The 230,686-nt window shown below is 72.4% G+C and carries 160 protein-coding genes and 2 pseudogenes (2 of these 162 running past the window's edge); 101 read left to right on the forward strand and 61 right to left on the reverse strand.

Going from position 1 to position 230,686, the window contains the following annotated elements:
* Nucleotides 1-200 carry the 5' end (the start) of an oxygenase MpaB family protein gene (locus B7R87_RS30420; protein WP_130584779.1) on the reverse strand. It extends 724 nt beyond the left edge of the window, so only the first 200 of its 924 coding nucleotides appear in the window; it begins with the start codon at nt 198-200; the stop codon falls past the left edge of the window.
* A 217-nt stretch (nt 201-417) separates the two neighbouring features.
* Between B7R87_RS30420 and B7R87_RS30425 the strand changes: the two genes are divergently transcribed.
* Both B7R87_RS30425 and B7R87_RS30430 read left to right on the forward strand, forming a co-directional pair.
* On the forward strand, nt 418-3,720 hold the full coding sequence (locus B7R87_RS30425; protein WP_006345172.1) for a right-handed parallel beta-helix repeat-containing protein: 3,303 nt from the start codon (nt 418-420) through the stop codon (nt 3,718-3,720).
* 75 nt (nt 3,721-3,795) lie between these two features.
* Complete coding sequence (locus B7R87_RS30430) at nt 3,796-5,010, forward strand: S8 family serine peptidase (protein WP_130584780.1); 1,215 nt, start codon at nt 3,796-3,798, stop codon at nt 5,008-5,010.
* Nucleotides 5,011-5,372: 362 nt separating this feature from the next.
* Here B7R87_RS30430 and B7R87_RS30435 read toward each other — a convergent pair whose 3' ends face one another.
* Nucleotides 5,373-9,353, reverse strand: a complete 3,981-nt coding sequence (locus tag B7R87_RS30435) for a type VII secretion protein EccC (protein WP_006345170.1) — start codon at nt 9,351-9,353, stop codon at nt 5,373-5,375.
* A 187-nt stretch (nt 9,354-9,540) separates the two neighbouring features.
* On the opposite strand from B7R87_RS30435, the gene eccD reads away from it, so the two are divergent.
* The 13 genes from eccD (at nt 9,541) to B7R87_RS30500 (ending at nt 35,988) form a co-directional block, all read left to right on the forward strand.
* The gene (eccD, locus tag B7R87_RS30440) at nt 9,541-10,947 is read left to right on the forward strand and encodes a type VII secretion integral membrane protein EccD (protein ID WP_130584781.1); all 1,407 of its coding nucleotides are present in this window, start codon (nt 9,541-9,543) and stop codon (nt 10,945-10,947) included.
* A gap of 72 nt (nt 10,948-11,019) precedes the next feature.
* Complete coding sequence (eccB, locus tag B7R87_RS30445; protein ID WP_040913031.1) at nt 11,020-12,486, forward strand: type VII secretion protein EccB; 1,467 nt, start codon at nt 11,020-11,022, stop codon at nt 12,484-12,486.
* Nucleotides 12,487-12,686: 200 nt separating this feature from the next.
* Nucleotides 12,687-13,064, forward strand: coding sequence for a hypothetical protein (locus B7R87_RS30450; protein WP_006345166.1), 378 nt, complete (start codon nt 12,687-12,689; stop codon nt 13,062-13,064).
* Nucleotides 13,065-13,141: 77 nt separating this feature from the next.
* Nucleotides 13,142-13,465: a WXG100 family type VII secretion target gene (locus B7R87_RS30455; protein ID WP_006345165.1), complete on the forward strand. Its 324-nt coding sequence runs from the start codon at nt 13,142-13,144 to the stop codon at nt 13,463-13,465.
* A 67-nt stretch (nt 13,466-13,532) separates the two neighbouring features.
* Nucleotides 13,533-14,009 (forward strand): type VII secretion system-associated protein, encoded by a 477-nt coding sequence (locus tag B7R87_RS30460; RefSeq protein ID WP_006345164.1) that lies wholly within the window; start codon nt 13,533-13,535, stop codon nt 14,007-14,009.
* 52 nt (nt 14,010-14,061) lie between these two features.
* A complete protein-coding gene (locus B7R87_RS30465; protein WP_006345163.1) occupies nt 14,062-17,043 on the forward strand; it encodes an AAWKG family protein in 2,982 nt (993 codons plus the stop codon).
* Between the two features lie 61 nt (nt 17,044-17,104).
* Nucleotides 17,105-17,638 carry a YbaB/EbfC family nucleoid-associated protein gene (locus tag B7R87_RS30470; protein ID WP_233168965.1) on the forward strand — a complete coding sequence of 178 codons (534 nt, stop codon included), beginning with the start codon at nt 17,105-17,107 and terminating at the stop codon, nt 17,636-17,638.
* The gene (locus B7R87_RS30475; RefSeq protein ID WP_006345161.1) at nt 17,635-17,955 is read left to right on the forward strand and encodes a hypothetical protein; all 321 of its coding nucleotides are present in this window, start codon (nt 17,635-17,637) and stop codon (nt 17,953-17,955) included. Before B7R87_RS30470 ends, B7R87_RS30475 begins: the two co-directional genes overlap by 4 nt.
* Before the next feature lie 2 nt (nt 17,956-17,957).
* Entirely contained in the window at nt 17,958-29,807 is an 11,850-nt protein-coding gene (locus tag B7R87_RS30480) for a WXG100-like domain-containing protein (protein WP_130584782.1), read from the forward strand.
* Complete coding sequence (locus B7R87_RS30485) at nt 29,804-32,413, forward strand: hypothetical protein (protein ID WP_157997821.1); 2,610 nt, start codon at nt 29,804-29,806, stop codon at nt 32,411-32,413. Before B7R87_RS30480 ends, B7R87_RS30485 begins: the two co-directional genes overlap by 4 nt.
* Before the next feature lie 75 nt (nt 32,414-32,488).
* The gene (locus B7R87_RS30490; RefSeq protein WP_130584783.1) at nt 32,489-34,009 is read left to right on the forward strand and encodes a hypothetical protein; all 1,521 of its coding nucleotides are present in this window, start codon (nt 32,489-32,491) and stop codon (nt 34,007-34,009) included.
* A gap of 98 nt (nt 34,010-34,107) precedes the next feature.
* On the forward strand, nt 34,108-34,677 hold the full coding sequence (locus B7R87_RS30495; protein WP_100249023.1) for a hypothetical protein: 570 nt from the start codon (nt 34,108-34,110) through the stop codon (nt 34,675-34,677).
* Between the two features lie 474 nt (nt 34,678-35,151).
* Nucleotides 35,152-35,988, forward strand: a complete 837-nt coding sequence (locus B7R87_RS30500) for a hypothetical protein (RefSeq protein WP_040913027.1) — start codon at nt 35,152-35,154, stop codon at nt 35,986-35,988.
* A 708-nt stretch (nt 35,989-36,696) separates the two neighbouring features.
* On the opposite strand, the gene B7R87_RS30505 is transcribed toward B7R87_RS30500, so the two are convergent.
* The gene (locus B7R87_RS30505) at nt 36,697-37,251 is read right to left on the reverse strand and encodes a MarR family winged helix-turn-helix transcriptional regulator (protein WP_006345151.1); all 555 of its coding nucleotides are present in this window, start codon (nt 37,249-37,251) and stop codon (nt 36,697-36,699) included.
* Between the two features lie 57 nt (nt 37,252-37,308).
* Here B7R87_RS30505 and B7R87_RS30510 point away from each other — a divergent pair, with 57 nt between their 5' ends.
* Nucleotides 37,309-38,142 carry an alpha/beta fold hydrolase gene (locus B7R87_RS30510; protein ID WP_006345150.1) on the forward strand — a complete coding sequence of 278 codons (834 nt, stop codon included), beginning with the start codon at nt 37,309-37,311 and terminating at the stop codon, nt 38,140-38,142.
* A 55-nt stretch (nt 38,143-38,197) separates the two neighbouring features.
* Here the strand turns inward: B7R87_RS30510 and B7R87_RS33920 are convergent, their stop codons facing one another.
* Entirely contained in the window at nt 38,198-38,416 is a 219-nt protein-coding gene (locus B7R87_RS33920) for a DUF5133 domain-containing protein (RefSeq protein ID WP_006345149.1), read from the reverse strand.
* Nucleotides 38,417-38,892: 476 nt separating this feature from the next.
* On the opposite strand from B7R87_RS33920, the gene B7R87_RS30520 reads away from it, so the two are divergent.
* A complete protein-coding gene (locus tag B7R87_RS30520; RefSeq protein WP_006345148.1) occupies nt 38,893-39,543 on the forward strand; it encodes an HAD family hydrolase in 651 nt (216 codons plus the stop codon).
* Between the two features lie 366 nt (nt 39,544-39,909).
* Complete coding sequence (locus B7R87_RS30525; protein ID WP_233168966.1) at nt 39,910-41,685, forward strand: dihydroxyacetone kinase subunit DhaK; 1,776 nt, start codon at nt 39,910-39,912, stop codon at nt 41,683-41,685.
* A gap of 23 nt (nt 41,686-41,708) precedes the next feature.
* Here B7R87_RS30525 and B7R87_RS30530 read toward each other — a convergent pair whose 3' ends face one another.
* Nucleotides 41,709-42,314, reverse strand: coding sequence for a sigma-70 family RNA polymerase sigma factor (locus B7R87_RS30530; RefSeq protein ID WP_006345145.1), 606 nt, complete (start codon nt 42,312-42,314; stop codon nt 41,709-41,711).
* A gap of 173 nt (nt 42,315-42,487) precedes the next feature.
* Between B7R87_RS30530 and B7R87_RS30535 the strand changes: the two genes are divergently transcribed.
* From B7R87_RS30535 to B7R87_RS30550, 4 genes are all read left to right on the forward strand, one after another.
* Nucleotides 42,488-43,483 carry a MerR family transcriptional regulator gene (locus B7R87_RS30535; RefSeq protein ID WP_130584784.1) on the forward strand — a complete coding sequence of 332 codons (996 nt, stop codon included), beginning with the start codon at nt 42,488-42,490 and terminating at the stop codon, nt 43,481-43,483.
* Nucleotides 43,484-43,881: 398 nt separating this feature from the next.
* The gene (locus B7R87_RS30540; protein ID WP_006345143.1) at nt 43,882-45,114 is read left to right on the forward strand and encodes an FAD-dependent oxidoreductase; all 1,233 of its coding nucleotides are present in this window, start codon (nt 43,882-43,884) and stop codon (nt 45,112-45,114) included.
* A complete protein-coding gene (locus B7R87_RS30545; protein ID WP_006345142.1) occupies nt 45,111-45,842 on the forward strand; it encodes a class I SAM-dependent methyltransferase in 732 nt (243 codons plus the stop codon). The genes B7R87_RS30540 and B7R87_RS30545 overlap by 4 nt, the downstream gene beginning before the upstream one ends.
* A gap of 26 nt (nt 45,843-45,868) precedes the next feature.
* Nucleotides 45,869-47,437, forward strand: coding sequence for an FAD-dependent oxidoreductase (locus B7R87_RS30550; protein ID WP_040913021.1), 1,569 nt, complete (start codon nt 45,869-45,871; stop codon nt 47,435-47,437).
* 61 nt (nt 47,438-47,498) lie between these two features.
* Here B7R87_RS30550 and B7R87_RS30555 read toward each other — a convergent pair whose 3' ends face one another.
* From B7R87_RS30555 to B7R87_RS30580, 6 genes are all read right to left on the reverse strand, one after another.
* Complete coding sequence (locus B7R87_RS30555) at nt 47,499-48,506, reverse strand: DUF5914 domain-containing protein (protein WP_006345140.1); 1,008 nt, start codon at nt 48,504-48,506, stop codon at nt 47,499-47,501.
* Nucleotides 48,503-49,525 (reverse strand): phytoene/squalene synthase family protein, encoded by a 1,023-nt coding sequence (locus B7R87_RS30560; protein WP_006345139.1) that lies wholly within the window; start codon nt 49,523-49,525, stop codon nt 48,503-48,505. The genes B7R87_RS30555 and B7R87_RS30560 overlap by 4 nt, the downstream gene beginning before the upstream one ends.
* Nucleotides 49,512-51,083: a phytoene desaturase gene (locus tag B7R87_RS30565; RefSeq protein WP_040913014.1), complete on the reverse strand. Its 1,572-nt coding sequence runs from the start codon at nt 51,081-51,083 to the stop codon at nt 49,512-49,514. The genes B7R87_RS30560 and B7R87_RS30565 overlap by 14 nt, the downstream gene beginning before the upstream one ends.
* Entirely contained in the window at nt 51,080-52,222 is a 1,143-nt protein-coding gene (locus B7R87_RS30570; RefSeq protein WP_006345137.1) for a polyprenyl synthetase family protein, read from the reverse strand. The genes B7R87_RS30565 and B7R87_RS30570 overlap by 4 nt, the downstream gene beginning before the upstream one ends.
* Before the next feature lie 393 nt (nt 52,223-52,615).
* Nucleotides 52,616-53,809 carry a M20 family metallopeptidase gene (locus tag B7R87_RS30575; protein ID WP_006345136.1) on the reverse strand — a complete coding sequence of 398 codons (1,194 nt, stop codon included), beginning with the start codon at nt 53,807-53,809 and terminating at the stop codon, nt 52,616-52,618.
* 79 nt (nt 53,810-53,888) lie between these two features.
* Nucleotides 53,889-55,442, reverse strand: coding sequence for an AbgT family transporter (locus tag B7R87_RS30580; protein WP_006345135.1), 1,554 nt, complete (start codon nt 55,440-55,442; stop codon nt 53,889-53,891).
* 114 nt (nt 55,443-55,556) lie between these two features.
* Between B7R87_RS30580 and B7R87_RS30585 the strand changes: the two genes are divergently transcribed.
* Entirely contained in the window at nt 55,557-56,588 is a 1,032-nt protein-coding gene (locus B7R87_RS30585; protein WP_006345134.1) for an Lrp/AsnC family transcriptional regulator, read from the forward strand.
* A 42-nt stretch (nt 56,589-56,630) separates the two neighbouring features.
* Here the strand turns inward: B7R87_RS30585 and B7R87_RS30590 are convergent, their stop codons facing one another.
* Entirely contained in the window at nt 56,631-57,251 is a 621-nt protein-coding gene (locus B7R87_RS30590; RefSeq protein ID WP_006345133.1) for an L-threonylcarbamoyladenylate synthase, read from the reverse strand.
* Between the two features lie 367 nt (nt 57,252-57,618).
* Here B7R87_RS30590 and B7R87_RS30595 point away from each other — a divergent pair, with 367 nt between their 5' ends.
* Nucleotides 57,619-59,058 (forward strand): aldehyde dehydrogenase family protein, encoded by a 1,440-nt coding sequence (locus B7R87_RS30595; RefSeq protein WP_006345132.1) that lies wholly within the window; start codon nt 57,619-57,621, stop codon nt 59,056-59,058.
* A gap of 161 nt (nt 59,059-59,219) precedes the next feature.
* Complete coding sequence (locus B7R87_RS30600; RefSeq protein ID WP_006345131.1) at nt 59,220-60,479, forward strand: acyl-CoA dehydrogenase family protein; 1,260 nt, start codon at nt 59,220-59,222, stop codon at nt 60,477-60,479.
* A 16-nt stretch (nt 60,480-60,495) separates the two neighbouring features.
* Here the strand turns inward: B7R87_RS30600 and B7R87_RS30605 are convergent, their stop codons facing one another.
* Nucleotides 60,496-61,476, reverse strand: a complete 981-nt coding sequence (locus tag B7R87_RS30605; protein ID WP_006345130.1) for an AraC-like ligand-binding domain-containing protein — start codon at nt 61,474-61,476, stop codon at nt 60,496-60,498.
* Nucleotides 61,477-61,629: 153 nt separating this feature from the next.
* Entirely contained in the window at nt 61,630-62,997 is a 1,368-nt protein-coding gene (paaK, locus tag B7R87_RS30610; protein ID WP_006345129.1) for a phenylacetate--CoA ligase PaaK, read from the reverse strand.
* A 301-nt stretch (nt 62,998-63,298) separates the two neighbouring features.
* Between paaK and paaN the strand changes: the two genes are divergently transcribed.
* The 9 genes from paaN (at nt 63,299) to paaE (ending at nt 71,730) form a co-directional block, all read left to right on the forward strand.
* Nucleotides 63,299-65,005 carry a phenylacetic acid degradation protein PaaN gene (gene paaN / locus B7R87_RS30615; protein WP_006345128.1) on the forward strand — a complete coding sequence of 569 codons (1,707 nt, stop codon included), beginning with the start codon at nt 63,299-63,301 and terminating at the stop codon, nt 65,003-65,005.
* A complete protein-coding gene (locus B7R87_RS30620) occupies nt 64,998-66,221 on the forward strand; it encodes a thiolase family protein (protein WP_006345127.1) in 1,224 nt (407 codons plus the stop codon). Before paaN ends, B7R87_RS30620 begins: the two co-directional genes overlap by 8 nt.
* Nucleotides 66,218-67,006, forward strand: coding sequence for an enoyl-CoA hydratase/isomerase family protein (locus B7R87_RS30625; RefSeq protein ID WP_233168968.1), 789 nt, complete (start codon nt 66,218-66,220; stop codon nt 67,004-67,006). Before B7R87_RS30620 ends, B7R87_RS30625 begins: the two co-directional genes overlap by 4 nt.
* The gene (locus tag B7R87_RS30630; RefSeq protein ID WP_130584785.1) at nt 67,003-67,911 is read left to right on the forward strand and encodes a 3-hydroxyacyl-CoA dehydrogenase family protein; all 909 of its coding nucleotides are present in this window, start codon (nt 67,003-67,005) and stop codon (nt 67,909-67,911) included. The genes B7R87_RS30625 and B7R87_RS30630 overlap by 4 nt, the downstream gene beginning before the upstream one ends.
* 92 nt (nt 67,912-68,003) lie before the next feature.
* Entirely contained in the window at nt 68,004-68,969 is a 966-nt protein-coding gene (gene paaA, locus B7R87_RS30635) for a 1,2-phenylacetyl-CoA epoxidase subunit PaaA (protein ID WP_006345123.1), read from the forward strand.
* Nucleotides 68,966-69,262 carry a 1,2-phenylacetyl-CoA epoxidase subunit PaaB gene (gene paaB / locus B7R87_RS30640; protein WP_006345122.1) on the forward strand — a complete coding sequence of 99 codons (297 nt, stop codon included), beginning with the start codon at nt 68,966-68,968 and terminating at the stop codon, nt 69,260-69,262. Before paaA ends, paaB begins: the two co-directional genes overlap by 4 nt.
* A gap of 13 nt (nt 69,263-69,275) precedes the next feature.
* Entirely contained in the window at nt 69,276-70,103 is an 828-nt protein-coding gene (gene paaC, locus B7R87_RS30645; protein WP_006345121.1) for a 1,2-phenylacetyl-CoA epoxidase subunit PaaC, read from the forward strand.
* Nucleotides 70,097-70,612 carry a 1,2-phenylacetyl-CoA epoxidase subunit PaaD gene (gene paaD / locus B7R87_RS30650; protein ID WP_006345120.1) on the forward strand — a complete coding sequence of 172 codons (516 nt, stop codon included), beginning with the start codon at nt 70,097-70,099 and terminating at the stop codon, nt 70,610-70,612. Before paaC ends, paaD begins: the two co-directional genes overlap by 7 nt.
* Nucleotides 70,612-71,730, forward strand: coding sequence for a 1,2-phenylacetyl-CoA epoxidase subunit PaaE (gene paaE / locus B7R87_RS30655; RefSeq protein WP_006345119.1), 1,119 nt, complete (start codon nt 70,612-70,614; stop codon nt 71,728-71,730). Before paaD ends, paaE begins: the two co-directional genes overlap by 1 nt.
* A gap of 79 nt (nt 71,731-71,809) precedes the next feature.
* Here the strand turns inward: paaE and B7R87_RS30660 are convergent, their stop codons facing one another.
* Nucleotides 71,810-72,742 (reverse strand): dihydrodipicolinate synthase family protein, encoded by a 933-nt coding sequence (locus tag B7R87_RS30660; RefSeq protein ID WP_006345118.1) that lies wholly within the window; start codon nt 72,740-72,742, stop codon nt 71,810-71,812.
* Nucleotides 72,739-73,539 carry an aldolase gene (locus B7R87_RS30665; protein ID WP_006345117.1) on the reverse strand — a complete coding sequence of 267 codons (801 nt, stop codon included), beginning with the start codon at nt 73,537-73,539 and terminating at the stop codon, nt 72,739-72,741. Before B7R87_RS30665 ends, B7R87_RS30660 begins: the two co-directional genes overlap by 4 nt.
* A gap of 205 nt (nt 73,540-73,744) precedes the next feature.
* Between B7R87_RS30665 and B7R87_RS30670 the strand changes: the two genes are divergently transcribed.
* Entirely contained in the window at nt 73,745-74,317 is a 573-nt protein-coding gene (locus B7R87_RS30670; protein ID WP_006345116.1) for a helix-turn-helix domain-containing protein, read from the forward strand.
* A 33-nt stretch (nt 74,318-74,350) separates the two neighbouring features.
* On the opposite strand, the gene B7R87_RS30675 is transcribed toward B7R87_RS30670, so the two are convergent.
* The 3 genes from B7R87_RS30675 to B7R87_RS30685 all read right to left on the reverse strand — a co-directional run bounded on the left by B7R87_RS30675 (nt 74,351) and on the right by B7R87_RS30685 (nt 78,191).
* The gene (locus tag B7R87_RS30675; protein ID WP_006345115.1) at nt 74,351-75,832 is read right to left on the reverse strand and encodes an FAD-dependent monooxygenase; all 1,482 of its coding nucleotides are present in this window, start codon (nt 75,830-75,832) and stop codon (nt 74,351-74,353) included.
* Between the two features lie 161 nt (nt 75,833-75,993).
* Nucleotides 75,994-77,505: a sensor histidine kinase gene (locus B7R87_RS30680; protein WP_006345114.1), complete on the reverse strand. Its 1,512-nt coding sequence runs from the start codon at nt 77,503-77,505 to the stop codon at nt 75,994-75,996.
* Nucleotides 77,502-78,191 carry a response regulator transcription factor gene (locus B7R87_RS30685; protein ID WP_078902019.1) on the reverse strand — a complete coding sequence of 230 codons (690 nt, stop codon included), beginning with the start codon at nt 78,189-78,191 and terminating at the stop codon, nt 77,502-77,504. The genes B7R87_RS30680 and B7R87_RS30685 overlap by 4 nt, the downstream gene beginning before the upstream one ends.
* A 152-nt stretch (nt 78,192-78,343) precedes the next feature.
* On the opposite strand from B7R87_RS30685, the gene B7R87_RS30690 reads away from it, so the two are divergent.
* The 7 genes and pseudogenes from B7R87_RS30690 to B7R87_RS30715 all read left to right on the forward strand — a co-directional run bounded on the left by B7R87_RS30690 (nt 78,344) and on the right by B7R87_RS30715 (nt 86,441).
* On the forward strand, nt 78,344-79,681 hold the full coding sequence (locus B7R87_RS30690; RefSeq protein WP_040913002.1) for a ferredoxin reductase family protein: 1,338 nt from the start codon (nt 78,344-78,346) through the stop codon (nt 79,679-79,681).
* Between the two features lie 86 nt (nt 79,682-79,767).
* Complete coding sequence (locus B7R87_RS30695) at nt 79,768-80,175, forward strand: FMN-binding protein (protein ID WP_006345111.1); 408 nt, start codon at nt 79,768-79,770, stop codon at nt 80,173-80,175.
* Between the two features lies 1 nt (nt 80,176).
* Nucleotides 80,177-80,893 (forward strand): annotated as a pseudogene (locus B7R87_RS33925) (FAD:protein FMN transferase); the annotation flags it as partial.
* A 276-nt stretch (nt 80,894-81,169) separates the two neighbouring features.
* Nucleotides 81,170-81,880 (forward strand): intradiol ring-cleavage dioxygenase, encoded by a 711-nt coding sequence (locus tag B7R87_RS33930; RefSeq protein ID WP_233169112.1) that lies wholly within the window; start codon nt 81,170-81,172, stop codon nt 81,878-81,880.
* 54 nt (nt 81,881-81,934) lie between these two features.
* Nucleotides 81,935-82,567: a TetR/AcrR family transcriptional regulator C-terminal domain-containing protein gene (locus B7R87_RS30705; RefSeq protein ID WP_006345109.1), complete on the forward strand. Its 633-nt coding sequence runs from the start codon at nt 81,935-81,937 to the stop codon at nt 82,565-82,567.
* Nucleotides 82,568-82,712: 145 nt separating this feature from the next.
* Entirely contained in the window at nt 82,713-84,896 is a 2,184-nt protein-coding gene (locus B7R87_RS30710) for an NACHT domain-containing protein (protein ID WP_233168970.1), read from the forward strand.
* Nucleotides 84,897-84,992: 96 nt separating this feature from the next.
* Entirely contained in the window at nt 84,993-86,441 is a 1,449-nt protein-coding gene (locus tag B7R87_RS30715; protein WP_006345107.1) for a WGR domain-containing protein, read from the forward strand.
* Between the two features lie 143 nt (nt 86,442-86,584).
* On the opposite strand, the gene B7R87_RS30720 is transcribed toward B7R87_RS30715, so the two are convergent.
* Complete coding sequence (locus B7R87_RS30720) at nt 86,585-87,115, reverse strand: RICIN domain-containing protein (RefSeq protein ID WP_006345106.1); 531 nt, start codon at nt 87,113-87,115, stop codon at nt 86,585-86,587.
* Between the two features lie 269 nt (nt 87,116-87,384).
* Here B7R87_RS30720 and B7R87_RS30725 point away from each other — a divergent pair, with 269 nt between their 5' ends.
* The 4 genes from B7R87_RS30725 (at nt 87,385) to B7R87_RS30740 (ending at nt 90,083) form a co-directional block, all read left to right on the forward strand.
* Complete coding sequence (locus tag B7R87_RS30725; RefSeq protein WP_040913004.1) at nt 87,385-87,753, forward strand: metalloregulator ArsR/SmtB family transcription factor; 369 nt, start codon at nt 87,385-87,387, stop codon at nt 87,751-87,753.
* Nucleotides 87,750-88,247, forward strand: a complete 498-nt coding sequence (locus tag B7R87_RS30730; protein ID WP_006345104.1) for an SRPBCC family protein — start codon at nt 87,750-87,752, stop codon at nt 88,245-88,247. The genes B7R87_RS30725 and B7R87_RS30730 overlap by 4 nt, the downstream gene beginning before the upstream one ends.
* A 1,012-nt stretch (nt 88,248-89,259) precedes the next feature.
* Nucleotides 89,260-89,640 (forward strand): peptidase inhibitor family I36 protein, encoded by a 381-nt coding sequence (locus tag B7R87_RS30735; protein WP_006345103.1) that lies wholly within the window; start codon nt 89,260-89,262, stop codon nt 89,638-89,640.
* Between the two features lie 17 nt (nt 89,641-89,657).
* Nucleotides 89,658-90,083, forward strand: coding sequence for a peptidase inhibitor family I36 protein (locus B7R87_RS30740; protein WP_040912997.1), 426 nt, complete (start codon nt 89,658-89,660; stop codon nt 90,081-90,083).
* Between the two features lie 70 nt (nt 90,084-90,153).
* Here the strand turns inward: B7R87_RS30740 and B7R87_RS30745 are convergent, their stop codons facing one another.
* Together B7R87_RS30745 and B7R87_RS30750 are read right to left on the reverse strand one after the other, a co-directional pair.
* Entirely contained in the window at nt 90,154-92,298 is a 2,145-nt protein-coding gene (locus B7R87_RS30745; protein ID WP_006345101.1) for an AAA family ATPase, read from the reverse strand.
* Nucleotides 92,299-92,908: 610 nt separating this feature from the next.
* Nucleotides 92,909-95,686 carry a helix-turn-helix transcriptional regulator gene (locus tag B7R87_RS30750; protein ID WP_130584786.1) on the reverse strand — a complete coding sequence of 926 codons (2,778 nt, stop codon included), beginning with the start codon at nt 95,684-95,686 and terminating at the stop codon, nt 92,909-92,911.
* 272 nt (nt 95,687-95,958) lie between these two features.
* Here B7R87_RS30750 and B7R87_RS30755 point away from each other — a divergent pair, with 272 nt between their 5' ends.
* Nucleotides 95,959-96,618 carry an isochorismatase family protein gene (locus B7R87_RS30755; protein ID WP_006345098.1) on the forward strand — a complete coding sequence of 220 codons (660 nt, stop codon included), beginning with the start codon at nt 95,959-95,961 and terminating at the stop codon, nt 96,616-96,618.
* Between the two features lie 24 nt (nt 96,619-96,642).
* Here B7R87_RS30755 and B7R87_RS30760 read toward each other — a convergent pair whose 3' ends face one another.
* Entirely contained in the window at nt 96,643-99,408 is a 2,766-nt protein-coding gene (locus B7R87_RS30760; RefSeq protein WP_130584787.1) for an AAA family ATPase, read from the reverse strand.
* 280 nt (nt 99,409-99,688) lie between these two features.
* Here B7R87_RS30760 and B7R87_RS30765 point away from each other — a divergent pair, with 280 nt between their 5' ends.
* Together B7R87_RS30765 and B7R87_RS30770 are read left to right on the forward strand one after the other, a co-directional pair.
* A complete protein-coding gene (locus B7R87_RS30765) occupies nt 99,689-100,522 on the forward strand; it encodes an alpha/beta fold hydrolase (RefSeq protein WP_040912990.1) in 834 nt (277 codons plus the stop codon).
* Between the two features lie 608 nt (nt 100,523-101,130).
* A complete protein-coding gene (locus B7R87_RS30770) occupies nt 101,131-102,078 on the forward strand; it encodes a phosphotransferase (protein ID WP_040912985.1) in 948 nt (315 codons plus the stop codon).
* 337 nt (nt 102,079-102,415) lie between these two features.
* Here the strand turns inward: B7R87_RS30770 and B7R87_RS30775 are convergent, their stop codons facing one another.
* Nucleotides 102,416-103,048 (reverse strand): hypothetical protein, encoded by a 633-nt coding sequence (locus B7R87_RS30775; protein ID WP_006345092.1) that lies wholly within the window; start codon nt 103,046-103,048, stop codon nt 102,416-102,418.
* A gap of 830 nt (nt 103,049-103,878) precedes the next feature.
* Here B7R87_RS30775 and B7R87_RS30785 point away from each other — a divergent pair.
* Together B7R87_RS30785 and B7R87_RS30790 are read left to right on the forward strand one after the other, a co-directional pair.
* Nucleotides 103,879-105,123 carry a DUF2716 domain-containing protein gene (locus B7R87_RS30785; RefSeq protein WP_157997823.1) on the forward strand — a complete coding sequence of 415 codons (1,245 nt, stop codon included), beginning with the start codon at nt 103,879-103,881 and terminating at the stop codon, nt 105,121-105,123.
* A gap of 48 nt (nt 105,124-105,171) precedes the next feature.
* Nucleotides 105,172-105,270: pseudogene (locus B7R87_RS30790) on the forward strand (IS5/IS1182 family transposase); the annotation flags it as partial.
* A gap of 19 nt (nt 105,271-105,289) precedes the next feature.
* On the opposite strand, the gene B7R87_RS30795 reads toward B7R87_RS30790, so the two are convergent.
* On the reverse strand, nt 105,290-105,658 hold the full coding sequence (locus B7R87_RS30795) for a hypothetical protein (RefSeq protein ID WP_006345089.1): 369 nt from the start codon (nt 105,656-105,658) through the stop codon (nt 105,290-105,292).
* A 241-nt stretch (nt 105,659-105,899) separates the two neighbouring features.
* Nucleotides 105,900-106,070: a helix-turn-helix domain-containing protein gene (locus B7R87_RS33935; protein ID WP_006345088.1), complete on the reverse strand. Its 171-nt coding sequence runs from the start codon at nt 106,068-106,070 to the stop codon at nt 105,900-105,902.
* Nucleotides 106,071-106,723: 653 nt separating this feature from the next.
* Here B7R87_RS33935 and panD point away from each other — a divergent pair.
* From panD to B7R87_RS30815, 3 genes are read left to right on the forward strand one after another with little or no spacing between them, the layout of a single operon-like run.
* Entirely contained in the window at nt 106,724-107,140 is a 417-nt protein-coding gene (gene panD / locus B7R87_RS30805; RefSeq protein ID WP_006345087.1) for an aspartate 1-decarboxylase, read from the forward strand.
* A 36-nt stretch (nt 107,141-107,176) separates the two neighbouring features.
* Nucleotides 107,177-107,557 carry a GNAT family N-acetyltransferase gene (locus tag B7R87_RS30810; RefSeq protein ID WP_006345086.1) on the forward strand — a complete coding sequence of 127 codons (381 nt, stop codon included), beginning with the start codon at nt 107,177-107,179 and terminating at the stop codon, nt 107,555-107,557.
* Nucleotides 107,558-107,614: 57 nt separating this feature from the next.
* Complete coding sequence (locus B7R87_RS30815; protein ID WP_130584788.1) at nt 107,615-108,244, forward strand: aspartate/glutamate racemase family protein; 630 nt, start codon at nt 107,615-107,617, stop codon at nt 108,242-108,244.
* Nucleotides 108,245-108,784: 540 nt separating this feature from the next.
* Here B7R87_RS30815 and gndA read toward each other — a convergent pair.
* Nucleotides 108,785-110,227 carry an NADP-dependent phosphogluconate dehydrogenase gene (gene gndA, locus B7R87_RS30820; protein WP_006345084.1) on the reverse strand — a complete coding sequence of 481 codons (1,443 nt, stop codon included), beginning with the start codon at nt 110,225-110,227 and terminating at the stop codon, nt 108,785-108,787.
* Between the two features lie 390 nt (nt 110,228-110,617).
* Here gndA and B7R87_RS30825 point away from each other — a divergent pair, with 390 nt between their 5' ends.
* Entirely contained in the window at nt 110,618-111,955 is a 1,338-nt protein-coding gene (locus B7R87_RS30825; RefSeq protein ID WP_040912982.1) for a transglycosylase family protein, read from the forward strand.
* On the opposite strand, the gene B7R87_RS30830 is transcribed toward B7R87_RS30825, so the two are convergent.
* Entirely contained in the window at nt 111,857-113,155 is a 1,299-nt protein-coding gene (locus tag B7R87_RS30830; protein WP_187144516.1) for a DMT family transporter, read from the reverse strand. The two genes, B7R87_RS30825 and B7R87_RS30830, sit on opposite strands and share 99 nt — an antisense overlap.
* A 252-nt stretch (nt 113,156-113,407) precedes the next feature.
* Between B7R87_RS30830 and B7R87_RS30835 the strand changes: the two genes are divergently transcribed.
* From B7R87_RS30835 to B7R87_RS33265, 3 genes are all read left to right on the forward strand, one after another.
* On the forward strand, nt 113,408-114,136 hold the full coding sequence (locus B7R87_RS30835; RefSeq protein ID WP_130584789.1) for a (2Fe-2S)-binding protein: 729 nt from the start codon (nt 113,408-113,410) through the stop codon (nt 114,134-114,136).
* A gap of 234 nt (nt 114,137-114,370) precedes the next feature.
* A complete protein-coding gene (locus B7R87_RS30840) occupies nt 114,371-115,837 on the forward strand; it encodes an SDR family NAD(P)-dependent oxidoreductase (protein ID WP_006345080.1) in 1,467 nt (488 codons plus the stop codon).
* A gap of 458 nt (nt 115,838-116,295) precedes the next feature.
* Entirely contained in the window at nt 116,296-116,469 is a 174-nt protein-coding gene (locus B7R87_RS33265) for a hypothetical protein (protein ID WP_006345079.1), read from the forward strand.
* A 75-nt stretch (nt 116,470-116,544) separates the two neighbouring features.
* On the opposite strand, the gene B7R87_RS30845 is transcribed toward B7R87_RS33265, so the two are convergent.
* Nucleotides 116,545-117,957 (reverse strand): lipase maturation factor family protein, encoded by a 1,413-nt coding sequence (locus B7R87_RS30845; protein WP_006345078.1) that lies wholly within the window; start codon nt 117,955-117,957, stop codon nt 116,545-116,547.
* Between the two features lie 406 nt (nt 117,958-118,363).
* Between B7R87_RS30845 and B7R87_RS30850 the strand changes: the two genes are divergently transcribed.
* From B7R87_RS30850 to B7R87_RS30890, 9 genes are all read left to right on the forward strand, one after another.
* Nucleotides 118,364-119,488, forward strand: coding sequence for a DUF6777 domain-containing protein (locus B7R87_RS30850; protein ID WP_130584790.1), 1,125 nt, complete (start codon nt 118,364-118,366; stop codon nt 119,486-119,488).
* A gap of 100 nt (nt 119,489-119,588) precedes the next feature.
* Entirely contained in the window at nt 119,589-121,709 is a 2,121-nt protein-coding gene (locus B7R87_RS30855; RefSeq protein ID WP_045852738.1) for a SpoIIE family protein phosphatase, read from the forward strand.
* 288 nt (nt 121,710-121,997) lie between these two features.
* Nucleotides 121,998-123,377 carry a wax ester/triacylglycerol synthase family O-acyltransferase gene (locus B7R87_RS30860; protein ID WP_130584791.1) on the forward strand — a complete coding sequence of 460 codons (1,380 nt, stop codon included), beginning with the start codon at nt 121,998-122,000 and terminating at the stop codon, nt 123,375-123,377.
* Nucleotides 123,378-123,512: 135 nt separating this feature from the next.
* Complete coding sequence (locus B7R87_RS30865; RefSeq protein WP_006345074.1) at nt 123,513-124,373, forward strand: Fpg/Nei family DNA glycosylase; 861 nt, start codon at nt 123,513-123,515, stop codon at nt 124,371-124,373.
* Between the two features lie 432 nt (nt 124,374-124,805).
* Nucleotides 124,806-125,609: a LytR/AlgR family response regulator transcription factor gene (locus tag B7R87_RS30870; RefSeq protein WP_006345073.1), complete on the forward strand. Its 804-nt coding sequence runs from the start codon at nt 124,806-124,808 to the stop codon at nt 125,607-125,609.
* A 226-nt stretch (nt 125,610-125,835) separates the two neighbouring features.
* Nucleotides 125,836-126,099, forward strand: coding sequence for a hypothetical protein (locus tag B7R87_RS30875; RefSeq protein WP_006345072.1), 264 nt, complete (start codon nt 125,836-125,838; stop codon nt 126,097-126,099).
* 190 nt (nt 126,100-126,289) lie between these two features.
* Complete coding sequence (locus tag B7R87_RS30880) at nt 126,290-126,670, forward strand: hypothetical protein (protein ID WP_006345071.1); 381 nt, start codon at nt 126,290-126,292, stop codon at nt 126,668-126,670.
* 89 nt (nt 126,671-126,759) lie between these two features.
* A complete protein-coding gene (locus tag B7R87_RS30885) occupies nt 126,760-128,511 on the forward strand; it encodes a sodium/solute symporter (protein ID WP_040912963.1) in 1,752 nt (583 codons plus the stop codon).
* Nucleotides 128,508-129,725, forward strand: a complete 1,218-nt coding sequence (locus B7R87_RS30890) for a histidine kinase (RefSeq protein ID WP_006345069.1) — start codon at nt 128,508-128,510, stop codon at nt 129,723-129,725. The genes B7R87_RS30885 and B7R87_RS30890 overlap by 4 nt, the downstream gene beginning before the upstream one ends.
* 91 nt (nt 129,726-129,816) lie before the next feature.
* Here B7R87_RS30890 and B7R87_RS30895 read toward each other — a convergent pair whose 3' ends face one another.
* Together B7R87_RS30895 and B7R87_RS30900 are read right to left on the reverse strand one after the other, a co-directional pair.
* Nucleotides 129,817-130,287, reverse strand: a complete 471-nt coding sequence (locus B7R87_RS30895; protein WP_006345068.1) for a hypothetical protein — start codon at nt 130,285-130,287, stop codon at nt 129,817-129,819.
* 281 nt (nt 130,288-130,568) lie between these two features.
* Complete coding sequence (locus B7R87_RS30900; RefSeq protein WP_006345067.1) at nt 130,569-131,138, reverse strand: sigma-70 family RNA polymerase sigma factor; 570 nt, start codon at nt 131,136-131,138, stop codon at nt 130,569-130,571.
* 469 nt (nt 131,139-131,607) lie between these two features.
* Between B7R87_RS30900 and B7R87_RS30905 the strand changes: the two genes are divergently transcribed.
* Nucleotides 131,608-132,891 (forward strand): CapA family protein, encoded by a 1,284-nt coding sequence (locus B7R87_RS30905; RefSeq protein WP_006345066.1) that lies wholly within the window; start codon nt 131,608-131,610, stop codon nt 132,889-132,891.
* Nucleotides 132,892-132,956: 65 nt separating this feature from the next.
* Here the strand turns inward: B7R87_RS30905 and B7R87_RS30910 are convergent, their stop codons facing one another.
* Entirely contained in the window at nt 132,957-133,427 is a 471-nt protein-coding gene (locus B7R87_RS30910) for a universal stress protein (protein ID WP_040912962.1), read from the reverse strand.
* Nucleotides 133,428-133,650: 223 nt separating this feature from the next.
* On the opposite strand from B7R87_RS30910, the gene B7R87_RS30915 reads away from it, so the two are divergent.
* The gene (locus tag B7R87_RS30915; RefSeq protein WP_130584793.1) at nt 133,651-134,517 is read left to right on the forward strand and encodes a polysaccharide deacetylase family protein; all 867 of its coding nucleotides are present in this window, start codon (nt 133,651-133,653) and stop codon (nt 134,515-134,517) included.
* A gap of 76 nt (nt 134,518-134,593) precedes the next feature.
* Here B7R87_RS30915 and B7R87_RS30920 read toward each other — a convergent pair whose 3' ends face one another.
* A complete protein-coding gene (locus B7R87_RS30920) occupies nt 134,594-135,247 on the reverse strand; it encodes a class F sortase (protein ID WP_006345063.1) in 654 nt (217 codons plus the stop codon).
* Nucleotides 135,248-135,616: 369 nt separating this feature from the next.
* On the opposite strand from B7R87_RS30920, the gene B7R87_RS30925 reads away from it, so the two are divergent.
* Entirely contained in the window at nt 135,617-136,285 is a 669-nt protein-coding gene (locus B7R87_RS30925; RefSeq protein ID WP_130584794.1) for a hypothetical protein, read from the forward strand.
* A gap of 123 nt (nt 136,286-136,408) precedes the next feature.
* Here B7R87_RS30925 and B7R87_RS30930 read toward each other — a convergent pair whose 3' ends face one another.
* Entirely contained in the window at nt 136,409-137,014 is a 606-nt protein-coding gene (locus B7R87_RS30930; RefSeq protein ID WP_130584795.1) for a hypothetical protein, read from the reverse strand.
* Nucleotides 137,015-137,415: 401 nt separating this feature from the next.
* Here B7R87_RS30930 and B7R87_RS30935 point away from each other — a divergent pair, with 401 nt between their 5' ends.
* The 3 genes from B7R87_RS30935 to B7R87_RS30945 all read left to right on the forward strand — a co-directional run bounded on the left by B7R87_RS30935 (nt 137,416) and on the right by B7R87_RS30945 (nt 141,752).
* On the forward strand, nt 137,416-138,483 hold the full coding sequence (locus B7R87_RS30935; RefSeq protein WP_006345060.1) for an SCO0930 family lipoprotein: 1,068 nt from the start codon (nt 137,416-137,418) through the stop codon (nt 138,481-138,483).
* A gap of 249 nt (nt 138,484-138,732) precedes the next feature.
* Complete coding sequence (locus B7R87_RS30940) at nt 138,733-139,545, forward strand: SAM-dependent methyltransferase (RefSeq protein ID WP_006345059.1); 813 nt, start codon at nt 138,733-138,735, stop codon at nt 139,543-139,545.
* The gene (locus B7R87_RS30945) at nt 139,545-141,752 is read left to right on the forward strand and encodes a putative bifunctional diguanylate cyclase/phosphodiesterase (protein WP_006345058.1); all 2,208 of its coding nucleotides are present in this window, start codon (nt 139,545-139,547) and stop codon (nt 141,750-141,752) included. The genes B7R87_RS30940 and B7R87_RS30945 overlap by 1 nt, the downstream gene beginning before the upstream one ends.
* A 49-nt stretch (nt 141,753-141,801) precedes the next feature.
* Here B7R87_RS30945 and B7R87_RS30950 read toward each other — a convergent pair whose 3' ends face one another.
* Nucleotides 141,802-142,716, reverse strand: coding sequence for a LysR family transcriptional regulator (locus B7R87_RS30950; protein WP_187144515.1), 915 nt, complete (start codon nt 142,714-142,716; stop codon nt 141,802-141,804).
* Between the two features lie 95 nt (nt 142,717-142,811).
* On the opposite strand from B7R87_RS30950, the gene B7R87_RS30955 reads away from it, so the two are divergent.
* From B7R87_RS30955 to B7R87_RS30965, 3 genes are read left to right on the forward strand one after another with little or no spacing between them, the layout of a single operon-like run.
* Nucleotides 142,812-143,534, forward strand: a complete 723-nt coding sequence (locus tag B7R87_RS30955; protein WP_006345056.1) for a succinate dehydrogenase cytochrome b subunit — start codon at nt 142,812-142,814, stop codon at nt 143,532-143,534.
* Nucleotides 143,535-145,481 (forward strand): fumarate reductase/succinate dehydrogenase flavoprotein subunit, encoded by a 1,947-nt coding sequence (locus tag B7R87_RS30960; protein ID WP_006345055.1) that lies wholly within the window; start codon nt 143,535-143,537, stop codon nt 145,479-145,481.
* On the forward strand, nt 145,478-146,224 hold the full coding sequence (locus tag B7R87_RS30965) for a succinate dehydrogenase/fumarate reductase iron-sulfur subunit (protein ID WP_006345054.1): 747 nt from the start codon (nt 145,478-145,480) through the stop codon (nt 146,222-146,224). The genes B7R87_RS30960 and B7R87_RS30965 overlap by 4 nt, the downstream gene beginning before the upstream one ends.
* 40 nt (nt 146,225-146,264) lie before the next feature.
* Here the strand turns inward: B7R87_RS30965 and B7R87_RS30970 are convergent, their stop codons facing one another.
* Nucleotides 146,265-148,610, reverse strand: coding sequence for an ATP-binding cassette domain-containing protein (locus B7R87_RS30970; RefSeq protein ID WP_130584797.1), 2,346 nt, complete (start codon nt 148,608-148,610; stop codon nt 146,265-146,267).
* 310 nt (nt 148,611-148,920) lie between these two features.
* Nucleotides 148,921-149,136: a dodecin gene (locus B7R87_RS30975; protein ID WP_006345052.1), complete on the reverse strand. Its 216-nt coding sequence runs from the start codon at nt 149,134-149,136 to the stop codon at nt 148,921-148,923.
* Nucleotides 149,137-149,329: 193 nt separating this feature from the next.
* On the opposite strand from B7R87_RS30975, the gene B7R87_RS30980 reads away from it, so the two are divergent.
* Entirely contained in the window at nt 149,330-150,592 is a 1,263-nt protein-coding gene (locus tag B7R87_RS30980) for an extracellular solute-binding protein (RefSeq protein ID WP_040912943.1), read from the forward strand.
* Between the two features lie 99 nt (nt 150,593-150,691).
* Here the strand turns inward: B7R87_RS30980 and egtD are convergent, their stop codons facing one another.
* Genes egtD through egtA form a run of 4 tightly spaced genes read right to left on the reverse strand, consistent with a single transcriptional unit; the run spans nt 150,692 to nt 155,056 of the window.
* Entirely contained in the window at nt 150,692-151,684 is a 993-nt protein-coding gene (gene egtD / locus B7R87_RS30985) for an L-histidine N(alpha)-methyltransferase (protein WP_006345050.1), read from the reverse strand.
* Nucleotides 151,681-152,445 (reverse strand): ergothioneine biosynthesis protein EgtC, encoded by a 765-nt coding sequence (egtC, locus tag B7R87_RS30990; RefSeq protein WP_006345049.1) that lies wholly within the window; start codon nt 152,443-152,445, stop codon nt 151,681-151,683. Before egtC ends, egtD begins: the two co-directional genes overlap by 4 nt.
* Nucleotides 152,445-153,773: an ergothioneine biosynthesis protein EgtB gene (gene egtB, locus B7R87_RS30995; RefSeq protein WP_006345048.1), complete on the reverse strand. Its 1,329-nt coding sequence runs from the start codon at nt 153,771-153,773 to the stop codon at nt 152,445-152,447. Before egtB ends, egtC begins: the two co-directional genes overlap by 1 nt.
* The gene (egtA, locus tag B7R87_RS31000; protein ID WP_040912941.1) at nt 153,770-155,056 is read right to left on the reverse strand and encodes an ergothioneine biosynthesis glutamate--cysteine ligase EgtA; all 1,287 of its coding nucleotides are present in this window, start codon (nt 155,054-155,056) and stop codon (nt 153,770-153,772) included. Before egtA ends, egtB begins: the two co-directional genes overlap by 4 nt.
* 171 nt (nt 155,057-155,227) lie before the next feature.
* On the opposite strand from egtA, the gene B7R87_RS31005 reads away from it, so the two are divergent.
* From B7R87_RS31005 to B7R87_RS31015, 3 genes are all read left to right on the forward strand, one after another.
* Nucleotides 155,228-156,061, forward strand: a complete 834-nt coding sequence (locus tag B7R87_RS31005) for a TIGR02452 family protein (protein WP_006345046.1) — start codon at nt 155,228-155,230, stop codon at nt 156,059-156,061.
* 108 nt (nt 156,062-156,169) lie between these two features.
* A complete protein-coding gene (locus B7R87_RS31010; RefSeq protein ID WP_006345045.1) occupies nt 156,170-157,192 on the forward strand; it encodes a LacI family DNA-binding transcriptional regulator in 1,023 nt (340 codons plus the stop codon).
* Nucleotides 157,193-157,248: 56 nt separating this feature from the next.
* On the forward strand, nt 157,249-157,518 hold the full coding sequence (locus B7R87_RS31015) for a hypothetical protein (protein ID WP_006345044.1): 270 nt from the start codon (nt 157,249-157,251) through the stop codon (nt 157,516-157,518).
* 20 nt (nt 157,519-157,538) lie between these two features.
* Here the strand turns inward: B7R87_RS31015 and trxA are convergent, their stop codons facing one another.
* Nucleotides 157,539-157,907, reverse strand: coding sequence for a thioredoxin (gene trxA, locus B7R87_RS31020; RefSeq protein ID WP_006345043.1), 369 nt, complete (start codon nt 157,905-157,907; stop codon nt 157,539-157,541).
* A 254-nt stretch (nt 157,908-158,161) separates the two neighbouring features.
* Between trxA and B7R87_RS31025 the strand changes: the two genes are divergently transcribed.
* From B7R87_RS31025 to B7R87_RS31045, 6 genes are all read left to right on the forward strand, one after another.
* Nucleotides 158,162-159,604, forward strand: a complete 1,443-nt coding sequence (locus B7R87_RS31025) for a dihydrolipoyl dehydrogenase family protein (protein WP_006345042.1) — start codon at nt 158,162-158,164, stop codon at nt 159,602-159,604.
* 880 nt (nt 159,605-160,484) lie between these two features.
* Nucleotides 160,485-161,081, forward strand: coding sequence for an ATP-binding protein (locus B7R87_RS34210; protein WP_269847479.1), 597 nt, complete (start codon nt 160,485-160,487; stop codon nt 161,079-161,081).
* 651 nt (nt 161,082-161,732) lie between these two features.
* Entirely contained in the window at nt 161,733-161,906 is a 174-nt protein-coding gene (locus tag B7R87_RS33270; protein ID WP_006345040.1) for a hypothetical protein, read from the forward strand.
* A gap of 238 nt (nt 161,907-162,144) precedes the next feature.
* Nucleotides 162,145-164,937, forward strand: a complete 2,793-nt coding sequence (locus B7R87_RS31035) for a helix-turn-helix transcriptional regulator (RefSeq protein WP_006345039.1) — start codon at nt 162,145-162,147, stop codon at nt 164,935-164,937.
* Nucleotides 164,938-165,150: 213 nt separating this feature from the next.
* Nucleotides 165,151-167,859 (forward strand): helix-turn-helix transcriptional regulator, encoded by a 2,709-nt coding sequence (locus B7R87_RS31040; protein ID WP_006345038.1) that lies wholly within the window; start codon nt 165,151-165,153, stop codon nt 167,857-167,859.
* A 182-nt stretch (nt 167,860-168,041) separates the two neighbouring features.
* Nucleotides 168,042-168,506, forward strand: coding sequence for a MarR family winged helix-turn-helix transcriptional regulator (locus tag B7R87_RS31045; RefSeq protein ID WP_006345037.1), 465 nt, complete (start codon nt 168,042-168,044; stop codon nt 168,504-168,506).
* An 18-nt stretch (nt 168,507-168,524) separates the two neighbouring features.
* Here the strand turns inward: B7R87_RS31045 and B7R87_RS31050 are convergent, their stop codons facing one another.
* The 3 genes from B7R87_RS31050 to B7R87_RS31060 all read right to left on the reverse strand — a co-directional run bounded on the left by B7R87_RS31050 (nt 168,525) and on the right by B7R87_RS31060 (nt 170,898).
* Entirely contained in the window at nt 168,525-169,073 is a 549-nt protein-coding gene (locus tag B7R87_RS31050; RefSeq protein ID WP_006345036.1) for a dinucleotide-binding protein, read from the reverse strand.
* 210 nt (nt 169,074-169,283) lie between these two features.
* A complete protein-coding gene (locus tag B7R87_RS31055) occupies nt 169,284-169,937 on the reverse strand; it encodes a hydrolase (protein ID WP_006345035.1) in 654 nt (217 codons plus the stop codon).
* A 121-nt stretch (nt 169,938-170,058) separates the two neighbouring features.
* Complete coding sequence (locus B7R87_RS31060; RefSeq protein WP_040912938.1) at nt 170,059-170,898, reverse strand: helix-turn-helix transcriptional regulator; 840 nt, start codon at nt 170,896-170,898, stop codon at nt 170,059-170,061.
* A 111-nt stretch (nt 170,899-171,009) separates the two neighbouring features.
* On the opposite strand from B7R87_RS31060, the gene B7R87_RS31065 reads away from it, so the two are divergent.
* From B7R87_RS31065 to B7R87_RS31075, 3 genes are all read left to right on the forward strand, one after another.
* Entirely contained in the window at nt 171,010-171,885 is an 876-nt protein-coding gene (locus B7R87_RS31065) for a helix-turn-helix transcriptional regulator (protein WP_045852736.1), read from the forward strand.
* A gap of 170 nt (nt 171,886-172,055) precedes the next feature.
* Entirely contained in the window at nt 172,056-172,895 is an 840-nt protein-coding gene (locus B7R87_RS31070) for an SDR family oxidoreductase (RefSeq protein WP_006345032.1), read from the forward strand.
* Nucleotides 172,896-172,983: 88 nt separating this feature from the next.
* Entirely contained in the window at nt 172,984-173,766 is a 783-nt protein-coding gene (locus B7R87_RS31075) for an SDR family oxidoreductase (protein ID WP_006345031.1), read from the forward strand.
* Nucleotides 173,767-173,892: 126 nt separating this feature from the next.
* Here the strand turns inward: B7R87_RS31075 and B7R87_RS31080 are convergent, their stop codons facing one another.
* Together B7R87_RS31080 and B7R87_RS31085 are read right to left on the reverse strand one after the other, a co-directional pair.
* Nucleotides 173,893-175,287 carry an amidohydrolase family protein gene (locus tag B7R87_RS31080; protein WP_006345030.1) on the reverse strand — a complete coding sequence of 465 codons (1,395 nt, stop codon included), beginning with the start codon at nt 175,285-175,287 and terminating at the stop codon, nt 173,893-173,895.
* Nucleotides 175,288-175,369: 82 nt separating this feature from the next.
* On the reverse strand, nt 175,370-176,134 hold the full coding sequence (locus B7R87_RS31085; protein WP_006345029.1) for an Atu4866 domain-containing protein: 765 nt from the start codon (nt 176,132-176,134) through the stop codon (nt 175,370-175,372).
* A gap of 391 nt (nt 176,135-176,525) precedes the next feature.
* Here B7R87_RS31085 and B7R87_RS31090 point away from each other — a divergent pair, with 391 nt between their 5' ends.
* Nucleotides 176,526-178,094, forward strand: coding sequence for an alpha/beta hydrolase (locus B7R87_RS31090; protein ID WP_006345028.1), 1,569 nt, complete (start codon nt 176,526-176,528; stop codon nt 178,092-178,094).
* 55 nt (nt 178,095-178,149) lie between these two features.
* On the opposite strand, the gene B7R87_RS31095 is transcribed toward B7R87_RS31090, so the two are convergent.
* On the reverse strand, nt 178,150-179,403 hold the full coding sequence (locus tag B7R87_RS31095) for a WD40 repeat domain-containing protein (RefSeq protein ID WP_006345027.1): 1,254 nt from the start codon (nt 179,401-179,403) through the stop codon (nt 178,150-178,152).
* 112 nt (nt 179,404-179,515) lie between these two features.
* Nucleotides 179,516-180,880, reverse strand: coding sequence for a beta-propeller fold lactonase family protein (locus B7R87_RS31100; RefSeq protein ID WP_233168974.1), 1,365 nt, complete (start codon nt 180,878-180,880; stop codon nt 179,516-179,518).
* A 493-nt stretch (nt 180,881-181,373) separates the two neighbouring features.
* On the opposite strand from B7R87_RS31100, the gene rutA reads away from it, so the two are divergent.
* Entirely contained in the window at nt 181,374-182,468 is a 1,095-nt protein-coding gene (gene rutA, locus B7R87_RS31105; RefSeq protein WP_006345025.1) for a pyrimidine utilization protein A, read from the forward strand.
* A gap of 40 nt (nt 182,469-182,508) precedes the next feature.
* Here the strand turns inward: rutA and B7R87_RS31110 are convergent, their stop codons facing one another.
* Both B7R87_RS31110 and B7R87_RS31115 read right to left on the reverse strand, forming a co-directional pair.
* Nucleotides 182,509-183,090 carry a snapalysin family zinc-dependent metalloprotease gene (locus tag B7R87_RS31110; RefSeq protein WP_006345024.1) on the reverse strand — a complete coding sequence of 194 codons (582 nt, stop codon included), beginning with the start codon at nt 183,088-183,090 and terminating at the stop codon, nt 182,509-182,511.
* 163 nt (nt 183,091-183,253) lie between these two features.
* Complete coding sequence (locus tag B7R87_RS31115; RefSeq protein ID WP_130584798.1) at nt 183,254-184,261, reverse strand: GlxA family transcriptional regulator; 1,008 nt, start codon at nt 184,259-184,261, stop codon at nt 183,254-183,256.
* A gap of 182 nt (nt 184,262-184,443) precedes the next feature.
* On the opposite strand from B7R87_RS31115, the gene B7R87_RS31120 reads away from it, so the two are divergent.
* On the forward strand, nt 184,444-185,082 hold the full coding sequence (locus B7R87_RS31120; protein WP_006345021.1) for an HD domain-containing protein: 639 nt from the start codon (nt 184,444-184,446) through the stop codon (nt 185,080-185,082).
* Between the two features lie 73 nt (nt 185,083-185,155).
* Here B7R87_RS31120 and B7R87_RS31125 read toward each other — a convergent pair whose 3' ends face one another.
* The 3 genes from B7R87_RS31125 to B7R87_RS34215 form a co-directional block, all read right to left on the reverse strand.
* Nucleotides 185,156-186,172, reverse strand: coding sequence for a GNAT family N-acetyltransferase (locus tag B7R87_RS31125; protein WP_006345020.1), 1,017 nt, complete (start codon nt 186,170-186,172; stop codon nt 185,156-185,158).
* A complete protein-coding gene (locus B7R87_RS31130) occupies nt 186,165-187,430 on the reverse strand; it encodes a YcaO-like family protein (RefSeq protein WP_006345019.1) in 1,266 nt (421 codons plus the stop codon). Before B7R87_RS31130 ends, B7R87_RS31125 begins: the two co-directional genes overlap by 8 nt.
* Before the next feature lie 91 nt (nt 187,431-187,521).
* Nucleotides 187,522-187,647 carry a hypothetical protein gene (locus B7R87_RS34215; RefSeq protein WP_269847470.1) on the reverse strand — a complete coding sequence of 42 codons (126 nt, stop codon included), beginning with the start codon at nt 187,645-187,647 and terminating at the stop codon, nt 187,522-187,524.
* 159 nt (nt 187,648-187,806) lie between these two features.
* Here B7R87_RS34215 and B7R87_RS31135 point away from each other — a divergent pair, with 159 nt between their 5' ends.
* Nucleotides 187,807-188,763, forward strand: coding sequence for an AraC family transcriptional regulator (locus B7R87_RS31135; protein ID WP_006345018.1), 957 nt, complete (start codon nt 187,807-187,809; stop codon nt 188,761-188,763).
* A gap of 83 nt (nt 188,764-188,846) precedes the next feature.
* The gene (locus B7R87_RS31140) at nt 188,847-189,500 is read left to right on the forward strand and encodes a response regulator (protein WP_006345017.1); all 654 of its coding nucleotides are present in this window, start codon (nt 188,847-188,849) and stop codon (nt 189,498-189,500) included.
* Here B7R87_RS31140 and B7R87_RS31145 read toward each other — a convergent pair.
* On the reverse strand, nt 189,478-189,849 hold the full coding sequence (locus B7R87_RS31145) for a response regulator transcription factor (RefSeq protein ID WP_006345016.1): 372 nt from the start codon (nt 189,847-189,849) through the stop codon (nt 189,478-189,480). The genes B7R87_RS31140 and B7R87_RS31145 overlap by 23 nt on opposite strands.
* Before the next feature lie 79 nt (nt 189,850-189,928).
* The gene (locus B7R87_RS31150; RefSeq protein ID WP_006345015.1) at nt 189,929-191,635 is read right to left on the reverse strand and encodes a GAF domain-containing sensor histidine kinase; all 1,707 of its coding nucleotides are present in this window, start codon (nt 191,633-191,635) and stop codon (nt 189,929-189,931) included.
* Nucleotides 191,636-192,117: 482 nt separating this feature from the next.
* On the opposite strand from B7R87_RS31150, the gene B7R87_RS31155 reads away from it, so the two are divergent.
* The 3 genes from B7R87_RS31155 to B7R87_RS31165 are packed head-to-tail and all read left to right on the forward strand — an operon-like array spanning nt 192,118 to nt 196,546.
* Complete coding sequence (locus B7R87_RS31155) at nt 192,118-192,684, forward strand: NADPH-dependent FMN reductase (RefSeq protein ID WP_006345014.1); 567 nt, start codon at nt 192,118-192,120, stop codon at nt 192,682-192,684.
* Entirely contained in the window at nt 192,681-193,646 is a 966-nt protein-coding gene (locus tag B7R87_RS31160; RefSeq protein ID WP_006345013.1) for an AfsR/SARP family transcriptional regulator, read from the forward strand. Before B7R87_RS31155 ends, B7R87_RS31160 begins: the two co-directional genes overlap by 4 nt.
* Nucleotides 193,643-196,546, forward strand: a complete 2,904-nt coding sequence (locus tag B7R87_RS31165; RefSeq protein WP_130584800.1) for a BTAD domain-containing putative transcriptional regulator — start codon at nt 193,643-193,645, stop codon at nt 196,544-196,546. Before B7R87_RS31160 ends, B7R87_RS31165 begins: the two co-directional genes overlap by 4 nt.
* Before the next feature lie 80 nt (nt 196,547-196,626).
* On the opposite strand, the gene B7R87_RS31170 is transcribed toward B7R87_RS31165, so the two are convergent.
* Nucleotides 196,627-203,097, reverse strand: coding sequence for a type I polyketide synthase (locus tag B7R87_RS31170; protein WP_130584801.1), 6,471 nt, complete (start codon nt 203,095-203,097; stop codon nt 196,627-196,629).
* 83 nt (nt 203,098-203,180) lie between these two features.
* A complete protein-coding gene (locus B7R87_RS31175; protein ID WP_157997824.1) occupies nt 203,181-214,832 on the reverse strand; it encodes a type I polyketide synthase in 11,652 nt (3,883 codons plus the stop codon).
* A 615-nt stretch (nt 214,833-215,447) separates the two neighbouring features.
* Here B7R87_RS31175 and B7R87_RS31180 point away from each other — a divergent pair.
* Both B7R87_RS31180 and B7R87_RS31185 read left to right on the forward strand, forming a co-directional pair.
* The gene (locus B7R87_RS31180) at nt 215,448-217,742 is read left to right on the forward strand and encodes an aspartate aminotransferase family protein (RefSeq protein ID WP_130585157.1); all 2,295 of its coding nucleotides are present in this window, start codon (nt 215,448-215,450) and stop codon (nt 217,740-217,742) included.
* Between the two features lie 11 nt (nt 217,743-217,753).
* Nucleotides 217,754-219,100, forward strand: coding sequence for a PucR family transcriptional regulator (locus tag B7R87_RS31185; protein ID WP_006345001.1), 1,347 nt, complete (start codon nt 217,754-217,756; stop codon nt 219,098-219,100).
* 63 nt (nt 219,101-219,163) lie between these two features.
* On the opposite strand, the gene B7R87_RS31190 is transcribed toward B7R87_RS31185, so the two are convergent.
* Nucleotides 219,164-220,345 carry an acyl-CoA dehydrogenase family protein gene (locus B7R87_RS31190; RefSeq protein ID WP_078902006.1) on the reverse strand — a complete coding sequence of 394 codons (1,182 nt, stop codon included), beginning with the start codon at nt 220,343-220,345 and terminating at the stop codon, nt 219,164-219,166.
* Nucleotides 220,346-220,513: 168 nt separating this feature from the next.
* On the reverse strand, nt 220,514-221,173 hold the full coding sequence (locus tag B7R87_RS31195) for an MSMEG_1061 family FMN-dependent PPOX-type flavoprotein (RefSeq protein ID WP_006344999.1): 660 nt from the start codon (nt 221,171-221,173) through the stop codon (nt 220,514-220,516).
* A gap of 174 nt (nt 221,174-221,347) precedes the next feature.
* On the opposite strand from B7R87_RS31195, the gene B7R87_RS31200 reads away from it, so the two are divergent.
* Nucleotides 221,348-222,583 carry an epoxide hydrolase family protein gene (locus B7R87_RS31200; RefSeq protein WP_006344998.1) on the forward strand — a complete coding sequence of 412 codons (1,236 nt, stop codon included), beginning with the start codon at nt 221,348-221,350 and terminating at the stop codon, nt 222,581-222,583.
* 53 nt (nt 222,584-222,636) lie between these two features.
* On the opposite strand, the gene B7R87_RS31205 is transcribed toward B7R87_RS31200, so the two are convergent.
* Entirely contained in the window at nt 222,637-224,187 is a 1,551-nt protein-coding gene (locus B7R87_RS31205; protein WP_006344997.1) for a class I adenylate-forming enzyme family protein, read from the reverse strand.
* A gap of 476 nt (nt 224,188-224,663) precedes the next feature.
* Between B7R87_RS31205 and B7R87_RS31210 the strand changes: the two genes are divergently transcribed.
* Nucleotides 224,664-230,686 carry the 5' end (the start) of a type I polyketide synthase gene (locus tag B7R87_RS31210; RefSeq protein ID WP_130585156.1) on the forward strand. Its footprint extends 8,227 nt past the window's final position, so only the first 6,023 of its 14,250 coding nucleotides appear in the window; its start codon is at nt 224,664-224,666; its stop codon lies beyond the right edge, outside the window.

The following is a 230,686-nucleotide window of genomic DNA, read 5'->3' on the forward strand; positions in this document are numbered from 1 at the left end:
TGGGGCCGCTCGGTGAACTGGGCCGTACGGAGCAGCAGGGCGCCGATGGAGGGGACGGCGTAGGTACGGAAGAGGGCCAGCTCCAGCGCCCGGACGAAGTCCCAGGGGAACTCGTACACGGCGATCAGCCGGTACATCTCCCAGTAGTCCCGTTCCGGGTCCATCCGCCGGAGTTCCCTGAGCCGGTCGTAGCGCCGCACCGCACGTCCCCTTGTTCGCCGTTCCGTGGAAGGGCATCCTCCCATCCGGTCGCCCGGACGTACGAAGGTCCACGGCCGCCTCCCGCCGCCCGCGGTGGCATTCCGGGCGTTTCAACAGGCATGATGGGCACAACAGTTCCACCCGCCCCGGGAGTGAGCGGACTCGTACGGAGCATCGACGTCGGGGCGCCCGGGAGGTCAGAAAGTGTCACGCCAGATGCTCACCGTCGCGCAGGACGGAACGGGCGACTGCTCCACCATCTCCGCAGCGCTCCGCATCGCCCGGACCGGCGCCGTGATCAGCATCTTCCCCGGACGGTACGAGGAGAGCCTCACCCTCACCACCTCCCTCACCCTCACCGCGCTCGAAGGACGCGGCACCGTCGAGCTGGCACCCCGCCGCGGCACCGCGCTGACCCTCTCCTGCGATTCCGCGATGGTCAACGACCTCGTCCTCCGCGGCCACGACAGCGAACTGCCGGTCGTCGACGTCCCCCGCGGGCAGCTGCTCCTCGACCGCTGCGATGTGTACGGGGCCTCCTGGGCCGCCCTGTTCGCCCGGGGCGACGGCGCGCTCGCAGTGCGGCAGTGCCGTATCGAGAACCCCCAGGGCGCCGGGGTCGTGACCACCGCCGTCCCCGAGAGCCTGCTGGAGGAGTGCGTCGTCGAACACCTCGGCACCTCCGCCGTCGTCGCGGGTGAGGAAGGCCGGCTCTCCCTGCGCGGCGGCAAGCTGCGCGATGCCCGCGGCAACGGCGTACTCGCCAACGGCCGCGCCCGGGTCCGTGTCGAGGAGTGCGAGATCTCGGCCACCGACAAGCCCGGCGCCGCCGCCGAGGAACAGAGCGCCGTCACCCTCCTCCGCACCACCGTCACCGACTGCGCCGTCGGCGTCTTCGTCAACTCGTCGGGCAGCACGCTCCTGGAGGACGTGACCGTACGGAACAGCGGCGGCCACGGCTTCGTCGTCGGCGGCGGCGCCGCGCCCACCCTGCGCCGCTGCCGTACCGAACGCACCGCCGGAAACGCCCTGCTCGTCACCGAACGCAGCCGGGGCACCGTCGAGGACTGCGTCTTCACCACCGCCCGGGACGCGGCCGTCCGCGTCGCCGGATTCTCCTCCCCGCAGCTCACCGCCACCGTCGTCCGCGATGCCGAATCGACGGGAGTGCTGCTGGAGGAGGACTCCGCAGCGGAGACCGACCGGCTGGAGGTCACCGGCAGCGGCGGCAGCGGCATCGTGATCCGCGCCGGGGCCAACCCCCTGCTGCGCCGCTCGACGGTGACCCGCGCCGGGGGACACGGCATCGAGGTCCTCAAGGACGGCCGCGGCAGACTGGAGGATTGCCTGGTCGAGGGGAGCGGCGGCGCCGGGATCCATGTCTCCGGCCACGGCAGCCTCTACCTCGGCCAGGGCCGGATCCGCGGCGGCACCGGCCCCGCGGTGCACATCGGTGCGCTCGGCGCCCTCGCCGTCCGCGATCTCGACGTCCACGACTGCCCCGGCGACGGCATCCGCGTCGACGACCAGGGCGAACTGACCGCCACCCGGGCCACGGTCCGGGACCCCGGCGAACACGGCGTACGGATCGCGGAGGGAGCCCGGGCCTCCCTCAACTCCTGCGAGGTGACCGGCGCCGGCGCCGACGGCATCCGGATCGAAGGCCCCGGACCCGTATCCCTCGTCGACTGCGCCGTCCGCGACAACAAGGGCAGCGGACTGCGCCAGACCGTCGCCGGTGACCGGGTCGCGGTGGAACGGCTGACCAGCACCGGGAACGGCGCTCCCGACGCCTTCGGCAGCGCCGCGGAAGCGGAGGCCGCAGGGGACGGCCGGCTGCCCGGCGGCGCCCCCGTCACCGGCGACCCCGCCGACGCCCCGGACGGACCCGTCGCCGAACTCGAATCCCTGATCGGCCTCGACGACGTCAAACACCAGGTCCTGACCCTGATCAACCTCAACCGGATGGCGCAGCGCCGCGCCGGGCTGGGCATGCCCGCGCCGCCGATGAGCCGGCATCTGATCTTCGCGGGCCCGCCCGGCACCGGCAAGACCACCGTCGCCCGCCTCTACGGCTCCATCCTCGCCTCCCTCGGCGTGCTGCCGTCCGGCCATCTGGTGGAGGTCTCCCGGGCCGACCTCGTCGCCCAGATCATCGGCGGTACGGCCATCAAGACCACGGAGACCTTCAACCGGGCCCTCGGCGGAGTCCTCTTCATCGACGAGGCGTACACCCTGCTCTCGGACTCCGGCGGTTCGGGCGCCGACTTCGGCCGCGAGGCCATCGACACCCTGGTCAAACTGATGGAGGACCACCGCGACGACATCGTGGTCGTGGCCGCCGGATACCCCAAGGAGATGACGGACTTCCTCGCCTCCAACCCCGGTCTCGCCTCCCGGTTCACCCGCAGCGTCGAATTCACCGACTACACCTCCGAGGAACTCGTCACCATCGTGGACCGGATGTGCTCCGCGCACCGCTACGAACTCGACGGCGACACCCGCACCGCGCTCCGCGGCCACTTCGAGCGCATGCCCAGGGACGCCTCCTTCGGCAACGGCCGCACCGCCCGCAAGGTCTTCGAGGAGATGGTCGACCGCCAGGCCTCCCGCCTCGCCGCCCGCGGCGACGTCGACGAACGCGATCTCGCCCTGCTGACGGCGGAGGACGTCGGACCGCCCTCCGCCTCCGGCGCGGGGGCCGACGACGGTCAGGACCCCCTGCTGCGGCTGGAGGCCCTGACCGGACTCGCGGCCGTCAAACGCGAGGTCGGCGATCTGGTGAACCTGCTCGCCACCGCCCGCCGCCGGGCCGCGGCAGGCCTCCCGGCACCCAGGATCAGCAACCACCTCGTCTTCGCGGGCCCGCCCGGCACCGGCAAGACCACCGTCGCCCGGCTCTACGGCGAACTGCTCGCCTCCCTCGAAGTACTGCCGCGCGGCCAGCTGGTGGAGGTGTCCCGGGCCGATCTGGTGGGCCGGTACGTCGGCCACACCGCCCAGCTGACCAAGGAGGTCTTCCAGCGGGCGATCGGCGGCGTCCTCTTCGTCGACGAGGCCTACACCCTCACCCCCGCGTCCGCCGGGGGCGGTTCCTCGGACTTCGGCCAGGAAGCCGTGGACACCCTGCTGAAGCTGATGGAGGACCACCGCGACGAGGTCGTGGTGATCGCCGCCGGCTATACGGAGGAGATGGACCGCTTCCTGAACTCCAACCCGGGTCTCGCCTCCCGCTTCACCCGGACCGTGGAGTTCCCCGACTACTCCTCCGACGAACTGGTCACCATCGTCCGGCAGCACGCCGTGGACAACGGCTACGAATGCGCCCCCGGTACGGCCGCCGATCTGCGCGCCCACTTCGAGGCGATCCCGCGCGGCCGCACCTTCGGCAACGCGCGGCTCGCCCGGCAGACCCTGGAGACCATGATGACCCGTCAGGCGCGGCGGCTCAGTGCGGTGCCCGCACCCACGCTCGACGATCTGCGTCTGCTGCTTCCCCAGGATCTGCGGGGGGAGTGACCGCGCCCCCGTACCTTCACCGGTGCGGGGCCCGTTCCCCCGATTCCCCGAACGCCCGAAGTGAGGACCGTCCCTGTGCGCCGCCGTACCACTGTGCTGCTCGGCCTGGTCACGCTCGCCGTGCTGCTGCCCCCGCCCGCCGCGCTCGCGGACCCCACCGCTCCGGCCGACGGGGCCGGGAGCGGGACGACGACCCTGCCGGGTATGCCGGAGCGGCTGCCCGAGGGCCAGGACGGCTGCACCACCCACCGCGGCCGGCCGACGTCGGCCGCGCCGTGGACCCGCCGCTCCCTCGGTCTCGACCAGGTGTGGAAGCTCTCGCGGGGGCGGGGGACGACGGTGGCGGTGGTCGGCACCGGGGTCAGCGCCGTACCGGCCGTGCTCGCGGGCCGGGTCACCGCCGTCGGCGCGGCTGACCGCGACTGCGTGGGCCGCGGTACGTTCCAGGCCGGGCTTGTCGCCGGGGCGAGCCTGCCTGGGCAGGGGTTTTCCGGGGTGGCGCCCGCCGCGCGGATCCTGGCGGTTCGGGGCACGGGGGAGCGGGGTGAGCCCGATCCCGCGCTGCTCGCGGCCGGGGTCCGGAAGGCCGCCGAGGCGGGCGCCGATGTGATCACCGTGACCGCCCCGCTGGACGGTTCCCTCCCGGCGGTACGGGCGGCGATGGCCGCCGCCGTACGCCACGACAGTCTCGTCGTCGTCCCGGCAGCGGCGGACGCCGCTCCGCGGGGAGGCTCCGGCGGCGACCAGGGGCCGCCCGCCCCGGCGCCGCCGCCCGAGGCACTCGCGGTGCTGGACAGCGGACCGCAGGGGACCCGGAATCCGCTGGCGCCCGGATACACCCGGGCCGATCTCACGGCCCCCGGCGCGGCCCTCGTCGGCCCGGGCCCGGTCGGCGACGGGAAGTGGACGGCCTCGGGCTCCTCCCTGGCGGCCGCGCTGACGGCGGGGGCGGCGGCGCTGGTCCGCTCCTACCACCCCTCGCTCCGGGCGGACCAGGTACGGGAGCGGCTGCTGGCCGGTGCCTATCCGGGCGCCGGACTGCCCGCCCTCGACCCGTACGGCGCGGTGTCCGGACCGGCCCGCCCGGCGGCCGCCGCCCCGGCCGCGGAGAAGCCCGTCGCGCTGCCGGAGCAGACCGACACCGGGGCGGCGCGGTCCACGGCCCTGCTGGTGACGGCCGCTTCGGTGGGCACGATCCTGGCGGTCGCCTTCGCCGCGGCGGTCCTGCCGCGCGGCCGGGCCCGCAACTGGCGCCCCGGCCGCTACGAGGCGGACCGCCGGGCCGGGTGACAGAGCGCCGGCCACTGGGGCGTCTCCGGAAGGCCCGGCACGCACACGCTCCCCTGTGCCCTTCGGGCCCGGTTCGGGCACCACCGGGCGGTGGCCCCGGGGGCGTGCCTCGGGCCTTGCCGGGATCCCCCGATTCCCCGCAGTCTCCGAGTGCGGCGGGGATCCCCCGGGTCGTACCTCATGTGTCCGAGCAGAACCGACCCCCGGCCTCGCCGGGCTCCCACCGCCTTGCGGTGGCACGCCCCCTGGCGGCGCACACCCCCAGCAGCAGGCCCCGCCCTACGGGGCGGACGGCGCCGCTCTCCGGATACGGCCCGGGTCGGGTCCGGCGGACCGGGTTCGTCCGATCCGCCGGACCGGCGCTACTCCCCGTCCGCTCCCGGCTCCTCCGGGACCTCGTCGGGGAGCGCGAGCTGCATCATCCCCGGCTTGCGCCGGACCACGCTCTGCGCCCGGCCGGGCGGCATGATCCGGGACCGTACCCCGTCGACGACCTGACCCTCCGACGGCGGGCAGGACAGCAGCAGCACCGAGGTGTTGACCTCCTGCAACTTCCGTACGAGGGGATCCTGGCGGCCCGCGCCGGAGGAGGCGCGGGCGACGACCACGTGCAGCCCCACCTCGTACCCGAGGGGGAGATGCGTCAGGAGCGGTTCGAAGGGGCTGTCGAAACCGGAGCCGACGAGTTCGTAGTCGTCGACGAGGACGAACAGCCGGGGGCCCTCCCACCAGTCCGCCCGCCGCATGCGCGCGGGGGAGATATCGGCGCCGGGCGTCCGCTCGGCCATCGCGCGGGCCACCCCGCCGACGTACTCGCGCAGCGGATCCGAGGAGACCGCGTGCCCGAGTCGGTACTCCTCGGGGATCGCGGCGATCAGTTCCCGCCGGAAGTCCGCGACCAGGAACCGTGCCTCGTCCGGGGTGTGCCGCGCCATGATCCGCTGGGCTATCAGCCGCAGCGCGCTGGTCTTGCCGCTCTCGGTGTCACCCACCAGATAGAGGTGCGGGCTCTGGGTGAAGTCGTGCCGGACCGGCTCCAGTTCGGCCTGGTCGAGACCGATGGTGATGCGCAGCGGATCGGGTCCTTCGGGCAGGTCCGCCGCCGCCAGCCTGGTGGGCAGCATCCGCACCGGGGGCGCGGCGGGCGCGTCCCAGTGGTCGGCGACCGCTTCGACGAGGTCCGCGATGGCGTCCGCCAGATCCTCGGCCTGCTCCTGGCCGTCGATCCGGGGCAGCGCGGCCAGGAAGTGCATCTTGTCGCTGTTCAGGCCCCGTCCGGGGCTGACCGGCACGGTGGCCGCCTTGCGGACGTCGACGGAGGAGTCCATCGGATCGCCCATCCGCAGCTCCAGCTTGTTCCCGATCTGGTCCCGCAGCCACGACGGCACCTCCACCCAGCGGGAGGTGCTGATGACCAGATGGACGCCGTAGTTCAGGCCGCGGGAGGCGATCGCCTGGAAATGCTCCAGATCGTCCGCCATATCGGACCGGACGGTGGACCAGCCGTCGACGACGAGGAAGACGTCACCGAACGGCGAATCGGGGAACTCGCCCCGGGCCCGCCGCCTGCGGAACGTCGACATCGAGTCGATGCCCTGCTCCTGGAAGAACAGCTCGCGCCGGTTCAGCAGGGAGGTGACCTCCGCCAGGGTACGGGCGATGCGCTCCCGGTCGAGCCGGCCGGAGACCCCGCCGACATGGGGCAGTCCCGCCAGCGACGAGAGGGCGCCGCCGCCGAAGTCGAGGCAGTAGAACTGCGTTTCGCGGGGCGAGTGGGTGAGCGCCAGGGCGCAGATCAGGGTCCGCAGCACGGTGCTCTTGCCGCTCTGGGGGCCGCCCGCCACGGCGAGGTGGCCGCCCGCACCGGACAGATCGACCGTGAGGAGGTCCCGTACCTGCTCGAACGGCCGGTCCACCAGACCGACCGGCACCCGCAGCCGGCCGCGGTCCGGCCAGTCGGCCGCGGTGAGACCGAGATCGGGGTGCGGGGTCAGCGGCGGCAGCAGCGTGTCGAGGGCGGGCGGCGCGTCCAGCGGCGGCAGCCACACCTGATGGGCGGGCGGCCCGCTGCCCCGGAGCTTCTCCAGGGCGAGACCCAGCAGACTCTCCTCCTCCGAGGACTCCGCCTCGGGCTCCGGCTCCGGATCGGGCGCCGCGGGCAGCACCCGGGGCACCACCCATTCGGTGCCCCAGGGCACGACCTGACGGGCGATCTGCGCCTGCCGGGCACTGCCGCGCCGCGGAGCCTTGTAGGCGCCGGACACATAGGCGGCCCGGAAGCGGGTCAGCGCCTCCACCCCGCTCTTGAGGTAGCCGCTGCCCGGCTGGGACGGCAGATGGTAGGCGTCGGGTACGCCGAGGACGCCCCGGGACTCGATGGCGGAGAAGGTCCGCAGACCGATCCGGTACGAGAGATGGCCCTCCAGCTGGCTCATCCGGCCCTCCTCCAGCCGCTGGGAGGCGAGCAGCAGATGGACCCCCAGGGACCGGCCGAGGCGGCCGATCATCACGAAGAGCTCCATGAAGTCGCGGTGCGCGGCCAGCAGTTCGCTGAACTCGTCGACGACGACGAAGAGGCTCGGCAGCGGGGCGAGCGGGGTGCCGGAGGCCCGGGCCCGCTCGTACTCCAGGACCGAGGCGTAGTTGCCCGCCTTCCGCAACAGCTCCTGGCGCCGCACGAGTTCGCCGTGGAGGGCGTCCTGCATCCGGCCGACGAGCGCGACCTCGTCGGCCAGGTTGGTGATGACGGCGGAGGTGTGCGGCAGCTCGTCCATGCCGAGGAAGGTCGCGCCGCCCTTGAAGTCGACGAGGACGAAGTTGAGCGTCTCGGAGGAGTGGGTGAGCGCCAGCCCCAGCACGAGCGTGCGCAGCAGTTCGCTCTTGCCGGAACCGGTGGCGCCGATCAGCATGCCGTGCGGACCCATACCGCCCTGGGCGGACTCCTTGATGTCCAGCTCGACGGGCGTACCGTCCTCGCCGACGGCGATCGGAACCCGCAGCCGGCCCCGGCCCTCGACCGGGAAGCGCCACAGCCGGGCGGGTTCGTGCCGCCGCAGATCCCCGATGCCGAGCAGCGCCGTGAGCTCCGTTTCGGTCACGAACGGCTCGGACGCGGTGACACCGCCACCGAGGCGGTACGGGGAGAGCCGCCGGGCCAGCGTCTGTGCCGCGACCGGGCCCAGCGCATCGGGCTCACCCAGCAACGTCGACTGCTCTTTGCGATCGCGATCGGTACGGACCAGGTGCAGGCCCTCCTCGTCGAGACGCAGCCGCAGCGTGCCCCGGCCCGATTTCCACTCCAGCGCGCCCGTCAGGTCGACCAGGACGGTATTGCGGTATCCGACGCCCGTCACCCGGTGCCCGCCGGGCACCGAACCGCCGTCGACCACGACGACGGTGAAGGGCTCCTCCCGGCCCGGCGGAGTGTCCGGGTCGAACGGCGAACGCTGGGTGAAGTCGGCGCCCAGCAGCTCCTCCAGCGACTGGAAGTCGGCCGCCGCGAGCCGCGCCTGCCCGGCCCCGTCCCGCTGGTAGCCGTGCTGGGCGTGCGGCAGCCACTTGAGCCACTCCCACGCGGCGCGCCGCTCGTCCGACACGCACAGCGCGACGTTCAGCTCCTCCGGGGCGTGGAAGGCGGCGAGCTGCGCCAGCATCGCGCGGACCAGCGCCCGGGCCCGCTCCTCGTCACCCGTGACCAGCACCCGTGACCAGGCCCGCAGATACAGGGCGATGGGCTGCTCCGGGACGGTGCCGTAGGCCCGGATGAAGCTGCGCAGCGCATGGGCGGACAGCGGCTCCAGATCCTCCACCGGCCGGGTCGCCAGCGGCGCCAGCCGGAGCGCGAGCTTCTGCTCGCCGACCGCCACCCGCACCTCGCTGAAGTCCTCGTCGGACGCCCGCCGCTCCCACTGCCGGCTCGTGCCGCCCAGGGCCCAGAGCGCGGCCGGCTCCGGATGCCGCCAGGCGAGTGCCTTCTGCTGTTCCGCCACGGTGGCCCGGATCTTGCGGCGCATCTGCGTCAGATAGCGCAGATAGTCCCGCCGGTCACCCTTGAGTTTGCGTTTGCGTTCACTCGCGCTGCGGATCACCTGGGCCAGGATCATCACCACGGACGAGAGCAGCATCAGCCCGATGGCGATATAGCTGAAGGCCGTGGCCTGATTGGGTCTCAGGAACATCATCAGCATCGCCAGCGAAGTGAGACCCATGGGCAGATAGGTCCACATCGCCGAGGTGTTGGGCTCCGCCTCCGGCAGGGTCGGCGGCTCCTGGAGACTCAGCTCTCCCTCGGGCATGTCGGGGCCGCGGCGGCGCGCGGGCCGACGGAACAGCACGGTGCTCACGCTGGATTTCTCCTCGGGTTTCTCACGTCCCGGTCGCGGCCGCGCACCCGGTACTCCGGGCGGGGCCGGTGCGGCGAGATCGGCCGCCGGTCGGGCCAAGGGGCCCTGTGACCTGACGTGTTGCCCACGGTAGTGTGCGCTACCTCCCCTTCGGTACCCCGGCCCCTCGGATAGGTGCTGCATTCGCATGACGGAAACTTCGGGCATATCTAGCCCTGGTCTGTGCCGGTTGACGGTCAAGACCCCCCGGAGACTGCTCGACCTCGCGGTCCCCGGAGACGTCCCGCTCGCGGACCTCCTGCCGACCCTCCTCGACCACGCGGGCGAGGAACTGGCCGAGCAGGGCATCGAACACGGCGGCTGGGTGCTCCAGCGACTCGGTGATGACCCCCTCGACGAGGAGAGCACCCTGGAGGCGCTCGGTCTGCACGACGGCGACATCCTGCATCTGCGGCCCCGCACCGACGCGCTGCCCGCGATCCACTTCGACGATCTGGTCGACGGAGTCGCCGGCAGCATGCGCGAGCGGCCCCACGGCTGGAACGCCCGCAGCGGCCGCCGGATGCTGCTGGGCACCGCCGGTCTGCTGCTCGCCGCGGGCTGGGTGGTCTGCGCCCTGCCCGGCGGCCCGTACACCACCCGTGCCGCCGTCGCCGCCGTCACCGGACTGCTGGTGCTCTTCGGCGCCGCCGCAGCCTCCCGCGCGGTCGGCGACGCGGCCGCCGGAGCCGCCATGGGCGTCTTCGTACCGCCCTATCTCGCCCTGGCCGGAGCACTGCTGACGGCCGGTGACACGACCGGCGGCGGCCTGGTGACCGGCGCCGGAATGCTCGCCGCGGCCGCCGCCGCGGCGGGCGGGGCCGTCCTCACGGTCGCCGCGGTCGCCGCCTACGTCCCCCTGCTGCTCTCCCTCGCCGTCCCCGCCGTCGGCGGAGCGGTCTGGGGCATCCTGATGCTCACGCTCGACACCGACGCCGGGTCCGCCGCCGCACCCGTCGCGGTCGTCGCCGTCCTCATCGGCGGACTCGTCCCCGGGATCTCCTTCCGGCTCTCCGGACTGCGCCTCCCCGTGCTGCCGTCCAACGCCGAGGAACTCCAGGAAGGCATCGACCCGCACCCCCACGGGCACGTCGTGACCCGGACCGGCCTGGCCGAGGAGTGGATGACCGCCCTGTACGCGGCCATCGGCCTGCTGCTCGCCGCGGTCCTCACCGCCCTCCTCACCGACGACCCCGGCACCCCCGCCCGGGTCACCGCCGCGGTCCTCTGCCTGCTCCTGCTGCTCCACTCCCGCGGTATCGGCCACGCCTGGCAGCGCCCCGCCGTCGTACTCCCCGGGCTCTACGGGCTGGTGCTCATGGCCCTGACGAGCGCCCCCGACCTCGCCCCCGAGCGGCGGCCCGTGCTGCTCGCCTCCCTGCTCGCCCTCGCGGGCGCCGCGGCCATCGCCTCCTGGACGGTGCCCGGCCGCCGGATGCTGCCCCACTGGGGCCGCGCCGGGGACATCCTCCACACCTGCGCGGCGGTCGCCCTGATCCCGCTGTCGCTCTGGGTGCTCGGCGTGTACGGCCGTCTGCGCGGCGTCTCCGGCTGACCCCGGACCACGACCGCCGCGGCCCCGGCCGCACCAGCCACCAACCCACGGATCAGGGCGGAGGAACACCCAGTGCAGTCCAGAAAAGACCAGGTCCAGGCGCATATGTTCGTCATGGGCCGACTCACCGGCGGCATGCTCCGCCAGGACCCCGACGCCCCCGAGACCCCGGGCGGGCGCACCAACCGCGGGCTGGCCTGGGGCATCGGACTCGCCGTCGTCCTCGTCCTCGGCTTTCTGCTCTACGGACTCATCGCACCGGCCGGCACCAAGACCTGGCGCACCTCGAACGCGCTCATCGTCCAGAAGGACACCGGCACCCGCTATCTGTACCTCGACGGAGTGCTCCGCCCGGTGCACAACTACGCCTCCGCCCGGCTGATCGCGGAGAAGGCACCCGCCACCGTCAGCGTCTCCGCGGCCTCCCTGCGCGGCGAACGGCGCGGCACCCCCGTCGGGATCCCCGGGGCCCCGGACGCCCTGCCCGCCCCCCGCGACCTGGAACGCGGCGCGTGGCAGGTCTGCGCCGAAGAACCCCTGAGCACCGGACCCGACGGCACCGGCCGGCAGACCCGCACCTCCCTGCGCCTCGGCCCCGCCGCCGACGGCGAGGTCCCCGGCCGCAGACAGGCCGTGCTCGTCCGCGCCGACGACGGCACCCGCCATCTCCTCTGGGGCGACCAGCGACTGCGGATCGGCGGACACGGAGCCCTGCAGGCCCTCGGCTACTCCGGCACCCCGCCCGTCCCGGTCTCCGCCGCCTTCCTCAGCAGCCTGCCCGCCGGAGCCGATCTGGTGGCACCCGAGGTCGAAGGCCGCGGTACGCAGTCCGGCCGGACGGGAACCGCGACCGCCAGGGTGGGCCAGGTGTTCCGGCTCGAATCGCCCGGTGCGACCGGCCAGTACTTCCTGCTGGAGAAGGCCGGACTGCGGCCCCTCAGCCCGCTCGCCGCCGCCCTCGTCCTGGGCGACGCCCGCACCGCTGCCCAGGCCTACCCCGGTGCCCGGCCCGCCGCACTGCCCCTGACCGCCGACGAACTGACCCGGCGCCAGGCACCGGCGGCGACAGCCGCCCCGTCCCCGGCGGACTGGCCGAACACCACCCCTCCGGTCGTCCGGGCCTCCCCGGGCGCCGCGCTCTGCGCCCAGATCCAACCCGAGGGCACCACCCCCCGGATCCGGCTCGCCCTGCTCCCCGCCGCCCCCGCTTCGGTACCCCCGGCGAGGGGCCCCGAGATCGCCCCCGCCTGTCTCCCGGTGGACGGGATCACCGTCGCTCCCGGCCGCGGGGCCCTGGTCGCCGCCCTCGGCGCGGGCGGCGGAGTCCGCGGTACGACGACCTATCTGGTCACCGACGTCGGTGTGAAGTACCGGATCGGAGAGGGCGCCGCGGCCCAGCGGCTCGGCCTGAAGGGGGCAGCGGTTCAGGCCGTGCCTTCACGGCTGCTCGACATGCTGCCCACCGGCCCCGACCTGGACGTCGCTGCCGCCACAGGCGCCACCGACCGTCGAATTCCAGCCAATCGGCCCTGCCGGTAAACCACATGACGCCCCAGTACATCCTCCCGGGCGCCACACCGTTCCGATCCCGTCGGCACCACATGACGGAAGATCAGGAGAACCTCAAGAAAGCCCCCCGATCATTGCCCGCGTCATCTATCGCTCCATAGCATCAGCCGCGTTCGGCGCGGGTTGATCGCGCCGCCTCCACGGCCTCTCCTCCGACCCAAGGACACGCCTTGACCACTCCCTCTCCCGGCCCCGGCAACCTCCAGACCTCCAGCCAGCACTCCAACCAGCTCGGCCACAATGCGCTCCAGCAGGCGGAGACCGGAATCAAGCGCTCGCAGCAGGACGTCCGCACCACCATGGACGGCCTGATCAGGGCGTACGGCGGCAAGGACGGCGGCGCCTTCCAGAACCTGCTCAACGAGTGGAGCGGCCAGGTCGACCAGATCACCGCCCGGATGCGGGAAATGATGGACGCCCTCCAGCGCACCGGCCTCGCCCAGAACCGCACCCAGAGCGAGATCGAAGAGCTGATTGCCGGGGCCAAGGCCCAGCACGCGCAGCTCGGTGACAGCGCCTACGGCGCCCTGATGGGCAAGAAGGGCTGACCCGGCCCCGCCCCTGCGCGTTCTTTCCGTCGTTCCCGTCGTTCCCGCTCATCCCATCCGGACCACCTGGAGCCCCTGTGTCCTTCAACAGCCACCTCAATGACGGCGTCATCCACGTCGAGTACAACTCCGTCCATATGGCGGCGGAGGACATGCGCATGCAGACCAAGGCCATTCAGAACACCGTCGCCGCGCTCAACTCGGAGCTGGACGTGCTGCGCGCCGCCTGGCAGGGCATCGACGCCGCCACCTACGACGAGAAGCAGGCCGCCTGGAACGCCGCGTCCGGCGGCCTCGCGGAGATCCTCACCAAGCACGGTGCCCTGCTGGAGCAGATCGTCGAGATCTACCGGAGGCACGAGAACAAGGCGGCCAGCGACTGGGGTTCGATCCGCGTCTGACGCCCGCCCCGCCCCGCGCGCCCGGCGCCTTCCCTTCCGCCCCTCCTCGTCCCCGGAGAGTCCGAGCATGGCCCAGGTCGATCTGTCCCACCTCGACATCAAGACCCTGGAGGCGTTCAGGGACAACGATCCCGGAGGGGTGAAGGAGTTCGTCACCAAGCTGGCCGGTCTGCTGTCGACCGACTCGGCGCGGAAGCCCACCTCCATGGTCCTCATGGACCGGCAGTTGGAGAACCAGGAGGCGTCCTACGCCGCGGACATGCTCTGGCTGGGCAAGCTCGGAGCGCCTCCCAAGGGCGCGAGCACGGTGCTGACCGCCGCGCCTTTCCTGGGCTATGTCAAGTCGTCGGCCAAGGCTCTCCACACGGTGGAGAAGGAACAGAAGACGACCTTCGACAACATCACCCGGAATCTGACGAGGACGATAGAGGCGATGAAGAAGGCCCAGCAGACCGTTCTGGAAGACGTCGAAGCGCAGCGGTTCCTGAACGACTGGCGGAGCATCGGCAAGGCCCCCGACCCGCGTCCGGGCCCCACCCCCTAGAGACGTCCGGCGCCCCGCACCTCCTGACCCACCGACCGAAGGACTTCCCCGTATGCCCATGGACAACCCCCTCTGGGAGGAGGTCGTCGGCCAGATCACCGGCTTCAACGGCGGAACGCGCGAGGCCGTGGGCAAGGTCGGCGGAACCTCCGATGCGAACGGGAACCTGGGCGGCGGCTGGATCAAGGCGGACATCCAGAAAATCGACATGCGCCTTCTCGCCGAGGAGAAGCAGACCGCCGCGCCGGATTACAACCCCGAGCGAGTCGTCCGCTTCTACGACTACGCCGGTCCCGACAGCGCCATTGTGAAGTACTGCGAAGTACGGCTCAGCGTGCCGTGGTCGTCGAGCACCGGCAACGACTTCAGCGACGGCGGGGTGGCGGGGAAATTCGACTGGTTGTACGGGAAGGCACTGGAGCATCTGAAGGGAACGGGCTCGATCGGGGGCTTCGAGTCGCTCACCGCCAAGGACAGTGCCGACCTCCGGACGTTCGTCACCACGGCGAAGTCCTTCGACGAAGTGCAGGAGTTCTTCGGGACGTACGCCCCCCATCTGGAGAAGTGGGTCACGGATCTCGGTGGCGACGACGCGGCTTGGAAAGGCAATGGCGCCGACGCCTTCCGGGAACTGATCGCCGGACTCCATCTCGGATACAAGGAGTTCGCCGATCTGCTCGCCCCCACGGGCAATCCCACGGCTGCCACCTTCCCCTCCAGCGACGGCTACACACCGAAGTCGGTGGTCGGTGACAACATCATGAGGGGCGGGGAGGCCATCCACGCCGCCACGGTGTCGCTGCACAACGCCTGGTCGACCTGGACGGGCAAGCCGGGCTGGCTCCCCACGCATCACCTGGACGACTGGATCGACAAGGTGATCGCCTACCTCAACGTACGGAACATCGCGAACACCAGGGTGGAGAAGCTTTCGAGGCTGCCCAACGCAAACTTCTCCATCTACTACGACGAAGGCTCGGGGATCGGCGACCTGCGGACACAGGAGGCCTGGACGCGGCTCGGGAACAGGGCGTACGAGAGCTGGCGGGCCGGCCTGGAAACCGATCTGGACCCGACGGCTGCGAATGCGGCGCGCACCCTGAACAACGCCCTGGCCGATATCGGCGAGTCCCCCTCGACCTTCACCTTCAACCTCGGCTTCACCGATCTGCGGTCCCTCTTCAACGAGCGCGAGACCGAGCGCAAGGCGGGAGAGGCGGAGCGGGAGGCCGAGCGCCAGAAGGAGGAGATGGAGAAGAAGAAGGAGGAGCTGGAGAAGGGGCTCGGCGGTGGGGGAGGTGGTGGCGGTCAGATCCCGCCCCCGCCCGGTCTCGGACCCAACGATCTGGGCGGCAAGGACGGCAAGGGCAACCCCGGTGGCGGCCCCGGAGGTCTGAAGCCCCCGCCCGGACTCGATCTGAACCCCGGCAACAACGGGTCCAAGGGGCCCGGCACCGGCGGTCCGGGAAGTCTGAAGCCCCCGCCCGGTCTCGACCTCATCGGCGGCGGCGACAAGGGTGTCGTCCGTAACCCCGACGGCTCGGTGTCCATCCGCAACCCCGACGGTTCGTACACCACGACCTATCCCGACGGCCGTAAGGAGACCACCCCGCCCGGTGTCCTCCCGCCCGGACTGGGGCTCAACCCGGGCGGACTCCCCGGGACCGGCACCCCGGCGCCGCCGCTGAAGACGGTCAAGGGCCCCGACGGCTCCACCACCTCGTACAACCAGGACGGTTCGCGGACCGTCACCCACAAGGACGGCGCCAGCACCACCATCGGCCGGGACGGCACGGTGACCACGCTGAATCCCGGCGGCTCCACCACGGTGCTGCACCGGGACGGCAGCCAGTCCGTCACCTACCCCGACGGCACGAAGACCACCTTCAAGCCCGACGGCAGCTCGGTCACGCAGTACAAGAACGGCACCGTCGTCCAGCGGGCCGCCGACGGCACGCTGACCACCACGGACGCCGAGGGCAACAAGACGGTCGACCGTCCGAAGCCGGGCGAGACCGTGAAGAACCCGGACGGCTCCACCACCACGTACAACAAGGACGGCTCGGCCACCACCGTCCACGCCAACGGCATCCGGACCACCGTCGGTGCCGACGGCACCATCACGACTCTCGACCCGGACGGTACGAAGACGGTCTCCCGGCTGGGGCAGTCCACCTCGACCATCGAGTACGCGGACGGCTCGGTCGCCAAGGTGGAGAAGGACGGCACGGTCGTCACCACCTACAAGGACGGCAGCACCACCCGGCTCGGCCCTGACGGCACGTACACCACGACCGACGCGGACGGCAAGAAGAGCACCGAGCACCTCAATCCGCTGGGCGGCAAGGCGGGCGCGGTCACCCAGCACCATGCGGATGGATCCACCACCACCCGCTATCCGGACGGCACGGTCGACCAGGAGTACAAGGACGGCCGCCGTAAGGTCACCTATCCCGACGGGCGTACGGTCACCACCGACGCCGACGGCCGCACGGTCAGCGTCACCGGGGGCAAGGGCTCGTCCGGGATCGGCTCGGGCGGCTCCGGCCGGTTCAGCGATCTCTTCGACCAGCTGGACCGGGAGCGGAAGAAGTCCCCGTGGGTGCCGAACCTCTACAGCGGGGGTGCGGGTGGCAGCGGTGGCAACCATGGCTCGGGCGGCCCTCCGCCGCCCTCGCTGAACCCCAACACGATCGGCAGTAACTTCGCGCCGCCGGGCGCCGGCCCCGGGATCGGGTCCGGGTCCGGGTCCGGTTCCGGTGGGACGGGCGGTGGACGGTCGATCGCGGGGAACGAGACCAGCGCCCACCGGGCCCGCCCGAATCCGACGGTGGTGGAGGAGACCGCGGCCCGGCGCCCCGCCACCAGCTCCGGGATGATGCCGATGATGCCGCCCCCCATGGGAGGCATGGGCGGTATGGGCGGCGGCCAGGGCAACCAGGGCGAGGAGCGGGAGCGCGCGACCTGGGTCAGCGAGGACGAAGAGGTCTGGGGCACCGACGAGGGCGGTGTGGCCGGGGTGATCGGCCGCTGACCCCGCCCCGGGGCGACACCACCGGGCCTTGAGTAGGACTTTCGCCGACGAGCGCCGAGCGATGAGCACGACGGATGGACACGATATGACCAACCCCTTGGAAGAACAGCTGGCGGAGGCCCTCGCCGAATTCGAGGAGACCCGGCAGCAGCTGAACCGGGCCGCGGCCGAAGCCGCGCAGATCTCCGTCACCGTGACGTCGAAGGACCGTTCGGTGGAGGCGACCGTGGGCCCCCAGGGCGAACTGAAGAACCTGCGGTTCCCCACCTCGCGCTACCGCAACATGGCCCCCGCGGAGCTGGCCAACGCTCTGATGGCCACCATCGCCCAGGCCCGTACCGACGCGGCGTCCCAACTGCTCGACCTCTACCGGCCCTTCGGCCCCGTCCCGGGGCTATCGGCCGAGGCGGAGGGCGGCTTCGCCCCCATGTCCTGGGACGAACTCCTCGCCCCGCTGCGGGAGGAGGGCATCGACGTGCCCGCGACGAGCCCCCGCTCTACGGGCGCCCTGTTCGACGAGCTGATCGACGACGAGACCGACGACGGCGGCGCCCCGGGCACCGCCGACGGCCCCCGGGAAGGAGCGGGACGATGAGTGAGCTGGACGTCGACACCGACGCAGTGGAGAAGGGCGGTGCGGCCCTTGAGGACGTGGGCGAGAAGCTCAAGATCATGCGTGAGGAGTACATAGACAAGATCAGCAGCTATCGGGGCTGCTGGGGCACGGGTGAATTCGGCGAGGCCTTTGAGAAGAAGTACTACCAGGGGCTCGACCCCACCGTGGCAGGTCTCGACGCTCTGGCCGAGTCCGCCGAGGCCAGCGGCAGAAGCCTCGGCGGCACCGGCAAGAAGTTCAAGAAGGTCCAGCAGGACGTCATCGACCAGTTGCCCACGCCGAAGAGGAATGTCTGACCTTGTCGATTCAGTTTCCCCCTGAGTGTGCCTGGCTGTTCGCCATCCTGACGGGCGAGGTTCCGCCCGACGGCGACGAGGACAAGATGTTCGCCCTCGCCGAGGTACACAAAGACCTGCACGGGAAACTGAACAAGGACTTCCAGGCGATGGTGGCCGACGTGCTCGGCTACACCAAGCAGAACTTCGACGGTGACGCCGCGAAGATGTACCAGGAGGCGATGAAGTCCTTCCTCGGCGGCCAGGAGGGGTTGGATTACTTCAACGCGGTCGGTGACCAGGCGCAGCTCGTCGCCGACTTCACGCGGAAGAGCGCCACCCAGCTTCAGTACACCAAGTACATGATCATCGCGCAGTTGGTGGCGCTGCTGATCGAGGCCGCCTTCGCGGCGGCCACGGCCTTCTTCTTCGGTGCTTCGATCGCGGTGTACCTGAAGAAGCAGGCGATCGTCCGGGTCATTCTGAAGACCAAGCTCGGCCGGCTGGTCGTCACACTGCTGACGCATCAGATCATCAACGTCGGCATGGGCGTCACGATGGACGCCATGATCCAGTGGATTCAGCTGAACCAGGGCACGCGCGACGAGTGGGACACCGAGCTCACGAAGAACGCCGCGCTGTCGGGCATGGTGCAGGGTCTGCTGGCCGGCCCCTTCAATGCGCTGGGCGACCGGTTCGGGAAGCTGCTGGCGAAGATGTTCGGTCTGGACGCGGGGCGGAACCTCGGCAACAAGATCGACGGGGTGCTGCCGCCGCCCAAGCCGAAGGACCTGGACGTCAAGCCCCTGCCGAAGAAGCCGGACGCGAAAACGGAAGCGCCGGTGCCGCCTCCGAAGGACGCGCCTGTACCGCCTCCGAAGGACGCGCCCGCGCCCAAGCCGAAGACCGAGTCGGGAACTCCGGAGCCCGCTCCGAAGCCGAAGCCGGAGACGGGGGAGCCCGCACCGAAGCCCGGGTCGAACAAGCCGGACACCGACAAGCCCGGCCCGCAGCCCCCGGTCTCCTTCGGCCGGGATATGAGCGAGGCCTTCCGGAAGAATCTGCCGAACACCTACGGACCCGGTTCCGCCAAAGCGGGTCGGCAGTTCGTGGACGACGTCGGGGAGGCTTTCCGCCGTCGCTTCGGCGACGGGGCCGTCGACGCGGGCCGGGACTGGGCCCGCACCCTGCTGGAGAAGACCGGGACCCGGGAGCTGCCGGACGCCCTGGAGAAGTCCCTCGGGCCGATCGCGAAGGATCTGGGTCCGGATCTCACCAAGGTCCTGAGCCAGGGCGCCGCCGACTCGCTCGGCCGCAGCATCCTGCGGGAGATCGTCGAAGGCACGGGCCGAGGCGTCTTCGAAGGTGCCCATGCCGCCGTGTCCGAGGGCATGTACAACCTGATCTTCTCCGACGAGCACACCTTCAAGACGTCCGGACTGACCTTCGGTTCGGGCATGGTCGAAGGCCGTCTCGGCGCCATGATGGAGGCCGGTGGCGAGAACCTCGCCATGGGGCTGCGCGGAAACCTGGGCATGGCGCCGCCGAGCTGGCTGACCGACGGCAACGTCGCGGGTGCCGGCAGCGGGGGTACCGCGTCGCCTGCCGCGAGCGGGGGGACCGAGGGGAAGACCGGCGGCCTCACCGGCGATATGCCGGACCTCCAACTCGACGAGTTCTACGACGAAGCCGGCAGCCTCACCGCCGATATGCGGAACTTCGGCATCGACGATCTCTTCGACGATGCGAGTAGCCTCACCAGCGATATGCGGAACCTCGGCCTCGACGATCTCTTCGACGGAGGCAACGAGGACGGCCCGGTCATGGCGCCGCCCGTCACGGCACCCGTACCCACCGCGACCGGCGGCGGAGCCGGTGCTGGGGGCAGCGCCTCCACCGCGGCACCGCAGTCCCCGGCCGCGCAGCCGACCAACCAGTCGAACCAGAGCAATCAGGGCAACCAGCCGAACCAGACTTCCCCGCGTAACGGCGCGAACGACAACGGCGGCTCCGGCGCGGAAAAGCCGGCGATGGTCCCCATGGAGAGCAACGCACCCACGCCGGATCAGGGCCAGGACACGGACCAGGCCACTCTGGTGGGCAGCATCGACCAGCAGCCCGGCGAGCAGGCGAAGGAGCCCGACCGGCTGGTCGCCGAAAGTACGATGCCGACGCCGGACTCCACCGACGAGCGGGGCGGGAACAAGGACGAGCCCGCTCCCGCGCCCTCCTCCGTCACGGCACCGGCGACCATGTCGGGCGAGACGCTGCTCGGTGACGACATGCTGTCGGACGACGATGACGGAGAACTGGACCACCTGGACGTCAGCTCGGCACCGCCGCTGCTGGACGACACGCCTCAGAACGTTCCGGAGAGCTCGGAGAACAACACCGCCCCGATCACACCTCCGTTCGCCATGACAACGGACATCGACTCGGATGACGGGGACTCCTTCTACACCGCCTCCGAGTTCTCCGTATACACGGATCCCGCCTCGGAACCGGAGCAGCTCGGCTCGGACGGAGAGGAGACCGCCGACACTCCGGCACAGCAGGGCGACGACGAGTCGGTCTTCGGCAACGGTGACCTCGGGCTGGGCCGGCTGTTCCGGGAAGAGCACGACGGCGCGGCAGCGTTCGGCCGTGGTGACTTCGGGCTGGGCCGGCTGTTCCGGGAAGACGACGACGGCCCGCCGCCCTTCGAACGCGGCGATCTCGGACTGCGCGGGCTGTTCCGGGAGGAGAACGACGGCACGGCGGCCTTCGACGGTGGCGGCTACGCGTTCGGCCGCCTGTTCCGGGAGGACGCCCGAGCCGAGGGCCTCGCCCCTGCGGTCCGTGACCTCGGAACCAACAACCGCGGTGTCCCGGGCGGGGTACAGCTCTCCACCGTCGGCCCCGGAGTCGTGAACGCGCTGCGCCGGGACCTGCTGACCACCCTGGGCATTCGCCCGGACGACCCCCACCGCGCCGATGTCGAACGGCAGCTGGACACCCTCATCAGCCCCCAGGCCCTGCACGACAACCGGGTGATGCTGCTGAGCCCCGACGGTCACCGCATCACCGTCTTCCACAACGGCACCGGGCATCCGCTCGATGTCCGGCTGAACCTCTCGGAGCCCAAGGCATCGGAGATGTACGGCTCATCGGGCCGGTTCCCGCCGCGCAACAACGAGGACCGCCTGTCCTCCGGCTACGACAGAACTTCGCAGGGCGGTACGAGCGCGGTGCGCACCGTTTCGCTGCCCGGCTGGGCCGGATCGCTGGTCAACAAGCTCAATACCCTGGCCGTCCCGGTCCTCGGCGACGTCTGGAACCGCATCACCGCCTTCAGCCTCTCCGTGACACCCACGATCGGTCTGGGCCGCCACACCCTGTCCACGACCGTCGCCCAGGCGGTCGTCGCGACCACCATGATGCGCAGCGGCGAGCGGGCCATTCCCTTCGACTACCGGGCCGCCTGGAGCATTCGGACACCGAACGACGGCACCCCAGCCCCCGCCGACACGACCGGCGACGGTACCGGCGGCATCCCCCTTCAGCCGCGCCATGTGAACCTCTGGTCGGACTCGGACGGCTCGGGAATCGTCACGGCCTGGTTCCCCAAGCACCTCACCGTCTCCGGAGACCCCTCCGGGCAGACGCAGTTCGTCAGCCGCGACGAGCGCGAGTTCCGGGCCCATCTGGAGAAGCTGCCGCTCTGGACCATGGACTCCATGACCGACCCCGGCAGCCTGCTGCGGCACGCCGAAACACAGTTCGGACGGGAGTTCGACCAGCTCTCACCCGGCTCCCGGGATGCGTTCCGCCGCTTCTTCGGCGGCCCGCAGCAGCTCGGCGCACTGCCGCTCCAGTACACCGGATCCGACGGGGACCGCTCGTCCCAGGGCACCGTCTCGCCCCTCCTGGTCGACCGGGACGGCAACGCCGTCGGCATGTTCAAGGTCACGGCGAGCATCACGCCCACCGGCGATCCCGCCCTGCGGGACATCCATGTCACCGACACCTACAACTTCGAACGTGCCCTCGACCGGCAGACCAAGGTCGACGCCCAGGCCAAGGTGTCCCGGACACTGGGCGCCGACGGTGCCTTCGGGGCCACCCTGAACACCCAGCAGCCCGGTGAACCGTCCGCGCTCAGGGACTTCAACCTCGGCATCACCAGCGCGGTCAAGGGCAGCGGCTCCCTCCAGAAGGACCAGTCCTTCGGCGCCGGATCCACCCACAACATGCTGCGCAACCTGCGGGCCAACGGCGGACATGTGCTCACCCCGGCCCGGGTCACGTACCAGGTCACCTTTGTCGGCGCCGACGGCACCCCCCGCCGGGCCGCCGACGAGATGACGGCGACCAACGTGTGGATCCGCACCCTGCACCCCGACACCGTCACCGAGACCGCGCCCACGGCCGAGCAGACCGTGGCGCCGCCCACCGAGGTGGCCGACCTCCAGTCCCTCGGCGTCTCGGCGACCCCGATCGCGGTCGACGGAGCGGGTGCCCGCGCCGTCCTCGCGGAGACCCGGCGCTGGCTCACCGAGAACGGATATCTGCCCCGCACCGAGACCGTGACCTGGCCCGGTGGCGAGGCGCTGGTCAAGGCGCGTCTGGAGAACCTGCGCGATCTGGACCTCTTCACCTCCTCCCACGGCCTCCAGGCCGGCGCCGACGAGTTGGTCGACGGCGGCTACACCCTCCACTTCAACAAGCCGGGATTCGGCGGCACCAACGAGCGCATCGCCGTCACTCTGGACCTGCGCAGACCCGCGCCCCCGGCGGACGGTACCGACGCACCCCCGATCCGGCACCTCAAGAGGGCCTCCGGCGTCGTCATCCCCAACATCAGCGGTATCACCATCCCCGGAAACAGCTCCCGCACCCGGACCACGTCCTGGTCGCTGGGCGGCAGCGTGGACGCCGGGCGCGCCGTCGGCGATTCCGCGGTCCGGCTCTCGGGCAACGCCGAGATCAAGAAGACCTGGCAGAACGCCCATACCCTCACCACCGGCTCCGGGCTCGCCTACTCCCAGCTGCTGGGGACGAGCAAACAGTCCACCGAGGTGTTCCGGGTGCCCGCGGAGCTGCATCTGACGATCTCCGCGGGGCGCGAGACGCTGCACGACTACCACTCCGGCATGTTCACCCCCGCCGACCGGGACGGCTCCGGAACCCCCAACGACCCCGGTGCCTATCTCGACGTCGCCCTCCCCGAGAAGCGCGTCGTGTCGGCCACCACTCCCACCCCCACGACGGGCGATGTCACCGTCACCGACCAGGGCGGGCTCCTGCCCGACAACGCCATGGTCGACATCATGCGCGGCAGCTCCGTGCTGAACGACCTGGTGAACAGCCTCATCCGGCAGTCGGCCCCGGAAGACGGCCCGGGTGACCGGGACACGGAGCCCGGCGACCTCGCCGAAGGCGCCGTACTGCCGACCCACACCCGGCCCGCCGCTGCCGACGGCTCCGGTTCGCTGGTGTCCTCACTCGTCGATGCCGCGACGACGGTTCGCCGGGTGGTGACCGGTGACGACCGAGCCGCCCAGGAGATCCTGCTCTCCGAGGCCCTCCACGCCCAGCTCACCCCCGGCGCCCTGACCGCCCGCGCCCACCAGATGGTCAAGGGCGTGTACGTCATCGACGATCTGTTCGTCCCTGGTGCCACCGTCGGGACCGATCTCGTCGTCGAGATCAGGGCCCGGATGACGAATGTGCGCCACCTCGACACCGTCTCCCAGTACGGAGAGGTCGACCTCGGGTTCATCGACAGCGCCTCCCACCAGACCAGCACCACGACGTCCCTGGAAGGCGGCGGCGGACTCGGTCTGAAGTCCGGCCCCGACCGCCGGGCGGCGGAGGCCGCAGCCGCCGGGACCCCGGCCGCCGACCGCCCCGTCACCGGCGGCGGCGGCGCCAAGGCGATCCACGGCCGCGGTACGACCCACGCCGTGACGGCCGCCGTGTCGACGAGCAACACCCATGTCCCCTCGGAGAGCGGCACCTACCACCGGATGGCCGCCGATATCGAGTACGAGGTCACCGTGGTCCGCGGACACCGCGGCGGACCCGTTCACGCCGCTCCCGTCACGCTCAGGGGCAGCGATACGGTACGGGGCGGGATGCAGTTCCTCGCCACCCCCGAACAGCTCCGCCACAGCGGCCAGCTCACCGGACTCGCCGGAATCGACCGCCAGGACGACCGGCCCCAGGACATCCCCCTGCCGGACCGCTTCCGTACACACGGCATCGCCGGACTGGCCACGGTCCTCGAAGTCACCCCCCTGACCGCCCCGCTCCCCGCCCCGCAGCCCCCCGGGACCGAAGCGCCCGCGACCCAGCCCGCGACGGCGCCGGCGAACGAGCCCGCCCAGCAGCAGCCCGGACCGGACCCCCGGGACTTCCTCCGTACCCGGCTCACGGAGCTGATCAGCACCGAAACACCGGGCGCACTCACCCCCGGCAGCTCCCACTACGTCCCCGGACTGCGCCAGCGCATCGCCGACTTCACCTCACCCGCGGCCATGGCCGCACTCGTCGGCCGGGGCGGCGACCAGCCGCTCGCCTTCACCTTCCCCTACCCCGACGGTCTGACCACCAAGAACGTCACCGTACGTCTCTCCGGCCGCACCGGCTGGGACGCGACGGCCCTGGAGAACGCGCGGGGCCGTGCGGCCGCGGCGGGCGCCGGGCTGGAGACCTTCAGCCAGCACGCGCCCAACAACATCACCGACGCCCGTTCCACCACCACGAAGTGGGGCGCTTCCGGATCGGGCAGCGCGTCCGTTCCCACGGCCGCCACCGGCAGCCGGAAACTGGGCGTCAGCCCGGGGGCCGCGCACTCCACCACCCGTACCGACACCGTCACGACCACGACCACCGCCGAGGACCGGATCTGGCAGCGCACCGACGGCGGGGCCGAGTTCAAGCTGGCGTGGACCTTCAACGCGGAGATCTCCGTCGACGGTGTGAACCGCGGCGCCATCCCCGAGGTGAACGCGAGCGTCACCCTCCGGTTCGCCCACGACAACGCCCCGGCCGCCGCCGGGCCGGTCATCGAACGGCTGCCCGCCGGGGTGCAGGAGCAGGACCCGCGGACCGGTCTGACCAGGGCCGAGGCCACCCCCGTACGCCCCAGTGGCACGGAGGTCGTCTACGGAGCACCGCAGTCCCTGCCGCTGCTGAACGCGATCCACGCCGTCGCGCCCTCCCTGGTCGACGCGGAAGGCCTGATCAGCGGTACGAGTCAGGAAGCCGCGGCGGTACGGATCACGGAGCTGCTGCACGGCGGAGAGATCACCGTCGACCCGCTGCGGCAGGCCTCCGGTCTCGGCGGGCCGCCCGTCCACACCGCCGACGGCAACCCCCGGACCACGCTCAGCACCGAGATCCTCCGGCCGAAGCTCCTCGGGGACTCGCACGGCGTCACCATCGACCGGGTACGCCAGACCGGCTTCGGCATCACGGCCGGCTCGTCCACGTCACGTACCACCAACGCCACCCTCGGCGTCAACCACACCGTCGACACCGAGGGAAACCACACCCTCGGCGCGAGCACCAGCCCCTTCCACTACCAGTCGGTACCGCAGGGGCAGGGCGGCGGGGACTCCGCGGCCGGCCGCCGCTGGACCAAGGTGGGCTCCGCCGGACAGCGTACGGCCACCTCCGGACTGCACACCCATGAGATCGAAGCCGACAGCGTCACCACCGTGACCGGCCCCGACGGCACCCGCCATGTCACCGGTACCGTCGTCCTCCGCGTCTCCGAGCTGGACCTGCTGGGCCTGGGCGTACTGCCGGACGCCGACCGCGGCGACGGGGTCTGGGACCTGTCCGCCCCGCCGCGCCGTCCGGACAACGTCTCCGACCCCGGCCCCGGCAATCCCGGCACCCGGCCCGACGCGGTGATCGTCGAGCACCTCGTCCGGGCCCGGGAGGAGCAGGAGAACGTCCTCGACACCGATCGGCGCATGCCCCAGCTCTGGACGACCCTGCCCCACGGCGACCGCAACGACCCGGAGTGGCGGGCGGCGGAACAGCAGGCCATGGACCGGGCCGCCCGCATCGCCCGGGAATCGCAGCTGACCGTCGAACTCGCCGTACGCGACGACGACGGCATCCGCTACCGGGTCTTCGACCCCGAAACGGCCGACGCCGAAGGGTCCCGGGGCACCGAGATCGACGGCCCCGGCGGACCGCGCTCCGACTCCCTGGCCGCACAGCCCCTGGACCGGCCCACGCCGTCGGTCGCCACCGTCTCCAGCAGCTCGGCACCGCCGCCGCCCCCGCCTCCGCCGGTCCGCAACCGGCCCGAAGGGAACACCGAAACTGCTGCCGCATCGCCTCCGCCGAGGGACCCGGATGCCTCGCGTCCCGTGAAGCCGCCGCGGGCCGAAGGCGACTTCGTGCAGCACCGGGTCGGCCGACAGGAGCTGCCCGTCCGGGGCCGCGACGACACGGTCGCCGTCAGCACGGAACGCTTCGACCCGAAGCTGCGCCAGGACGACCGGCCAGCGGGCCGCCTCAGCGGATCCGAGACCCGGATCCGCTACCGCGTCAGCCGGGAGCAGCTCCCCGACGGACGGACCGCACGGCACTTCTTCGTCACCCTGCCGTTCAAGCGCGGCCAGGACGTCAGCACCACCGACCTCACCGACCTGCAGAAGCGGGTCCAGAGCCTGCTCGACACCCATATCAACCGCGGCTACCGGCTCCCCGGCTCCGGGGACCAGCTCATGGTGACGACCGGATTCCTCGACAAGCCCGACCGCAGCGACGCGATCACCCTCACCAGGACACCCGTACCGGGCCGCGCCGACCAGCTCCACTGGGACGTCAACGACCACGACGCGGTGCTGACCCATGAACTCCTCCACTATCTGGGCCTCCCCGACGAGTACCTGGACACACCGGGCAGGCAGGAAGGCGACCCCCATATCTTCCGGGCCCGGCAGGACCGGACCGGGGTCCACGACGACGGGCTGATGGCCGTCGCGGACACCGCGTCCCTGTCAAGGGTGCTCGCGGACCACCTCGCCGTCATCGAACGGGTCAGCGACACGGCGAACATCCCGCTGCACACCACGTCGGCGGCGCAGCCCACCGCCCCTTCCCGGATGCTCGCACCCGACAGCACACCCGAATACCCGGCCAGCCAGTCCAACCGGGGCCGTGGCGGTCGGGGTGGCGGGAACGCCAATCGGGGCGGGCCGCCGGACAGCCGGGGTGGTGGGAACGCCAATCGGGGTGGTCCTCCGCAGAGCCGGGGTGGTGGAAATGCCAATCGGGGTGGTCCTCCGCAGAGCCGGGGTGGTGGGAACGCCAACCGGGGCGGGCCGCCGGACAGCCGGGGTGGTGGGAACGCCAATCGGGGTGGTCCTCCGCAGAGCCGGGGTGGTGGAAATGCCAATCGGGGCGGGCCTCCGCAGGGCCGCGGTGGTGGGAACGCCAACCGGGGTGGACACACCGCTCACGGGCCGGCGGCTGCCAACAGCACCGCCGCGCCCACGACGACCGTCCCGTACGTGAACAACCACTTCCAGTCGCGCTTCGGCAGCGCGACCGCCGACACCCTCAACCCGAACCAGTACCGGACGGCCGTCCGCGACAGCGTCAGGCAGATGCGCCCCATATCGTTCGTCGTCAACGCGATGGTCGACTGGAACACCCTCACCAGGGAGCCCGAGACGATCGACCGGTTCGTCCAGGCAGTCCTCCAGGGCAGGCGGTCCGAGAACCCGCCGGAGGTCGCCATCGTCATCGGCGTCAACGGGCGGGTCAATTCCGCGAACCCCGGGGTCGAGCAGAACATCCTCAACGCGATCCGGAACGCAACCACCGACCGCAACTGGAGCGTGCCCGTCGCCCTGGTGGCCGTGCCCATGAGACTGCGCCAGTCCGACGACTTTCCCTACGGCACCGCACGCAACCACGTGCTCACGAGCGACGCCACCTCCCGGGCGCTCAACGGTATGCGGACCACCACCCATCCCTATATGTCCTTCATGGACCTCGACCCCTATCCGCATCTGACACCGTCCGGCCGCCATGTCTTCGAACACTTCGAGAACCGGCTGAGTTTCGACGACATGACCGACCTCGGATATGCGCCGCTGCGCCCGCTGCTGATCTCCGGCGGATACACCATCCCGGCCGCCACCGACACACAGGGCCGTGACCGCCTCGTCCGGGAGACCCTGGCCCGCTGGAACACCCGCTTCGGAGACCGGCCCTCCGACGTGGAGAACACGATCCCGATGTTCGACGATCTCATCCGCCACGACATGCGGGTACGGAGCCGGATGGCCGAGACGGCCCCCCTGGTGCCGTACTCACCCGAACCGAACCTCTTCGCGGACGGGCTGGCGATCCTGCTGGACATCCCCGCCGACCACCAGGCCCTCGGCCCCGTCCGGTTCAGCAGAGGGGCGGGGGAGTACCACGGTCTGGCCGACAGCCTCATGAGGCTGGCCGCCTGGGAGATCGCCAACGACGCCGCGGACGGGATCCGCGAGGTGGGTGACCGCAACAGGACCGGACGGACCGACAGAAGCGAACTGACCGCGCAGGTACACGTCGCGGCGGACCATCTGCGGCCCGCTGCCCGGGGCACGGCCTTCCTGGTGGACTTCGAGAACGGTGCCACCCAGACCGACCTCTCCCGCCTCTTCGTCGGCATGCTCGAATCCCGGCGCAAGACCGCCGAGGCGACCGAGGGCGGGCAGCATCCGGATCCGGGCGCGCTCCACGTCCCGCAGAGCCATACCAACCCCCCGCCCTTCGGGCGGCTGTTCACGCTGGACAGAACGGACCGGGAAGCCCTCAAGAACGCGCCCCCGTTCAACAACGCCGCACTGCGCAGCTCCGACCTGATGAACGGGCGCCCCCTCGCCCCGGACCCGGCGGCCGATCCGCTGAACCTCTTCGCCGACAAGCCGCTGAAGCAGGCCGCCTCCGTGCCCGTACCCGGTCACCCCGGGCTGTTCGCCGGCCTCGGCCCCGACCAGCAGCGGCTCCACGCACTGAATCTCCTCAACGTCACCGACGAGGCCGTACTGCAGCGCGGCTTCCACACCTTCGCCACGATGTACCTCTCCGACGGCGGGGAGGGACTGAACACCCGGCCGCGGTCGTTCTTCGACGCCCTCGGGCAGGCACTGAGCCCCGGCACCTCACCCCTCCGAACCCACGGAGACGGATCGCCGGTCACGCCGTCCGTGGCTCCGTGGAGCGCGGCCCACGACGGCGTCGCGACCATGCTGCAGAGCGTGATCACGACCCACACGGACGAGGTCCCCCAGCCGTTGGCCGTCGCGCCGGAGAGAACCCCCGCCGAGCAGGAACGCGACAGGGCGGCGTGGATCAGAAGCGGAGCGCAGGAGGCCCGGACCCTCGTAGCCAGGGCACAGGAGGCGGGCATGACGGTGGAGGACCTCCTCGTCCGGCTCTTCACCGGCCGCATCCACCCCATGAGCCACAACTTCGACGAGTACACCGTTCCCGTGCCGCCCCAGCAGGAGAGTTCCGCGGCCGCGGCGGCACGGCGGACGACCCCGCTCGAAGGGCCCTTCACCCTCGACGGCTCAGCACTCCTGCTGCTCGGGCTCTACGCCGACGGCCTCGGCCGCACTCTCGTGGTCACCGGTCCCGACGGCACCACCGAGACCGTCAGGCCCCAGGGCCCTTCGGCCGGGGAACTCCGCGTGGTGTGGACCGCGCACGGATGGAGCGTCCCGGAGCCGGTGGCCACCTCGTCCGGATCCACGGCTCCGGCCCCCCGCCCGGGTGCCGGAGGCGGTGGTCGCGGACTCGACCAGCAGGCGTTCGACATCCTCACCGGCTCGAAGGGCTCGGGCTCGGGCAAGGGAGGCAAGCGATGACCCGGCCGAGGCAAGGGGAGCAGACCGCAGCAGGGGGAAGGGGCGGAATGCCGCGGCTGCTGCGGCGGTTCGGGCGACGGGCCGGTGCCCCGGTCGGGGCCGCCCCCGCCGAAGGTCCCCGTACCGTCCTGGAAGACCTCTCCCACCGCTATCTGCTGCGCTCCTCCGCCGTCGACGAATCCACCGTCCGTGACCTCCTGCGCGATCTGCCCGCCGACGCCCGTCGGCCCGTCGTCGTCGTGGATGTGCCGCCGGACGCCGCCCGCAATCTCGGCGAGGAACTCGGCACCCTGCTCGGGCGGCTCAGCGACGGAGAACCGCTCGCCGTACGGCTCGTCCTGTCCGGGGCCGCGGCCCCGGCCGGGGAGGCCGGACCGCTCGCGCAGCGGCTCGCCGACGCCTGGCGCATCACCCTGGAGGCCCCCGACGCCGCCGCCGTCCTCACCCCCGGCGGGCTGCTGTACGTCTCCGAACCCGCCACCCCCGGCGGCGGCTGGTGGCGCTTCGTACCGGACGCCGCGCCCGAAGCCCTCGGCATCCGGCTGCCCGCGCCCCGCTGGCAGCGCGCCCTGGCCCGGGTCCCCGCGGGACGGGTCGGTGCGTGCGTGGCGCGGCCCGTGCCCGCCGGAATGCTGCTGAGCCCCGCGGACGCCGCCGCGCCCCGGCCCGGCGACCCCGCCTACGCGGCCGCCGCCCACCCCGAGAAGGTGAGCGTCCTGCTCGGCGTCCCGCGCGCCGCGCCGGTTCCTGCCGACGATCTCGCGACCCTGCTCGCCGGGCTGCCCGCCGACGCCCGGTCCTCCGTGCGGCTCGTCCCCGCCGACGGACGCGAGGCGGTCACCCTGGCCGAGGACGTCTGCGATCTGCTCGGCACGGAGCTGGAGGTCACCCTCGGCCTGCCGCTGAGCGGCGACGGTACGGCGGAGGCGGCGGCGGAGTCCGTACGGTTGCTCTCCACCGAGGGCGAGTTCACCTGGTCCCCGCCGCTGACCGCACTGAAGTGCTTCCCCGCGCGGGACGACGGATCGCGCCCCGAGCCCGAGCCGACCGGCTGGTCACTGCCGGGAGCCCCCGCCGGAGCCGGCGACGAACCGGCGCTCCTGCTGGCGTCCGGGGCCCGGGCCTTCGCCGTACGCTCCGGGCTCTGGCTGGGCAAGGATTCCGCACCGCCCCGGGAGATCGGCCGACGCCCCACCGACGCCCGGGCCCTGCGGGTCACCGTCGACTCCGCCTGTCTGACGGGACGGGAGCGCGACGCCCATCTGAAGGGACTCGCCGCACTCCTCGCGGAACTCGACGCACCGGCCCGCGCGCACGCCGAGATCGCGGGACCCGCCGATGCCGCACCCGAACTCGTCGCCGAGCTGCGGAAGTTCGCCGTCCGGACGGGGCTGGCGTTCGCAGCCCCGGCCGAGACGCAGACCGCCGAGACGGAAGTGGCCGGACTGCGGGAGCCGGGCACTCCGGCCGCCCCGCTGCCCGCCGTCACGGCAGCGCCGGTGACCACGACCGGCCGGGCCCCGGCCGCGCGCCCCGCCACGGCCTCCTCGCCCGAACCGCTGCCGGTGGTGGCCACCACGGTGCGGGCCGAGACCACCGCAGCCGTCCCCCTTGCGGGTCCGCTGCCGGACAGCGCATCGACCGTGAGCACGGCAGAGTCCACACCGGCGGTATCGCGGGCCGCCTGTACTCCGCAGGCCGCCCCTGCGGTCGCTGTCGTGCCCACCGTCGCCCTCACGGCGACCGGCCCGCTGCAGTCCTCCGCTGCCCGCCCGCCCGCGACCTCCCCCGAACCGGCGCCCGCGGAGGCACCCCGTACGACCGTCCGGGCCCCCGCCCCGGCAGTCGCCCCCGCCCCCGCTCCGCTCCGCCCCGCGCCCACCGGACTCAGCGGCGAACGCGACCGGCACGCCTTCCGGGAACTCGCCGCCGATATCTGGGAGGAGCACAGCGGCCCCGTCGGCCAGGCACTGATCAGACTGCCCGCACTGCGCAGTTCGGGGGAGGAGGGCGCCAACGCCGATCTCATCGCCGTACGGCTCTACCTCTCCTCAGGGCCCGACGACCCGTTCGGCGCCCGCGCACTCGCCGCCGACCCGGACCGGCTCCGTCCCTACGCGGTCTGTCTGGCCTCCGGACTGCGCAGGCTGCCCGCGCTGCGCGGCACCCTGATCCGTGCCGTACCGCAGCCCGGAATCCCGGACGATGTGGTCCCGGGGGCCGTACTGACCTGTGACGCCCCGCTGGACGTCGTCCACGCGGAGGCGCGTGGTGCCGCGGTGCCGCCCGATGCACTGGTCCGCTACGCCATCCGGCCCGTGACCGCCCGGCGTACCTCCGTACTCACCCGCGACGGAGACGGCGCCGGGGCCCTGTTCGCCGCCGGGACGTCCTTCACGGTCCTGGCCCGCCGGGAGCGCGGCGACGGATCACCGGCGCGGGTCCTGCTGGCGGAGACACCCGGCGGGGGCGGGCCGTTCCGGGAGCCGTCCGCCGGAGCCCTGGAGAAGCTGGACGCCGCCGCCCGCCGGTCCGCCGCCGGGGAGACGCCCTGGCCCGGACGGTGCACCGGTCCGCTCCGGCTGTACGTCCCACCGGCGTCCTGAAGGAGCCGGGGCCGCACACCCCGGTTCCTCCGCCGCACCCGTCCCCGTACCCGTACCCAGAAAGGCAGCCCAGGCATGGCAAGCAGAGAGACCACCCCGGACGGCGGAAACGCACCGGACACCTCGGTACGGCGCGCGGCGGCCGTGGCGCCCCTGGCACAGGAGCCGGCCACGGGACTGTTCCCCACGGCCGCGGCCGCCGCTGCTGTCGCCGCGACCCCGGACGCCCCTGCCCCGGCCGCCGCACCACCGGCCGCCGGAGAGACGGGTTCGTCCGCGGCGCGACCGGCTGCCGCCCCGGCGACCGGTGTCTCCACGGTGAGCGGTGCCGCCGCGGCCTCCGGCACCCCCGCCGCGACCGCCGCCTCCACCACGAACCCGCCCGCCCCGGCCGCCGCGGCGAGTGCGGATCCGGACACCCGGGCCTCGACCGCGACCCGTACCGGAGCCGTTTCGGCGGTACGGGCCCGGCTCGCGACGGCGACCCGGGCCGCCGGACCCGGTTCGGGTTCCGGTACGGGTACGGGCGCCGACGGCACTCCGCCGGGACGGCCCAAGAAGCCGCTGATAGCCGCCGCCGCGCTCGGCGGACTGGTACTGATAGCCGTTCCGTTCCTGATCTCCGAAACCTCCGAACCCGACGAGAAGCGGAAGACCGCGGTCGCCGAAGGACCGCCCGGCAGCCTGATGGACCCCGACGGCGCCGACCCGGGACTGGTCCCCGGCGAGGAGCGGCTCGCGGCACCCGGCTCCCCCAAGGGCAGTCCGGCGCGACGAGGCACAACTCCGGCCGCCGGTGGAGCGTCCGGGGCCGCGGGCGGCGGGTCGTCTGCCCTGGCCCCGGTGCCGGGACCCCAGGAGGCGGGCGCCCCCCTCCCCGGGGTCGCCGGAGGCACCGGCGCGGGCGGAGCCGCGGGGCCCGCCACCGGAACCAACGGGAAGAAGCCCCCGGCCACTCCGGCGGGAGCCGGGAACGCCAAGCCCCCGGCCACCACCCCGGCGAAGAAGCCCCCGGCCGTCCCGGGCAAGAAGGCCCCGGCGACGAACACGCCCTCGAAGTCCGGCCCGGCCGCCAAACCGCCCGCCCCGGTGGCCGCCACCTATGCGCACCTCATCGGCCCTGGCTGCGACACACCGGGCTTCGCGGCAGGCGGCAGGTACGACAGCAAGGGCAAGGACCGCTGGCGCGGCAGCCGCGGCAGCACCACCGGCTACGGCTGCAGCGGCTTCTACTTCAGCGTCCCGATGTCGGACAGGAGCTCCGACGACAGCTGGGCGCAGTGGAAGTTCACGACCGGCAAGGTGACGAAGGGCGTCTGCGCGGTCCAGGTGTACATCCCCAACGTCAAGAACATCACCTATGTCGGCGGCAACCCCGCCTACTACACCGTGTACCGGGCCTTCACCCAGAAGTCCTCCAATGTGCTGGGCACCTTCTCCCTCAACCAGACCGCCCACCTGGGGGGCTGGGTGAACGCCGGCAGCTACCGGATCTCCGGCGGCAAGATCTCCGTCGTGCTCGGCAACCGGGGCAGCGACTCCGGCAACCGCCATGCGGCGGCGGCTCCGGTACGGGTCAACTGCACCGCGTCCTGAGGTGACGGGCCCGGGGGGTGCGGCCGTCGGCCGTACCCCGCCCGGCACCGGTCCCGGCGGCCCGGTCCGCCCCTCGGGCTATTGGTAGTGTGATCATCGTGACGGAGCTGGAAGAGCTGGTGCTGACCCCCGGCGAGCGCGCCCGCGGGGTCGACGCCGACAGCGTCGTGTTCAGCATGGACTGGACCGGTGAGGAATCCCCGGGTGAGCTGGCGTCGTTCGCGGCCGACCGGGTACGGAGCTTCGGAGCGGACCCGAAGGACGTCGACACTTCTGCCGTCCACCGTGCGGCCGAAACCGGTCCTGCCCCGGGTCGCGGCGATTTCCCCGTCCGGCAGCTCGACCATCTCTCCGGTGTGCTCGCCCGGCTCGGCTGCACGCTCCTGGTATGGGACACCGGCACCGACACCTATGAACTGCTGGTCGCGCTGACCGGCGGCCGCGAACCGGCCGGGCTGACGCACCACGGCCTCCCGGTGCGGGCCTGGGGTTCGCCCTCCGAGACGGCCCTGATCAGCCTCGACTGCCCGAACTGCGGCGACATGCTGGTCTGGGAACTGCCGACGGCCGAAGCGGACCGGGCCCTGGCCGGTGAGTGCTGTGACTGCGGGACCGCCTTGTTCGACGCGTCCGGCCGTCCGCTGCCCGACGTCACCCTCCACGGCTGAGCCGTCCGGCGCCCCCGGCCCCGTCCGGGACCCGGTTCACTCTCAACGGCGTACCGATGAGATGCTGTTCAATGGCGTGACCAGAGATACCGGTGTGCCTCCAGAGTCGGGCAACACGGTCATGACCCGCCATCAACCGATCGGTTGATAGCGCTTTGAGCCGGATGGGCGATGCGGTGACTCCCGCCCTTGGCCGAGTCTCGTCGCATGGACACGGTGAGCACGACCCCATCAGCCTGCGAGTTCGCCGTCGAAGCCGGTGAGCCGACCACGTCCGTGCACCGGATCCGAAGACCGAGTCCGTCCGCCGGACCCGGCAGGCCCCTGCCTGCCGGGTCCGGCGGTGCCGGTCCTGCCGAGGGGGATTCCCGCCGGGGCGGCGGGGCGGCCACCGCCTCCGCCCCGGTCGTGCGCATGGTCCCCGGATACCCGCCGCGTGCAGTCGGTGCGGAAGAGGTCCGTGTCCTGCGGCCGATGGCGTCGGAGGGGCCGCGGCCGCCCTTTCCGCCCGACCGGAGAGCCGGGCGCGGCACCGACGGGATCCGCCGACTGCCGGCGATCTCCCTCCGTGGACGGCGGGCCGTCGACGCCGAATGCTCCGGCGGCCCTTCCGAGGGCGCAGGTCCCGAGGTGGTCGACGCCGGTGCCGAGCACGGCCGCTCGCCCACCCCGACCGACCGCGCCGCCGCGGCCCTGCGGATCCTCACCACGTACCCCACGATGTCGGACCGGGCCATCGCCGTTTCCGTCGGTCTCGGGGCCCGCGCGGTCGCGGAGCTGAGGCGTTCGTCCGACGCCGTACCGAAGGCCAACTTCCGCATCGGCCGCGACGGCAAGGTCCGTCCGCTGAACGGCGCCAAAGGCCGGCTCCGGGCCGCGGAGCTGATGAAGGAGAACCCCGGGGCCTCCCTGCGCCAGGTGGCGCGGACCGCGGGGGTGTCGCCCGCCACCGCGCTCGACGTGCGGAGGCGGCTGGAGCGCGGTGCGGAGCCCGTACCGCGTCGGCGCCCCGTCGGATACCGGCAGGAGACCGCGGCCGGATCCCCTTCCGCCGGGGCCGGGAATCCGACGGCGGCCGCCCTCGGCAAGCTGACGCGTGATCCCTCGCTGCGCCAGAGCGAACTGGGGCGGCAGCTGCTCCGGCTCCTCGGGGAGACCGAAGTGGGCACCAGGGACCTGGCGGAGATCGTCGCCTCGGTGCCCGCGCACTGCATCGAGCTGATCATCGAGGTGGCCCGTCACAACGCCCGGGTCTGGGAGGGGTTCGCGGAGAACCTGGAGCGGCGGGCGCGGTTCGTCAACGCCGACTAGGTAGTTCCTTTCGGACCACGTCCGGCGCCGGCTTCTGCCCGCGCCGTCGGCCGCTTGCCCTTCCGGGCTGTCCCGGGGGCATCCCGTCCGTACGGTCGAAGGGATGTCCCGGAAGGCCCGGCGCCGTCGGTTCCTCCGCCGACGGCGCCGGGACCTCCTCGTACCGCCCGGCCGGGGGTGCGGACGGGCGCTGTGCCCGCTCTACCGGGGGTACGGGGGAGGGGCCGCCGCCTCGGGGGGAGCAGCGGCCCCGGCTCTGTCACCCGCGGTGGCCCGACGGGTTGTGCCCGGCCGTCAGCCGGTCCCAGCCCGGATGCGGGCCGTCGGCGGAATCCGGGCCGGGCCCCGGGCCCCGGGGCCGGTCGCCGTGGCCGGGCCGGCACACCGCGGGTCCGGTGAGCCGCGCGACGCACCGCCGTACCCGCTCCGGCCCGCGGGTTCCCCGGGCGGCCGCGGCCTCGGGACGATCGTGATCGGTACCGCGCGTACCGGGAAGAGCGCGCGCCGGCCGCGCATGTTCGCGGTGTCGTCGCCCGTGCAGATCGCGGATGGTGCTCGCCGTGGTCATGACGTGAGAATGGCCGACCGGCCGGTCCCACCGCATCGCCCATCGGGCTCGAAGCGGCATCAGCCGATCGGTGGATGGTCCGGTACGACCAACTCCCGCAGACAGCCGGTACATTGCGCGCCGGGCGCGGCGGTGATCGTCTATCCGGAGGGCGTACGGCCCCGGCCCGTCGGCCCGTTCCGCTCTCCATCTCCTTCCGCCCTTTCCTCCCTTTCCCCGTGCGTCTCCGTCCCACGGCCGTCGAACAGGGCGAGCACCCCGCTCAGCACCCGGACACAGGCCTCCATATCGGCCTCGGTCAGCTCGCCGCCCGTCCGGCCGAGCACGGCCTTCTCCCGGTCGGTGACCGCCGTGATCGCCGCCCGTCCCGCCACGGTCAGCCCGATCAGCGGCGAACGCCGATGCGCCGGATTGGCGATCTGCTCCACCAGGCCGAGGGCGGCCCCGTCGTTAACCATCCGCTGCACGAACTGTCTGCTCAGGGCCTGGGAGCCGCTCATCCGGGGGACCGTCATCGGCCCCTCCTCGCGCAGCAGCTCCAGCACCGCCCGCACCCCGACGGAGAGCCCCTGCTCCGGGGCCGTCTGTTCCACCTTGCGCAGCACCCGCCGGTAGAGCAGGCCCGCCAGGCCGAGGACCTCGGTCAGACGGTCGGCGAGTTCATCGGGCGGCAGGGGGGCTCCGGTCTTCGTCACTCCGCCATCATGACACCTCGGTTGTCATTGCGGTGAGGAAATGACACCTTGGTTGTCATGATGGATGGATACCCGCACACCGCCCCGCAGGTTCTTCCGGTCGGGGACGGATCCCTCGCCTACCGGGACCGCGGTACGGGCGACCCGCTGGTGCTGCTGCACGGCGGCCTTCTGGACCACACCATGTGGGAGGAGCAGCTCGACTCCTTCGCCCGTACCCACCGGGTGATCGCGCCGGACCTCCGGGGCCACGGCGGGTCCGCCGCCGGGACCCGCCCCTTCCGCCACACCGACGACGTGGCCGCACTCCTCGGTCACCTCGACTGCGGCCCCGCCGTACTGGTCGGCGTGTCGATGGGCGGTGGTATCGCCACCGACACCGCCCTGGAACATCCCGCGCTGGTACGGGCCCTGGTGGTCAGCGGTGCGGGCACCAGTGAGCCCGACTTCCGCGATCCGTGGACGACCGGAGTCCTCGCGGACTTCCAGCGGGCCCTGGCCGCGGGTGACGCCGCGGGCGGTGTCGAGAGGTTCCTCGACTTCGCGGCAGGCCCGTACCGCACGCTCGCGGAGGTCGACCCGGAGGTCGTCGGCACTCTGCGTGCAGCGGCTTTCCGCACCCTCGCCCGGCTCGGCGCGGACGGGCCGGGCGACGTGGTCCCGGTGGCACGGACCCGGGAGCGGCTGCCCGGGATCACCGTCCCGGTGCTCGCGGTCAACGGCGCCCTGGACTCGGAGGACCATCTGCGGATGGCCGGCCGGCTCGTGCGCGAGGTCGCCGACGGCCGGACGGCACTCGTCGACGGCGCCGCGCACTATCCCCACCTGGAACGGTCCGGGGCCTTCGGCGCCGCCCTCACGGAGTTCCTGGAGGCCCTGCCGGACCGCTGAGCATGTTTCGAGGGCGGGGGCCCGCCCTGCGCCGACCCCGGGCGGCGGCCACCGCTCAGCGCCGCCGCCCGCCTCCGGGGCCGGAGACCAGACCGCGCGCGGCACTCAGGGCCTTCGACTCGTCTCCGGTACCGGTGAGGACGCGGAGCGTGTAGACGATCCCTTCGATCCGGGTGGGGGTCGAAGGGTCCTCCCGTGGCCCGTCGGGTGCCGTGAGCGCCTCGTACCGGTGGATCAACTCCCGTACGACGTTCGGATCGGGTTCCAGCACCATGGGCCCTCCTCGGGTCCGGTCGCTCTGATCGCCCCCGGCACCCCTCCGATGCTGCCCCGCGGGCCGTGCTTCCGCACCCGGGCCGGACCGGAATCGTTTCGGAACACTATTCGGTGGAAAAAGCGAGCGCACCGACCGATTGTTTTCTCTTCGATGGGGTCGCCGGAGAACCGGATGGTCGGAGAATGCTCATTCCGGGTCCGCGTGATGATCGTACTTGCATGACATGGTGGGCGTGTCGTCCATTTTCCTCTTGTGTCATTTTTTTGACCTTTATTGACTTGTGGTTGTAGCGGGAAATAGCTTGCCGCTTGTTCATTTCTTGGCTCCGGGACGGCTCGCCCTCGATGTGCGCGAGTGGATCCAAATGGATTTTGAAGATCGAAATCGCTCCGGAGTCCAATCCGATTCAGAACCCTTTGAAGGGTGCCTGTATGCTGAAAAACAGAAGCCCACAATGGTCCCCCCGGGCCGTTGTGTTCGACTGCGACGGAACGCTGCTGGACAGCGAAAAGCACTGGGTCGACGCCCGGCAGCATGTGCTGGACGACCATGGAATGGTCCCGGACGAGAAGTTCGCCGACCTGGCCCAAGGGGTCCACTACGCCGAGTGCGGACGGCTCATGGCGACCATGGCCGGCCGGCCCCGGATGGCCGCCGAGCTGACCGACGACCTTCTGCGGGCCTTCCGGGCCCTCGCCTCGGCAACACCCGTCACCTGCCCCGGAGCGCCCGCGCTCGTCGCCTCCCTGGCCGGAAGCATGCCTCTGGCAGTCGCCAGCAACTGCCCCCAGGACGTCGTCGAAAGCTGCCTCTCCGGCGCCGGTCTGCTGCGGCACTTCCGCCATGTCGTCGTCCCCGGCGGCACCGTCAGGCCCAAGCCCGAACCCGATGTCTACGCGGAGGCCGCGGCACGCTGCGGAGTCGACCCCGGAGAATGCCTCGCCTTCGAGGACTCCCTCTGCGGTATTCGTTCGGCTGTCAGTGCGGGAATTCCCGTCATCGGGATCGGTGAGCGGCCTTCCACGGAGAGCCTGCAACTGGCGGACGGCTGGGTCTCGTCGCTCGAAGATCCGGAACTTGTGGCCTGGGCGGGAAGCTGGAGGCGGGAGCAGTTGAGCGGCTGACCGCGGCCGCGGAAACAACGGGGGTTCTCAACGGCGGTTCTTCGGCGGTGCTTTGCGGCCCCGGACCGCCGGTCGTCCCGGACGGGTCTCCACCGCCACTCGGAAGGCAATGCCGGAAGCAATCGTGATCACTCCGGGCGGATTCTGTTGATCGTTGGATGAATACGGGTCTGCGCATTTCGCGGACTGTCGGTATCGTGCTCATCGTCGCCGGTTTCCGCCCCGGGCCCCCGGCCCTCCCGGGGTGCGCGGACGGGCGGCCGGACGGTGGTACCGGCAGCGGGCGCGCCCGGCCGAACGGAGGTTCTCCCCATGCGTGGACAGAAGGCGGCGCACCGCCGTCGCCCTCATCCGTTTGGAGGCACGATGAGCTACTTCCTCCCCGACGACGAGGCTGTTCTGACGGCGTGCCGAGGGCTCGCGCTCACCCACCCCGGGATCGGCCTGTGCACCGATCCGCTCTATCTCCTCGCCACCCGCCCCGCACGCCGGCGGCGGGTGGCCCTGGTCGCCGGTGGCGGTGCGGGCCACGAACCCCTGCACACGGGCCTGCTGGGCCGCGGCGGGCTGGACGCCGTCGTCCCCGGGGCCGTGTTCACCTCGCCCGGCAGCGCACAGATCGCCGCCGCCTCCCGGGCCGCCGCCGCGCTCCGCCCCCGGGACGGCGTCCTGCACATCGTGAAGAACTACACCGGCGACCGGATCAACTTCGGACTCGCCGCCGACCAGCTCCGGTCCGCCGGTATCCCCGTGGCCGAGGTCGTCGTCGACGACGACCTCGCCACCGACGCCGTGCCCACGGGACGCCGAGGCACCGGAGCCGCCGTCGTGGTGGAGAAGCTCCTGGGCGCCCTGGCCGACCGCGGCGCCGACCTCGACGGCCTCGCCGAACTCGGCGGCCGGGTCGCCGGGGCCTCCCGCAGCCTCGCCGTCTGCGCCCGGGCCCACACCTCGCCCGTCGGGCGGGCGCCCGCTTTCCGGCTCCGCCCGGACGAACTCGACTACGGCATCGGCATCCACGGCGAACGCGCCGCGCACACCGTCCGGCCCGGCCCGGTCGGCGCCGTCGTCACCCGGATGCTCCACCGGCTGCTGGACGCCGTACCCGGCACCGCCCAGGGCGTGATAGCCGTGATATCCGGTCTCGGCGGCACCAGCGAACTGGAGCTGCGCGCCATCAGCGCCCTGGTCCACCGGGATCTGACCGCCCAGGGCGTACACGTCCACGCACTCGCCGCCGGAACCTATGTCGCCGCCCTCGACATGGCCGGTTTCAGCATCACGCTCACCGCACTGGAACCGGACTGGGCGAGCCTGTGGGACCACCCGACGGACACCCCGCTGCGGCTGCCGGGAGCCGCCGCCGCTGCGGCCACCACCCTCATCCCGCCCGCGGCGCCCGCGGCCGCCGACGCGGCGCCCGCCCGCGCGGCGGTCCCGGCCGAGGGCAGCCGGGCCTTCCTCGACGAACTCCACCGCATCTGCCTCCGCGCCCACCCCGACCTCACGGAACTCGACCAGGCCACCGGCGACGGCGACTTCGGCGACAACTTCTGCGGCGGTGTCGCCGCGGCCGTCCGCCTGGCCGACCAGCAGGGCCTCACCGGCACCAACGCCCTCGCCGAAACCTTCCGCGACCGGGTGGGCGGCTCCAGCGGCCCCCTCTTCGGCGTGCTGTTCACCGCCCTCGCGCCCGGCGCCGACCGCCCCACCGCCGACGTTCCGGCACTCGCCGGAGCGCTGCGCCGGGCGCTCAACCGCATCACCGCCATCGGCGGCGCCTGCCCCGGCGACTGCACCCTGGTCGACGCACTCGCCCCCGCCGCCGAGGCACTGGCCGCCACCGCGCCCGCAGAATCGGGGCGCGCGGTGACCAACGCCGCGTTGGCCGCGATCGGCGGGGCCCACGGCACCGCCGTCCTCACCGCACGCCGCGGCCGGGCCAGCTACACGGGCGGACACTCCGAAGGCGTACCCGATCCCGGGGCGGTCGCCGTCGCCCTGGTCCTCACCGCCCTGGCCCGGGTCCACGAACCCCACCTCGCGGGCGACCTCCCCGGACTCCACGGCATCACCCGCGGCACCACGCCGCTGGCCGGAACCCGGGACGAGACACCGGCCCGAGCCTTCAAACGGCACTGACGGCACCCCTGGCACGAGTGCCCTCAGGCAGCGGCCTCGTCGGCACGGCCGTGCTCGATTCCCTCCCGGAGCCGGTGCAGACCACGCCGCGCGTGGCTCTTCACGGTGCCCAGCGGCAGCCCGGTGCGCTCCGCGATCTGAGCCTGGGTCAGATCCTCGAAGAAAGCGAGGCAGAGCACCTCGCGCTGCCCACGCGGCAGCCGGGACAGCTCGCCCGCGACGAGCACCCGGTCGAGTACCTCGTCCGGTGTGCCCTCCCGGTGCCGCCCGTCGGCGTCGTGGGCCACGGTGTCGATCAGGGTCAGACGCCTCGTCCGGGCCGTCAGAGCGTCGATGATCTTGCGGCGGGTGATACCGACGAGCCACCCGCCGAGCGGACCCCGCTCCGAGCGGTAGCCCTCCCGCCCCCGCCAGGCCCCCAGGAACACCTGCTGGGTCACGTCCTCGGCCTCGTGCGTATCACCGAGCGAACGGGTCGCCATCGCATGGACGAGGGAGCCCCAACGCCGGTAGACGGCGGCGAAGGCGTACTCGTCCGCGGCGAGCAGACCACGGGCGAGCTCGTCCTCGCAGCGGAACTCCCCCAAGGCCGGGGGCCGGACGTCGGCGGGTCGGGTCTCGGTGGGCATGACGTGTTCCTCCTGCCGTCTGTGCCGTCTGTGCCGTCTGCGCCGGAAGGCCGCCGCGGAAGGCGGACCGGGAAGGCGACGGTGTTCGGGTCTCGGCCCTGTCGTCCGGTGGAGTCTGGTCAAGAAGATCCGATGCACACAACATGCGTCGTTTGTGCGTCGTAAGCTGAGGCGTGGACGTGACCGAAGGCGACGGCGGAGCCGCCGGACGGGCCGGCGGGAGGCTGACGACCGGCGAGGTGGCGAGGCGCCTGGGAGTCGCGCCGACGACGGTCCGCTCATGGGACCGCCGCTACGGTCTCGGCCCCGCCGCGCACACCGGTGGCCGCCACCGCCGCTGGACCGCGGAGGATCTGGCGCTGCTGGAACGCATGTGCGCGCTGACCGCGACCGGGCTTCCGCCCGCCGAAGCCGCCCGCCTGGCCCTCGACGGACCGGAACCGGCCCCGCCCCCGGCCCGCGAGAGCACCGCCCGGATCCCCCGGCCGGCGACCCCCGCCCGCAGGGGCACCGGAGCGGACCCCCGCCCCGGAGACGTACGCCAGGAGTGCAAGGGAGTCACCCGAGCGGCCCTGCGCCTCGACACCGTCGCCCTCGACCGGCTGCTGGACACCGCGATCGAAGAACACGGCCTGGTCACCGCCTGGACGGAAGTGATCATGCCGACGCTGCAGGCTGTCGGCCGCAGATGGGAGAACTCCGGACAGCGGTACGTGGAGGTGGAGCACTTCCTGTCCTGGCACGTGTCCGGCGCGCTGCGGCGCCATGCGCCACCGGCCGTGGCCGATCGCGCCGGTGCCACCACGGTGCTCGCCTGCGCACCGGCCGAGAACCACACCCTCCCGCTCGAAGTACTGGCCGCAGCCCTGGCCGAACAGGGTCTTCCGGTACGCATGTTCGGCGGCGCGCTCCCCGTCGACTCCCTTGTGGCCGCCGTGCGGAGGACCGGACCGGCCGTCGTGGGGCTCTGGGCACAGTCGCGTACCACCGCCAGCCGGCCGCTCGCGCAGCACGTCTCCGCGATCGAATGGGGCGTCCGGGGCGCCCGCCGCAGGCCGGTCGTCCTGACGCTGGGCCCCGGCTGGGCCGGACAGACCCTGCCGGACCTGCCGCACCCGCCCGGTCTTGCGGAGGCCGTGGCCGCCGTCCGATCGGCCGTGTCCAGGTGAGATGACACCCCCTCCCGGGTACGCGCACGTGGTGGTGCCTGGCATCGGCCACGGGAACGTGCTCTGGTGAATGCCGTGTCCGTACGGTTCCTCCGTCCGAGGGCCGGGCCCTCACCGCGCCGCCGGGGGACCCGTCCCCGGCCGGAGAGCCGGACGGAAATCGTCCGGCACCGCATCCACGGACCGGCGCCGTGCGGAAGAGACGATGAAGAGGCAAGGCCGATGAGCCGCCCCCGCCCTGAGGAGCCGACGGTGAACCACAACGGCCCGGCCGCGTCGACCCCGGCGAGGAGCGGACCCCGCGACGGCGCGGCAGCCGTCGCCGGTCCGCACCGCACGGCAGCCGAACCGCCGTGCACGGCCCCGACCGTGACCCCGGCCGCCCGGCGGCGCCCCCGATGAGCCGGGAGCCCCGCACCCCCGGACCCCCGGACGACGTGGTCATCGTCGGCGGCGGCGCCGCCGGACTCGGCCTCGCCCACCGGCTGGCCGCGTCCGGACATCCGTCCGTCACCCTCGTCGACGCCCCCGAAGGCCCGCTGCGGCCACCCGAACGGACCTGGTGCTACTGGGCCCGGCGCCCCGGTGACTTCGACGAGTTCGACGAAGCGGTCACCGCCTCCTGGTCCCGGCTCCGCGTCCACGGCACCGACGGCCATGCGATCACCGTGGACCCAGCCCCGCTGACGTACCGCATGCTCCGCTCCGCGGACTTCGAACGGCTCGTGCACTCCCGGCTCGCCCGTTCCCCCGGCGTACGCGTCCTGCGGGCCACCGCTGACACCGTGCACCGGACGGCCGACGGCGCGGAGGTACGCTGCACGACGCCCGACGGCCGCACCCTGTCGCTCCCTGCCCGGTACGTCTTCGACTCCCGCCCCAGGCGCCCCCTGCCACCGGCCAGGACCCGGCTCGTCCAGCACTTCCGCGGCTGGTTCGTGCACACCGACACGGACCGGTTCGACCCCGAGGTCGCCGATCTGATGGACTTCCGCGTCCCGCAGCCGGCCCATGGGCTCGCCTTCGGCTACGTACTGCCCCTGGCACCGGACCGGGCCCTCGTCGAGTACACCGAGTTCTCACGGACCCCGCTGACCCCCGCGGCCTACGACGCGGCACTGACCCACTACAGCCGCGACGTCCTGGCGCTCGGCTCGTACACCGTCGAATCCGTCGAGCAGGGCGCCATCCCCATGACCGACGCCCGCTTCGAACGCCGGACGGGACCCTCCGTCTTCCGGATCGGAACCGCGGGCGGGGCGACCCGCCCGGCGACCGGATACACCTTCGCCGCCGTACAGCGGCAGAGCCGGGCCGTCGCCGCCTCCCTCCGCACCGGCCGCGCGGCCGTACCCCCGCCGCACGGGCGGCGCGCCCTCGCCATGGACGCCGTCCTGCTGCGCGCCCTGGACACCGGACGGATCAACGGCCCCGACTTCTTCACCGCCCTGTTCCGCCGCGTCCCGCCGGAACGCCTGCTGCGCTTCCTCGACGGCGGCACCTCGCCCCGGGAGGAGTGGAGCATCGGCCTGCGGACCCCCGTCCGCGCCATGCTCCGTACCGCCCTCGAACTGCCCTTCCTGCCACGCCGTTCACCCTTCGCCCCGCACCCCGGAGAACGCGACCGATGACACTCCTGCGCGACCACGACCTGGCACGCGCCTTCGACCACGCCGCGCACACCTACGACCGACTCACGGCCCTCAACCCCGGCTACCGCACCGACCTCCTGCGTTCGGCGCGCCGCCTCCGGCTGCCCCGGGACGGTGCCGGTCTGCATCTGCTGGACCTCGGCTGCGGCACCGGCGCCTCCACCGAAGCCCTCGTCCGGGCCGCGCCACGGGCCCGGATCACGGCCGTCGACGCCTCGCCGGGGATGCTGCGGCACGCGCTGGCCAAACCGTGGTCCGCCCGGGTGCGCTTCCGGCATCTGACCGCGGAGGAAGCGGCGACCACCGCCGACGAACCGTACGACGCCGTCTTCGCCGCCTATCTGTTCCGCAACGTCACCGACCCGGACGGCGTCCTCGCGACCGTCCGCTCCCTCCTGCGGCCGGAGGGCCGGCTCGCCGTCCACGAGTACAGCCTCAGCGGCTCCGGTTTCCACCGCGCCCTGTGGACCGCCGTATGCCACGGCCTGATCATCCCCGCTGGCACCCTCGCCGGGGACCGCGCCCTCTACCGGCACCTGTGGCGCAGCGTCCTCGACTTCGACACCGCCCCGGCCTTTGCCGCACGGCTGGCGGGCGCGGGGTTCACGGGCGTGCGCACCGCTCCCGTCGCGGGCTGGCAGACCGGGATCGTGCACACCTTCCTGGCCCGCAACGCCGCCGCCCCGTATCCGGAGGGCGCCCGGTGAGCAGCCCCCGGCAGATGTCACGGCAGATGTCACGGCAGACGGCCCGGCAGACGGCCCGGCGGGGCCGCGACCGCAGGGCCGAAATCATGATCCCGCTACGGGGCCGGGAACGCTTCGCGCCGGACGACGCACCCGCCGTCGCCGTGGCGGGCGGAGGCATCGCGGGCCTGGCCGCCGCCACCCTGCTGGCCGAACGGGGCGCCCGGGTCACCCTCTACGAACGGGAGGAGTCCCTCGGCGGACGTCTCGCGGGCCGCAGCACCCGTCTCTCCGACGGATCGCGGGTGACCATGAGCCGCGGCTTCCACGCCTTCTTCCGCCAGTACTACAACCTGCGCGGCCTGTTGCGGCGGACCGACCCCGGTCTCGACCGCCTCCGGGCCCTCCCCGACTATCCGCTGCGGCACAGCGGCGGAATGACCGACAGTTTCGCCCGGGTGCCGCGGACACCGCCGTTCAGCGCGCTCGGATTCGTCGCCCTCAGCCCGAGCTTCGGCTGGCGCGACCTCGCGGGCATGGACGCCCGCGCGGCGCTGCCGCTCCTCGACGTCCGGGTGCCCGAGGTCTACGAACGCTTCGACGGTATGAGCGCGACCGCGTTCCTCGACCGCGTCCGGTTCCCCGCGGCCGCACACCATCTGGCGTTCGAGGTGTTCTCGCGCAGCTTCTTCGCCGACCCCCGCGAACTGTCCGCGGCGGAACTCCTGCTGATGTTCCACATCTACTTCCTCGGCTCCGCCGAAGGCCTGCTGTTCGACGTGCCCACCGAGCCCTTCCCCCAAGCGCTGTGGGAGCCCCTCGGCGACTACCTCCGGCGGCTCGGAGCGGACCTCCGCACCGGCACCCCGGTGCGCCGCGTCCAACCCGTCCGTACCGCAGACGGCGGGGGAGTGGCCGTACGGACGGACCACGGCACGGACCGGTACGACGGCGCCGTGCTGGCCCTCGACCCCGGCGCGCTGCGCGGGCTGGTCGCCGCATCGCCCGGTCTCGGCACCCCCGTCTGGCGCGACCGCATCGACGCACTCAGGACGGCGCCGCCCTTCCTCGTCTCCCGGCTCTGGCTGGACCGGCCGGTACGCCCCGACCGGCCCGGCTTCCTCGGCACCAGCGGCTACGACGGCCTCGACAACATCAGCGTCCTCGACCGCTACGAAGGGGAGGCCGCCCGCTGGGCCGCCCGCAGCGGCGGCGCGGTGGTGGAACTGCACGCGTACGCCGTCCCCGCGGGCGCCGCACCGGAGCAGGTGCAGAACCGTCTCGTGGAGAGCCTGCACCGGGTGTACCCGGAGACACGGGAAGCACGGGTGGTGGACGCCCGGCACGAATGGCGCTCCGACTGCCCGCTCTTCCCGATCGGTTCCCACGCCCGGCGGCCCGGCGTGTCCACCCCGGATCCGGCGGTGACCCTCGCCGGGGACGCGATCCGCTGCGACCTCCCGGTGGCCCTGATGGAACGCGCGGCCACCACGGGATTCCTGGCGGCCGGAACCCTGCTCGCCGGATGGGGCGTTCGCGGGCAGACGCTCTGGACCGTTCCCCGGACCGGCCGTTCACGCACCCTGCGGGCACTCGGCGGACTGGCCGGCCGGTAACTCCCCGCGGGGTTCCCGGCCCGATCCGGCACCGGGCGGGGGCGCCCCCCGCCCGGTCTGCTCACCCCGGGAACCGCCCCGTGCTGCGCAGCTCCCACCGGCGCTCCGCGTAGGCCAGATCGTCGTGCCACAGCCGCCCGGCCGTCCGGCGCATCAGCGGACGGAGCACGGGCGCCGCGGCCCGCGCCAGGGCGAAGCCGCGCCGTCCGGACGCGGCGACGACCGCTTCGACCACCGCGGTACGCGGCCGTACCGCCGACTCCTCGGTCAAGGGCGTCGCATGGGTCTCCACCACCGACGACGCCCCCTCGCCCTCCGTGATGCGCATGACCACCGTCCGGGGGCCTGGGGCGGTGAACTCCGCCCGGACGGGCACCACCAGACGCCCGGTCACCCGGAACGACACCTCCACGACGAAGGCGTCGTCGTCCTCGCCCCGCGGCGGCCGGGCCACCGTAAGATCCGTGAACGCATAGGGGTGGAACCACGAGCCGTGCCACGGGTCGAGCCGGTTGGCGACCACGTCCTCCGGCTCGCACCGGCCGACGGCCGTGAAGACGGCGTCCACGCCCGTGCCCGCCTCCGGACGCACCGGCACCGCGGGACGCTCCGTGGGCTCCTCGCCGCCGACCGCGTCCAGCCGGACCCACACCAGCACACCGTCGTCGTGCACCGGATACGGCTCCCATCCGGCGAACGCCCGGCCGTCCAGGGCCAGCCCGTGCCAGTGGCAGACCAGCGTCCCGCACACCACCCGGCTCTCCCGCAGGGGCGCACCGAGGTGCGGACAGCTGCCGGGACCCGCGTGCAGCTCGCCGCCGTCCGACCGCCACAGGACGACCTCGGCACCGCCCACCGTTCTGCCGTAGGGGCGGCCTCCCGCACGGACCGCGCGGGAGGCGCCGACGACGAACCAATTGCCCGAGGGCCGTGCCGAGGCCCGTTTGAGCGCGTCGGCGATCACCGACGGGCGGGCCTCGCGCCAGGTCGCCGTCTGGGCCGCCCAGTCCGGTCTGCGCCGCAGCCGCAGAGGGGCCGTCCAGCCGCCCCGGCTCCCTCGGCGGGTCATGTCGCGGGCCCCTTCCCCTGGAGTTCGGCACGGTCTGCACGGATCACACGGTTGGCACCGTCGGCGCGGTCCGGCCGGTGCCCGGTGCCGGTGGACCGGCGGGCGCGGGCGATCTGCAGCAGCCCGGTGGCCGCCACGGCCGCCCGCCGCCGCCGGGACACCGCCGCACGGCGGTGGAGGACCGCGTACCCCTGGTCCGCGATCGCGTCGAGGATGCCGCCGTAGAGGGTGAACGCGGTACGGATGCAGGGGCGTGTCCGCGGGTCGAGCATCGCGATGCCGGGTTCCGCCTCTCCGTACACCTTCCTCGTCAGGGCCTCCGCGGCGACGAGGGCCGAGCGGATCCGCGGGTCGGCGCGGCCCGTCCGGCGGCTCCACTCCAGCAGCGGCCGGTCCACACCGTGCGCGGCGAGCAGATCCGCCGGCAGATACACGCGGCCCCGGTCCAGGTCCTCGCCCACGTCCCGCAGGAAGTTGGTGAGCTGGAAGGCGACCCCCAGGGCCGCCGCGTGCGGTGCCGCCTCCTCACGGTCCACGACCGTGCCGAGGACCGGCAGCATCTGCAGTCCGATCACCGCAGCCGAGCCGTGCATATAGGCCCTCAGATCGGCATAGGTCGGATAGTCCGTGATGTGGAGGTCGCTGCGCATCGAGGCCAGGAAGTCCGTGAACAGCGTGTGCTCGATGCCGTACCGTTCGGCGGTGTCCGCGACGGCCCTGACCACCGGTTCCTCGCCGCCGCCGGTGCGCAGCCCGTGCGCGAGGTCGCTCTCCAGACACCGCAGCAGCCGGTCGCGTTCCACCGGGGTACGGCGCCGGTCGAGGTCGTCCACGATGTCGTCGGCCCAGCGGGCGAAGCCGTACAGGGCATGCACGGCGGACCGGCGCTCGACCGGCAGCAGCCGGGTCGCGAGGAAGTAGCTCCTGCCGTGGCGGGCGTTGAGCCTGCGGCATTCGGCGTAGGCGGCGCGCAGGCCGGGGCCGGTGACACCCGCGGCATTCAGTTCACGACGGGTCATGGGCGCCTTTCGCGGACGGTGCGGGGATCCGCGCGCCGTGCGGTGCGGGACCCTTCTGCGGGCGGCGGCCCCCCGGGGCCCCGCCGGTCACCCGGGCGGCCGCGAGCTTGCCGCTGACGAGCACCGTCGGCACCCCGACGCCGGGAGTGGTGCCGCAGCCCGCCAGGACGACGTTCTCCACCCCGCGCACCAGGTTGCGCGGGCGGAACGGGCCGGTCTGGGCGAAGGTGTGGGAGACCGAGAAGGGGCTGCCCGCGGTATGCCCCTGCGCCGTCCAGTCCGCGGGGGTCACCAGCAGCTCCTCCTGGATTCCGGCCGCGAATCCGTCGAGCCCCCGGCGCTCCAGCTCGGCGATCAGGCTGTCGCGGTAGCGCGGCCCCAGATCGCGCCACTGGGCGGCGGAGGGACCCACGTCGGTGTTCGGACAGGGCGCCAGCACGTAGTGCAGATGCCGGCCGGGCGGCGCCAGGCCGGGGTCGTGTGCCGTCGGTCGGGTGATCAGCAGCGAGGGGTCGCTCATCAGCCGCCCCGAACGGGTGAGTTCGTCGAACGTGCCCTCCCAGGCGGCGCCGAACGACAGGGTGTGATGGGCGAGATCCGGCCAGGTGCGGTCGGTTCCCGCGTGCAGGACGACGGCCGAAGGGGAGTGGCGCAGCCGCACTGGGCGCTTCGGGGCGCGCCCCAGGAGGCCGTACGCGGCGGGCAGCTCGCACGTCAGCACCACGGCGTCGCAGGCGATCCGTTCGCCCGAGGCCAGCCGTACGGCACGGACCCGGTCGCCCGACCGTTCCAGCCCGGTCACCTCGGCCGACCAGTGGAACCGGGCGCCCGCCCGCTCCGCCGCGCCGGCCATCCCGCGGGGCAGTGCGTGCATCCCGCCCTTCGGGAACCAGACACCCGCCACCGTGTCCATGTAGGCGATCACGGCGTAGGCCGCGAGGGCCCTGGCCGGGGCGACACCGGCGTACAGGGACTGGAAGGAGAAGACGCGGCGCAGACGAGGATCGGTCAGATAGCGGCCGATCCGCCGGTCCAGCCGGCCGAACCCGCCCAGCGCCGCCAGCCGGGCCAGATCCGGGTGCAGCAGAGCGAAGGGCGAATCGAAGTTGGTGTCGATGAACCGGTGCATCTGGGCCCGGTACAGCCGCTCCAGCCACTGCCGCAGCGCACGGTAGCCGGCTGCCTCCGCCGGTCCCGCGAACCGTCTGACCTCGTCCTCCATCGCCTCGCCCCCGGTGTGGACGTCGAGGGATGTGCCGTCCGCGAAACGCGCGCGGTAGGCCGGGTGCAGGGCCGTCAGCTCGACATGCCGGTCGAGGCTGTCGCCGACGGCGGCGAACGCCTCGTCGGCCAGTTGCGGCATGGTCAACACCGTCGGGCCGGTGTCGATCTCGTAGCCGCCGAGACGGACGCGGCCCGCCCGGCCGCCCGGCGTATCGTCCCGCTCGACGACCGTCACCCGGCGGCCCGCGCCCAGCAGATGCAGGGCACAGGAGAGACCGGCCAGGCCGGCGCCCACCACGACCACGTGATCGGTGGCTCCGGGTACCGTCCTCATGCCGCCTCCCCGGTCCGCTGCGGCGCGACACCGCACGCCCGCTCGACCAGGGCCGTGAACTCCCGCCGTACGACGGGATCCGCACCGGTCCGGTCGAAGTGGCCCAGGCTCGTCACGGCCAGCTCCGTGATCTTCGCATCGACGGCGGCCCGCGCCCCGGTGCGCTCCAGCGCCGCGCGCATCCGGCGCACGTCCTCGTCGGACGCGCGGGGCGCCCCGGGGGCGAGTGCGTCCGACGCTTCCCGGTCGCCGGAGGTTTCGGCGAGCCGGGAGCCGACGGCGAGCAGATAGGTGAGCTTGCGCGTCCGCAGGTCGTCGTCCGCGGGCTTGCCCGTCAGGGCCGGATCGCCGAAGGCGCCGATGAGGTCGTCGCGGAGCTGGAAGGCGAGCCCGGCACACCGCCCGGCGGCGCACAGGGCGTCCCGGACGGGGGCGTCGGCTCCGGCCAGGGACGCGCCCAGGGCCAGCGGGCGCTCCACCGTGTACAGGGCGCTTTTGAGGGTGGCCACGGTCACCGCCTCGTCGACACCGGACGCCCCGGTCGCCTGCGCATGGAGGTCCCGGTACTGTCCGGCGACCATCTCCTCCCGTACGGCCCGCCACTCGCGGTGCAGTTGCGGGCCGTACGGTGAGCCGAGCGCGGTCTCGGTGAGCAGGTCGTCCGCCCAGGCCAGGGCGAGATCACCGGCGAGTACGGCCGCCGAGGTCCCGAAGGCCGCGGACGAGCCCGCCATCCGCGCGGCCCCGTGCAGTCGGGAGAGTTCCACGTGGACCGCCGGGGCGCCGCGGCGCAGGGGCGATCCGTCCATCACATCGTCGTGGATCAGCGCGCCTGCCTGGAGGAGTTCGAGGGCCGCGCCCGTGCGCAGGACCGGAGTGAAGTCCCCCGAACCGCCGGCGGCCCGCCAGCCGCACCAGGCGAACGCGGCGCGCAGCCGCTTCCCGCCGCGGAGCACCAGCGATACGACGCGGCCGGCGATGTCACGGGCGAAGACCGGATCCGTATCGAGGGCCCGCCGCAGCGCCTCGTCGAGGACGCGCCCCAGCTCGGTCTCGACGGCACGGGCCGCATCACGGGCGGTGAGCGGGCCGTCCGCCGTTCCGACCGCATCGGCGTCGGCGGGCCGCAGTCCCAGCATGCACACCCCTGTCTCCCTGATGTTCACCTGTACACCAGTTCTTCGGTCGAGTGCCCCGGTACGGATGCGCTGATTCCTGCCCGGTGCGGGTGCGGCCCTGTCGACGGTCACTCCACCGGTCCACCGGCTCCGCCCGGATACCCCGCCGTACGTCGGCCGGCCGGGTGCGGCCGGCCGGGGCGCTTGCCACCGGGTGGGCAGGGGGACCACGGCGCCCGTTCGGGTGAGTCGACGGGGGCGTACCCTCCGGTCCTCGTCCCGGAGCGGCGGTCCGCAGCTCTCCGGCGGACGGGGGGCGTGGTTCCGGGCCGCCGCCGGAAACGGCAGCGGCCCGCCGGACAGGCGTCCGGCGGGCCGTTAGGCCGTTATGTCGTGATGTCGTGATGTCGTGTGTCAGTCCTTCGCCGGTCCCGGCAGGGGCGCCGCCAGTCTGCGCAGCATGCCCGCGACCAGCGCGGTCTGGGCGGGCACGGTGTCGGGGTAGATGAACTCTCCCTGCGCATGGGCGCCGTCGCCGACGGCGCCCATGCCGCACAGGACGGGCAGACCGAGGGCGGCGACGAAGTTGGCGTCGCTGGCGCCGCCGACCGCGGTGTCGGGGAGTTCGCCGCGGCCCTGGTCGCGGGCGACCTCGCGGGCGAGGTCGAGCAGGGGCGCGGACGCGGCGTTGAGGGTCATCGGCGGCCGGTTCCAGTCGCGTTCGATGTCGATACGGACCCGCGGATCGCTGATCCGGACGGCGTCGAACGCGGCGTCGACCCTGGCCTGTTCGGCAGCGCTGCTGATGCGGATGTCGATGCTCGCGGTGGCCCGTCCGGCGACGACGTTGGTGGCGGAGCCGCCCTCGACGAGGCCGGTGTTGATCGTGGTGCCCCGGTCGGGGGCGGCGATGCCCGCCGCCGCGACCACGAACTCCGACAGCGCGGTGATCGCGCTCGCCCCGTCCTGGGGGGCGAGCCCGGCGTGGGCCTCGATTCCGGTGGCCGTGACCCGGAAGATCGCGGAGCCCTTGCGGGAGGTCTTGACCGCGCCGTGGGCGCTGGGCTCCAGCACCAGGGTGGCATCGACCCCCCGGGCGACCTCTTCGATCACCGGCCGGGAGGAGAGGGAGCCGATCTCCTCGTCGCCGTTGAAGAGGAACGTGACGTCCGGGACGGGCACGCCCTCCTCCGCCGCGAGCTTCAGCGCCCAGACCGCCTGGACCAGCCCGGTCTTCATGTCGAAGATGCCCGGCCCGCTCAGTTTCGCGCGCCCGTCGCCGGACGGCTCGGGCTGCTGCCATCCGGCGAGGGTGCCGGTCGGCCACACGGTGTCGTAGTGGCCGACGAGCGCGATGTGCCCGGCGCCGGTGCCGCGGTAGGTCAGCGTGAGGGTGTCGCCGTACTCGCCGCCGGGGTAGCGCTGTTCGCGGTCGGGCGGCCCGAGCCGGCGGACGGCCAGCTCGCGCAGGAGGTCCAGGCCCGCGGCGAGGCCGGGCAGATCGCGGCTGCCGGTCTCGCAGCGGACGAGGGACATGATGTCGGCGACGATCTCCGCCGCCGCTTCGTGGGCGCGGGCGGAGAGTCCGGCTGTGGGCACTGCGGTCATGTGCTGTTCTCTCGTACGGGGCGGGGGTTGCCCGCCGGAAAGAAAAGGGGAAGGGGAGCGGGAAGGGGAGGAGGCGCGGTCAGCTGATGCCGAAGGGGATCTTCAGCAGGTACCAGATGACGAAGAACGCCATCCAGGCCACCCAGACGACGGCCGCGATCGGGATGGTGAACGAGGCCAGGGTCCCGATCCCCGCGGATTTGCGGTACTGCTGGATGAAGCCCAGGGCCATCACGAAGTACGGGCTCATCGGGGTGACGCAGTTGGTGACGGAGTCCGCGACCCGGTACACGGCCTGGGTGGTCTCGGGCTCGATGCCGATGAGCATCAGCATCGGGACGAGCACCGGCGCGGCCAGGGCCCAGAGCGCGGAACCGCTGGTGATGACGAGGTTCATGATGGTGATGAGCACGGCGATGCCGACCAGCACCGTCCAGCCCTCCAGGTCCAGGGCGCGCAGGGTCTCGGCGCCCTTGACGGCGAGGATGTCGCCGATGTTCGTCCACTTGAAGTAGGCGAGGAACTGGGAGATGGCGAAGAAGAGGACGAGGATCGGCGCCATCGACTTGGTGCCGTCGACCATCGCGGCGATGATGTCGCGGGAAGCGGTGAAGGTGCCGGTCATCCGTCCGTAGACGGTTCCGACCACGGCGAAGAACAGGCCCAGCACCAGCGCCATGCCGCCGATCACCGGGGAGTTGACGATCCCGCCGCCCTCACCGCGCAGCGGGGACGAGACGGGAGTCATGGCCGCCACCAGGAGGACGGCGAAGCCGAGGGCGACCAGTCCCGTGGCGCGCAGCGCGCGGCGCTGGACCTCGGTGACCTCGATGGCCTCCCGCTCGGCGGCGCTCGGCGCGGCCACCGGCTCGTCGGGCTCCAGGTCGGAGCGGCGCGCGATCACCTTGTCGACGACCAGGGTGATCACCAGGGCGACCAGGACCGAAGAGCCGATGCCGAAGAAGTAGTTGCCCACGGGGGTGACCACGTAGTCGGCGTCGATGGTCTGCGCGGCGGCGGTGGAGATCCCCGACAGCAGGACGTCGGTGGTGGTGAGCGACGGGGAGGCGTTGTACCCGGCGGAGATGGAGACGTACGCCACGATGCAGCCGAGGACCGGGCTGCGGCCCGCGGCGCGGAAGATCAGCGCACCGATCGGGACGAGGGTGAAGTAGGCGGCGTCGCCCGCGACATGGCTGACCATCGCCGTCAGCGAGAGGGCGAAGGTGAGGTACTTCCCGGGCACCCGCTCGACCATGCGGCGCAGCAGGGTGGCGAAGAGTCCGCTCTTCTCGGCGATCACGATGCCGAACATCACGGTGAGGATGGTGGCCAGCGGCGGGAAGGCCGCGAAGTTGTCGACGGCCCCCTCGATGGCCATGGTGAGGCCCTCATGGCTGAGCAGGCTCTTGACCGTGATGGTCTCGCCCTTGCCGGGGTGTACGGCGGAGACGTCGACGGCCGCCAGTACGGCGCTGAGGACGGCGACGACCCCCGCGAGCATCCAGAACAGCCAGAACGGGTGGGGGAGTTTGTTGCCGACCTTCTCGATCGCCGCGAAACCCCGGAAGGCGATGCGCAGGGCTCTCGACTCCGGCTCGGCCGGCCTGGGCTCGGCGGAGGTGACGCTCATAGGACCTCTTCGTGCAGGTAGTGGAGTTTCCTGCGTACGATGGCATCTAAGTGAGAGATTCTCCAGGCTTTCTAGGTAACAGTGGGATTAACTGGCGAGCTAAGGTAAGGCTCCATGACCCGCCCTCTGCTGGACGAGCTGGACCGACGTCTCATCGGCGCGCTGCACCTGGACCCCCGGGCCACCTGGGACGACATCGGCGGGATCCTGGCCGCCGACGCCAGCACGCTCAAACGGCGCTACGACCGGCTGTACGAGGCCCGGATGATCCGCGTCATCGGGCAGGCCGACTGGGGCGTCCACTCCACGTCGATGCCGGTCCATGTCTTCCTGGACATCAGCGGCGAGACCCCGCTCGCCGTCCTCCACCGCCTCCGCGACCTCCCCCACCTGCAGCTTCTGGCGCAGATCTCCGGCGACTACCCCCTCTACGCGGTCGTCCACGCCCCCTCCGAGGCCGCCACCAGCCAGGCGATCGACCGGATGTTCTCCGTCCCCGGGGTCCGCCGCGTCAACGCCCTGCCCGCCCTCAGCACCCTGCGCCGGGGCATCACCTGGGACCCCCGGTTCCTCACCGACGCCGAACGCGACGCCCTGCTGGAACTCGTCGGCTCGCGGCCCGAGGGCACCGCGACCGCGACGGCGATGCCCCCCGCCAAACCGCTCAGCGACGCCGAGCGGGCCGTGGTCGCCCTGCTCCTCCAGGACGGCCGTGCCTCCGCAGCGAGCATCGCCCGCGCCGTGGGAATGGCCACCTCCACCGCGCACCGCGTGGTCCGCCGGGTCCTCGACGAGGGATGGGTGAAGCCGCGGCTGGAGATCGTGTCGGAGTGGCTCGGCTTCGAGACGCCCTTTATGCTCCGGCTGCGCGTGGCCCCGGGGGAGACCCCCGATGTGATGCGCCGCATCGACCAGCTACCGCAGACCCGGCTCGTCGCCCATGTCGCCAGCGACCTCTCCGTCCTCGCCACCGGCCTGGTCACCGACCGCTCCGCCGTGGCGCACTTCGTCGACCACGAACTGGCCGCCATCCCCGGCATCCTCGGCGTCGGCGTCGGCGTGATGCTCGCCGAACCGCGCCGCTACTGGCTGGACCGGGACCTCACCTCCGGCCTCGGCGCTTTCCACGCCCCGGCGCTGCTCTGACCTGCCGGGCCCCGGACCGGCGCCGGGGCCCGCTCCGGTCCGCTACTCGAACCGGGCGGTGTCGCCCGCTCCCCTGCGTACGATCTCCGGCTCACCGCCGGAGAAGTCGATGACCGTGGTCGGCTCCGTACCGCAGTCACCCGAATCGACCACGGCGTCGACGACATGGTCGAGGCGTTCCTTGATCTCCCAGCCCTGGGTCAGCGGCTCCTTCTCGTCGGGCAGCAGCAGCGTGCTGGAGAGCAGGGGCTCACCGAGTTCGGCGAGGAGGGCCTGGGCGACGGTGTGATCGGGGATGCGGACCCCGACCGTCTTCTTCTTCGGGTGCAGCAGCTGACGCGGCACCTCCTTCGTCGCGGGCAGGATGAAGGTGTAGCTGCCCGGCGTGGCCGCCTTGATCGCGCGGAAGACGTCGTTGTCGATATGGACGAACTGGCCGAGCTGCGCGAAGTTCTGGCAGACCAGGGTGAAGTGGTGCCGCTCGTCGAGATCACGGATCGACCGGATGCGGCCGATCCCGTCGCGACTGCCCAGCTGACAGCCGAGCGCGTAGCAGGAGTCCGTGGGATACGCGATGAGCGCACCGGAACGGATGCTCTCGGCCAGACCGACGATGGTCCGTCGCTGGGGGTTCTCGGGGTGCACGTCGAAGTACTTTGCCATCGGGGCAGTCTAGGTTGCCGCTCCTCGTCCCGACGGCCCCGTACAGCCCCGTAGGGCCCCGTACGGGACCCTGCATCAGCAAAGCGGGTGAAACGGGCGAAGCGGCGCAAGGCTGCGGTCTCCCGGAAGGCCGCCGTAATCGCGGGGCCGGTCCCGCACCCCGCCGCGGAGTGTGCGCTCACGGGTGACCTCCCGTGCGCCCGGTGGCGAACCAGCCGCCCCTGACCGGCCTAGATTCCGGCCAGAGCGAAGGCGCCGTGCAGGGCCGCCGGCACAACTGCTCCCGTACCCCGGTCCTCCGCACCCCGCTCTTCCGTGCCCGATTCGTCCGACAACCGTCCACACCCCCTCCGGAGGAGCGACAGCCATGCGCACCGACATGCTGATCGGCGGCGAGTGGACCGCAGGCAGCGGTTCCACCTTCCCCACCTTCAACCCGGCCACCGGCGAGGTCATCGCCGAACTGCCCGACGCCACCGAGGCGGACGTCGACGCAGCCGTACGGGCCGCGGCCGTCGCCTTCCGCTCGCCCGAGTGGGGCGGACTGCTCCCGGCGGCCCGGGCGAGGCTGCTCCTGCGCGTGGCCGACCTGCTGGAGGAGCACGCGGACGAACTGGCCCGGCTGGAGACCCTGGACCAGGGGCAGCCGCTCGCTGTGAGCGCCGGGTTCTCGGTGCCCAACGCGATCGAACACTTCCGCTACTACGCGGGCTGGGTCACCAAGATCACCGGAGTGTCCTCGCCGCTGTCCGTCCCCGACGCCGACCACCGGACGGTACGCGAACCCCTGGGCGTCTGCGGGTTGATCACCCCGTGGAACTTCCCGCTGATGATCCTGGTGTGGAAGCTCGCGCCCGCCCTCGCCACCGGGAACACCGTGGTCATCAAGCCCGCCGAGCAGACCCCGCTGTCCACCCTGCGGCTCGCCGAGCTGATGGCGGAGGCAGGGGTCCCGGCCGGTGTCGTCAATGTCGTCACCGGCGGCCCGGAGACCGGCCGTGCGCTGGTGCGCCATCCGTCGGTGAAGAAGATCTCCTTCACCGGTTCCACCGCCGTGGGCCGGGAGATCGGCGCGGAGTGCGGCCGGACCCTGAAGAAGGTGTCGCTGGAGCTGGGCGGCAAGGCACCCAGCATCATCACCGCGGACGCCGATATCGACGCCGCGGTCCAGGGCAACCTGCTGGGCGGGCTCCTCAACTCGGGCCAGGTCTGCGCCGCGTACACCCGCTTCTACGTGGACGGCAAGCGGCACGACGAGTTCGCGGAGAAACTGGCGGGGGCGGCCGGTTCGCTCCGGCTCGGTGACGGGCTCCACCCCGACACCCACCTCGGTCCGCTGGTCTCCGCCGAACAGGTCGAGCAGACCGCCCGCTATGTGGCCGTCGGCCGCGAGGAGGGCGCCGAGCTGCTGACCGGCGGCGGCCGGCCCGGCGGTGAACTGTCCGCGGGGTTCTTCCACGAGCCGACCGTCTTCGCCGGGGTCGGACAGGACATGCGGATCGCCCGCGAGGAGATCTTCGGCCCGGTGCTGGCGGTGATGCCCTACGAGGACCCCGAGGAGCTCGTAGGCCTCGCCAACGACTCCGAGTACGGACTCGCGGCGTCGATCTGGTCCCGGGACATCGCCACCGCCAACCGGCTCGCCCGCCGGGTGAAGGCCGGCACGGTCTGGATCAACATGATGCAGGGCCTGGACGCGGCGGCGGCCTGGGGCGGCACCAAGTCCTCCGGTATCGGCCGTGAGATGGGCTGGGAGGCGATCACGGCATACACCGAGGTCAAGAGCATCTGGACCAGCCACATCTGACGGAGCACGACCCGGCCGGGACACCCGTCCGGTCCCGGCGGCGGGCCGTGGGGAGGCCCCGGCGCCGCCGGGACCGGTTCCTCCCCACCGCCTTCGGACCAGAACCCCCGCCCCACCGGTGCCGGAGCACCATATGGGGCGTACCAGCGAGGAGCCCCCGCATGGCCATCGACTTCACCCTCACCCCCGAACAGCTCGTCCTGCGCGCCCGGGCCCGCGATTTCGCCCGGCGGTCCCTGAGCGGGGTCGGCCCCGCCACCCGGCTGCTGACCGATCCCGAGGAGCGCTGGCAGGCGACCCGGCCGGTCTACGAGCAGGCCGTCGCGGAGGGCTGGCTGCGGCGCATCCTGCCCGAACCGCTCGGCGGCGAGGGCCGGGGCATGGTCGACCTCGCACTGGTGGCGGAGGAGTTCGTCGCCGTCGACGCGAATGTGTCCCTCACCCTGTTCGCCGTCACCCTCGGTCTGACCCCGCTGATGGCCGCGGGGAGCCCGGAACAGCTCAAGGAGCACTTCGGCCGGTTCCTGGAACCGGCGGGCGCACCGCTCGCGGCCTTCGCCTTCAGCGAGCCCGGCGGCATCGCCAACTACGACGCGCCCGCACCCGCCGAAGGCGTCCGTACCACCGCCGTCCTCGACGAGCGCACCGGCGAGTGGGTGATCAACGGCTCCAAGCGCTGGGTGTCGAGCGCCGGTGGCTGGGACGGCCAGGGGCCGGATCTGCTCGCCGTGGTGTGCCGTACGAGCACGACGGCCGCGCCCGGCGAAGCGCTCTCCGTCATTCTGGTGCCCGGCCCGGTCGCCGGGCTCACCCTCGACAACAGCCTCGACCTGCTCGGCCACCGGGCCCACCAGACGCCCACGATCACCCTGCGCGATGTCCGTGTGCCGCGCGGCAATGTCCTCGGGGTACCGGGTGCCGGGCGGGCGGTCGTAGCGGGCAGCTTCGTGCCCACGGCGGCGCTGGTCGGTGTGTTCGCCCTGGCCAAGATGCGCGCGGCGTTCGACTTCGCGCTGGGCTTCGCCAAGCGCGAGCGGCGGGCGGGAGCGGTGCCGATCATCGACCACCAGGCCGTGGGGTACGCCCTCGCGGACGCGAAGTCCGCGATGGAAGCGGTGCGCTGTCTGTCCTGGCGGGCCTGTCACGCACTGGACACCGGGAGCCCCGCGGCGGCCGAGCTCGCCCTCCATGCGAAGGTCTTCGGTTCGGAGACGGCGGTACGGGTCGTCACCGACCTGATGCGCGTCGTCGGCATGGAGAGCTACAGCCATGAGAGCCCGCTCGCCGAGATCCTTCAGGACGCGCTCGCCTACCCGCTCTTCGACGGCGGCAACATCGGTGTCCGGCGGCGGCAACTGCACGCCATGCTCGCGGATCCGGAGTACGACGCCTACGCCACCCATGAGGACCCGGCCCGGTAGGCGCGCGGGAACGCCGTCAGGGCGGTGCGGGGTCCCGGTGGAGACCGGGACCCCGCACCGCCCTGACGGCCTCGGCGCGGATCTCGACCGCACTTTGGCCGTACTCGGCCCGCAGGGCGCGGCTGAGATGGGCCGCGTCGAGATACCCCCAGCCGGCGGCGATCACGGAGACGCTGCGGTCCACGAGCGCGGGGTCCGCCAGATCGCGGCGGATCCGCTCCAGCCGGCGGCTCCTGACCCAGGAGGCGAGTGATACGCCACGCCGCTGCAGGACCTTGTGCAGATAGCGCACCGAGATGTGGTGCGCACGGGCCACCGACTCCGGGGAGAGACGCGGGTCGGAGAGCCGGCCGAGGCAGTGGGTGAGGATGCGCTCGGCGAGATCGTCCGACGGGCGCAGGGCGACGGGCTGTTCGGCCAGAGCCGACAGCACCAGGGAGACGAGGGCGTCGGCCAGATGCGGGCCCCCGCTGCCGGAACAGGCGGGCAGTTCGTCCGCCGTCTCCCTGAGCAGCGCCGCCGCCAGTCGCCGCCCGCCGCCGTCGGTCGGCACCGCCGACGCGGTACGGCCGGCGAGCGGATCCGTGTGCGGCCCCAGCAGGATCCGGGGGATGCCCAGCACGATGAGGTCGAAGGGATCCCAGAAGCGGAGTTCGTACGGGCGGGCCGTCTCGTAGACCACCAGATCCCCGGGGGCCACCAGACACTGCCGCCCGTCCTGCTCGACCCCCGCGCGTCCGGAGCCGTGGAGCGCCACCTTCAGCAGCTGCCGGTCTCCCGAGCCGATGAGCGACGGAGGGCGCTGCACGGTGCACGGGCCGCCGGTGATCCGGGTGATCAGCACCTCGCCCGGCCGTGCGCTGCGCAGAGTGCCGCAGGAACCGCCGCTGCCGCCGCCCGGCGTCTCGTCGCCGCGGATGCGCAACGGGGCGAACGCTTCGGAGACGAGCCGCTCGAAGTGGTCGTCCCGTTCCCGGGTCCCCGTGACCGGTGGCATGTCTGCCTCCTTCGCCTTTCACCTCATTCTGCAGGGTCCGGACGCGGGCGGTCCGGGCCGTCGGATATCCGGTGCGACCCGCCTCCGCGGCGGGCGGGGGAGTGGGGCCCGACCCGTCCGGGCCCGGTGCGGTGCCGGGCCCGGACGGACGGGTCACGTACCGCGGAGGTCCTTGACCCTGCGGATCTTGCCGACCGACCGTTCCAGACTCTCGGGGTCCACGACCCGGACCTCAACCGTGACCCCCACTCCGTCCTTGACTCCGCGCCCGATCGCCAGCGCGGCCGCCTCCCGCTGCTGTTCCCCGCTCTCCGGCCGGGCCTCGACCAGGACGGTCATATGGTCCATCCGGCCGCGCCGGGTCAGCTCGATCCGGAAGTGGGGCGACACCCCCGGCACCCGCAGCACGATCTCCTCGACCTGGCTGGGGAAGACGTTCACCCCGCGCAGGATGATCATGTCGTCGCAACGGCCGGTGATCTTCCGGATCCGGCGGAAGGCGGGCCTTGCGGTGCCGGGCAGCAGCCGGGTCAGATCGCGGGTGCGGTAGCGGACGACCGGCAGCGCCTCCTTCGTCAGCGAGGTGAAGACGAGCTCGCCCTCCTCGCCGTCCGGCAGGACGTCACCGCTGAGCGGGTCGACCACCTCGGGGTAGAAGTGGTCCTCCCATACGTGCAGTCCGTCCTTGGTCTCCACGCATTCCTGGGCGACCCCCGGCCCGATCACCTCGGAGAGGCCGTAGATGTCGACGGCGTGGATGCCCGCGCGCTCCTCGATCTCGCGGCGCATCTCCTCGGTCCAGGGCTCCGCACCGAAGATGCCCACCTCCAGGGAGCTGCTGCGGGGGTCCACGCCCTGCTTCTCGAACTCGTCGAGCAGGGTGAGCATGTAGGACGGGGTGATCATGATGATCTCGGGGCGGAAGTCCTGGATGATCCGGACCTGGCGTGCGGTCATTCCGCCGGAGGCGGGGATCACGGTGCAGCCGGCCCGCTCGGCGCCGTAGTGCGCGCCGAGGCCGCCGGTGAAGAGGCCGTAGCCGTAGGAGATGTGCACCTTGTGGCCGGGACGGCCGCCCGCGGCGCGGATGGACCGGGCGATGACGTCCGCCCACATGGAGAGGTCGTTCTCGGTGTACCCCACCACGGTCGGGAGGCCGGTGGTGCCGCTGGAAGCGTGGACCCGCCGTACGTCCGCCATCGGAACGGCGAACATCCCGAACGGATAGGTGTCCCGCAGATCGGCCTTGGTGGTGAAGGGGAACCGGGACAGATCGCGGAGCGAGCGGCAGTCGTCGGGGCGCACACCGGCTTCGTCGAACCGGGTGCGGTACAGCTCCACGTTCTCGTAGGCGTGCCGCAGGGTGGACCGGAGCCGGTCGAGCTGGAGCTCCTCCAGCTCCGCGCGGCTGAGGCGTTCACCGTCGTCCAGCAGACCCGCCGGAAGGGGTTCGCCGGTGCGCGGCCCGGCGGGCCCGCCGCCCGGTGCCGTTCCCGCGCCGGCGGTGTGTTCGCTGCTCATCATGGATCCTCGACTCTCCGGGCCCGGTGCGCTGCGCACCGCTGGTCTCGTCCCTTGTCCACGGGGAAGCGGTCGTCCTCGACTGCGGACAGGCGCGTCTCCTGGCCGCGCCCCGGCAGCCCACGGGACGCTGCACCCAGGGGAATCCTGACCCCGGACAGCGTCCCTCCGCGTGTCGTCGCACCAGTGTTCTGTGTCACTTCCCCTACCGCCTTGTCTCCCGACCGAACATTCGGTTAGCGTGCGGCACGCCCAGTAATCCAGCCGCACCGTTACCTGTCAAGAGGCGGAACACATGCCCATGAATCCCCCTGACCGACCGGACTTCTTCGCGCGTCACCGGGCGCTGCTGGAGCAGGCGGTCGCCGCGACCGCGGCCCGCGGGCACTGGTCGCCCTATCCCGAGGCGCCGAGCAGATCCGTGTACGGCGAGGACGCGGCGGAGCAGGGGGAAGCCGCCTTCGCCGCCCGGCGCGACCACCGGTTCGAGCTGCCGGGCCATCCGGGCCGCGGCGTCGTGGCGGCGGGCGAGATCTCCCCGTACGGCTTCCCGCTCGGCATCACCTATCCGCGGATCACCCCCGACGAGGCGCTGGCCGCGGCGAAGGCGGCGACCGGATCCTGGCGGGAGGCGGGCCCCGACGTCCGGGCCGGTGTCGCCGCCGAGATCCTGGCCCGGCTGAACGCCGCGAGTTTCGAGATCGCCCACGCCGTGCAGCACACCACCGGGCAGGCGTTCGTGATGGCCTTCCAGGCGGGCGGCCCGCATGCGCAGGACCGTGGCCTGGAGGCGGTGGCCTACGCCTGGGCGGAGCAGAAGCGCCAGCCCGCCACGGCACGCTGGAGCAAACCGCAGCGCAAGGGCGGGCCGCTGGAAATGGAGAAGAAGTACACGCCGGTCGGCCGCGGGGTCGCTCTCGTCGTCGCCTGCCGCACCTTCCCGACCTGGAACGGCTACCCGGGACTGTTCGCCGGCCTGGTGGCCGGAAATCCGGTGATCGTCAAACCGCATGCGGGGGCCGTGCTGCCGCTGGCGCTCACGGTACGGACGGCCCGCGAGGTGCTGGCCGAGGCCGGATTCGACCCGAACCTGGTACTGCTCGCCGCCGAAGGGCCCGAAGACCGCACGGCCGCCGACTACGCCCTCCGTCCTGAGGTACGGATCATCGACTTCACCGGCTCGACCGCCTTCGGCGACTGGCTGGAGACCCATGCCCGCCAGGCCGTCGTGTACACCGAGAAGGCGGGACTCAACACGGTCGTCCTGGACTCCACCGACGACTACCGGGGCCTGCTCGGAAATCTCGCCTTCTCGCTCTCCCTCTACAGCGGGCAGATGTGCACCACTCCGCAGAACATCCTGATCCCCCGGGAGGGGATCGCCACCGACCTGGGCACGAGGTCCGCCGACGAGTTCGCCGCCGATCTCGGCACGGCGCTGGACCGGCTGCTCGCTGACCCCGCCCGCGCCGTCGGCACCCTGGGTGCCCTCGCGGACGAAGGAGTGCGCCAACGGCTCGACGAGGCCGCCGGACTGGGCGTGACGGTGCACGCGTCCGCACCGGTGGTCCACCCCGACCATCCGGCCGCCGTCGTGCGTACCCCGCTGGTGGTACGGCTGGAGGCGGAGACCGACCGGGAGACGTACAGCCGTGAGTGGTTCGGCCCCGTCTCCTTCGTCATCGGCACCCGGTCCACCGGGCACAGCCTGCAGATCCTGCGCGAGACGGTGGGCGAACACGGCGCGCTGACCGCCGCGGTCCACTCCACGTCCGACGAGGTACTGGCCGCCGCCGAACGGGCGGCCCTGGACGCCGGAGTGCACCTCTCGGAGAACCTCACCGGACAGGTCTACGTCAACCAGTCCGCCGCCTTCAGCGATTTCCACGGCAGCCCCGCCAATCCGGCGGCCAGCGCCACCCTGTCCGACCCCGCTTTCGTCACCGGCCGCTTCACCGTGCTGCAGTCGCGGCGGCCCCTTCCCGCCGAGGAGTCCGCCGATGTCTGACGAGGTCTTCCTGATCGACGGTGCCCGAACCCCCCAGGGCCGCTACGGCGGCGCGCTGGCGTCCGTACGTCCCGATGATCTGGCGGCGCTGGTGGTCGGCGAGGCGGTACGGCGCGCCGGTATCGCACCGGAGGCGGTCGACGAGGTGATCCTCGGCGCGGCCAACCAGGCCGGCGAGGACAACCGGGACGTGGCCCGGATGGCGGTGCTGCTGGCCGGGCTCCCGCACACGGTCCCCGGGTACACCGTCAACCGGCTCTGCGCCTCCGGTCTGACGGCCGTTGCGTCGGCCGCCCAGGCGATCCGCTCGGGCGAGGCGTCGGTCGTGGTGGCGGGCGGCGTGGAGTCGATGACCCGCGCCCCCTGGGTGATGGCCAAACCCGGCACGCCGTGGGCCAAACCGGGCGAGGTCCATGACACCTCGCTGGGCTGGCGGTTCACCAATCCGCGGTTCACCGCCGCCGATGACGCCGTTCCGGCGGACGCGGGCCCGGACACGGTGAAGGTCACCCTGTCGATGGGTGAGACCGCCGAGGAGGTCGCGGCGCTGGACGGCATCACCCGCGCCGAATCCGACGCCTTCGCCCTCCGCAGCCACCGGCGGGCGGTCGCCGCCCGGGAAGCCGGGCGCTTCGACCGGGAGATCGTGCCGGTGCCGGTACGGGACGGCGAGGTGGTCCGCGACGAGGGCCCGCGTCCCGACACCACACCGGAACGGCTCGCCGGGCTGCGGACCATCTTCCGGGCGAACGGGATCGTCACGGCGGGGAACGCCTCCCCCCTCTCCGACGGCGCCTCCGCCCTGGTCGTCGCGAGCGGCGCGGCCGTACGCCGGTTCGGACTCGTCCCCCGGGCCCGGATCGTCACCTCCGCATCCGCCGGGGTCCCGCCGCAGCTGATGGGGCTGGGACCGGTGCCCGCCACCGAGAAGGCCCTCGCCCGTGCCGGGCTGGCGCCCGGGGATCTCGACGCGGTCGAACTGAACGAGGCGTTCGCCGCGCAGGCCCTGGCCGTGATCCGGCGACTGGAGCTCGACGAGGAGAAGGTCAACGCCGACGGCGGCGCCATCGCGCTCGGCCATCCGCTCGGCTCGTCCGGCGCCCGCATTCTGCTCACCCTCGTCGGACGGCTGGAACGCGAGGGCGGACGGCGCGGGCTCGCCACCCTCTGCGTGGGAGTAGGCCAGGGTGTCGCGATGCTGGTGGAGCGGGTGTGAGCGGCACGGTGGAGGCCCCGGGGACACGGACACCGGCGTACGAAACCCTTCTCGTGGAGGAGCGCACGGACCGGGTGGTGGTCGTCCTGAACCGGCCCCGGGCCCGTAACGCCATCAGCGCCCGGATGATCCGTGAACTGCACCAGGTCTGCGAACTGCTGGAGCGGACCCCGAAACTGCTGCTGCTCACCGGCTACGGCGGGGTCTTCGCGGGCGGCGCCGATATCGCGGAACTGCTGGACCGCGGCCGGGACGAAGCCCTCCAGGGCATCAACAGCCGTCTCTTCGAACGGGTGCGCCGACTGCCGATGCCGACCGTCGCGGCCGTGGACGGCTGGGCGCTCGGCGGCGGCGCGGAGCTGGCGTACGCCTGTGATGTACGGATCGCGGGTCCGGACGCCGTGTTCGGCAATCCCGAACCCGGGCTCGGCATCCTCGCCGCGGCCGGGGCCTGCCGCCTGCTGCCCCGGCTGGTCGGCGAATCCGTGGCCAAGCAGATGCTGCTCGCCGGACGGCGTCTGGACGCGCCCGCCGCCCTGGCGTGCGGACTGGTGACGGAGATCGTGCCCGCCGCCGAACTGACCGAGCGGGCGCACGGAGTGCTGGACCGGATGGCCCGCTCCTCGGCCACGGCCCTGCGGCTGACCAAGCTGGTGGTGGATTCCCCCGGCGGCCATCCGGCCGTCGACGATCTGGCGCAGGCGGTGCTGTTCGAGGGAGCGGACAAGAGGGAGCGGATGACCCGCTTCCTGGAGAAGTCGGCGGAACGGGAGGACCGGGTATGAGTACGCAGGACCAGGGGCCGGAGACGGTGCTCACAGACGGGGCCGGAGCCGGGCCGGCCGTGCCCGCGCTCGTCGGCGTGATCGGGGGCGGTCGGATGGGCGCCGGTATCGCGCAGTCGTTCGCCGCCGCCGGGTCGGCGGTCGCCGTCGCCGAGGGGAGTGCGCAGGCCGCCGCTGCCGCCCGGGACCGCATCGCGGCGGGGCTGCAGCGGGCCGCCGAACGCGGCCGCCTCACCGAGCCGGTCGACCGGATCCTCGGCCGTATCACCATGCTGGAGTCGGTCGCCGCACTGCCGTCGGCGGCGGATCTGGTCGTGGAGGCGGTCCCCGAGGACGCGGCGCTGAAGGCGCGGCTGCTGGCAGCGGCGGAGGGCGCCGTCGGCGTGGACACCGTCCTGGCCACCAACACCAGCTCACTGTCCGTCACCGAGCTGGCGGCGGCCCTCGTCCGCCCCGGCCGGTTCATCGGTATGCACTTCTTCAATCCGGTCCCGGCCTCCGAACTGGTCGAGATCGTGGTGGCGCCGGAGACCCTGCCCGGGACCGTGCGCGCGGCGACGGAGTGGACGCACGCACTCGGCAAGCAGGACGTCGTCGTCCGGGACTCGCCGGGATTCGCCAGCAGCCGCCTCGGGCTGGCGCTGGGTCTGGAGGCGATCCGCATGGTCGAGGAGGGCGTCGCCGAACCGGAGGCCATCGACGCGGCCATGCAGCTCGGGTACAAGCATCCGATGGGCCCGCTGCGGCTGACCGATCTCGTCGGGCTCGACGTCCGCCTGGCCATCGCCGAGCATCTCCACACGACCCTGGGCGAACGCTTCGCCCCGCCGCGGCTGCTGCGCGACAAGGTCGCCCGCGGCGAGCTGGGCCGCAAGAGCGGACAGGGGTTCTACCCATGGCCGTGAACACCGGAACACCTCGCCGCCGACCCGGGGACACCGCCCCGGAGTCCGAAACCGGCAGCGGCCGGGCCGAACGACCGGCAGGAACGGGACAGATGACCACGGCACACCCGGCGCACGCGCCGCTCCAGGAGCACTTCGACGCGACGATCGCCCGCGACCAGCGCATCGAGCCGCGCGACTGGATGCCGGACGGCTACCGCAGGACCCTCGTCCGGCAGATCGCCCAGCACGCCCATTCGGAGATCATCGGCATGCAGCCCGAGGGCGATTGGATCACCCGCGCGCCGTCGCTCCGCCGCAAGGCGATCCTCTTCGCGAAGGTCCAGGACGAGGCCGGACACGGGCTGTACCTCTACTCGGCGGCCGCGACGCTCGGCGCCGACCGCGAGGACCTCACCCTGCGGCTCGTCGAGGGCCGTCAGAAGTACTCCTCCATCTTCAACTACCCCACCCCCACCTTCGCCGACGTCGGGGTGATCGGCTGGTTCGTGGACGGCGCGGCCATCTGCAACCAGGTCCCCCTGTGCCGCAGTTCCTACGGGCCGTACGCCCGCGCGATGGTGCGGATCTGCAAGGAGGAGTCGTTCCACCAGCGCCAGGGCTACGAACTGCTGATGACGATGATGCGCGGCACCGAGGCCCAGCGGGCGACGGTGCAGAGCGCCGTGGACCGCTGGTGGTGGCCTTCGCTGATGATGTTCGGCCCGCCCGACGGGGACTCGCCCAACTCGGCCGCCTCGATGGCCTGGAAGATCAAACGCCACAGCAACGACGAGCTGCGGCAGCGGTTCGTCGATATGACCGTCCCGCAGGCGGAGAAGCTCGGTGTGACCCTGCCCGACCCCGAGCTGCGCTGGAACGAGGAGCGGGGGCACCACGACTTCGGCACCCCCGACTGGTCCGAACTCCAGCGGGTCATCGCCGGCGACGGCCCCTGCAACACCGAACGGATCGCACGGCGCAGAGCCGCCCACGAGGAGGGCGCCTGGGTACGGGAGGCGGCCACCGCGCACGCGGCCGGGCGGGCGGCCCGCGCCGGGAAGGGAGCGGCGGCATGAGCACCACCACCCCGGGCGGCTGGCCGCTCTACGAGGTGTTCGTACGCGGCAAGCGCGGACTGAACCACGTCCATGTGGGTTCGCTGCACGCCGCGGACGACGAGATGGCCCTCACCCACGCCCGCGACGTCTACACCCGGCGCAACGAGGGCGTCTCCCTCTGGGTGGTGCGGTCGGAGCACATCGCCGCCTCCACCCGCGACGAGAAGGACCCGTTCTTCGCCCCCAGCGCCGACAAGGTCTACCGCCACCCCACCTTCTACGACATCCCCGACGACGTCCCCCATATCTGACGAGGACCAGGGCATGAGCAACGACCCCATACACCTCGCCCTCGCCGAGGGGCACGAGGACGACACCCGCTGGGCCTACGGCACCGGCTTCGAGGATCCCCTGCACGGAGTGGACACCGCCGTGCCGGACGGGGTCGACACCGGACGGCTGGCCGCGCTCTGCACCGCCCTCGGCGACGACGCCCTGATCAGTGCCCAGCGGCTGGCCGAATGGACCACCCGCGCACCCGAGCTGGAGGAGGAGGTGGCCCTGGCCAATATCGGCCTCGACCTGATCGGCCAGGCCCGGCTGCTCTACGCGCGCGCCGGCCGGGCCGACGGAAGCGGACGCGGCGAGGACGCCTACGCCTACTTCCGGGACGCGGAGGACTTCCGGAACGTCCGGCTCGCCGAACTCCCCTGCGGGGACTTCGCCTTCTCCGTCGTACGGCTGCTGGTGCTCTCCGCCTGGCGGCTCGCACAGCTGCAGGCGCTCGCCTCGCACCCCGATCCGGTGCTGGCGGCGATCGCGGCCAAGGGCGTGCAGGAGCTGACGTACCACCGCCAGTACGCGGCCGAGTGGACGGTACGGCTGGGCGACGGCACCGAGGAGTCGCGCCGCCGGACGGCCGCCGCGCTGACGGAGACCCTCCCGTATCTGGACGAGCTCTTCGCGGCGTACGACGCACGGGACGAGGTCCTCGCCGTGCTGCGGCAGGTCACCGAAGAGGCCGACCTGCCACTCCCGGCCGTCCGGCCGCTGCCGGGCTCCGGCCGGGACGGCCTCCGCACGGCGTATCTCGCCCCGCTGCTGGCCGAGTTGCAGAGCGTGGCCCGCGCCGATCCGGACGCGACATGGTGAGCGCCCGCCCGGGCGCAGGGCACGCCCGGCGGATCGCCGGGCAGGTGCCCGACCCGGAGCTGCCCATGCTCACCCTCGCCGACCTCGGCGTGCTGCGCGAGGTGGAGGTGGCCCCGGACGGCACGGTGATCGCGAGCCTGACCCCGACCTACTCGGGCTGTCCGGCCATCGCCGAGATGCGCGCCGACGTGGCGTCCCGGCTCCGCGAAGCGGGCTACGAACGCGTCGAGATCCGCACCCTCCTCTCCCCGCCCTGGACCAGCGACTGGATCACCCCGGCGGGCCGCCGCAAGCTCGCCGGGCACGGCATCGCCCCGCCCGGTGCCGCGCCCCGCCGGCCCGCCGGCCCGGTGTCCCTGGTGCTGATGCCCACCCGGCCCGCCGTGCGCTGCCCCCGGTGCGCATCGGCGGACACCGAGGAGACCTCCCGCTTCGGCTCGACCGCCTGCAAGGCGCTGTGGCGGTGCCGTGCCTGCCGGGAGCCGTTCGAGTACGTCAAGGAGATCTGATGGAAGACCTGCCGAACCCGGCCGCGACCGTCGCGGAGCCCCGCCCGCGTACCCGACCGCGACCGGTCTTCCACCCGCTGCGCGTCGCGACCGTGCAGCCGCTGTGCGAGGACGCGGCGGCGGTCGGCTTCGACGTCCCGGACGAGCTGGCCGGGGAGTTCGCCTTCCGCCCCGGCCAGGCCCTCACGGTGCGGCGGGAGATCGACGGCCGGGACGAGCGCCGTTCGTACTCCATCTGCTCACCCGCCGGCTCCGCGCCGCGCATCGGCGTGCGGATCGTGCCCGGCGGGCTGTTCTCCTCCTGGCTTGTGCGGGAGGTCCGCCCGGGTGACACCGTCGAGGTGATGGCGCCCACCGGCACCTTCGCACCCGATCTCACCGCCCCCGGCCACCATGTGCTGATCGCGGCGGGTTCCGGCATCACGCCCATGCTCTCCATCGCCGAGTCGGTGCTGGCCGCGGACTCCCGCTCGGCCGTCACCCTCTTCTACGGCAACCGGCGCAGCACCACGGTGATGTTCACCGAGGAGCTGGCCGATCTGAAGGATCTGTACCCGAGCCGCTTCCATCTCGCCCATGTGCTCTCCCGTGAACCCCGCGAGGCCGAGGTGCTCTCGGGACGCCTCGACGCCGATCGGCTGTCGGCGCTCACCGCGTCCCTGGTGGACCCGGGCACCGCCGACCACTGGTGGCTGTGCGGACCGCACGGCATGGTCCGTGACGCGCAGCGGGTCCTGACCGGCCTCGGTGTCCCCGGCGCACGCGTCCACCGGGAGCTCTTCCACGCGGACGACGAGCCCGTCCGCGAGACGCGGCACGAGGAGACGGCCGCCGACGGCCCCGTCAGCCGGGTCACCGTCAGGCTCGACGGCCGCTCCACCACCGCGGAGCTTCCCCGGGGGCGGAGCCTTCTCGACGGTGCCCAGCGGACCCGCCCCGATCTGCCCTTCGCCTGCAAGGGCGGTGTCTGCGGTACGTGCCGTGCGCTGGTCACCGACGGTACGGCCGATATGCGCCGCAACTACGCCCTCGAATCCACCGAGGTGGACGCCGGCTATGTGCTCACCTGCCAGACGTATCCGGTGTCGGACGCCCTGACCGTGGACTTCGACAGCTGACCGGCGCCGGGTCGCCCCGCACGAGGTGCTTCGTCCCTCACCCGTGCGGGGCTGCGGGCCCCGGCGGGCCCGGTCGGCTTCAGCCGGTGGGCGGTGCCGGGACCACTGCCTTCGGCCCCGGGTAGGAGCCGAGTTGCTCCAGCAGCTCCCGGAGCCGTTCGGTCTCCTGCTCCGGCAGGGGCAGCAGCGGCGTCCTCGGGTGTCCGGCGCTCCGGCCGAGGAGCTCCAGCCCGGCCTTGACGGTGCGCGGGAGTCCGTGGCCGACGATGAACCTCAGAAAGGGCAGCAGTTCCGCGAGGAGGGCGTCGGCCCGTCCGTCCTCGCCGTGCAGGGCCGCGTCGTACAGGTCGAGACACGCCCGGGGTACGAGGCAGGGCGCCGCGGTGCACCAGCCTGCCGCGCCGGAGCGGAAGGCCTCCAGCGCGAGAGGGTTGCTGCCGTTGTAGACGGAGAGCGCTCCCTCGGAGAGGTCGAGGACGGCGCGGAAGCGAGTGGCGTCGCCGGAACTCTCCTTGACCATGGTGAGGTTCGGGATGCTGCGGGCGAGGGCGGTCACCGTCTCGGGTGTGAGGTCGACTCCGCTGGTGCCCGGGTTGTTGTAGAGCATGACCGGGAGGTCGGCCGCGTCGGCGACCGTGGCGAAGTGCCGTTCCAGTTCGGCATCGGTCAGTTTCCAGTACACCTGCGGGAGCACCATGATCGCGGTGGCTCCGTGGCGGGCGGCCGCCCTGGCCCGGCGGACCGTGCCCTCGGTGCTCCAGTGCGATACGCCGACCAGGGTGGGCACCCGTCCGGCGACGGTCTGCAGGGTCGTCTCGCAGACGGCGTCCCACTCCGGGTCCCGGAGGTAGGCGCTCTCCCCGGTACTGCCGAGCGGGGCGACGGCATGGCTTCCGGCGTCCACCAGTTCATCGGTCAGCCGCCGCAGCGCCGGCAGGTCGAGCTCCCCGGTGGCCGGGTCGAAGGGGGTGACGGGGTAGGCGATGATGCCCTTCAGGGGCGGTGTCGTCATCGGATCTCCGCAGCGTTCGTGAGGCAGTCGGGGTGATGGCGCAGGGCCTTGCGCGCGTAGTAGGCGAAGTTCGCCCGGCTGCGGCGGTCGGTGGACGTCCAGTCGTGGGCCTCGCGGGCGAGTTCATGAGGCAGCGGCTTGACCGTTCCCGCCGCCATGGCCAGCAGCTGCAGACGCGCGGCGCGTTCGATGAGTACGGCCAGATTGCACGCCTCCTCGACGGTGGCGCCGGTCACGAGCTGCCCGTGGTGGGCGAGCAGGATGGCGCGCTTGTCGCCGAGGGCCGCGGAAATGATCTCGCCCTCCTCGTTGCCGACCGGTATGCCGGGCCACTCCTTGAGGAAGGCGCAGTCGTCGTACAGCGGTGTGGTGTCCATCTGGGAGATCACCAGCGGCACTTCGAGCATCGAGAGCGCGGCCGTGTGCAGGGGGTGGGTATGGACGATGCAGTTGACGTCCTCGCGCGCCCGGTAGATCCAGGAGTGGAACCGGTTCGCGGGGTTGGCCATGCCCTCGCCTTCGAGGACGTTGAGGTCCTCGTCCACCAGCAGCAGGTTGTCCTCGGTGATCTCGTCGAAGCCGAGGCCCAGACGCTGGGTGTAGTAGGTGCCGGGCTCCTTCCCGCGGGCGCTGATCTGTCCGGCGAGCCCGGAGTCGTGTCCGCCGTCGTAGGCGATACGGCAGGTCAGGGCCAGCTTCTGCCGGGTGGTCAGATCTGAGGATCCGAGGTGGTCGTCCATCTGCCGCTTGGCGCGGTCGATGAGAACGCCCTTCTTCTCGTGCAGTGTCTCTGCCATGCTCCGCTCCGATCAGAGGTGTCGGCGCATTCCGGCGCGCCGGTCGGATGCCGCCGGTGGCGACATCCGAGGAAACAATGTTGACTATAGGACACCTTGTGTCATGCGGGAAGGGTGGCCGGACGGCGGCACTCGCCGCCGGGCACATACTGGGTGTCCGGTCGGCCGGATTCCGGCGCTCCGGACGTCTGAAGGGAAGGAACCAGTGATCAATCGGGTGCGGCAGCTGCGCAAGGAGCGGCTGATGACCCTGGATGTGCTCGCCGAGCGCGCCGGTGTCACCAAGAGCTATCTCTCCAAAGTCGAACGCGGGCACAGCGTCCCGTCGATCGCTGTCGGCGCCTCACTCGCCAGGGCCCTGGACGTCCCGCTGGACACCCTCTTCACCGATGCCGAAGAAGTCTCCGACGTCACCGTCACCCGGGCCGGTGACCGGCAGCCGCTCACCTCCGGCGAGGAGCCCGGCTCACGCTACGAGGGCATCGCGCTCCGGGCCGGCACCAAGCGGATGACACCCTTCATGCTGTACCCGCCGCACGACGCCGACCCGCTGCCCTTCCGGGACCATCCCGGCGAGGAGTTCCTCTTCGTCCACGAAGGCGAAATCGAGCTGTACTTTCCCGCGAAGTCCGTCACGCTCGGGCCGGGAGACTCCGCCTACTTCAAGGCGACCGCACCGCACAAGGTCGGCTCCCTGGGCACGGAACGGGCCGCCGTGCTCCTGCTGGTGTGCGACGACCGTGACGCGCCCGGGACGCCCCACCCGCACCTGCCCTGACGGGCGGGGGCCGGACGGCGTCCGCCGAGACTGCTAGCGGCGGCCCAGGGCGGTGGCGAGGGCATCGTCCACCAGCGCTGCCAGCTCTGCGTCGTCCTCTTCCGCTCCGGCCCAGGCGATATGCCCGTCCGGCCGGATCAGAGCGGCGCGCACGTCCTCCCAGCCGTCCGGGACCTGGTCGAGCGCCCCGCCCCGCACGGTGATCCGGTCCCCACCGCGGTCGTCGAGTACGCCCCGCGCCGTGAGGTCGAGCAGCAGATACCCGTCCGCCCGCAACAGCGCGAACAGGTCGGTGTCCGCGGCGGCGAAGGCGAGGGCGGGCGCGCGGGCACCGGTCAGGGGGTGCGCGTCCGGATCGGCGGCGGGATAGGCGACGTCGAGCGCGGTGAGGCGCCCGGCCAGTACATCGCTGAACTCCTTCGACCGCGGGATCATCCGGCTGAGCAGGGAGCGCAGTGCGAGCCCTTCGGGTGTGAAGCCGTGGAACAGATAGGTCTGGGCGCGGCTGTGCTCCATCAGCTGCTCACCGATCGGATGCCGGTCGGTGTGATAGGTGTCCAGCAGGCCGTCCGAGGCCCACCCGTTGATGGTGGCGGCCAGCTTCCATCCGAGGTTGAACGCGTCCTGGACACCGACGTTCATGCCGACCCCGCCGGTGGGGTAGTGCTGGTGGGCGGCGTCGCCCGCGAGGACGACACGGCCGAGCCGGTAGTGGGTGGCCAGCCGGGTGGCGTTGCCGAATCGGGAGAGCCAGGACGGGTCGCGCATCCCGAAGTCGTCGCCCGCGATGCGGATCGTCTTCTGCCGCAGCTCCTCCATCGTGAAGTCGCCGGGCCACTCGGTGGTCGCGCTCGACGGGTCGGTGCCCGCGATGCGCCACCGGTCGCCGGGCAGCGGCACGACCATCAGACCGCCGTGCTCGGTGAAGCGGTTGAACCCGGGCGGCGGCGGGTTGTCGAACGCGACATCGCCCAGCCAGCCGAGGTACCTCGACGGAGTGCCGGGGAAGCCGATCCCGGCGGCCTCGCGCACGGTGCTCCTGGTGCCGTCACAGCCCGCGAGGTACTCCGCACGGATCTCGTACGGCCCCTCCGGTCCCTCCGCCCGGACCGTCACCGCATCCGCCTGCTCGGTGAATCCCGTCACCCGGTGCCCGCGCCGGATCGTCGCCCCGAGCGCGCGAGCATGCTCCTCGAACAGCTCCTCGGTGCGGGCCTGGGGGATGAAGAGGGTGTACGGGTACGGCGTATCCAGGACGGAGAAGTCGAGCCGGTCGGCGAGGTTCGCGAAATGGCCGGTGGAGATCCTCAGCGACTCGTCGAGGAACCGCTCGTGCAGTCCGCGGCAGGCCAGCACCTCCACGCTGCGCGGATGCACGGTGAGCGCCTTGGACCGCTGGTCGACCTCGGTGCGCTGTTCCAACACGGTGACGGAGACGTCGTTGAGCCGCAGTTCCGCGGCGAGCCAGAGCCCGACGGGACCGCCTCCGGCGATGACGACCTGCTGCGTTTCCATACGACCACCCCTGGGGTCGGCGGCGCCGTGGTCCTGGCGCCGCGACGGCTCTAGGTCAGTGACCCAGACTCGATATCGAAGTAAACTAGGTCAGTGACCAAGACGCTAGGCGGGGGAGTGGAACCGGCCACGGAGCGGTCCGGGGCAGGCGGCCCGGAGAGTCAGGCGGACCTGTCCGCCTGCTCTCTCACCCCGCCCGCGCCCTCGGCCGGGGGCCCGGTGGGCTGCGCACCGCGGCGCAGCGGCAGCCGTACGGTGAACACCGTCGCGCCGGGACTGCTCGTCAGTTCGATGGTGCCGCCGTGGGCACGGATCAGGGAGTCCGCGACCGACAGGCCCAAGCCGCTGCCACCGCGGTCGCGGGTACGGGCCTGGTTCACCCGGTAGAAACGGCCGAAGACCCGTGCGCGGTCGGCGGGCGGGATCCCGGGGCCGGTGTCGGCCACCGTGATCAGGGCCTCGCTGCCCGTCGCCGCCACGGAGACCGACACCTCGGTGCCCGGCGGGGTGTGCACGGCCGCGTTGGCCAGCAGATTGTCCAGCACTTGGCGCAGGCGTTGCGTGTCCACCGCCGGACACACTGCGGCAGGTCCGGTCGTCATCCGCAGCGGATGGTCGGGATGGCTCGCGCGGAATGCGTCCGCGGCCTGGTGCACCAGCTCCACGAGATCCGTCTCCACCAGCCGCAGCGGGGTCTCCGCCTCCGACGCGTCCAGTCGGGCGAGGAGCAGCAGATCGTCCAGGAGGAAGCCCATCCGGGCCGCCTCCGCGCGCAGCCGGGACAGATGATTGTCGCGTTCCTCCGGGGCGTTCGCCGCCGCGTACTGGAACAGGTCCGCGTAGCCGCGTACCGACGTCAGCGGGGTGCGCAGTTCGTGCGAGGCGTCCGCGACGAACTGCCGCAGGCGCTGCTCGGCCTCCGCGCGTACCGCCAGCGAGTCGTCGATGTGCTCCAGCATGGTGTTGAACGCGGTCCGCAGTTCCTCCATCTCCGGCCCGCCGCCCCGGGGGTCGGCGCGCAGCGGCAGCCGGGCCGCCGACTCGGTCAGATCGTGCGAGGTGATGCTGTGCGCGGTGTGCGCCATATCGCTCAGCGGCTTCAGCCCGCGCCGCAGCGTCCGCCGGCCGAACACCACCAGAGCCAGCAGCGCCAGGGCGAAGGCGATCACCTGCACCGTGATCAGCCGGGTGACGGTGTTGTCGATGTCGGTGGTCGGCGCGGCCGTCACCAGGACCACCCCGGGCTTCACCTCGCAGGCCCGCAGCCGGTAGGTGCCCTCCCGGCCCAGCGGCCGGGTGTCGAAGAGATCGTCGGCCCGCGAGTCGACGAGCCGCTCGGCGAGCGCGGCGAACGCGGTGCTGTCCTCGGGCAGCGCGGCCGGCTGCCGCAGCCGCGGCTCCCCGTCGGAGACCTCGTACACCGCCTGGTACCAGCCCAGATACGTCTCCCGCCGGACCGCGCCGTGTTCGACGGCGTCCTTCGCCTGCACCACCTGGGCCGACTTCATCCGATCGCCGAGCTGCCGCTCCAGATAGTCGTGCATATACGTGGTCAGTACGGTGCCGACCACCGCGAACACCGTCAGCGACAGCACCCCGAGGCCGAGCGCGAGCCGGGTGCCCAGACGCAGCCTGCCGTAGGTGTGCCGCAGCCCCCTGAGCGCCCGCTTCACTCGGCGGCCCCTCTGATGACGTACCCGAAGCCGCGGACCGTACGGATCAGCGGCTCACCGGTCTCGTCCAGCTTGCGGCGGAGCCTGCTCACCACCAGTTCCACGACGTTCGACCGCCCCCCGAAGCCGTACTCCCACACATGGTCCAGGATCTGAGCCTTGGTCAGCACGGTCGGGGAGCGGCGCATCAGATAACGCAGCACCTCGTACTCGGTGGGGGTGAGGGTGAGGAGCCGGTCCGCCCGGCGCACTTCACGGGTGTCCTCGTCCATGGAGAGATCGCCCACCCGCAGCACCGAGCGCTGGAAACCGGGCCCCGCGCTGCGCCGCAGCACGGTCCGCAGCCGGGCCATCAGCTCCTCCACCGCGAACGGCTTCACCAGATAGTCGTCCCCGCCCCGGGTCAGCCCCGCCACCCGGTCCGCGACGCCGTCCCGGGCGGTGAGGAAGACCACCGGCACCATCGTCCCGGAACGCCGTAGCCGGTCCAGCACCCCGAAGCCGTCCACGTCCGGCAGCATCACGTCCAGCACCACGATGTCCGGATGGAACTCGGCCGCGATCCGCAGCGCGTCATCGCCGGTGTTCGCCGTCATCGCGTCCCAGCCCTCGTAGCGGGCGACCGTCGCGACGAGGTCGGCGATCGGCGGGTCGTCGTCCACCACCAGCACTCGAACTCTGTCCACCCGTCCATACTGCGGCACGCCGCCGCTCGCACCAGACCCCGTCGACGAACCGGCGCCGATCGGTAGGCACTTGAAAGCCGGACGACAGGGATTCGACAGCTTCCGCCCGCCAAGCTCGGGTGCACCGATTCCCGACCGAGGAGCTGCCGTCCGTGACGACTGTCGAAGCACGTCCCGGCCCCACCCGGGGCATACGGCCGAAAGTGGTCGCCCGCACCGGTCTGCAAGCCGGATTCGCCGTGAACGCGGCCATCGTGGCGTACCTCTTCGTCCAGGCCGGATTCGCCTCGAACGCCCTGATCGTGCTGGGCCGGTTGACCGGCCTGTACGCCGCGCTGCTGATGGCCTTCCAACTGTTCCTGATGGCCCGGCTGCCGTGGCTCGACCGGCGGATCGGCATGGACCGGCTCGCCGGCTGGCACCGCTGGAACGGCTTCCTCCTGCTGTGGCTGCTCCTCGGCCACGCCGTCTTCATCGTGTTCGGATACGCCCGGCCCACAGGCAGGGATCCGGTCGATCAGACGGTCGAACTCGCCGAGACCGTCGAGGGTGTTCTGCGGGCCGTCGTCGCGCTGCTGCTGATCCTCGTGGTCGGCGCGGTGTCCGCCCGCTTCGCCCGGCGCCGGCTGGCCTACGAGACCTGGCACTTCATCCACCTCTACACCTACCTCGCCGTGGCGCTGGCCTTCACCCACCAGGTCGCGGCCGGTACCACCTTCACCTCCTCCGACCTCGCCACGGCCTACTGGTACGCGCTGTGGGGCAGCGCGCTCGGCGCGGTGGCCGTCGGCCGCATCCTGCTGCCGCTGTGGCGCAACTGGCGGCACAAGCTGGTGGTCACCGCCGTCGTCCCCGAATCGGACAACGTCGTCTCCATCCATCTCACCGGCCGTGACCTGGACCGGCTGCCGGCCCGCGCCGGGCAGTTCTTCCTGTGGCGGTTCCTCACCCGCGACCGCTGGTGGCAGGCCAACCCGTACTCCCTGTCGGCCGCGCCCGACGGCCGTACCCTCCGGCTCACCGCCAAGGCCGCCGGTGCAGGCAGCGCCGCCCTGCGCCAGGTCAAGCCGGGCACCCGGGTCTTCGCCGAGGGCCCCTATGGGGCCTTCACCACCCTGCACCGCACCCGCCCGGACACCGTGCTGATCGCAGGCGGTGTCGGAGTCACCCCGATCCGCGCGCTGCTGGAGGAGTTGCCCGGCCATACCGTCGTCCTCTACCGCGTCGGCAGCGACAAGGACGCCGTCCTCCACCGGGAACTGCACGAACTGGCCCTCGCCCGCAGCGCCGAACTGCACCTGATCACCGGCCCGATCGCGCCGGACCCACTCGCCCCGCACGCCCTGGCCGGGCTGGTACCGGACATCGCCGACCGGGACGTATACGTCTGCGGACCGCCCGGCATGACCACCGCGGTCCTCCGCAGCCTGCGTGAACTGGGCGTACCCAAACCGCAGATCCACTTCGAACGGTTCAGCCTGGCCGGCTGACCGCGGCGGACCGGCCCCGGCCGACCCACCCGGCCGACACCCCTCGCCGGTACGGAATCGGCCGGCGAAGCGACAAGGAAGTGACTGTGAAGCGAGTACTGCCCGTCCTTGCCCTGACCGTGATCGGTGTGATTCCGGTGTGGCGCTACGCGCCCTCCCACGGCAACGGCTCCACCACCCTGACGGCCCCGCCGTCCGCGCCCTCCCCGCCCGCCGGGACCTCCGGCCCCGGCGCCGTCGTCCTCGCCGGGCCCGTGATCGACACCGAGAAGGGTCCCGTGCAGGTCGAGGTCGCCTTCGAAGGCGACACGATCAGCGCCGTACGGATGCTCCGGCAGCCGGACCATCCCCAGACCCACGCAGCCGTGCCCACGCTCATCGAGGACACCCTGCGGCTCCAGGGGGCCGATATCGACACGATCTCCGGAGCGACCATCACCAGCGACGCCTACAAGGACTCCCTCCAAGCCGCAATCGACGCGAAAGGCAACTGATATGCACCGGACGGAACACGTGATGGGCTTCCCCGTCTCACTGCGGATCGACGACAAGGACGTGCCCGAAGGGCTCGCCGACGCGGTGTTCGGGTGGCTGCAAGAGGCCGACAGGCGATTCAGCCCGTTCAAACCGGACAGCGAGGTGAGCCGGCTCGACCGGGGCGACATCGGGCCGGACGACATCAGCGCGGACCTGGCGGAGGTGCTGCTCCTGTCGGAGCGGTACCGGACCGAGACCGGGGGCGCCTTCGACATACGGCTGCCGGGGCGAGGGCTCGACCCCAGCGCGGTGGTGAAGGGATGGTCCGTCCAGCGGGCCGCGCTGCTGCTGAAGGAGGCGGGGGTACGGAGGTTCTGCCTGAACGCCGGGGGTGACGTGGTGGTCGGTGGAGGACCTTGGCGGGTGGGGGTGCGCCATCCCGAGATCTCGGATCAGGTGTGTGTGGTCCTGGAGCTCAGCGACGGAGCGGTGGCCACTTCCGCACGGTACGAGCGGGGGAACCACATCGTCGACGGGCGCACGGGACTGCCCGCGACGGATTTACTGAGCCTGACGGTCGTCGCCCCCACGCTGACCGAGGCGGACGCGACGGCGACCGCCGCGTTCGCACTCGGTGCCGAAGGGATCGCCTGGGCCTCCGGGCGGGACGGGTGCGAGGTCTTCGCCGTCGACGCGGAGCGCCGGGTGCGGCGAAGCAGCGGACTGCCCGTCGCAGCCCGGGACGAGGGAGCCGGAGGCGCCGAACCGGCGGACCCCTCGCTCCCGGCGCCCGCTCCCACCACCGTCCCGCCCACTCTCCACGAGAGGTCCACCGGCCGCCGGGACATGACGGACCGCAAACGGCGTATGAGCCGTCGTTCCCTCCTTGCCGCGGGTGGCGCGGGCGTCACCGCCATCGGGCTGAGCGGTGTCCACCTCGCCACCACCGACTCGGAGGCGGCGGCCACGGTGACCTCCTCCGCCTCCGGCTCCCCCTCCGCGCCGGACCTGATGCCGCTGGTGAAGGAGACCACCGAAGGCCCGTACTACCTCGACTACGACAAGCACCGCGTCGACATCACCGAGGGCAGGCCCGGCACACCGCTGGAGCTGCGCATCCAGGTGCTGAACGCGAAGAACGGCAAGCCGGTGCCCGAGGCGGCGGTCGACATCTGGCAGTGCGACGCACTCGGCATCTACTCCGGGTACGAGGAGACCTCGGAGGCCATGAACGAGGGCGAACTGGTCTTCGACGGCCCGATCCCGAAGCTGCCGCCGGACAGCAAAACCACCTACCTGCGCGGCTTCCAGATGACCGGCAGGGACGGCTGGGTACGCTTCCGTACCGTCTTCCCCGGCTGGTACACCGGGCGGACCGTGCACATCCACGCCAAGGTGCACACCAGGGGCGTCCTGCTGGACCGGGCGTACGCCCAGGGCGTCACCGTGCACACCGGACAGGTCTTCTTCCCCGAGGACCTCACCGCGGCGGTCAGCAGGGTACGGCCGTACACGCGGAACGACCTGCCCCGCACCACCAACGCCACGGACCCCTTCTACTCCGGTGACACGGCCGCCGACGGTCTGCTCACGGTGGAGTGGGACCGTACCGACGCGACCAGGCCGATCCGCGCGTCCATCAGGACCGCCGTCGACCTGGACGCGATCAACCCGGGACGGAGGGGCAACCCGCCGCCCGGCCCGGTCCGCCCGGGCCCCTGACAACCGGGGTCCTCCGCCTCGAAGGTGCACTGAACGGCGTGCAACCATAGGTCGATGACCAACAAGCGAGCGGCCGGGCCGTCGGCCCGTACCCGGCTGACCCCGGCCGCCGTGGTGGACACGGCCCTCGGCCTCCTGGCCGAAGAAGGGCTGGAGGCCGTGACCACGCGCGCCGTCGCGGACCGGCTCGGCGTCCGGATGAACACCGTCCTGTGGCATATCAAGACCAAGAGACGGCTGATCGAACTGATGGCGGATGCCATCGCCGGGACGATCGCCTACGACGGCCTGCCCGCGGGGGCCGGGGAGCGGGCCGCCGAACTGATGCGCCGCTACCGGCGGTCGCTGCTCGCCCACCGCGACGGGGCCGCCCTGGTCACCGGAACCTACGCGGCCGAGCCGCACACCCTGCGCTTCGCGGACACCGTCCTCGCCGTCCTCGGAGAGCACGAGGACACGGCGGAGGGGCCGCCCCGTACCCTCTACGCCCTGGTCTACTTCACCCTCGGTCTCACCCAGGAGGAACAGGCCATGGGCGACAGGGACGTGGCCCGCTTCAGCGCTGCTGTGGAGAGCGGCCCCTACCCCGCCCTGCGGGCGTCCAGGGCCGCTCTTGCCGACGACAGCTTCTCCGCCCGTTTCGAGGACGGCATCCGCCGCATCCTGGGCCCCGACCGCACCCCCTGAGCGGCGGCCCGCCGGGCCGCCCGATCGTCCCCTCGGCCTTCGTCGCCGGGCGGGACGTCGAAGGCCGGAGCAGGCCCGTGGACTTCACCGCGCTCTTCTCCGAAAGCCGCTTGGGATCCGTGCGCGCGGTGATAACTCTTGAGTCATGGATCGTCACTGGGGACGGAAGGTCGGCCGGCTGTGGCTCCTGCTCTGCGGTGGATGCGTAGCCGCCCTGGCCGTGTGGTTGATGGGGCGCAAGCCCGGGGGTGACGCCCTGAACAACACGAGTCTGCTGATCGCGCTGCCGGGACTCTTCGCAGCGCTGTGGTCGGCCTATCTCGCCCTCAGAACCCTGCGGGTCCAGGCCCCGGACACGACTGCACTCGCCGCGCAGCTCGCCGGACACATCACCCTTGCCGAAACCAGGGAACGCGCCCGCCTCCTCGGAGACGTCGGCACTCCTATCGACGTCCGGTTCACGCTGCGGCCCGCGCCCGCGCACAACGCCGCCGGCGCCGACCCCCACGGAAGCCTGAGCGGGGTGATCGACTACTACCGCCGGCTGAGGCCCGGACGGCTGGTGATCACGGGGGCGGCCGGCTCGGGCAAAACGGTCCTGGCCATCGAACTGCTTCTCGCCCTTGTCGAGAACCGCGGGTCGCGGGACCCGGTACCGGTACGGATGTCACTCGCCTCCTGGACCCGGATGCCCACCGCCACCCCCACCGACAGCATCGGCGACGCCGTAAGGACATGGATGCGGCAGCATCTGATGGACTCCTTCCAGCTCTCCCGCGTCGCGGCCACCGCCTTGGTGGAAGACGGGCTGATCCTGCCCGTTCTGGACGGCCTCGACGAGATGGACGCAGAAGGCGGGAACGCTCCACGGGCCCGCCGGGCGATGCGGGAACTGGACGCCTACCGATACGGACGCCCCCGGGCCGGCATGATCCTCACGTCCCGCAGTGCCGCATACGACGCGTTGGGCACCCATGCACGCGACACCGCCCGAGTGGAGATCACCCCCGTCAGCGCAGCGCGGGCCCGCACCTTCATCAATTCCCACACCGAGGATCCGGCCCGGTGGCAGGAGGTACTCCGGGAACTCGACACCGCGCCCGCCGGGCCGCTCGCCCGAGGACTGTCGACACCATGGCGCCTGACGATGGCCGTCACCCTCTACGAACAGCGCGACCTCGCCACCGGAATCCACCCCCACACACCCGCCGACCTGCTCGGCCCGGCCCGCGCCGGCGCGGAAGCGGTCCGTGACCACCTCGTGGATCTGTTCCTCCACCACGCAGCCACCGGCCGCGTTCCCCCTCCGGGGCGTATGACTCCGTCTCAAGTACAGGCGCCACTGCAATGCCTCGCCCGGCATCTCGAAGACAACATGGGCGGCACCAGGGTGGTCCGAGGCCGGGCACTGTCCGGAATCGACCTCATCCCGCACGAACTGTGGCCACTCGTGGGCAACCGACGCGTCCGTGCGGCCCAGGTCCTGCTCTACCTCGCGATCGCCGTCTCGGTGATCGCCATCGGCATGCAGTTCCTGAGCAGCGATATTGATTCCTACCCGGGACTCCGGGACATCTCCGATCGCGAACTCTTCGTTCACCTGCTGACGATCGTCGCTCCGATCCTGCTCTTCGGCATCGTCCAGACATGGGTCCGGGTCTGGCCGGGAGCCCACCGCCTGGCCTCCCCCACCCTGCGCAGCCCCCGGCACTGGGGCCGTGCCGCGATCGGTGTCCTCGGCGGCTCCGCCGCCGGCTTCTCCATCGCGGTGGCCGTCGGCTCCATCATCCTGTTGGTCATCAACGCGTCGGACGGGGACTTCGAGCTGCACTGGGACTGGTACTGGGTCTGGGAGCGCAACGTCGTGCCGATGTTCCTCTCCGTGGGGGTGCTCTTCGGACTACCGGCCGGATTCATGTTCGGGCTCGTGGGCGGGGTGTTCCGCAGGGAGGTCTCGGAGGTCGGGGACCCGCGGCGTCTCATCCGCGACGACCTTCTGGTCGCCCTCGCCATCATCGTGCTGATGTGCCTGCCTCTTGCTCCCTTCCTCACGCTACTCGTCATCTCCGGCTATTTCGGATACCTGCTCTTCGTGCCACTCGCCGTGGCTCTGGCAACCATCACCGCAGCGGTGACGAGCGCCCCGGCCGGCATGCGCTACGTCGTCTTCCTGCTGCTCGCCCGCTTCGGGCGCCATCGGCTGCCCTGGCGTCTGGGGCGATTCCTCCACTGGGCGACCCAGGTCGGCATCATGCGCACCGCCGGAATCGCATACCAGTTCCGCCACCGGGAACTCCAGGACCGGCTCGCCCACCAGCCCACCCGCTGAGCCGCACCACGGCTCTGTCAGTGGCGGCTCCTACTGTGTGGCCAGTGGGAACGAGCGGCCGCAGAACGCCCGTTCCATCCTGGGGAGGGGTGTGTCATGGCGGGCTCGACGACGTATCTGGAGTTGTCGCAGGAGGGGGCGGGCGCCCACAAGTTCTACGAGGTGACGGTCGAGGGGACGGTGGTCTCCGTGCGCTACGGCCGGATCGGGGCCGCCGGGCAGACGCAGGTGTCTTCCTTCCCCACGGTGGAGAAGGCACGGGCGGCAGCGGCGAAGAAGGTCGGTGAGAAGGTGCGCAAGGGGTACGCGACTGCTGTGCAGGGGGCGCGGGCGGCGCGTTCGGTGACGCGGCGGCAGGTGGACTCGGCGCCGTCGACGGCCCGGTCCACGGCTCCGGTGCTGTGGCGTTTCCGTACCGGTTCCGCCGCGTTCGGTATCCATATCTCCGAGGACCGCTGCTGGGTGGGCAACCAGGCGGGTGATGTGTACACCCTCAGTCATGGGGGTGAGGTGCTCGCCCGGTACTCCCTTCCGGACGGGGTGAAGTGCCTGGTCGCCGATGACTTCTGGATCTATGCGGGCTGTGACGACGGCACGGTGTACGACCTGTCGTCGAAGGTGCCGTACGGCGCTTATACGATCGCCCCGGACGTGGACATCTTCTGGCTGGACATCCACGAGGGCGTGCTCGACGTCTCCGATGCCAAGGGCGGGCTGACGGTCATCGACCACGAGGACGAGCACCAGTGGTCCCGTCGGTCGGCCGGGGCGCACGGCTGGATGGTCCGGGCCGACGACCGGGCGGTGTACCACGGTCATCACCAGGGGGTCACGGCGTACGCACCGGACGGCACCGGCCAGTTGTGGCACACGGCGACATCCGGGCAGGTCCTCTTCGGCTGGCAGGAGGCGGACGCGGTGTACGCGGGCACCTCCCGCAACGTGGTCCAGCGCCTGTCGAAGGCGACGGGTGCCCTCATGGCCACCTACCGCTGTGACGCCTCGGTGTATTCGTGCGCCACCGCGCCCGGCGGCACCTACGTCTTCGCAGGCGACTCGGCGTCGTCGGTCTACTGCTTCGACGCCGACGGCAACCGGTTGTGGAAGCTGGGCACCGGAAGCGGGTCGGCGCTCTCCATGCAGTATGCGGACGAGCGGCTCTACATGGTGACCACGGACGGCTCGCTGATCTGCGTGGACGCCACGGACGGGGCGATCGCGGCGGCCCAGGAGGGAACCGTTCCGGTCGCCCGCGACATCAAGTCCGCGGCCGCGCTGCCCACCTACCTGCCCGCGGCGTCGGCGACGGCTCTGGCGACGGTCACCGCGGCGCCCTCGGACGGGGTGGTGGTGGAGTGCGTCCAGGAAGGGGCCCGGTTGCGAGTGCATGTCGTCTCGGGCGCTCCGAACGGCTACGACACCAGTTGGAACGTGCAGTTCCCCCGGGGTATGCGGGAGGTCGGTGCGCGGTACGTGGTGGATGCTCTGCATCCCTCGGCCGGTGGTTTCTACCGGGTGCGCGGGGAGATACGCCGACTGGTGTGATCGGCAGGCCCGGTCCCGGGCAGTTGCGGGCCGGCTCGCAGTGGGCTCCCTTGCCGGGGCCCGCAGAAAAGGGGGCCCCGGCAGACGAGCCGGCCGACCACGCCGTCGGACGCTCCTGCGCCCGTTGGCCCAAACGAAACTGCCTAGATCTCGCGGAGCTTGAAGTTCTGGTTGGAGTCGCCGCTGCAGCCGTACTGGATGATGCCCGCACCCGCAGCTTCGTCGGCGTTCTCGACGTCGAAGCACCTGAGGTCAATGGTGTGGATCGTGGACAGCCCGGTGCCGGCCGGGAAGGTGAGGAAGGTCTGGGTGAACCTGGGGAGCGCTCCGCACGGATACTGGATGATCTTTGTGTTGTTGCCCCGCCTCGCCGCCTCCAGGTCGAGACAGAGGTTCGCGGCGGTGCGGAGCTCGACTCCGCCTGCGACGGTGTTCACCCAGAATCGCTGGGTGCGGGACGTGCTGTCGCAGTCGGCCTGGACGACGGGGGAGCCACTGTCCTGGTTGCGCACGTCGAAGCATTTGGCGGCGAAGGTCTCGATGGTGACCTGGGTTCCCGGCGGATAGGCCGGAGGGGCGGCTTCCGGCGCGGCCAGGGCCGCTTGACCGGTGATGACTCCCAGAGCGGCGGCTAAGACGGCCAGAGCGGTGAGCGCCTTGTGACGTGTACGCATGGCAACACCTCGGTTCTTCATGTTCTTCGGGACAGCGTGTGGTGCCGGGCCTGTCCCACTGGCACGAGGAGGCTTGCCGGTTGAGGCCGGGGGAAACGGACGGGGCCGCTCAGTCAGCCTTTCGGGTAAGGGCGTCGTGGGTGCTGACGCGGCGCCGGACGGAGGCTGCGCGGTTCGGAACGAGCCGGGGCTGTTGTTCCGCCGAGGGCGGGCCGGGTGGCACGAGTCGACCACTACGATATTCGTAACCTATGGGTTACGCTTTCTCCGTGGACGAGGTGACCAGTGCGATAGCGGACCCGGTGCGCCGGGACATCCTCATGATGCTGCGCGGGACCGCACTCACCGCGGGTGAGATCGCGCGTCACTTTCCCATCAGCCGACCGGCGATCAGTCGACATCTGCGAGTACTGCGCGAGAGCGGCCTGGTGCACGACGAGCTCACCGGCACCCGGCGGCTCTACCGGCTCGACCCGGCAGCCCTGGCCGAGCTCGCAGAGTGGATCGCCGTCCTGCGCGCTCCCGTCGGCTGGGGCCACCGGCTGGACGCCCTGGAGACCGAGGTCCGCCGTACCCGCCGTGAGCGGGCTCAACCCGGCGCGGCCCGGCATCGAGACCGCACGGAGGACACCGCATGAACCCCACACCCACTGGTCGGCTCACTCCCACCGCCGACGGTCATGACCTGGTACTCACGCGTACCTTCCGGGCTCCGATCGACGATGTCTGGGCCGGTGTCACCGAGCCCGAGCGCACGGCGCGATGGTTCGGGCCCTGGGAAGGCGACGCCGCGGTCGGCCGTACCGTGAAGGTGCGCCTGGCCTTCGAGGAGAGCGCACCCTGGTGCGACGTACACATCGACGCGTGCGAGCCGCCGCGGCGGCTGGCCGTCTCCCTGTCCGACGAGGCGGGGGACTGGCACATCGAACTCCGTCTGACCGCCTCGGGCGGCACGACGGAGCTGCAGTTGATCCACCACCTCAAGGCCCCGACGGGCATCGGTGAGATCGGGCCCGGCTGGGAGTACTACCTCGACCTGCTCCGTGCCTCACTCGACGGGACAGCCAGGCCGGACTTCGACGACTACTACCCCGCCCAGAGCGACTACTTCGCATCCCTTGCCGTCCGGTGACCAGAGTCGGAGATTCGTCGACGGTAGCGGGCAGTGGGCGGCCGGTTCGAGGAAATCTGAAGGAGCCTGGGGGAGCCTGGGGGAGCCTGGGGGAGAGCTGCCTGGACATGCGACTCGTTGTAGGCTGGGAAACCGCCCTTGACCTGCACGAACGCAGGCAGGGAGCGGGAGCCTAGTCCGGGAGATCTCGATGCTGCGTACCATGTTCAAGTCCAACACCTGATATTTAGTCATCTGTGCAGGTCAGAGCCATGATGACCGGGCCCAGGTCAGCAAACACTCAGCATGAGACCGGACCCCGTTCCGCCGATGCTGACCCCCGGGCAAGACAGCGGGGCGCCGGCCGGCAGTTGCCCGATGGCCATCATCCCGACGCCCCGACGTTTGCGGATGGAGTCGTTCTGGTGCCGACCGCCGGTACTCCGGCGGTCGGCACCAGGCCACGAAGCGAAAGCGCAGCCCGACGCTTTACGGCGAGCGGCCCGTCGCCCGGGCTCGGAGGGCGCAGGCGCAAGAGCTGGTCGAGCGTTTGGTTGCCGAGGCGCGTTTCCGCTTTGTTGCCCCTGATGACGACGAGGTCGCGAGACAGTGGCGTGTCGTCAACTACGCGAAACGGCACGGCCCGAAACCGCCGGGCAAGCGCATCGAGAAGGTGAGCTTCGGCGCTCGTGGGTTGGAGATGTTCTTTGTCGAAGGCCCACACCTCAATTCGCGGAGCCAGCGGCCGAAGGCGGATATTGCGGCCGTGCCCGTCCCTGCGCGGCTCCTGACAGACCTTCTTCACTGGCGGACAGCGCACCGCGACGGGCGCCCCGTTCGCCGCGAGATACAAGGGGTGGCTGCACTCCTCAACCCCGCGCCCCGGACCCCGGATCCCGGACCTGCGGGAGTGGGCGGCAGTGAGCATGAGTGAGCAGAAGGTGGGCATGGCGGATGAGCAGCCGCCGCGCCGAGGATTTCCCCATGAGACCCGGGGCGCAGAGAACCCCGGGCCGGGGGAAAGGGAATCACCATGCGTGGCCATCGCCTCGTGCAGCGTCTGTCCGCGACGGGAGCGGCCGTCCTGGCCACCGTCGCCATCGGGGCCCTGTCCGCCCCGCCGGCGGCGGCTGCCCCGACCGACTGTCAGCCCGGCTGGTTCTGCCTGTGGGACGACTCCAGCTACCGGGGGCGTTTCCTGGGCACCCCCGCGCAGAACGTCTCCAACATCGGCAGCCACATGAACGACCTCACGACGTCCTACTGGAACCGCACCAACCAGTGGATCACGGTGTATTACGACTCCGGCTACCGGGGCTGCCTGTTCGCCATCCCGCCCGGCGGCTCCGACGCGGCCGTGGACCCGCATCTCAACGACCGTGTGACCTCCTTCGCCGTCGGCCAGTGGTGCTGAAAGGATCTGTGACCACCATGAAGTTCACGAAGAGCACGAAGCCCGGGAAGCCCGGGACGGGGAAGGCGCGGCTGCGCCCCCTGGCCGCCGCACTGCTCACACTGAGCGCGACCGCCGCGCTGACGGCCACGGGCGCCGGTACGGCCGCCGCCGATGTGAACCAGTGCCCGCCCGGGGAGTTCTGTCTCTGGGAGCACTCCTCCTTCACCGGGCGATTCGCCTACTCCAGCGAGCCCCAGGCCAATGTCGGCGACCACATGAACGACCGGCTGACGTCCTACTGGAACCGGACGAACAACTGGATCTCGCTCTACGACGACAGCAACTTCTCCGGCTGTCTGATCTCCATCTCCCCGGGCAGCAGGATCTCCGCGATACCGTCCTGGGCCAACGACCTGACCACCAGCTTCCGCCCGGGGAACTTCTGCCGGTGGACCGGCTGACGGCTGACAGCCGACGGCTGTGGCTGCGGCTGACGAGCGGGCCTCGCGGTCCTACGGCTGTGGGGCCCGGTCAGACGTCATCCCCGGGCGTACGCTCCCGTTCCCAGAGGTGGTCGGTGATCCGCTCCACCGCCTCCTTGAGATGGCGCCGGTAGGTGCTGAACGGGACCCCGAGCCGCCCGGCCGCCGCCTGCTGGGAGACGGGCCGCCCGCCGTAGGTGGCGGTGAACGCGCGATGGCGGCGCTCACCGCCCCGCTCGGCGGGCAGTATCCCGGCCGCGTCGAGCAGGACACGGCCGAGGTCCCCGCCCGCTGCCCTGACACACCGGGTCCGGAGCAGCGGGCTGCACTCCAGCTCCCTCGGCGACCACAGGGAGCGGAGCGCGTCCCGTACCGCCGAGGCGAACTCCTCGCGCGACATTGCGGCGGCGGCCGGCACGGGTGCCACGGCCGCCTCGCCGCAGGTCACGCCCTCCGCCGAGGCCAGCATCGCATCGGTGTTCGCCGCCAGGTACTCCTCCGGTCCGGTCCGGTAGTCGTGGCCGTACAGGCGGTACGCGTACGGGCCGACACGGACCGCCTCCTCGTCCTTGAGCATGTGGTAGTGGCTCATATGGCCGTCCCAGTAGCCGTCGTCTCGGTAGACGGCGAAGTGGTGGGTGAGACCGCCGGGGTCCCGCCACACCTCGCCCATCGCCCGCCAGTGCATCAGGGTCATCGGCGCGGACGGACGGTGGTAGCGGTCCGGATGGACCATGAACCGGGTCACGGCCATTCGCTGCCCGCCCCGCACCGGGCGGAGCCCGCGGGCGCGCCGCCAGGCGGCCGCGACCACCGGGTCGAAGGCCGATGTGGCCTCTTCCTCGTCGGGGCCGAGCCACAGGGTGGCGGTGAAGGAGACGATCCGCCCGGTCCGCGTGGCACGGTGCACCCGGAACGCCGAGGGGCGCAGTTCCAGCCAACGGCGGGCGATCCGCGCCGACTCGGCGCCCTCGGCCCGTTCGGCCAGCTCCACCACCGCCGTCTCGTCCCCGGGGGCGTAAGGGGCCTCCTGGACGATGCCCGGCGCCTGCCACTCGTGGACCTCCGGCATATGGCCGTCCGTCCGGTACAGATACATGAGCGCCGCGACTGACGGCATCAGCCGCTGCTCGGGGCCCCGGCGGAGCCGGTCCAGCAGATGGCCGTGCATCCGGCGGTGCAGGGCGGCGAAGCCCTCCGGGTCGCGCCAGCGCAGATCCGCCTCCAGCGTCTCGCGCACCACATCGTGCGGGAAGATCCCGGTGGCCGCCGTCTCCACGTAGGGCAGGCCCCGCAGCCAGGCGAACAGCCCGGGGCCGTCCCGCTCGCCGAGCATCGCCCGGAGCAGCTCCTCGGAGGTCACGTACGCGTGAGCACACACCTCCAGGGCGCGGCGGTGCAGGGGGGACGGCGGGTTGTCCGCGAGCCGGGTCAGCAGGGTCGAGATCACGTCCTGGCCGGGCGCCCAGCGATGGCCCGCCCCGCTCCCACTCCCGCCGCCCCGGCCCGTCACGCCCTCCGGACCCTCCAGGTCGTCCCGTACGTGCCCGTCTTCCTGTAGGCGGGTGTCGTCCCGGACGAGGCTGGCCGCGAGCGAGAGGGCGAGCGGGTGGCCGCCCGTGAACGTGAGCACGGACTCCCGCATCCCCGCCGGTACTCCGCGGTCGGCGAGGAACGTCCTGGCGTCGTCCTGCGAGAGCGCCCTCACCTGTACGACCGCGAGATGGTCGGACCAGCCGGCGTCCGTGGTCCAGCGCGAGTCGGGCCGGTTGCGCCCGGCGAGCACGGCGACCGCGTCCAGGGGAAGTTCGGGCAGGAAGCGCTCCCAGAGCCAGCCCTCCAGTCCCTGGCAGATCTCGAAGGTGTCGACGAGCAGCACCGCGCCGGGCCGGTCCAGCGCATCGGCGACCGCCCGTTGGAAGCCCTCGGGCGTGGGGTCGGTCGTCCGGGCGTCCACCTCGACGACCGGCCGGCCCGCCGACGCCGCCTCGCGCGCGAAACGGCGCAACAGTGTCGACTTGCCGATCCCGCCCGGACCGTGCAGGAAGAGCACCGGCTCGATCCCCGGGTCCCCGGCGAGCATCGCGTGGAACCGGGCGGTCTCCTGCTCCCGCCCCACGAAGGCCCGGTCCCGCGAGGCCATGAGCCTGCCGCGCAGGCTGCCGCCGGGCTCCCGCCCATCCGCCTGGGTCAATGCCCCTCCCCTTCCGTCGACTTCGGCCTCTGGCCGCCCGATCGCGACCGTCCGGGGCGTGTCCTTCGCCCCCGGACGCCGGGGACCGGGCGGCGCGGTACGAGGATACGGAAACGGCCCGGCCGACTGCCCGGTGCGCCGCCCGGTTCGGCGCCTCGAAACGAAGCCTGAACGCGACGCTGTGCGTCGGATCGCAGTGCACCGATGGCCTCGCCATGTTTTCGCGCGGCAGCCAGACGCAGATGGCCGGCAGCGGTGACTCGGGCGGCCCGGTGTACCTCATCAACCACAGCAACGGCCTGCTCCACATGCTGGGCATCTACGTCGGCGGCAGCCCGTACCAGTACTACCTGGAGAAGTACTCCAGTATCCGATCCCTCTTCTCCGGCAGCGTCCACCTCGGCTGGGACGTTCCTCGGGGGACACCTCGCGGCCCATGGGTGGATGGCCGCGAGGTGCGGGGCTGCCTGGTGGATGGTTGCCGTCGTGTCATCGCGGATGGGGCGGCGCTGACCACCGCTGCCACGCTCGGGCGGAGGGAGAGAGGGGCGGGCCGGACTGACGGTGAACACCCCGTCTGGGACGGTCATCCGACTGGGATGCACCCGTGTCAGGACGGCCGGTCCAGGAGCCCGCGCCGTGTCAGTGCCGCCTGCAGTTCCCTGCGCGAGGTGATGCCGAGTTTGCCGAAGACCTTCCGTAGGTGCCACTCGACGGTGCGGGCGCTGATGAACAGCGTGGTGCCGATCTCTTGGTTGGTCCGGCCGTCGCGGGCGAGCCGGGCGATGAGTGTCTCTCTGGGTGTGAGGTCGCTGAGCGTTTCGGTGGTGCGTTTGCGCACGGTCTCACCGGTGGCCAGGAGTTCGCGGCGGGCGCGTTCCGCGTAGCCGTCCATACCCACGGCGGTCAGTGTGTCGTAGGCGTGGCGCAGTGGGATCCGGGCGTCGGCCCGGCGGCCCTCGCGGCGCAGCCACTCGCCGTGGAGCAGGTGCGCGCGGCCGAGTTCGGGCCGGTACCGGGTGCGGGCGAGGTGGTCGATCGCCTTTCGGTAGAGGTGTTCGGCCTTCTCGCCCTCGCTCAGCAGTGCGCGGCAGCGGGACTCGATCCCGGCCCCGAGGTCGGTGCCGCCGGACAGCGCCGACGCGGCCAGCCGCGCCATCGGGCCGGCCGCGAGGTCCGGGTTCCCGCTGCGCACGGCGGCCTCGACCAGCTCGGGCAGCGCCCATCGCGCGGCGAACAGATCGCGCGAGCCGTCGTCGGCGTGGGTGGCCGCCGCCAGCGCGTCGTCGTAGCGGCCGAGGCCGTTGTACAGCACCGCCGCCGCCCAGTTCGCATAGGTCACAGAGGGCTCCCGGCCGGTGCGGGGCTCCCCGGAGAGCATGGCCTCGATCCGTTCGGCCGCGTCCTCCGCATCGCCCCGCAGCGCGGCGAGCAGCAGGGGGCCGAAGGTGTCGGCGGGTGCCCCGGTCGCCTCGCGGACCGCGTCGGACTCGGCGATCAGCGCGGTGGCGGCGGTGAACTCCCCGGACCAGGCCGTCACGGTGGTCAGTGCGACCAGGACGACCGGCAGCAGGTCGAACGCACCGATCGTACGCAGGGCGGCGGCCTCGCGTTCGAGCAGCGAGCTCCAGGCGTCGTGGTCCCACAGGGCGACGGCTGCCGCGTGCGTGAGCCACCCCCAGCGCGGGGCGTCGGCTGCGGTGAGGTCCGCCGCGGCCATGGCGTCGACCGCGCCGCGCAGTACGGGTGCCGCGGTCGCCGGGTCCGACGTGATCAGCAGGGAGAGCGCGTCGAGCAGTGAGTCGGCCTGGTCCGGCCGCCGAGACCGGGGCAGTTCCCGGGCGGCCTGGGAGACCTCCAGCAGGGATCCGCCGATGGCCCGGCCTCCGGCGAACATCGCCGCCAGCCAGGCGGTGAGGTAGGTCTCCCGGGCCAGGCCCACATCGAGCGGTTCCAGCCGCCTGGCGGCCTGGAGCAGCAGCCGGGCCGCATCGCCGGCGCGGCCCGAGGCGAACGCGACATGTCCGCGCAGCGTGCCGGCCCGGGCCCGCTGTTCCTCCCGCAGCGGCTCGGCCTCCGCGAGGGCCAGCAGCTCCAGGGCGGTGCTGTACGACCCCGCCTTGAGGTGGGCCTGCGCGGCTGCCAGGAGGCGATCGGGGCGGCGGGCCGGTTCGGCCGTGAGCTGGATGGCCTTCTCAAGCATGGCCGCGGCCGCGGCCGGTCCGCCGCGGGCCTGGGCGCGGCCGGCGGAGTACTCCAGTTCGGCGGCGACCGCCTCGTCCGGGCCCGGTGCGGCGTGGGCCCGGTGCCAGGCCCGCCGGTCGGGGTCCGCCTCCGGGTTGGTCGCACCGGCCAGCGCCCGGTGCACCGCCTGCCGCTCCACCACCGACGCGGACCGGTAGACGGCCGAGCGCAGGAGGGGGTGCCGGAACGACACCCGGGCCGAGAACCGCGCGAGCCCGGCCTCGGTCGCCGGAGTCGCCGCCTGCGGCGGGAGACCGAGCTGCCCGGCGGCCCGGCGGACGAGCGCGCTGTCGCCCGTCGGGTCGGCGGCGGCCAGGAGCAGGAGCCGCCGGGTTTGCTCCGGTACGCGGTCGAGCTGCCGCAGGAAGCTCTTCTCGACCCGGCTCGGCAGTGTCACCGCTCCCGGCAGCCCGAACCCGCCCGCCAGCAGCTCCCGGGGCAGCGCCTGCGGAAACTCTCGTATCGCCAGCGGGTTTCCGCCGGACTCCGCCACGATCTGTTCCCGGATCCGAGTGTCCAGCGGGCCGGTCAGCACCGAGTCCAGCAGGGTCCGGGCGCCCTGCGGGGAGAGGCCGGAGAGGTGCATCTCCGGCAGGCCCACCAGTTCCTCCGTCGTCAGGCGGGAGCCGAAGACCAGCCCGACCGGGTCCGCGGCCAGCCGCCGGGCCACGAACCCCAGCGCCTGCGCCGATGCCCGGTCCAGCCAGTGGTGGTCGTCGACCACACACACCAGGGGCTCGTCACCCGCGACCTCCGACAGCAGACCGAGCACGGCCAGCGCGACCAGGAACCGGTCCGGCGACGGGCCCTCACTCAGCCCGAACGCGACCCGCAGCGCCGCCCGCTGCGGTGCCGGCAGCGCCTCCAGCCGGTCCAGGAACGGGGCGCAGAGCTGGTGCAGCCCGGCGAAAACCAGCTCCATCTCCGACTGCACACCCGTCACGCGCAGGACCCGGCCGACCGGCACCCGTTCGGTGAGCCGGTCCAGCAGGGCGGTCTTACCCACGCCGGGCCCGCCCCGTACCACCAGGACCCGGCTCTCGCCGCGGCGGACGGCCTCGACGAGGCGGAGCAGCCGACCGAGTTCGATGTCGCGGTCGATCAGCTCCGTCTCATGGTCCGGGTGCCATGGGTCCGCGGTCATCGCCCGCCCCCGGGGCGGCGCTGCCGCGCAGCCGGTGGCGTCCGGGGGCCCGTGCGGCAGCGGTGTCGAGTCAGCATGTGCCGACGATTCTACGACGCGCGGCCCACCGCTCCGGGGAGCAGCGCGCAGGCAGTCAAACGACTGAGCTGCGGCCCGCGTTCGGATCGGCGGTCGGCTGACGGATGTGGCCGAAGGGCCCGTTCCCGAGACTCGTTTCACAACGGACCCGCCACGGCCCCCACGGCCGCGGCCCCACCGAAGGGAACACACTCGTGTCCGAGAACCAGAACGAACTCACCATCGAGAACTGCGCGGTCGTCCTCATCGACCACCAGCCGGCGGTCGCGCTGATGACCACACCGCGCTCGCAGACCGAGCTGATCAGCAATGTGACCGCGCTCGCGAAGGCCGCGAAGATCCTCGATGTGCCCACCGTCCTCACCACGGTCGGAGCGACCGGCGGCCCGCTGGTCGACCCGATCTTCAAGGAGCTCAGCGAGGTCTTCCCGGACGTCGAGCCGATCGACCGGGTGTCCACGAACTCCTGGTCGGACCCCAGGCTGCGCGCGGCGGTCGAGGCCACCGGGCGCCGGAAGCTGGTGATGGCTGGCCTGTCCACCGATGTCTGTCTCGCGCAGGCCGTCCTGGGCGCACTGAAGTCCGGGTACGAGGTGTACTTCGTGACCGACTGCTCGGCGGGGGTCAGCCCGGAGGCGCACGAGGACGCCAAGACACGGCTCTCGATGGCCGGCGCCAGGCCGGTCAACTGGGCCGCGGTGGTCTCCGAGTGGACCCCGGACTACACCTCCCCGGAGCGGGTCGCGGTCACCGACGTCCTGGCACGACACGGCGGAACGGCCGCCCATTACACCGACTTCTTCGTCGCGCAGGTCTCCGCCGGTGTCGTGAAGACGCCCGACTTCCTGAAGTGACCGCAGGCCGCCCTGCGCGGGGTGTCACCCGCCGACGTCGAGCGCGGTCAGCGCGTCGCGCAGGGCGGCCCGCGTGGTGATCCCGAGCTTCGGGTAGACCTGGTACAGATGGGCGCCGACGGTCCGGTGGGACAGGTAGAGGCGCTCGCCGATCTGCTTGTTGGTCAGGCCGGACGCCGCCAGTCGCGCGATCTCCAGCTCCTGCGGGGTGAGCAGCGACCGGGTGGCCTGCGGCCGGGTCGGCCGGCCGGCCGCGCGCAGCTCCTTGCGGGCCCGCTCCGCCCAGGGAAGTGCACCGAGCCGGTCGAAGGCGTCCGCGGCGGTGGCCAGTGGTTCGCGTGCCTCGCCCTTCGCGCCCGTACGCCGTAACCGTTCTCCGAACGCCAGCCGGATCCGTGCCGCTTCGAACACCCAGCGGTCCACCCCCGGCGCCGCGAGCGCCTGCCGGAAGTGGGCGATGGCCTCCTCGTCCGGGGTGCACAGGCCGGCCGCTCCCGACACGAGCATCGCGTAACGGTCGGACAGCCGGGCGATCCCCAGCTCCCGCAGGGTTCGTACGTGGGCAGCGGCCTCGGTGTCGCGGCCCGTGCGCACCGCTGCCTCGACCAGGTCGTACGCGCCCCACAGCGCGTGCGCCGTATAGGGGGCCAGGGTCCCGGCCGGAGTGAGCGCGGTGGCGTGGCGGTAGGCGGACTCGTAGTCGCCGCTGCCCACGTGGACCAGGGTGCGCGCCTGGTGGGCGAAGGCCACCGCCCCGCCGGCGCCGCGGCGCGTGGCCCAGCTCAGCATCCGGCCGGCGAGGGCGTCACCGGCCTCCGTCTCGCCGCGTGCGCCGTGCAGCAGCACCTGGTTGTACTGGAAGTACCACGAGAAGAAGGGGTACCCGGCCTCGCACAGCGCAGCCCCCTCGGTGACCAGTTGCTGTGCCTCCTCCCACTCGCCGGTCAGGAAGTCCTCCATGCACAGGTGCATGAGGGCGCCGAGATGGCGGCGGACCGGGCCGACGCCCTGGCGGCCGGAGTTCACCAGAGCCCAGAGCCGGTCCTTCAGCTCGCCGACCCGGTCGAGGTAGACGGTCGCCGTCGCGCCGCGTACGAGCACGGTCGGGTCCGGGGTACGGCGCAGGAGCTCGCGGACCCCGTCGAGGCAGGCCAGGGCCTCGACGCCGGTGCGCGCCGGGTCGGGGAACGTCCTCGCCGCGAGCGCCAGCACCGGCGGCGGGGCGGGGGTGAGCCGGCCCACGATGTCGGTGAACGGAGCCCACAGCTCGGCCCGGCCGCTCCACCAGCAGACCAGCTGGAGGGTGTGCAGCGCGTCGATCAGAGCGGGGTCGCCGGCATCGTAGCCGGGTCCTGCCGCCTCGATCGCACCGGCCAGCAGCCGGTACGCGGTGGTGAGATCGGCCTCGGTGTTCACCAGGATGTACACCGCCGCCGCGGCGGCGTGCAGGGCGCCGCTGCCGCCGGCATCCGCGCTCTGCGACCGGCGAAGCAGCTCCGAGGCGTGGGCGACGTCACCGGTCGCCTCGGCGCCGAGATACGCGGCCTCGGCCAGCCGCCGTCCGCGGTCGCCGGCGTCCGGGCTCAGGTCGGCAGCCCGGACGAGGCAGCGGACGGCGCCAGCCGCGTCCCCGCGTCGCACCGCCGCGTGCCCGGCGTCCTGCAGCAGCCGCGCCACCTCCTCGTCCGGCGCGATCGCGGCTTCGGCCAGATGCCAGGCCCGCCGCTCGGGCCGGTCCGCCACAACAGAGGCCAGCGCCTGATGGGCGGCGTGGCGTTCGGGCAGGGTGGCGGCCTCGACGGCCGCGGAGCGGATCAGCGGGTGCAGGAACGTCAGGCGTCGCGTCGCGGAGTCGATCCGAACGAGACGGGCGTGCTCGACGGCGGTCAGCGCGGACGCGTCCTTCCCGGCGGCGGCATGCAGGACTCCGAGATCGCCGGTGCCGTCCAGGGCGGCGAGCAGCAGCACGCGGCGCCCGGCCTCCGAGAGGGCGCCGACGCGTCCGGCGAACAAGTGTCGCAGCCGCTCGCCCAGCGGCAGCAGCTCCGGCAGCTCCTCCCTCGCGGCCCGCTGCGCTCCCGTCAGCTCCGCCGACAGCTCCAGCAGGGCCAGCGGGTTACCGCGGGACTCGGCGACCACGCGCGCCCTGACCCTGGCCGCCATGGCCGGGTCACGGGCGGAGAGCAGCAGGTGCGCCGAGTCGTCGTCCAGCGGCCCCAGTTCGTACTCCTCAAGACCGCCGTGGTCGAAGACGCTCGCCAGGCCGGTCCGCGAGGTGGCGAGGAAGGCGATCCGGCTGCCGTGGAGGCGGCGGGAGAGGACCCCGAGGACCACGGCGCTGGCCCGGTCCAGCCAGGGCAGGTCGTCGACGATCAGGAGGAGCGGCGCTGCGGCCGCGGCCTGCCGCAGCAGGGCCAGGGTGGCGTTGACCAGCAGCAGCCGGTCCGGGGCGGGGCCGGTGGCGAAGCCGAGGGCGACCGAGAGGGCTTCGCGGTACGCGGACGGCAGCCGCTCGGCTTCGTCCAGCACGGGTGTGAGGAGCTGGTGCAGTCCGGCGAACGGGATGTCCGCCTCGAACTCGACGCCGTCGGCGCGCAGCACCCGCGTACCGGCCTGGGCCACCGCGTCGGCCACGGCGTCGAGCAGCGTCGTCTTGCCGACACCGGCCTCCCCGACCACGTGCAGCCCCCTGCTGCGGCCGGATTCGGTCCCGAAGAACTCGCACACCCACCGCACGTCCTGGATCCGGCCGACGATCTGCGATCCCCGGCTCCTTGCCCCGCTGTTCATCACTCCTGCATCACTCCAGCCTCCTCCGGGCCCGGCCGTGCCCGCCGCCGGTTCCCGCCCGGGTGCGGTGGGCCGCGGCTGCATGGGCCAGGGTGCCCGGCCGTACTCCGGCATCGCACCCGTAGGTGTCCCTGGCCGCACCCCCGGGTCCGCCCGGCGGATCCTGGTCGATCACAGTCGGATGACCGATGTCACCGCCGCCGGGCACCGGACAGGCTGGACGCGTGGCGGGCGCCCCCGCCCGTTCCCGTACGACCGGACCTCCGCCGGAGGGATCGCCATGCCCTACATCACGATCAGCCACGCGACCAGCGCCGTGGTCGACCTCTACTACGAGAACCAGGGGACCGGACAGCCCGCGGTCCTGATCCACGGGTACCCGCTCGACGGCCGCAGCTGGGACCGGCAGGTCCCGGCGCTACTGGCGGCCGGCTACCGGGTGATCACCTACGACCGCCGGGGATTCGGACGCTCCTCGCACCCGGTGGACGGCTACGACTACGACACCTTCGCGGCCGACCTGGACGCGGTCCTGGTCCACCTGGAACTGACCCAAGCCGTCCTGGTCGGCCATGCGACGGGCACCGGCGAGATAGCGCGCTACCTGGCCACCCACGGCTCGGCGCGGGTGGCCAGGGCGGTCTTCGTGGCGTCGCTGCCCCCGTTCCTCCTGCGGACCGACCGGACACCCCACGGCTTCGAGCTGTCGTACTTCGACGCACTGATCGCCAGGGCCCGCCAGGACCGGCACGCGTATCTCGCGGAGCTGTGCCACCTCCTGCTCGAAGGCGACGAGCACGTCGCCGAGCCGCCCGGCCCCGGGACCCGGGCCAGGCTCCGGGAGATGGCCGCCGCCGCGTCTCCGCGAGCCTGCGCGGCGGTCATCCCGACCTGGATCACCGACTTCCGCGCCGACATCGCCGCGATCGACGTGCCGGTGCTGATCGTCCACGGCACCCGCGACCGGTTCATGCCGATCGACGCGACCGCCAGACAGCTGCGCGCACTCCTGCCGCGGGCGTCCTACACGGAAATCGCGGGCGCGCCACACGGGCTGCTGTGGACGCATGCCGAGGAGGTCAACCGGATCGTGCTGGCCTTCCTGGCACGCTGAACCGACGCGAGCCGGGGACGCGGACGGCACGGTGGCGCTTCGGTCCATGGCGCGGGTGCTTCTGTCTCGGGGGGTCTGGGGGGTCCGGGGGGAACGCATCCAGTCGGGGCCGACCTCGGCGAGCCGGTGGGGGCGGCTGTCCGGACGGGGCGGGAGTCGGCGCAGGAGGCGGCCGCGCAGCCGGAGGGCTGCTGTCGCGAGCCGCCGGTCGCGCGGGGTGGGGCGGGGAGCATGTCGGCGGCGATGTCCACGGATGCCGCGGCCAGCCGACGGCTGCTCCCGGTGGCGGCGAAGTGTTTCTCCTCGTGATCGGCCACGTGCTCGACTTCCTCGCCCCTCTTGGTCCCCACGACGGCCTCCGGTACTGGGCCGTGGTCGCCGCAGCGAAATGGCCCGGCCCTCTGGTTGAGGCCTTTCTCCGGGAGTGCGCAGCCAGCCCCCGCGCCGACGTGGCCCGTGCGGCGGCCTCGTCCCTGCAGGGCAGACAACAGGCCCTCTCCCTGGCTCCGGGGCCCGTACGAAAGTGAACTCGGCTGTCCGGGCGTGCGGGTCGGCCGGTGGTGATATCCGCTGGACAGTGCGGCCGGGCCGACGACAGGATCTCTTCCATGTCGAGTCACCCCGGTTCCCGTGCCGAACACGCCCTCGCCCTTGCCGTCGAGGCCGGTCGAGAGCTCGGCCTGCGTGCCGACCGGCCTCGCGTTCTCCACGACGTTTTCAGTGTTCTGGTGCACCTCGCACCGGAGCCCGTCGTGGTGCGCGTTCCTGCGCTCGCCGTGGGTACGGCGGCCGAACTCAGGGAGAGACAGCAGCGGGAGCTCGCCGTCACGGGCTGGCTGGCCGACACCGGGTTTCCTGTCGTCGGCCCCAGTCCCCTTGTGCCCCGTGAACCGGTCGGGGCCGGCGGAACGAGTCTGACGTTCTGGGAGTACGTCACCGAGATCGAGCCGCTCCGCGACCTTCTGCAGGGTGACCCCGGGACGCTGACGGACCGTTTCACCGAGCAGACCGGCTGGACGGCCGAGTTGCACGCCGCCCTCGCCCACTACCCCGGCGAGCTGCCCGTCCTATCTCCCCTGGTCCCGGCCATCGGCCTCGCCCTCGCCGAGCTCCGGAGCGAACCGCAGGCGCTCACCCCCGCCGACCTCGACCGTGCCGACCGCGAATACACCGTCCTCGAAGCGCTCGTCGCCGAGTTCCCGGCCCGGTTCCCGCAGGCCCGGCTCCAGTCGTTGCACGGTGACTCACCCGCATATAACCTGCTGCGCACCGCGGACGGCCACCGCTTTGCGGATTTCGAGGACGTCACGGTCGGCCCTGTCGAGTGGGACCTGACCTTCACCGGACCGCGCGCTATCGAGGTGTACGAGCGGGCGAGCGGAACTCGCGTCGACCGAACACTTCTGGACCTCATGGAAGGGGCCCGTCTGCTCCAGGGACTGTCGGCCCTGACGGTCGTCCCCAAGGTGCCCGAGCTGGGCCCGATGCTGGCCCCCTTGATCGACCAGTGGCGGGCCCGCAAGCCGCTGGAGCTCCACCACAGAAAGTCTTCCTGACGGGCACTGACGGACGCACTCGTCGCGAGGACGGGCGGGCTCAGCGGCTGGTCCCAGGCGCGGCGCAGCAGCAGACCGGTAGCGGCAGGTTGCCGGAGCACGGCCAGTCGGCGGGGCGCAGGCGAGCGGCGTGAGACGGGGCCCGGGGGGCAGGTACTACAACATCGGAGACTCCGCCGAGATCACCAACACGTCAGACAACTCCATGAGCAAATCGGATACTGAAGTCGAATGCGTGATGTCGGTCAGCTATGTGTGATCAGGGGGTGTCCTGGTCCCAGCTGCCACTCGGTCCATGACTACACCCACTACGTAGACCTCAACGTCTGGTTCCGCACTACCTCTGACGGGTCAGCATCCTCGGTCGTAGATCGCCCACAGCCACGGTTCCCTGACGGCGGGCATCCGCGCGAGGCGTGCACCGGAACGCCTCCCTGGACGGCTGGAACGGGTACCACGAGTGCGACGGCAGCGGGTCGTCCCGCTCCATACCTGTCGGGAGCCCGCCGACCACCGGCAGCCGGGTCCGGTGTGGCGGGAAGGCGAGCTCGGCCCAGAGCGCGGCATCCATAGGTACCGGCACCGCCCCGGCATGCGGCTGCCACATGTCTCCGGTCTGCGGATGGACCGGCATCAGCACCAAGTCAGTGGCCGGCTCGCCGAACCCCGGTCCCGCCAGGTCCAGCCGCTTCGCACCTTCCCCGGTGGGCAGCAGCGCGCCGAGTGCCCGGCCGAGGAGCTCCGCGACCGGCCCGGGCACCACCTCGACCGGAGCGTCTCCGGCGGCCACCACCACCTGGGCGAGAGCCACGCCCGCCGGGATGTCCCGGTACTCGCTCAGCCGGTGCCACAGCGCGCCGGTCGCCAGCAGCTCCGCCCAGTCCATGACCGGCCGCTCCGGCGGGCCGGGCAGCCGCACTACCGCCTGCGGGACGAGCCGGACGACCTGCCAGCACCCGCAGTCGTCCATTCTCGTTCCGACCGGAAGATCACAGCCCAGGCAGGCAAGTTCGGCCCTTCCCTCCTCCTGGAGGAACAGCCCAGGGTAGGAGGACAAGACGCATTCGGCCAGCGGGGGTGCTCAGAAGCCCGCCGGAGTGGGCGGTGGTCCTCTGCGGCGACGAGAAGGACCAGACCGCTCGCAGCCGATGCTGCCGGGGGCGCCCGAACGGCGCACGCACAACTGCCTGCGGCACGGCATCACCATCACGTTCGCAGTGTTCAACGACGCCGACGGAACGGTGATCAGCGAACTCTGCCACCAGCACGGGGCCGGTGGAGTTCGAGAGAACCCTGACTGCGATGGACAAGGCCGTGATCGCTGCCGGTTCGCCGGACGAGCCCGGCCGGCTCCTGCGCGGAAACACGAACGTGCCGCTCCCCGTTCTCCGTCTTCACCACGATCTCGAGCATGCGCAGACTCTGACGCACCCCCTGACAGCAGATGTCCCGGGACCCGCGGCGCAGCTCCATGCGACACCCGGGCAGCCCGGGTCCCCCGCAGAGGTCTGATCTCCTATCTCGGGCGGCCCGGAGCCGTGAGGCATGTGAGGATCAAGGCCGGTGAGCCCACAGGCCTTACAAATATCCCAGGGATCGTGAAGCACGGCCGGGCGTCAAACGATTCGTCCGAAACGCTTGGAATGCCGGTGCGGAGAGTTTCGACCGAAGCGCTTCCGCTCTGGCCAGTGCTGCTACCGACCAACCGGCCGGACGAGAGCCGCACCGCGCTCGGCGTCCCTGACATATTCGATGGCGTCGCGGGAACCGCAGTGCTTGAATGCCGCGGTGGTTATGAACGTGGGGGAACTGCTGGCAGCGTACGATCGCAGGCTGCGTAGCCCCGATTCGGCGCATCCGCGATTCGGCACCGTGGTCGAGCGGATCGGACCGGTGACTCTCACGCACTACGGCACCCACTGCATCGTCGATCACCCCGCCCTGGACGCCTCGATCTCGACCGCGCAGCTTGTTCTGCAAGTGCAGCAGTGCGCGGCTGCGCGTGTGGAACCTGTGGAGTGGCGCGTGTTCGCCCACGACACAGAAGCGTCACGGTTGACGGCCTCGCTGGAAGCGGCGGGTTTCACCGCAGGATGGGAGCGCAGTGTCCTGGTCGGCGAAGTGGCCGAGCTCGACTTCCCCCAGCCGCAGCCGGAGTGGGGAATTGAATCGGTCCGGTGGGACGAGGCGCAGGCGCAGCAGGCGCTCGACCTCTCCGCCGGCTCCGGGCCGCACCGGGTCCCGCTGTCGGTTTGGCATGCGATGGGCTCGATCCCGTACTGGGACGTCGATGTCCGCGTGCTGACTCACCGCGGAAGGGTTGCCGCGGCGTGCTGGCTGGAGCCCATTCGGGGCACCGGGTTCGCTGCTGTCGGGGGCATGACCGCTTCACGTGCCGAACTGCTCGCCAAGCTGCCGTTGTGGCGGTTCCAGCCGCCCGGGAAGGGGTTCCTGGTCGCCGAGGCCGACGGGCAGCTGCGCAGTGCCCTTGTGGGCGTTGGGTTTCGGGACGTCACGATGGTCCGGTCCCACCGCTGGACCCCGCCAGGCGAGCCCGCTGCGGCCCCGCCCGCGAGGCATTCTCTCCACGACGCCGAGTCCGGACGGATAGCGCGTCGCGGCGAGGCTCGCATCGGCTTTGACTACGCCAGCGGGAGCGGACGGTATACGGCGCCGGTCGACTCGCGCCGCTGGTTCTACGGCATGCTTGACCGCGGCGCTCCGGCGATCTCAGCCGCCGAAGGCGTCATCGAGCGCGGCCTGCGTGCCTGCGTCCGGCCCGGTGAATGGGTCTACAAGTGCCGTCCATATCTCAACGGCTGGAAGTTCGATCCGCACCGCGTTGGCGGCCCGGGGCAGCCGCCCTGGCCGGGCAGCGCTATCGCCGACGGCGAGTTCCAGTTCCTCGTCACCGCGGACGCCCGACTCGGCACGTTCGCCCACTACGCCGAACAAGCCCTCGTCGTCTTCGGAGACGATCTCATCGAGCGCGTCGCCAATGACTTGGACGAACTGCTCGGCGACGGAGTCTGGACCTTCGGTTGAGCAATCGGAGGACGCCCCCGTCACCGATTTCTCACGAATTTCCAGAAATGGAACATCCTGCGGGACTGCCGCCTCAAGGGCAGCGGCGTTCACCAGGCCATGCTCGGCATCGCCCAACTACACAACCTGGCTCTCACCAGTCCGTGATCATCTCAGCAGAGTGCCGTCAGGTGCCGTGAGACGGCGGTTCGATGGCCAGGACCGGGAGACCGCGCTCCTGAGGCCACCCAGGTCGCCATCGACTGAGCCATTCGTCGAAGTCTTCCCGCAAGAAATGGCGATCGACCGGCTTCAGTCGACCCTGGGGCCTTTCATCGACCCACCAGACCTCAAACTCAGTCTCGGTGCCCTCAGCCGGCCACCTAGCGGCATCCTCCGGCAGCAACAGCACGTCGACGAAGCCGCCGACGGCAAGCCCGATGTCAACGAAGACGCCGATCGTGCCCGGCCTCGGTATCCGGACCACCCTTCCGAAAACACACTGCCCGAAGTGCAGTCGACGACGTATCTCCTCCCACTCCACCATGTTCATCATCAGGACACCCTCCCGGACGCCGACCTCTTACGGGACAACCTTCAGCAATCCGTACGAGGTGCAGCTGGAGTCTTGACCGTCGAACCGCTGGAACACGGTGCCCAGGTGGTCCAGCAGAGGCCACAGCGCCGGGACGTGAGTAACGTCCTCGAACGGGTGCGTCGTCATTTTCGGAATGCTGTCATTTTGCGTGCAGGTCCGCAGCGATTTTGGTTGATGCGGGCCTGGCTGGCGACCGGCGCTAATGGATCTTTTGCTGCTCCAGCCACTTGAAGACCTCGGTCTTCTTGTAGAGGACCTTCGCGTTCCTTCCTCTGCCGAGCTTGTAACCCTTCAGGCCGAGCTTGGAGGCCTCCTTGTACACCCAACTCGTGGACATATTCAGCAGGGTTGCCACCTCGGACGTGTCCATGAGCACGGGTTCGACGGCGCGCCTCCCGTGAGGTACCTCTGCTGTGGTGCTTGTACTGCCGAGAGGCGTCTGCGGATTTATGGGCAAGGATCTCCTTCGGTTTTGCGGCTTCGCCGACCCGGAATGGAGCAGCCTGCAGCCCGCAGGCGGCGGAAGAGGCGGGTGTTACCCAGCGGGCGCCCTGTCGTCATGCGGGCTCCGGAAATGGTCACGAGAATCCCCGGTTTGGCTAACCGGGGACTTGCCGTTATGTTGCTCCGCCCTTCGGGTCCAGTGATTGTCGTGGCGATCCGAGGGCAGCGTCATCGGGGGGTGGGGGGACCGCGTCCCAGAGCTGAGGCCGCCGCCAGTAGCCCCGGCGCGTGCAGGCCGGCGACCTGCTTGCGTGGCTCCGGTCACAGTGACGGTGGTCCTGGACGGCTGCCGAGGGGCGTTGCGTAGGCTGGCGTCGTCGTCCTGCCGAGGGAGTGGGTGAGGCTGCTCGGCCCCTCTGAAGTCAGCTGACGGTGAGTCAGGAAAGTCGGCAATTGGTCAGCATCAGTCCTCAAGAAACATGGGGAAAGCTGACCAGGCTTGCGACTCGTTGTAGGATGGGAAAACTGCACTTGACCTGCAAAAACGCAGGCAGGGAGCAAGATCCAGGAGTACACTCGATGATGCGCACCATGTTCAAGTCCAAGATCCACCGAGCCACCGTGACCCACGCCGACCTGCACTACGTCGGGTCCGTCACCATCGACGCGGACCTCATGGAGGCCGCCGATCTGCTGCCCGGCGAGCTGGTGCACATCGTCGACATCACCAACGGTGCGCGGCTGGAGACCTACGTCATCGAGGGGCGGCGCGGCTCCGGAACGATCGGGATCAACGGTGCGGCGGCCCATCTGGTGAACCCCGGTGACCTGGTCATCCTCATCAGCTACGCCCAGGTGGACGATGCGGAGGCGCGGGCACTCGTCCCCCGCGTCGTGCACGTCGGCGCCGACAACCGCATCGTGGAGCTGGGTACCGACGCCGGGGCGCCCGTGCCGGGAAGCCGGACCGAGCGCAGTCCCGGTGCCGTCGGCTGAACATCCGTCCGGAGCACGGTCCGAAGGAGCGGTGACATGAGTACGGAGCCGGAGCACGAGCCGTGGGAGTCCGACCTGCGCGACGACCGCGAGCGGGGGCTCCTGGAGGCGTATCCGCCCGGGGGCGCACCCGTCGCGGGCCGGATCGCCTACTTCGTCCTCGACGGGCCGGCCGGACCCGCCGCCCTGGTCGCCGTGCACACGGTGGTCGAGCCTGAGCATGGCGGCCGGGGGCTGGCCGGGGCTCTGGTCAGGGAGTTCTACACGATCGCGGAGCGTGAGGGCGTGGCGGTCGTACCGCTGTGCCCGTACGCCGCGCGGTGGGCCGAACGGCATCCTCAGGAAGCGCCCCCGGCCCCCGCTCCGCTGATCGCCGCGGCCGAGGCCGAACTGCGGAACGACCCCGACCGCTGGTGAGCCGTCCGGCCGCCCCGGACCGTTCGCCGCGGACGACGCCCGCCTAGGGTGGTGATCATGCTCGCACTGCTGCACACCTCGCCCGTTCACCCGCCGGTCTTCGACGCCCTGCGCGACCGTGACCACCCGGGGGTCGAGCTGCGCCATCTGGTCCACGAGGACCTGCTGGAGCGGGCCGTCGCCGAAGGTCCCGACGCGGTGGCCGGGGACGTGGCCGCGGTGGTGGAGCGGGCCGTCGCGGACGGGGCCCGGGCGGTGCTGTGCACCTGCTCCACGATCGGCGCCGCCGCCGAGGCGAGCGCGGCCCGGCACGGGGTGCCGGTCCTGCGGGTCGATCGGCCGATGGCCGCCGAGGCCGCCGCCCGCGGCCGGGTCGTGGTGCTCGCCGCCCTGGAGAGCACCCTGGCGCCCACGGAGGCGCTGATCCGGGCGGAGGCCGCGGGCCGCCCCCTGGAGCTGCGGAGCGTGCTGGTCCCCGGCGCCTGGGAGCTGTTCCTGGCCGGGGACACGGACGGTTATCTCGACGCCGTTGCCCGGGCGGCGGATGCCGTGACGGATACCGGGGTGATCGTCCTGGCCCAGGCGTCCATGGCCCCGGCGGCACTGCGGACGTCCACCGCCGTGCCCGTGCTCTCCAGCCCCCGCCCGGGGCTGCGCGCCGGGGTGGCGGCCTGCGCCGGGCGCTAGGTCGTCTCTTTCGGATCTTGCCGGGCTCGCGTGCCTACCCCGGCCACCGCTGGGGGTGCCCCCGGCCACGCCCTCCCCCTGTGCCCTTCGGGCACGGGCGGGGGTCCCCCCGGGCGGTAGCCCAGGGGGAGTGCCCCCACGCCGCGTTGTCGTCAGTCGCCTACGGCCCCCTACGCCCACGGGCGTGGGTGGTGCCCCCACTCGCTGATCCGGCCTGATCCGAAAGAAACTCCCTAGCCGCGTACGGGCCCGGCGGGCGCCCGGGCCCGTCCGGCGGGACAGTGGAAACGCAGCACCCCGGACCCGGGAGGACCGTATGACCCAGCCCCCTGTACCCCCGTCGCCGATTCCCCAGCCCGGCACGCCGGGGCCCGATCCGGGCCCGCTGCCCGGGCCCGTACCGACGCCGCAGCCGCCGCCGGTCCCGCCGGATCCGGTCACCCCGCCCGGACCCGACCCGGACCCGGGGCCCCAGCCGGAGCCGCGCCCCGTGCCGGGACCGGCCTGAGACGCGGGAGACGGCGCCTGCCGCCGGGGCGGTCAGTCCGCCGCCACCTCCGAGCGGTCCCCGCCCCACAGCGTGTGGAACGCGCCGGGGCGGTCGGTGCGCCGGTAGGTGTGCGCGCCGAAGAAGTCCCGCTGCCCCTGGGTGAGGGCCGCCGGGAGCCGTTCGGCCCGCAGGGCGTCGTAGTACGCCAGGGACGCCGAGAAGCCCGGTGTCGGCACGCCCTCCCGGGCCGCTGTCGCCACGACGTCCCGCCAGTCGTCCTGCGCCCCGCCGATCTCCTCCGCGAACTGCCGGTCCGACAGCAGGCTGGGCAGTCCGGGCCGGGTGTCGTACGCCTCCCGGATCCGGTCCAGGAAGTCCGCCCGGATGATGCAGCCCGCCCGCCAGATCGCGGCGACCGACCCGAGGTCGACGTTCCAGCCGTACTCCTCGCTGCCCGCCGCGATCTGGTGGAACCCCTGGGTGTACGAGACGATCTTCGACGCGTACAGGGCCTGCTCCACCCGGGCCGCGAACCGGTCCGCCTCCGCCTCGTCGAGCGGGCGCGGCACGGGACCCGGCAGCCCGCGGGAGGCTTCGCGCAGCGCCGTATGGCCCGAGACCGACCGGGCGAAGACCGCCTCGGCGATTCCGGAGACCGGCACTCCGAGGTCCAGCGCGATCTGCACGGTCCAGCGCCCGGTGCCCTTCTGCTCGGCCCGGTCCGCCACGACGTCCACGAACGGACGCCCGGTCGCCGCGTCCGTATGCGCCAGCACCTCCGCGGTGATGCCGATCAGATAGGAGTCCAGCCGGCCGCGGTTCCACTCCCGGAAGGTCTCCGCGATCCGGGCGGGGGAGTAGCCCGCGACCGACCGGAGCAGGTCGTACGCCTCGGCGATGAGCTGCATATCCGCGTACTCGATGCCGTTGTGCACCATCTTGACGAAGTGTCCGGCGCCGTCGGGGCCGATATGCGCCACGGTCGGCGCGCCGTCGGGGGCCTTCGCCGCGATCCGCTCCAGGAGCGGGCCGAGTGAGGCGTACGACTCCACCGAACCGCCCGGCATGATGCTGGGGCCGTGCAGGGCGCCCTCCTCGCCGCCCGAGATGCCGGTGCCGACGAAGTGGATACCGCGCTCCCGCAGCTCCCGCTCCCTGCGGCGGGTGTCGGCAAAGTGCGCGTTGCCGCCGTCGATGATCACATCGCCCTCCTCCAGGAGCGGCACGAACTCCTGGATCACCGCGTCCGTGGCCTCCCCCGCCTTGACCATGATCACCAGTCGTCGGGGCCGTTCGAGCGCGGCGACGAACTCCTCGGGGGACTCCGCCGGGACGAACGAGCCCTCGTCGCCGAACTCCTCCACCAGCGCCCGGGTCTTCGCCGCCGTCCGGTTGTGCACCGCGACGGTGAAGCCGTTGCGGGCGAAATTGCGGGCGAGATTGCGGCCCATCACCGCAAGGCCCGTGACGCCGATCTGGGCGGTACCGCTCATAAGAGAACTCCTGGATCCGTTGGTGCGTGCCGTGGTGCGCGCCTGGTGTGTGCCCGGTGTGTGCCGAAGATCACCGGGCGCGTTTTTCCTGCTGGTATCCGGTCGGTTTCGGTTGGTCGGCCGTACTGCGGCGGGCCCTGCCGCTCACCCGTCATCAATTCCGGGAACGAGCCGAAATTTCCCGCCGGGCCCGGATTTTCGCCCCGATGGCGCGCCTGGAACGCAAGATTCCGGAGGCGGCGTCCGCCCCCTCTGTCGTTGTGCGCGGTACCTGAGCCCTTGTCACGGCCCGAGCCCAGCGCCTAGGTTGCCGCTTGGTACGTGACCGTTCCGTGATCTACCGTTCGTGATCGTCGTTCAGTTCTGCCTGCAACCAGGGGGAGTCACTCCATGGCCGCAACCGGTCGCCACCGTCGTCAACAGCCGAGCCGAATCAACCGCGCATCGCTGACGGTCACCGCGAGCGGTGCCGGAATGGCCCTGCCGCTGATCGCCGCCGGAACCGGGCAGGCGGCCTCGGTGGACGTCTGGGAGAAGGTCGCCGCCTGCGAGTCGGCCAACAACTGGCGGATCAACACCAACAACGGCTACTACGGCGGACTGCAGTTCAGCCAGTCCACCTGGGAGGCGTTCGGCGGCCGCGACTACGCGCCCCGTGCCGACCTCGCCAGCAAGGAGCAGCAGATCGCGGTCGCCGAGCGGGTGCTGGACGCCCAGGGCCCCGGCGCCTGGCCGAGCTGCTCCCAGAAGGCCGGACTCACCCGCGGCGGCGACGCACCCGACGTATCGCCGGAGCGCCGCGGCGGCGACCAGCCGGGCGCGGCGGCACAGGGCGGCCGGGCCGCCGCCGAGTCCGTACGGAAGGCCGCGACGCCCCAGCGGACCGCCCCGAAGCAGCAGAAGGCCACCCCGACGACGGTCCCCACCCAGCGCGAGGGCTACACGGTGGCCCGCGGCGACTCCCTGTCCAGGATCGCGGACACCAAGAACGTCCAGGGCGGCTGGCCCAAGCTGTACGAGCAGAACCGCTCCACCGTCGGCTCGGACCCCGATCTGATCATGCCCGGCCAGCGGCTCGTCATCCGGATGGCGGCCCCCGCCAAGCAGGCGCCCGCGAAGGAGCGGGCCGCCGAACCGCGCAAGGCACCCGCCAAGGCGAACCCCCCGCAGACCCGCAAGCAGGCCCCCGCGAAGCCGGCCGCCGAGCCGCGGACCAAGGACACCCGCGCCGAGCGGCCCGCCGCGAAGCCCGCCAAATCCGCCAAGGCGCAGCAGCCGCAGCGCTCCCAGCAGCAGACCCGGAAGCAGGCGGCGCCCGCCCGGGCCGGTCTGAGCGCCCCCGTCGACGGCTCCGTCGGTACGGCCTACCGCAAGTCCGGCTCCGCCTGGTCGAGCGGCTACCACACCGGCATCGACTTCCCCGTCGCCACCGGGACCTCGGTGAAGTCCGTCGCCAACGGTCTGGTGATCTCGGCGGGCTGGGCCGGTGCCTACGGCTACCAGGTCGTCGTCCGGCACAACGACGGCCGCTACAGCCAGTACGCCCATCTCTCCGCGCTCACCGTGCGCTCCGGCCAGCAGGTCGCGAGCGGCCAGCGCATCGGCCGATCCGGCTCCACCGGCAACAGCTCAGGGCCGCATCTGCACTTCGAGGTCCGAACCGGGCCGGGGTACGGCACCGACATCGACCCCGTGGCCTACCTCAGGTCCGGCGGCGTCTCGCTCTGACAGGGACGCCCCCGCCGCGCCCGCCCGCTGCTCCGGCGGAGCAGCGGGCGCAGCCGTGCCCGCACGGCGCGTCCGGCGGTGGTCCGCCGGCGAGCCGTGCGACGTGCGCCGGGTCCGGTGGCAGGCGGTGCGAAACCTGTGCCGCCCGGCGCCGCCCGCCGCGGCCGGTCCGTACGCCCCGTGCCCGCCCGCGCCGGGCCGTCCCTCGGCCGTACCGCGGACCCGTCCGTCCACCCCGCCGCTCTCCCCGGTGGTCCCGGTGTCGGTGTCCGTGTCGGCGGCCCTGTCGCGGGGCGCGTCCGGGCCATCCGCAACCGCTGTGTCCGCAGAGCTTGCGTCGCTTCCGGCCTCCACACGGCGACGGGACGCCGCCAGCCGCTCCGACGTCAGCAGCACCAGCCCGGTCGCCGCCACCGCACCGAAACCGAGCGCCAGCACCGTACCGAAGACACCGCCGCGGAAGCTCTCGCCGAACATCGTCAGCCCCACCGCCGTCGCCACCACCGGATTCACCACGGTCACCGTGGCCAGCGGTGCCGCCAGGCCCGCGCCCCGGTACGAAGCCTGCGACAGCAGCAGCCCACCGGTGGCGAGCACGGCGACCGCGATCAGGCTCGACCACTGGGCGAGCGGAGCCGACCACTCCCAGTCCATCGCCACGGTCTTGGTGAACACCGAGCCGATCCCGAACGCGACCCCCGCGGCGGTGGCCAGCAGCACACTCCGCAGCACCGGCCGGTTGATCGTCTGCGCCACCAGGAACACCATGGCGATCGTCCCGAACGTCACCGCCGCAAGCACCCCCCGCTGCCCCGTGCCCAGGGACGAGGACGCGGTGTTCCCGGCGTCACCGCTCAGCGCCAGCAGACCCGCCAGCCCCACCGTCGCCACCAGCGCCCCGCGCCATGCGGCGGCCCCGGCCCGGCGGCGGACGAAGACCGCGGCCATCGGCAGCGCGAACACGATCGTCAGCGCGCCGAGCGGCTGCACCACGCTCAGCGGCCCGTAGGCCAGGGCTATGACATGCAGCAGGGCGCCGAGCCCGTTCAGGGCGACGGCACCCCACCACACGGCGTGCTGGAGCGGCGCATACGTACCGGCGGGGGTTGTCGCCGCGACGCGCTCCTGAACGATCGCCCCGGCCGCGTAGGCGACCGCGGAGACCAGGGACAGCAGCACGGCGAGCAGAAGGGGACTCATAGAGATCACGATCCCTCTGATTCGACGCCCCGTCGTCGTCCTGGAGCACTCAATTACTCGTACTACCGACGGAGTACGAGCGTAGGCCGAAAGTCTGAGGAATGTCGTTTACGCAGGTCAGTAAGGAGCCCCTGGGTGGAGACCGAAGGGCGGGAAAGCTGTTTCCCCGGCTTCTCCCGGTACTCCCCGGCGGCCCGGCCGGGCAGAGCGCATACGGTGGGCGCACGAGCGCATACGGAAGGGCGGGGCGGAATGAGCGGGGGAGCGGGGCCGGCGGCCGAGGTGGACGCCATCGGGGGCTTCTTCGCCCTGCGCACGGGCACACAGCACACCGTCCCCGCCGACGGCCCGGCGGCCACGCTCGCCGCCGTCTACGCGGGCGACGACGGCCCCCTGGACCGGCGGATCGACCGGGTCGCCGCCCGGCTCGGCATCGAGGAGCGCCGCGTCGCCGCCTCCATCGCCCACCTCGGTCTCGCCGCCCGGCTCTGGTCCGTCGCCCTCGGCCACGCCGCCCTGCACGGCACCCTGCCCGCCCTGCACCCCGCCGACCTGCGGTGGAGCCCCGACCACTCGTCCCCCGACGATCTCCTGCTGACCGATCCGCACTCCCTGCCCGCCTCCGTCGAGACGATCCGGCGGACCGTGCAGGACGGCCATCTCGTCCCCCTCGCCGCGGCGCTCCGGCGCTCCACCCGCATCTCCCCGGGGCTGCTCCGCGGCAACGCGGGCTCCGCACTCGCCGGGGCCGTCCGCGAGATCGACACCTGGGCCGCCCGCACCGGCCGCCCGGAGGCCGCGGCCCGGGCCCGTGACCTCGCCGGAGAACTCTTCGCCCGCCCCGGCCTCGCGGGCACCGTCCACGGCCCGCGGATGCGCCGCCGGAGCTGCTGCCTCTACTACCGGGCGGGCGGCGGTCTCTGCGGGGACTGCGTCTTCGACACACCGCCCGCGGCCGCCCGGCCCACGGGATCCGGCTGAACCGGGGCCCTTCCGGCAGGCGCCGCGCGGGGCCGCGGAACACACCGCGCGGGACGCCGCGTCCGCCCACGCGCGTGCACTGCCCCCGCGGGCCGGAGCCCGGCCCCGGCCCCGGTCCGGGAGGACCTCATTTGGCCCCTCCCCGTCCGCTCAGTACAGTTGCGCTTTTGGAACCCCCGGGCGTGATCAGCCGGCACCGCCCCAGCGCCCCGCGATCAAGGAATGGCACAGCTCATGACGGTGACAGAGGACAGCCCCGCGGTAACCGGACCCGGGATCGACCCGGAGCGGCTGGCCATCTGCCTGAGCGTGCTCGACGAACTGGACGAGCTGGACGTCGACCACCCCGACGCCATCACCGTCCGCCGGGCGACCGCCGGTATCTACCGCACGGTCAAGCAGCGCAGGCGCCAGGAGCGCCGCGCCGCCAAGACCGCCCACGACAAGACCGTCACCGAGGCGACCGCCACCGGCTCCGCCGACCGGATCGACGACGAGACCGAGGGCCTGCTGCCGTCCTCCTCCACGCAGGGACAGCTGGCGGGCATACTCAAGCGCCCCCGGTCCTGCTATGTCTGCAAGGCCCGCTATGTCGAGGTCGACGCCTTCTACCACCAGCTCTGCCCGTCCTGCGCGACGGAGAACCGGGCCCGCCGCGACGCCCGCACCGATCTGACCGGCAAGCGCGCGCTCCTCACCGGCGGCCGCGCCAAGATCGGTATGTACATCGCGCTCCGCCTGCTCCGCGACGGCGCCCACACCACGATCACCACCCGGTTCCCGAACGACGCCGTCCGCCGCTTCAAGGCCATGCCCGACAGCGACGAGTGGATCCACCGGCTGAAGATCGTCGGTATCGACCTCCGGGACCCGGCCCAGGTCGTGGCACTCGCCGACTCGGTGGCCGCCGAGGGGCCGCTGGACATCCTGATCAACAACGCGGCGCAGACCGTCCGCCGCTCGCCCGCGGCCTACCGGGAGCTGGTGGCCGCCGAATCCGCCCCGCTGCCCGCGGGCGCCCTGCCCGCCGCCGAGATCATCGGCGCCTTCGGCAGCGGTGCCGTGGACGCGGTCGCCGCCCTGCCGAGGGCCGGTGGCGAGGGCCTGACCGCCGACGACGTCACCGGGCTGGCCCTGGTGTCGGGCTCGGCGACCCCGGCCCGGATCGAAGCCGGTACGGCTATCGACGCCGGTGGCCTCGTCCCCGACCTCGACCCCAGCAACAGCTGGATCCAGACCGTTTCCGAGGTCGGCCCGGTGGAACTCCTTGAGGTGCAGCTCTGCAACTCCACCGCCCCGTTCATCCTGATCAGCAAGTTGCGCCCGGCGATGGCCGCGTCGGCCGCCCGCCGGACGTACATCGTCAACGTCTCCGCGATGGAGGGCGTGTTCAACCGCGGCTACAAGGGCGCCGGGCACCCGCACACCAATATGGCGAAGGCGGCGCTCAACATGCTCACCCGCACCAGCGCGGAGGAGATGTTCGCCGGCGACCGGATCCTGATGACGGCCGTCGACACCGGCTGGATCACCGACGAGCGCCCGCACCCGGACAAGATGCGACTGGCCGAGGAGGGTTTCCACGCCCCGCTCGACCTGGTCGACGGTGCCGCCCGGGTCTACGACCCGATCGTGCGCGGCGAAGCGGGCGAGGACCTGTACGGCTGCTTCCTCAAGGACTACGCGCCCGGTAAGTGGTAGGACGCGCCGCGGCGGCAGGCCGCGGCAACGAAGACCGGGCCCGGGGGCAGCGCTCCCGGGCCCGGGCCGTCCCGTCGCCCGGACACCGCCGATTTCCGGCGGTTCGCCGAACCCCGGCCGACAGCACCCGGGAACCCGGCCCCCGTCACTCCATCAGCAGAGGGCACCCGCGACCCCTCTCGTCACGGAGGCCGGACGGCTTTCGCCGCTTCCCGCCGCGGTCCACGGCCGCCCGCCCCGGCCCGCGACGGCCGGAATACAACGGAATTTCCGGCCCCATCGAGCATGAGCCCGCTCATGTGGTTACTCTGATGGGCACGGACGCCACCAAGAGGATCCACAAACAGCCTTCCGGCCGTCCTGGGACACGTCTGCAACCAGGCTGCGGTCCCGCCCGAAAGCCGGCGCCACCGCGACCGAATCGCCTGTCCCTGTTACGCGACGCAGAGGAGTTCGCGGTGACACCTGAAGTCAAGCAGCACGAGACGCGCCCCCCGGATCGCACCCGTGAGCGGGCCGCCCGCAAGGAGAAGCTCGGCAGTCTGGACGTCTGGGCCCGGTCGGCCCCGATCCGGCTGGCGGGGTACGAGGACGACCTCGCCGAACCGCATATCCTGCCCGGTATCGACTGACCCGACCGGTCGTGGACGACACCCGTGCCCCCGCCGTCCGGCGGGGGCACGGGCGTTCCACGAACCTTCCGGACCTCAGCCGTCCAACCGCGTCGGCGGCCAGAACTCCCGCGGCCGGTCCCGGTGCCACCGGGCCCCGGTCTCCCGCCGCTCCTTCCGGCCGGTGAACCGGTAGCGCATGATCCGGGCCCGTACGTACGTCGGCGGGGCACCGTCGAAGGGATCGGACCGCAGCAGCCTCAAGGTGTCCCGGTCGGCCGTCAGCAGACGTTCCATCAGCGGCCCGAACCAGTCGCGGGCATACGCGGGGGAGAGCGCGGCGAACCACATCAGCCAGTCCAGCCGCAGATGGTACGGGGCGAACTGCCGCGGCAGCCGGTGCGGATCGGTGGGCTTGCCCCGGAACTCGTACTCCCGCCACACCGTTTCCGGCCCGATGGCCGGCGCGTCCGTGCCCTCGACCACCACCTCCCGGCGCACCCGGCCCACCGTCCCGAACGCACCGTAGGAGTTCACCAGGTGCAGCGGATCCCAGCTGGTGTTCATGCGCTGGCGGCGGGAGAGCAGATTCCGCGCCGGAAGCCAACTGCGCCAGAGGACCAGTGCCGTGACCGCGGTGACGACGACCGCGAACCACGGCGGAGTCCCGGGCGACGGGGACTCCGCGGACGAGAGGTACGAGAAGTCCACGGCGGAGAGCGCGAGGGCGATCGTCAGCCAGTTGAGCCAGGCGAAGTTCCCGGAGAGCACCAGCCACAGCTGGGTGGCGACGATCAGCCCCGCCGCCACCGTCGCCACCGGCTGAGGGGCGAACAGCCCGAACGGCACCACGAGCTGGACGACATGATTCGCCGCGGTCTCCACCCGGTGCAGCGGGCGCGGCAGCAGATGGAAGAGCCGGCTCAGCGGTCCCGGCATCGGCTGGGTCTCGTGGTGGTAGTACAGACACGTCAGATCCCGCCAGCAGGGGTCCCCGCGCATTTTGATCAGCCCGGCGCCGAACTCCACCCGGAACAGCACCCAGCGCAGCAGGAACAGCACCAGCACCGGCGGCGCGGTCCGCTCGTTGCCGAGGAAGACGGCGAGGAAACCCGTCTCCAGCAGCAGCGACTCCCAGCCGAAGCCGTACCAGACCTGCCCGACATTGACCACGGACAGATACAGCACCCACAGCACCGCCCACCACGCCATCGCCGCCGCCAGGGGCACGGTGTCCGCCGCCCCCGCGACCAGAGCCGCCGACAGCACCACCCCGGCCCAGGAACAGCAGGCGAACAGCCGGTCCGAATAGCGCAGCTGGAACAGGCTCGGCGCACGGCGGAACGGCACCCGCCGGACGTACGCGGGCACCGGCAGCATGCCCTTCTCGCCGATCAGCGCCCGGAACTGGAGCGCGGCGGTCAGAAAGGCGATCAGATAGACGGCGGCCAGGGCACGCTGGAAGACCAGCCGGCTCAGCCAGTAGCCACCGTCACCGAACCACTCCATCCCGTCCAGTATCCGGCCGCCCCGTCCGGCCCGGCACCCCCGGCTCGCCGGATTTCCCCGCGAGGCACGGCACGCCCCGGACGGCGGACGTACGCCCTGGGCAGATCACGCTGCTCCGAACGGGGACGTGCGCGGCGGACGGGGCGCCCGCCCCCTCCCGCGGGGTCCGGAAGCCGCCCCCGGACCACCGTCTGACCAGCACCGCCACCACCCGCCCCGCCCCCGGGGCCGGATCGTTCCCGTCCCTCTCCCGGCCGAGCCCGGGCGCCCTGATGAACGCGTTCAAGTCGCGGTGAGGGCGTTGATCCGGAAGAAAGGGTGCACAGGCCCGGGGACCGCGTCCCCGGCGCCGGCCACAGGAACGGACCCCGGGGAACGGGCGGGGGCGGAGAGGCGGAAGCGGAAGATGTCCAAGCGTTCCGAACGCCGGCGCCGGGCCGGGCGCCGCCGGTGGCCCGCCGCGGTCGCCCTGCCCGCCGCCGTCTGCCTCGGCGCCCTCGCCTCCGGCTGCGGGGGCGGCAGCGGTCCCCAACCGGAGCGGGACGAGGAGGTCTACCTCCAGCCCGCGACCGAGCCGGGCCCCGACCCGTACACCGCCACCACCGCCCGGTCCCTGGCCACCCCCGTACCCGAACCGGTCGTGCCCGGCACCGGCGGCGGCGGTGCGCCGGAACGCGGCCACACCCTGCGGACCATGGGGGGCGCCACCCCGGGGCTGTACGGCGGAACGCAGTCCGTCGGCAGCTGCGACGTCGAACGGCAGATCACCCTGCTCCGCTCCGACCGGGCCAAGGCCCGTTCCTTCGCCGAGGACGCCCGGATCTCCGGCAAGGCCCTGCCGTCGTTCCTGCGCGGTCTCACCCCGGTCGTGCTGCGCGCCGACACCCGGGTCACCTCCCACGGCTACCGGGCGGGCGGCGGCGCGGTGCCCGCCCGGCAGGCGGTGCTCCAGGCGGGTACGGCCGTCCTGGTCGACGACCGCGGCGCCCCGAGAGTGCGCTGCGCCTCGGGCGCGCCGCTGTCGGACCCGGTGGCCGTCAAGGGCGGGGTGATCCAGAAGGGCGTCGCCTGGAACGGCTACCGCACGGACCGGGTGGTGGTGGTCAAGCGTGCCAACAGACCGCTGGAGAGCCTGGTGATCGTGGACGTCGCCGAGGACAGCTGGATCGACCGGAGAACCGGCACGGACGGTGAGCAGGACCGGCGCCCCGAGGTGCTGCCGCCGGTCACGCCCGACGACATCTACGCCTATCCGGCGGCCACCGGCCAGGAATCCCGTACCGAAGCGGAATCCCCCGACGGGCCTGCCGGATCCGGTACCCGCGACTCCGGCACCCCGGACACCGGCAGCCAGGACGTCCCCGACGCCGATGCGGAGCTGCCGGACGCCGAGCTGGACCCGCTCGACGGCACCGAACCGGACGGCGGCGACCTCCTCCTCGAAGAGGAGCCGCTCCCCGAAACGGACGATTTCCTCGACGCCTACGGCGGGGACGACGGGTATGCGGAGTCGGCCGGATTCCCGGGCTGACCGGCCCGGCCCCGAAACCAAACGCAACCAAACGAAATCAGCAAACCAGCAAAACCAGTAAACGGTCGAATAATCCGACAAATGATGGCAGAGTGGCTCCATGGTTGATCGGGCAGCGGGGGCGCCTGCGCTTCCCGACGACTGGCCGGCCGCCCCGGAGACGAGCCTGGCCCTGACCCGGATGGGCAGCTTCGACTGGGATCTGGCCAGCGGACTGATGCATCTGGACGGGCACGCGCATCTGGTGCTCGACCTGCCGGCCGAGGAGTACGACGGACGGCGGGCCAGCCTGATGGCCCTGATGCCCTCCGAGGAAGCCGCGCGCCTGGACGCCAGGGTCGCCCAGGCCCTCAAGAGCGGGCGGGACCACTACGGCGTCTACTTCCGTATCCGCCGCCGCGACGGCACCCTGCGCTGGACCCACTCCCAGGGCCGGGTGCGCCGGGACACCGACGGCCGGCCGGTACGGATCACCGGCATCGTCCGGGACGCCACGGCCGAACTCGCGGACTCCACCGCCCGGATCGCCGCCGACGCCGAACGCCGCTGGCAGACCAGCGTCGCCGAAGCCATCACCGCGGCGCTGGCCCACGCCCGGACCGTCCAGGACGTCATCGACGTCCTCAAGGACGTCCACGGTCTGGAGCTCTTCGGCGCGCGAAGCCTGGTGCTGGGGCTGCTGGAGCCCGGCGGCCGGATCCATCTCGTCGCCGAGGGGCCGCAGGAGGCCTTCGTCCCGGGCACCCGCTACACCCGCGTCGACGAGCAGTACCCGATGAGCGAGGTCATCCGCACCCTCGCACCCCGCTTCATCGAGGGCAGCGACGACTTCGCGGAGTCGTACCCGATCCTCTGGCCGCATATCGAACCCCTCGGCGTGGAGGCCGCCGCCTATCTTCCGCTGATCGCCCAGGGCCGTCCGATCGGCGCCTTCGGACTGCTCTACGCCGACCGCACCGGCTTCAACGCCGAGGAACGCAACCTCCTGGTCGCCATCGGCAGCACGCTGGCGCAGAGCGTGCAGCGGGCGGTGCTCTACGACCAGGAGCACGATCTGGCGGAAGGCCTCCAGCAGGCGATGCTGCCGCGCCGCATCCCCGATGTGCCGGGAGCCCAGATCGCCGTGCGCTACCGGTCCGCCCGCATCGGGCGGGACATCGGCGGCGACTGGTACGACGTCATCACCCTGCCCGGCGGCCGGGTCGGCGCCGTCATCGGGGACGTCCAGGGACACGACACGGACGCCGCGGCCGTCATGGGCCAGCTCCGTATCGTGCTGAGGGCGTACGCGGCCGAGGGCCACACCCCCGCGACAGTGATCGCCCGCGCCTCCGGCTTCCTCCATGAACTGGACACCGACCGGTTCGCGACCTGCCTGTACGCCGAGGCCGACCTGTCCACCGGAGTGGTCCAGGTGGTCCGGGCCGGCCATGTCGATCCGCTGCTGCGGGACACCGACGGCAGCTGCCGCAGGATCCCCGTGGACGGCGGGCTGCCGCTCGGACTCTCCGCCGAGTTCGGCCGGCTGGAGTATCCCGTCACCACCCTCGAACTCGACCCCGGCCAGACCCTCCTGCTCTACACCGACGGACTGGTGGAGCAGCCGGGCTCCGACCTCGACGACGGGATGCAACTGCTGACGGCACTGGTGCGCGGCGGCCCCCGGGACATCCAGCACCTCGCCGACCGGCTCTGCGAGGTCGTCGACGAACGCGGCGGGGAGGACGATGTCGCCCTGCTGCTGATGCGCCGCCGCGGCACCCTCACCCCGCGCTCCGGCGGACGGCTCCACCAGCCCGTCGCCCAGAACGATCCCGAAGCCCTGCGCTCCGCCCGCCGGATGGTCCGCTCGGCGGTCGTCGCCTGGGGCGCCGGGGTACGCGCCGACGAGATCGAACTCGTCGCCGACGAGCTGACCACCAACGCGCTGATGCACACCGACGGCGGGGCCGAAGTGACCGTACGGGTACTCGCAGGCCCGCAGCGGCGGCTCCGGGTCGAGGTCGAGGACGGTTCCAGCGCCCTGCCCCGGCGCCGCGAGGCGGGCGAGTCCGGGGTATCGGGCCGGGGACTCCTGCTGGTCGACCGGCTCGCGGACGCCTGGGGAGTGGAACCGCGCGGCAGCGGCAAATGCGTCTGGTGCGAGTTCACCGTCCCGGAACGCCCCGGACCGGGATCCGCTGGGCCGTCCGGCGGGACGGCGGGGGTCCCGCTCGGCTGATTCGGCCCGGCGGGGGCTTGTCGGCGCGGGGCGGGCCGGTCCCCAGGGGTTAGGGTGACGCTCCGTAGAGCGACCCCAGGTGACCGTAACCGATCGAAGGTGATCGGGCCGGTCGGGAAGGCGCGGTGAGCGGGGCCGTCCCCCGGGACCCCGGCGAACCCCTGCCGACGACCGCGCGGTGCGGACCCCCGGCCCCGCCCGCCGACTGCCGCCCGCCGCCCGCGGTCACGGCACCGCAGCCGACACGCGCCCCCCGGAGCACGTGGACACCGTGAGCACGAGGACACCGTGAGCACCGAGCGACTCGCCCCACTCGACCTGGCGTTCTGGCATCTCGAATCGGCCGGGCACCCGATACACCTCGGGGCCCTCGCCGTCTTCGCCCCCGACCCGGCGGGCCCGCCGCCCGCCGCGCACGCCCTGCTGTCGCTGCTCGCCACCCGAGCCGGGGCCGTCCGGAAGCTGCGGACGCGGGTACGGGACGTACTGCTGCCCGTCGGCGGCGCGGCCTGGACCCCGGACACCGACTTCGACGTGACCCGGCACGTCCACCGGATCCGGCTCCCCGGTGCGGCACCCGTGGAGACGGAGGCCGTCGCGCTCGCCGGAGGGCTGATGGAACGGCCCCTGGAGCGCGGCCGTCCACCGTGGGAGATGTACCTCCTCACCGCGGCGGACGGCGGCCCCTTCGCCGTCCTGGTCAAACTCCACCACGCGCTCGCGGACGGGATGCGCGCCGTGGCCATCGGCTCCGCCATCTTCGACGAGCTCGCCGACCCCCGCGGGGTGCGCGCCAGGGCCCGGGCGCGGATCCGCGAGGCCGCAGCCCCCGCGCCCGCCCGCCCCTGGTTCAACGACCCCGGACGGCTCGTCGGGGCCGCCCGGGACCGGATCGACGGACTGGGCCGCGCGGTCGGCGTCGGTGCCTCCGTCGTCCTGGCCAGCCGGTTCGACCCGCGCGCCCTGCCGCCCTCCCTGGCCGCCGGGGCCGGCGGCACCCGGCGGCTCGGTACGGCGGTCCTCGACGCCGAGGACGTACGGCTCGCCCGCAAGGCGTCCGGCGGCACCACCAACGACGTCCTCCTCGCGGTCGTCGCCGGAGGGCTGCGCCGCTGGCTGGCCGGGCGCGGCGAACCCCTGCCGGAGGACGGCCCGCGGGCCCTGGTCCCCGTCTCCCGCCGCCGCCCCGGCGGTGCTTCCGGACCGGGCAACGACCTCTCCGCGTACCTCCTCGACCTGCCCGTCGCCGAGCCCGACCCCCGCACCAGGCTCGCCCGGGTCCGCGCCGCCATGGACCGCAACAAGGAGGCCGGTCCGCTGCGCGGCGCCGGAGCCCTCGCCGTACTCGCCGACCAACTCCCCCCGATCGCCCACCGCTTCGGCGCGCCCCTGGCGGGCGGGGCGGCCCGGATGCTCTTCGACCTGCTGGTCACCAGCGTGCCGCTGCCGAGATCGGAGCTGTCCTTCGGCAACTGCCCCCTGAGGTCCCTCTACCCGATGGCGCCGCTCGCCCGGGGGCAGTCCCTGGCCGTGGCCCTCACCTCCTACGGAGGGCGGATCCACGTCGGGCTGGTGGCCGACGGGGAAGCGGTACCGGACGTGGACCTGCTGGCGCGGGCCACGGCCGACGAGCTGACGGAGCTGGCGGCCCTCGCCGCCGCGGACTGACTCTCCGTCCTGCCGTGGCGGTACGGGGACGGGCCCGCCGCACCGGCTCCGGCCCGGGGACGGACGCACATCCGCCGCCGTCCGGCGCGGGGCCGTCGACCTGCGGTGGTGCCGGGGCTTTGGCACTCTGGACCCATGCCCGAACTGCCCGAAGTGGAATCGCTGCGAGGCTTCCTCGACGAGAAGCTGACGGGCCTGCGCATCGCCCGGGTGCTGCCGCTGTCCATCAGCGTCCTCAAGACCTACGACCCGCCGCTCAGCGCCGTCGAAGGCGCCGAGGTCACCGCCGTCGGCCGGTACGGCAAGTGGCTCGACATCCGCGCCGGGGGACTCCATCTCGTCTTCCACCTCGCCCGCGCGGGCTGGCTGCGCTGGTACGACGAACTGCCCGCAACGCCCCCGCGCCCCGGGAAGGGACCGCTCGCCCTGCGGACCGTCCTCGCTTCCGGCGCCGGATTCGACCTCACCGAAGCAGGCACCACCAAACGCCTCGCCGTCCATCTCGTCCGGGACCCCGCAGAGGTCTCCGCCATCGCCCGGCTCGGCCCCGACCCGCTCGCCGAAGGCTTCGACCGGGCCGCCTTCGCCGCCGTCATCGCGGGCGAGAAACGACAGCTCAAAGGGGCTCTGCGGGACCAGAGCCTGATCGCGGGCATCGGCAACGCCTACAGCGACGAAATTCTGCACGCGGCACGGATGTCCCCCTTCAAACAGGTCCGGCAGCTCGACGAGGCCGAGACCACCCGGCTCTACGAGGCGCTGCGCACCACCCTCGGCGAAGCCGTCGACCGGGCGCGGGGCGTCGCCGCGGCCGGCCTCAAGGCCGAGAAGAAGAGCGGACTGCGGGTCCACGGACGGACCGGCGAACCCTGCCCGGTCTGCGGGGACACCATCCGGGAGGTGTCCTTCAGCGATTCGTCGCTCCAGTACTGCCCGACCTGCCAGACCGGCGGAAAGCCGCTCGCGGACCGGCGGATGTCCCGCCTGCTCAAGTAGGCGGGGCGACCGCGGCCGCGGCCGGCCGCGGAGCCCCGTGAGGTGCCCCGCCCGACCGTGGCCCGAGCACCGGAGACAGGCCCGGGTCCTGTCCGGGCGATCTTCGGGGATCGGCCCGCGGCTCCCCCGGCCCTGCGGCTGGGTGGGGTCCCGGATGCGGTGCATCGCAGGCGGCGGGGGTCCGCCCCCTGGCTTCGCCGGGCCCCCACCGGCGAAGCCAGGGGGCGATCATCCTCGTACGCACGGGGATTCCGCCCCCTGGGCTACCGCCCGGGGGACCCCCACCGCGCCCGAAGGGCCGCGGGGGAGTACTCGGGTGATCACGACGACGCAGCGTGGGGGTACCACCCGGGCCGCCAGGCCCACGGGGAATGCCGTAGCTGTCGTCCCGGGCCCGACAAGATCGCCCGGACAGGGCCTAAACTCCGCACCATGCTGCGTGCCCTCGCCGTCGACGACGAACGCCCCGCGCTGGAGGAACTCCTCTATCTGCTCCGCTCCGACCACCGGATCACCAGCGCCGAAGGCGCCACCGATGCCACCGGTGCGCTCCGCCGGATCACCGCGGCCCTGGACCCCGGAGCCGACGGCGAGGGCGGCGGACTGGATGTTGTTTTCCTCGACATCCACATGGCCGGGCTCACCGGACTCGACGTGGCCAGGGTCCTGGCCCGCTTCGCCCGGCCGCCGCTGATCGTCTTCGTCACCGCGCACGAGGGCTTCGCGGTCCAGGCGTTCGACCTGAAGGCCGTCGACTACGTACTCAAGCCGGTCCGCCGGGAGCGGCTCGCCGAGGCCGTACGCCGGGTCTGCGACCAGGTCCGCGCAGCTCGCGACACCCGCCCGCCGGAGGGTGCGCCGCACGCGGCGGCCCCCGCCGGACCCGGCCCCGTGCAGAGCAGCGCCGCACAGATCCCGGTCGAACTCGGCGGGGTCACCCGTTTCATCCCCATCGACTCCATCGCCTATGTCGAAGCCCAGGGCGACTACGCCCGGCTGCACACCGCCGACGGGAGCCATCTCGTCCGCGTTCCGCTGTCCGCGCTGGAGGAGCGGTGGGCGGTGCACGGCTTCGTACGGATCCACCGCAGCCATCTCGTCGCGCTGGCCCGGATCGACGAACTGCGCCTCGACGCCGGAGCCACCACCGTCCGGGTCGGCACGGCCGAGCTGGCCGTCAGCCGCCGCCACGCCCGCCAACTGCGCGATCTGCTGATGCGGCACGCGGGCGGCTGACGTACCGCCCGCGGGTGCCGTACGGCCCGGCCCGTACCCGCCCCGCATCCCGCGCCCCGCGCCCCGCATCCCGCGCACGGGGCAAGCGGCCCGCGGGCGACCGCTCGGCCGATCCGGGCGACCGTTCGCCGCCTCGCGGCGGCCGTCCGCCGAACGGTGCCGTCGCCTGCCCGCACCGCTGCCGTCCCGCGTCCTAGCCTTGATCAGTGGGTAGTGAAGGGATCCGATGTCCGATATCGAAGCGCTGCTGGAGGAGCTCCGGAAGCTGCCGGACACCCCGGCCGCCAGCACCCGTGAGCTGCAGGCGCTGCTCGGCACCGTGAAGAGCGCCGCCGGGCGGTGGGCCGATGTGCTCTACGCCGTCCAGGAGTCGGCGCACGGTCTGGTCGGCCCGCGTGCCGAAGCCGCCCTCACGGTCGCCTTCCGCCGGGCCGAGGAGTCGTACGTCGAACTGGAGATCGCGCTGAAGGACTTCGGCCCGTCCCGCTGACCTCCGGCCCGGCACCGCAAGCCGGTCCCCGGGCCGTCCGGGAGACGCCTACCGCCGGTGAAACCATCCTGCGTAGACTCCCGTTGCCGTAAGCCCACGGCGGCCCGCCGACCGCTGCCGCCCGCGGGCCCCGGACGCCCATCGCCCCGGCTCGACCGGGACCGCGGCCCGACCGAGAGAGCAGGGGACCATGCCGGGAGACCAGCGGCCCCGCCGCGAGGTGGTGACCGGAGTGCCCCGCACCGGCCGCCGGGCCCCCGGGTACGCCCCCGCCCGCTCCGAGATCACCGAGCAGACGGCCCTCGGCGCCGCCTACGTCCGCTCCCTGATGCGCAGCCAGCTGCGGACGGCGCTGCACACCGTGGGGACCCTCGCGCTCCTCGTCGGCACCCTGCCGCTGCTGTTCGCGCTCCCCGCCGCCTTCCACGGCAGTGCACCGTCCCCGCAGCTCTTCGTCTGGGCCGTGCTCGGCTTCGGAGTCCATCCGGTGATGTGGCTGACCGCCCGCTGGTACGTGCGCCGCGCCGAGCGCAACGAACGCGATTTCCTCCGGCTCCTCGAAGGCCGCTGACCGGTGCCGATATCCGCACGTACCGGTATATCCGGCCCGGGGCCCGCCGTGCCCCGCCGCCGTACCCCCGCGCCCCTCCGGCGGTGCCGGTGAACCAGACCTATGCGGTGACCGCCGTGACCGTCGTCGTCGTGGCGACCCTCCTCATCGGCGGCCTCGGGCTGCGCATCTCCCGTACCACCTCCGACTTCTACGTCGCCTCCCGTACCGCCGGGCCCCGTCTCAACGCCGCCGCCATCAGCGGCGAATACCTCTCCGCCGCCTCCTTCCTCGGTATCGCCGGGCTCGTCCTCCTCCAGGGGCCGGAGATGCTCTGGTACCCCGTCGGCTACACGGCCGGATACCTCGTCCTGCTGGCGCTGGTCGCCGCCCCGCTGCGCCGCTCCGGTGCGTACACGCTCTCCGACTTCGCCGAGGCCCGGCTGGAGTCCGCCGCCGTGCGCCGGCTGGCGTCCCTCTTCGTCGTCGGCATCGGCTGGCTCTATCTCCTGCCGCAGCTCCAGGGCGCGGGCCTCACCCTGGAGATCCTCACCGGGGCCCCCAACTGGGTCGGCGGGGTCGTGGTGGCGGTCGTCGTCACCGGCGCGGTCGCCGCGGGCGGCATGCGGAGCATCACCTTCGTCCAGGCGTTCCAGTACTGGCTCAAACTGACCGCGCTGCTGGTGCCCGCGCTCTTCCTGGCCGCCGCCTGGGCCGCCGACGACGCACCCCGGGCCCGTTTCGACGCCCCCGCCGTCCTGCGGGAGCACACCACCGTCACCGTCGACGACACCGTACGGATCGAACTCGCGAAACCCCTGACGCTGACCGTCGACGGCACGGTCGACGGCATCCGCCACGACCACGGCACCATCACCCTCGGCGAAGGGGCCCACCGGATCGACGCCGGAACCCGCGTCGGACTGCCCGCGGGCTCCGAAGTACCCGAGCGGGTGACCTCCGAAGCCGATCCGTCGAGCTGGTCGCAGCCGCTCTCCGGCGGCCACGACGGATCCCATCTGTACGCGACCTACGGACTCATCCTGGCCACCTTCCTCGGCACCATGGGCCTGCCGCACGTCGCCGTCCGCTTCTACACCAGCCCCGACGGCCGGGCCGCCCGCCGCACCACCCTCGTCGTCCTCGGACTGGTCGGCGCGTTCTATCTGCTGCCGCCCGTCTACGGCGCCCTCGGCCGGATCTACGCCCCCGAACTGGCCCTCACCGGAGCCGCGGACGCCGCCGTACTGGTGCTGCCGGAGCGGGTGCTCGGCGGGGTCGCGGGCGATCTGCTGGGCGCCCTCCTCGCGGGCGGCGCATTCGCCGCGTTCCTGTCCACGGCGTCCGGGCTGACGATGGCGGTCGCCGGAGTGATCTCGCAGGACGTGCTGCCGCCGCGCGGAGTGCGCTGGTTCCGGCTGGCGGCCCTGCTGGCCGTGGCCGTCCCGCTGGCCGCCAGCACCGTCGCCGGAAACGTGCCCGTCGCCGACGCCGTCGGACTTGCCTTCGCGGTCTCCGCCTCCTCCTTCTGCCCGCTGCTCGTCCTCGGCATCTGGTGGCGCCGGCTCACCCCGCCCGGGGCCGCCGCCGGACTCGTCGTCGGCGGCGGCTCGGCCCTCACCGCCGTCATGGCCACCCGCGCCGGACTCGCCCCCGAGGGCTGGACACACGCCCTGATGGCCTGGCCCGCGGTCTGGTCGGTGCCGCTGGGCTTCCTCACCATGGTCCTGGTCTCCCTGGCCACCCCCCGCCACATACCCCCGTCGACCACCGCGACCCTCGCCCGGCTCCATCTGCCGGAGGACCTCGCGGGCGGCCCCGGGCAGCCCGAACCGCCCCCGGGCCGAGGAGGAACGCGATGACCGGTACGGGAATGGCCGCCCTGGCCACGGCCGGAGCGGTCCTGCTGGCCGCCGGGATCGTCGTCGGACGGCTCACCGCCCGCCGCGGCGACCGCGCCGATCCGGGCCTCGGCACCCCCGTGGAGCGGGCCACCTTCCACACCCTGCACACCGCTTCCCTGGCCGCGCCGCCGCTGCGGGCCGGGCTCACCGAGGACACCGCCCGCAAGGCCGCCCGCAGGCTCCGCTCCCTGCTGGGCACCGAGGCGCTCTGCCTCACCGACCGCGACCGTGTCCTCGCCTGGGACGGACCGGGCGCCGACCACCACGAGCGCCGGGTGATGGCCCGGGTCGCAGACGTCCTGGAATCCGGGCGCGGCACCACCGTGGAAACCCGCTGCGAACAGCTGGAGTGCCCGCTGCGCTGGGCCGTCATCGCCCCGCTGACGGGGGAGGACGGCGTTCTCGGCACCCTCGTCGCCTACGGGTCGAGGGAGTCCGCCGTGCTGGTGCGGGCCGCGACCGAAGTCGCCCGCTGGGTCTCCGTACAGCTGGAACTCGCCGAACTCGACCGCTCCCGCACCCGGCTCATCGAGGCCGAGATCCGGGCCCTGCGCGCCCAGATCTCCCCCCACTTCGTCTTCAACTCCCTCGCCGCGATCGCGTCCTTCGTCCGCACCGACCCCGAGCGGGCCAGGGAACTGCTGCTGGAGTTCGCCGACTTCACCCGGTACTCGTTCCGGCGCCACGGGGAGTTCACGCACCTCGCGGACGAGCTCCGCTCCATCGAGCAGTATCTGGCGCTGGCCGGGGCCCGGTTCGGGGACCGGCTGAAGGTGACGCTCCAGGTGGCGCCCGAGGTACTGCCGGTCACCCTGCCGTTCCTCTGTCTCCAGCCCCTGGTGGAGAACGCGGTCAAACACGGTCTGGAGGACACCACGGGTGAGCGCCGGATCACCATCGCGGCCCGGGACGCGGGCGCGGAGGCGGTGGTGACCGTGGAGGACGACGGGGTGGGCATGGACCCGGCGGAGCTGCGCGGGATCCTCGCGGGCGAACGGCCCGCGTCCTCGGGAATCGGGCTGTCGAACGTCGACGAACGACTGCGTCAGGTGTACGGGGACGGACACGGGCTGGTCATCGAGACCGGGGTGGGGGCGGGGATGAAGGTCACCGTCCGGATCCCCAAATACCGTGCGGGGGTGCATTCGTCACCGGGGCGCCGTCCCCTGTGAGCCCGCTGCCCCTGTGAGTCCGCCGCCTTCTGTGCCCGCGGGCCCGGGCGCCCGGGTGAACCGGTCCGGGGCCGCTGCCGGGCCGGTGCCGTCAGAAGAGGTGGATCGCCAGATGCCCGAGCGGCAGCCCGAGCTGCCAGGCAGGGGTCCACACCCGGGTCTGCTCGTCGACGGTGCCCGCCCGGCCCGCCGCCTGACGGTGCGCCGAATCGTCCCCGAGGTCCGTCGTCAGCAGCTCGGTCCGGCTGAGCCACTGCCACGACTCCCGCGCCAGCAGCAGATCGGGCGCCGGACCGCTGCCGAGCGACCTGCCCCGCTCCTCGCGCGCCGTCAGCCTCTGCTCCACCCACTCCGGCCACGGATGCCCGTAGGCGGTGCGGTTCAGCCACTCCTCGATGCTGGCCACCGCATGCGCCCCGGCGAACTCGCCGGAGCCGTCGCAGAGGTAGACGGTGAGGGCCAGGGTCTCGCGGCCCGCGCGGTACTCCAGCGAGCCGCCGTCGACGAGGGCGCTGCCGCGCAGCATCTCGTCGGCGATGTACTCGGCGCAGAACCACGCCATGGGCACGTCAGGGGTTTCTCCACCGGTGTCGTTCGTACTCTCGGTCTGCACCGTTCCCACCTTCTTCCGGACGACACGGTGTCGGTGTCGGTTCCGAGACGAGCCTCTACCGAGTGACACGGCCCGCGGCGCATCTTTGCTCAACTTCACCGTGACGTTTCGCACTCCGGGGGTATGTGCCGTGGCCACAGGGGGACACGAGGTGAGCGGGACGGCCGGTGCTCACGTGATGGCCCCGGCGGGCCGAGGCGGGCGGCGCGTCGGATCCGGGGCGCGCGATATCACGCGGCACGCCGACCGGTCCGGTCGTACCCGGGCAGCCGAGGGGCCAGGGCGCGCAGCGCGTAGTGCGTCCGTGACTTGACCGTGCCCGGCGGGATCCCGAGGGATTCGGCCGTCTCCCGGACGCTCAGGCCCTGGAAGTACAGCCGGTCGAGGACGGCCCGGTGGTCCGCGCTCAGCGAGCCGACGGCGGCCCGGACGTCGAGCCGGGCGACTGTGCTCTCGGTGGGGTCGGTGGGGTCGACGGAGTCCGCCGGGTCGGGCACGGTGGCGAGCACCCCGTCCCCGATCTCCGCGGGACGGGCGAGCCGCGAGCGCCGGGCGTCGATGGCGAGCCGCCGCCCGACCGTGAACAGCCACGGGCGCATGGACTCGTAGGGACGTTCGAAGGCCTCCGGGTGCTGCCAGGCCCGGACGAGCGTCTCCTGGACGAGGTCCTCGGCGCGCTGCTGGTCGCCGTAGGTCAGACCCTGGAGAAAGCTCAGCAGGGCGGGGCCGTGTTCGCGCTGGAGTTCCGCGATGGCCCCCTCGTCGGTGGTCGCGGAAGCGATCAGGGTTGCCGTCGCCATGGTTCAACACCTCTTCTCTTGCGTCCGGTCCGGTGGGCCGGTGGCGCGGATTGCAGGGTCGGGCGGGACGGGACCGGGTCGGGCGGGGAACCGGCACGGAGCTGCCGGACAGGGGCCGTGGCCGTATGGAAACCAATGCGGGGCGGCCGGAGAAGCCGGTGCGGCGCGGTCCGTAGGCGAGCGGTCGGCCCGGGTCGACGAGTGGTGCGACGAGCGGGCGGCCGGATCCGGCCCGCCGGTGCGACGGGACGGTGAACGGTCCCTTCCGGGTACGCGGCCGACCGGCCGTTCACACCGTCCGGCGGCCGTGCCGGTGCCGCCGATGCGGTGACCGTGCCCGCGCTCTGCGCCGTGTCGCTTGCCTTCCGGCGACCCACCCTGTGCATTCGGAGGAACGGAATATCGGATTGTCGTATCGGTACGTTCTCCGTCGGGCCCCGGTGCCGACGCGGGTTGGGAGCAGCAGCGCATGGGACGGGACCGGAACAGCGGAAACAGCCGGAACGGGTGGCGTACGGCACGGCACCGCGGAAACGGCCGGAACGGGTCGCGTACGGCACGGCACGGCGGCACGCTCGGACGGTACGGGCCCCCGGTGCTCGCCGCCCTGCTGCTCACGGCCGGGACAACGGCCTGCACCGCCCCCGAACGGGAACCGGCGAAGCCCCGGTCCTCGCCGTCCGCCGCCGGGGGCGCGGCGGCCGACCGCGCTTTCACCCTCGTCGCCAGCGGCGACGTCCTGCCCCATGACTCGGTGATCTCGCGGGCCCGCGGCGACGCCGACGGATCGTCCGACGACGGCTACGACTTCCGCCCCATGCTCGCGGCGGTCCGCCCCTTCGTCTCGGCCGCCGATCTGGCGATCTGCCATATGGAGACCGTGTACGGCGCCGACGGCGACTACCAGGGCTATCCGGCCTTCACCTCGCCGCCGCAGGTCGCCCGCGGACTCGCCGCCACCGGGTACGACGCCTGCTCCACCGCGTCGAACCACAGCCTGGACGACGGCGCCGACGGAATCCGCCGCACCCTGGACGCCATGGACACCGCAGGACTGGTCCACCACGGCTCCGCCCGTACGGCCCAGGAAGCCGCGCTGCCCGGCCGGCTCAAGGCGGGCGGTGCCGAAGTCGCCCACCTCGCGTACACCTACGGCACCAACGGACAGCCGCTGCCCGAAGGACAGCCCTGGGCCGTCCGGCTCATCGACGAGCAGCAGATCCTCGACGACGCCCGGGCCGCCCGCCGGGCCGGCGCCGATATCGTCGTCCTCAGCCTGCACTGGGGCACGGAGTGGCAGACCGACCCGGACGAACAGCAGCTCACGCTGGCCAGGAGCCTCACGGCCGCCGCCACCGGAGGCCGCCCCGACATCGACCTCGTCCTGGGGACGCACGCCCATGTGCCCCAGGCCTACGAGAAGGTCAACGGCACCTGGGTGATCTACGGGATGGGCGACCAGATCGCCGGCCCCATGTTCGACTACACCGGCGCCCGGGACCACCGCGGAAACATGGGCTCCATCGGCCGGTTCACCTTCGCCCCGCCGAAGACCCCGGGCGGACGCTGGGAGGTCACCCGGGCGGAGTTCGTACCGCAGTGGTACGACACCGACGCGGGACGGGTCGTGAACCTCCCGGCCGCGCTCGCCGAGGACTCCGGCCGTGACGACCTCCGCGAGGTCCAGGACGGCATCGCGGAAGCCGTCCTGAGCCGGGGCGCCGCGAAGGACGGTCTGACGATGGCCCGCTGAACCGGCCGCCGCGGGCTACCGGGGCGGCGGGAGCTGTCCGGGCCGGCAGGATCCGGCAACGGCCCCTACGGGACCACCGTCACCGGCCAGCGGCCCGCCTTCACCAGCTTGACCGCCACCGAACCGATGAACCGGTGTCCCGCGGACTCCGAGAGCCCCACCACCACCGCATCGGCCTTCAGATCGTCGGCCGCCTGCACCAGACCGTTGTACGCGTCCCCCGGGAAGGTGTGGAACTCCCAGCGGACGTCCCAGATGCCCCGCACCCGCTCCGTCGCCGCCCGCACCTCGGCCACCAGTTCCTCCGCGACCTGCCCGGTGGTGTCCGCCACCGGCACCCCGAGGGCCGCGCCCGCCGCCATCACCGGCTGCACGTACACGATCGCCAGCAGCGCGTTCTGCCGCCGGGCCAGCCCACCCGCGTACGCCGCGGCGCGCAGGGAGGAGTCGGATCCGTCCACACCGGCGACGATCACCTTCGGGCCGTCGGTACCGCGTTCGAAGGACGAGGCCGGAGAGGAGCGGGGAGTTGTCACACCACCGAGGGTAAGCCGCCCGCCGCGGATCGGGCCCGAGGGAGGTCCGCGCCGGTCCCGCGGGGTGGGCGGCGCACGGATCGAATGCTCCGGGCGACCGGTCGGCGACCGCATCGGCCGAGCGTGCGAACGCAGCGCTGTTCGACTGCTCCCATCGGGTAATTTCCTTCCGGGCCGCGTGTTGATCAAGCTCGCGGACCGGTCGTCGTGCGAGCTGTTGGTCATGAAGAAGGATCAGACGCCACCGCATCGCCGCACCGTGCTCCGGATCGCCGCGGGCATCGGCGCCCTTGCCACCGCCGGCCTCCTCGTCACCGAGGGGACCGGCGGGCGGACCGTGGCTCCCGGGCCCGCCGTGGGGGGCGCGGGCGGCGCGCCGGGCCGTCCGGCGGCCGGTGCGGCGGGCGCCGCGGGCCACCGGGCCCGGGCCACCGCCTACCGGCTCCAGCCGATGACCGGGATCCCGCGCGGGCTGCGCCGGGTCCGGCCGCCGGTGCGCGAACACCCCTTCCTCAGCCTGCCGTCGACGGGCCGGACCATGGTGCTGACCTTCGACGACGGGCCGGACCCCCGCTACACCCCGGAAGTCCTGGACATCCTCGCGCGCTACGACGTCCCCGCGATGTTCTTCGTCTGCGGCGAGACGGCCGATATGTACGGGGATCTCGTACGGCGGATGGCCGACGACGGGCATGTGGTGGGCAACCACACCTGGTCCCATCCGCTGATGCCGTCCTTGGCGCCGTCCCGGATCCGCGACGAGATGGGCCGGACCAGCGAGGTCGTCGAGGAGCTGGTCGGCCAGGCGCCGCTCTGGTACCGCGCGCCCTTCGGGGCCTGGAACCGGCACTCCTTCGAGATCGGCGCGGAGCTGGGGATGGAGCCGCTGGCCTGGACCGTCGACACCCTGGACTGGACCGAGCCGGGTGCCGGGACCATCGCCAGCCGGGTGCTGGACGGTGCGGCGCCGGGCGTGGTGGTGCTCTCGCACGACGCCGGGGGAGACCGCTCGCAGAGCGTGGCCGCGCTCCGCAACTATCTGCCGAAGCTGCTGGAAGCGGGATACACGATCACCGTCCCGCAGCGCTGAAGCGGGCCGGGGCCGAAGGCCACCGGCCCCGGCCGCCCCGAAGGTCCGGAAGCCCTGCCCGGCCGGTCCCGGACCGTCAGCGCGAGGAGACCATCCGGGCGAAGACCACCACATTGCCGTCGTAACCACCGGACCGGCTCCAGCCGCCGCCGCAGGTGATCACCCGCAGCTCCGGATAGCCGGTGTCGCCGTACACCTGGGCGCCGGGGAAGTCGTCCTTGGCGTACACCTCGACCCCGTACACCTCGAACACCGCCTTCTTCCCGTCGAGCCGGTCGACCTCGACCCGGTCGCCCCGCTTCACCGTGCCGAGCCCGTAGAACACCGCAGGACCCGACGTATTGTCGACATGGCCCGCGATGACCGCCGTACCGCGCTGCCCGGGCGCGACACCGTTCTGGTACCAGCCCGCGAACTCCGGCGCGTCGGCGGGTGGTGCCTCGATCCAGCCGTCGGCGTCCAGACCCACGTTCATCAGCGGGGCGTCCACGTCGATCGCGGAGATCCGCACCCGCTCGGCGGGCGCGTGCGGCAGGGCCTTCGACACGGTGGGCCCGGCGAAGACCTCACCGTCGGTACGGCCCAGGGAGGCGGCGGCAGCGGGCTGGGGCGGGCCGAGCGCGACGTCCACCCCGTTCTTCATCAGGGCGATCCCGGTGAGCATCACCAGCGCCAGCACGCCCCAGGGCGAACGCCGCCGCGGCCCCGGGTCGTCGAAGTCCGCGCCCATCGCACCTCTTCCCTCCGGCCGCCGCGACCGGACACCTCCGTCCGGCCACCGGTGACTCCCGTCGATTCCCTGGGCACGGTAGGTGAGCCGGAGGGCCCCGGCGATCCGGACGGGGCGAACGGGTGGCGCCGTCCAGCCGGGGTGACCCATCCGTGTCAACGCCCCGGCGTGACTTCCCCGATCCGGGTGACGGTGTGTGACCTGCGGATCCGTACCGGCCATTCGGCGCGTCGTGGGCGTGTCGGCTCACCGGGTCGGACGAGCGCCGACATGCGGTCCCCGGCCCGCCCGGTGAGGGTTCGTCATGGAAGGCGTACTCGTCGAAAAACCCGGAGCGCCGCTCCGGGCGTCTTCCGCTGGAGGTTCACGATGCGTGCTTCACGCGCTCTCGCAGTGGCCGCGGCCGCGTGCGTGGCCGTCGGTGTCCCGGCGCCCCTGGCGGTCGCCGGCGGCGGTGGCGGGGACGGCAGGGACAACCGGGACACGGGGCCGTTCGCCATCTCCGTCCATCCGCGCTCGGTCCACGAGGGCGGCACCCTGACGGTCACCGTGCGCGGCTGCTCCCGCGGCGGGACGGTGACCTCGAACGCCTTCCCCACGGCCCGGCTGGAGCACCGGGGCAACGCCGAGTTCCGCGACGGCGCCGACAACCGTGACAGCCGTGAAGGCCGTGAAAGTAACGACAACAGAGGCGACGGCGAGAACCGGGAGTCCAGAGACAGCAGAGAGAACAGGGACAACAGAGAGAACAGGGACAACAGGGACAACAGGGGTGATGTGCAGACCGCCTTCGCCCGGGTCTTCGACCGTGCGGCGCCCGGTGAGTACAACCTGGCCGTCCGGTGCACCGGCGGCAGCCGGGTGGAGACCGCCGAGTTCGCCGTGCTCCGCGGCCGGGGCGCGCGCGGCGGCCTCGGTGGTTCGATGGGACCGACGACCGCCGAGATGGCCGTCGGCGGTTCGCTGGTCGCCGCCGCGGCGCTCGGCGGAGCCCTGGTGATCACCCGCCGCCGGCGGGCCTCCGGCGAAGCCGCCTGATCCGGACGAACCTCCCGGTCGGCGAGTCCGCCCGCGGCGCGGGATCCCGCAGGGGGCGGCGCCGCGGGCTCCGCGCCGTATCCGGGGTATCCGGGGTATCCGGGTGTCCCGGGCATCCGGGCCTCAGTGGCGGCGGCCGGCGTTCCGGCGGCGCAGGGCGAACGCGGTCCCGGCCGCGGCCGCCACGACGAGCGCCGCTCCCGCCGCGACCTCGGTGGTACCGGCGCCGCCTCCCACGCTGCCGCCGAGCCCGCCGCGGACGCCCTGCGGTGTCACGGTCGCCGTGGCCGACGCGGTGCGCGTGGCGGTGGCGGTGGCGGTACGGCTCGCCGAGGGCGCGGGGGACGCGGTGGCGGACGGCGGCCGGAAGGTGGAACTGGTCGTCGGGCTGGTGGTCCCGCCGCTGATCGTGAGGATGAACGTTCCCTGCTGGTTGCCGCAGGTGAAGCGGACCGAGTACTGGGCGCCCCGGCGGGCGTCCGTGTCCACGGTCGCCGTGGCCGAGGTACCGGGCCGGATGGTCGCCGTATCGAAGATCCCGGACGAGGCGGTGGCCGTGGTGGGGCAGTTGCTCGCGGAAAGCGCGATGCGGCCGCCGGGCGCGACGGTGGACGGCGAGACGGTGAACCGGACCGGGTCGCCGTCGCCGCCCGCCCGGGCGACGGGAGCGGCCAGGGCCAGCACGGTCGCTCCCAGCAGAGCGGCGGACGCGGCACGTATCGCACGCATGGGCATTCCTCCGGGTCCCCGAGGAGCAGACGCGGAAGCGGTTTCCGCGGAAGGGCGGAGTTTGCCCCTCGATAACCGAAACGCTAGGAGTGGCCCCACCCGGTCGCGATCCCTGTCGGGCGAACGGGTCATCCGTGTCCGCCGGGCGGGGGACACCGGCGGCGCGCCGCCAACGGTCCGTACCGTCTGCCGTCCCTGTATCCGCCTGTATCTGCCTGTCCACCCGTATCCGCACGCTTCGTGCGCCGGTACGGCCCGGTTCCCCGGCCGCCCGCCTCCGGAAACTTGCGCCGCAGTTGAACACTTTCCCGTACCGCCGCCGTACCTAGGGCCGTGGACGGCGTACCCGGGCGCCGTCGACACCACGGACTCGGAGACGGACGGACCCACGGGAGTACACGATGAAGACCTGGCGAAGCGCGTCGGCCGCCGCGGCCGCGGCAGCCCTGCTGGCAATGACGACGGCGTGCGGTCAGGAGGACCGGGGCGGCGGTGGCGGTACGGACAGCGGGCAGCCCGTCGGCGCGGCGAAGCCGGCCTCGGGCGGCGGCTACGGGGACTACGGCTCCGGCACCGCCACGGCCCCGGGCGGTGCGGCGAAACCGGCCGGACGGCTCGCGGTACGGAACATTCCGCAGCTCGGCGAGGTCCTCACCGACAGCGCCGGATTCACCCTCTACCGCTTCGACGAGGACACTGCGAAACCCCCGCGGTCCCGTTGCGAAGGCGACTGCGCGAAGGCTTGGCCGGTGGTGGCCGCGGAGGGGGCGACCGCCCCGTCCGGAGCCGACCCCGACCTCCTCGGCGAGGTGACGCGGCCCGACGGCGGCACCCAGCTGACCGTCGCCGGATGGCCCGTGTACCGGTACGCCGAGGACACCGCGGCGGGGCAGGCCCGGGGACAGGGCGTCGGCGGTACCTGGTTCGCCGCAGCCCCGGACGGCGGCAAGGCGGGCGGCGGGGGAGCGGCGGGCACGGGTGGCACGGGTGGCACGGGCGGCTACGGCACCCCGGGCGGGGATTCCGCTTCCGGCTCTGCTTCCGGTTCCGGTGCTGCTTCCGGCGCTGATTCCGCCCCTGGGGCAGGTCGTACCGAATCCGCAGCTCCGCCCGGACTGTCGACCCGCAAGGATCCGAAGCTGGGCGAGATCGTGGTGGACCGCGCGGGCATGACGGTCTACCGCTTCGTCAAGGACTCGGCCTGGCCGATGCGCACCGCCTGCACCGGGGCGTGCCTGGAGAAGTGGCCCGTGGTGGCACCCGTCAACAAGAACGACACCCGGGGCATCCTCAAGAAGGGTTTTGTCACCTTCGCCCGGCCCGACGGAATCAAGCAGCAGACCATCGACTGCTGGCCGCTCTACACCTTCGCAGGTGACCGCGGCCCCGGGGAGACCAACGGGCAGGGCGTGGGCGGCACCTGGTTCGCCGTGACCCCGCAGGGCAAGGTGGTCAGGACGGCGAAGTAGCCGCGCGCCGGCCGGCGAACGCACCCCCGTCCGGCAGCCCGCCGGCACGACTCCCGGTCCCCCGGCCCGGCCCCCGCGCGGGCCGGCGGACCGGGTCCGTACCTCCGTGATGTGACCAACAACCGGTCTGCCGATTCCGGTTTGGACTCGCCCAATTGGCGGCCGATCAGTAGCCTCGGCTCGAACACCGGCCGTGAGCACGGCCGGAGGCATCCGCACGAGGTCCGGTCGACCCGGTTGGAGACATCCATGGAGCGTGCTGTCTGGGCCCCGCCCGGCATCGACACCTCGGTGGCCGGTGTGGCCCGGATGTACGACTACTACGCGGGCGGCTCCCACAATTTCGCGGCCGACCGGGACGCCGCGCGCCGGACGCTGGACTTCCTGCCCGGCCTGCCCAAGAGCGTCCAGGCCGACCGGGCCTTTATGCGCAGGGCGGTGACCTGGGCGGTCGGCCGGGGAATCACCCGCTTCCTCGACATCGGCTGCGGCATGGTGTCGTACGGCAACGTCCACCAGGTGGCGCGGTCCGCCGACCCGGCGTGCCGCATCGTCCATCTGGACCACGATCCGGTCGCCGTCGCCCACGGTCGGGCGGTGGCCGGTGACGACCCCGGGATCGCCGTGGCCGTGGCCGACCTGCGCAGACCCCGGCAGATCCTCGACGGCCCCGAGGTCGCCGAACTACTGGAAGCGGCCAGTCCGGTGGCGCTGTTGCTGCTCGGCGTGCTTCCCTTCGTCGAGGACGCGGAGGACCCGTACGGCGCGGTACGGGAGTTGGGCGAAGCCCTCCCGCCGGAGAGTCTGATCGTCATCACCCACGCCGCGTACGACCGCGTCCCGGTGTCGCAGGAGCAGACGGAAGGCGCCCTGGGGGTCTACCGTGACATCCGCAGTCCACTGACATTGCGTTCACAAGAGCAAATTGCTCGGTTCTTCGAGGGGTACGAGATGGTCGAGCCCGGACTGGTGTTCACGCCGCACTGGCGGCCGGACGCCCCAGCCGAGCAGGAGGACCCATATGCCTTCTCAAGCTACGCAGGGGTGGGGCGCAAGGCGTGATGGCGCCGTCGCAGGCAACCGGTCCCACGGCGGACCCGGACGGTCTTGAGGACAGACTCCGCCGTTTCGCGACCATCTGGAGCCGTGCCGTCTTCCCCGTCACCGCGACCTCGCTGACCCGGGGCGAGGTCGAGGAGCATCTGCTGCCGCTGGCGCGCAGCCTCTGCGCCCTGCTGCACGCCCGCCCCTTCGATCCGGCACCGGCCCAGCGGGTCGGTGCGGCGCTCGTCGATGCCCACTGCACCGACCCCGACGCGCTGGTGCGCACCCTCGGTGTCATCGACGCCTATCTGGTGCTCTACTGCGGCGGCGCGGGCGACGAGGAGCTGACCGTCGAGGACGGGCGGACCCGCTGCACCCGCCTCCAGCACGCGGTGGCCGCCGGATTCGCGGCCGGGCTCCGCGACCGCACCCTGTCCGAGCAGGAGGCCGTCGCCCGCTCCGCACTGATGGCCCGCTCCGACGCCGTACACGCCCTGCACGCCACCGAGACCCGGCTGCGGGCCGTCTTCGAAGGCGCGGCGATCGGTATCGGCGTCGCCGAACTCGACGGCACCGTCGTCGAGGTCAACGAGACCCTCACCCGGATGTTCGGCGGACTGGAGCACCATGTCCGCGGCAAGAAGATCACCGAGTGGACCCATCCCGAGGACCGCCCCCATGTCGCCCAGCTCTACCGCGAGCTGAAGCGCGGCGAACGCGAGCACTTCCGGGTGGAGAAGCCGTTCTTCCGTGACGACGGCACCGCTCTGTGGACCAATCTGACGATGTCCCTGCTCCGTGACCCGGAGGGGAGACCCCAGTACCTCCTCGCACTCCTGGAGGACACCACCGAACGGCGGCTGCTCAACCTCCGCCTGCGGTACGAGGCCACCCATGACGCGCTGACCGGGCTGCCCAACCGCACGCTCTTCTTCGAACGGCTGGAGAAGGCCCTCGCCGGGACGGGACCGGGCAAGGGCACCGCCGACCCCCAGACCGCCGCGGCCGAGAACCGGTTCGGGCTCTGCTACCTCGACCTCGACGGTTTCAAGGCCATCAACGACAGCCTCGGGCACGCCACCGGCGACCGGCTGCTCGTCGAGGTCGCGGACCGGCTGCAGAGCTGCGCCACCGCCCCCGGTGAGATGGTCGCCCGGCTCGGCGGCGACGAGTTCGTCGCCCTCACCACCGGCCCCGACACCGAGTACGAGGTCGGTGAGCTGGCCGCCCGGATCCTCGGCGCCCTCGGCACCCCGATCCTGGTCGACGGCCGGGAGTTCACCGTGCGCGGCTCCATCGGCATCGTCGAGGGACCGGCCGGGGAGCGCACCACCGCCGAGGTGCTGCGCAGCGCCGACATCACCATGTACCGGGCGAAGGCGCGCGGCGGGAACCGCTTCGAGATGGCGGACCCGGAACTCGACCAGCGGGCCATCACCCGGCACGGGCTGACCACCGCCCTGCCCGCCGCGCTGGAACGCGGCGAGTTCTTCATCGAGTACCAGCCCCTGGTGCATATGGGCGACGGCCGGGTCCACGGCGCCGAAGCCCTGGTGCGCTGGTCGCATCCGCAGCACGGGATCCTCGGACCCGACCAGTTCATCCCGCTCGCCGAGCACACCGGACTGATCGTCCCGCTGGGCCGCTGGGTCCTCCAGGAAGCGGTGCGCCAGGCCTGCGACTGGCAGCAGCACCGCACCGAGGGCGCTCCGCTGCGGATCAACGTCAATCTGTCGCCGGCCCAGCTCCAGCACCCCGGGCTGGTCAAGGACACGGTCGCCGTCCTGGAACGGGCCGGACTCGAACCCGGCGCGCTCTGCCTGGAGGTCACCGAGTCCGCGTTGATAGGAGCCGACGAGGGGTTGCTCAAGCCGCTCCGTCAGCTGGCCGAACTCGGTGTCGACATCGCCCTCGACGACTTCGGCACGGGCTACTCCAACCTGGCCAATCTGCGGCGGCTGCCGGTGAGCGTCCTCAAGCTCGACCGCTCCTTCACCAAGGGCATGCAGCAGGCGCCCGTCGACCCGGTCGATCTGAAGATCGTCGAGGGCATCGTGTCACTGGCCCACAGCCTTGAACTCGCGGTCACCGTCGAGGGCGTGGAGACCGGAGTCCAGGCCGACCAGCTCCGTGAACTGGGCTGCGATACCGCCCAGGGCTGGTACTACGCCCGGCCGGGCCCGCCGGACCAACTGCATGCGCTCTCGCTGGCGGACGCGATCTGAGGCCGTAACACGGTGATGGTACGGGCCGCCGCCCGGCCCGTACCCCGTCTCACTCCTCCGCCGGACCGGCCCCCGCCGCACCCGCGCCGGTCGTCGCGAGCAGCACCCGCTGGAGCTCGCGGGCGGCCCGCGGCGGCGCCACGTCGCTGCGGTGCGCCAGGGCGATCGTCCGCCGCAGCCCCGGCGGTGCCAGCGGGGTCACCCGCAGATCCGGACCCGAGCGGTCCGCGACCATCCGGGGCACCACCGCGGCCCCCAGTCCGGCCCGGACGAAGCCCAGCACCGCGTCCATCTCGCCGCCCTCGACCGTGAACGACGGCTCGAAACCCGCCGACCGGCAGGCCGCCACCGTCAGCTCCCGCAGGTCGTAACCGTGCCGGAACATCACCAGCGGCACCTCCCGCAGATCGGAGATCCGCACCGGGCTCGGCGGCGCGGGCGCGATTGCCGACGAGACCACCACAAGATCCTCGCGCAGCAGCTCGACGGTGGTCAGCGCGGGCGACGCGGGCGGCAGCGGCAGCACGATCAGCGCCAGGTCCAGCGCCCCCCGGGCCAGTCTCCGCACCAGATCGTGCGACCCGCCCTCGTCGATCAGCAGCCGGATGCCCGGATGCCGGTCGTGGAAGGCCCGCAGCACATCGGGGAGGAGCCCGGTGCAGAGACTCGGCGTGGCCCCGAGCCGGACCCGGCCCCGGCGGAGCCGGACCAGCTCCTGCACCTCGTGCCGGGCGGTGTCCGCGTCCGCCAGGATCCGCCGGGCCAGCGGCAGCAGCGCCTCGCCCGCCTCCGTCAGCCCGATATTGCCCCGGGCTCGGCTGAACAGCTCCGTCCCCAGCTCCTTCTCCAGCGCCCGCACCTGCTGGGAGAGCGACGGCTGGGAGACATGGACCCGCTCGGCGGCGCGGGTGAAGTGCCGGGTCTCCGCCACGGCCACGAAATACAGGAGCTGCTGGAACTGCATATCCCCAGGATAGACGCCATCATAGGAGCTGCCTATGGAGATCAGCCGAATCATGTCTTGGACCACTGGTCATGAGCGCGTCTACGGTTCCCGACATGGCTTCGGCAACACGTACGGAACGGAAACCGGCGGCCGGGACCCGGCCCCGGCCCCCGCGCTCCTTCTGGGGGTCCACGGTCGGCAAGAAGACCGTGATGGCCGTCAGCGGACTGATCATGCTCGGCTATCTGGTCGCCCATGTCGCGGGCAATCTGAAGGTCTTCTTCGGACCCGAGGAGTTCAACGCCTACGGCCACTGGCTGCGCACCATGGGCGCGCCCGTGCTCCACCACGAGTGGGCGCTGTGGATCGTGCGGATCGGACTGGTCGCCGCGGTCGTCGCGCACGCCGTCAGCGCGTACCAGCTGAGCCGCCGGGACATCCGGGCCCGTCCCACCGGCTATGTGCACAAGCGGCGCCGGGCGAGCTACGCCACCCGGACCATGCGCTGGGGCGGGGTGATCATCGCCCTCTTCGTCGTCTGGCACATCCTCGACCTGACGACCCTCACGGTGAACGAGAACGCCGAGCCCGGCAAACCGTACGAGAACGTCGTGGCCACCTTCTCGACCTGGTACGGCAACGTCATCTACCTCACGGCGATGCTCGCCGTCGGGCTGCACGTCCGGCACGGCTTCTGGAGCGCCGCCCAGACCCTCGGCATCGGCAGCGCCCGCCGCGACCGGGCCCTCAAGTCCGTGGCCAACGGCCTCGCGCTCGTCCTGACCGCGGGCTTCGTCGCCGTACCCGTCGCCGTGATGACCGGAGTGGTGAGCTGAATGAGTTACACGGAGTACGAGACCGGCGCCCCGGTCACCGACACCAAGGCGCCGGACGGGCCGATCGCCGGGCGCTGGGACCGCCGCCGCTTCGAGGCGAAGCTCGTCAACCCGGCCAACCGGCGCAAGCACACCGTCATCGTGGTGGGCACCGGACTGGCCGGCGGAGCGGCCGGCGCCACCCTCGGTGAACAGGGCTACCAGGTGGAGCAGTTCTGCTACCAGGACTCGCCCCGCCGGGCCCACTCCATCGCCGCCCAGGGCGGTATCAACGCGGCCAAGAACTACCGCAACGACGGCGACTCGGTCCACCGCCTCTTCTACGACACCGTCAAGGGCGGCGACTTCCGCGCCCGTGAGTCCAATGTGCACCGGCTGGCCCAGATCTCCGTGGAGATCATCGACCAGTGCGTGGCCCAGGGCGTTCCGTTCGCCCGGGAGTACGGCGGACTCCTCGACACCCGCTCCTTCGGCGGCGTCCAGGTCTCCCGTACCTTCTACGCCCGCGGCCAGACCGGCCAGCAGCTCCTCCTCGGCGCCTACCAGGCCCTGTCCCGGCAGATCGCCGCGGGCACCGTCACCATGCACCCGCGGACCGAGATGCTCGACCTGGTCGTCGTCGACGGGCGGGCCCGCGGCATCGTGGCCCGCGATCTGATCACCGGCGAGATCTCCACCCACTTCGCGGACGCCGTGGTCCTGGCCACCGGCGGCTACGGCAACGTCTTCTATCTGTCGACCAACGCCATGAACTCCAACGCCACCGCCGTCTGGCGGGCCCACCGCCGCGGTGCCTGGTTCGGCAACCCCTGCTTCACCCAGATCCACCCCACCTGCATCCCGCGCACCGGCGACCACCAGTCGAAGCTGACCCTGATGAGCGAATCACTCCGCAACGACGGCCGTATCTGGGTGCCGAAGGCGGCGGGCGACACCCGGCCCCCGGGCGAGATCCCCGAATCCGAACGGGACTACTACCTGGAGCGGATCTACCCCTCCTTCGGCAATCTCGTCCCGCGGGACATCGCCTCCCGGGCCGCGAAGAACGTCTGCGACGAGGGCCGCGGCGTCGGCCCCGGCGGACAGGGCGTCTACCTCGACTTCGCGGACGCGATCCGCCGGCTGGGCCGCGAGAAGGTGGCGGAGCAGTACGGCAACCTGTTCGACATGTACCAGCGGATCACCGCGGAGGACCCGTACGAGGTCCCCATGCGGATCTACCCCGCCGTGCACTACACCATGGGCGGGCTCTGGGTGGACTACGACCTCCAGACCACCGTCCCGGGGCTCTTCGCGATCGGTGAGGCCAACTTCTCCGACCACGGAGCCAACCGCCTCGGCGCCTCCGCCCTGATGCAGGGACTCGCCGACGGATACTTCGTCCTGCCGTCCACCATCAACGACTACCTCGCCCGCACCCCCCTCGGTGACCGGCCCACCGCCGCGCATCCGGAGGTCGCGGACATCGTCGCGGAGACCGAGGACCGGCTGAACCTCCTGCTCGCCGTCGACGGCGACCGGACCCCCGACTCCTTCCACCGCGAACTCGGTGAACTGATGTGGGAGTACTGCGGGATGTCCCGTACGGAGGAGGGACTCCGTAAGGCCCTCGAACGCATCCCGCAGATCCGGGAGGAGTTCTGGCAGCGCATCAAGGTGCCCGGCACCGGAGACGAGTTCAACCAGTCGCTGGAGAAGGCCAACCGGATCGTCGACTATCTGGAGCTGGCCGAGCTGATGTGCCTCGACGCCCTGCACCGCGCCGAATCGTGCGGCGGCCACTTCCGCGAGGAGTCCCAGACCCCCGACGGCGAGGCCGCCCGCCGCGACGAGGAGTTCGGCTACGCCGCAGCCTGGGAGTTCCCCCGGGACCGGCGCGCCCCCGTCCTCCACAAGGAAACCCTCGTCTTCGAACACGTCCACCCCACCCAGCGGAGCTACGCATGAGGCTCACCCTCCGCGTCTGGCGCCAGCAGCGCGCCGACGCACCCGGCGCCATGGCCGTGTACGACGTCGACGGCATCTCCCCGGACATGTCGTTCCTGGAGATGCTCGACACCCTCAACGAGGAGCTGATCCTCCGCGGCGACGACCCCGTCGCCTTCGACCACGACTGCCGCGAGGGCATCTGCGGAGCGTGCAGCCTCGTCATCAACGGCGACGCCCACGGCCCCGAGCGGACCACCACCTGCCAGCTCCATATGCGGTCCTTCACCGACGGCGACACCATCGACGTGGAACCCTGGCGGGCCGCCGCCTTCCCGGTGGTCAAGGACCTGGTCGTGGACCGCTCCGCCTTCGACCGGATCATCCAGGCCGGCGGCTATGTGTCCGCCCCCACCGGCTCGGCGCCCGAAGCCCACGCCGCACCGGTGCCGAAGGCCGACGCCGACTACGCCTTCGAACACGCCGAGTGCATCGGCTGCGGGGCGTGCGTGGCCGCCTGCCCCAACGGGTCGGCGATGCTCTTCACCTCAGCGAAGGTCAACCACCTCAAGGTGCTGCCACAGGGCGCGCCCGAACGGGAGAGCCGGGTGCTCGACATGGTCGCGGCCATGGACGAGGAGGGCTTCGGCGGCTGCACCCTGGCCGGCGAATGCGCCACGGCCTGCCCCAAGGGCATTCCCCTGCCGTCGATCTCCGCCATGAACAAGGAGTGGCTGCGCGCGACCAGGCGCACCCGGACCTGACAGCGGCACCGGGCACCCGGTCCGCGCCCGCCGGGCCGGTTCAGCCCCGCAGGGCCCGGGCCAGCCAGGGGGCGGTACGGCTGCCGGGGGCCGCCGCCACCTGCTCCGGCGTGCCCTCCGCGACCACCCGGCCGCCCTCGGCGCCGCCACCCGGGCCCAGGTCCACCACCCAGTCGGCCCGGGCCACCACCGTCATGTCGTGCTCCACGACGACCACCGAATGCCCCCCTTCCACCAGCACGTCGAGCCGGTCCAGCAGGATCTCCACATCCGCCGGATGCAGTCCGGCCGTCGGCTCGTCGAGGACGTACAGCGTGGGCTCCCGGCGCGGACGCTGGAGTTCGCTCGCCAGCTTGATGCGCTGCGCCTCGCCGCCGGACAGCTCCGTCGCGGGCTGCCCGAGCCGGAGATGGCCGAGCCCCACCTCCAGCAGTGCGCCGAGGCTGCGGGCGGCGGCCGGGACATCGGCGAAATGCCCGGCCGCCGACTCCACGGTCAGGTCCAGCACCCCGGCGACGGTCAGCCCTCGGTGGCGTACCGCGAGGGTCTCCTCGTTGTACCGGGCGCCGCCGCACTCCGGGCACGGCGAACGGGTACTGGGCAGGAACAGCAGCTCCACCGAGACGGAACCCTCGCCCTGGCACGTCTCGCACCGCCCGCCCGCGACGTTGAAGGAGAACCGGCCCGCGCCGAAGCCGCGCTTCCGCGCCTCCTCCTCCGCCGCGAACAGCCTGCGGACCGTGTCGAACAGTCCGGTGTACGTGGCGAGGTTGGACCGGGGCGTCCGGCCGATCGGCTTCTGGTCCACGGTCACCAGCCGGCCGACCCCGGGAGTGCCGGGGGTGATCTCCCCGACCAGGGTCGACTTCCCGGAGCCCGAGACGCCCGTGACCGCCGTGAAGGCGCCCAGCGGGATCCGGACCTCCGTGCCCCGCAGATTGTGCCGGGTCACCGGGCCGATCCGCAGCCGGCCCGAAGGCTTCCGCACCCGCCGGGGCCCGGGCGCGCCGCGGTCGAGGAGATGCCGACGGGTAGCCGAGTCCGGCACCCCGGCAAGACCGGCCGGCGGACCGCTGTAGAGGACGCGCCCGCCGTGCTCACCGCCGCCCGGCCCCACGTCCACCAGCCAGTCGGCGGCCCGCATCACCTCCAGATGGTGCTCCACGGCGAACACCGAGTTCCCCGCGGCCTTCAGCCGGTCCAGCACGGTCAGCAGCGCCCGGGTGTCGTCGGGGTGCAGCCCGGCGGACGGCTCGTCGAGGACGTACACCACCCCGAACAGGCCCGACCGCAACTGCGTCGCGAGCCGGAGCCGCTGCAGCTCGCCGCTGGAGAGCGTGGGCGCCGCCCGGTCCAGGCCGAGATAGCCGAGCCCCAGCTCCGCGACCGGGGCGATCCGGGCCAGCAGATCCGCGGTCAGCACCCGGGTGGTCTCGTCACCGCCGGTCCGCGCCGCGGTCAGCAGTTCGGCCAGCGCCCGCAGCGGCAGGGCCGCCAGCTCCGCGATCGACCGGCCCGCGAAGGTCACCGCCAGCGCCTCGGGGCGCAGCCGCGCGCCCCCGCACTCCGGACAGGGCGCCGAGCGCAGGAACCGCTCCGCCCGGTCCCGCAGCGTCCGGCTCTTCGATGTGGCGAAGGTGTGCAGCACATAGCGGCGTGCGCTCTGGTACGTACCCCGGTACGGCCGCTGGATACGGTCGGCGTCCCGGACCGGATGGACCGTCACCACCGGCTGCTCCCCGGTGAACAGGATCCACTCCCGGTCCTTCGGGGCCAGCTCCCGCCACGGCCGGTCGACGTCGTACCCGAGGGCGTCCAGGATGTCGCGGAGGTTCTTGCCCTGCCAGGCGCCCGGCCAGGCGGCGACGGCGCCCTCGCGGACCGACAGCGACGGATCAGGGACGAGCAGCTCCTCGTCGGTCTCGTGGACCTGCCCCAGACCCTGGCAGTGCGGACAGGCTCCGGCGGCCGTGTTCGGTGAGAAGGCGTCCGAGTCCAGCCGCCGGGCACCGGGCGGATACTCCCCGGCCCGGGAGAACAGCATCCGCAGCGAATTGGAGAGCGCGGTCACCGTCCCCACCGAGGAGCGCGAGGAGGGGTTGGAACGGCGCTGCTCCAGCGAGACCGCCGGCGGCAGCCCGGTGATCTCGTCCACCTTCGGCGCCCCCACCTGGTGGATCAGCCGCCGGGCATAGGGGGCGACGGACTCGAAGTAGCGGCGCTGCGCCTCGGCGTAGACGGTGCCGAAGGCGAGGGACGACTTCCCCGACCCCGACACCCCGCTGAACACCACCAGCGCATCGCGCGGCACATCCACGTCGACATCGCGCAGATTGTGCTCCCGGGCGCCACGGACACGAACGAAGGAGTCATGAGGACGGTGCACGGGCGGTCGATTCCAGGAGACGGGGTGCGGGGGGTGTTACGGGTCTTCTTCCGGAACGGGGGAGGGGCCGGACTCACGCGTCCCTGATACGGGTGCGCCCTCGCGCGCTCCCGGTACCGGCGCGCCCTCGCGCCCTCGGTCGCGCCGCCGGTAGCAACAAGGCGCCATACACCATGCCGACATGCGCTGTACACCGGCCCTTCCACCGCTCCCACGAGGAACTTTCACAAGCGAAGAGACGCTCCGAATATACCGGTGGCCGGAATGCGCCGTCGGTGTCGCGGTTCCGGCCGAACGGGCCGGGGTGGTGTCACGCGGGGTCCTCCAGCCGGAAACCGACCTTCAGGCCTACCTGGTAGTGCTCGACGAGGCCGTCGACGATATGGCCGCGGACCTGCTGCACTTCGAACCAGTCCAATCCCCTGACTGTCTGGTTTGCGCGTTTGATTGCGTTTCGGATGGCCTGGTCGACGCCTTCCGTTGACGTTCCGACGATCTCGGTCACGCGATAGGTGTGATTCGACATGGGCGGTGGGCTCCTCTCGGTACGCTCGTTCCGCCCGGCGGCCGGAGTGCGCCGCGGAAGAAGTGTCCTGATCGAGGCCTGGGCGGGGTTGACCTCTCCTTTTGGTCCATACCAAAATCCAGCCACGCCCTGCGCGTCCCTGATCGCGATACCCCCCATCGGGTTCACATTTTCATGCCATAAGGTGAACGTTGTGAGAAGCCGCCCTGTCCCCACTTCTGTCGCACTGGTGTGCCTTGTCTCGCTCACCGGCTGCGGAATCATCCCCGGCACCGGGTCCGACGAGACCACGGTGAAGATCTGGCTGATGAAGGACAGCGCGTCCGACGACTTCCTCGAACGTTTCACCAAGCAGTACGAGAAGGAGAATCCCTCCGTCGACCTGAAGGTCGAGTTCCAGGAGTGGACCGGCATCGGCGCCAAGGTGAACGCCGCCCTGGAGGGCAAGGACACGCCCGACATCATCGAGGTCGGCAACACCCAGGTCGCCCAGTACGCGGAGAGCGACGGACTCACCAACCTCACCGTCGAGGCGACCCGCGACCTCGGCCAGGAGGACTGGCTGCCCGGTCTCGCCCAGCCCGGGAACATCGGCGGCGCCCAGTACGGCATCCCGTGGTACGCGGCCAACCGTGTCGTCATCTACAACAAGAAGATCTTCCAGGAGGCGGGCATCCGCGCGCTGCCCAAGAACCAGGAAGAGTGGATCGACATCACCAAGCGGCTCAACGCCAACGGCAACCAGGGCATCTACCTCCCCGGGCAGGACTGGTACACCCTCGCCGGCTTCGTCTGGGAAGAGGGCGGCGAACTCGCCGTCGAGCGGAGCGGCACCTGGGACGGGGCGCTCCACAGCAAGGCCGCCGTGAAGGGCATGAAGTTCTACAAGGAGCTCCAGGCCCTCGGCGCCGGCCCGGTGGCGGGCGACGAGCGCACCCCCCTGCAGACCGGTGTCTTCGCCAAGGGCAATGTGGCCCAGCTGATCGACACCCCCGGGGCGACCGCGGCGATCCTCAAGGCCAACCCCGCCCTGAAGAAGGAAGACCTCGGCTACTTCCCGATACCGGGCAAGCAGACCGGCAAGCCCGGCGCGGTCTTCACCGGCGGCTCCGACCTCATCGTCCCGGAGCAGGCCGACAACCGCGCCGCCGCCGTCGAGGTCGTCAAGGCCCTGGCCGGCGAGAAGTGGCAGATCGAACTCGCCCGCGCCATGAACTACGTGCCCAACAAGAAGGGCCTGGCCGGCCAGGTCTCCGGGGAGAGCAACAAGGCCATGGCCCAGGGCGCCGGTGCCCGCGGCAGCAAGGCCACCCCGAACTCGCCCCGCTGGGCCAACGTCGAACTGAAGAACCCCATCAAGCCCTATATGACGGCGGTGCTGAAGGGCGGCGACCCCGAGGCCGAGGCGCAGAAGGCCTCCGCGGCCATCACCAAGATCCTGGCCTCCACCCTCTGACCAGGCTTCCGGCCGCCCCTTCGCGGCCCGCCGCCGTACCGCCGCCGAGGCGGGGACACGCCACCGCGCGTCCCCGCCTCGGCGGCATTCCGGCACCCATCACCCGGTGATGGCCGTAGGCACCGGAACCGACACCGGCACCGACAGCGAGAGCGCGAACCGCCCGGCGGCATCCGTCCACCAGTGAGTCAGCTCAAGACCGGCCGCTGCCAGCTCCGCCCGTACGCCCTCCTCCCGGAACTTGGCCGACACCTCGGTCCGCAGCTCCTCGCCCTTCTCGAACGGCACCGCGAAACCCAGCTCCGGGAACTTCACCGTGACCGCCGACCGCGCCCGCAGCCGCATCTCGATCCACTCGTGCTCCGGATCCCAGAGCGCCACATGGTCGAAGTCCGCCGGATCGGCGTCCGCGCCCAGCTCCCGTGCCAGCACCCGCAGCACGTTCTTGTTGAACTCGGCCGTCACCCCGGCCGCGTCGTCGTAGGCCCGCACCAGCACCGCCGGATCCTTCACCAGATCCGTACCGAGCAGGAATCCGTCGCCCGGCGCCAGCAGCGCCCGTACCGACTTGAGGAACGCGGCGCGCTCCCGCGGCAGCAGATTGCCGATCGTGCCGCCGAGGAAGGCCACCAGCTTCGGGCCGGGGGTGTCCGGCAGCTCCAGCGCCGCGGTGAAGTCCGCGACCAGGGCGCGGACGTGCAGCTCCGGATGGTCCGCGAGCAGGGCGTGCGCCGCCCCCGTCAGCGCGCTCTCGCTCACGTCCACCGGTACGTACGAGTGCAGCCCGGTCAGGGCCGCCAGCAGATGCCGGGTCTTCTCGGACGAGCCGGAACCCAGCTCCACCAGCGTGCGCGCCCCGCTCGCGGCGGCGATCTCGGGGGAGCGGTCGACGAGGATCTCCCGCTCGGCCCGGGTCGGGTAGTACTCCGGCAGCCGGGTGATCTCGTCGAACAGTTCGCTGCCCCGGGCGTCGTAGAACCACTTCGGCGGCAGCGTTCTCGGAGTGGTGGTCAGCCCTTCGGTCACATCGGCGCGCAGCGCGGCGCCGGTGGCGTCCTCGGGCAGGGTGCGGGTCAGGTCGAACGTGCTCACGTGGGGGGCTCCTTGAGGGGGGTCAGGAGGACATCGGCGCGGACCGCCCGCACCAGGGTGCGGTCGGGCACTTCGCGCCAGCGCGGATCGTCGTCGTACGGCTCCGATGCCACGACCGTGCCGCCGCCCGGGGCGCCCGGCCCGGTCAGATACCAGAGCGAATCGCCCCAGACGGTCGCGGTGATCGTGGAACCGTCGGTGAGCAGCAGATTCAGCCGGGATCCCGGGGCCACGGCGGCCACCTCGGACACGGTGGCGGCCAGCGCCTCACCGGGCTCGTCGCCCTCCCGCAGCCTGCGCAGCGCCAGCGCCCACAGCAGGGCCGCGTCGCAGCGGGCTTCCAGGGCCAGCAGCTCCGCGGCGGGAAGCGCGGCGGCGAGCGGGGCGACGCTCCTCGGCCAGCCCTTCACCGCTCCGTTGTGACTGAACAGCCAGGGCCCGGCGGCGAAGGGCGCCGCGGCGGCCTCACCGTCCGCGCCCGGTTCGGTGGCATCGCGTACGGCCGCAAGGAACGCCGTACTCCGGATCATCCGGGCGAGATCCCCGAACGGCAGATCCGCCCAGACCGGACCGGAGCGCCGGTAGCGCCCGGGCACCGGATCGCCGTCCGCGTACCAGCCGACACCGAAACCGTCCGCGTTGACGGTCCCGTGCCGCTGCCGGCGCGGCGCCCACGACTGGCGCAGCAGCGAGTGCGGCGGCGCGGTCAGCACCTCGCCGAGCCGCAGCGGCGGTCCCAGATAGGCGAGATGACGGCACATCACACGTCCCGGGCGGTACGGAAACCGGCGAAGATCTGGCGGCGCACCGGCAGGTCCCAGTTGCGGAACGTGCCCCGGCAGGCCACCGGGTCGACCCCGAAAGCCCCACCGCGCAGCACCTTGTACGAGGAGCCGAAGAACACCTCCGAGTACTCGCGGTAGGGGAACGCCGAGAAGCCCGGATAGGGCAGGAAGTCGCTCGCCGTCCACTCCCACACATCGCCGACGAGCTGCCGCACCCCCAGCGGCGAAGCGCCTTCGGGAAAGCTCCCCGCGGGCGCGGGCCGCAGATGCCGCTGGCCGAGATTGGCCCGCTCGGGCGTCGGGTCGGCGTCCCCCCAGGGGAAGCGGCGGGACCGGCCGGTCGCCGGATCGTGGCGGGCGGCCTTCTCCCATTCGGCCTCCGTCGGCAGCCGCCGCCCCGCCCACCGGGCGAACGCGTCGGCCTCGTACCAGCTCACGTGCAGAACCGGCTCTCCGTCCGGCACCGGTTCCGTGACACCGAAGCGGCGGCGCAGCCACCCCGCGCCGTCCCGGCTCCAGAAGAGGGGGGCTTCGATCCCGTTCCGCCGGATCTGCGCATAGCCCTCCGCGGCCCACCAGCGCGGATCGCGGTAGCCGCCGTCCTCCACGAAGGCCCGGAAGGCGCCGCAGGTCACCGGAGTGGTGTCGAGGAAGAAGGGGGCGACGTCGCGGTGGTGGGCGGGCCGTTCGTTGTCCAGCGCCCACGGTTCGGTGGAGGTGCCCATGGTGAAGGGGCCGCCGGGGACGAGGACCTCGGCCGCCGCGGGCAGCTCACCGGGCGCGGGGGCCGGGGGCTCCGGGGCGGACAGCGCGGCCGGACCCGACCGCAGCTGATGGGTGATCAGCATGGTCTCGTCGTGCTGCTGCTCGTGCTGGGCGATCATCCCGAACGCGAAGGAGTCCTCGGTGAGGCGGCCGGCGCCGTCCAGGGGAGCCGCGTCGAGTACGTCCAGCACCCGCTCGCGGACCTCGGCCGCATAGCGGCGGGCCTCGCCGGGCGGCAGCAGCGGCAGCGACGGCCGGGTGGCCCGGGGGTGCTCGAAGGCGTCGTACACCGAGTCGATCTCGGGGCGCAGGGCGGCCTTCCGGCCGACCGTGCGCAGCAGCCACTGCTCCTCCTGATTGCCGATATGCGCCAGATCCCAGACCAGTGGGGACATCAGCGGGGAGTGCTGGGCGGTCAGTTCGCCGTCGTCGACGGCGTCGGTCAGCAGGGCGGTACGGGCCCGGGCCGCGGTCAGCGCACCGAGGGCACGCCCGCGCAGTGCGCGGGGCTCGTCCCGCGCGGTCGGCTCCGTGGTCACGGTCGTGGCTCCTTTCCCCGGGAGGTCCCCCGGGCCGGTGGTGCCAGGTCGTCGGCGGGACATCGCCCCGGCAGTACATGCCGCTCGTGGAACGCCGCCACCGCTTCGGACACACCCCGCGAGGCACCGGCCCGGGGCAGCGCCTCCAGCGCCGCGTCGAAACACGCCACGGCCGCGGCGTGCAGCTCCGGATCGCTCAGCCCGTGCCGGGCGGCGTCCAGCCAGAGCGGATTGCGCGGCGCGGGACGCGAGCCGGCCCGCTCCGCCAGCGGTTTCACGGTCCGGTAGACCCGCTCCGCGGCCTCCGGATCGTCGAACAGGGCGGCCGTGACCGCCAGCGGTACCTGCCAGCCGTCGGCACCGGGCTGGGCGTCGATCATCCTCAGCTCCAGATGCCCGCGCGGCCGCACCGGCGGAAACAGCGTCGTCAGGTGGTAGTCGAGATCGGCCCGGGTCGGCGGACGGGGCGCGCCGCTGCGTATCCAGCGGCGGAAGGTGAGCCCCTGCGGACGCTCCCAGGGCCCGTCCGCGGACCGGACCACCATCACCGGCGCGTCCAGCACATGGCCGGTCCAGGCCGCGCGGGGCTCGCGGTCCAGCGGCGGCGCGATCGGCCGCACCGGGTCCAGCTGCGCCCAGATCGCCTGCCGGGTGGAGCGCCAGCCGGTGGCCCGCCCCTCCAGCGTGGGGGAGTTGGCGAACGCCGCGGTCAGCACCGCGCCCAGCAGATGCGCGAGCTGCCAGCGCCTGCCGTGGCCGAGCGGCCCCGGCTCCTCCTCCCCGGCGTCCAGACAGACCTGGATGGAGGCGGAGGAACACATCATGATCCGCCCGCAGGGGCTGGTCCGGTCGAGGTACGCCTCCATCGCCTCGTAGCGGGGATCCTGCAGCAGCCTGCGGGCCGGCTGCCAGGGGTCGATGCCGATTCCGGCGAGGGTCAGACCGTCCCGGTCCAGCAGGGACCGGACGGCGCGGAGGTCGGCCGATACGGCGTCGACGCACTCCATCAGGGAGGCCGCCGGGGCCGAACTCAGCTCCAGCTGACCACCGGGCTCCACGGTGACCGCCGAGGTCAGCGGCAGGGCCCGGGTGCTCTCATGGGCCGCCGTGAGCCGGTCGTCCGGAACGCGGCGGCGGGGGTCGTGCTTCTCGTGGACGAGCCACTCCAGCTCCACGCCCACCGTCCGGGGCGGGCCGGTCTTGAAGCAGATACATCGGAGGAGATCCTCCGCCTCCGCTTCACCTAGGGGCCGGCTGTTGTCGCCGGCATCGGGTGGTCGCATGATCGGCTCCTCTTTCGAAGGCACCCTGCCAACCTAAGGCCACGCCCGCACGGCCGCACAAGGGCGCCTCCGCCCTCCCCGGCCGAAGGTGCACGGTCGCCGGAACCGTGCACCGGACCGCGGCCGAAAAGGGTTTGCCGCAGTCTTCGCAGGTCGTCGACGATGGCGGCGATGAGTACGCGACTGAGGGCGATCGCCCGCGAGAACCAGAAAATCGTTGAAGACGGGACCTATCTCACCCCGGACGGCCGCAGGGTCACCCTCGGTGCCCGGCTGGCCAGGGCCCTCGACGGAACCGTGCTCTACGGCCCCGAACCGCTCTCCGTCACCCCGGACACCGACCGCACCACCCTGATCCGGGTCACCGGGGCGAGCAGTACCACCGCGGCCATCCGGTTGGCCGATACCGCACCCGAGCCGGTGGCCGTCCTCAGCTTCGCCTCCGCGCGCAACCCGGGCGGCGGCTATGTCAACGGGGCGCATGCGCAGGAGGAAGCACTCTGCCGGTCCTCCGCGCTCTACCACACCCTGCTGCGCGCCCCCGGCTACTACGCGTACCACCGGGAGAACCGGGACCCCTTCTACTCGGACCGGGTGATCCACTCGCCCGCCGTCCCCGTCTTCCGCGACCATCGGGACCGGCTCCTCGACACACCCCGTACCGCGGGCTTCCTCACCTCGCCCGCCCCCAATGCCGGCGTGATAGCCCGCCGGGAGCCGGAGCGCGCCGCGCTGGTCCCCGCCGCACTCGCCCGCCGCGCCGAACGGGTGCTGGAGGTCGCCGTGGACCGCGGCTACCGCCGACTGGTGCTCGGAGCCTGGGGCTGCGGAGTCTTCCGCAACGACCCGGCGACCGTGGCGGCGGTCTTCCGGGACCTGCTCATGGACGGAGGGCGGTTCGCCCGCCACTTCGACGAGGTGGAGTTCGCCGTGCTCGACCGGACCCGCGACCGGACCGTCCTCGGCGCCTTCCGGGCCGCCTTCGAGGCCCCGGACGCCGACTGAAGGCGCGAACACCCGGCCTCCCCAAGGGAGTTGCCGAAGGCTACGGGCGCCGGATCCGGCCATCCGCCCCACGTTGTGCAGGGTCGTTCTGGAATGATGCCGAGGGCGATGAGCCAGACACCCAAACAGACCGCGGACCGTTCCGTACCCACGAGTGCCGACGTAGCCCGCTTAGCCGGGGTCTCCCGGGCCACCGTCTCGTACGTCCTCAACAACACGGCATCGGTCCGGATCAGCGAACCGACCCGCCGCCGTGTGCGCGAGGCGGCGGAGGAACTCGGCTACGTACCCCATGCCGCCGCCCGCAGCCTGCGCGCAGGACACACCCGGATGGTCGTACTGCCCCCGGCGACCCTGCCCGCCGGCCCCCTCTACGGGCGCTTCCTCGCCGAACTCCAGTCGGCGCTGCGCCGCCTCGACTACACCGTCGTCCACTACGGCAGCCTCGGCCTCGACGGCGACGAGGCGGCCCGCTCCTGGGCCGAACTCCGGCCGGTCGCGGTCGTCGCCCTCGGCGAGGTCGGCCTCACCCCGCACGGCGTGGACGTCCTCAAACGCTCCGGAGCCCGGGCCGTCGTCACCCTCGGCTCCCGCCGGGTGGCCGGCGCGCACTGCTTCGTCATGGACCAGCGGGAGGTCGGCGCCCGCGCCGTCGCCCACCTGGTGGAACGGGGCCGGCGCGCCATCGGGGTCGTCATGCCGCAGGAATCCGGACTCGAACGCTTCTCCGAACCCCGCATCGAAGGCGCCCGGCGCGCCGCCGCGGCCGCCGGTGCCCGGATCGAAGCCCTCCCCCTGCCGTACGAGGAGGAACCCGCCGCCGCCCTCGCCGCCCGCTGGCGCGGCCTCGGTCTGGACGCGGTCTTCACGTACAACGACGACTACGCCGTCCTGCTGATGCGCGCCCTCCAGGACGAGGGAATCACCATCCCCGCCGAAACCGCCGTCATAGGCGCCGACGACCTGCTGCTCGGACGGCTCCAGCGACCCCGGCTGAGCACGGTCCACATCGACCTCGTCACCGGGCGCAAGCTGGCCGAGCTGGTGGACCGGGTGGTGAGGGAACCGGGCGAGGAACCCGCCGTACACGATCTGATGGGCGCCCGGGCGGTGCACCGCGACTCCACCTGACCGGCCGCGGCCCGGTGCACGTGCGGGCCCGGCGCGGCGGCCCTACCGTCGCACGCATGAGGACACCACCGAAGCGCTTCGAGATCCTCGTCGTGCCCGAACACGTCGTGGGGCACGACGGAACGTTCCGGCCCGAGGACGCCATCCGTTCGGCCCTCGTCGAGGCGACGGGCGAATGGGGCGCGTCGGGCTATCCGCGCTACGCGGGCCAGGGCGTCGTCGCGGACGTCGACCCGGCCACCCGCACCGTGGAGGCGGTGCTCGTCGACGGAGCGGAGCTGGACTACGGCCTCACGGTGCGGGTGGTGGACGCGCCCCTGGGGTGACCGGTCGCGACCGGACGGTGTCACTTCCCGCCGCCGGCCTCCGCCACGGAACGGTGCACCTCGTCCATGTCGAGCGCCCGGGCCTGACCGATCACGTCCTCCAGGGCGGCCTCCGGCAGGGCGCCCGGCTGGGCGAACACCGCCACCTTCTCGCGGACGATCATCAGGGTCGGAATGGACCGGATCTCGAACGCGGCGGCCAGCTCCGGCTGCGCCTCGGTGTCGACCTTGGCGAAGACCAGATCGGGGTGCCGCTCGGCCGCGCCCTCGTAGACCGGGGCGAACTGCCGGCACGGACCGCACCACGAAGCCCAGAAGTCGATCAGGACGAAGCCGTTCCCGTCGATGACCTCGTCGAAGTTCTCCTTGGTGAGCTCGACAGTGCTCATGACATGCTCCTCTGCTTTCCCGTGTCGGCCGTCCGGACCGGACCGGCCACTTCCGGCACCGGCGACAACGGCGCCCCCGGCCCGGCTATTCCTGCCCGGGGCCCGCCCCCGTATGTGTGCCGGGCGGCCCGCGGCTCGCGGATGTCACCACCCCGGGCCACGGGATATGTGATCATCGACGGAAACCGGACATTCCCCGGCGCGGGTGCGGCGTGCAGGGCGCCCGGCAGACGCGCCGGACCTGGAGGGACACCATGGACAGCACGAGGCCCGAGCCCGTGGAGTACGACGTCGTGGTACTGGGAGCGGGTCCCACCGGGGAGAACGTGGCCGACCGGGTCCGGGCGGCGGGTCTGAGCGCAGCCGTCGTGGAGAGCGAACTCGTCGGCGGGGAGTGCTCCTACTGGGCGTGCATGCCCAGCAAGGCCCTGCTCCGCCCGGCGATCACCCGGGCCGACGCCCGGCGCGTGCCCGGGCTCAGCGGAGCCGTCCAGGGCCCGCTCGACGCCGCGGCCGTCCTCGCCCACCGCGACGAGTACGCCTCCCACTGGAAGGACGACGGCCAGGTCGCCTGGCTGGACTCGACGGGCGCCCGGTTCTACCGCGGACAGGGCAGGCTGCACGGCCCCCGGAAGGTCGTCGTCGACAGCTCCGAGGGCGAACACCACGTACTGACCGCCCGCCATGCCGTGGCCGTCTGCACCGGCAGCCGCGCCGTCCTCCCCGACCTGCCCGGAGTCGCCGGTGCCCGCGTCTGGACCAGCCGGGAGGCCACCAGCGCCCGGGCCGTGCCCGGCCGGCTCGCCGTCGTCGGCGGCGGGGTCGTCGGCGTGGAGATGGCCACCGCCTGGCAGGCCCTGGGTTCGCAGGTCACCCTGCTCGTCCGCGGTGACGGGCTGCTGCCCCGGATGGAGCCCTTCGTCGGTGAGCACGTCACCGCCGCACTCACCGAGGCGGGCGCCGACATCCGTCTGAACACCGACGTCTCCGCCGTCGTCCGCGACGGCGGCAGCGGACCCGTCACCCTCGTCCTGGCGGACGGCGACCGCATCGAGGCCGACGAGGTCCTCTTCGCCACCGGCCGCGCACCGCGCACCGACGACATCGGCCTGGAGACCATCGGCCTCACACCCGGCTCGTGGCTCCCCGTCGACGACAGCTGCCGGGTCGACGGCAGCGACTGGCTGTACGCGGTCGGCGACGTCAACCACCGCGCCCTCCTGACCCACCAGGGCAAATACCAGGCCCGTATCGCCGGAGCCGCCATCGTCGCCCGCGCCCAGGGCGTCCCCCTCCTGGAAACCGACCGCTGGGGCGCCCACAGCGCCACCGCCGACACCGCGGGCGCCCCCCAGGTGATCTTCACCGACCCCGAGGCCGCCGCCGTCGGCCTCTCCCTCGCCGAAGCCGAGTCCGCGGGCCACCGGGTCCGCGCCGTGGACCACGCCATCGACGTGGCCGGCGCCGGCCTCTACGCCGACGGCTACCGCGGCCACGCCCGGATGGTCGTCGACCTGGACCGCGAGATCGTCCTCGGCGTCACCTTCGTCGGCCCGGGCGTCGGCGAACTGCTCCACTCGGCAACGGTCGCCGTGGTCGGCGAGGTCCCGATCGACCGCTTGTGGCACGCGGTTCCGCCGTACCCGACGATCAGCGAGATCTGGCTGAGGCTGCTGGAGGCGTACAGGCAGGGGTAGCCGACCGGGGCCTTACTAGGCGCCCCGCCGGCAGAAGCAGGCGGGGCGGTCAGACGACGGTGGGCCGGGGACTGGGTAGCTCATAAGGTGCTCGGTCCGGGGCTCGCCCTCTTGCGCAATGCTCTGTCCGGAAAGCATCGAGAGCGATGTGTGACGCGTGCGCTTCAGGTACTGGCACACGTCGGGCCCTCAGGTCGGGTAGCCCGATCTCCGCGATGTCCCACGGGGGGCTCCGGGGCGGAGAGCGCCGATCCCCGTGGTGAGTGATGCGCGAGAGTGACGAGGGTCGCTCAACTTCCCATGACGGATGTCCATCACAGCCAGGGCGACGCCGTTTCCATGAGGGCGCCCACAGTGCTGGCGGGGCGATGCCGCATGGTGACCTCGGCTGGTCCGGCCTGGAGTCTCCCTGTTGACGGTCCCGCTGCTGTCGCTTCTTCGGTGGGAAGTGGCCCACGGCCTGAACGAAGCGGGAAGCGGATGGTTGGGAACCGATCTCTTTGGGTGCCGTTGTCGACCGTACCCAAAGAGATCGCGAGAAATGTATTAATTCTCGCGATCTCTTTGGGTACGGATTCCTTGAACCCTCCTGTCCCGGAACCTCTGGGAGCGGTCGGCCATCGGCATGGTTTCTGTAGGAGTGAACGCATGCAGTTCATGACCTCTGTAAGGGAGGAATCCCCGCTTGGGCGGGGAATGCGACGGTTCGAAGCAGCCGACGCAATGAGATCGGGGATCATCCCCGCCTGTGCGGGGACCTGAGCTTGACAGAGATGCTAGCAGCTAAACCTCGTGACCAATAGGAGCGGTCGGAGTCTGTGCAGGGGGACCCTGCGCGCCTGGTGGTCTTTCGATATCTTGGCAAGAGGGGGTTGATGTGGTGGGCTCGAAGCTATTGATCTGCTCGTGTGTTACGCGGGGAGCCATCTTGAGAAAGTTCCTATCAGATTGTTGGTTGGACTCGCATGAGGGGGCCGAGCCCCATATTTTGAAGAAGAGGTTCCCAGGTCGTGCAGAACAGGTCGGCCGAGCCCGCGACTGGACACGGGGCGAGTTGCAGGGTGAACCATTTTTGGATGACGCATTATTTATTGTGGGCGAGTTGAGTGCGAACGCCGTCATACATACTGCCAGCGGATTGGCTTCCGGTGAATTCTGTCTGGAGTTCGGGGTGTCGGAGCGGGTCTTTACCTTGTCGGTTGTGGACGAGGGTGGAACGGATGGCACTCCTCGCTGGAAAGGCTATGACGGTGAGGCTGAGAATGGGCGAGGTCTTGAAATCGTCTTGGGTCTTGTCGGTCGGGTCGTGATTCACCGAGCCTCCGCTGGGTTGAGGGTCGCTGTAGATTTTCAGCGCGCCTCAGACTCTCCGGAGCCGGGGCCCGAGCGAGGGCCGGAAACGCCAAATCCGCTCCGATCAGCCGTTCGGTGGTTGGGTTCCGCCTGTGCGTCACTGTTCCGTCCGCGTCCCCGGTGACGGCCCGGGGCGCCCTGTCGGCCACCGTGTTCACCACCGCACACACTTGACTGTCGTGGCCAACGAGGCAACGCCCGAGGGGCCGCTGACACAAGGAGCCGATGGCCCGTTCCGCAGACATGTCCGCATCCAACCACCCTGCGCCGACACTCCCTTTCTCCATCAGATGGTTGCCGATGCGATGTACGTCATGTGACGGCAAGGGGTCGCTGACTTCATACGTAAAGGGACGAGGACAGGGATGCTCGCCGGATTCCAGAACCTCAGTTTCCGCATGTCCGTGCCGTCGCTGCTGATGCTGTGGTGGGCAGGGCAGAATGGAGATGTCCCAGGTCTATCGGAGGCCGGTATGGTGTGTCCTTTGCGGCGGCTGCTGGAGACGTACCGGGGTTGAGCACGCACGGTGGCTGCTGCGGAGTGCGCGTTACGGCTCGAACTGTGATCCAACGTCCCTCCGAGGTCGTGGCGGATGCCTCGCCGGAGTCCGCCGTCACCGGCTCGCCGGCCGCACGGTGCGCAGCCCCTGGTCCCAGCGGCGTTCGTGCCGCTGGTTGCCGTCCGGGTCCGGCAGCACATGCTCGGCGGGGACGATCAGTGCCGCTCCCGGGCCGACGGGGACGACGACCTGCGCCCGGGGGCTACCCGAGGCGGATGGACTGGCAACAGCCCCGGCCCGTCCTCTTCGTCCGCGGCCACACCGCCTACATCAGCGAACCCGCCGAGCGCCGGATACATGCCTTCGACATCGCATCGGGCAAGAAGCAGGCAACCGTCACCCTGCCCGAGGAGACCAACGAGCTGACCGGCGTCACCACTGACCACTGACCACTGACCACTGACCGGACACACGGACCGTCGGGAGAACGGGAGTTGTCCGCCTCGTCGACCAGAACTCCGGCAGCGGGAAACGGATCACCGTACGCACGGACCGCCTCGACGGGGCTCCCCCGGGCCCGGCCGCCGAACCCCACAGGACGACGGCCCGCACTGATGGGGCGGGTTCCCCGTCCGCTCGGTGCGACGCGCCCAGGATTCGGCCGCCGGGTTGGCACAGAATGGAGACGTGGCCCTTTCTCACACCGGTCCGGAGCGACCCCTTCTCATCGGGCGGCAGCGCGAGCGCGCAGCCCTCGACCAGCTGACCGACGGTCTGGCCGCCGGACGCGGCGGCACCACGGTGATCTGCGGCGATGCCGGGATCGGCAAGTCCGCACTGCTGACGTACGCGCGCTCCGCACCGGGGGTGCGCGTCCTGCGGGCCGAGGGGGCCGAGTTCGAGACCGACTTCGCCTTCGCGGCACTGCACCAGCTCTGTGGACCGGTCCTCACCGGAATCGCCGCGCTGCCGACTCCACAGTGCCAGGAGCTGGAGACCGCTTTCGGTCTGCGGGCCGGTGACATCCCGGACCGCTTCCGTGTGGGCCTCGCCTTTCTCAATCTGCTGTCGAGCGTCGCGGGCGGCACTCCGCTGCTCTGCGTCATCGACGACGCCCAGTGGCTCGATCCGACCTCGGCACAGGCGTTCGCCTTCGCCGCGCGCCGGGTGCAGGACGAGCCGATCGCGCTGATCTTCGCGGTACGGGACCCGGCCGCCCGCCCCGAGTTACGGGGATTGCCGCGTCTTGTGCTGGCGGGGCTCGACGAGGCGGACGCCCGAAGCCTTCTCCTGGCCCGGATCAGAGCTCCCCTGGACACCCGGGTACGGGAGCGCATCCTCGCCGAGGCCCGTGGCAACCCGCTCGCCCTGCTCGAACTGCCCGGCGCGGGCGCACTGGCCGGGGGGTTCGCCTGTCCCGACGCCTCCGCCGCCCCGGCCGTGGTCGAGTCGAGCTTCCAGATCAGACTCGCCGGACTGCCGGCCCGTACACGCACCCTCCTGCTGATGGCCGCCGCGGACCCCACCGGCAACCCCCTCCTGCTGACACGGGCCGCGGCGGATCTGGACATCGGCATCGCCGACGCCCGCCCCGCCGAGGAAGCCGGACTCGTCTCCTTCGGAGACTTGGTACGGTTCCGCCACCCTCTCGTACGCTCTGCCTTCTACCACTCGGCGTCCCCGGACGAACGACGCGCGGCACACCGCGCCCTGGCCAAGGCCCTGGATCACGAGAGCGACGGCGACCGCGGTTCCTGGCATCTGGCCCAGGCCACAGTCGGACCCGACGAGCACACCGCCGACGCGATGTACCGCTCGGCTGCCCGGGCCCGGGCCCGAGGGGGGTCCGCCGCCGCCGCGGTGTTCCTCGCCGAGGCGGCCCGGCTGACTCCCCAGCCGGGTATGCGCGCCGAGCGGGCGCTGTCCGCCGCGGAGGCGAAACGCGAGGCCGGAGCCCTCGACGAGGCACTCGCGTTGCTGTCCGTGGCGCGGGCCGGACCACTCGGACCAGCGGCGCGGGCACAGGCCGGGATCCTGGGCGCCAGGATCGCCTTCGACCAGAACCGGGACGAGGCGGCGGTCACCCAGCTCCTCGACGCCTCCCGTTGCATGGCCGCGGTCGATCGTCCGGCGGCCCGGGAGTCGCTGCTCGACGCCCTCGCCGCCGCTGTCTTCGTCGGCCGGTTCGCCCACTCTGCGCGCATCTCCGACGTGGCCGAGGCCGCTCGGGCCATGCTCGGCGACCACGCCCCCGCGCGCCCGCTGGATCTGCTCCTGGACGCGCTGACCACTCAGCTGACGAAGGATTTCGCGGCGGCCGTCCCGCTGCTGCGCCATGTGGTGGAGGTCTACGGGGAGCGGGGCGGCGGCAGCGGTCCCGCGACGGGGGAACTCTGGCTCGCCTGCTGTGTCGCGATGGACCTCTGGGAGGACGGCGCGTGGATCTCCCTGGCGGAGCGCCAGTTGGCGGATTCCAGAACGGCGGGCGCGCTGACATTGCTGCCGGTGGCGCTCAGCTACCGGGCACTCGCGCACATCCACACCGGACAGTTCGACGACGCCGCCACCCTGGTCGCGGAGGCCTACGCCATCGCCGACGAGGTCGGCGCCCCGGGTCTGGAGTACGTCGACGTGACCGTGGCCGCGTGGCGCGGAGAAGAGGCCCGGACCCTGGAGCTCGCGGAGCTGGCGAGGGCAGGTGCGGAGGAGCGGGGCGAGGGCAGACTCGTCACCGCGGTCGAATACGCCCAAGCGGTCCTGTTCAACGGTCTCGGACGCTACGACGCGGCCCAGGAAGTCCTGCGCCCCGCCTGCCGGCTCGACGAAATGGGATTCCACGCCTGGATTCTCACCGAATTCCTGGAAGCGGCGGCCCGCACCGGCGACCGGGACACCGCCGCCCCGGTGCTCCGGCGCCTGCTCGACCGCACGGAGAGCACGGGAACCGACTGGGCGAGGGGAGTGGCACTGCGCAGCCGGGCCCTCCTGGCGCGCGGCCCCGAGGCAGAGGAGTGCTATCGGGAGGCGATCATCCGACTCGACCGCACCGCGGGCGCCGTGCATGCCGCCCGCGCCCGCCTCGTCTACGGCGAATGGCTGCGGCGTGAAGGACGCAGGCTCGAAGCCCGGACGATGCTCCGCGCCGCTCACGAGAGGCTCTCCGCGATGGGGGCCAGGGCTTTCGCAGCCCGTGCGGCCCGGGAACTCGCCGGCACGGGAGAGCACCCCCGGGGCCGTAAGGCCCCGACCCCGGTGGGGCTGACGGCACAGGAGTTTCAGGTCGCCCGCCTGGTCGCCACCGGTGTCACGTCGAGGGAGGCCGGATTGCAGCTCTTTCTGAGTCCTCGGACCATCGACGCCCATCTGAGGAGCATCTTCAGGAAGCTCGGTATCACCTCACGCCGACAACTGGGACAGGTCCCGCTGCGTCGTGACGGTTCCCCGGGAGAGGGCCACGGCCTGGCGGACCGGTACGCGTAGCCGTACTCGGGCGCGGAGACCGTCCGGTTGGTCCGGCGGGTGCGCCCCGCGCACCGCCGTACCCGCCGCAGTGCGCCGCCGCGGCGATATTGTTGACGTGTCCTCAATATGGGAGGCTTGGCCTCTCCGGCACGTACGAGAGTCGCGTCGGGAGGGGGAAGGGGGACGCGTACGGTGCCCACACGACGAGATCCATCCGAGGGTGCGGCGCTCGTGGGCCGACGCCATGAGACCCGGAGGCTTCACCGGCTCGTCTCCGGCCTCGGCGCCGGGCGCGGGGGAGCGCTGCTGATCCTCGGCGATGTGGGCATCGGGAAGACCGCTCTGCTCGATTCTTTACGGACTCCGCCACGCACGACCGTCCTGCGCGCCCGCGGCGACGAACGGGACGGGGAGCGCGACTACGCCGGGCTGCGCCGGCTGTGCGCCCCACTGTCGGACGCGGTCGCCGGACTCCCGGAGCCCCAACGCGACGCCCTGGAAAGAGTGTTACGGCCGGCCGCCGACGGCGACCCGGAGGCGTTTCTCGTGGCCACGGCCACGCTCGGCCTCCTGTCCGAAGCCGCGGCCGAACTGCCCGTGCTGTGCGTCGTCGACGACGCACAGTGGCTGGACCGGGCCTCCGCCCGGGTGCTCGCCTTCGCCGCCCGGAGGGTCACCGACACCCGGGTCGGCTTCCTCGTCGGGGCCCGGCGGCCCAACGACCGGAACGAACTGGCGAGCCTTCCCACCCTGCTTCTCACCGGACTTCCGGAGCGGGACGCCCGCAGACTGTCGACGCGGGTGCTCGCCCCCCTCGACCGGTCGGTCAGGGACCGCGTCATCGCCGAAGCCGGGGGCAACCCCCTCGTCCTGCTCGAACTCTCCCGGACCGTCGACTTCCCCGCCCCGGCAGCCCCACCGGGCGCCACCTGCACCGGAACCCCCGTGGAAGACGGCTTCCGCAGACGCATCACCGCCCTTCCCGAGGACACCCGACAACTCCTCCTGGTGGCGGCCGTGGAGCCGACCGGGCGCCCTCTTCAACTGTGGCGGGCCGCGCGGCACCTGGGTATCGGCATCGCGGCGGCGGCACCCGCCGAAGAAGCCGCGCTGCTCCGGGTCGACCTGTGGACCCGGTTCAGCCACCCCCTCGTACGGTCCATCGTCTGGTACGAGGCCACTCCGGCCGAACGCCGGACCGCTCACCGCGCACTCGCGGTGGCGGCGGCGGCAGCCCAGGAGCCGGAACGCTGGATGTGGCACCACTCGCAGTCCCTCCCGGCCCCGGACGAAGGCGTGGCAGGAGCCCTTGAGCGATCCGCCTCACTGGACCCGGCGCCGGGCCGGGCCGCTGCATTCCTCGAAGCGGCGGCCCTGCTCACTCCTGACGCCCGGGACCGAACCGCGCGGACCCTGAGGGCAGCCGGAACGCACTATGACGCCGGAGCCCACGACGCGGCCGAACGACTGGTGAATCGCGCCTGTTCCGGGCTGCTCGACGAGCAGTCGAACGCCCGTCTGGAAACCCTGCGTGCGCGCATGGCCCTCGATCGCGGCCGGTGCGATACTGCGGCCGGTCTCTTTCGACGGGCGGCCGCTCTCATGTCGTCCGTGGACGCACCCCTGGCCCGAACGCTCCGGCTGGAGGGGCTGGTCGCCGCCGCCCACACGGGCCGTTTCGCCGTCGGGCCGCAGCCCCCGGAGCCGGCCGACGACCTCGGTCCCGCATTGCCCCCCGGCCCGCCACGCCCTGTCGACCTGCTGCTGGCCGCCCTCACCGCCCGGGAGAGCGGCGGCGTCGAGCTTGCCGCACCCGCGCTCGACCGCGCGCTCCGCGCCTATCTTGATGGTCAGGACACCTATCCGTACGGACCGGGTGAGGCATGGGCCGTGTGCAGTGCGGCGATCGACCTGTGGAACGAGTCCGCCTGGCGGCGACTCGCCGACCGCCAGGTGCGCAACGCCCGGCACACGGGTGCGCCGGCCGTGCTCCCCGCCGCTCTGGGCCGCCGCGCACTGGTCCATGTCCACGCCGGTGAGCTGGGGGCGGCGGCGGCACTCGTCCGGGAGATCGACTCACTGCCGGGCGGCGAGGCCGGCTGGGATGTGCCCTGTGTACGGATCGCCCTCGCGGCCTGGCGAGGAGACCGGAACCGGACGGCGAGGCTCGCCTCCGAGGCCGGGCGCGACGCGGTCTCGCGTGGGGACGGCCATCTGCTCACGGCCGTCGGATACGCCCGGGCCGTGCTCGCCAACGGGCTCGACCGCCCCGCCGACGCCGTGCGGATCTGGCGTTTCGACCTCCACCTCGATGAGACCGGCTTCTACACCTGGGGCTTGGTCGAACTCGTGGAAGCGGCCGCCAGGTCGGGAGCACCCGACCTCGCCGCCGCGGCGCTGGACCGCGTCCTGCGGCGCACTCGGACCGGCTCCACGGACTGGGCGTCCGGTGTGCGACTGTGCTCCCGGGCGCTTCTGAGCGATACCGCGGAGGCCGGAGAACTGCACCAGGAGGCCATCCGGCGGCTCGACCTCAGTCATGCGGTCCTGCACGCCGCACGGGGGCGCCTGCTGTACGGAGAGTGGCTGCGGGCCGGCGGATACCGGGTCGAGGCGCGGAGGCAACTGCGCCGTGCGTACGCGGTGTTCTCCGCATGCGGCGCCACTGCCTTCGCGGCCCGTGCCGCCCGGGAGCTGCGAGCGGCGGGGGAGTCCACCCGTACGGCCCGGATCGGACGGGCAGACACCTCATGTCTGACCCCACGGGAACGCGAGATCGCGGAGCTGGTGGCGACAGGAGTCACCACCAGGGAAGTGGGAACCTCCTTGCATGTGAGCCCCAGGACGGTCGACGCGCATTTGAGAAGCGTGTTCAAGAAAATGGGCATTTCCTCCCGTCGGCAACTGCGCGGCGTGATTCCCCTCGGCGGTGAGCGGTGATCCGCCGAGGTCCCGGCGGGTCGGGACCTCGGCGGCGGCCGACCGGGAATGAGGGCTCCTCTGGAGCTCATTCGGCTCGAAGGACGTGCGCAGTCAGGGGAATCTCGAATCGCTGATGCCGAAAGGCCGAGGGAATTCTCCGTCCCGATGGCGTGTGTCAACCCTCTGCTACCTTCCCTCCCATGGGAGAACCGCGATGGCTCGACGAGCGGGAGGCTCAGGTCTGGAAGATGTACCGGGACCTGCGCCGGGACCTGCAGAGCGCGCAGGACCGGCAACTTCTGCGGGACTCCGGCCTCTCCGGCGCCGACTACGCCCTTCTCGTCCCCTTGTCCGAGGCGTCGGACGGTCTGATGAGGTCGAGGGAGCTCGGCCTGGAGGTCGGATGGGAACGCAGCCGACTCTCCCATCAAATCATCCGTATGGAGAAGCGGGGGCTCGTCACCCGAGAGGCATGCGCCGATGACGCCCGGGGGGCGATGGTGCGACTGACCGCCTCGGGGCGGGCCGCGATCGAAGGCGCCGCTCCGCTGCATGTGGAGACGGTCCGCCAGTTCTTCTTCGACCCCCTCACCTCCCACGAGGTCGACACTCTGGGAACCCTGATCGGGAAGATGCTGGATGCGCTCAACCATGAGCAGGGATGAGCCGGACCGGCCGGCGGATCAGAACTCGCCCGGCCGGCCGTACCGGTAGAAGAAGGGGCCCATCTGTCCGGCGAGCGCCCGGGTCAGGCCGGAGCTGTCTTCGAGCAGCCGCGCGCCGGGGGTGAGGTCGCCGACGAAGACGGGGTCGAAACCGGCGTCCCGGATGAGCTGCTCGGTGGTGCCTCTGGCCGCGGGTTCACTCGCGAAGAGGTTGCCCGGCCTGATCCGCTGCGCAGGGATCCGCTCATAGGTGGTGGCGAAGACCGTGGAGAAGGCCTTGGCGGTCGGGCCGCCGACGATCGACTTGATGTGGTGGGAGAGCGAGGGGAACGAACTGTTCCGCTCCTCGTAGAGATTGGTGGTGTCGATGGTCGTCCGGCCGGAGAGCCCGGACACCCTGCCCAGTGCTTCGGCGATCGCCTGGCCCGGAACCGCAACCACCACGACATCGGCGCCGGTGGCGTCCCCGCCGTCGCGCCCGAGACCGGTGACCACATGGCCCGCGCGGGTCCACAGACGGGCGAGCCCGCCGCCGACCCTGCCCCGGCCGATCACAGTGATGTTCATCGTATGACTCCTCGTGCGGCTGTTCCGTCGCCGATGGCTCCGGGAACCGTGGGTGAAAGGGTCCCCGGCCAGGGCATGGGCCACAGGGCCGAGCGGCGCCCCGTCGGGGCGTCGCAGGGCGGCGTGAGCGGGCAGCTGCTCGGCCCGGGCGGGTGAGGTTCACGGGACGGCGTCGGGGCTCGTGTCCGCCGCAGCCGGGCCCCTGGCGGGTCAGTCCTTGTCGAGACCGAGCAACTGGAGTTCCCACGCCAGGCTGGTGCCGAAGACCCCGCCGTGCTCCAGCAGGATCTCGGTCATGCCCGGTGCGGTCTCCTCACGGGCCCAGTCCCGCTGCCATTCCCCGATGACGGTTCCGGAGCAGGTCGGGATCACACCGGCCTGGATCATGCGCTGGATTCCGCGCTCATGGGCCTCGACACTGGTGGCGCCCGAGGCGTCCGTGACCGCGAACACCCGGTATCCGTCGGCTATGGCGTGAATGGCGGGCCAGGCCAGGCAGATGTCCGTCCAGAGCCCCGCCATGACGATGTCCCGGCGGCCCGTCGCGGCGACGGCGTCCACCACCCGCTGGTCCTCCCAGGAGTTGATCGTCGTACGGTCGATCGGCGTCTGATCGGGGAACACGTCCTGGATCTGGCGGATGATCCGACCACCGCGGTTCTCCACGACGGTGGTCAGGACGGTAGGCACGTCGAACAGCTTGGCCCCCTTGGCCAGCGCGGTCACATGGTTGACCACCAGGCCGGCGTCCATGCTGCGCATGCCCGCGAACTGGGCGCCCTGATGGTCGATCAACAGAAGAACGGAGTTCTCCGGGGTGAGGAGAGCGTCGAGGCCGGTGTAGGTAATGTCTTGGGCTGCCATGAATTCTCCCACTGATGGTGTTGTCCGCGGCCGTTCGGCGCCGCGCTGACGACCCTTCCACCGGGCCGTCCTCGCTCGCGTCGGTGACAACTACCTAGAACTCGGTGACAACTAACCAGAACTACGCAGTCGTTCGGGTGCTCGGCCGGGTGGCCATGGCCCTGAGCCGGTCGAAGGCGGCGGCCGTTGGGCTGGACGGTTCGGCTTGGTAGACCACCAGTTGCTGGTGCGGGGCCCCGTTGACGGTGAACGCGGCGAACGAGATGTGCAGGTGTCCGACCCGAGGGTGCTTGAGGTGCTTGCCCTCCTGGGACTTGCTCTTGACGTCGTGCAGTCGCCAGATTGCGGCGAATTCCTCGCTCCGGTCGGAGAGTTCCGTCACGACCTCGGCGATACGGGCCGATGCGGGGTGGTACCCGTATGCGGACCTGAGTTCGGCGACACAGGAGTGCGCGGCGCGCTCCCACTCCTGGTAGAACTCGCGCCCGGCGGGGTCGGCGAACACCATGCGGGCCAGATTGTCGAAGGCGTCGAACCCGCTGTGGAGCGCCGTGGCGAGGGAGTTGCCGGCCATGATGTCGAGGGCCGGGCCGATGACGAAGGCCGGGGTGTGAGCCCATCCGTCCATCAGCTGCAGCAGTTCCCGGCTGACGTCCGTCTCGCCCCGGTCGCGCGGGCGCTGCGAGGCGGTGCGGCAGAGGCGGTTGAGATGGTCGGCGGCTTCCGCGTCCAGTTTCAGGGCTTGGGCGACGGCGCCCAGGACTTGCGGGGAGGGGCTGTTCTCGCGCCCCTGTTCCAGCCGGATGTAGTAGTCGGAGCTGACGCCGGCGAGCATGGCTACTTCTTCTCTGCGCAGCCCCGGGACCCGGCGTCGTCCGTGTTCGGGCAGACCGACGTCGTGCGGCTTCAGGGCTTCTCGGCGGGCTCGGAGAAAATCACCCAGAGGGCTCCCATGGCTCATTCAGCCAGACTAGACGCGGCGGAGCCCGCGAGAACCGGCAATCGCACACTGGGTGTAACCCACCCACCGTCGGCGGAGCAGCGCGCGGTGTTCTCCGCCTACCTTGGCTGTATGGACAGCGATACGCGCCCCGGCCCGGAGGGAGGGCTGGGCCGGTTCCTCCGCTCCCGCAGAGAGCGCCTCGGCCCTGCCTCGGCGGGGCTGCCGGGCGCGGGCCGCCGAAAGGTGCCCGGCCTGCGGCGCGACGAGGTCGCGGCACTCTCGGACATCAGTCCCGGCTACTACGGCCGGCTGGAGCAGGGTCGTGAACTCCGCCCCTCACCCCGAGTGCTGGAGGCCCTTGCGTGCGCGCTGCAGCTCGGAGACGAGGACAGGGCGGAGCTCTTCCGGCTGGCCCGGCCGGACAGCCGCCGTACGAAGCCCCCCTCGCGGGTCGAGCGGGTCCGCCCGCACCTGCGGCGCCTGATCGAAGAATGGACCCGGACCCCGGCCTTCGTCATCGGCCACGCCCAGGACCTGCTGGCCGCCAACGCCCTCGCCGACGCCCTCTACCGTAGCTTCGCCCTCAACGACAACGTCCTGCGCATGCTCTTCCTGGACCCCGCCGCGAAGTCCTTCTACCGAAACCCCGAGCAGGCCCGGCATCGTGCGGTGGCCGACCTTCAGCAGACCGCGGCCCGCACCCCGCAGGATGCCCGCACCCGGGAACTCGTCGGGGAACTGTCGGTGCGCAGCGGCGAGTTCCGCGCCCTGTGGGCCCGCGAGTACGCCCGCGTCCCGCCGTACGACGTCGAGCAGATCCACCACCCCGTCGTGGGAGACCTGGAGCTGCGGCACGAGGCCTTCGGCATCCGCAGCGTGCCGGGACAGCAGCTCATCGTCCTGCAGGCCGAGCCGGGTTCTGCTTCCGCCACCGGTCTGGCCCTGCTGAGCTCCCTCGGCGCACCCGGACCAACTCCCCGGGAGAATCCCGCGCACGGCTCCTGAACCATGAGACCGCCGCCGACCCGCCCGGGCGTAGCGCGTCGCCTGCCTGGGTGCACGACACCCAGGAAAAGCACAGCCTTCATAGCCCTGCAGCCGAGGAGCAGACTCGAATACGTCAACAGGAAATCCCCGAAAACGGGGAAACAGCCAACGACGGAAGAAGTTTTCCCATGACTACGTGGTTTGTCACCGGCGCTTCCCGGGGAATCGGTGCCGAAATCGCCCGCGCCGCTCTGGCGGGCAGTAACAATGTCGTGGTCGCCGTACGGAATCCGGAGCGGTTGCCGGACGATCTGAAGAACTCGGACAAGGTCTTCGCGGTCGCCCTCGACGTCACGGACCAAGAGAGCATCCCGCAGGCGGTCGAGGCGGCCGTGGACCGGTTCGGCGGCATCGACGTGCTGGTCAACAATGCCGGGCGGGGGCTGCTCGGCGCGCTGGAGGAGATCACCGACGCGGAGGCCCGGTCGCTGTTCGACCTCAATGTGTTCGGCCTGATCAACGTCACCCGTGCCGTGCTGCCGGTCATGCGCAAGCAGAGCTCGGGCCGGCTGGTGCACATCGGTTCGCGCTCCGGTTTCGAGGGCGAACCCGGCGTCAGCCTGTACTCCGCATCGAAGTTCGCGGTCGCCGGGATCAGCGAGGCGCTCTCCGTCGAGCTGGCCCCGTTCGGAATCCAGTCGATGGTCGTCGAGCCGGGCGTCTTCCGCACCGACTTCCTCGACTCCAGCTCCCTCTCGGTCGCTCAGAACCGTATCTCCGCCTACGACGGCACTCCCGCGCATGTGACGCTGGACTGGATCGACAGGGCGAACCACGCCCAGCTCGGTGACCCCGTCAAGGGAGCCGCGCTCATCGTCGAGGTCGCCTCCGCCGAGACGCTCCCCACCCACCTCTACCTCGGGCGCGACACCCTGGAGCGGCTGGACGTCAAGTACCGGCAGGTGCAGGCGGACCTCGCCCCCTGGCGGGAGAAGTCCGCCGCCACCGGGCACGACGACGCCGTCTGATCCGGCCCGACGCCGGTCACCGGTCGCCAGTCACCCGGCAGATCATCCGCTTTCCCCCGCACTTCCATCACACAGATAGAGGTCCGTCATGTCTTCTTCCGCCCTGCTCACCGGCACCCCGCTGAGCGGACGTGTCGCCGTCGTCTCCGGCTCGTCCAGTGGTATGGGTGCCGTCACCGCCGAACGGCTCGCCGAACTCGGTGCCACCGTGGTCGTACTGGCCCGGCGCAAGGAGCGCCTGGACAGTCTGGTCAAGGGCATCGAGGCGGCCGGCGGCACCGCATTCGCGCTGGCCGTCGACGTCACCGACCGGGCCGCCGTCCAGGCTGCCGCCGACCAGGTCGCCGCCCGCTTCGGCAAGGCCGACCTGGTGTTCAACAACGCCGGAGTCCAGCTCGTCTCCGGCATCGAGGAACTCAAGGTCGACGAATGGCAGCGCCAGATCGACCTCAACATCGGCGGCCTGATGAACGTCATCGCCGCGTTCGTCCCGCACCTGACGGAGTCCGCCGCCCGGGGCAAGCCCGCCGACCTGATCAACACCTCGTCCATCGCGGCCACTCGCATCCTGGAGAAGTTCTCCGTCTACTCCGGCACCAAGGCGTACATCAGCCACCTCACCCGGCTGCTCCGGGTCGAGCTCGGCCGCAAGATGGTCCGCGTCGCCACCATCGAGCCCGGCATGGTGGACACCGAACTTCCCGACCACGTCACCGACCCCGACGCCTCGAAGCTGATGGCCGACCTGATCCACGACATCGACGTCCTCCAGTCCGCCGACATCGCCGAGACGGTCGCCTTCATGGCCGCCGTACCGCGCCATGTCAACCTCACCGAGATCACCATCCTGCCCACCGCCCAGGCCATCTGACGTCGCCGTCCGGCGTGGTGGGAGAGAGCAGCCCGGCGCTGGTCTCTCCCACCACGCCTTCATCCGTTGGTGCACGTGGGTGCCCCCGGCCATCAGAGACGGCCGGGGGCTGAGAAAGGGCGCTGCTCAGGCGGCCGGTGTGTTCAGCACATGGTCCCGTGAGGCGTGCACCTCGCTGCGGAGGGCGGCGAGGTCGACATCGAGGACCTGTCCGTCCCACTTGCGGGGTTCGCCGTTGATGAGGACGGCGCTGATGTTGCGGGCGTCGGAGCCCAGCACGATCGTGCCGATGGGGTCGTTGAGGGGCATGTTGTTGAGGTCCTCGGCCCGGACGACCAGGAGATCGGCCCTCTTGCCGGGGGTGAGGGAGCCGGTGACGGCGGCCAGACCGTTGGTACGGGCGCCCTGGAGGGTGGCGAAGTCGAGGACGTCACGGGTGGTGATGCGGGAGGGCTGTCGGCCGGTGCCGTAGGCGGTGTTGACCGCGCGCATCCGCTGGACGGTGTGCAGGGCCCGCATCTGCGTGAACATATCACTGGCCAGGGCTACTTCGACGTCGATACTCAGTCCGGGGCGGATACCGGCGGCGAGCGCCTCGTCGACGGCGGGGATCGCCGTCTCCAGGCCGATCTGCGCGTCGGAGGTCGGCGCGAGGGCGACGGTGGTGCCGGTCTCTCCCATCGCCCGCCAGGCCTCGGGGGTCAGGCCGGTGGAGTGGATGAGGGTGATTTCGGGGCCGAGGAGGCCGTCCTCGGCCCAGCGCAGGACCGCCTCGGAGCCCGAGGTGCCGAAGACGGCGTCCACGCTCACCCCGATGCCCAGCTCGGCGGCGGTGCGGGCGAGGGCGGGACCGTAGGCGAGAGCCGGTCCGGCGATCTCGTCCGTGGCCAGGGCCGCCAGGCGCAGGGTGAGCAACTGGTCGCCGCTGCTGAAGTACCGGTCCTGCAGACGGGTCAGATCGCCGGGCCACTGATGGTCCCAGTCGCCGAAGAGCGGTCCCATGGAGGCGTGCACCCCCCGGATGCCGGTGGAGCGGAGGGCCTCGATCGCGGCGTCGGAGTGCTCGCGACTGCGGGAGTTGTGCGAGAAGTCGAGCATGGTGGTGATGCCGCTGTCGATCGCGGTGAGGGCGGCGAGCCTGGTGCCGGTGTACATGTCCTCGGGCCGGTAGACGGTGGCGTATCCGGCCAGGGTGGCCATGACGTACCCGCCGAGATCGTCGACGTCCGGCATGATCCGGCGCAGCTGGGCCTCCCAGGCATGCCGGTGGGTGTCGACGAAGCCGGGGGTGAGGATCGTGTCGGTGGCGTCCACGACCACGGCGTCCCCGGCGTCGAGACTGCGGCCGACGGCGGTGATCGTCTCGCCCTCGACCAGGAGGTCGCCGCGGTCTATGACGCCGAGATCGGGGTCCATGGTGACGATCGTCGCGCCGGTGAACAGGATGCGCCGCCGGTCGGCGGGCCGCCGCCGGAGCTCTTCGAGTACGGCGGCGCCGGCGGTGTTGTTGAGGGTGCTCATCAGAGGTCTTCCTTCAGAAAGGAGGGGAGGGGATGGAAGGGGGAAAGGGGGAGGGGAGCAGGGAGAAGGCGGGGAAGCAGGGTCAGCCGAGCTTCATGACGTAACCCGCGTGGTGGAGTTCGTCGCCCCGGAACTCGCCGTAGGCCCAGAAGCCGAGGTCGTCCAGGTAGTCGATGCGGTCGCCGTCGATCCAGTAGCGCCCCTGGTAGGCGTGCGGGAGCCCGCCGCGGGTCTCGTCGTAGCGGCCGTCGGCGGTCAGCTCCTGGTGCAGGAAGTCGTTCCGGTCGATCCAGACACCCATGCGCGGGCTGCCGGTCAGGTCCTCGGCGGCCGGAATCCGAGCCTCGGGAGCGGTGACCCGGCTCGGGACATTCGCACCGGCCCACAGGACCGGCCGCCCGGCGGCGACGAGCGCGCGAACCTGCTCCGGCGAGGTCGTCACCACGGCCACGGCGCTCTCCACGTCGGCGGCGAGCGCGTCGGGCACCACCGCGAAGTCGGTGGTGTTGCCCGGGGTCAGCGTCGCGACGTACTCCGAACGGTGGGCACGGCCACCGGCCAGGGCGATGGTGTCCACGACGGCGGGGGTGACGGTCAGGCCGGTGCAGTCGACCACGATGGCGTTGTCGTCGGCCGCGGCGGTGATGATGCCCGGGCCGACACCCACGAGCAGGGAGCCGACGAACAGGAGATCGGCACTGGTCAGCGTCCCGATCAGCGGATCCATGCTCAGGATGCGGGCGTTGGTGAACAGTACGGGCCGTTCCCCGTCGTTTGCGAGGATTTCGGCGAGGGCCTCGGCGTTCCAGTCTGCCGGGGCGGCAGCGGTGGTGTCGGTGATGGTCATGTGCATGCTCCTCGGTGGGGTTGCCTCATCGTTGGCCCCGCTGCGCGGGACAAGCGCCGAGGCGGGTTTCGAGGCGGTTCCCGGGCAGCTACGGCGGCTGCCCGACCACCAGATTCGTCGCGCGGCCGAGGGGGAACCAGGCCGCCGTTATCCCGGGTGTCCCGCACCCACGATCCGCCCCGGCGCGGGGTGTCCTCCGGGCGCAGGAACCTCCCGCGCGCAGCGCGTTTCCCCGCAGGCATCCGTGCGCATAATCGAACTCATGCACGCTGTACGCCTCATGCACTGATCGGCGGTCCCGCGGTTCGTCCCCCCGGGCCACTGACGAGCGCCATTCACCATCCCTGCGAACGAAGGCACTCCCTTGCTCCTGAGACGACGAGCGACCTCCATGGCTGCCCTGGGCTTCGCCGCTTTGATCGCCCCCGCACTCCTCGGTACCGGAGGCGCGGCCGCGGTCACGGCCGCACTCCTCGGTACCGGAGGCGCGGCCGCGGTCACGGCCGGGGCCGGTTCGTCGGTGGCCGCGTCGGGCGTCGTGTCCTCATTGGCGTGGCAGGGTTGCGGCGGCGACATACCCGCCACCGTCGAGTGCGCGACCCTCAAGGTCCCCCTCGACCACAGCAAGCCGGGCGGCAGGAAGATCACTGTCTCGTTGTCGCGGATCAAGGCCGCCGACCCCGGCAAGCGCCGTGGTGTCCTCTTGTTCAATCCGGGCGGTCCCAGCGCCTCCGGGCTCTTCTATCCCCTGGCGCTCAGCGGCTATCTGCCGGACTCCGTGAAGGACCGGTACGACCTGATCGGCTTTGATCCGCGCGGGGTCGGTGCGAGCAGCCCCCTCGCCTGCGGGACGACCAACGCCGACGAGCGGAAGACGTACCGGCCCTACGCGAAGGCGACGTTCGCCAAGGACGTCGCCTGGGCGCGCGACATCGCGGACCGGTGCCGGAATCACAACATTGAGATGCTCCCGTACATCAACACCCGTAACACGGCACGTGACATGGACTTCATCCGCGGGGCCCTCGGGGAGCGGAAGATCTCGTACTTCGGGCTGTCGTACGGGACCTATCTCGGTTCTGTGTACATCCAGTTGTTCCCGAACCGGGCCGACCGGTTCGTCCTGGACAGCGGGGTCGACCCCGGACGGGTCTGGCGGAGCATGGCGCAGTCATGGGCGGTACAGGCCGAGGCCACGTTCGACCGGTGGACGGAGTGGACCGCCCGCCATGCGGCGCAGTACGGACTCGGTGACACGCCTGCCGAGGTCGAGAAGCTGTTCTGGAACATCGTGGCGCGCGCCGACCGGGAGCCGCTCGATCTCGGCGGGACCGTCTTCAACGGTGCCGATGTGCGTGAGTACATACGCTGGGAGATCCCCCAGCCGCCGCTCGCGGCAAGGACTCTGGGGCTGCTGCGGGACGCGGCCGCGGGCAAGCCCGTTCCGGCGTTCCCGGTCTTCGTGCCGACCGACAACGAGTTGGCGAGCTTCACGGCGGTCATGTGCGGTGACGTCCGCTGGCCCACCGACCCGGCCGTCTACCGGGCCGATGCCCGGCGTGACAGTGTCCGGTACCCCCTGTACGGGGACTCCGTCTCGAACATCTTCCCGTGCGCGTTCTGGGATCGCCCTGCCGAAGCGGCCACCAGGATCGACAACAAGGTCCCCGCGCTCATCGTCCAGAATGAATGGGACCCGCAGACGCCCCTGGCCACGGCGCTCGGCCTGCGGAGTGCGCTGAAGGGCTCCCGGCTCGTGACCGTGGACGAGGGGCAGGGCCACGGCGTCTACCTCCGCGGCGTCAGCACTTGCGCCGACGATGTTGCCACGGCGTATCTGACCACCGGCAGACTGCCCGCCGGGGACGTCACCTGCGCCGCCACCGCAAGCCCCGCGGGCGTCGGCTTCCGTTCCACCGCACCGGATTCCGCCTCGGCCCGTCTCTTCTTCGGTCGGTGATTCCCCACCGGCGACCTCCGAGGGTGTCCACCGGGCGCCACGGGCCGCCGAACGGTCAGCGGGGGGCCAGCACCGCGACGTCGCTGCCGAAGCCCACGACGAGCCGCCCCTCCGGAGCCGGGGCCAACGCGATGACCGGCAGCGGAAACACCCACTCCGTTCCGACCGGCCGCCCCGTGGTGAGGTCCCACACGCGTACCGTTCCGTCCGAGCCCCCGGTGACGGCCCGGGGGAGTCCCTCGACCACCGTGCTCACCACCGCACACACCTGACCGTCGTGTCCCGTCAGCTCGCCCACCTGCTGTCCGGTGGTCAGGTCCCACACACGCACCGTGGCATCGAAGCCGGCGGTGACCGCGTGGGGCCGGCCGTCGACGACGGCTGTGGTCACCGTCCACACCTCGCCTTCGATGCCCGACAGGGGTTCACCGACCTGCTGCCCGGTGGTCAGGTCCCACACCCAGACCGTTCCGTCGTCCATGGCGCCGACGATATGGGGCCTGCCGTCGCGCACCATGGTCGCTGTGGCCACCAGGTCCGCGTCGTGTCCGGTCAGCGCGCCGACCTGCTCTCCGGTGGTCAGGTCCCACACCCGTACCGTCGTGTCGTCGTCCCCGGCGACCGCGTGGGGCCGTCCGTCGACGACGACTGTGGCGACCGTCCACACCTCGCCTTCGATACCCGGCAAGGGTTCCCCGACCTGCTGCCCGGTGGTGAGGTCCCAGAGCCGTACGCTCCAGTCGCTGCCGGTCACGGCGTGGGGCCTGCCGTTGATCAGTACGGTGCCGACCGTCCAGAACCTGCCGTCATCGCCGACCAGTTCGCCGGTCTGCTGCCCGGTCTCCAGGTCCCAGAGGCCGACCCTGCCGTCGAATCCCGCGGTGACAGCGGTGGGCCGACCGCCCACCACGGTCGTCGCCACCGCGGTCACCTGGTCGCCGTGGCCGACCCGGGGACGCCCGAAGGACTGCTCGCACGAGGAACCCGTGGCCCACTCCAGGCCCCAGGGCGCCTCTGCCTCGCCTTCCACCGGCACGGCGGTGATCGCGGCCGACAACCGCGGGTTCCCGTATCGGGCCGCGTCCAGTGCCAGCAGCTGCCGTCGCACTCCCGCCCCGGCATCGCGGTGCAGTTGTGCCGAGGCCCGGTACACCGCCGCCGCCAGCCGTCCCGCGGGCGCCGTAGCCGCATCCGCCAGCCCCAGCACCTCGGCGGGGTCGCCATGGACCAGGAACCCCGGATCCGTCAGCCGTACATCCGCTCCGACGGACTCACCCCCGGCTTCGCCGGTACTCAGATCATCAGACATGCCCGGCATCCAACCATCCCCCACGGACATGCCACCGAAGCAGTCGGCTTGCGGTGTCGGATCGGCAGGTCTGTGGCCCCGGCGGGTTCGGCTGCCCGCCGGGGCGGGGTGGTCAGGTGCAGGTGGTCAGGAGGATGGAGATGACCGTGCAGCTCGCGGACGCGCTGTCGTTGGCCGGGTTGGGGTCGGCGGGTGAGGAGGTGGTCCGGGTGCCCGTGACCTTCACGGTGCCCAGGGACAGCAGATGCAGGGGTACGCGGAACGTCTTGCTCACGCCGGAGCCCGCCGCGATCGTGCCGTAGGCGCAGGTGACCGTTCCGGGCGTCGCGGTGCATCCGGGTGACAGGGCGGTGGCGGTGGTGCCGGGCGGCAGGGTGGCGGTGACGGTGGCCGCGGTGACCGCGTTCGGGCCCAGGTCACGCGCGGTCAAGGTGTAGGTGATGTAGGGGACCAGGAGGCCCAGGCTCGGCCGGGCCGTGACATCGACGTCGATGTCCGCGGTGGCCGCGGCGGCCGGGGTGAACGCGACCGCGTACGGTCCACTTCCGACGGTCACGGTGGCGGTGACCGTGTTGGTCGCGGTGTCGATCACCGACGCGGTGCCGCTCTGGCTGTCGGTGACGTAGACCTCGCCGCCGTCGGGGGTCACCGCGACGCCGATCGGGGTGTCTCCGACACCGACGGTGGCCACGACCGTGCCGGTGGCGGTGTCGATCACGGATGTGCTGTGGCCACCGATGTTGGTCACATAGACGCGGGATCCGTCGGGGGACACCGCGGCGCCGAAGGGGGTGTTCCCGACGGGGACGGTCGCGGTGACGGCGTTCGTCGCGGTGTCGATCACGGTGGCCACGCCCGCGCTCTGCGAGCTGGCGTAGAGCCGGGTGCCGTCGGGCGTCACCGCGAGCCCGTTGGGTCTGGCGACGGGGACCGTCGCGGTCACGGTGTTGGTGGCGGTGTCGATCACCGAGACCGCGGCACCGCTGCTGATGTAGACGCGGTCCCCGGTCGGGGCGGCCGTGGCGCTGTTCGGCAGTCCGCCGACCGGGACGGTGGCGGTGACGGTGTTGGTCCCGGTGTCGATCACCGAAACCGAGTCCGACAGGAAGTTGGTGACGTACACCTTGTTGCCGTCGGGGGTCACGGCCACTCCGAACGGGCCGCTGCCGACGGGGACCGTGGCGGAGACGGTGTTGGTGGCGGTGTCGATGACCGACACCGAACCGGAGCCGCGGTTGGTGATGTAGGCCCGGCCCCCGTCGGGGGTCACCGCGACCCCGGAGGGCCCGTCGCCGACGGCGACGGTCGCGGTCACCGTATCGGTGGCCGTATCCACCACCGACACACTGTCCGATGCGCTGTTGGCGATGTACGCCACCGGGGCTGCCGCGCGCGCCGGGGCGGCGGTCGCGGACGGAGCGGCCACCGCGGCGAACCCCGAGCAGAGCAGCGCACCCGTGGCCAGCAACGCGGTCAACGGCCGGCGCGACCCGGCACGCGGCACCGGGTGTAAGGCGGAGCGTGAAGACATGGCGATCGTGTTCCCCTTCCCTGATCCGCGCCGCGACGGCGGGGACCGGCCGGCCCCTCGGGAAACCGTGGCGGGGCGGCCGACAACCACGGACCGGACCGCAGGTGCCGACGACCGGGATGCGGGCCGTACGGCTCCGGCCCGGTCGGCGTCCCGGGACGGGTCCGCAACGGTCTGTACATGCCCGACAGCCGACACGGCGCACAGCCCCGCATCAGCGCGTTCAGCATGGCACCGCCGTACCGCGCGCCGGGGCGGAATCGTCAACATCAGTAGCCGCGTTCGAGCCGCGGGCCCCGTGGCGGCCCGCGGCGGAAGACATCCCTGCCGCCCCGCCCGGGTCGGGCCGAGCACCGTTGTGGACGGCCGGGTGCCGGGGGCAGGATGGGCCGCACAGGAAGCGGCGTGGGACCGGCCGCCCCGGGGACAGAGGAGCGGCATGGACATCGGTGTATTTCTTCCGATCGGCAACAACGGCTGGCTCATCTCGAAGAGCTCTCCGCAGTACATGCCGACGTTCGAACTGAACAAGACCGTCGTGCAGCGGGCCGAGGCCTACGGATTCGATTTCGCGTTATCCATGATCAAACTCAAGGGGTTCGGCGGCGAGACGGAATTCTGGGACCACTGCCTGGAGTCGTTCACTCTGACGGCTGCCCTGGCCGCCGTGACGGAACGCATCAAGCTGTACGCCTCCGCGCCCGTCCTCGCCCTGGAACCGGCGATCGCCGCCCGGATGGCCGTGACCATCGACGCCATCGCCCCCGGCCGGGCCGGGGTCAACATCGTCACCGGCTGGGCGCCCGCCGAATACGCACAGATGGGCCTGTGGCCCGGAGACGAACACTTTGCCGACCGCTACAAGCGGGCGGCCGAGTACGTCACCGTGATGAAGGAGTTGTGGGACGAGGGCGTCAGCGATTTCCAGGGCGAGTTCTACCGCATGGACGACTGCGTCCTGTCGCCGCGCCCGGCGGGCGGGCACATCGACGTCCTCGCCGCCGGGCAGAGCGGTACGGGGATGAGGTTCGCCGCCGAACACGCCGACGGGCACTTCATCCTGGGCAGCGGCGTCAACACTCCGCTCGCGCTCTCGAAGGCGGCCGCGGCCCTGGTGGGCGAGGTCCGCAGAGTCGGCCGGAGCGTCGGAACACTCGCCCTCTTTATGATCATCGCGGCTGAGAGCGACGAAGCAGCGCAGGCGAAGTGGAAGGACTACCACGACAACGCCGATCTTGCGGCGCTGGGGTATGTGGCAGGGCAGACGGCTCAGGACAAGGACGCCGACGCTTCCTCGACCGCGAAGACCGTCGCGCTCCCCGAAGGTGCTGTGAATCTCAATATGGGAACGCTCGTAGGGTCCTACGAGAGCATCGCGCGCATGCTGGATTCGATCAGCGGGATCGACGGTGTCACAGGAGTGATCCTGGTCTTCGACGAATTCCTCGAAGGTGTGGAGAATTTCGGCACCCGTATCCAGCCGCTCATGAAGTCCCGTGCCGCGCGGGGTGCGGCGGGCCCGGCGATCGGCTGACCGCCGGGCCCGCCGCTTCCCCAACCGGTCCTCGTACGGGCTAGGGAGCGTCGACCATGATGCGTCCGTCGGCCGGGGCGCGCGAGGCGGTACGGGGGGCGTATGCGGATTCGACGCGAGCCTGTTCGGCGGCGTTCGGGACCGCGTTCCGGCAGGCGGTGCCGGGGCTTGAGCCGGACATCAGCTGGGAGCACGGGCCCGGTTTGGTGTCCGGCAGGCCCAGGTTGTGGCCGATCTCGTGAGCGGCGATGCGGATCTTGTCATAGCCCTGGGCGACCGCTTGGCTGCCGAGTTCGACTCGGCTCCTGCCGCCCGGGCGGACCGGGCCCAGCGTGGCCTGGGGCCAGCCGCTGGTGGCGACGATCTGGATTTCGGCCGGGGCGCCGGGTGCGGCCTCGACCAGTCTGACGTTGTCGACGTTCGCGTTCCACAGGGCGACTCCGGCCGCGATCGCGACCTCCCATCCGCCGGCCCTGCTGTCGTCGTAGTAGAGCGTTACCGCTGCTGCCGCGTTCGCCCCCGCGGCCCGCTCCGGTTCGGACGCGGCGTTCGCTGCGGGCGCTGCGGCCAGGGTGGCCGCAGCGGCGATGCTGACTGCCTTGAGCCATATGGAGTACGGCATTGCCGTCCCTTCACAGAGGAGACCCGGTCCACTCGGAAGCAAGAGCACAGAGCACAGAGCAGCGAGGAGTGGCGGCTGCCAACTCCCGTGTGCAGAAGGCAGGTTGCCGCGTCCTCGGCGCCTCCGAATATAGGCCCGCCGGGTCACGCGTGTCATGGGCCTGTCAGAATTGTCGTCGATCCGGTCCTGCCCCGGTGCGGTCCGCGGTGTTCTCCGCCCAAGTGGTGGCGAAGCGCCTGCGGTACTCGCTGGGAGTGATGCCGAGGTGGCGGGCGAAGACCCGCCGGAGGGTCTCGTCGCTGCCCAGACCGCTGTGCAGCGCCGCCGATGTGACGCCGTGTCCGTCCAGGAGGAGCTGCCGGGCGCGGTCGAGGCGGGCGCATTCGACCCATCTGGCGGGTGTGGTGTCCAGCTCGTTCCGGAACAGGCGGGTCAGCTGCCGTGGGCTGACCGCCGCGGCCCGGGCCATGGCGGGCAGGGTGTGGTCGCCCGCCGGGTCGGAGAGAACGGCGGCGATCACGGGGCGGAGCACCCGGCTGCGGGGCGGCGGGGTCGTGACGGCCGTGGAGAACTGCGACTGCCCGCCGGGGCGCTGCATGAAGACGACCAGCTCACGGGCGATCTCGCGGGCGATGTCCGGCCCGTGGTCCTCCTCCACCAGCGCAAGGGTCAGGTCGATGCCCGCGCTGATCCCGGCCGAGGTGAGATACCGCCCGTCGCGGACATGGAGGGCGTCCGGCTCGACCCGTACCCGGGGATGGAGACGCGCGAGGGTCCGCACATGCCGCCAGTGCGTGGTCGCGCGGCGCCCGTCCAGCAGGCCCAGAGCGGCGAGGACGAAGGCTCCGGTGCAGACCGAGGCGACCCGGGTGGCCCGCTCGGCGAGCGCCCCGGCCGCGGACAGCAGCTCGTCGTCGACCGGCCCCGCGGCGAGCCGGTCGCCCCCGGCGACGACGAGCGTGCCGACGGGGCCGTCCCCGGGCGCGGCCACCGCCCCCGTCAGCGTGAGCCCCGAGGACGTCGTCACCTCGCCGCCGCGCGGCGACACCAGGACCACGTCGTACGTGTACGGCGCCCCGAGCCGGCCCGCCTGGTGCAGAACCTCCCCGGGGCCGGTGACATCGAGCATCGTCACCCCGTCGAACACCAGCACGGTCACGCGCCCTGCCATACCGGTCCTGTCCGAATCCGTGGTTTCCCTGGCCTCATAGACATGGCAGCAGATTAGGGCAGGCCCGAAGGTGGAGAGCAGCGGCAGCCACGCGGAGCGGGCGGACGACGCAGACGACGCAGACGACGCAGGGCAGCCGTACAGGGCCCGGATCACAGACGGTACGGAAAGGCGCACACATCATGACCGAGACCATTGCGGGCGTACGGATCCCGGACAGCGCTCTGGCACGGGAGGCGACCGAGCTGGTGCGGGACGCAGCTCCGCCGCTGCTGTTCGACCACTCCCGGCGCGTGTTCCTCTTCGGGGCGCTGCGCGGCCGGGAGCAGGGGCTGGAATTCGACCCCGAGCTGCTGTACGTGGGCGCGATGTTCCACGATCTGGGGCTGACCGAGCGCTTCCGCCGTACGGACCAGCGGTTCGAGATCGACGGCGCCGACGAGGCCCGCAGCTTCCTCGCCCGGCACGGCATCACGGGTGACGGGGCCGACCGCGTCTGGACGGCGATCGCCCTCCACACCACCCCGGAAATCCCGCTTCATATGGCGCCCGAGGTCGCCCTCGTCACCCGCGGGGTGGAGCTCGACGTCCTGGGCATCGGCTACCACGCGGTCTCCGACGCCGACCGTGCGGCCGTCGTCGAGGCCCACCCCCGCCCGGACTTCAAGGACGGGATCCTCGCCGCGTTCACCGACGGCATCAAGGACCGCCCGGAGACCGCCTTCGGCAATGTGAAGGCGGACGTCCTGGCACACTTCGTCCCCGGCTTCCGGCGCGGCGACTTCGTGGAGATCATCCAGCACTCCGACTGGCCCGAATAAGGCGGCATCAAAGCCGGCTCCAAGACGTATCAGGACGTCCCCGCGGATGCCCCCGCTCCACCGTCCCGGTGCCTTACGGTGACGGCCGCCGCGGTTGCGGAGTGAAGGGCAGTACGTGTGTGGTCCAGGTCCGGAACGGCCGGAGCCCCATGCGCTCGTAGAAGCCTCCGGTCGCCATCGGGTTCGTGGTGTCGACGTCCGCGACGGCCCACCGGTAGCCCTGCTCCTTCGCCCGGACCAGGGTGTGCGTGAAGACGGCGCGGTACAGGCCCCGGCCGTGCAGGGCGGGTTGCGTACCGGCGTTGGCGAGGTAGAGCTCGCGGTCCGCCGACACGCCCCCCGGCTCGGTGCTCAGCAGATAGCAGAGGATGTCCCGGTTCCGCCGGGACAGCAGGAGGAACGAGGTACCGGGCCTGAAGCAGGGGTCCCCGGTGATCGTGTGGCGCCAGGTCCGCGCCGTCATCGGAGCGCTGCCCCAGTTGTGGGCGAAGATCGCGTTCCGGGCCGCCAGCAGCGGCGCGTCGAGTGCATCGTCGAACGGCACGATCTCGGTCCCGTCCGGGATCGCCGGCGCACCGGCGAGCCGCTGGTTCTCCCGGTGCAGGTCCACGCGCAGGCCCCGGTAGCTGCGCTCGCGCCGGTACCCCGCGCCGTCCAGCGCCTCGGCCAGCCACCCCCGGCCATGGTGGGTGCGGATATGAAGCTCCAGCGGGACGCCGTCGTACAGCTCGTGGTGGCGTCGGGCACCGGTGCTCCGGCACCAGTCGACGAGCCGCCGGATCACGGGCCCGGTGCGGTGCGCGGGGTGCACCGCGATGTCGAGGGCCAACTGGTGCACGGGGCCGCTGCGTTCCCGTACCCGCGTGGTCGCGTAGGCCGTCGGCTCGTCACCGCACCAGACGGAGGTGGTGCCGGCGTCCAGGTCGATGCCCGGGGCGCTCAGGTCCTCGCGGACGTCGGCGGCGCTCGGGACCGCCCCGACCCCGCCGTCGGCGGCTTCGCATACGGCAAGGAGCGCCGCCAGCCGGGGCGCGTCGGCGAGGGCGAGCGGGCGCCACAGCGGTGCGGCCGCGGTGAGCGGTTCAGTCACGGCGGAGGACCGCCGTCCCGCGTTCGCCGGGTACGACGACCTGCCCGTCGGTGACGAGCATGAACCGCTCCAGCCCCGGCACGAACACATTGACGACGGCGAGGTCGGCGGTGACGTAGTGGTCGCGCTGGTAGACGGCCAGACCGTGGCCGTGCAGGACGGCGAGGAGCCGGTCCAGATGCCCCCGGGGCGTGTCCGGAGCCACCGTGTCCTGGAAGGCCCGGACTTCGGCCGAGCGCAGGGCCGTGCCGAAGTCCGACAGATAGCAGGCGTGCAGCCTGGGGTACGGGCCGGTGTCGTCGCGCTGTTCGGGCAGCAGATGCCGGTACTGCCCGCGCAGGTCCATGGTGCTGTGGAGCTGTACGAGTTCGCTGACGGCGCGTGTGACGGCGTACCGGCGGGACAGTGAGGCTCCCCATCCGCAGATCCGGGCGGGCCGCCCCGGGGGAGCGGGCACATAGGCCGTGTAGGCCGGGACGCCGAGGTCGCTGGTCATGTCGATCAGATGGACCCGCCGGCCCGTGCGCGCCTCCGCGAAGGCGACGAGTCCGGCCACGTCGTCCGGCAGGGTCCCCGGGTCCACGACGGCCGGACGGCCGGGCCGGTCGCGGAGGAACTGCCCGATCAGCAGCAGGGAGAGCGCGTCCCGCTCGATCAGCTCGTTGATCGCATGCACGGCGGCTTCCACCGGGTCCGCGCCGGCGGCCCAGCCGTTGTTCACCGAGTAGCGGCCGACCGTGCCGTAGTCGTAGGCGTCACCGGCTTCCCGGCGGGCCCGCGCTCCGGCCGCCCGCAGATACTCGGGCATGGACAGGAAGAGCGGGACGTACGCGTCGGGGCCGCCGGTGAGCGACCGGTACGGCAGGCACCCCAGCGGCTGGTCGGGGCCCTGGCCCAGGAGCCGTACGGCGATGTCACGGGCCGTCGCACCGTCGGCCAGTTCATGGCCGCGTACCAGCCGGATCTCCGCCGGATCCAGCCCCTCCACACCGCACAGATAGTGCTCCAGCGACTCGAACACGGCGCCCGTCCGGGCTTCGTCCCGGCTGCCCTTGCCCAGGCCGAGACCGGTACGGAGGTCCTCGCCGCCACGGCGCAGGATGCACCGCCAGGTGCCGGGGCTGCCGTCGAGGACGGGCTCCAGATCCACGTCCACCGACAGGGCGGCGGCAGCGGAGAGCGCGCGGTCGAAGGCTTCGGCGAGGGAGAGACTGCGCTCCCCCGACCCGGGGGCTGCGGTGTGCACGGAGGTGGTCACGGCCGGTCCCGTCTGCTGGGCGGCCACGGGCCGCGGCGGACGGATGCCCGCTGCGGCCCGCGGTCCGCGGATCCACTGGCTGCGGAACGTGTCAGCTCTCGTCGGCCGACTCGACCGCGACGTCCTGGTCGGTGAGTTCGGCGAGGGTCTGCTGCTCGGTCGGGGTCAGCACTACCTCGTCCGGGTGGAACTTGTCGCGATCCTGGAATCCGCCCATCGGTACAACCTCCTGAGAGTGAGGAACCGGCCGCATGGCCAGCGGCCGCGATCCGGGACACCGCCCCGCACGGGGGAGTTGTCCTGACACCCATCGTCACAACCGCGTCACAGGTTGTGAATACTTGTCCGTCCGGGCGACTTGCGCGAGAGTCCGCACATGTCCGCACCCCTCCCCGTAGCCGCGCCCCTGCGGGACCCCTTTACCGAGACCCTCGAACTCACCGGTGCGCGCTGTGCCTTGTCCTGCGGGCTGACCGCCGCGGGCGACTGGGCCCTGGCCTTCCCTGCACCGGGAAGGCTCAAGGTCCAGGCCGTACTCCAGGGCGTCGTCTGGCTGGTGATAGAGGGTGTCGAACGCCCCGTCCGGCTGGGGGCGGGCGATATCGCCGTCATCGCCGGAGACCGCCGCTACATCCTGGCCAGCGATCCGGCGGTCCCGCCGGTCGATGTGCAGCCGCTGATCCGGGCGCGTACCGGGACCTTCGTCCACGCCGGGGACGAAGGGCAGGACACGGTCACCATCGGCGGCCATATCGACCTCAACGCCGCAGGCCGGGATCTGCTGCTGAGCGCCTTTCCGCCCCTGATGCACGTCGGTGCCGCCACGGCCGAGGCGCCCGCGGCCTGCTGGCTCATGGACCAGACGCTGCGCGAAATACAGTCGGGAGCCCCGGGGGCCGCCTTCGCGGCCGAACGCCTCGCGCAGTTGCTCCTCGTGCAGGTCCTGCGCGTCTTCCTGACCGGCGCCGACGCCGGTGCCTATCCGGCGGGCTGGCTGCGTGCCCTCGCCGACGAACGCATCGCTCCCGCCCTGCGCCTGATGCACGGCGACCCGGCGCACGCCTGGACGCTCACCGAACTCGCCCGCGCCGCCGCCATGTCCCGTACCACCTTCGCCCAGCGCTTCAAGGAGACCGCGGGCGTCCCGCCCCTGGCGTATCTGCGTGCCTGGCGGATACGCCTGGCGCAGCACGCCCTGTGGCAGGAGGACACCTCCGTCTCCGCGATCGCTGCGTCCCTGGGCTACCGGTCGGAGAGCGCCTTCAGCAACGCCTTCAAGCGGACCACCGGCCTGGCGCCCCGCCGCTACCGGGAGGCCGTGCGGGCGGACTGAGCGCGCGCGGACCGGGCGGGCCGCCGGGCCGCCCGTACCGCGCCGTGTCGGCCGGTGGTGAGGAGTGGTCGATAATGCCAGCCATGGCAGAGGTGACGGTGGTACTGGCCGAAGACGACGTTCTGTTGCGCGAAGGGGTGGCCAGCCTGCTCGAACGCTCCGGGCACCAGGTCGTCGGGCAGTCCGGCGATGCCACAGGGCTGCTGGACCTGGTCCGATTACACCGGCCGGATCTGGCGATCGTGGACATCCGGATGCCGCCGACCCACACCACCGAGGGCCTTGCCGCGGCCCGGGTGATCCGTCAGGAGCTGCCCGAGGTCGGGATCCTGGTGCTCTCGGCGCATGCCGAGGTGGAGCACGCGATGGAGCTGCTGGCCAGCGGGCAGGGCATCGGGTATCTGCTCAAGAGCCGGGTGGCCGATGTGGCGGAGTTCCTGGACACGCTGGAGCGGGTCGCCCGCGGTGGTTCGGTGGTCGATCCGGCGCTGGTGCGGGAGTTGGTGTCGGCGCGGCGCCGGGAGGACCCGCTGGAGCGGCTGAGTGTACGGGAGCGGGAGGTGCTCGCGCTGATGGCCGAAGGCCGCTCCAATGTCGGGATCGCCCGTCATCTCTGGATCACCGAGGGCACGGTGGAGAAGCACGTACGGAGTCTGCTGGCCAAGCTGGGTCTGCCGGAGGCGGTGGAGGACCACCGCCGGGTGCTCGCCGTGATCACCTTTCTGGAGGCTCAGTAGCGGCGGCGTCGAGCAGCTGTCTGACGGCGGGTCCTGACAGGCACGCCTTCGGCAGGAAGCCGATGGCCGGGCTGGTGCTGATGAGATCCCGGTAGTCCTGCTCGGAGTGGGTGGAGATCAGGATCGCGGGGACCGACCGGCGGTGCAGGCGCTCGGCCAGTTCCAGACCGCTCTCGCCCCCGAGGTCGATATCGACCAACGCCACGTCGGCCTGCACCACTTGCGCTTCCCGCAGGGCCTCCGCGCAGGTGGTCGCCAGGCAGACGACGGTGATCCCCTGATGCCGCAGCAGCCGGGCGGCCGCGGCGAGGAAGGCCGGGCTGTCGTCGACGATCAGGCAGCGCACCATGAGAGCAGCATCGCAGTGTGGATCTCCTCGCGCATTGCCGCTAGCCGGTAGTCCTCCGGCACCGGAGTCGCCGTACCGGTCAGGTGCCGACCGGTACGGCATCGTGGTCCTGCGGGCCGGGAGCCGCCGTGCGCGCAGGCTCACCGCGGCCGTCCAGCGGCAGGGACAGCTGGAGGGTCGTGCCGGAGCCGTGCGGGCTGTGCAGTCCGAGCCGGCCGCCGAGGGCCTCGACGCGGTCGGTGAGCCCGATGAGACCGCCGCCGGGACGGGGGTCGGCGCCCCCCTCGCCGTCGTCGCTGATACCGATGTGGAGCCGGCCGTCCCGGATGTCCACGCGAACGTCGACGAGGGTCGCGCCGGAGTGCTTCGCGCTGTTGGTCAGCGCTTCGGAGACGGCGTAGTAGGCGGCGGTCTCGATGGGCCCCGGATAGCGGTCCCGGGCCGCGTTGTCGAGCCGGACGGGGACGGCGGAGCGGCGGGCCAGCGCCTTGAGCGCCGCGTGGAGTCCCCCTTCGACGAGCACCGCGGGGTGGATCCCGCGGGCGATCTCGCGGAGTTCGTCGACCGCTTCGACGAGCCCGTCGGCGACCTCGTCCAGCTGCTGGGACAGTTCATCGGCGCCGGGGGGCACGGCCAGTTGGGCCGTGCGCAGTTGCAGGGCGAGGGAGACCAGGCGCTGCTGGGTGCCGTCGTGCAGATCGCGCTCGATGCGCCGCCGTGCGCCGTCGGCGGCCGTCACGATGCGCGCCCGTGACGCCGTGAGCGTGGCCTGAGCCTCGGCCTGGGCGAGCGCGGTCGCGACCAGTTCGGTGAATCCGGCCAGTCTGTCCTCGGTATCCGGCGGCAGCGGACTCGCGGCCATCGACGCCACGCTGACACAGCCCCAGAGATGCCCCTCGACACTGATCGGCATACCGACCGCGGCACGGAACCCCCAGTCACGGCCGACGCGGGCCGCCGCCCCCGACGTCACGACGGTGTAGTCGTCGATCCGCGCCGGAGAACCCGATTCGAACACCATCGTGTGAATGTTCGTACCGCCGGGTTCCACGCGGATGCCGACCGGGAACTCGCGGCCCGTCCGGGTCCAGGCCGCGACATAGGTGGCGGCGCCCGCCGGTTCGTACCGGCCGAGGACGGTGAAGTCGGCCCCCAGCAGTTGCCCGGCTTCGGCCGCGACCGCAGCGAACACCTCGTCGGGCAGGGCCGCCCGCGCGACGAGGGTCGCCACGCGCCGCAGCGCGGCCTGCTCCTCGGCGTAGGCCCGTAACTCCGTCCTCGCCTGGGTGTTGGCGATGGCGTTCGCCAGCAGGTCGGTGAAACCGGCGAGCCGGTCCTCGGTGTCCGGCGGCAGCGGCTCCGAAGACATCGAGATCACCATCACCGTGCCCCAGAGCCGGCCTTCGACGTTGACGGGCACGCCCACCACGGGCCCGAACCGGCGCTGCCGCGCATAGTCGGCGGGTTCGCCGGAGGCGTCGGCCGGTGTGTCGATCCGGGCCGGCCGGCCCGTCTCGTACACCCGGGTCACCACATTGCGGCCACCGAGCCGGATCCAGGTTCCGACGGGGAACGGCGGAGTGTGGCCGGCCGCGGACCAGGAGCCGACGGCGGACGCGGTGTCGTCGGGGTCGAACCGGCAGATACCGGTGAGATCGCTGCCGACGGCCCGCCCCACCTCGGCGGCGACGGCGGCGAACATCTGCTCCGGCGGTGCCGCACCGGCCACCAGGGCCGCCACCCGGCGCAGTGCCGCCCGCTCCTGGACGATCCGGTCGTTCGACACGACAGCAGTGAGGCCTTCCCGCTCGCCCGTGACGGCCTGCGCCCGCGGGCTCTCGCCGACCAGTCAGGGTCCTCCCGGCACGAAGGCCCTGTCAACGGGAGAGGGCGGGACCGGCCACCGCCGCGGCCGATCCTCGTCCCCCCTGACCGCGGTCCGGACGCCGGGCGGGCGACCGGGGATTCCAGCTAGCTGGAACCAGCGGGTGGGGCTGATGGGAAGAGGCGCTGGCTGCTGGCCGCGATGCCGCCGCGGCACGTATCCCGGTATTCCTGGAAGGGGGGCGCGGGAGAGGCGGATCCGGGTCCGGGAACGGGCCGCGACACCGTACGGGACGCCGGGGGAGAGGAGCCCGGGCGATCGGTGGACGAGCCGGCCCCGAACCGTACCGACGCCCCCCGCCACCGCTGTGAACACCCACTGGGCGCCTGCACGCCAACGGGCCCGCGGCGCCCCGGACCAGAACGGAGACTCCACCCGTGCGCATGCTCGTGATCATCGGAAGTCCTCGCCCGCACTCCTCGACCGGGCGGCTCGCTGCCGCCTGCGCGGACGCGGTCGGCTCGACGGGCGGCGAGGTCCGGAGCATCGAACTCGCCCGTGTCCCCCGCTCCGACCTGTCCCGGCTCGCCCTGCCCGAAAGAGTGGACGCCGTCGACGCGATCGTGCTGGCGAGCCCCGTACACCACAGCGGCTACTCGGGTCTGCTCAAGACGGCGCTGGACGAACTCCCGCGGACCGGCTTCGCCGGCAAGGCCGTCGGACTGGTGGCCCACGGCAGCGGGCCGCGCACCGGGAACGTGGTCTGCGACCAGCTCCGTACCGTCGCCAGATCCCTGGGAGGCTGGGTGGTGCCCACCCAGATCGCCGCCTGCCCGGAGGACTTCGTCGTCGTACGGGAGGGGCGGGGATCCCGGCCGGCCGGGGGTACGGCGACGATGCCGGACGCGGCGCTCGCGGACCGGATCGACCGGTTCGCCGCCGAACTGCACCGCTGCACGGCGATGCTGGGGCTGACCGTCGGGACCGGGGCGGAGGCGGGGCCGGTATGAGCCCGGCGAGGACCGCTGCCCGCCCCCGGTTCACCGTCCGTACCGCCCCCCTGCCTCCCGAGCCGTACCCGCCCACCGGACGGGGAGCCGGGCGTCCGGCCGTACGGGAGCCCCGGAGCGGGCGGACCGAGCTGAATCTGCTGGGACCGCTGGAGGTCCTGCACCGGGGCCACCGGCCGCAACTCGGCAGCCGGCGCGTCCGCACCGTCCTCGGCTACCTCCTGCTCCACAGCAACGAGGCCGTGTCCCCGGACGAACTGACCGCCGCCCTCTGGCCGGAGGAGGCACCGCTGACCGCGCCGCGCATGGTCTCCGGCGCCGTATCGGCACTCCACGGCGCACTGCCCGCGGTGCGGACCGGCACCCCTCTGCCCACCGCCCGTCCCGGTGACCGCGGCGGCTGGCTTCTCGAAGCGGCCCCCCACGAGGTCGACCTGCTCCGGTTCCGGCGGCAGGCCGCCCGCGGGGAGCGGCAGCTCGCCGACCGGAACTGGCCCGGCGCGGCGCTCACCCTGCGGCGGGCACTGGACCTCTGGCGCGGTGACGTCCTGGCCGATCTGGCGCCCGAATGCGCACACTGGCCCGCATCGGAGGCGGTACGTGAGGAGCGCTGGGCGGCCCGCCTCGCTGCGGTGACCGCGGATCTCGCCCTGGGCCGGGACCACGACGTGGTGCGCGAGCTGATGGTCCACGCCGAGGAGCAGCCGCTCCGGCCACGGCTGACCGCACTGCTGATGGTCGCGCTCTACCGGGTGGGGCGCCAGGTGGACGCGCTCGCCGTCCACCACCGCGCCCGCGAGGCCGCGGTCCGCCGCACCGGACAGCAGCCCGGCCGGGAGCTGCGGCTGCTCCAGCAGGCGGTGCTCACCCACGACCCCGCGCTGCTCGGACCGGGCCTCCCCGCCTCCTCCGCCTTCCTTGTCCCCGCCGTCCCGGGTACGGGACACGGACCCGGCACATGAGAACCCGGAGCGTCATGGACGGTGCCGCCACGACCCCGCCGGCCCCCGCCCCGGCCGAGGTCCGGCTGAATCTGCTGGGGCCGCTGGAGGTCACCCGCGGCCCCGACGTCCTGTCCCTGGGCGGCCCGCGGCGCCGGGCGGCCCTGGGCTGTCTGCTGCTCCGGTGCAACGAGGTCGTGCCGGCCAGCAGGCTGATCACCGCGCTCTGGGGAGCCGGTGCGCCCCCGTCCGCACGCAAGGGCGTGCAGAACGTCGTATGGCATCTGCGGACCGCGCTGTCGGCGGCGGACGGCAGTACGGGCCCCCGGCTGCTGACCCGGCCGCCCGGCTATCTGCTGAGGGCCGGGACGGACCAGGTCGATCTGCTGCGGTTCCAGGAACTCGCCGCGCGGGGAAGGGCGCTCTGCGCGGACGGTCTGCTGCCCGCGGCATCCCGTACCTGGCGCGAAGCGCTCGAACTCTGGCGCGGCCCCGCACTCTCCGACCTGGTGGAGACGGGGGTGTCCTGGCCGGAACTGCGGGCCCTCGAAGAGGCCAGGCTCGATGTCTTCGAGGACTACGTCGACGCGGAACTGCGCCTGGGCCACCACCATCACGTCCTGCCGAAACTGCGGCGGGTCGCCCGCGACGCACGGCACCGGGAGCGGCTGCCCGCCCATCTGATGACCGCTCTGTACCGCTGCGGACGCCGGAACGAAGCCCTCGCCGTGTACCGGGACTTCACCACGGGCCTCGCAGACGAGCTGGGCCTCGAACCGGGCCGCGAACTGCGCGACCTGCACCGGGCGATCCTCTCCCACGACCCGGGACTGCTGCGGCCCTCCCACGAGACGTCCGCGCTCATCGGCGCGGCGCGCCGCCCGTCCGGCCACCCCGCCCTGCCCGCGGGCCAGGACGGCCCGGTCCATCCGGCGCACGTCCGCAGCGAGGTGACAGCGGTCCTGCTGCGGGCCGTGCCCCGGCCGGTGACCGCCGACGAGGACCCGGCCCCGGACCCGGCGGGCGGACTCGCGGAAGTGTGCCGGCGCGCGCGCAGCGAGGCGGAGCGCTTCGGCGGCAGCGTCACCGCCCGGCTCGGGGCCCTGTGGCTGCTGGTGTTCGCCGACACCGGCAGCCATGACCGCGACCACCCGCGGCGCGCGGTCACCGCCGCCCTGGCCGTCCGTCACCACTTCGCGGGCGACCGCTGGGGAGCGCATCCGGTGGGCGTCCGGGCCGCGGTGGCCACCGGAGAGGTCCTGATCCACTATCCGGGGCAGGCGGGCGCGCCCCTGTCCATCGCCGGTGCCGCGGTCGACGATGCGCAGAAGCTGCTGTTCGACGTCGGTGACGGCGAGATCTGGGTGACGGAGGAGACCTGGCGCCGGACCGCGGAACACCTGGAGTACCGGCCGGTGGCCGGCCGGCCGGACATCCGGGCCGCACACGGTGCCCATCCACGACGGGCGCCCACGCCACCACCGGCACTGCCGCAGGGCGGCACCGCGCATCCGACGGAACTCCTCGCGGAGCTGGTCGCGGCAGCGGACGGATCCTCCCGCCGGGTCCTCCTGGTGACCGGTGACGCGGGCACGGGCAAGAGCCGGCTCCTCGACGACTGCGAGCGCGCCGCGACCGCGCACGACGACACGTTCGTGGTGGTACGCGCTCCGGCGGCGGCGGTCGACGGCAGCACCCTGCGGCTCCTCGGCACCGGGCTGCGCGACTTTCTCGGGATCATGGACGCCGACTCCGGCGAGACGGCCGTCCACCGGCTCGCCGCCGCCGTCGCCCGGTCCGGACCGGCCGACCCCGACCGCAGCCTGGCACGGCTCGTACCGCTGCTGGACGGTGCATCAGCAGACGGGGACGGGGGCCGAGGAGGTCTCGGTGAACCGCAGGAGACCCTGACGGCCTGGTGGCGCCTGCTGATGTCGGCCCCGGCACCGGGCCGGAGAGTACTGGTCCTCGTCGACGACCTGGACCTGGCCGGCGACGACGTACTGGACCTCATCGAACGGTGCGCCCGGGAGAACGGCTCCTCCCTTGCGGTTGCCGCCGCCCGCCCGGCCCTGCGGGACCGCCGCCCGCAGTGGACCGCGGAAGGCGGCTGGCCGGTGCTGACCCTCCGCCCGTGGGACACCGCGGCGGTGGCGCGCCATGTGGACGTACGGGCGGGTGCGCATCCACTCGGCGGACGATTCGCCCGGCTGCTCACCGAAGTCACCGGCGGCAATCCGCGGATGGTGGCCGCGTACACCGCGCTCCTCGGGGCGGACGGTCTGCGCACGGCCCGCCGCGACGGCGGTGTGGTCGTCCCGGTCGAGGTGTACCGCCGGTCCAGGGCGGAACTGGCCGCGCTCTCCGGGCTGCTGCGCCAGGTGGCGGAGACGGTCGGGGTGGTCGGCGAGGCGGCCTGGCCCGGTGCCGTGGCGGCCGTCTGCGGACTGGCCGAGACGGAGGCGGTGGCCCTGATGGAGGAGCTGGTCCGGCGCCGGGTCCTGGACCGGATCGGCGGGCCGGGACCGGACCGGCGCTACGGCTTCCGTACCGTCCTGGAACGCCATGTCGCCCGCTCGGGATGGTCAGCCGGCGAGCGGCTGGGGGCGCACCGGACGGTGACGGAGTGGCTCGGACGGCTCGACGGCGAGGGGACGGTCTCCCGGCATCTGCGCCGTGAGGCGCTGCGCCTGGAGACCGCCACCGGACGCCGGGCCGAGGAGCTGGCCCGCTCAGCCCTGAACGGCCGCGGGGCGCAGGAGCCGCCGTTCCCCCTCGCCACGGGCGGCCGTACGGCGGAGTACCTGGCCCTGGCCGAGACACCGTCCGATCGACTGGTCGAGCTGGACCGGGTGGTACGGGCCTGGCGGCGGAGCGCGGCGGACCGCCGCGACGGCGGGGAAGGGCGGCCGGGCATCTGACCCGGCGACGGTCCGGTCCGGTGCCGGGCGACGAGAGCGGCACGGCAGCGGCCCCGCCGGACGGCGGGGCCGCGCCGTTGTCAGCCGTGCCGCAGCTTCCCGGCTCCCTTGGTACCGGCCGGTTCCCCCGGGGGTGGTGCGGGGAAGAACCCGGTCCGGGTGAAGAAGGCGGCGTACCGGTCGACCAGTTCCGCGACATCGGGGAGACGGGCGGCACCCGTGCCGTGCAGGGCCTGTTCGGTGGCGGAGCTGTCGATCCGCGGATAGACCGGCACCGCCGATGTGGTGACCGCCTCGAAGTCGTCGAGCAGCGGGACGAACGGGTTGTCGGTGTCCGCGGTGACGCGCCGGACCCACCGGTCCCGGCCGATTTCGGGCAGCCGGTGGCCGAGCGCCCGGAGCCGGTCGATCATCGCGGCGAGCGGTACGGGGTTGTCGTTGGAGTGGTGGAAGACCTTGCCCGCCGTATCGGGACGGCAGGCGAGCGCGACGACGGCGGCGCTGACGGAGTCGACCGGCACCATGGGGAACACGGTGTGCGACCCGGCGGGGACCGCCTCGGCGCGGAGCATGGCCCGCAGGGCCAGCCAGATGAAGTCCTGCCCCTGGCAGGCGCCGTTCAGCCGGTCCCCGCAGACCACGTCGATCCGGTGGACGGTGACGGGCAGCCCCCGGTCACGGGCGGCGAGGACGAGCTGCTCCGCCGCCCATTTGCTCTGCCGGTAGCCGGTGGGCAGTTTCTCGGCCGGCCCGGTGGCGTCGTCCGGGCGCAGCGGCCGGCCATCCGGCGACGGACCGGCGAAGACGCCCGTGGTGGAGAGGTGGTGGACCGGAACGGTGCGGTGGCGGGCGGCGAGCCGGAGGACCTCCGCGGTGCCGAGGACATTGGTGTCCCGCATCGCGGCGTACGGCTGCACCCAGTTGACGTGGGCCGCGGCGTGGAACACCGCGTCCGCGTGGCGGGCGAGGTGTTCGTACCGGTCGTCGGGGAGACCGAGCCGTGGCCGGGCGAGATCGCCGGGCTCCACCGCGATCCGGCCCGGTTCGACGTCGTCCGCCAGCCGGTACCACTCCAGGGTCCGGCGCAGCGCGGCCTCCCCGCGGGCGGTGTCCGCGGCCCGGATCAGGCAGTGGACGGTGGCATCGGTCGTCCGCAGCAGATCCCGCAGGACGAACGCGCCGACGAAGCCGGTGGCGCCGGTGAGCAGTACCCGGCGGGGAGCGGTCGCCCGCGGTACGGCGGCGGCCGGGACGATGTCCCGGGGAAGCCGGGCGTCCGCTGCGAAGCCGGGGAGCGCCTCGTCCGGGGCGGGCTGTCCGCCGACTCCTTCCAGCAGTGCTTCGGCGAGGGCGCGCGGGGTGGGGTGGGCGAAGATCCGGGCGAGCGGCAGGGCCAGCCCGGTGTCGGCGACCAGGCTTCCGCGCAGCCGGGCGGCCGCGAGGGAGTCGAGCCCGGCGGAGTCCAGGGGCAGGCCGGGGTCCACCGGCCCGCTGTGGCCGAGCACTTCCCCGATGCGCCGGGTCACCAGGGAGAGGAGTTCCTCGCCCCGGCGGCCGGGTGGCAGGGCCGCGAGGCCGTGGGCGGCCGCCGTCCGGGCGGGGGACGTACCGGTGGGGCGGCCCGCGGTCCGGGCCAGTCCGCGGAGCAGGGGGTGGACTTCGCCCGAGCGGCGTACGGCCGCCAGGTCCAGCGGGCCGACGGCGACCACCGGGGTACGGGTGTGCAGGGCGGCGTCGAACAGGGCGGGACCCCGCTCCGGTGTCACGGTGCCGAAGCCCTGCCGGGCGAGCCGGGACCGGTCGGCGTCCCCGAGGTGCCCGCCGAGGCCGTCCGCCAGCTCCCAGAGGCCCCAGGCCAGGGAGACCGCGGGGAGGCCGAGTGCGGTGCGGGTGGCGGCGAGCGCGTCCAGATACGCGTTGGCGGCGGCGTAGTTCGCCTGCCCCGCCCCGCCGAAGATCCCGGCGACCGACGAGAACAGCACCAGGGGAACGGGCGGCCGCCCCGGCCCGGGGCGGAGCGTCAGTTCGTGGAGGTGGCGGGCCGCTTCGGCCTTGGCCCGCCACACCCGGTCCAGCCGGTCGGCGCCGAGATCGGTGAACAGGCCGTCGTCCAGGGCTCCGGCGGCGTGCAGGACCGCGGCCAGCGGGCGGGAGCGCGGAATCCGCTCCAGTACGGCGGCGAGCGCCGCCCGGTCGCCGGTGTCGCAGGCGACCGCCTCGGCACGGGCCCCGGCCCGGCGGAGTTCGGCGAGCAGCCCGGCGCAGCCGGGTGCGGCCGGTCCGCTCCGGCTGACCAGCAGCAGATCCCGTACGCCATGGGCCCGTACGAGATGCCGGGCGACGATCCGGCCGACGGCTCCGGTGCCGCCGGTGAGCAGGACCGTGCCCGATCCGCCGGGGGGTGGGCCGATGCGGATACGGGGTGCCGCGGCGGTGGCGGCCCGCACCAGCCGGGGCACCAGGACCCGGCCGTTCCGCACGGCCACCCGGGGTTCGCCCGCGCGGAGCGCCGACAGCAGTCCGGCCGCGGGCTCCCCGGGCTCCCCTGGCCCGTCCCCGGCGGGCCGGGGGGCGAGATCGGCCAGCACCAGCCGGCCCGGATGCTCCGCCTGGGCGGAGGCCAGCAGACCCCGTACGGATGCGGCGACGGGATCGGGTGCCGGTTCCCCGGGGAGGGCGACCGCGCCCCGGGTCAGCACGATCAGCGGGATCCGGGCCAGGGAGTCGTCCCGCAACCACGCGCCGGTCAGGGCCAGTACCCGCAGCAACTCCGCGCGGGCCGGATCCGCAGCCGGTCCGGCGGGGCGGGCCGCGGCTTCGAGGACCACGGCATCGGGGCGGTGACCCCGGCGTACGGCGTCCCGTACGGCCGCGGCACCACGGTGGCAGGGCCCGGGCAGTCCCGCTGTCGCCTCCCCGAGGGATGCCCACGACAGCGGACGCGGGGGCCGGGGATCCCCGGCCATCGGCTCCCAGACCTGTTCGAACAACGCGTCCGGGAAGTCGGTCCGGGCGGCCGGGGGAGGAGCCGAGCAGTCCAGCCGGTCCGCGCTCAGCACGGTCCGCCCCGACCGGTCGCGCAGGGCCAGGGAGTACGAGTGCTCTCCGGCGGGGACGATCTGGGCCGTCACCGCGTCGGGCCCGGCCCGGTGCGCCCGCAGGCCGTGCCACCGGAGCGGGGCGGTGGGAAGCAGGGCGTCGACGGCACGGCGCAGCAGGGCCCGCTGCGCGGCCACCACGGTGGGCGTCTCGTCCTCGGTGAGCGTCAGTTCGGCCGACGTACCGTCCGATGTGCCGTCCGGAGGTCCGGCCGGCTGTTCGGGTACGGCCGGGGCGGACCGGGCGAGGGTGCCGGAGGCGTACGCGGTCCACGGCGCGTCCAGGTCCGGCCGCCGCGCGTGCACGGTGAAGGGCCGGCGGCCGGTCCCGTCGGGGGCGGCGACCGTCACGCGCGCCTCGGCCGGCCCGTTCCCGGCACCGGCCGGCGGCGCGCCGAGGGCGAGCGTCTCGACCACGGGATGGTCCGTTTCGTCTCCCGCGCGCAGCAGGAGGGCGGCCAGCGCCGCACCCGCCGCCGCCGGTTCGGTGGAGCCGAGCAGCGCGCCGAGTACGGTATCGCCCGCCGGAGTGGTCTCGGACCCGGTGCCGTCCACCGGAAGTCCGCGGTCCCGGGCGCGCGGTGCGGGCTTCAGCCAGAGCCGCCGCCGCTGGAAGGCATACGTCGGGAGGGCGACCCGGCCCGGAGCCCCGGATCCGGCCCGGGCACCGGCGGCCTCCGCCGCGAAGAAGGCGTCCCAGTCGACGTCCGTACCGTGGGAGTGCAGGGTACCGAGGGCCCCCAGCAGCGCTTCGGGCTCGGGTCCTGTGCCGTGCAGCGCCGCCACCGCGAGGGCGCCGTCCGCGGCCGTGTTCTCCTCGGTCAGCGCGGTCAGCATCGCGCGCGGACCGATCTCGACGAACGTGTCGACCCCGTGGTCCGCCAGGGCGCGCAGGGCGTCGGTGAAACGCACCGGCCGACGCGCGTGGCGCACCCAGTGCCGCGGGTCGGCCAGCCGCTCCGCGCCGACGAGTCCACCGGTGAGCGCGGACACCAGCGGCACCCGCTGCTCCCCGGGGGTGATCCCCTCCGCGAACGAGGCCGACCCGGCCAGCAGGGGGTCCAGTTGCGCGGAGTGGAACGCCCCGCTGGTCCGCAGCCGCCGGACCCGCGCCCCGCGCCCCCGCAGCTCCTCCGCGAGCGCGGTCACCGCCCCGACCGGGCCCGAGAGCACGGTGTGCTCCGGCCCGTTGACGGCGGCGACGGACACGTCGCCCCCGTACCCGGCCAGCAGGGCGGCGACCGCCTCCTCGGATGCGGTGACCGCCACCATCGCCCCGTCCGCGGGCAGCCGGCCCATCAGCCGTCCGCGCGCGGCGACCAGAGCTACGGCATCGTCCAGGCCGACGGCACCGCACACATGGGCGGCCGTGATCTCCCCCAGGGAGTGCCCCGCGACATACGCGGGACGCACCCCCCAGGACATCAGCAGCCGCGCCAGCGCGGTCCCGAAGGCGAACAGCGCGGGCTGGGCGAACTCGGTGCGGTCCAGTAGCGCCCCGCCCTCGCGTACGACGGTGCCGAGGGACCGCCCCAACTCCCGCGACAGCCGGTCGCACACCTCGTCGTAGGCGTCGGCGAAGACGGGGAAGCGGGTACGCAGTCCGTCGCCCATTCCGGCCCGCTGGGCGCCCTGGCCGGTGAACAGGAAGGCCGTGGTGCGGTCGCGGCGGACGGTGCCCCGGGCCACGGCCGGGTGCGGTTCGTCACCGGCCAGCGCGTCCAGCCCGGTCAGCAGGCCGTTCCGGTCGCGGGCGACGACGACGGCACGGCACTCCATCGGCGTCCGGGTCACGGCGAGCGCGGCGGCGAGCGCGCCGAACGGGGCGCGGGCCGCGTCCCGTTCCCCGGGGGCCCCGGCGGCCGGGGCCCGTACCGCGTCGTGCAGCACCCGGGCCTGACCGCGCAGCGCCTGCCCGTCCCGGCCGGAGACCAGGAAGGGCAGCGGGTGTCCCGCACGGTCGGGAGGGTCGTCCGGGCCGTCCGGCTCGGGTGCCGCGGGCGCCTCCTCCAGGATCAGATGGGCGTTGGTGCCGCTGATGCCGAAGGAGGAGATTCCGGCCCGGCGCGGGCGGTCGCCCGGGGGCCAGGGACGGGATGCGGTGAGCAGTTCGACGCCCGCCGCCGTCCAGTCGACGGCCGATGTCGGGCGGTCCACGTGCAGGGTCGCGGGCAGCACACCGTGCCGGAGTGCCATCACCATTTTGATCAGTCCGCCGACCCCGGCGGCGGCCGAAGCGTGTCCGATCACCGATTTCAGCGAGCCGAGCAGCAGGGGCCGGCCGGGCGGCCGTTCCGCGCCGTAGGCCGCGATGAGCGCGTTGACCTCGATGGGGTCGCCCAGCCGGGTACCGGTGCCGTGGCCCTCCACGGCGTCGACGTCCGCCGCGGTGAGCCCGGCGTCCGCCAGGGCCTGCCGGATCACCCGCTGCTGCGCGGGGCCGCTCGGCGCGGTGAGCCCGTTGGACGCGCCGTCGGAGTTGACGGCGGTGCCGCGGATGACGGCGAGGACGGGGTGGCCCCGGTCCCGTGCGTCGGACAGCCGCTCCAGCAGCACCAGTCCGACGCCTTCGGCCCACGCCGTACCGTCGGCGGAGTCCGCGTACGACTTGCAGCGGCCGTCCGGTGCCAGTCCGCGCTGGACCGAGAAGTCCAGGAAGGCGCCCGGTGTCGCGAGGACGGTCGCCCCTCCGGCCAGGGCCAGGGAGGTCTCGCCGCGGCGCAGCGCACGGCAGGCCAGATGGATTGCGGTGAGGGAGGCGGAGCAGGCGGTGTCGACCGTCAGCGCCGGTCCGTGCAGCCCGAGGACATAGGCGATACGCCCCGAGGCGAGCCCCGGTTCGCCGCCGGTCATCACATAACCGGCCGCTTCGTCGCCGTGTCCTTCGAGGCCGAGGTACGACTGCCCGGCCAGGCCCGTGAAGACGGCGGTGTCGGAGCCCCGCAGCAGTGCGGGCCTGATCCCGGCCCGTTCCACGGCCTCCCAGGCCACCTCCAGCAGCAGCCGCTGCTGGGGGTCCGTCGCCGCGGCCTCCCGGGGGGAGATGCCGAAGAAGTCCGCGTCGAAGTACGGTGCCCGGTGCAGAAAACCGCCCCGGCGGGTGTAGGTGCGGTCCGGCAGGCCGGGCTCCGGATCGTAGAGGCCGTCCAGGTCCCAGCCGCGGTCGGCGGGGAACCCGGAGGTGGCGTCGGTGCCGTCTGCGACGAGACGCCACAGGTCCTCAGGGGTGTCGGCGCCGCCGGGGTAGCGGCAGGCGGCCGACACCACGGCGATGGGCTCGTGGGGGGCGGCCTCCAGATCGGCGATGCGCCGGTTGGCCCGGGCCAGATCGGCGGTGACCCGCCGGAGATAGGCCAGGAGCCGCTCGTCACCGCCGTCCGGTCCGCCGTCCGGTTCGGTGTGCGGTTCGCCGTTTGCGGCGGGAGGGGGCACGAGGCTGTCGTCGCTCTGCATGGGGATCGTTCTCCTGTTCGCCCGGCCCGTGCCCGCCGTACCGCCGGATGCCCGGCGGAACGGCGGGCGGGCCGCCGGAAGGGTCAGTCGTCGGCGCGGCCGAGCTCTCGGTCGATGAACGCGAGGAGTTCCTGCCGCCCTGCGGTGGCCGGATCCACCGGCACCGCGGGTTCCGACCAGTCGTCGGCCAGCCGACGCAGCCGCTTCGCGATGTCCCGGCGGAGACCGGCGTCGGCCACCACGGTGGGTGAGGTGGCCTCCAGCCGGTGCAACTCCGCCGCCACCCCGCCGCCGGACCGTGCGGCGGGAAGCGCGGTACGGTCCGCCGGTGACGCGCCCGTCCCGGTGAGGCCGTCGAGCCGGCCGAGGACGAAGTCGGTCACCTCGCCCGGGGTCGGACTGTCGTAGGCCAGGGTCACCGGCAGGGAGAGCCCGGTCAGGGCACCGAGCCGCTCGCGCAGCGCGACCGCGCCGAGTGAATCGAGGCCCATGGCCAGGAACTGCCGGTCGGGGTCGACGTCGGAGGGGGCACCGAGACCGAGCCGGCCGGCGAGGAGCGTGCGGACGGTCTCCAGCAGCCCGGCCCGGCGCTCGCTGCCGGACGCCGAGGCCATCCGCGCCCTGAACTCCCGCACGTCCGAAGGCGTTTCCTCGTTCCGCGTTCCGCCACTTCCCCGGTCTGTGATCTCGGTGAGCCCGGTGATCTCGGTGAGCCCGGTGTCCCTGCCGGGGCTCTCCTCCAGGGCAGGGTCCGGGGCCGGAGGCCGTACCGCCGGAGCCGTGGCGTTCGCACTCAGCCAGTAGCGGCTCCGCTGGAACGGGTAGAGCGGAAGGCCGGTCCGTACCGCGCCGCTGTCCGCGAAGAAGGCGTCCCAGTCCACCCCGGCGCCCCTGTCGTGCAGCCAGCCCGCCAGGGAAACGAACCGTGCGACCTCGGGTTCGCCCCGCCGCAGCGCGGAGCGCGCCCGGGGCCGTCCGCCCGGGTCCAGGTCCGCGAACACCTCGGCCACCGCGCCGCTGAGTACGGTGTCGGGCCCCAGCTCGGCGAAGGTGTCCACGCCCCGGTCGGCCAGGGTGCGCACGGCGTCGGCGAAGCGTACGGTCCCGCGGGCGTGGCGCACCCAGTACGAGGGCTCGCACAGCTCGTCGCGCTCCGCGACCCGGCCGGTCAGGGTGGACACGACGGGCAGCCGCGGCGGTGCGTAGGACAAGCCCCCGGCCACCCGGCCGAACTCCTCCAGCGCGCCGTCGATCAGCGGGGAGTGGAAGGCATGGCCGGAACGGAGCATCCGGTGGCGGGGGAAGACGGCCGCCGCCTTGCGGACGGCATCCTCGGCACCCGAGAGCACCACCCGGTTCGGTGCGTTCACCGCGGCCACCGCCAGCCGGTCCGGATGCGCGGCCAGCAGCGGCAGCACCTCGTCCTCGGTGGCGTACAGCGCCACCATCGCGCCACCGGCGGGCAGCGCGTTCATCAGCCTGCCCCGCGCGGCGACCAGCGTCACGGCCGAACGCAGGTCCAGCACCCCCGCGACATGCGCCGCGGTCAGCTCCCCGAGGGAGTGCCCCGCGACGAAGTCGGCGGCGAAGCCCCAGGATTCCAGCAGCCGCCACATCGCCGTCTCCAGGGCGAAGAGGACGGGCTGGGTGTGATCGGTCCGGTCGAGCAGCTCCGCGCCGGGATCGCCGGGTCCGGCGAACGCCACCTCGTGCAGCGGCCGGCCCAGATGCGGTTCGAACAGGGCACTGATCTCGTCGAAGGAGGCGGCGAAGACCGGATGGGCGGTGTGCAGCGCGGCGCCCGCTCCCGGCCGCTGGGCCCCCTGGCCGGAGAAGAGGACGGCGCAGCCGCGGCCCGGCCGGGCCGGGCGGGAACCGGTCCGTCCCTCGGCCACCGAGGCGAGTGCGGCCCGCAGTTCCTGCGGGTCCGCGCCGGTCACCGTGCGCCGGTGGTCCAGTGCCGTACGGGTGGTGGCCAGGGAGTACGCGATGTCGTGCAGCCGGGTCGCGTCGGCGTCCGCACAGAACTCCAGTACCTGCGCGGCCTGGGCGGCCAGGGCGCGGGGGCTGCGGGCCGACAGCACCAGCGGCAGGACCGGGGGCGGCCTCCGGACCCCCCTGTCCTCCGGGCTGGGCGTGTCGGGCTGTGCGGGGGGTTCTTCGATGATGAGGTGGGCGTTGGTGCCGCTGATGCCGAAGGAGGAGATGGCGGCGCGGCGGGGTTGGGTGGTGGGGGGCCAGGGGTGGGGTTGGGTGAGGAGGTTGATGTGGCCGGTGGTCCAGTCGGTGTGGGGGGTGGGTTGTTGGGTGTGGAGGGTTTGGGGGAGGGTGTGGTGGTGGAGTGCGGTGATCATTTTGATGAGTCCGGCGATGCCGGCTGCTGCTTGGGTGTGGCCGATGTTGGATTTGAGGGAGCCGAGGTGGAGGGGGTTGTGGGGGGTGCGGTGTTGTCCGTAGGTGGTGAGGAGGGCGTGGGCTTCGACGGGGTCGCCGAGTCGGGTTCCGGTGCCGTGTGCTTCGACGGCGTCGATGTCGTTGGTGGTGAGGTGGGCGTCGTGGAGGGCGGCGTGGATGACGTGTTGTTGTGCGGTGCCGTTGGGTGCGGTGAGTCCGTTGGAGGTGCCGTCGGAGTTGATGGCTGAGCCGCGGATGACGGCGTGGATGTGGTGGCCTTGTTTTTGTGCGGTGGAGAGGCGTTCGAGGAGGACGATTCCGGCTCCTTCGGCCCAGCCGGTGCCGTCGGCTCCCGCGCCGAATGCCTTGCACCGCCCGTCCGCCGACAGCCCCTGCTGACGGGTGAAGTCCTCGAACACCGAGGGCGTCGCCATCACGGTGACACCGCCCGCGAGGGCCGCGTCGCAGTCTCCGGCGCGCAGTGCACGGCAGGCCAGATGCAGGGCGACCAGGGACGACGAGCAGGCCGTGTCGATGGAGAGGGCGGGGCCGTGCAGCCCCAGGGTGTAGGCGATCCGGCCCGAGGCGACGCTGTGCGAACCGCCCGTCAGCCGGTGGTCCGCGACGGCGTCGGGCAGCGCCGTCACACCTTGGGCGTAGTCGTGGTTGACGATGCCGGTGAACACTCCCGTGGGGCTGCCGCGGAGTGCGGACGCCGGTACCCCGGCCCGTTCCAGGCACTCCCACGCCAGCTCCAGCAGCAGCCGCTGCTGCGGGTCCATGGCCAGCGCCTCGTTCGGGCCGATGCCGAACAGGTCGGCGTCGAAGTCGCCCGCGTCGTACAGGAATCCGCCCCGGCGTGTACCGCTGCTCCCCGGTGTGCCGTCCGTGCCGAACAGTGTGTCGAGGTCCCAGCCGCGGTCCCGGGGGAAGGCGCCGATCGCGTCGCGCCCTTCGGCCAGCAGCTGCCACAGGTCCTCGGGCGAGCGGACCCCGCCGGGGAAGCGGCAGGCCATGCCCACGACCACGATCGGATCGTCGTCCGCCATCCGGTCGGCCCGGTGCGGCGGCAGCGCCGCCCGGTCCGGTGCCTCGGTACCCGTACTCGCATCCGTGACCAGGGCGTCGAGACGACGCGCCATCGCCAGCGGCGTCGGATGGTCGAACATCAGGGTGGTGGGCAGCGACAGTCCGGTGGCCGTGGCCACCCGGTTGCGCAGCTCCACCGCCATCAGGGAGTCGAAGCCGATCTCGCGGAAGGCCCGGTCGTTGGGGACCGATCCGCCGTCGGTGTGCCCGAGGACCGCCGCCGTGTGGGCGCGTACCAGCTCCAGAAGGACCCGGCTCCGCTCGGTGGCGGACCGTGCGGCGGTACGGGCGGCGAAGTCCTGGCCCGCGGCCGGGTCCGGGCCGGCCGTCCGCCGGGCGGTCCGGCGATCGGCGGTGCGCAGCAGCGTCGAGGCGCCGGGGGAGCGGCGGGCCCGGGCGAGGTCCAGCCGGGCGGGTACCAGCAGCGCCTCCCGGCTGCCGAGGGCGGCGCCGAACAGGTCCAGGGCGTCCTCGGTGGCCAGCGGCAGGATTCCGGCGCGGCGCAGCCGCTCCCCGTCGGCGGAGGACAGTTCGGTCAGCCCGCTCCGCTGCTCCCACAGACCCCAGGCGAGTGACAGCGCGGGCAGGCCGAGGGCCGTGCGGTGGTGTGCCAGGGCGTCCAGCAGACTGTTGGCCGCCGCGTAGTTGGCCTGCCCGGCGCCCCCGAGGACCCCGATGACGGACGACAGCAGGACGAAGATCTCCAGATCCGATCCGGTGGTCTCCTCGTGCAGCGCGAGCGCGGCTTCCGCCTTGGGACGCATGACGCGGGTCAGCCGTTCGGGCGTGAGCGAGGTCAGCACTCCGTCGTCGAGTACGCCGGCGGCGTGCACGATCCCGGTCAGCGGATGCCGGCGGGGCACCCCGGCCAGCAGCCCCCGCAGTGCGGTCCGGTCCGTGAGGTCGCAGGCGCGGACGGTCACCCGGGCGCCGAGGGAGCGGAGTTCCCTGCGCAGCGCGCCGACCCCGGGGGCCCGGCTGCCGCGCCGGCTGACCAGCAGCAGATGGCGCACACCGTGGTCGGTGACGAGCCGGCGGGCGAGCAGGCCGCCGACGGTGCCCGTGCCGCCGGTGACCAGGACGGTTCCTTCGGCGGACAGCTTGCGCGGCGGGCCGGCGTGGGCCCGGGTGAGCCGGGGCGCGTACAGCAGGCCGTCCCGGAGGGCGAGCTGGGTCTCGCCGGTGGACAGGGCGGCGCGTACGGCGGCGTTCACGGCCTGTTCGCCCGCGCCGGGGTCCGTGTCGAGCAGGACGAAGCGGTCCGGATACTCGCTCTGGGCGGCCCTGACCAGTCCCCAGACCTCGGCGTGACCGAGCCCCGGGAGCGGGTCCCCGGCGTGCACCCCCACCGCGCCACGGGTCACGACCACGAGCCGCTCCGCCGCCGACCGCTCGTCGGCGAGCCGGGCGCGGATCCGTTCCAGGACCGCCGCCCCGGATCCGAGTGCCGCCGCGTCGAGCACGGCCGCACCGGGGCCCGCCCCGCCGTCGGCGGTATCCGCGGGCGGGGTCGCGGGCAGGGTTCGCCATTGGACGCGGAAGAGCGCGTCCCGTACCGCGGGCGCCGCGGACGCGAGTGCGGCGCCGGGCAGCGGACGCCAGGTCAGCGACTCCACCACGGCCAGGGGGGCGCCCGAGGCGTCGGTGAGGCGCAGGGTCACGGTGTCGTCCCCGCGCGGCACCACATGGACCCGGGCCCTGGACGCGCCGCCCGCCAGGACCGAGACACCGCTCCAGACGAAGGGCAGGAGCATCTCCGTACCGGCGTCGCCACTGCCGTCCCGGGCCAGCAGGACGGCGTGCAGGGCGGCGTCGAACAGAGCGGGATGGACGGCGAACCGGTGCGCCTCCGCGGCCTGTTCGTCGTCGAGCGCGACCTCGGCCCAGTACTCGTCACCGCTGCGCCAGGCCGCGCGCAGCCCCCGGAAGGCAGGACCGTAACGGTGTCCGCGGACGGCCCACCGCGGATAGAAGTCCTGGAGCGGTACGGGAACGGAGCCGGGCGGCGGCCAGTCGGCGGCCGGTCCCGCCCCGGGCTCCGCCGTCTCCGGTGCGAGGACACCCGAGGCATGCCGGATCCACCGGTACTCGTCGGCCCCGTCGGTGATGTTGGTGGAATCGGGCCTGCTGTGCACGGTCACCTCGCAGCAGCCGTCGTCGTCCGGCGGCCCCGCGGACACCTGGAGCGCGACTGCGCCCGTATCGTCCGCGGCGAGGACGAGAGGCTGCTCCAGGACCAGTTCCCGCAGCCGGGTACGGCCCACGGCCTCACCGGCCCGCAGCGCCAGTTCGGCGAAGGCCGTGCCCGGAAGCAGCGGTGCCTGGGGACCGGCGTGGTCGCGCAGCCAGGGCTGAGCCGCCGGGGAGATCCTGCCGGTCAGGAGCGCCCCGCCCGCGGGCAGCGGGACGATCGCACTGAGCAGGGGGTGACGGGCGGATTCGGCTCCGGCGCCGGCGACATCGGCGGTCCCGGTGCCCAGCCAGTGGCGCTGCCGCTGGAAGGCGTAGGTCGGCAGATCGGTACGGAGGCCCGGGCGGCCCCCGAACACCGCCGCGGGATCGGTCCGCACACCCCGGCAGTGCGCTTCGGCCAGGGAGAGCAGGAAGCGGCGCAGGCCGTCCTCGTTCCGCCGCAGGGTGCCGACGGCGGTGGCCGGGATCTCCTCGTCCTCGGCCGTCGTCAGCACGCCGGAGGTGAGCAGGGGGTGCGGACTCATCTCCAGGAACGCCCGGTGACCGGTGTGCAGCAGGGTCCGGGTCGCGCCGAGGAAGTCGACGGGCCGGCGCACATTGCGGAACCAGTAGTCGGCGTCCATCGTCCGGCCGTCGACGACTTCCCCGGTGACGGAGGAGCAGACCGGGATCTCCCCCTTCCCGGGATGCAGAGTGCCCAGTTCGGCCAGGAGCGGCGCGCGCAGCGGGTCCATCAGCGCACAGTGCGAGGCGACACCCGTGACCACGATCCGGGCCCGGATGCCGTCTGCCTCGCAGGCGGCCACGAAGGCGCCCACATCGCTGTTGCTCCCGGCGACGGTGGTGGCGGTGGGGCCGTTGATGCCGGAGATCTCCACCGTGCCGGCGAACGCCGCGATCCGCTCCCGTACCGTCTCGACCGGGAGGGCGACCGAGGCCATGGAGCCGGGGAAGGGCATCCGGGTGAAGAGCCGGCTGCGGACCACGACGACCCGCGCGGCCTCCTCCAGAGTGAGCACCCCCGCCACACAGGCCGCGGCGATCTCGCCCTGCGAGTGGCCGACCACGGCGTCCGGCCGCACTCCGCCCGTGGTCGTCCACAGCCGCGCCAGGGACACCATGACGGCGAACAGCAGGGGCTGGGCGACGTCCAGCCGCTCGGTGGAAGGGGCACCGGGGGCACCGAGCAGGGCGTCCAGCAGGGACCAGTCGGTGAGCGCGTCGACGGCGGCCGCGCACTCCCGCAGCCGTGCGGCGAACTCGGGTGATTCGTGCAGGAGCTGCCGGGCCATGCCCGGCCACTGCGATCCGTGTCCCGGGAAGACCAGGACCGTGCGCCCGTCGGGCTCGGTGGCGGCGCGGACCACGCCCGGCGCGTTCTCCGTCCCCTCGGCGATCGCGGTCAGCCCGGCGCGCAGTTCGGCGGAGTCCGCGGCGACGACGACGGCCCGGTGCTCGAAGCCGGTCCGGGCGGTCGCCAGCGCATGGGCCAGATCACGGCCGCTGGTCCCGCGCCGTTCCGGGTGGTCGAGATGGGCCAGGAGCGCGGACGCCTGGCCGCGCAGAGCCCCGGGGGTGCGGGCGGACAGGGGATACGGCAGCGGGCCGTCGGGCTGCTCCGCACTGTTTGTGGGGGGTTGGGGTTGTGGGGTGGGGGGTTCTTCGATGATGAGGTGGGCGTTGGTGCCGCTGATGCCGAAGGAGGAGATGGCGGCGCGGCGGGGTTGGGTGGTGGGGGGCCAGGGGTGGGGTTGGGTGAGGAGGTTGATGTGGCCGGTGGTCCAGTCGGTGTGGGGGGTGGGTTGTTGGGTGTGGAGGGTTTGGGGGAGGGTGTGGTGGTGGAGTGCGGTGATCATTTTGATGAGTCCGGCGATGCCGGCTGCTGCTTGGGTGTGGCCGATGTTGGATTTGAGGGAGCCGAGGTGGAGGGGGTTGTGGGGGGTGCGGTGTTGTCCGTAGGTGGTGAGGAGGGCGTGGGCTTCGACGGGGTCGCCGAGTCGGGTTCCGGTGCCGTGTGCTTCGACGGCGTCGATGTCGTTGGTGGTGAGGTGGGCGTCGTGGAGGGCGGCGTGGATGACGTGTTGTTGTGCGGTGCCGTTGGGTGCGGTGAGTCCGTTGGAGGTGCCGTCGGAGTTGATGGCTGAGCCGCGGATGACGGCGTGGATGTGGTGGCCTTGTTTTTGTGCGGTGGAGAGGCGTTCGAGGAGGACGATTCCGGCTCCTTCGGCCCAGCCGGTGCCGTCGGCTCCCGCGCCGAACGCCTTGCACCGCCCGTCCGCCGACAGACCGCCCAGCCGCCCGAACTCGGCGAAGAGACCCGGCTCCGCCATCACGGTGGCGCCCCCCGCCAGAGCGGCGTCGCAGTCTCCGGCGCGCAGTGCGCGGCAGGCCAGATGCAGGGCGACCAGGGACGACGAGCAGGCCGTGTCGATGGAGAGGGCGGGGCCGTGCAGCCCCAGGGTGTAGGCGATCCGGCCCGAGGCGACGCTCGGGGTGGTCCCGGTGAAGAGGTATCCGGCGGCTTCGTCGTCCGAGGTGAAGCGGGGCCCGTACTCCTGGTGGGTGACACCGACGAAGACCCCGGTGGGGCTGGAGCGGAGTGCCGACGCCGGCAGCCCGGCACGTTCCAGGCACTCCCACGCCAGCTCCAGCAGCAGCCGCTGCTGCGGGTCCATGGCCTGGGCCTCGCGCGGACTGATGCCGAAGAAGTCGGCGTCGAAGTCCATCGCACCGTCCAGGAATCCACCCCGGCGCACGGGGACGGGCCCGGTGCCTTCCGGCCCCAGGTCCCAGCCGCGGTCCCGGGGGAAGGCGCCGATCGCGTCGCGCCCTTCGGCCAGCAGCTGCCACAGGTCCTCGGGCGAGCGGACCCCGCCGGGGAAGCGGCAGGCCATGCCCACGACCACGATCGGATCGTCGTCCGCCGCCCGGTCGGCCCGGTCCGCTGCCCGCCGTGGTGCCGCGGTATCCGTTGGCGTACCCGCCGTCAGAGCGGCGAGATGACGTGCCATCGCCAGCGGAGTCGGATGGTCGAAGACCAGGGACTGCGGCAGCCGCAGCGCCAACGCCTCGCCGAGCCGGTCGCGCAGTTCCACCGCGCCGAGTGAATCGAGGCCCTGCTCGCGGAGGGGGACGGCCGGTTTCACGGATTCGGCGGAGCTGTGCCCGAGGACGGCCGCGGCCTGCTCCCGCACCCTCCGCAGTACGGTTTCGGCCCGCTCCTCAAGGCTCCGGTCTCCGGGCTCCTCCACCGCGACCGGTCCGTCTTCCGTACCGGGCCGCCGCGCTCCCGCTGTTTCCGTCGCTTCTGTTGCCTCTCCGGTCTCCGCCGCGTCCGGCTGCGAAGACACGGCCGCTTCGGGGGCTTCGGCCGGCCAGTGCCGTACCCGTCGGAAGGGGTAGGTCGGCAGCTCGACACGGTGTCCGTACGGACCGGTGAACGCCACGGGGTCCAGCTCCACGCCCCGGACGTACAGCACCGCTGCGGCGTCCAGCGCCGTACGCTCCTCCGGCCTCCCCGGGCGCAGGAGTGAGACGAAGCTCCGGCCTGACGGCGAGGCCACGGACTCGCGCGCGGCCGCGCTCAGCACGGCCCCGGGGCCCACTTCCACGTACGAGGTCACTCCCGCCGCGTCGAGTCGCCGCACCCCGTCGTGGAGCCGGACCGTGCCCCGTACCTGCCGCGCCCAGTAGTCCGCCGTGGCGATCTCCGCGGGGTCGGCGAAGTCACCGGTCACATTGGAGATCACCGGCAGGGTGGGCCGGTGGTACGTCAGCGTCCGGGCGAAGCGCGCGAACTCGTCCAGCACCGGGTCCATATGGTGCGAGTGGAACGCATGGCCGACCCTCAGCCGGGACACCCGGGTGCCGTCCCGCCGCAACCGGGCCACCAGGGCGTCGACGGCGTCGGCATCACCCGACACGACCACGGAAGCCGGTCCGTTGACCGCGGCCAGACCGATCGCGCCCTCCCCGCCCGCCAGTTCGGCGAGCATCTCCTCCTCGGAGCACGCGACCGCGGCCATCGCGCCGCCGGAGGGCAGGGCCTGCATCAGCCTGCCGCGCGCGGCGACCAGGGCGGCCGCGTCCGGCAGGGACAGCACCCCGGCCACGTGCGCCGCCGCGAGCTCACCGATGGAGTGCCCGAGCAGCGCCGCCGGGCGCAGCCCCCACTCCCACAACTGCCGGTACTGGGCGACCTCCAGGGCGAACAGTGCGGGCTGGGTGTACTCGGTGCGGTGGATCAGGGCCGCCGCGCCCTCGTCGTGCGGACCGGGCAGGAGCACCTCCCGCAGCGGACGGTCGAGCAGCGGGTCGAACTCCGCGCAGACCTCCTCCAGCGCCGAGGCGAAGACCGGCGCGATACGGGCCAGCCCGCGTCCGGCGCCGGGGCGCTGGGCACCCTGCCCGGTGAAGAGCACCGCGACGCCTCCACCGGCCGCCGCCTCCCCCACGACCGCCTCGTCACCGGTGCCCGTGGCGAACGCCTCCAGCCGGGCCAGCAGCTCCGGCCGGTCGGACGCGGTCAGCACGGCGCGCCACGGGAGCGGTGTACGCGTCAGGGCCAGCGATGTCGCCACCGACGAAAGGGAGAGCCGCGGGCGGGTCCGCAGATGCGCGCCGAGCCGCTGGGCCTGGGAGCGGAGTGCCTCGGGGTCGCGTGCGGACAGGACGAAACCGAAGGGCCGGTCGCTCTCCCCGCGCCCCGCCGGTGGGCCGTCGTCCGCCACCGGCTCCGACGGCGGGGCCTCGGCGAGCACGATATGCCCGTTGGTGCCGCCCATACCGAACGAGCTGACACCGGCGATGCGCCGCACCCCGGTCCGCGGCCAGGGGGTGAGCGTGGTGTGCACCCGCAGGTTGGCGTCGTCCAGCCGCAGCGCGGGGTGCGCCCTGATGTGGTTCAGGGTGGGCGGCAGTTCGCCGTGCTGGAGGCAGAGCACCGTCTTGAGGACGCCGGTGATGCCCGCCGCGCCCTCCAGATGGCCGACGTTGGTCTTCACCGAGCCCACGGGGAGCGGTTCGCCCCGCGGCCGGGCGCCGCCCAGCGCCGCGTCCAGGGCCTCGGCCTCCACCGGATCGCCGACGGGAGTACCCGTGCCGTGCAGCTCCACGTACCCCACTTCGCCGGGCCGGACGCCCGCCCGGCTCAGCGCCCGTTCGATCACCTCGCGCTGTGCCTCGGCACGAGGAGTGGTCAGCGACGGGCCGCCCCCGTCGTTGTTGACGGCGCTCCCGAGAACGAGACAGCGTACGGAGTCCCCGTCGGCCACCGCGCGGCGCAGGGTCTTCAGCACCACGACGGCGCCGCCCTCGCCCCGCGCGTAACCGTTGGCGCGGGCGTCGAAGGTATGGCAGCGCCCGTCGGGCGACAGGGCGCCGAACGCGGCGACATCGGCGGTCCCGCCCGGTTCGAGCAGCAGGTTCACCCCGCCCGCCAGGGCCAGATCCGATTCCCCCGAGAGCAGGCTGACACACGCGAGGTGCAGGGCCGTCAACGACGAGGACTGACCGGTGTCGACGGTCATGCTGGGGCCCCGCAGGCCCAGGGTCCACGAGACCCGGTTGGCGATCAGCCCGCGGGCGCGGCCGGTCAGCGCGTACCGGCCGGCGCTCCCGTCGCCCCGCCGGGCGAGCCTGGCCGTCCAGTCGTCGCCCATGGCACCCGTGAAGACCCCCGTCCTGCTCTCGCGCAGGGAGCCGGGGCCGATCCCGGCGTTCTCCAGGGCCTCCCAGGCCAGTTCCAGCATCAGCCGCTGCTGCGGGTCGAGCTGCGCCGCTTCCCGCGGGGAGATGCCGAAGAACTCGGCGTCGAAGGTGTCGACCCGGTCCAGATAGCCGCCCGGATGCCCGTCGCCGGGGGCACCGGGATGCCCGTCGGGTGGGGCGGACACCGCACTGCGCCCCTCCCGGAGCAGCCGCCACAGTGCCGCCGGGTCCGGTGCTCCGGCCAGCCGGCACGACAACCCGACGACGGCGAGCGGTTCCACCGCACCGCGTTCGTCCGGGGGATTCTCCCGTCGGCCGCTCTCGGCCGCGTGGATCGGGGTGCGCTTCATCGCTTCCACTCCAGGGTCTTCGGTGGCCGGGGCCGCCTCGCGGACGGCGGATGCGTCGTGTTGTCCGGCGCCGGGCAGATGTCCGGACGTCCGGTTGTCCGGCGGGGAGGGAGCCCTGTTCCGTGCCGGTGTACGCGGCGGGAACGGGTTCGGGGCGGGTCCGGGGCGGGGTCTCACGAGCCCGTACGACGGCGGTCCGGCCTGCCCCGGACCGCGGTGCCGGGGACGGGGGCGGGGACACTCCCGTACGGGGGATCACCGGCCGGGAGGGGCGGGTCGGACCGCCGGAGCACCGAGCATAGGCAGACGGACGACGGCCCTCGGGAACGGCTCGGTCTCCAACCGTCATCCAGGTTCGGAGACCGGATGGAGACCACGGAGTGGCGCCCCTCCCCGCCCGCCCGGCCTAGCGTGGTGTCCGCCCCAAGGCGGCCCGGAGTTCGTCCGAACGGGCCCGGAGCCCTGCCGCCGACACCCGGACGTCCAGCAGCCGACGCCCGGACGTCCAGCCGCCCGCCCGGGCGGCCGACACCCTTCCGGCCCCGCCCGATGGCTCCGCCCGGACCCGTACCCCCGGCTCTGAGCCTTCCCCGTCACCCGTTATGCGAGGACGCCATGGACGCGACCACCACTTCCCCGCCACCGCCCGTGCCTGCGAAGTACGCCGAGCGGTTCCTGGAGGACATGCTCTCCGCCTGGTGCCTCGATGTGGAGTACACCCGGGCCCGGGGCGACACGCTGTACTACACGGACGACGACGGCACCGAACGGGCCGTGACCGATTTCGTCGGCGGATTCGGCTCGCTGCTCCTCGGCCACCACCATCCCGCCGTCACCGCCCGGATGCGGCAGCTCCTCGACGGGGAAACCCCCGTACACGCCCAGTTCTCCCTGCGCACCCAGGCCCATCAGGTGGCCGCGCGACTCAACGAGATCCTGCGGCGCGAGTTCGCCGGGGTGCCCGACGCACCCGCCGGGGGATACTCCGCCGTCTTCGCCAACAGCGGGGCCGAAGCCGTCGAAGCGGCCCTGAAACACGCCGAACTGGAGCGGGTGAACCGGCTGGCGGCCCTGGAGGAGGAACTCACGGCACGGCTGCGGGCCACCGCCGACGCCGTACGCGACGGATCGGCCGTACTCGGCGCCCGTCTGCGCACCGCCATCGGCGGCCTCGCCGCGGACGCGCCCCCCGGTGTGGCCGCCGACGCCCTGAGGACGGCACTCGGCGTACGCAACGCCCGCGCGCTCCGCCGCCCGCCGCTCTTCCTCGCCCTCACCGGCGGATTCCACGGCAAGCTCTCGGGCAGCGTACAGATCACCCACAACCCGGCCTTCCGCGAACCGTTCGCCGGACTCGGGCCCCGGGCCGTCTTCGTCCCCGCCGACCGGCCCGCCGAACTGCAGCGCGCGATCGCCCGGGAGACGGTGAACGTTCTCGACACCACCACGGCCGACGGCGTCGTCGATCTGGTGGAACGCCCGGTACCGGTCTTCGCCGCCATGTTCGTGGAGCCCGTCCTCGGCGAGGGCGGCGTGGTGCCGCTGCGCGCCGACGACGCCCTCGCCCTGCGCCGTATCTGCGCCTCCCACGGGATTCCCCTGGTCGTCGACGAGATCCAGACCGGATTCGGACGCTGCGGAGCGTTCTTCGCCTCCTCGCTGATCGGCCTGCGCCCCGACTACCTCACCCTCGCCAAGGGTATCGGCGGCGGTATCGCCAAATCCTCCGTACTGCTGGTCCGTTCGGACCGCTACCGCCCCGAATTCGAGCTGGCGCACAGCTCCACCTACGCCAAGGACAGCCTCTCCTGCTCGGTGGCGCTGACCGTGCTGGACCTTCTGGAGGCGGACGGCGGACAACTGTACGAGCGCGCCGCAGAACGCGGGCGGGCCATCCGCAGTGCCCTGGAGGAGGTCCGGAAGGAGTACCCGGACGTCGTAGCCGATGTCCGCGGCCCGGGACTGCTCCTCGGTATCGAGTTCCACGACCAGTCCGACGCCGCGTCGCCGTACCTCCGCGACCTCGCCCGGCGCGGACACTTCGGCTTCGCCGTCTCCGGCTATCTGCTGCGCGAACACGACCTCCGGCTGATGCCGACCGGCAGCGCCCCGCACACCCTGCGCATCGAGCCGTCCGCCGGAATCTCCGACGCCCGGATCGGACACCTCGCCGGTGCACTGCGCGATCTGTGCGGGATCATCAGGAACCAGGACGCCCATCTCCTCGTCCGTGCCCTGGTGGGACGGGCGGGGGCCGGATCCCGCCGTACGGTGAAGGACTTCCGCCGGGCCGAGCCGACCGCGGAGCCCGCCGTCGAGCCGGCCACCGAGCCCGGGCCCGTCCCGAGGATCGCGTACCTCGTCGAGCTGGGGGAACCGGAAGCGCTGCGCGCCTACGATCCGTCCCTCGCAGATCTGGACGACACCGCGCTCGACGCCTTCGTACAACGGTCCGCCGTGGCCGGTGCGTGGGCGCCGCTGCCCCCTGTCCGGTTCCACACGCCGAAGGGCCGGGCGGCCGACCTCGTCGTCCATCCGCTGCCGGCTCCCCGCACCGCTGCACATCCGCCCGCCGAGCTGGTCGCCGGGGCCGTCCGTGCGGCGGTCGCCACGGGCAGCACGGTCATCGCCCTGTCACCGCGGGCGGCCGCCTCGGGCGATCACGCCCGGCCGGGTCTCCATCTCACCACGGGCGAATGCCTCGGCGGGCGGACCGTGTCGACGGGCCCCGGCGGCGCCTCGCTGCCGCCCGGCTTCACCGGGGACGGCACCCTGCCCGGTGCGGTGGCGGAGGCCCTGCTGACGGCCTTCGCCGGACCCGACGCCCTGCGGTGCGACGGGTCCGATGCCGATGCCGAACGCACCGCCGCCGAACACGGCCTCCGGCTCGGGGCGGTGAACCCCCGTTGACCGGGCGCCCCGTGGACGATGCGACCGGCGCCGGAGTAAGGACACGAGCCCTGCTGGGCACCCTGGAACCCGCCGGTCAGGGAGCCCTGACCGGGGTGATGGTCGACCCGTCGCTCCTGGCGGAGAGCCTGGCCCGGACCGGCGGCGGACCCACCGGCTGGGCCGTCGAGACCGCGGCCGCCCTCCACCGGGACCTGACGCGCCGGAACCGGGCATCGGGCCGACCTGGACTCCCGGGCGGGGCACGGTTCGTGGAGGCACTGGCGCTCTGGGCGGTCATGGCCCTCCACGGCGTCTGCGAACCACCCGCAGCGCTGACCGGCGAGATCGACCGGGTCGCTGGGGAGTGCGCGCAGACAGGGACCAGCCCCGACGCGGTGCTGACCTGTTTGCGTACGGCGCACGCCGGGCTCAGCTCGGCCTTCTTCGGCCGCTGTACGGAGACGGTGGGGGCCGTCGACCAGCCGGCCGTCATGAGGGAGCTGTCCGTACGGCTCTTCGACGCCGTCGAAGCCGTCGCGTCCCTCGTGGCCGAACGGTGGACGGCCCTGCCCGCGGAGCGGCTGAACGAACCGCGCGCACGCTCCGCCGCGCTGGTGCGCTCCGTCCTCGCAGGCGGACCGGTGCCCCCCGCCGCGTCCCTGACCGCGCGGCTCGGATACGACCTGGGCGGGCGCCATATCGCCCTGGTGCTGTGGTGCCGGGAGCACCCCGGCACCGGATGCGCGACCACACTGGAGGGCCGGGCCCGTGCCCTCCTCGAACGGGCCGGGTCCTCGTCGGTCCTCGTCGTACCCTCAGGTCCGTGCGGACTGTGGGCGTGGGGCGGGGGCGCCGTCGACGACCGGGCGCTCCGGGAGGCCCCGGCGCCCCACGCCGCGGGCGTTCATACCGCGGTGAGCCTGCCGGGCCGCGGTGTGCCGGGATTCCGGGAGGCACATGAGCAGGCGCGCGCGGTGGAGCGGCTGGCACGGGCGGCCGGTACCGCCCCCGCGGTCCACGACTACACCTCGGTGGAACTGGCCCTGCTGCTCGGTGCGGACCTGGGCAGGGCGGCCGAGTTCGTGGCCAGGGAACTCGGCCCGCTGACGGCCGGGGGAGCGGCGGTCTCCGCGCTGCGCACCACGGTCAAGAGCTACCTCGACCACGAGCGCAGCCTGTCGACCGCGTCACGGGAACTGCACGTCGCCAGGAACACGGTGGCGTACCGGGTGAAGAAGGCCGAAGTCCTGCTCGGCCGCTCCCTCCGCACCGAACACCTCCGGCTGCACGTCGCCCTGCAACTGGCGGAGACCCTGGGCACGGCGGTGCTCGCCGCCCCCGGCGCTGCCGAACGCCCGGCTCCGCGGCCGAGGTGACCACGGCCGACCCCTTGGGTGCCGGTACGGCGGTCCTCACCGGCACCCTCGGCGTGTCTGCTCTCAGTGCCAGGGCGAGATGCCGTCGAGGCCGAACAGGGCGCGGCTGTAGTCCTCCAGGATCACCGGGTGGTGGAGCATGGCATGCCGGCTCCCGGTCTCCAGATCCCGCCAGTAGCGCTGCACCGGATTGCGCCGGGCGAACCCGCTCGTCCCCGCGATGTCGAGGAGGCGCTGCACGGCGCGGCGTCCGCACTCCAGGGCGGAGACGCTGTGCATCCGCAGCCGCGCCCGCTCGGCGCGGTCCAGCTCCTTGCCCTCGGGGGCCCGGTCCAGCCCGTCCGCCGCGGCGTACAGATGAAGGGTGCCGGTGTCCAGCAGATGGGTGGCTTCGGCGAACCACAGGCGCACCGCCGGTGAGTCGGCCGCGTTCTCGTACGCGGAGTAGGCGATCGGGCGCCCCTTGTCCAGCGTCCGGCGGGCCTCGTCCCACGCTCCGTGGGCGGCGCCGACCAGTGCGGACAGCGAGTGCAGATTGCCCTTGACCAGGGTGGTCGGCGAGAGGAGTTCCTCGTAGCGGCCGTCGGGACGGCGCGGTGGCACCAGGGTCCTGCGGTCGGGGACGAAGACATCGGTGGCGGTCATGGCATGGGTCCCCGTGCCCGCGAGACCGGCCATGAACCAGGTGTCTTCGATCAGCATCTCCTCGGGGCGCACCAGCGCGTCCACGACGCCGACCTGCTCGTCTCCCTCGATGAGCGGTACGGCCACCAGGAGGGCCCAGTCCGAGACCCGGCATCCCGAGGCGTACGGAAAGCGGCCGTTCACGACGAGGCCGCCGTCGACCCGCCGGGCCCGGGTGCCCTGCGGGCTCGCCGCCGACAGCAGTACGGCGTCGGGGTTCTCGCCGAAGACCTCCTGGAGCCCTTCCTCGGACAGCAGCAGGGCGAAATCCGTCGAAGCGGCGTGGTTGGCGGCGATCCACCCGGTCGACGCGCAGCCGCGCCCGATTCCGGAGAGAACCTCGACCTGGGTGCGCACACTGATGTCGAGCCCGCCGAACCGCGGCGGCACGGTCAGGCGCAGCAGCCCGGACTCGCGCAGCGCCCGCATGTTCTCGGGTACGACATCGCGTTCCTCCTCGGTCCGCTCCGCATGGGAGCGGAGCAGGGGGACGAGTTCGTGCGCGCGGTTCACCAACTCCTGAGGAGAAGGACCGGTCCGGCCGGCTGAAGTGACTGTCACGGTTGCGGCTCCTCATCGGCAGATGCGGGTTTCCCGTTGGACACCTCTCCAGTCAAGCAACCGGGGGCCGTCACCGCTTGCGCCCCGGGTCCACATCCGGGCGGGGAAGCCGGTCGCGGAGACCGGAACGGACTTCCGGGGCCGGGGCGGTCCGGTCCGGGCGGGCCGTTACTCGTACCGGTACTTCAGCGAATCCGCCTCCCGCTGCTCGATATCGGCGATCGTGAGCTCCGGCATCCGCAACTGGGCCAGCGTCACCTCGGCCGAGGTCGGCTGGGCGTCCGCCGGCAGCCACTGCTCCGGCTTCCAGGCCGCGCCGCGCAGCAGCGACTTGGGGCAGTGCGGGTAGACCTCTTCGATCCCCAGCACCAGCGCACTGGCCGGGGGCTTGCCGACGGCGGTCAGCTGCGACAGCAGCTCCGGGCGCGTGGAGACACAGGCCCGGCCGTTCACCCTGAGCGTCGTGGTGCGCCCGGGGACGACGAACAGCAGCCCGGCCCGTCCGGTGGCGACGACGTTCCGCAGGGTGTCCAGACGTTTGTTGCCGGTCGCGTCCGGTATCGCCACCGTCCGCGCGTCGAGGACCGCGACAAACCCCGCGGGACCGCCGCGCGGGGAGACGTCGCAGTTGCCCTCGGCGTCCGCGCTGGCGACCAGGACCAGCGACGAGCAGGCGATCAACTGCCGGGTCTGCTCGGTCAGCTCGGTCATCTGCTTGCGCACGGCCGCTTCACCGGGAAGCGCGTAGACCCGGCGCAGCGCCTCCTGGTCGGGCACGGAGTCGAGGAGAAGGGAGTCGAAGGCACTGCCGGCAAGGATGGGTGTCATGCATTCGACCCTACTGGGACGATCTGCGGCTGCTCCTGACCGGAGGACCGAGACCGGCCGGCCTCCGGGACACCGCCACCGGCCGGGGCACATGAGGTACCCGGGGCACATGATGTACACGGAGGAAAGACCCTGACCGTGCCACCCTGCCCCTACCCGGTAAGGAACCACCTCATGACCGCCCCGCGCGCCTTCCCGCTGGAGCCCACCCCGCTCCATGTGTCCGACGAGGTACTCGATAATCTGCGCGCCCGTCTGGCGCTGACCCGTCCGCCGCTGGACGAGGGGAACGAGGACTGGTCCTACGGAGTGTGGGCCGGCTACCTCCGTGAACTGGTCGCCTACTGGCGGGACGGCTACGACTGGCGCAGGGCCGAGGCCGCCCTCAACGTCCACGAGCAGTACCAGGTGAGTGTCGCGGGTGTCCCGGTGCACTTCATGCGCAAGCCCGGCCGCGGCCCCCGTCCGATTCCGCTGATCCTCACCCACGGCTGGCCGTGGACCTTCTGGCACTGGTCGAAGGTGATCGGCCCGCTCGCCGACCCGGCCGCATACGGCGCAGACCCCGCCGACGCCTTCGACGTCATCGTGCCGTCCCTGCCCGGATTCGGCTTCCCCGGTCCGCTCACCGGCTTCCCGGACCTCAACTTCTGGAAGGTGTCCGAGCTCTGGCACACCCTGATGACCGAGACCCTGGGGTACGAGAAGTACGCCGCAGGGGGCTGCGACATCGGCGGGCTCGTCTCCAGCCAGCTCGGCCACAAGTACGCCGACCGGCTGTACGGCATCCACATCGGCTCCGGGCTGCCGCTCGACTTCTTCACCGGCCCCCGCGCCTGGGACTTCGCCCGGAACCGGCCCCTCACCGACGACCAGCCCGCCGACGTCCGCGCCCGCATCGTCGAGATGGACCACCGCTGGGCGTCCCATCTCGCCGTACACACGCTCGACGGAGCCACCCTGGCCCACGGGCTGAGCGACTCACCCGCCGGACTGCTCGCCTGGCTGCTGGAGCGCTGGAATGCCTGGAGCGACAACGGCGGCGACATCGAGTCCGTCTTCACCAAGGACGATCTGCTCACCCACGCCACGATCTACTGGGCGAACAACTCCATCGCCACGTCGATGCGCTACTACGCCAACGCCAACCGCTACCCCTGGGTCCCCGCCCACGACCGTACCCCCGTCGTGCAGGCCCCGGTCGGCCTCACCCTGGTCACCTACGAGAACCCGCCCGGCATCCACACCGCGGATGAACGCGTCCGGGCCTTCGGGGCCGGTCCGCAGGCCGCTTGGTTCAACCACGTCAACGTCAACGCCCATGACCACGGGGGCCATTTCATCCCGTGGGAGAACCCCGGCGCATGGGTGGACGACCTGCGCCGCACCTTCCGCGGACGCAGGCCCTGAGTGCCCCTGCTCACTCGGCGAGAACAGCCGCCAGGGAGCGGGACGTCCCGGCCTCAGCTGCCCGCTTCCGCGGCCAGCCGGGCCTTGTCCGGTTTACCGACACCGGTGAGAGGCAGTTCGGTGCGGATCGTGGTCTCTGCCGGAACGTGCTTCGGCGAGATGGTGGCACGGATATGGTCCGCGAGATCGGCGACGGTGGCCGTGGCCCCCTCGCGCAGTACCACCGCGGCGTGCAGATATTCGATCCGGTCCCGGTCCCGGACGCAGAAAACACAGGCCTGCGCAATATCGGGATGGGAGAGGAAGGCGTTTTCGACCGTCACCGGATGAATCTTGATGCCGTTGGTCTTCATCACTTCGCCCATGCGGCCGCGGAGGGACAGATAGCCCTCACTGTCGAGGAAGCCGAGGTCACCGGTGTACACCCAGCCGTCGCGTACGGTCCTGGCGGTGAGCTCGGGTTCCCCGACGTACTCCTTCATCGTGAACGGCGACTGCACGCAGACCTCGCCCGTCTCACCGGCAGGCATATCGTGGTGGTCGTCCACATCGCGGATACGGACCCAGCCGGGTAACGGACGTCCCACCGTGGTGCGCAGCCGGGCGTCGAGATGGTCGGCCGGCGAGAGCATGCTGATGAAGCCTGCCTCGCTGGTGCCGTAGACCTGGATGAGCACCTGACCGAAGATCTTGACCGCGTCGGCCAGCCGCTCCGGCGACGCGGGACAACCCAGGTAGGTCACCATCTGCAGACTCGACAGATCGGTCGAGCCCACCTCCGGGTGGTCCATCAGCAGATACAGGTGTGGGGGCGAGACCAGCATCCGGGTGATCCGGTGCTCCTGTATGGCACGCAGCGCGTCGTCGGCGTCGAACCGGTCCTGAAGGATCACCGAGCCGCCGGAGGCGAGTGAGTCGTCGGCTGTGGCGCCGCTGGAGTGGCTCAAGGGCATGGTGGACAGGTAGACGGAGCGCCAGCCCATCTGCAGCCCGGCGGAGATGAACCTGTTGCGGGTGCGGAAGTCGACGGCGATGCCCTTGGGTTCACCGGTCGTCCCACTGGTGTACGTCACCACTGCCGGATGGTCCGGCCTGATCTCGACGTCGTCGAGGTCGAACGCGTCGGTGTCACCGGCCGTCAGGTCGACGACATCGGGACCGAGTTCACCGAGCCCGACGAGGACGAGGGGGGTGGGCAGCCGGTCGCGGAGCGCCCGGGCGGACGCGACGTTCGCTCCGTCGACGGCCAGATGTGTCGCGCCGGTCTCCCGGAGGATCTTCAACTCGGCATCGGCGACGAGGCGGTCCCCCGGGTCCACGGCGTTGGTGGTGTGCAGATGCACCACCGTGGCTCCGATGAGATTCGCGGCGTACCGCAGGACCAGGGTCGGGGCGGTGTTGTTGGCGGTCAGGACGGCGACCACGGCATCGGTGGTCCTCCCGCTCCATTCGGTACACCGTCGCAGGCCCTGCGCCGCGGACCGGACCAGAACCCCCAAACCGGCCGCGGTCAAGGTCTGGTCGTGCCACCACAGCACCACCTTCTCCGGCTCGGCGGAGATTACCTCCAGGATCTGACCGACATACGTTTCGTTCGACGGCATAGGGAACTCCTGTCGTCGTCCTGTGAGGAATTTCCGGGGAGCATACAACACGGAATGGCAATGTTCCAGGAGTTCGAATTTTCGGCCTGAAATGCCAGGTGTGAGGGAATGCGGCGGGCCGCGTCATCGAAGTGATATCCCGTTCTGGGACAATCCCCGGAATCCATCCGAGTCCCGTATCCGATCCTATTGCCAGCGGAATGATCCGGTGTCACCGACCAGCACTCGGAGATCCTCTCCGGGCATTTACGGGCCCGGGTCGGCGGACAGTTGACGCCGCGATCCCCGGTGTCGCGTCCTGCGCTATCGGACCGCTATTTCGCTTGGGCAAGATCTGAACCGCAGGTCCGGCGGCGGTCCGCCCCGCGCCGGTCTGACGGGAAGCGAACGGGCAGGTGGACGCCCCTCGGCAGCGGGTGTTCTGCGGTGGTCCGGTGACTGGTGGTCGTGCTCGCCGCGAAGGAGTCCATAGATACATGGCGCACTCAACGGGTACGGGATCGCCCTTCCTCTGGACGCTGGTCGGCAGCGGCAGGAACGCGCTGGCAGCCGGTGCGCGCACCCTGCGCGAGCATCTCGCCGACCGTGACGACTGGCATCCGGCGGACGTCGCGCTCACCCTGGCCCGCACCGCTGCCCCCGGAAGCCTGCGGGCGGCACTGGTGGCGCATGACCGTGAGGGGTTCCTGGAGCGTCTGGACGCGCTCGCCGAAGGCCGGGGCATCCCCGGTCTGGCGGAGGGCACCCCGGCGACGCCGGAGCGGCGGATCGCCTTCGTCTTCCCCGGCCAGGGCGCGCAGTGGCCCCGGATGGCCGTGGACCTCCTGGACGAGTCGGCGGTGTACCGGGCGCGGATGGACGAGTGCGCGCAGGCCCTGGAGCCGTTCATCGACTGGTCGTTGACGGATGCGCTCCGCAACCCGGGAGCCGCGGGCGGGCCCGATGTGGACCGGCCCGACGTGGTGCAACCCCTGCTGTTCGCCGTGACGGTGTCGCTGGCCGCGCTGTGGCGGTCGTACGGGGTCGACCCGGACGCCGTACTCGGGCACAGCGTCGGGGAGGTCACCGCCGCCGCGGTCTCCGGCGCGCTGTCCCTGGACGACTGCGCACGTGTCGTCGCCCTCTGGAGCCGTGCCCAGGCGACCCTGGTCGGCCGGGGGGACATGGTCTCCGTGATGGCCCCGGTCCACGAGGTGGCGCCGCTGTTGGGGCGCTGGGACGGCCGTCTGGTCGTCGCCGGGGTGAACGGCCCCCGGTCGGTGATCGTCTCGGGCGACTGCGACGCCGCCGCGGAACTGCTCGGCGAGCTGGCCGCGGCCAAGGTGCACGCGCGGAGGATCGCGGTGGGGCTGGCCGCCCACTCCGCCCATATCGACGAGATCATCCCCCGGATGCGGACCGACCTCGCACCCCTGCGGCCGCTCGTACCGCGGCTTCCGTACTACTCCGCACTGACCGGGGGCCTGGTGGACACCCCCGTGCTGGACGCCGACTACTGGTGCCGCAATCTGCGCAGCACGGTCGAATTCCGGCAGGCGGCCGGGTCCCTGCTGCGGGACGGCCACGACGTACTGCTCGAAATCAGCCCGCACCCCGTGCTGACCTCGGCCCTCGCGGACTGCGTGGAGGAACGGGGAGCGGAGGCGGAGGTCCTCGGAACACTGCGCCGGGACCAGGGCGGACTCGGCCGGTTCCTGACCTCCCTCGGGGAGCTGTACGTGCGGGGCGTGACACCGGACCGGGAGGCGGTGTCCGCCGGGCAGCCCGCCCGCCTGCTGGACCTGCCGCTGTCGGTCCTCGACGCATCCGGCCCCGCCGACGGGACCCGGCCGGACGACGAGGAAGGGACGGACGCCGTCGCACTCCGCGCGGAGCTGACCGGGAGGGCCGAGCCGGAGCAGCGCGCCGTACTGCTGCGGCTGCTGGGGCGGGAGATTACGGCCCTGACCGGCCGGTCCGATCCGGTTGCCGGGGATCCGACCTTTCGCGATCTGGGGTTCGACTCCGTCACCGCGGTGGAACTGTGCAACCGGCTGAGCGCGGCGACGGCGGTGCGGATCCCTGTGACGGCGGTGTTCGACCATCCGAATCCGGCGGAGCTGGCCGGATACCTCCGTGCCCGGATCGTCGGCGACCCGTCCGCCGCAGGGCCGGAGCCGGCGGCGCCGGTGCGGGCCCCGGACGACGATCCCGTGGTGATCGTCAGCATGGGTTGCCGCTATCCGGGCGGCGTCAGCAGCCCGGAGGAGCTCTGGACGCTGGTGTCGAACGGCATCGACGCCGTCTCCGTGCTTCCCGCGGACCGGGGCTGGGACACCGTCGGCCGGTACGATCCCGCCCCCGGGACGCCGGGCCGCTACTACCAGCGTGAGGCGGGAACCCTCGACGCCGCCGGGTTCGACGCGGAGTTCTTCGGGATCTCACCGCGTGAAGCGCTGGCGATGGACCCGCAGCAGCGGCTGCTGCTGGAGACGGGCTGGGAGGTGCTGGAACGGGCCGGGATCGACCCGGCGGGCCTGCGGCGGAGCCGGACGGGCGTCTTCGTCGGGGCGATGACCATGGACTACGGGCCCCGTCTCGAACAGGGCACCGATCTCGGCGGCCATCTCCTGACCGGCAACACCGGAAGCGTCGCCTCGGGCCGGCTGGCCTACTCCCTGGGCCTGGAGGGAGCGGCGATCACCGTGGACACGGCGTGCTCGGCGTCGCTGGTGGCCCTCCATCTGGCGGTACGGGCGCTGCGATCGGGCGAGTGCTCGCTGGCACTCGCCGGTGGTGTGACGGTGATGCCCACCCTCGGCATGCTGGTGGAGTTCAGCCGACAGGGCGGTCTGGCGCCGGACGGCCGCTGCAAGGCCTTCGCGGCGGCGGCCGACGGCTTCGGTCTGGCCGAAGGCGTGGGGATGCTGCTGGTGGAGCGGTTGTCGGATGCCCGGCGGAACGGGCATCCGGTGCTGGCGGTGATCCGTGGTTCGGCGGTGAACCAGGACGGTGCGAGCAACGGTCTGACGGCGCCGAACGGTCCTTCGCAGCAGCGGGTGATCCGGGCGGCGCTGGCCGATGCCGGACTGGCGGCCGCTGATGTGGATGTGGTGGAGGCGCACGGTACGGGTACCCGGCTGGGCGATCCCATCGAGGCGCAGGCGCTGCTGGCGACGTACGGCCAGGACCGTCCCGCGGACCGGCCGGTACGGATCGGCTCCCTGAAGTCCAATATCGGCCACACCCAGGCCGCGGCCGGTGTGGGCGGTGTCATCAAGTCGGTGCTGGCCATGCGGCACGGGGTGATGCCGAAGACCCTGCATGTGGACGGTCCGACGCCGGAGGTGGACTGGTCGGCGGGCGCGGGCGAGCTGCTGACCGAGGCCAGGGAGTGGCCCGAGACGGGGCGTCCGCGGCGGGCGGGTGTGTCGTCCTTCGGTGTGAGCGGGACGAATGCGCATGTGGTGCTGGAGTCGGTTCCGGTCGAAGTGCCGGTCGAGACGCCGGGCGCCGTGCCGGGTTCGATGGTGTGGCCGTTGTCGGGGCGAGACGGTGCAGCGTTACGGGGGCAGGCGGCGGCGCTGGCCGCTCGGCTGGCGGCGGAGCCCGGGCTCGGGGCGCTCGACGTCGGCCACTCGCTGGCCGTGGGCCGTTCGCGGTTCGCCGAGCGGGCCGTCGTGGTGGGAGCGGACCGGGACGAACTCCTGACGGGAGTGGCGTCGTTGGCGGACGGTACGGAGTCGTCGGCTGTGGTGACGGGTGGCGGGGCGGTGTCGGGCCGCTCGGTGTTGGTGTTTCCGGGGCAGGGGTCGCAGTGGGTGGGGATGGCTGCGGGGTTGCTGGAGGAGTGCGGGGTTTTCGCGGGTCGGATGGCGGAGTGCGAGCGGGCGCTCTCGGCCTATGTGGACTGGTCGTTGACGGAGGTGGTGCGTTCGTCGGGTTCGCTGGATGCGGTGGATGTGGTGCAGCCGGTGCTGTGGGCGGTGATGGTGTCGTTGGCGGAGGTGTGGCGGTCGCACGGCATCGTGCCGGATGGGGTGGTGGGGCATTCGCAGGGTGAGGTGGCGGCGGCGTGTGTGGCGGGTGGGCTGTCGCTGGAGGACGGGGCGAAGGTCGTGGCTCTGAGGAGCCGTGCGGTGGTGGCGCTGGCGGGTCGGGGTGGGATGGCGTCGGTCGCCCTTTCGGCCGCGGAGGTACGGGAGCGGATCGGGGCCTGGAAGGGCCGGTTGTCGGTCGCGGCGGTCAACGGGCCCCGGTCGACCGTCGTGTCCGGTGATGCGGACGCGGTCACGGAGCTCCTGGAACAGTGCGAAGCCGAGGGGGTACGGGCCCGGCGTATCGAGGTCGACTATGCCTCGCACTCCGTACAGGTGGAGGAGATCCGCGAACGGCTACTCGATGATCTGCACGGCATCACTCCCGTCTCGGGCGCGCTGCCGTTCTGGTCGACGGTGACGGGTGGGTGGCTGGACACGGCGTCGCTGGATGCCGCGTACTGGTACCGCAGTCTTCGGGAGACCGTACGGTTCGAGGAAGCCACCCGCGAACTCCTCGCCGAAGGGTTCCGGTTCTTCGTCGAGCCGAGTCCGCATCCGGTGCTGGCGGTCGCGGTGGGGGAGTCGGTGGAGGCCGCAGCTGTGGACGCGGCGGTGCTGGGCACCCTGCGGCGCGGCGAAGGCGGGCTCCGCCAACTGCAGCTCGCCCTCGGCCAGGCGTACACCCAGGGGCTTCCGGTCGACTGGGAGCCACTGTTCGCGGGCACCGGCGCCCGCCGCGTCGACCTGCCCACCTACGCCTTCCAGCGGCGGGACTACTGGCTGACGGCTCCCGATCCCGTCCCGGCTTCCCCCGCCGCCGAAGACCGCTGGGACGACCTCGAACAGCAGGACCCCGCCCGGCTGGCCGATGCCCTGGGGGTCTGCCGAGACGCACTGGACGAAGTCCTGCCCGCACTGGCCGCCTGGCGGTCCGGCCGGGCCCGGGAACGGCGCGCGGACTCCTGGCGCTACCACGTCTCCTGGTCACCGCTCACGGCCGTCCCTGCCGACGGCCTCACCGGCCGCTGGCTCGCCCTGCGCCCCGAGAACGCCACCGCGGCGGCCGTCCTGGACACCCTCGGCGCCGTCGGGGCGGATCTCGTCGAATGCCGCGTCGACGACCCGGGCACGACCCGGGAACAACTGGCCGCACTGCTCAAGGAAGTCACCGGAGAGCAGCCGGTCACAGGGGTGCTCTCGCTGCTGTCCTGGGAGGAGCGGTTCCACCCCGGTCACCCCGATCTCCCCGGCGGGCCGGCCCTGACCCTCGCCCTGGTCCAGGCGCTGGAGGACACCGGGATCGACGCCCCGCTCTGGATACTGACCACCGGGACAGCGGTCCTGGGCGGTTCGGAGCGGCCCGGTCACGTCGGTCAGGCCGCGTCCGCCGCTCTGGGGCGGACGCTGGCCATGGAGCATCCGCACCGCTGGGGCGGTCTCGTGGATCTGCCCGAGGCACCGGACGAGCGGACCGTCCGCCGGCTCTGCGCGGTGCTCGCGGGAGCCGTACCCGACGAGGAACAGGTGGCGGTACGGTCCACCGGGGTCCACGGTCGCCGTCTTCGCCCCGCACCTCCGCGCCCCCTGCCGAAAGGCCGTACGGACCGCAAGGACCCCACGGACCGCACCGGCGCCGGGGCGCTGTGGGACTCCGACCGGCCCGGCACGGTCCTCGTCACCGGTGGCACCGGCGGCGTCGGCTCCCACACCGCGCGCTGGCTTGCGCGCCGGGGCACGCCCAGGCTGCTGCTGGTCAGCCGGCGCGGCGCCGAAGCACCCGGTGCGGAGGAACTCCGGACGGAACTGATCGCCCTGGGCACCGAGGTGGCCTTCGCCGCCTGCGACGTCGCCGACCGGGCCGCACTGGCGGAACTGGTCGCGGACATCCCCGCGGAGTATCCGCTCCGCGCGGTCGTCCATGCGGCGGGCGCCCTGGACGACGGCATGCTCGGCGCTCTCGACCCCGAGCGGCTCGCCTTCTCCCTGCGTGCCAAGCTGACCGCCGCGCAGAACCTCCACGAGGTCACCGCCGCCCACGACCTCTCCGCCTTCGTGGTGTTCTCGTCGGTGATGGGCGTCGTCGGCAGCGCGGGGCAGGGCAACTACGCAGCCGCCAACGCCGCCGTGGACGCCCTCGTCGCAGCCCGCCGCGCCGCGGGGCTGCCCGGTACGGCCGTGGCCTGGGGCGCCTGGGCCGGGCGCGGAATGCTCGCCGACGGTGTCGCCGTGCGGCTGCGGGACTTCGGCATGCCGGTGATGGAGCCCGAATCGGCGGTCACCGCGATAGGCCGGGCCTTCGCCGAGGACGATGCACTGGTCCTGGTCGCCGATGTCGACTGGCGGCGCTTCGCCACCGGTATGGGACTGCGCTCCACCGCTCTCCTGGCAGGGTTGCCGGAACCGGCCGCGGCAACGGCCTCCCCGGACATCGCCGTACCGCCGGTACGGGAAGAGGGCGATCCCGCCGGAGGGCTCCGGGA

Origin of the sequence: Streptomyces tsukubensis, from assembly GCF_003932715.1 — a bacterium.
GTDB lineage: Bacteria > Actinomycetota > Actinomycetes > Streptomycetales > Streptomycetaceae > Streptomyces > Streptomyces tsukubensis.

Coding starts and splice junctions, on each gene's coding strand:
- B7R87_RS30425 (WP_006345172.1), top strand. CDS start 418: ATGCTCACCGTCGCGCAGGACGGAACGGGCGACTGCTCCACCATCTCC.
- eccD (WP_130584781.1), top strand. CDS start 9,541: ATGACGGAAACTTCGGGCATATCTAGCCCTGGTCTGTGCCGGTTGACG.
- B7R87_RS30460 (WP_006345164.1), top strand. CDS start 13,533: ATGGCCCAGGTCGATCTGTCCCACCTCGACATCAAGACCCTGGAGGCG.
- B7R87_RS30465 (WP_006345163.1), top strand. CDS start 14,062: ATGCCCATGGACAACCCCCTCTGGGAGGAGGTCGTCGGCCAGATCACC.
- B7R87_RS30470 (WP_233168965.1), top strand. CDS start 17,105: ATGAGCACGACGGATGGACACGATATGACCAACCCCTTGGAAGAACAG.
- B7R87_RS30475 (WP_006345161.1), top strand. CDS start 17,635: ATGAGTGAGCTGGACGTCGACACCGACGCAGTGGAGAAGGGCGGTGCG.
- B7R87_RS30485 (WP_157997821.1), top strand. CDS start 29,804: ATGACCCGGCCGAGGCAAGGGGAGCAGACCGCAGCAGGGGGAAGGGGC.
- B7R87_RS30490 (WP_130584783.1), top strand. CDS start 32,489: ATGGCAAGCAGAGAGACCACCCCGGACGGCGGAAACGCACCGGACACC.
- B7R87_RS30500 (WP_040913027.1), top strand. CDS start 35,152: ATGGCGTCGGAGGGGCCGCGGCCGCCCTTTCCGCCCGACCGGAGAGCC.
- B7R87_RS30510 (WP_006345150.1), top strand. CDS start 37,309: ATGATGGATGGATACCCGCACACCGCCCCGCAGGTTCTTCCGGTCGGG.
- B7R87_RS33920 (WP_006345149.1), bottom strand. CDS start 38,416: ATGGTGCTGGAACCCGATCCGAACGTCGTACGGGAGTTGATCCACCGG.
- B7R87_RS30525 (WP_233168966.1), top strand. CDS start 39,910: ATGAGCTACTTCCTCCCCGACGACGAGGCTGTTCTGACGGCGTGCCGA.
- B7R87_RS30530 (WP_006345145.1), bottom strand. CDS start 42,314: ATGCCCACCGAGACCCGACCCGCCGACGTCCGGCCCCCGGCCTTGGGG.
- B7R87_RS30540 (WP_006345143.1), top strand. CDS start 43,882: ATGAGCCGGGAGCCCCGCACCCCCGGACCCCCGGACGACGTGGTCATC.
- B7R87_RS30545 (WP_006345142.1), top strand. CDS start 45,111: ATGACACTCCTGCGCGACCACGACCTGGCACGCGCCTTCGACCACGCC.
- B7R87_RS30550 (WP_040913021.1), top strand. CDS start 45,869: ATGTCACGGCAGACGGCCCGGCAGACGGCCCGGCGGGGCCGCGACCGC.
- B7R87_RS30555 (WP_006345140.1), bottom strand. CDS start 48,506: ATGACCCGCCGAGGGAGCCGGGGCGGCTGGACGGCCCCTCTGCGGCTG.
- B7R87_RS30560 (WP_006345139.1), bottom strand. CDS start 49,525: ATGACCCGTCGTGAACTGAATGCCGCGGGTGTCACCGGCCCCGGCCTG.
- B7R87_RS30565 (WP_040913014.1), bottom strand. CDS start 51,083: ATGAGGACGGTACCCGGAGCCACCGATCACGTGGTCGTGGTGGGCGCC.
- B7R87_RS30570 (WP_006345137.1), bottom strand. CDS start 52,222: ATGCTGGGACTGCGGCCCGCCGACGCCGATGCGGTCGGAACGGCGGAC.
- B7R87_RS30575 (WP_006345136.1), bottom strand. CDS start 53,809: ATGACCGCAGTGCCCACAGCCGGACTCTCCGCCCGCGCCCACGAAGCG.
- B7R87_RS30580 (WP_006345135.1), bottom strand. CDS start 55,442: ATGAGCGTCACCTCCGCCGAGCCCAGGCCGGCCGAGCCGGAGTCGAGA.
- B7R87_RS30585 (WP_006345134.1), top strand. CDS start 55,557: ATGACCCGCCCTCTGCTGGACGAGCTGGACCGACGTCTCATCGGCGCG.
- B7R87_RS30590 (WP_006345133.1), bottom strand. CDS start 57,251: ATGGCAAAGTACTTCGACGTGCACCCCGAGAACCCCCAGCGACGGACC.
- B7R87_RS30595 (WP_006345132.1), top strand. CDS start 57,619: ATGCGCACCGACATGCTGATCGGCGGCGAGTGGACCGCAGGCAGCGGT.
- B7R87_RS30600 (WP_006345131.1), top strand. CDS start 59,220: ATGGCCATCGACTTCACCCTCACCCCCGAACAGCTCGTCCTGCGCGCC.
- B7R87_RS30605 (WP_006345130.1), bottom strand. CDS start 61,476: ATGCCACCGGTCACGGGGACCCGGGAACGGGACGACCACTTCGAGCGG.
- paaK (WP_006345129.1), bottom strand. CDS start 62,997: ATGAGCAGCGAACACACCGCCGGCGCGGGAACGGCACCGGGCGGCGGG.
- paaN (WP_006345128.1), top strand. CDS start 63,299: ATGAATCCCCCTGACCGACCGGACTTCTTCGCGCGTCACCGGGCGCTG.
- B7R87_RS30620 (WP_006345127.1), top strand. CDS start 64,998: ATGTCTGACGAGGTCTTCCTGATCGACGGTGCCCGAACCCCCCAGGGC.
- B7R87_RS30630 (WP_130584785.1), top strand. CDS start 67,003: ATGAGTACGCAGGACCAGGGGCCGGAGACGGTGCTCACAGACGGGGCC.
- paaA (WP_006345123.1), top strand. CDS start 68,004: ATGACCACGGCACACCCGGCGCACGCGCCGCTCCAGGAGCACTTCGAC.
- paaB (WP_006345122.1), top strand. CDS start 68,966: ATGAGCACCACCACCCCGGGCGGCTGGCCGCTCTACGAGGTGTTCGTA.
- paaC (WP_006345121.1), top strand. CDS start 69,276: ATGAGCAACGACCCCATACACCTCGCCCTCGCCGAGGGGCACGAGGAC.
- paaD (WP_006345120.1), top strand. CDS start 70,097: ATGGTGAGCGCCCGCCCGGGCGCAGGGCACGCCCGGCGGATCGCCGGG.
- paaE (WP_006345119.1), top strand. CDS start 70,612: ATGGAAGACCTGCCGAACCCGGCCGCGACCGTCGCGGAGCCCCGCCCG.
- B7R87_RS30660 (WP_006345118.1), bottom strand. CDS start 72,742: ATGACGACACCGCCCCTGAAGGGCATCATCGCCTACCCCGTCACCCCC.
- B7R87_RS30665 (WP_006345117.1), bottom strand. CDS start 73,539: ATGGCAGAGACACTGCACGAGAAGAAGGGCGTTCTCATCGACCGCGCC.
- B7R87_RS30675 (WP_006345115.1), bottom strand. CDS start 75,832: ATGGAAACGCAGCAGGTCGTCATCGCCGGAGGCGGTCCCGTCGGGCTC.
- B7R87_RS33930 (WP_233169112.1), top strand. CDS start 81,170: ATGCCGCTGGTGAAGGAGACCACCGAAGGCCCGTACTACCTCGACTAC.
- B7R87_RS30705 (WP_006345109.1), top strand. CDS start 81,935: ATGACCAACAAGCGAGCGGCCGGGCCGTCGGCCCGTACCCGGCTGACC.
- B7R87_RS30710 (WP_233168970.1), top strand. CDS start 82,713: ATGGATCGTCACTGGGGACGGAAGGTCGGCCGGCTGTGGCTCCTGCTC.
- B7R87_RS30715 (WP_006345107.1), top strand. CDS start 84,993: ATGGCGGGCTCGACGACGTATCTGGAGTTGTCGCAGGAGGGGGCGGGC.
- B7R87_RS30720 (WP_006345106.1), bottom strand. CDS start 87,115: ATGCGTACACGTCACAAGGCGCTCACCGCTCTGGCCGTCTTAGCCGCC.
- B7R87_RS30730 (WP_006345104.1), top strand. CDS start 87,750: ATGAACCCCACACCCACTGGTCGGCTCACTCCCACCGCCGACGGTCAT.
- B7R87_RS30735 (WP_006345103.1), top strand. CDS start 89,260: ATGCGTGGCCATCGCCTCGTGCAGCGTCTGTCCGCGACGGGAGCGGCC.
- B7R87_RS30740 (WP_040912997.1), top strand. CDS start 89,658: ATGAAGTTCACGAAGAGCACGAAGCCCGGGAAGCCCGGGACGGGGAAG.
- B7R87_RS30750 (WP_130584786.1), bottom strand. CDS start 95,686: ATGACCGCGGACCCATGGCACCCGGACCATGAGACGGAGCTGATCGAC.
- B7R87_RS30760 (WP_130584787.1), bottom strand. CDS start 99,408: ATGAACAGCGGGGCAAGGAGCCGGGGATCGCAGATCGTCGGCCGGATC.
- B7R87_RS30765 (WP_040912990.1), top strand. CDS start 99,689: ATGCCCTACATCACGATCAGCCACGCGACCAGCGCCGTGGTCGACCTC.
- B7R87_RS30770 (WP_040912985.1), top strand. CDS start 101,131: ATGTCGAGTCACCCCGGTTCCCGTGCCGAACACGCCCTCGCCCTTGCC.
- B7R87_RS30775 (WP_006345092.1), bottom strand. CDS start 103,048: ATGGACGACTGCGGGTGCTGGCAGGTCGTCCGGCTCGTCCCGCAGGCG.
- B7R87_RS30795 (WP_006345089.1), bottom strand. CDS start 105,658: ATGATGAACATGGTGGAGTGGGAGGAGATACGTCGTCGACTGCACTTC.
- B7R87_RS33935 (WP_006345088.1), bottom strand. CDS start 106,070: ATGGACACGTCCGAGGTGGCAACCCTGCTGAATATGTCCACGAGTTGG.
- panD (WP_006345087.1), top strand. CDS start 106,724: ATGATGCGCACCATGTTCAAGTCCAAGATCCACCGAGCCACCGTGACC.
- B7R87_RS30810 (WP_006345086.1), top strand. CDS start 107,177: ATGAGTACGGAGCCGGAGCACGAGCCGTGGGAGTCCGACCTGCGCGAC.
- B7R87_RS30815 (WP_130584788.1), top strand. CDS start 107,615: ATGCTCGCACTGCTGCACACCTCGCCCGTTCACCCGCCGGTCTTCGAC.
- gndA (WP_006345084.1), bottom strand. CDS start 110,227: ATGAGCGGTACCGCCCAGATCGGCGTCACGGGCCTTGCGGTGATGGGC.
- B7R87_RS30825 (WP_040912982.1), top strand. CDS start 110,618: ATGGCCGCAACCGGTCGCCACCGTCGTCAACAGCCGAGCCGAATCAAC.
- B7R87_RS30830 (WP_187144516.1), bottom strand. CDS start 113,155: ATGAGTCCCCTTCTGCTCGCCGTGCTGCTGTCCCTGGTCTCCGCGGTC.
- B7R87_RS30835 (WP_130584789.1), top strand. CDS start 113,408: ATGAGCGGGGGAGCGGGGCCGGCGGCCGAGGTGGACGCCATCGGGGGC.
- B7R87_RS30840 (WP_006345080.1), top strand. CDS start 114,371: ATGACGGTGACAGAGGACAGCCCCGCGGTAACCGGACCCGGGATCGAC.
- B7R87_RS30845 (WP_006345078.1), bottom strand. CDS start 117,957: ATGGAGTGGTTCGGTGACGGTGGCTACTGGCTGAGCCGGCTGGTCTTC.
- B7R87_RS30850 (WP_130584790.1), top strand. CDS start 118,364: ATGTCCAAGCGTTCCGAACGCCGGCGCCGGGCCGGGCGCCGCCGGTGG.
- B7R87_RS30855 (WP_045852738.1), top strand. CDS start 119,589: ATGGTTGATCGGGCAGCGGGGGCGCCTGCGCTTCCCGACGACTGGCCG.
- B7R87_RS30865 (WP_006345074.1), top strand. CDS start 123,513: ATGCCCGAACTGCCCGAAGTGGAATCGCTGCGAGGCTTCCTCGACGAG.
- B7R87_RS30870 (WP_006345073.1), top strand. CDS start 124,806: ATGCTGCGTGCCCTCGCCGTCGACGACGAACGCCCCGCGCTGGAGGAA.
- B7R87_RS30875 (WP_006345072.1), top strand. CDS start 125,836: ATGTCCGATATCGAAGCGCTGCTGGAGGAGCTCCGGAAGCTGCCGGAC.
- B7R87_RS30880 (WP_006345071.1), top strand. CDS start 126,290: ATGCCGGGAGACCAGCGGCCCCGCCGCGAGGTGGTGACCGGAGTGCCC.
- B7R87_RS30890 (WP_006345069.1), top strand. CDS start 128,508: ATGACCGGTACGGGAATGGCCGCCCTGGCCACGGCCGGAGCGGTCCTG.
- B7R87_RS30895 (WP_006345068.1), bottom strand. CDS start 130,287: ATGGCGTGGTTCTGCGCCGAGTACATCGCCGACGAGATGCTGCGCGGC.
- B7R87_RS30900 (WP_006345067.1), bottom strand. CDS start 131,138: ATGGCGACGGCAACCCTGATCGCTTCCGCGACCACCGACGAGGGGGCC.
- B7R87_RS30905 (WP_006345066.1), top strand. CDS start 131,608: ATGGGACGGGACCGGAACAGCGGAAACAGCCGGAACGGGTGGCGTACG.
- B7R87_RS30915 (WP_130584793.1), top strand. CDS start 133,651: ATGAAGAAGGATCAGACGCCACCGCATCGCCGCACCGTGCTCCGGATC.
- B7R87_RS30920 (WP_006345063.1), bottom strand. CDS start 135,247: ATGGGCGCGGACTTCGACGACCCGGGGCCGCGGCGGCGTTCGCCCTGG.
- B7R87_RS30925 (WP_130584794.1), top strand. CDS start 135,617: ATGCGTGCTTCACGCGCTCTCGCAGTGGCCGCGGCCGCGTGCGTGGCC.
- B7R87_RS30930 (WP_130584795.1), bottom strand. CDS start 137,014: ATGCGTGCGATACGTGCCGCGTCCGCCGCTCTGCTGGGAGCGACCGTG.
- B7R87_RS30935 (WP_006345060.1), top strand. CDS start 137,416: ATGAAGACCTGGCGAAGCGCGTCGGCCGCCGCGGCCGCGGCAGCCCTG.
- B7R87_RS30940 (WP_006345059.1), top strand. CDS start 138,733: ATGGAGCGTGCTGTCTGGGCCCCGCCCGGCATCGACACCTCGGTGGCC.
- B7R87_RS30945 (WP_006345058.1), top strand. CDS start 139,545: ATGGCGCCGTCGCAGGCAACCGGTCCCACGGCGGACCCGGACGGTCTT.
- B7R87_RS30950 (WP_187144515.1), bottom strand. CDS start 142,716: ATGCAGTTCCAGCAGCTCCTGTATTTCGTGGCCGTGGCGGAGACCCGG.
- B7R87_RS30955 (WP_006345056.1), top strand. CDS start 142,812: ATGGCTTCGGCAACACGTACGGAACGGAAACCGGCGGCCGGGACCCGG.
- B7R87_RS30960 (WP_006345055.1), top strand. CDS start 143,535: ATGAGTTACACGGAGTACGAGACCGGCGCCCCGGTCACCGACACCAAG.
- B7R87_RS30965 (WP_006345054.1), top strand. CDS start 145,478: ATGAGGCTCACCCTCCGCGTCTGGCGCCAGCAGCGCGCCGACGCACCC.
- B7R87_RS30975 (WP_006345052.1), bottom strand. CDS start 149,136: ATGTCGAATCACACCTATCGCGTGACCGAGATCGTCGGAACGTCAACG.
- egtC (WP_006345049.1), bottom strand. CDS start 152,445: ATGTGCCGTCATCTCGCCTATCTGGGACCGCCGCTGCGGCTCGGCGAG.
- egtA (WP_040912941.1), bottom strand. CDS start 155,056: ATGCGACCACCCGATGCCGGCGACAACAGCCGGCCCCTAGGTGAAGCG.
- B7R87_RS31005 (WP_006345046.1), top strand. CDS start 155,228: ATGAGTACGCGACTGAGGGCGATCGCCCGCGAGAACCAGAAAATCGTT.
- B7R87_RS31010 (WP_006345045.1), top strand. CDS start 156,170: ATGAGCCAGACACCCAAACAGACCGCGGACCGTTCCGTACCCACGAGT.
- B7R87_RS31015 (WP_006345044.1), top strand. CDS start 157,249: ATGAGGACACCACCGAAGCGCTTCGAGATCCTCGTCGTGCCCGAACAC.
- trxA (WP_006345043.1), bottom strand. CDS start 157,907: ATGAGCACTGTCGAGCTCACCAAGGAGAACTTCGACGAGGTCATCGAC.
- B7R87_RS31025 (WP_006345042.1), top strand. CDS start 158,162: ATGGACAGCACGAGGCCCGAGCCCGTGGAGTACGACGTCGTGGTACTG.
- B7R87_RS33270 (WP_006345040.1), top strand. CDS start 161,733: ATGGACTGGCAACAGCCCCGGCCCGTCCTCTTCGTCCGCGGCCACACC.
- B7R87_RS31045 (WP_006345037.1), top strand. CDS start 168,042: ATGGGAGAACCGCGATGGCTCGACGAGCGGGAGGCTCAGGTCTGGAAG.
- B7R87_RS31050 (WP_006345036.1), bottom strand. CDS start 169,073: ATGAACATCACTGTGATCGGCCGGGGCAGGGTCGGCGGCGGGCTCGCC.
- B7R87_RS31055 (WP_006345035.1), bottom strand. CDS start 169,937: ATGGCAGCCCAAGACATTACCTACACCGGCCTCGACGCTCTCCTCACC.
- B7R87_RS31060 (WP_040912938.1), bottom strand. CDS start 170,898: ATGAGCCATGGGAGCCCTCTGGGTGATTTTCTCCGAGCCCGCCGAGAA.
- B7R87_RS31065 (WP_045852736.1), top strand. CDS start 171,010: ATGGACAGCGATACGCGCCCCGGCCCGGAGGGAGGGCTGGGCCGGTTC.
- B7R87_RS31070 (WP_006345032.1), top strand. CDS start 172,056: ATGACTACGTGGTTTGTCACCGGCGCTTCCCGGGGAATCGGTGCCGAA.
- B7R87_RS31075 (WP_006345031.1), top strand. CDS start 172,984: ATGTCTTCTTCCGCCCTGCTCACCGGCACCCCGCTGAGCGGACGTGTC.
- B7R87_RS31080 (WP_006345030.1), bottom strand. CDS start 175,287: ATGAGCACCCTCAACAACACCGCCGGCGCCGCCGTACTCGAAGAGCTC.
- B7R87_RS31085 (WP_006345029.1), bottom strand. CDS start 176,134: ATGACCATCACCGACACCACCGCTGCCGCCCCGGCAGACTGGAACGCC.
- B7R87_RS31090 (WP_006345028.1), top strand. CDS start 176,526: ATGGCTGCCCTGGGCTTCGCCGCTTTGATCGCCCCCGCACTCCTCGGT.
- B7R87_RS31095 (WP_006345027.1), bottom strand. CDS start 179,403: ATGTCTGATGATCTGAGTACCGGCGAAGCCGGGGGTGAGTCCGTCGGA.
- rutA (WP_006345025.1), top strand. CDS start 181,374: ATGGACATCGGTGTATTTCTTCCGATCGGCAACAACGGCTGGCTCATC.
- B7R87_RS31110 (WP_006345024.1), bottom strand. CDS start 183,090: ATGCCGTACTCCATATGGCTCAAGGCAGTCAGCATCGCCGCTGCGGCC.
- B7R87_RS31115 (WP_130584798.1), bottom strand. CDS start 184,261: ATGGCAGGGCGCGTGACCGTGCTGGTGTTCGACGGGGTGACGATGCTC.
- B7R87_RS31120 (WP_006345021.1), top strand. CDS start 184,444: ATGACCGAGACCATTGCGGGCGTACGGATCCCGGACAGCGCTCTGGCA.
- B7R87_RS34215 (WP_269847470.1), bottom strand. CDS start 187,647: ATGGGCGGATTCCAGGATCGCGACAAGTTCCACCCGGACGAGGTAGTG.
- B7R87_RS31135 (WP_006345018.1), top strand. CDS start 187,807: ATGTCCGCACCCCTCCCCGTAGCCGCGCCCCTGCGGGACCCCTTTACC.
- B7R87_RS31140 (WP_006345017.1), top strand. CDS start 188,847: ATGGCAGAGGTGACGGTGGTACTGGCCGAAGACGACGTTCTGTTGCGC.
- B7R87_RS31145 (WP_006345016.1), bottom strand. CDS start 189,849: ATGGTGCGCTGCCTGATCGTCGACGACAGCCCGGCCTTCCTCGCCGCG.
- B7R87_RS31155 (WP_006345014.1), top strand. CDS start 192,118: ATGCTCGTGATCATCGGAAGTCCTCGCCCGCACTCCTCGACCGGGCGG.
- B7R87_RS31160 (WP_006345013.1), top strand. CDS start 192,681: ATGAGCCCGGCGAGGACCGCTGCCCGCCCCCGGTTCACCGTCCGTACC.
- B7R87_RS31165 (WP_130584800.1), top strand. CDS start 193,643: ATGAGAACCCGGAGCGTCATGGACGGTGCCGCCACGACCCCGCCGGCC.
- B7R87_RS31170 (WP_130584801.1), bottom strand. CDS start 203,097: ATGCAGAGCGACGACAGCCTCGTGCCCCCTCCCGCCGCAAACGGCGAA.
- B7R87_RS31175 (WP_157997824.1), bottom strand. CDS start 214,832: ATGAAGCGCACCCCGATCCACGCGGCCGAGAGCGGCCGACGGGAGAAT.
- B7R87_RS31180 (WP_130585157.1), top strand. CDS start 215,448: ATGGACGCGACCACCACTTCCCCGCCACCGCCCGTGCCTGCGAAGTAC.
- B7R87_RS31195 (WP_006344999.1), bottom strand. CDS start 221,173: ATGACACCCATCCTTGCCGGCAGTGCCTTCGACTCCCTTCTCCTCGAC.
- B7R87_RS31200 (WP_006344998.1), top strand. CDS start 221,348: ATGACCGCCCCGCGCGCCTTCCCGCTGGAGCCCACCCCGCTCCATGTG.
- B7R87_RS31205 (WP_006344997.1), bottom strand. CDS start 224,187: ATGCCGTCGAACGAAACGTATGTCGGTCAGATCCTGGAGGTAATCTCC.